Source organism: Agromyces selenitireducens (assembly GCF_052748465.2).
Map to the genome: position 1 here is coordinate 3667723 of NZ_CM188259.1, position 230686 is coordinate 3898408.

201 protein-coding genes, 2 tRNA genes and 2 pseudogenes (2 of these 205 running past the window's edge) are annotated in these 230686 nt (G+C 68.4%); 85 read left to right on the forward strand and 120 right to left on the reverse strand.

Features of this window, described 5'->3' with window-relative positions; all coding sequences use genetic code 11:
- Together rlmN and ACULK4_RS17270 are read left to right on the forward strand one after the other, a co-directional pair.
- Positions 1-875, forward strand: partial view of a dual-specificity RNA methyltransferase RlmN gene (rlmN, locus tag ACULK4_RS17265; protein ID WP_445963625.1) — the 3' portion only. 445 nt of this gene lie to the left of the window's left edge; 875 of the gene's 1320 nt are visible here — the last part of the coding sequence; its start codon lies beyond the left edge, outside the window; it ends in the stop codon at positions 873-875.
- Positions 872-1456 (forward strand): hypothetical protein, encoded by a 585-nt coding sequence (locus tag ACULK4_RS17270; protein ID WP_445963626.1) that lies wholly within the window; start codon positions 872-874, stop codon positions 1454-1456. Before rlmN ends, ACULK4_RS17270 begins: the two co-directional genes overlap by 4 nt.
- A gap of 11 nt (positions 1457-1467) precedes the next feature.
- Here the strand turns inward: ACULK4_RS17270 and ACULK4_RS17275 are convergent, their stop codons facing one another.
- Positions 1468-3075 (reverse strand): MFS transporter, encoded by a 1608-nt coding sequence (locus ACULK4_RS17275; RefSeq protein WP_445963627.1) that lies wholly within the window; start codon positions 3073-3075, stop codon positions 1468-1470.
- Positions 3076-3356: 281 nt separating this feature from the next.
- Between ACULK4_RS17275 and ACULK4_RS17280 the strand changes: the two genes are divergently transcribed.
- Positions 3357-4247, forward strand: coding sequence for a serine protein kinase RIO (locus tag ACULK4_RS17280; protein ID WP_445964141.1), 891 nt, complete (start codon positions 3357-3359; stop codon positions 4245-4247).
- Between the two features lie 131 nt (positions 4248-4378).
- On the forward strand, positions 4379-5812 hold the full coding sequence (locus ACULK4_RS17285) for an MFS transporter (RefSeq protein ID WP_445963628.1): 1434 nt from the start codon (positions 4379-4381) through the stop codon (positions 5810-5812).
- A gap of 70 nt (positions 5813-5882) precedes the next feature.
- Here the strand turns inward: ACULK4_RS17285 and ACULK4_RS17290 are convergent, their stop codons facing one another.
- Together ACULK4_RS17290 and ACULK4_RS17295 are read right to left on the reverse strand one after the other, a co-directional pair.
- Positions 5883-9050 carry an ExeM/NucH family extracellular endonuclease gene (locus ACULK4_RS17290; RefSeq protein ID WP_445963629.1) on the reverse strand — a complete coding sequence of 1056 codons (3168 nt, stop codon included), beginning with the start codon at positions 9048-9050 and terminating at the stop codon, positions 5883-5885.
- A 156-nt stretch (positions 9051-9206) separates the two neighbouring features.
- Positions 9207-9827 carry a MarR family winged helix-turn-helix transcriptional regulator gene (locus ACULK4_RS17295; protein WP_445963630.1) on the reverse strand — a complete coding sequence of 207 codons (621 nt, stop codon included), beginning with the start codon at positions 9825-9827 and terminating at the stop codon, positions 9207-9209.
- Between the two features lie 115 nt (positions 9828-9942).
- Here ACULK4_RS17295 and ACULK4_RS17300 point away from each other — a divergent pair, with 115 nt between their 5' ends.
- Entirely contained in the window at positions 9943-10656 is a 714-nt protein-coding gene (locus ACULK4_RS17300) for a MarR family winged helix-turn-helix transcriptional regulator (RefSeq protein ID WP_445963631.1), read from the forward strand.
- A 49-nt stretch (positions 10657-10705) separates the two neighbouring features.
- Here the strand turns inward: ACULK4_RS17300 and ACULK4_RS17305 are convergent, their stop codons facing one another.
- From ACULK4_RS17305 to ACULK4_RS17325, 5 genes are all read right to left on the reverse strand, one after another.
- Complete coding sequence (locus tag ACULK4_RS17305; protein ID WP_445963632.1) at positions 10706-11308, reverse strand: nucleoside deaminase; 603 nt, start codon at positions 11306-11308, stop codon at positions 10706-10708.
- Positions 11309-11454: 146 nt separating this feature from the next.
- Entirely contained in the window at positions 11455-12255 is an 801-nt protein-coding gene (locus ACULK4_RS17310) for an ABC transporter permease (RefSeq protein ID WP_445963633.1), read from the reverse strand.
- Positions 12256-12265: 10 nt separating this feature from the next.
- The gene (locus ACULK4_RS17315; RefSeq protein ID WP_445963634.1) at positions 12266-13219 is read right to left on the reverse strand and encodes an ABC transporter permease; all 954 of its coding nucleotides are present in this window, start codon (positions 13217-13219) and stop codon (positions 12266-12268) included.
- A 78-nt stretch (positions 13220-13297) separates the two neighbouring features.
- Complete coding sequence (locus ACULK4_RS17320) at positions 13298-14491, reverse strand: ABC transporter substrate-binding protein (protein WP_445963635.1); 1194 nt, start codon at positions 14489-14491, stop codon at positions 13298-13300.
- 101 nt (positions 14492-14592) lie between these two features.
- Entirely contained in the window at positions 14593-15645 is a 1053-nt protein-coding gene (locus ACULK4_RS17325) for an ABC transporter ATP-binding protein (RefSeq protein ID WP_445963636.1), read from the reverse strand.
- Positions 15646-15793: 148 nt separating this feature from the next.
- Between ACULK4_RS17325 and ACULK4_RS17330 the strand changes: the two genes are divergently transcribed.
- The 5 genes from ACULK4_RS17330 (at position 15794) to ACULK4_RS17350 (ending at position 20805) form a co-directional block, all read left to right on the forward strand.
- Entirely contained in the window at positions 15794-16591 is a 798-nt protein-coding gene (locus tag ACULK4_RS17330; protein WP_445963637.1) for a FadR/GntR family transcriptional regulator, read from the forward strand.
- Positions 16588-17379 (forward strand): cache domain-containing protein, encoded by a 792-nt coding sequence (locus ACULK4_RS17335; RefSeq protein WP_445963638.1) that lies wholly within the window; start codon positions 16588-16590, stop codon positions 17377-17379. The genes ACULK4_RS17330 and ACULK4_RS17335 overlap by 4 nt, the downstream gene beginning before the upstream one ends.
- 102 nt (positions 17380-17481) lie before the next feature.
- Positions 17482-18024 carry a hypothetical protein gene (locus ACULK4_RS17340; protein ID WP_445963639.1) on the forward strand — a complete coding sequence of 181 codons (543 nt, stop codon included), beginning with the start codon at positions 17482-17484 and terminating at the stop codon, positions 18022-18024.
- Between the two features lie 62 nt (positions 18025-18086).
- Entirely contained in the window at positions 18087-19991 is a 1905-nt protein-coding gene (locus ACULK4_RS17345) for a vWA domain-containing protein (protein WP_445963640.1), read from the forward strand.
- 73 nt (positions 19992-20064) lie between these two features.
- Positions 20065-20805 carry a sirohydrochlorin chelatase gene (locus tag ACULK4_RS17350; protein ID WP_445963641.1) on the forward strand — a complete coding sequence of 247 codons (741 nt, stop codon included), beginning with the start codon at positions 20065-20067 and terminating at the stop codon, positions 20803-20805.
- A 54-nt stretch (positions 20806-20859) separates the two neighbouring features.
- On the opposite strand, the gene ACULK4_RS17355 is transcribed toward ACULK4_RS17350, so the two are convergent.
- A complete protein-coding gene (locus ACULK4_RS17355) occupies positions 20860-21816 on the reverse strand; it encodes a proline dehydrogenase family protein (RefSeq protein ID WP_445963642.1) in 957 nt (318 codons plus the stop codon).
- 210 nt (positions 21817-22026) lie between these two features.
- Here ACULK4_RS17355 and ACULK4_RS17360 point away from each other — a divergent pair, with 210 nt between their 5' ends.
- From ACULK4_RS17360 to ACULK4_RS17400, 9 genes are all read left to right on the forward strand, one after another.
- Complete coding sequence (locus ACULK4_RS17360) at positions 22027-23787, forward strand: nitrite/sulfite reductase (protein ID WP_445963643.1); 1761 nt, start codon at positions 22027-22029, stop codon at positions 23785-23787.
- On the forward strand, positions 23784-24560 hold the full coding sequence (locus ACULK4_RS17365) for a phosphoadenylyl-sulfate reductase (protein ID WP_445963644.1): 777 nt from the start codon (positions 23784-23786) through the stop codon (positions 24558-24560). The genes ACULK4_RS17360 and ACULK4_RS17365 overlap by 4 nt, the downstream gene beginning before the upstream one ends.
- Positions 24557-25504 carry a sulfate adenylyltransferase subunit CysD gene (cysD, locus tag ACULK4_RS17370; protein ID WP_445963645.1) on the forward strand — a complete coding sequence of 316 codons (948 nt, stop codon included), beginning with the start codon at positions 24557-24559 and terminating at the stop codon, positions 25502-25504. Before ACULK4_RS17365 ends, cysD begins: the two co-directional genes overlap by 4 nt.
- On the forward strand, positions 25504-26976 hold the full coding sequence (locus ACULK4_RS17375; RefSeq protein WP_445963646.1) for a sulfate adenylyltransferase subunit 1: 1473 nt from the start codon (positions 25504-25506) through the stop codon (positions 26974-26976). Before cysD ends, ACULK4_RS17375 begins: the two co-directional genes overlap by 1 nt.
- The gene (locus ACULK4_RS17380; RefSeq protein WP_445963647.1) at positions 26973-28073 is read left to right on the forward strand and encodes an ABC transporter substrate-binding protein; all 1101 of its coding nucleotides are present in this window, start codon (positions 26973-26975) and stop codon (positions 28071-28073) included. Before ACULK4_RS17375 ends, ACULK4_RS17380 begins: the two co-directional genes overlap by 4 nt.
- Entirely contained in the window at positions 28070-28813 is a 744-nt protein-coding gene (locus ACULK4_RS17385; protein WP_445963648.1) for an ABC transporter ATP-binding protein, read from the forward strand. Before ACULK4_RS17380 ends, ACULK4_RS17385 begins: the two co-directional genes overlap by 4 nt.
- Positions 28803-29831 (forward strand): ABC transporter permease, encoded by a 1029-nt coding sequence (locus ACULK4_RS17390; protein WP_445963649.1) that lies wholly within the window; start codon positions 28803-28805, stop codon positions 29829-29831. The genes ACULK4_RS17385 and ACULK4_RS17390 overlap by 11 nt, the downstream gene beginning before the upstream one ends.
- Positions 29828-30652 (forward strand): uroporphyrinogen-III C-methyltransferase, encoded by an 825-nt coding sequence (gene cobA / locus ACULK4_RS17395; protein WP_445963650.1) that lies wholly within the window; start codon positions 29828-29830, stop codon positions 30650-30652. The genes ACULK4_RS17390 and cobA overlap by 4 nt, the downstream gene beginning before the upstream one ends.
- Positions 30653-30732: 80 nt before the next feature.
- Positions 30733-32148 carry an FAD-dependent oxidoreductase gene (locus ACULK4_RS17400; RefSeq protein WP_445963651.1) on the forward strand — a complete coding sequence of 472 codons (1416 nt, stop codon included), beginning with the start codon at positions 30733-30735 and terminating at the stop codon, positions 32146-32148.
- 131 nt (positions 32149-32279) lie between these two features.
- Here ACULK4_RS17400 and ACULK4_RS17405 read toward each other — a convergent pair whose 3' ends face one another.
- Positions 32280-32981, reverse strand: coding sequence for a TetR/AcrR family transcriptional regulator (locus tag ACULK4_RS17405; RefSeq protein WP_445963652.1), 702 nt, complete (start codon positions 32979-32981; stop codon positions 32280-32282).
- Between the two features lie 117 nt (positions 32982-33098).
- Between ACULK4_RS17405 and ACULK4_RS17410 the strand changes: the two genes are divergently transcribed.
- Positions 33099-34088 carry an alpha/beta hydrolase gene (locus ACULK4_RS17410; protein ID WP_445963653.1) on the forward strand — a complete coding sequence of 330 codons (990 nt, stop codon included), beginning with the start codon at positions 33099-33101 and terminating at the stop codon, positions 34086-34088.
- On the opposite strand, the gene ACULK4_RS17415 is transcribed toward ACULK4_RS17410, so the two are convergent.
- Positions 34034-35218, reverse strand: coding sequence for a glycosyltransferase (locus ACULK4_RS17415; protein WP_445963654.1), 1185 nt, complete (start codon positions 35216-35218; stop codon positions 34034-34036). The two genes, ACULK4_RS17410 and ACULK4_RS17415, sit on opposite strands and share 55 nt — an antisense overlap.
- Before the next feature lie 47 nt (positions 35219-35265).
- A complete protein-coding gene (locus tag ACULK4_RS17420; RefSeq protein WP_445963655.1) occupies positions 35266-35988 on the reverse strand; it encodes an arsenate reductase/protein-tyrosine-phosphatase family protein in 723 nt (240 codons plus the stop codon).
- A 79-nt stretch (positions 35989-36067) separates the two neighbouring features.
- Between ACULK4_RS17420 and ACULK4_RS17425 the strand changes: the two genes are divergently transcribed.
- Genes ACULK4_RS17425 through ACULK4_RS17440 form a run of 4 tightly spaced genes read left to right on the forward strand, consistent with a single transcriptional unit; the run spans position 36068 to position 42553 of the window.
- A complete protein-coding gene (locus ACULK4_RS17425) occupies positions 36068-38089 on the forward strand; it encodes a glycosyltransferase (protein WP_445963656.1) in 2022 nt (673 codons plus the stop codon).
- Positions 38086-39258, forward strand: coding sequence for a glycosyltransferase family 4 protein (locus tag ACULK4_RS17430; RefSeq protein ID WP_445963657.1), 1173 nt, complete (start codon positions 38086-38088; stop codon positions 39256-39258). The genes ACULK4_RS17425 and ACULK4_RS17430 overlap by 4 nt, the downstream gene beginning before the upstream one ends.
- The gene (locus tag ACULK4_RS17435; RefSeq protein ID WP_445963658.1) at positions 39255-41429 is read left to right on the forward strand and encodes a glycosyltransferase family 4 protein; all 2175 of its coding nucleotides are present in this window, start codon (positions 39255-39257) and stop codon (positions 41427-41429) included. The genes ACULK4_RS17430 and ACULK4_RS17435 overlap by 4 nt, the downstream gene beginning before the upstream one ends.
- Entirely contained in the window at positions 41426-42553 is a 1128-nt protein-coding gene (locus ACULK4_RS17440) for a glycosyltransferase (protein WP_445963659.1), read from the forward strand. The genes ACULK4_RS17435 and ACULK4_RS17440 overlap by 4 nt, the downstream gene beginning before the upstream one ends.
- A 9-nt stretch (positions 42554-42562) precedes the next feature.
- Here the strand turns inward: ACULK4_RS17440 and ACULK4_RS17445 are convergent, their stop codons facing one another.
- From ACULK4_RS17445 to ACULK4_RS17455, 3 genes are all read right to left on the reverse strand, one after another.
- The gene (locus ACULK4_RS17445) at positions 42563-43738 is read right to left on the reverse strand and encodes a glycosyltransferase (RefSeq protein WP_501043330.1); all 1176 of its coding nucleotides are present in this window, start codon (positions 43736-43738) and stop codon (positions 42563-42565) included.
- A 160-nt stretch (positions 43739-43898) separates the two neighbouring features.
- Positions 43899-44438: a hypothetical protein gene (locus tag ACULK4_RS17450; RefSeq protein ID WP_445963661.1), complete on the reverse strand. Its 540-nt coding sequence runs from the start codon at positions 44436-44438 to the stop codon at positions 43899-43901.
- A gap of 164 nt (positions 44439-44602) precedes the next feature.
- A complete protein-coding gene (locus ACULK4_RS17455) occupies positions 44603-45751 on the reverse strand; it encodes an ATP-binding protein (RefSeq protein ID WP_445963662.1) in 1149 nt (382 codons plus the stop codon).
- Positions 45752-45941: 190 nt separating this feature from the next.
- On the opposite strand from ACULK4_RS17455, the gene ACULK4_RS17460 reads away from it, so the two are divergent.
- Positions 45942-46970 carry a glycosyltransferase family 4 protein gene (locus ACULK4_RS17460; RefSeq protein WP_445963663.1) on the forward strand — a complete coding sequence of 343 codons (1029 nt, stop codon included), beginning with the start codon at positions 45942-45944 and terminating at the stop codon, positions 46968-46970.
- A gap of 9 nt (positions 46971-46979) precedes the next feature.
- Here the strand turns inward: ACULK4_RS17460 and ACULK4_RS17465 are convergent, their stop codons facing one another.
- The 4 genes from ACULK4_RS17465 to ACULK4_RS17480 all read right to left on the reverse strand — a co-directional run bounded on the left by ACULK4_RS17465 (position 46980) and on the right by ACULK4_RS17480 (position 52119).
- The gene (locus tag ACULK4_RS17465) at positions 46980-47837 is read right to left on the reverse strand and encodes a polysaccharide pyruvyl transferase family protein (protein ID WP_445963664.1); all 858 of its coding nucleotides are present in this window, start codon (positions 47835-47837) and stop codon (positions 46980-46982) included.
- A 44-nt stretch (positions 47838-47881) separates the two neighbouring features.
- Positions 47882-49060 (reverse strand): glycosyltransferase family 4 protein, encoded by a 1179-nt coding sequence (locus ACULK4_RS17470; protein ID WP_445963665.1) that lies wholly within the window; start codon positions 49058-49060, stop codon positions 47882-47884.
- Between the two features lie 3 nt (positions 49061-49063).
- Positions 49064-50617, reverse strand: a complete 1554-nt coding sequence (locus tag ACULK4_RS17475; RefSeq protein WP_445963666.1) for a tyrosine-protein kinase domain-containing protein — start codon at positions 50615-50617, stop codon at positions 49064-49066.
- Between the two features lie 119 nt (positions 50618-50736).
- The gene (locus tag ACULK4_RS17480; RefSeq protein WP_445963667.1) at positions 50737-52119 is read right to left on the reverse strand and encodes an O-antigen ligase family protein; all 1383 of its coding nucleotides are present in this window, start codon (positions 52117-52119) and stop codon (positions 50737-50739) included.
- A gap of 98 nt (positions 52120-52217) precedes the next feature.
- Here ACULK4_RS17480 and ACULK4_RS17485 point away from each other — a divergent pair, with 98 nt between their 5' ends.
- Positions 52218-53264 carry a glycosyltransferase family 2 protein gene (locus ACULK4_RS17485; protein ID WP_445963668.1) on the forward strand — a complete coding sequence of 349 codons (1047 nt, stop codon included), beginning with the start codon at positions 52218-52220 and terminating at the stop codon, positions 53262-53264.
- On the opposite strand, the gene ACULK4_RS17490 is transcribed toward ACULK4_RS17485, so the two are convergent.
- The 4 genes from ACULK4_RS17490 to ACULK4_RS17505 all read right to left on the reverse strand — a co-directional run bounded on the left by ACULK4_RS17490 (position 53213) and on the right by ACULK4_RS17505 (position 58266).
- Positions 53213-54142 carry a glycosyltransferase family 2 protein gene (locus tag ACULK4_RS17490; protein ID WP_445963669.1) on the reverse strand — a complete coding sequence of 310 codons (930 nt, stop codon included), beginning with the start codon at positions 54140-54142 and terminating at the stop codon, positions 53213-53215. The two genes, ACULK4_RS17485 and ACULK4_RS17490, sit on opposite strands and share 52 nt — an antisense overlap.
- Positions 54139-55131 carry a glycosyltransferase family 2 protein gene (locus ACULK4_RS17495; RefSeq protein WP_445963670.1) on the reverse strand — a complete coding sequence of 331 codons (993 nt, stop codon included), beginning with the start codon at positions 55129-55131 and terminating at the stop codon, positions 54139-54141. The genes ACULK4_RS17490 and ACULK4_RS17495 overlap by 4 nt, the downstream gene beginning before the upstream one ends.
- Before the next feature lie 44 nt (positions 55132-55175).
- Positions 55176-57044: an ATP-binding cassette domain-containing protein gene (locus ACULK4_RS17500; protein ID WP_501043331.1), complete on the reverse strand. Its 1869-nt coding sequence runs from the start codon at positions 57042-57044 to the stop codon at positions 55176-55178.
- Between the two features lie 67 nt (positions 57045-57111).
- Positions 57112-58266, reverse strand: coding sequence for a polysaccharide pyruvyl transferase family protein (locus tag ACULK4_RS17505; protein WP_501043332.1), 1155 nt, complete (start codon positions 58264-58266; stop codon positions 57112-57114).
- Between the two features lie 113 nt (positions 58267-58379).
- On the opposite strand from ACULK4_RS17505, the gene menD reads away from it, so the two are divergent.
- Positions 58380-60119, forward strand: coding sequence for a 2-succinyl-5-enolpyruvyl-6-hydroxy-3-cyclohexene-1-carboxylic-acid synthase (menD, locus tag ACULK4_RS17510; protein ID WP_445963673.1), 1740 nt, complete (start codon positions 58380-58382; stop codon positions 60117-60119).
- A 111-nt stretch (positions 60120-60230) separates the two neighbouring features.
- On the forward strand, positions 60231-61013 hold the full coding sequence (locus ACULK4_RS17515) for an SDR family NAD(P)-dependent oxidoreductase (protein WP_445963674.1): 783 nt from the start codon (positions 60231-60233) through the stop codon (positions 61011-61013).
- Between the two features lie 40 nt (positions 61014-61053).
- Here ACULK4_RS17515 and ACULK4_RS17520 read toward each other — a convergent pair whose 3' ends face one another.
- From ACULK4_RS17520 to dcd, 4 genes are all read right to left on the reverse strand, one after another.
- Entirely contained in the window at positions 61054-61308 is a 255-nt protein-coding gene (locus tag ACULK4_RS17520) for a PqqD family protein (protein WP_445963675.1), read from the reverse strand.
- On the reverse strand, positions 61305-62174 hold the full coding sequence (locus tag ACULK4_RS17525) for a nucleotidyltransferase family protein (protein ID WP_445963676.1): 870 nt from the start codon (positions 62172-62174) through the stop codon (positions 61305-61307). The genes ACULK4_RS17520 and ACULK4_RS17525 overlap by 4 nt, the downstream gene beginning before the upstream one ends.
- Positions 62171-63238 carry a glycosyltransferase gene (locus ACULK4_RS17530; RefSeq protein ID WP_445963677.1) on the reverse strand — a complete coding sequence of 356 codons (1068 nt, stop codon included), beginning with the start codon at positions 63236-63238 and terminating at the stop codon, positions 62171-62173. The genes ACULK4_RS17525 and ACULK4_RS17530 overlap by 4 nt, the downstream gene beginning before the upstream one ends.
- 179 nt (positions 63239-63417) lie before the next feature.
- Entirely contained in the window at positions 63418-64023 is a 606-nt protein-coding gene (gene dcd, locus ACULK4_RS17535; protein WP_445963678.1) for a dCTP deaminase, read from the reverse strand.
- Positions 64024-64155: 132 nt separating this feature from the next.
- Between dcd and ACULK4_RS17540 the strand changes: the two genes are divergently transcribed.
- Positions 64156-64229: transfer RNA gene (locus ACULK4_RS17540), tRNA-Gly, on the forward strand.
- 397 nt (positions 64230-64626) lie between these two features.
- Here the strand turns inward: ACULK4_RS17540 and ppsA are convergent.
- From ppsA to ACULK4_RS17575, 7 genes are all read right to left on the reverse strand, one after another.
- On the reverse strand, positions 64627-67014 hold the full coding sequence (gene ppsA / locus ACULK4_RS17545; RefSeq protein ID WP_445963679.1) for a phosphoenolpyruvate synthase: 2388 nt from the start codon (positions 67012-67014) through the stop codon (positions 64627-64629).
- A 54-nt stretch (positions 67015-67068) separates the two neighbouring features.
- Positions 67069-67920, reverse strand: coding sequence for a pyruvate, water dikinase regulatory protein (locus ACULK4_RS17550; protein ID WP_445963680.1), 852 nt, complete (start codon positions 67918-67920; stop codon positions 67069-67071).
- Between the two features lie 236 nt (positions 67921-68156).
- Positions 68157-68708 carry a nuclear transport factor 2 family protein gene (locus ACULK4_RS17555; protein WP_445963681.1) on the reverse strand — a complete coding sequence of 184 codons (552 nt, stop codon included), beginning with the start codon at positions 68706-68708 and terminating at the stop codon, positions 68157-68159.
- Between the two features lie 79 nt (positions 68709-68787).
- Positions 68788-69765: a cyclase family protein gene (locus ACULK4_RS17560; protein WP_445963682.1), complete on the reverse strand. Its 978-nt coding sequence runs from the start codon at positions 69763-69765 to the stop codon at positions 68788-68790.
- 204 nt (positions 69766-69969) lie between these two features.
- Positions 69970-70932 carry an SDR family NAD(P)-dependent oxidoreductase gene (locus tag ACULK4_RS17565; protein WP_445963683.1) on the reverse strand — a complete coding sequence of 321 codons (963 nt, stop codon included), beginning with the start codon at positions 70930-70932 and terminating at the stop codon, positions 69970-69972.
- Between the two features lie 80 nt (positions 70933-71012).
- Positions 71013-72401, reverse strand: a complete 1389-nt coding sequence (locus tag ACULK4_RS17570; protein WP_445963684.1) for an MFS transporter — start codon at positions 72399-72401, stop codon at positions 71013-71015.
- A 165-nt stretch (positions 72402-72566) separates the two neighbouring features.
- A complete protein-coding gene (locus ACULK4_RS17575) occupies positions 72567-73394 on the reverse strand; it encodes an HpcH/HpaI aldolase family protein (protein WP_445963685.1) in 828 nt (275 codons plus the stop codon).
- 446 nt (positions 73395-73840) lie between these two features.
- Here ACULK4_RS17575 and ACULK4_RS17580 point away from each other — a divergent pair, with 446 nt between their 5' ends.
- Positions 73841-74407, forward strand: coding sequence for a TetR/AcrR family transcriptional regulator (locus tag ACULK4_RS17580; protein ID WP_445963686.1), 567 nt, complete (start codon positions 73841-73843; stop codon positions 74405-74407).
- A gap of 374 nt (positions 74408-74781) precedes the next feature.
- Here ACULK4_RS17580 and ACULK4_RS17585 read toward each other — a convergent pair whose 3' ends face one another.
- Together ACULK4_RS17585 and ACULK4_RS17590 are read right to left on the reverse strand one after the other, a co-directional pair.
- Positions 74782-75378, reverse strand: coding sequence for a hypothetical protein (locus ACULK4_RS17585; RefSeq protein ID WP_445963687.1), 597 nt, complete (start codon positions 75376-75378; stop codon positions 74782-74784).
- Positions 75379-76005: 627 nt separating this feature from the next.
- Positions 76006-76230, reverse strand: a complete 225-nt coding sequence (locus tag ACULK4_RS17590) for a hypothetical protein (protein WP_445963688.1) — start codon at positions 76228-76230, stop codon at positions 76006-76008.
- Between the two features lie 104 nt (positions 76231-76334).
- Between ACULK4_RS17590 and ACULK4_RS17595 the strand changes: the two are divergent.
- The 3 genes and pseudogenes from ACULK4_RS17595 to ACULK4_RS17605 all read left to right on the forward strand — a co-directional run.
- A pseudogene (locus ACULK4_RS17595) lies at positions 76335-76439 on the forward strand (hypothetical protein); the annotation flags it as partial.
- Between the two features lie 90 nt (positions 76440-76529).
- Positions 76530-76838, forward strand: a complete 309-nt coding sequence (locus tag ACULK4_RS17600) for a hypothetical protein (protein ID WP_445964156.1) — start codon at positions 76530-76532, stop codon at positions 76836-76838.
- A gap of 486 nt (positions 76839-77324) precedes the next feature.
- Positions 77325-78353: a DUF4238 domain-containing protein gene (locus tag ACULK4_RS17605; protein WP_445963689.1), complete on the forward strand. Its 1029-nt coding sequence runs from the start codon at positions 77325-77327 to the stop codon at positions 78351-78353.
- 324 nt (positions 78354-78677) lie between these two features.
- On the opposite strand, the gene ACULK4_RS17610 is transcribed toward ACULK4_RS17605, so the two are convergent.
- From ACULK4_RS17610 to ACULK4_RS17630, 5 genes are all read right to left on the reverse strand, one after another.
- On the reverse strand, positions 78678-81044 hold the full coding sequence (locus ACULK4_RS17610; RefSeq protein ID WP_445963690.1) for a hypothetical protein: 2367 nt from the start codon (positions 81042-81044) through the stop codon (positions 78678-78680).
- 276 nt (positions 81045-81320) lie between these two features.
- Positions 81321-82469: a tyrosine-type recombinase/integrase gene (locus ACULK4_RS17615; RefSeq protein WP_445963691.1), complete on the reverse strand. Its 1149-nt coding sequence runs from the start codon at positions 82467-82469 to the stop codon at positions 81321-81323.
- Positions 82469-83341 carry an alpha/beta fold hydrolase gene (locus ACULK4_RS17620; protein WP_445963692.1) on the reverse strand — a complete coding sequence of 291 codons (873 nt, stop codon included), beginning with the start codon at positions 83339-83341 and terminating at the stop codon, positions 82469-82471. The genes ACULK4_RS17615 and ACULK4_RS17620 overlap by 1 nt, the downstream gene beginning before the upstream one ends.
- A 173-nt stretch (positions 83342-83514) precedes the next feature.
- Positions 83515-86652 carry a LysM peptidoglycan-binding domain-containing protein gene (locus tag ACULK4_RS17625; RefSeq protein ID WP_445963693.1) on the reverse strand — a complete coding sequence of 1046 codons (3138 nt, stop codon included), beginning with the start codon at positions 86650-86652 and terminating at the stop codon, positions 83515-83517.
- Positions 86653-86799: 147 nt separating this feature from the next.
- Entirely contained in the window at positions 86800-87642 is an 843-nt protein-coding gene (locus ACULK4_RS17630) for a hypothetical protein (RefSeq protein ID WP_445963694.1), read from the reverse strand.
- 239 nt (positions 87643-87881) lie between these two features.
- Between ACULK4_RS17630 and ACULK4_RS17635 the strand changes: the two genes are divergently transcribed.
- A protein-coding gene (locus tag ACULK4_RS17635; protein WP_445963695.1) for an IS3 family transposase occupies positions 87882-89050 on the forward strand; the annotation gives its coding sequence in 2 pieces (ribosomal slippage) (positions 87882-88166 and positions 88169-89050; 1167 coding nt in all).
- Between the two features lie 274 nt (positions 89051-89324).
- On the opposite strand, the gene ACULK4_RS17640 is transcribed toward ACULK4_RS17635, so the two are convergent.
- The 3 genes from ACULK4_RS17640 to ACULK4_RS17650 all read right to left on the reverse strand — a co-directional run bounded on the left by ACULK4_RS17640 (position 89325) and on the right by ACULK4_RS17650 (position 94945).
- Positions 89325-90149, reverse strand: a complete 825-nt coding sequence (locus ACULK4_RS17640; protein ID WP_445963696.1) for a hypothetical protein — start codon at positions 90147-90149, stop codon at positions 89325-89327.
- Between the two features lie 50 nt (positions 90150-90199).
- The gene (locus tag ACULK4_RS17645) at positions 90200-93076 is read right to left on the reverse strand and encodes a hypothetical protein (RefSeq protein WP_445963697.1); all 2877 of its coding nucleotides are present in this window, start codon (positions 93074-93076) and stop codon (positions 90200-90202) included.
- 531 nt (positions 93077-93607) lie between these two features.
- Positions 93608-94945, reverse strand: coding sequence for a hypothetical protein (locus ACULK4_RS17650; RefSeq protein WP_445963698.1), 1338 nt, complete (start codon positions 94943-94945; stop codon positions 93608-93610).
- Positions 94946-95195: 250 nt separating this feature from the next.
- Here ACULK4_RS17650 and ACULK4_RS17655 point away from each other — a divergent pair, with 250 nt between their 5' ends.
- Positions 95196-95444 carry an aldo/keto reductase gene (locus tag ACULK4_RS17655; RefSeq protein ID WP_501043333.1) on the forward strand — a complete coding sequence of 83 codons (249 nt, stop codon included), beginning with the start codon at positions 95196-95198 and terminating at the stop codon, positions 95442-95444.
- Between the two features lie 665 nt (positions 95445-96109).
- Here the strand turns inward: ACULK4_RS17655 and ACULK4_RS17660 are convergent.
- The 6 genes from ACULK4_RS17660 to ACULK4_RS17685 form a co-directional block, all read right to left on the reverse strand.
- On the reverse strand, positions 96110-96751 hold the full coding sequence (locus ACULK4_RS17660; RefSeq protein WP_445964142.1) for a DUF6226 family protein: 642 nt from the start codon (positions 96749-96751) through the stop codon (positions 96110-96112).
- Between the two features lie 127 nt (positions 96752-96878).
- Positions 96879-97424: a hypothetical protein gene (locus tag ACULK4_RS17665; RefSeq protein WP_445963699.1), complete on the reverse strand. Its 546-nt coding sequence runs from the start codon at positions 97422-97424 to the stop codon at positions 96879-96881.
- A 121-nt stretch (positions 97425-97545) separates the two neighbouring features.
- Complete coding sequence (locus tag ACULK4_RS17670; RefSeq protein WP_445963700.1) at positions 97546-97881, reverse strand: hypothetical protein; 336 nt, start codon at positions 97879-97881, stop codon at positions 97546-97548.
- Between the two features lie 143 nt (positions 97882-98024).
- On the reverse strand, positions 98025-98228 hold the full coding sequence (locus ACULK4_RS17675; protein WP_445963701.1) for a hypothetical protein: 204 nt from the start codon (positions 98226-98228) through the stop codon (positions 98025-98027).
- On the reverse strand, positions 98225-98998 hold the full coding sequence (locus ACULK4_RS17680; protein WP_501043334.1) for a hypothetical protein: 774 nt from the start codon (positions 98996-98998) through the stop codon (positions 98225-98227). The genes ACULK4_RS17675 and ACULK4_RS17680 overlap by 4 nt, the downstream gene beginning before the upstream one ends.
- A 164-nt stretch (positions 98999-99162) precedes the next feature.
- Positions 99163-99678 carry an RNA polymerase sigma factor gene (locus ACULK4_RS17685; RefSeq protein ID WP_445963703.1) on the reverse strand — a complete coding sequence of 172 codons (516 nt, stop codon included), beginning with the start codon at positions 99676-99678 and terminating at the stop codon, positions 99163-99165.
- A 232-nt stretch (positions 99679-99910) separates the two neighbouring features.
- On the opposite strand from ACULK4_RS17685, the gene ACULK4_RS17690 reads away from it, so the two are divergent.
- Positions 99911-100045, forward strand: a complete 135-nt coding sequence (locus ACULK4_RS17690) for a hypothetical protein (protein WP_445963704.1) — start codon at positions 99911-99913, stop codon at positions 100043-100045.
- 104 nt (positions 100046-100149) lie between these two features.
- The gene (locus tag ACULK4_RS17695; RefSeq protein ID WP_445963705.1) at positions 100150-100584 is read left to right on the forward strand and encodes a hypothetical protein; all 435 of its coding nucleotides are present in this window, start codon (positions 100150-100152) and stop codon (positions 100582-100584) included.
- A 1652-nt stretch (positions 100585-102236) separates the two neighbouring features.
- Here ACULK4_RS17695 and ACULK4_RS17700 read toward each other — a convergent pair.
- Positions 102237-103070, reverse strand: a complete 834-nt coding sequence (locus tag ACULK4_RS17700; RefSeq protein ID WP_445963706.1) for a hypothetical protein — start codon at positions 103068-103070, stop codon at positions 102237-102239.
- A 326-nt stretch (positions 103071-103396) separates the two neighbouring features.
- On the opposite strand from ACULK4_RS17700, the gene ACULK4_RS17705 reads away from it, so the two are divergent.
- Positions 103397-103984, forward strand: a complete 588-nt coding sequence (locus tag ACULK4_RS17705) for a hypothetical protein (RefSeq protein WP_445963707.1) — start codon at positions 103397-103399, stop codon at positions 103982-103984.
- Positions 103985-104567: 583 nt separating this feature from the next.
- Here ACULK4_RS17705 and murQ read toward each other — a convergent pair.
- The 7 genes from murQ to ACULK4_RS17740 form a co-directional block, all read right to left on the reverse strand.
- Positions 104568-106373, reverse strand: coding sequence for an N-acetylmuramic acid 6-phosphate etherase (murQ, locus tag ACULK4_RS17710; RefSeq protein WP_445963708.1), 1806 nt, complete (start codon positions 106371-106373; stop codon positions 104568-104570).
- A gap of 83 nt (positions 106374-106456) precedes the next feature.
- Positions 106457-107365, reverse strand: coding sequence for a MurR/RpiR family transcriptional regulator (locus ACULK4_RS17715; protein ID WP_445963709.1), 909 nt, complete (start codon positions 107363-107365; stop codon positions 106457-106459).
- The gene (locus ACULK4_RS17720) at positions 107362-108441 is read right to left on the reverse strand and encodes a hypothetical protein (protein WP_501043335.1); all 1080 of its coding nucleotides are present in this window, start codon (positions 108439-108441) and stop codon (positions 107362-107364) included. Before ACULK4_RS17720 ends, ACULK4_RS17715 begins: the two co-directional genes overlap by 4 nt.
- The gene (locus tag ACULK4_RS17725; RefSeq protein ID WP_445963711.1) at positions 108438-110162 is read right to left on the reverse strand and encodes a dipeptide ABC transporter ATP-binding protein; all 1725 of its coding nucleotides are present in this window, start codon (positions 110160-110162) and stop codon (positions 108438-108440) included. Before ACULK4_RS17725 ends, ACULK4_RS17720 begins: the two co-directional genes overlap by 4 nt.
- A complete protein-coding gene (locus ACULK4_RS17730; protein ID WP_445963712.1) occupies positions 110159-111037 on the reverse strand; it encodes an ABC transporter permease in 879 nt (292 codons plus the stop codon). The genes ACULK4_RS17725 and ACULK4_RS17730 overlap by 4 nt, the downstream gene beginning before the upstream one ends.
- Positions 111034-111987, reverse strand: a complete 954-nt coding sequence (locus ACULK4_RS17735; RefSeq protein ID WP_445963713.1) for an ABC transporter permease — start codon at positions 111985-111987, stop codon at positions 111034-111036. The genes ACULK4_RS17730 and ACULK4_RS17735 overlap by 4 nt, the downstream gene beginning before the upstream one ends.
- A gap of 4 nt (positions 111988-111991) precedes the next feature.
- A complete protein-coding gene (locus ACULK4_RS17740) occupies positions 111992-113554 on the reverse strand; it encodes an ABC transporter substrate-binding protein (RefSeq protein WP_445963714.1) in 1563 nt (520 codons plus the stop codon).
- Positions 113555-113720: 166 nt separating this feature from the next.
- On the opposite strand from ACULK4_RS17740, the gene ACULK4_RS17745 reads away from it, so the two are divergent.
- The 3 genes from ACULK4_RS17745 (at position 113721) to ACULK4_RS17755 (ending at position 116189) form a co-directional block, all read left to right on the forward strand.
- Positions 113721-114506: a glucosamine-6-phosphate deaminase gene (locus ACULK4_RS17745; protein ID WP_445963715.1), complete on the forward strand. Its 786-nt coding sequence runs from the start codon at positions 113721-113723 to the stop codon at positions 114504-114506.
- Positions 114507-114616: 110 nt separating this feature from the next.
- Positions 114617-114688 (forward strand) — tRNA-Gly (locus ACULK4_RS17750).
- A gap of 334 nt (positions 114689-115022) precedes the next feature.
- Complete coding sequence (locus ACULK4_RS17755) at positions 115023-116189, forward strand: ROK family transcriptional regulator (protein WP_445963716.1); 1167 nt, start codon at positions 115023-115025, stop codon at positions 116187-116189.
- A 113-nt stretch (positions 116190-116302) separates the two neighbouring features.
- On the opposite strand, the gene ACULK4_RS17760 is transcribed toward ACULK4_RS17755, so the two are convergent.
- From ACULK4_RS17760 to ACULK4_RS17785, 6 genes are all read right to left on the reverse strand, one after another.
- On the reverse strand, positions 116303-117763 hold the full coding sequence (locus ACULK4_RS17760) for a sulfatase family protein (protein ID WP_445963717.1): 1461 nt from the start codon (positions 117761-117763) through the stop codon (positions 116303-116305).
- 28 nt (positions 117764-117791) lie between these two features.
- The gene (locus ACULK4_RS17765) at positions 117792-118850 is read right to left on the reverse strand and encodes a Gfo/Idh/MocA family protein (RefSeq protein ID WP_445963718.1); all 1059 of its coding nucleotides are present in this window, start codon (positions 118848-118850) and stop codon (positions 117792-117794) included.
- On the reverse strand, positions 118847-119884 hold the full coding sequence (locus ACULK4_RS17770) for an aliphatic sulfonate ABC transporter substrate-binding protein (RefSeq protein ID WP_445963719.1): 1038 nt from the start codon (positions 119882-119884) through the stop codon (positions 118847-118849). The genes ACULK4_RS17765 and ACULK4_RS17770 overlap by 4 nt, the downstream gene beginning before the upstream one ends.
- Before the next feature lie 38 nt (positions 119885-119922).
- Entirely contained in the window at positions 119923-120702 is a 780-nt protein-coding gene (locus ACULK4_RS17775) for an ABC transporter ATP-binding protein (protein ID WP_445963720.1), read from the reverse strand.
- Positions 120699-121520, reverse strand: coding sequence for an ABC transporter permease (locus ACULK4_RS17780; protein ID WP_445963721.1), 822 nt, complete (start codon positions 121518-121520; stop codon positions 120699-120701). The genes ACULK4_RS17775 and ACULK4_RS17780 overlap by 4 nt, the downstream gene beginning before the upstream one ends.
- A 69-nt stretch (positions 121521-121589) precedes the next feature.
- Positions 121590-122759 carry an ROK family protein gene (locus ACULK4_RS17785; RefSeq protein ID WP_445963722.1) on the reverse strand — a complete coding sequence of 390 codons (1170 nt, stop codon included), beginning with the start codon at positions 122757-122759 and terminating at the stop codon, positions 121590-121592.
- Between the two features lie 334 nt (positions 122760-123093).
- Here ACULK4_RS17785 and ACULK4_RS17790 point away from each other — a divergent pair, with 334 nt between their 5' ends.
- From ACULK4_RS17790 to ACULK4_RS17810, 5 genes are all read left to right on the forward strand, one after another.
- Positions 123094-124038, forward strand: a complete 945-nt coding sequence (locus ACULK4_RS17790) for a sugar phosphate isomerase/epimerase family protein (RefSeq protein WP_445963723.1) — start codon at positions 123094-123096, stop codon at positions 124036-124038.
- A 199-nt stretch (positions 124039-124237) separates the two neighbouring features.
- Positions 124238-127423 carry a PQQ-dependent sugar dehydrogenase gene (locus ACULK4_RS17795; protein ID WP_445963724.1) on the forward strand — a complete coding sequence of 1062 codons (3186 nt, stop codon included), beginning with the start codon at positions 124238-124240 and terminating at the stop codon, positions 127421-127423.
- A 103-nt stretch (positions 127424-127526) separates the two neighbouring features.
- Positions 127527-128519 (forward strand): formylglycine-generating enzyme family protein, encoded by a 993-nt coding sequence (locus tag ACULK4_RS17800; RefSeq protein ID WP_445963725.1) that lies wholly within the window; start codon positions 127527-127529, stop codon positions 128517-128519.
- A 40-nt stretch (positions 128520-128559) separates the two neighbouring features.
- Positions 128560-129954 carry a chromate transporter gene (locus ACULK4_RS17805; protein WP_445963726.1) on the forward strand — a complete coding sequence of 465 codons (1395 nt, stop codon included), beginning with the start codon at positions 128560-128562 and terminating at the stop codon, positions 129952-129954.
- Between the two features lie 567 nt (positions 129955-130521).
- Positions 130522-130989: an SRPBCC family protein gene (locus ACULK4_RS17810; RefSeq protein ID WP_445963727.1), complete on the forward strand. Its 468-nt coding sequence runs from the start codon at positions 130522-130524 to the stop codon at positions 130987-130989.
- Between the two features lie 350 nt (positions 130990-131339).
- On the opposite strand, the gene ACULK4_RS17815 is transcribed toward ACULK4_RS17810, so the two are convergent.
- Positions 131340-131936: a hypothetical protein gene (locus ACULK4_RS17815; RefSeq protein ID WP_445963728.1), complete on the reverse strand. Its 597-nt coding sequence runs from the start codon at positions 131934-131936 to the stop codon at positions 131340-131342.
- A 182-nt stretch (positions 131937-132118) separates the two neighbouring features.
- Between ACULK4_RS17815 and ACULK4_RS17820 the strand changes: the two genes are divergently transcribed.
- The 4 genes from ACULK4_RS17820 (at position 132119) to ACULK4_RS17835 (ending at position 134428) form a co-directional block, all read left to right on the forward strand.
- Complete coding sequence (locus ACULK4_RS17820; protein ID WP_445963729.1) at positions 132119-132562, forward strand: hypothetical protein; 444 nt, start codon at positions 132119-132121, stop codon at positions 132560-132562.
- Between the two features lie 222 nt (positions 132563-132784).
- Positions 132785-133048 carry a hypothetical protein gene (locus ACULK4_RS17825; protein ID WP_445963730.1) on the forward strand — a complete coding sequence of 88 codons (264 nt, stop codon included), beginning with the start codon at positions 132785-132787 and terminating at the stop codon, positions 133046-133048.
- A complete protein-coding gene (locus ACULK4_RS17830) occupies positions 133045-133458 on the forward strand; it encodes a hypothetical protein (RefSeq protein WP_445963731.1) in 414 nt (137 codons plus the stop codon). The genes ACULK4_RS17825 and ACULK4_RS17830 overlap by 4 nt, the downstream gene beginning before the upstream one ends.
- A gap of 493 nt (positions 133459-133951) precedes the next feature.
- Positions 133952-134428 carry a hypothetical protein gene (locus tag ACULK4_RS17835; RefSeq protein WP_445963732.1) on the forward strand — a complete coding sequence of 159 codons (477 nt, stop codon included), beginning with the start codon at positions 133952-133954 and terminating at the stop codon, positions 134426-134428.
- Positions 134429-134499: 71 nt separating this feature from the next.
- On the opposite strand, the gene ACULK4_RS17840 is transcribed toward ACULK4_RS17835, so the two are convergent.
- Positions 134500-134685, reverse strand: a complete 186-nt coding sequence (locus tag ACULK4_RS17840; RefSeq protein ID WP_445963733.1) for a hypothetical protein — start codon at positions 134683-134685, stop codon at positions 134500-134502.
- Positions 134686-134719: 34 nt separating this feature from the next.
- Between ACULK4_RS17840 and ACULK4_RS17845 the strand changes: the two are divergent.
- A pseudogene (locus ACULK4_RS17845) lies at positions 134720-134818 on the forward strand (glucosamine-6-phosphate deaminase); the annotation flags it as partial.
- Between the two features lie 242 nt (positions 134819-135060).
- Here the strand turns inward: ACULK4_RS17845 and ACULK4_RS17850 are convergent.
- The 6 genes from ACULK4_RS17850 to ACULK4_RS17875 form a co-directional block, all read right to left on the reverse strand.
- Positions 135061-136824: a thiamine pyrophosphate-binding protein gene (locus tag ACULK4_RS17850; protein ID WP_445963734.1), complete on the reverse strand. Its 1764-nt coding sequence runs from the start codon at positions 136822-136824 to the stop codon at positions 135061-135063.
- Between the two features lie 160 nt (positions 136825-136984).
- Entirely contained in the window at positions 136985-137506 is a 522-nt protein-coding gene (locus ACULK4_RS17855; RefSeq protein WP_445963735.1) for a VOC family protein, read from the reverse strand.
- Positions 137503-138717, reverse strand: coding sequence for an alpha/beta fold hydrolase (locus tag ACULK4_RS17860; protein WP_445963736.1), 1215 nt, complete (start codon positions 138715-138717; stop codon positions 137503-137505). The genes ACULK4_RS17855 and ACULK4_RS17860 overlap by 4 nt, the downstream gene beginning before the upstream one ends.
- A 50-nt stretch (positions 138718-138767) precedes the next feature.
- Positions 138768-139787, reverse strand: coding sequence for an ABC transporter permease (locus tag ACULK4_RS17865; RefSeq protein WP_445963737.1), 1020 nt, complete (start codon positions 139785-139787; stop codon positions 138768-138770).
- A gap of 16 nt (positions 139788-139803) precedes the next feature.
- The gene (locus ACULK4_RS17870) at positions 139804-141348 is read right to left on the reverse strand and encodes a sugar ABC transporter ATP-binding protein (RefSeq protein ID WP_445963738.1); all 1545 of its coding nucleotides are present in this window, start codon (positions 141346-141348) and stop codon (positions 139804-139806) included.
- An 8-nt stretch (positions 141349-141356) separates the two neighbouring features.
- Entirely contained in the window at positions 141357-142280 is a 924-nt protein-coding gene (locus ACULK4_RS17875) for a substrate-binding domain-containing protein (protein ID WP_501043336.1), read from the reverse strand.
- Positions 142281-142592: 312 nt separating this feature from the next.
- Between ACULK4_RS17875 and ACULK4_RS17880 the strand changes: the two genes are divergently transcribed.
- Positions 142593-143423, forward strand: coding sequence for an alpha/beta fold hydrolase (locus ACULK4_RS17880; protein WP_445963740.1), 831 nt, complete (start codon positions 142593-142595; stop codon positions 143421-143423).
- A 155-nt stretch (positions 143424-143578) separates the two neighbouring features.
- On the forward strand, positions 143579-144304 hold the full coding sequence (locus tag ACULK4_RS17885; RefSeq protein ID WP_445963741.1) for a GntR family transcriptional regulator: 726 nt from the start codon (positions 143579-143581) through the stop codon (positions 144302-144304).
- 1103 nt (positions 144305-145407) lie between these two features.
- On the opposite strand, the gene ACULK4_RS17890 is transcribed toward ACULK4_RS17885, so the two are convergent.
- From ACULK4_RS17890 to ACULK4_RS17900, 3 genes are all read right to left on the reverse strand, one after another.
- Positions 145408-146847 carry an NAD-dependent epimerase/dehydratase family protein gene (locus tag ACULK4_RS17890; RefSeq protein WP_445963742.1) on the reverse strand — a complete coding sequence of 480 codons (1440 nt, stop codon included), beginning with the start codon at positions 146845-146847 and terminating at the stop codon, positions 145408-145410.
- 160 nt (positions 146848-147007) lie between these two features.
- On the reverse strand, positions 147008-147979 hold the full coding sequence (locus ACULK4_RS17895) for a fibronectin type III-like domain-contianing protein (RefSeq protein ID WP_445964143.1): 972 nt from the start codon (positions 147977-147979) through the stop codon (positions 147008-147010).
- A gap of 256 nt (positions 147980-148235) precedes the next feature.
- Entirely contained in the window at positions 148236-149096 is an 861-nt protein-coding gene (locus ACULK4_RS17900) for an NmrA family NAD(P)-binding protein (protein ID WP_445963743.1), read from the reverse strand.
- A gap of 244 nt (positions 149097-149340) precedes the next feature.
- Here ACULK4_RS17900 and ACULK4_RS17905 point away from each other — a divergent pair, with 244 nt between their 5' ends.
- Entirely contained in the window at positions 149341-150012 is a 672-nt protein-coding gene (locus ACULK4_RS17905; RefSeq protein WP_445963744.1) for a nucleotidyltransferase domain-containing protein, read from the forward strand.
- Between the two features lie 111 nt (positions 150013-150123).
- Entirely contained in the window at positions 150124-150303 is a 180-nt protein-coding gene (locus tag ACULK4_RS17910; protein WP_445963745.1) for a hypothetical protein, read from the forward strand.
- Between the two features lie 431 nt (positions 150304-150734).
- Here ACULK4_RS17910 and ACULK4_RS17915 read toward each other — a convergent pair whose 3' ends face one another.
- Positions 150735-152402, reverse strand: a complete 1668-nt coding sequence (locus ACULK4_RS17915; RefSeq protein WP_445963746.1) for an amylo-alpha-1,6-glucosidase — start codon at positions 152400-152402, stop codon at positions 150735-150737.
- Positions 152399-154264 carry a glycoside hydrolase family 127 protein gene (locus ACULK4_RS17920; protein WP_445963747.1) on the reverse strand — a complete coding sequence of 622 codons (1866 nt, stop codon included), beginning with the start codon at positions 154262-154264 and terminating at the stop codon, positions 152399-152401. The genes ACULK4_RS17915 and ACULK4_RS17920 overlap by 4 nt, the downstream gene beginning before the upstream one ends.
- 291 nt (positions 154265-154555) lie before the next feature.
- Between ACULK4_RS17920 and ACULK4_RS17925 the strand changes: the two genes are divergently transcribed.
- The 5 genes from ACULK4_RS17925 (at position 154556) to ACULK4_RS17945 (ending at position 161159) form a co-directional block, all read left to right on the forward strand.
- On the forward strand, positions 154556-155863 hold the full coding sequence (locus ACULK4_RS17925; protein ID WP_501043337.1) for an extracellular solute-binding protein: 1308 nt from the start codon (positions 154556-154558) through the stop codon (positions 155861-155863).
- A gap of 63 nt (positions 155864-155926) precedes the next feature.
- Entirely contained in the window at positions 155927-156844 is a 918-nt protein-coding gene (locus ACULK4_RS17930) for an ABC transporter permease subunit (protein WP_501043338.1), read from the forward strand.
- On the forward strand, positions 156841-157740 hold the full coding sequence (locus tag ACULK4_RS17935) for a carbohydrate ABC transporter permease (protein WP_445963750.1): 900 nt from the start codon (positions 156841-156843) through the stop codon (positions 157738-157740). The genes ACULK4_RS17930 and ACULK4_RS17935 overlap by 4 nt, the downstream gene beginning before the upstream one ends.
- 72 nt (positions 157741-157812) lie before the next feature.
- The gene (locus ACULK4_RS17940) at positions 157813-160101 is read left to right on the forward strand and encodes a glycoside hydrolase family protein (RefSeq protein WP_445963751.1); all 2289 of its coding nucleotides are present in this window, start codon (positions 157813-157815) and stop codon (positions 160099-160101) included.
- Positions 160102-160124: 23 nt separating this feature from the next.
- Positions 160125-161159: a LacI family DNA-binding transcriptional regulator gene (locus tag ACULK4_RS17945; protein ID WP_445963752.1), complete on the forward strand. Its 1035-nt coding sequence runs from the start codon at positions 160125-160127 to the stop codon at positions 161157-161159.
- Between the two features lie 687 nt (positions 161160-161846).
- Here ACULK4_RS17945 and ACULK4_RS17950 read toward each other — a convergent pair.
- The 6 genes from ACULK4_RS17950 to ACULK4_RS17975 form a co-directional block, all read right to left on the reverse strand.
- Positions 161847-163841: a glycoside hydrolase family 3 N-terminal domain-containing protein gene (locus tag ACULK4_RS17950; protein ID WP_501043339.1), complete on the reverse strand. Its 1995-nt coding sequence runs from the start codon at positions 163839-163841 to the stop codon at positions 161847-161849.
- Positions 163842-164192: 351 nt separating this feature from the next.
- Positions 164193-166484 carry a glycoside hydrolase family 3 protein gene (locus tag ACULK4_RS17955; protein WP_445963754.1) on the reverse strand — a complete coding sequence of 764 codons (2292 nt, stop codon included), beginning with the start codon at positions 166482-166484 and terminating at the stop codon, positions 164193-164195.
- A gap of 354 nt (positions 166485-166838) precedes the next feature.
- Complete coding sequence (locus tag ACULK4_RS17960) at positions 166839-168149, reverse strand: TRAP transporter large permease (RefSeq protein WP_445963755.1); 1311 nt, start codon at positions 168147-168149, stop codon at positions 166839-166841.
- Positions 168150-168157: 8 nt separating this feature from the next.
- On the reverse strand, positions 168158-168742 hold the full coding sequence (locus ACULK4_RS17965) for a TRAP transporter small permease (RefSeq protein WP_445963756.1): 585 nt from the start codon (positions 168740-168742) through the stop codon (positions 168158-168160).
- A gap of 69 nt (positions 168743-168811) precedes the next feature.
- Positions 168812-169852 carry a TRAP transporter substrate-binding protein gene (locus tag ACULK4_RS17970; protein ID WP_445963757.1) on the reverse strand — a complete coding sequence of 347 codons (1041 nt, stop codon included), beginning with the start codon at positions 169850-169852 and terminating at the stop codon, positions 168812-168814.
- A 192-nt stretch (positions 169853-170044) separates the two neighbouring features.
- A complete protein-coding gene (locus ACULK4_RS17975; RefSeq protein ID WP_445963758.1) occupies positions 170045-171115 on the reverse strand; it encodes a LacI family DNA-binding transcriptional regulator in 1071 nt (356 codons plus the stop codon).
- A 120-nt stretch (positions 171116-171235) separates the two neighbouring features.
- Here ACULK4_RS17975 and ACULK4_RS17980 point away from each other — a divergent pair, with 120 nt between their 5' ends.
- From ACULK4_RS17980 to ACULK4_RS18000, 5 genes are all read left to right on the forward strand, one after another.
- The gene (locus ACULK4_RS17980; protein ID WP_445963759.1) at positions 171236-171493 is read left to right on the forward strand and encodes an adenine nucleotide alpha-hydrolase family protein; all 258 of its coding nucleotides are present in this window, start codon (positions 171236-171238) and stop codon (positions 171491-171493) included.
- Positions 171494-171592: 99 nt separating this feature from the next.
- A complete protein-coding gene (gene uxaC, locus ACULK4_RS17985; RefSeq protein ID WP_445964144.1) occupies positions 171593-172993 on the forward strand; it encodes a glucuronate isomerase in 1401 nt (466 codons plus the stop codon).
- Positions 172990-174429 (forward strand): mannitol dehydrogenase family protein, encoded by a 1440-nt coding sequence (locus ACULK4_RS17990; protein WP_445963760.1) that lies wholly within the window; start codon positions 172990-172992, stop codon positions 174427-174429. Before uxaC ends, ACULK4_RS17990 begins: the two co-directional genes overlap by 4 nt.
- A 44-nt stretch (positions 174430-174473) precedes the next feature.
- Positions 174474-175712: a D-mannonate dehydratase ManD gene (manD, locus tag ACULK4_RS17995; RefSeq protein WP_445963761.1), complete on the forward strand. Its 1239-nt coding sequence runs from the start codon at positions 174474-174476 to the stop codon at positions 175710-175712.
- A complete protein-coding gene (locus ACULK4_RS18000) occupies positions 175706-176287 on the forward strand; it encodes a gluconokinase, GntK/IdnK-type (protein ID WP_501043340.1) in 582 nt (193 codons plus the stop codon). Before manD ends, ACULK4_RS18000 begins: the two co-directional genes overlap by 7 nt.
- 581 nt (positions 176288-176868) lie before the next feature.
- Here the strand turns inward: ACULK4_RS18000 and ACULK4_RS18005 are convergent.
- The gene (locus tag ACULK4_RS18005; RefSeq protein ID WP_445963763.1) at positions 176869-177534 is read right to left on the reverse strand and encodes a transglutaminase-like domain-containing protein; all 666 of its coding nucleotides are present in this window, start codon (positions 177532-177534) and stop codon (positions 176869-176871) included.
- A gap of 346 nt (positions 177535-177880) precedes the next feature.
- Here ACULK4_RS18005 and ACULK4_RS18010 point away from each other — a divergent pair, with 346 nt between their 5' ends.
- From ACULK4_RS18010 to ACULK4_RS18020, 3 genes are read left to right on the forward strand one after another with little or no spacing between them, the layout of a single operon-like run.
- Positions 177881-179068, forward strand: coding sequence for a CE1758 family FMN-dependent luciferase-like monooxygenase (locus ACULK4_RS18010; protein ID WP_445963764.1), 1188 nt, complete (start codon positions 177881-177883; stop codon positions 179066-179068).
- Positions 179068-179553, forward strand: a complete 486-nt coding sequence (locus ACULK4_RS18015) for a MarR family winged helix-turn-helix transcriptional regulator (protein ID WP_445963765.1) — start codon at positions 179068-179070, stop codon at positions 179551-179553. Before ACULK4_RS18010 ends, ACULK4_RS18015 begins: the two co-directional genes overlap by 1 nt.
- Positions 179550-180299 carry a CE1759 family FMN reductase gene (locus ACULK4_RS18020; RefSeq protein ID WP_445963766.1) on the forward strand — a complete coding sequence of 250 codons (750 nt, stop codon included), beginning with the start codon at positions 179550-179552 and terminating at the stop codon, positions 180297-180299. Before ACULK4_RS18015 ends, ACULK4_RS18020 begins: the two co-directional genes overlap by 4 nt.
- A 114-nt stretch (positions 180300-180413) precedes the next feature.
- Here the strand turns inward: ACULK4_RS18020 and ACULK4_RS18025 are convergent, their stop codons facing one another.
- The 3 genes from ACULK4_RS18025 to ACULK4_RS18035 all read right to left on the reverse strand — a co-directional run bounded on the left by ACULK4_RS18025 (position 180414) and on the right by ACULK4_RS18035 (position 183910).
- Positions 180414-180518, reverse strand: a complete 105-nt coding sequence (locus ACULK4_RS18025) for a hypothetical protein (RefSeq protein ID WP_501043341.1) — start codon at positions 180516-180518, stop codon at positions 180414-180416.
- A 201-nt stretch (positions 180519-180719) separates the two neighbouring features.
- Complete coding sequence (locus ACULK4_RS18030; protein WP_445963767.1) at positions 180720-182447, reverse strand: amidohydrolase; 1728 nt, start codon at positions 182445-182447, stop codon at positions 180720-180722.
- Positions 182444-183910 carry an APC family permease gene (locus ACULK4_RS18035; protein ID WP_445963768.1) on the reverse strand — a complete coding sequence of 489 codons (1467 nt, stop codon included), beginning with the start codon at positions 183908-183910 and terminating at the stop codon, positions 182444-182446. The genes ACULK4_RS18030 and ACULK4_RS18035 overlap by 4 nt, the downstream gene beginning before the upstream one ends.
- 107 nt (positions 183911-184017) lie before the next feature.
- Here ACULK4_RS18035 and ACULK4_RS18040 point away from each other — a divergent pair, with 107 nt between their 5' ends.
- On the forward strand, positions 184018-184635 hold the full coding sequence (locus ACULK4_RS18040) for a TetR/AcrR family transcriptional regulator (RefSeq protein ID WP_445963769.1): 618 nt from the start codon (positions 184018-184020) through the stop codon (positions 184633-184635).
- 470 nt (positions 184636-185105) lie between these two features.
- Complete coding sequence (locus ACULK4_RS18045) at positions 185106-186143, forward strand: TerC family protein (RefSeq protein WP_445963770.1); 1038 nt, start codon at positions 185106-185108, stop codon at positions 186141-186143.
- 71 nt (positions 186144-186214) lie between these two features.
- On the opposite strand, the gene ACULK4_RS18050 is transcribed toward ACULK4_RS18045, so the two are convergent.
- Entirely contained in the window at positions 186215-187018 is an 804-nt protein-coding gene (locus ACULK4_RS18050) for a universal stress protein (RefSeq protein ID WP_501043342.1), read from the reverse strand.
- A gap of 441 nt (positions 187019-187459) precedes the next feature.
- Here ACULK4_RS18050 and ACULK4_RS18055 point away from each other — a divergent pair, with 441 nt between their 5' ends.
- On the forward strand, positions 187460-187759 hold the full coding sequence (locus ACULK4_RS18055; RefSeq protein WP_445963772.1) for an HAD-IC family P-type ATPase: 300 nt from the start codon (positions 187460-187462) through the stop codon (positions 187757-187759).
- Between the two features lie 196 nt (positions 187760-187955).
- Here ACULK4_RS18055 and ACULK4_RS18060 read toward each other — a convergent pair whose 3' ends face one another.
- Genes ACULK4_RS18060 through ACULK4_RS18085 form a run of 6 tightly spaced genes read right to left on the reverse strand, consistent with a single transcriptional unit; the run spans position 187956 to position 194201 of the window.
- Positions 187956-188792, reverse strand: a complete 837-nt coding sequence (locus ACULK4_RS18060; protein ID WP_445963773.1) for an ABC transporter ATP-binding protein — start codon at positions 188790-188792, stop codon at positions 187956-187958.
- Positions 188789-189646: an ABC transporter ATP-binding protein gene (locus ACULK4_RS18065; protein WP_445963774.1), complete on the reverse strand. Its 858-nt coding sequence runs from the start codon at positions 189644-189646 to the stop codon at positions 188789-188791. Before ACULK4_RS18065 ends, ACULK4_RS18060 begins: the two co-directional genes overlap by 4 nt.
- The gene (locus ACULK4_RS18070; RefSeq protein WP_445963775.1) at positions 189643-190518 is read right to left on the reverse strand and encodes an ABC transporter permease; all 876 of its coding nucleotides are present in this window, start codon (positions 190516-190518) and stop codon (positions 189643-189645) included. Before ACULK4_RS18070 ends, ACULK4_RS18065 begins: the two co-directional genes overlap by 4 nt.
- A complete protein-coding gene (locus tag ACULK4_RS18075) occupies positions 190515-191465 on the reverse strand; it encodes an ABC transporter permease (protein ID WP_445963776.1) in 951 nt (316 codons plus the stop codon). Before ACULK4_RS18075 ends, ACULK4_RS18070 begins: the two co-directional genes overlap by 4 nt.
- Positions 191462-193090: an ABC transporter substrate-binding protein gene (locus ACULK4_RS18080; protein WP_445963777.1), complete on the reverse strand. Its 1629-nt coding sequence runs from the start codon at positions 193088-193090 to the stop codon at positions 191462-191464. Before ACULK4_RS18080 ends, ACULK4_RS18075 begins: the two co-directional genes overlap by 4 nt.
- A 43-nt stretch (positions 193091-193133) precedes the next feature.
- Positions 193134-194201, reverse strand: coding sequence for an amidohydrolase (locus ACULK4_RS18085; RefSeq protein WP_445963778.1), 1068 nt, complete (start codon positions 194199-194201; stop codon positions 193134-193136).
- A gap of 77 nt (positions 194202-194278) precedes the next feature.
- On the opposite strand from ACULK4_RS18085, the gene ACULK4_RS18090 reads away from it, so the two are divergent.
- The 3 genes from ACULK4_RS18090 (at position 194279) to ACULK4_RS18100 (ending at position 197590) form a co-directional block, all read left to right on the forward strand.
- A complete protein-coding gene (locus ACULK4_RS18090) occupies positions 194279-194962 on the forward strand; it encodes a FadR/GntR family transcriptional regulator (RefSeq protein WP_445963779.1) in 684 nt (227 codons plus the stop codon).
- A 91-nt stretch (positions 194963-195053) separates the two neighbouring features.
- Entirely contained in the window at positions 195054-196202 is a 1149-nt protein-coding gene (locus ACULK4_RS18095) for an MFS transporter (RefSeq protein ID WP_445963780.1), read from the forward strand.
- Positions 196199-197590, forward strand: a complete 1392-nt coding sequence (locus ACULK4_RS18100; protein ID WP_445963781.1) for an amidohydrolase family protein — start codon at positions 196199-196201, stop codon at positions 197588-197590. The genes ACULK4_RS18095 and ACULK4_RS18100 overlap by 4 nt, the downstream gene beginning before the upstream one ends.
- A 213-nt stretch (positions 197591-197803) precedes the next feature.
- Here the strand turns inward: ACULK4_RS18100 and ACULK4_RS18105 are convergent, their stop codons facing one another.
- Positions 197804-198073, reverse strand: coding sequence for a hypothetical protein (locus ACULK4_RS18105; protein ID WP_445963782.1), 270 nt, complete (start codon positions 198071-198073; stop codon positions 197804-197806).
- Between the two features lie 247 nt (positions 198074-198320).
- Between ACULK4_RS18105 and ACULK4_RS18110 the strand changes: the two genes are divergently transcribed.
- Both ACULK4_RS18110 and ACULK4_RS18115 read left to right on the forward strand, forming a co-directional pair.
- Positions 198321-198764 carry an SRPBCC family protein gene (locus ACULK4_RS18110; RefSeq protein ID WP_445963783.1) on the forward strand — a complete coding sequence of 148 codons (444 nt, stop codon included), beginning with the start codon at positions 198321-198323 and terminating at the stop codon, positions 198762-198764.
- Positions 198761-199297, forward strand: a complete 537-nt coding sequence (locus ACULK4_RS18115) for a TetR/AcrR family transcriptional regulator (RefSeq protein WP_445963784.1) — start codon at positions 198761-198763, stop codon at positions 199295-199297. The genes ACULK4_RS18110 and ACULK4_RS18115 overlap by 4 nt, the downstream gene beginning before the upstream one ends.
- A gap of 176 nt (positions 199298-199473) precedes the next feature.
- Here the strand turns inward: ACULK4_RS18115 and ACULK4_RS18120 are convergent, their stop codons facing one another.
- Both ACULK4_RS18120 and ACULK4_RS18125 read right to left on the reverse strand, forming a co-directional pair.
- Positions 199474-201084 (reverse strand): amidohydrolase, encoded by a 1611-nt coding sequence (locus ACULK4_RS18120; RefSeq protein WP_445963785.1) that lies wholly within the window; start codon positions 201082-201084, stop codon positions 199474-199476.
- On the reverse strand, positions 201081-202535 hold the full coding sequence (locus tag ACULK4_RS18125; protein ID WP_445963786.1) for a purine-cytosine permease family protein: 1455 nt from the start codon (positions 202533-202535) through the stop codon (positions 201081-201083). Before ACULK4_RS18125 ends, ACULK4_RS18120 begins: the two co-directional genes overlap by 4 nt.
- Before the next feature lie 4 nt (positions 202536-202539).
- Here ACULK4_RS18125 and ACULK4_RS18130 point away from each other — a divergent pair, with 4 nt between their 5' ends.
- Both ACULK4_RS18130 and ACULK4_RS18135 read left to right on the forward strand, forming a co-directional pair.
- Positions 202540-203271 carry a TetR family transcriptional regulator gene (locus ACULK4_RS18130; protein WP_501043343.1) on the forward strand — a complete coding sequence of 244 codons (732 nt, stop codon included), beginning with the start codon at positions 202540-202542 and terminating at the stop codon, positions 203269-203271.
- Between the two features lie 340 nt (positions 203272-203611).
- Positions 203612-205042: an adenylate/guanylate cyclase domain-containing protein gene (locus ACULK4_RS18135; RefSeq protein ID WP_501043344.1), complete on the forward strand. Its 1431-nt coding sequence runs from the start codon at positions 203612-203614 to the stop codon at positions 205040-205042.
- 82 nt (positions 205043-205124) lie between these two features.
- Here ACULK4_RS18135 and ACULK4_RS18140 read toward each other — a convergent pair whose 3' ends face one another.
- From ACULK4_RS18140 to ACULK4_RS18150, 3 genes are read right to left on the reverse strand one after another with little or no spacing between them, the layout of a single operon-like run.
- Entirely contained in the window at positions 205125-205820 is a 696-nt protein-coding gene (locus tag ACULK4_RS18140; protein WP_445963789.1) for a DivIVA domain-containing protein, read from the reverse strand.
- On the reverse strand, positions 205817-207022 hold the full coding sequence (locus ACULK4_RS18145) for a globin domain-containing protein (RefSeq protein ID WP_445963790.1): 1206 nt from the start codon (positions 207020-207022) through the stop codon (positions 205817-205819). Before ACULK4_RS18145 ends, ACULK4_RS18140 begins: the two co-directional genes overlap by 4 nt.
- Before the next feature lie 3 nt (positions 207023-207025).
- Positions 207026-207433 (reverse strand): group I truncated hemoglobin, encoded by a 408-nt coding sequence (locus tag ACULK4_RS18150; RefSeq protein ID WP_445963791.1) that lies wholly within the window; start codon positions 207431-207433, stop codon positions 207026-207028.
- 416 nt (positions 207434-207849) lie between these two features.
- Here ACULK4_RS18150 and ACULK4_RS18155 point away from each other — a divergent pair, with 416 nt between their 5' ends.
- Positions 207850-208563 (forward strand): hypothetical protein, encoded by a 714-nt coding sequence (locus tag ACULK4_RS18155; protein WP_445963792.1) that lies wholly within the window; start codon positions 207850-207852, stop codon positions 208561-208563.
- Between the two features lie 101 nt (positions 208564-208664).
- On the opposite strand, the gene ACULK4_RS18160 is transcribed toward ACULK4_RS18155, so the two are convergent.
- From ACULK4_RS18160 to trxA, 3 genes are all read right to left on the reverse strand, one after another.
- Entirely contained in the window at positions 208665-208823 is a 159-nt protein-coding gene (locus tag ACULK4_RS18160; protein WP_445963793.1) for a hypothetical protein, read from the reverse strand.
- Between the two features lie 70 nt (positions 208824-208893).
- Positions 208894-209451, reverse strand: a complete 558-nt coding sequence (locus ACULK4_RS18165) for a DUF4395 domain-containing protein (RefSeq protein ID WP_445963794.1) — start codon at positions 209449-209451, stop codon at positions 208894-208896.
- A 62-nt stretch (positions 209452-209513) separates the two neighbouring features.
- Positions 209514-209888: a thioredoxin gene (gene trxA, locus ACULK4_RS18170; RefSeq protein WP_445963795.1), complete on the reverse strand. Its 375-nt coding sequence runs from the start codon at positions 209886-209888 to the stop codon at positions 209514-209516.
- Between the two features lie 98 nt (positions 209889-209986).
- On the opposite strand from trxA, the gene ACULK4_RS18175 reads away from it, so the two are divergent.
- A complete protein-coding gene (locus tag ACULK4_RS18175) occupies positions 209987-211051 on the forward strand; it encodes an SLAC1 family transporter (RefSeq protein WP_445963796.1) in 1065 nt (354 codons plus the stop codon).
- 167 nt (positions 211052-211218) lie between these two features.
- A complete protein-coding gene (locus tag ACULK4_RS18180) occupies positions 211219-211950 on the forward strand; it encodes a DUF8692 domain-containing protein (RefSeq protein ID WP_445963797.1) in 732 nt (243 codons plus the stop codon).
- 13 nt (positions 211951-211963) lie between these two features.
- On the opposite strand, the gene ACULK4_RS18185 is transcribed toward ACULK4_RS18180, so the two are convergent.
- The 7 genes from ACULK4_RS18185 to ACULK4_RS18215 all read right to left on the reverse strand — a co-directional run bounded on the left by ACULK4_RS18185 (position 211964) and on the right by ACULK4_RS18215 (position 216942).
- Entirely contained in the window at positions 211964-212371 is a 408-nt protein-coding gene (locus tag ACULK4_RS18185) for a hypothetical protein (protein WP_445963798.1), read from the reverse strand.
- 26 nt (positions 212372-212397) lie between these two features.
- Positions 212398-212559 (reverse strand): DUF8730 family Cys-rich protein, encoded by a 162-nt coding sequence (locus ACULK4_RS18190; protein WP_445963799.1) that lies wholly within the window; start codon positions 212557-212559, stop codon positions 212398-212400.
- A 104-nt stretch (positions 212560-212663) separates the two neighbouring features.
- On the reverse strand, positions 212664-212789 hold the full coding sequence (locus ACULK4_RS18195; RefSeq protein WP_445963800.1) for a DUF8730 family Cys-rich protein: 126 nt from the start codon (positions 212787-212789) through the stop codon (positions 212664-212666).
- A 151-nt stretch (positions 212790-212940) separates the two neighbouring features.
- Complete coding sequence (locus ACULK4_RS18200; RefSeq protein WP_445963801.1) at positions 212941-213324, reverse strand: SHOCT domain-containing protein; 384 nt, start codon at positions 213322-213324, stop codon at positions 212941-212943.
- Between the two features lie 93 nt (positions 213325-213417).
- Positions 213418-214974 carry a multicopper oxidase family protein gene (locus ACULK4_RS18205; RefSeq protein ID WP_445963802.1) on the reverse strand — a complete coding sequence of 519 codons (1557 nt, stop codon included), beginning with the start codon at positions 214972-214974 and terminating at the stop codon, positions 213418-213420.
- Positions 214975-214985: 11 nt separating this feature from the next.
- Positions 214986-215174, reverse strand: a complete 189-nt coding sequence (locus ACULK4_RS18210) for a hypothetical protein (protein ID WP_067949769.1) — start codon at positions 215172-215174, stop codon at positions 214986-214988.
- Positions 215175-215244: 70 nt separating this feature from the next.
- Positions 215245-216942: an ABC1 kinase family protein gene (locus tag ACULK4_RS18215; RefSeq protein WP_445963803.1), complete on the reverse strand. Its 1698-nt coding sequence runs from the start codon at positions 216940-216942 to the stop codon at positions 215245-215247.
- Positions 216943-217104: 162 nt separating this feature from the next.
- Here ACULK4_RS18215 and ACULK4_RS18220 point away from each other — a divergent pair, with 162 nt between their 5' ends.
- Positions 217105-217887 carry an SDR family oxidoreductase gene (locus tag ACULK4_RS18220; protein WP_445963804.1) on the forward strand — a complete coding sequence of 261 codons (783 nt, stop codon included), beginning with the start codon at positions 217105-217107 and terminating at the stop codon, positions 217885-217887.
- Here ACULK4_RS18220 and ACULK4_RS18225 read toward each other — a convergent pair whose 3' ends face one another.
- The 5 genes from ACULK4_RS18225 to ACULK4_RS18245 all read right to left on the reverse strand — a co-directional run bounded on the left by ACULK4_RS18225 (position 217888) and on the right by ACULK4_RS18245 (position 223059).
- Positions 217888-219645 (reverse strand): SulP family inorganic anion transporter, encoded by a 1758-nt coding sequence (locus ACULK4_RS18225; RefSeq protein WP_445963805.1) that lies wholly within the window; start codon positions 219643-219645, stop codon positions 217888-217890.
- Between the two features lie 4 nt (positions 219646-219649).
- Positions 219650-220384, reverse strand: coding sequence for a phosphatase PAP2 family protein (locus tag ACULK4_RS18230; protein ID WP_445963806.1), 735 nt, complete (start codon positions 220382-220384; stop codon positions 219650-219652).
- Complete coding sequence (locus ACULK4_RS18235) at positions 220374-221162, reverse strand: phosphatase PAP2 family protein (protein ID WP_445963807.1); 789 nt, start codon at positions 221160-221162, stop codon at positions 220374-220376. Before ACULK4_RS18235 ends, ACULK4_RS18230 begins: the two co-directional genes overlap by 11 nt.
- Positions 221163-221281: 119 nt before the next feature.
- On the reverse strand, positions 221282-221449 hold the full coding sequence (locus ACULK4_RS18240) for a methionine/alanine import family NSS transporter small subunit (RefSeq protein ID WP_445963808.1): 168 nt from the start codon (positions 221447-221449) through the stop codon (positions 221282-221284).
- On the reverse strand, positions 221446-223059 hold the full coding sequence (locus tag ACULK4_RS18245) for a sodium-dependent transporter (RefSeq protein WP_445963809.1): 1614 nt from the start codon (positions 223057-223059) through the stop codon (positions 221446-221448). The genes ACULK4_RS18240 and ACULK4_RS18245 overlap by 4 nt, the downstream gene beginning before the upstream one ends.
- A 177-nt stretch (positions 223060-223236) precedes the next feature.
- On the opposite strand from ACULK4_RS18245, the gene ACULK4_RS18250 reads away from it, so the two are divergent.
- Complete coding sequence (locus tag ACULK4_RS18250) at positions 223237-223611, forward strand: SHOCT domain-containing protein (RefSeq protein WP_445963810.1); 375 nt, start codon at positions 223237-223239, stop codon at positions 223609-223611.
- A 27-nt stretch (positions 223612-223638) separates the two neighbouring features.
- Here the strand turns inward: ACULK4_RS18250 and ACULK4_RS18255 are convergent, their stop codons facing one another.
- From ACULK4_RS18255 to ACULK4_RS18270, 4 genes are all read right to left on the reverse strand, one after another.
- Positions 223639-225096: a DUF2252 domain-containing protein gene (locus tag ACULK4_RS18255; RefSeq protein WP_445963811.1), complete on the reverse strand. Its 1458-nt coding sequence runs from the start codon at positions 225094-225096 to the stop codon at positions 223639-223641.
- Entirely contained in the window at positions 225093-226829 is a 1737-nt protein-coding gene (locus ACULK4_RS18260; protein ID WP_445963812.1) for an MFS transporter, read from the reverse strand. Before ACULK4_RS18260 ends, ACULK4_RS18255 begins: the two co-directional genes overlap by 4 nt.
- Entirely contained in the window at positions 226804-227643 is an 840-nt protein-coding gene (locus tag ACULK4_RS18265; protein ID WP_445963813.1) for a class II glutamine amidotransferase, read from the reverse strand. Before ACULK4_RS18265 ends, ACULK4_RS18260 begins: the two co-directional genes overlap by 26 nt.
- Before the next feature lie 118 nt (positions 227644-227761).
- Positions 227762-229108 (reverse strand): serine hydrolase domain-containing protein, encoded by a 1347-nt coding sequence (locus ACULK4_RS18270; RefSeq protein ID WP_445963814.1) that lies wholly within the window; start codon positions 229106-229108, stop codon positions 227762-227764.
- Between the two features lie 207 nt (positions 229109-229315).
- Here ACULK4_RS18270 and ACULK4_RS18275 point away from each other — a divergent pair, with 207 nt between their 5' ends.
- Entirely contained in the window at positions 229316-229723 is a 408-nt protein-coding gene (locus ACULK4_RS18275; protein ID WP_445963815.1) for a DUF4383 domain-containing protein, read from the forward strand.
- A 10-nt stretch (positions 229724-229733) separates the two neighbouring features.
- The gene (locus ACULK4_RS18280) at positions 229734-230273 is read left to right on the forward strand and encodes a hypothetical protein (protein WP_445963816.1); all 540 of its coding nucleotides are present in this window, start codon (positions 229734-229736) and stop codon (positions 230271-230273) included.
- 64 nt (positions 230274-230337) lie between these two features.
- Here the strand turns inward: ACULK4_RS18280 and ACULK4_RS18285 are convergent, their stop codons facing one another.
- Positions 230338-230686, reverse strand: partial view of an ATP-dependent DNA helicase gene (locus tag ACULK4_RS18285; RefSeq protein WP_445963817.1) — the 3' end only. Its footprint extends 968 nt past the window's final position; only the last 349 of its 1317 coding nucleotides appear in the window; its start codon lies beyond the right edge, outside the window; its stop codon occupies positions 230338-230340.

Consider the following 230686-nt stretch of genomic DNA (forward strand, 5'->3'; position numbering starts at 1 on the left):
TCCTGTGGAAGCTCCACGACGGCGCACTCGTCGAGTCGGTGCTCATGCGCTACCCCGGCCGCATCACGCTATGCGTGTCGAGCCAGGCCGGGTGCGGCATGAACTGCCCGTTCTGCGCGACCGGGCAGGCGGGCCTCACGCGCAACATGTCGGCCGCCGAGATCCTCGACCAGGTCGTCGCCGCGAACCGCGTCATCGCCTCGGGCGCACTGCACGGCAAGCGCGCCGACGACGGCACGCCCGAGCGCGTGTCGAACATCGTGTTCATGGGCATGGGCGAGCCGCTCGCGAACTACGCCCGCCTCATGCGCGCGGTGCGCACCATGGCGGCGCCCTCGCCGAACGGACTCGGCATGTCGGCGCGCAACATCACCGTCTCGACGGTCGGCCTCGTGCCCGCCATCCGCAAGCTCGCCGACGAGCACATCCCGGTGACCTTCGCCCTCAGCCTGCACGCACCCGACGACGGCCTTCGCGACGAGCTCATCCCCGTGAACTCGCGCTGGAAGGTCGACGAGGCGCTCGATGCCGCGCGCGAGTACTTCGAGAAGACCGGCCGGCGCGTGTCGATCGAGTACGCGCTCATCAAGGACATGAACGACCACGGATGGCGCGCCGACCTGCTCGCCGACAAGCTCAACGAGCGCGGCCACGGGTGGGTGCACGTGAACCCGATCCCGCTGAATCCCACGCCCGGCTCGATCTGGACCGCGTCGGAGCTCGACGTGCAGCACGAGTTCGTACGCCGCCTCACCGCCGCCGGCATCCCCACGACCATCCGCGACACGCGCGGCAAGGAGATCGACGGCGCCTGCGGGCAGCTCGTCGCGACCGAGGAGGACGAGGCGGTGGCCGCCGGTACGCTACCGGCATGACCCGAAGCTCGGTTCCGCTGCTCGCGGGCGCGGGCCTCGTCCTGGCCCTCCTGACCGGGTGCGTCGGTGAGCCCGCGCCGTCGACGGGGCGGCCGTCCGGCAGCGCATCGCCCAGCGAGACCGGTGGCGGGTCGGCCACGGAGACGCCGGAATCGCCGAACGCGGCGCCCGCCCCGACCACCTCCACGGGCGACGAGGTCACGTGCGAGAACGTGCTCGCCGACGAGGACGCCGCCCGCCTCGAGGCCGACGGCCTCGCGTACCGCGCCGACCGTTCCGAGCCGTTCGGTCCGGCCGCGGCCGACCTCGCGGCCGACGGCGGGCTGTCGTGCACCTGGCTCGGCAGCGGTGACGTCGGCGTGTGGTTCACGATCCTGTCCGAGACGGATGCCGCATGGCAGGATCGCGCGGCACGGCTCGAGTCGGCCGACTGGGTCCGGACCGACTACCCGCTGCCCGGCGCACTCGAGGCACCGCCGGACTACGACCCGAGCTACGTCCCCGTGATCGTCCACGCCGACGGCGTGACCTACCTCGCCACGTCGGCGGACTTCCTGACCTCGCTCGCGCAGCCCGGCTGAGACGGGCCCCGTCAGCCGCCGAGCACGCCTTCGGCTGCGGCGGACGGCTTCGGATCGGGCAGCCGCCGCATGCGGAGCGCGTTCGCGATTCCCAGCAGCCCCGCGAGCAGGGGGATGAGCAGTGCGACCTGCAGGGCGATCGGCCGCGACTCGGTGTTGATCGCGACGATCTCCTCCTGCACCTCGTCCGGCTCGTCCGCGAGGAGCTCCTCGAGGCCCGTGTTCGACACCAGCTGCGCGTCCTCCTCGAGGACCGCCGCGACCTGCTGCTGCTGGTCGTCGGAGAGCAGCGTGCTGGCATCCGTTCTCGCGCCGAACGTGAACGCGAGCGTCGCGAGCATGATCGCGCCTGCGAACGCCAGGCCGAACGAGAGCCCGAACGAGCCGGCCGCCGAGTTGACCCCCGCAGCCTCGCTGACGCGTTCGTTCGAGACCGGCGAGAGCGTGTAGTTGTTCAGCTGCGACACGAGCAGGCCGAGGCCGGCGCCGGAGACGACGAGCGGGATGACGAGCCACCAACCCGAGTCGGCCCGCGGCACGATCGGGATGATGGCGGCGATGCCCAGGACCAGCAGGCCGAACCCCCACAGGATGATCGTGCTCGGCCGCCCCTTCGCGCGCTTGCCGGCCAGCAACGCGACGACGAACATCGTCAGCGACAGCGGCGCGATCGAGATGCCCGCCCAGAGCGCGTTGTACTCGAGCACGATCTGCAGGTACAGCGGCAGCACGATCATGGTGCCGCCGAGGGCGATCTGCTGCAGGAGCTGGCCGCCGACGCCCGCGCGGAAGACCCTCGAATCGAAGAGCACCGGATCGATGAGGGTCGCGCGCTGACGGCGCTTCCGGTCGCGCAGCCACCACACGAGCCCCACCAGGGCGATCGCGCCGACGCCGATGAGCAGGGCGACGTACTCCCCGCCCTCCTGCCAGACGAGGATGCCGAGCACGATGCCGCCCATGCCCACGATCGAGAGCGCGGCGCCCATCCAGTCGACCGCGCGCGAGCCGGTGTACGGCACGTCCTTCACGAGCCGGATGCCCGACAGCACGACCGCGATGATGACGGCCTCCATCAGGAAGCCGACGCGCCACGACAGGAACGTGGTGATGAACCCGCCGATGAGCGGGCCGACCGCCGCGGCGATCGCGGCAGCGGCGCCGACGAGCGCGTAGACGCGCTTCTGGTGCGCGCCCTCGAAGTTGCCGTGGATGAGCGACTGCATCGCCGGCAGCAGCAACGACGCGCCGATGCCGCCGATGATCGCCCAGAACACGATGATCGAGGTCAGGTCCTGCGCGAGCGTCATCGCGATCGCGCCGACGGCGTACCCGAGCAGGCCGAGGATGTACGCGAGCTTGCGGCCGATGAGGTCGCCCGTCTTCCCGCCGATGAGGATGAACGCGGCCGAGACCAGCGCTTCGAGCGCGATCGCGCCCTGCACGCCGCTCGCCGTCGTGTCGAGGTCTTCGACGACCGCCGAGATCGACACGTTCATGATCGACGTGTCGACCACGAGCACGAACATCGCCATCGCCAGCAGGATCGCGAGCCTGCCGTTGAACTCCTCGGGGGCCGCAGCGTGGGCGGCACCGGCGGGCGAGGATGCGGAGGACATGGCTCATCCGAGCACGACCGGAGGCGCGGCGATCGGGACCAACGGCCCGTGATCGGGGCCTTCACGGATGCTGCGTGAGGGCGTATGCTCGCGTGCGGGCCGCGCCACGCGGCATCCGTCGCCCGAAGGGGCGAGCAGCACCCGGCCAGCGGGCCGAAACCGGAAGGAGTGAAGCGATGAACACCGTCCTTGTCGCGCGTATCGCAGACACCCTTCCCTGCGAGGCCGCCCGCTAGCATCCGCGACGGTGGCCTCCACGAACTCGGAGAACCACCGTGAACATGCTGTCGTCACTCGACGATTCCGCCGCGCGATCGCGCGCGGCATCCGCTGCGCCGTTCGGCGCGGCATCCGCCCATCTCGCCTTCGCCGACGTCGAACCCGGCGAGGACCAGCGCTGGTCGACCTGGCCGGCCACCCAGCCCAGCGAGCGCGGGCCGCAACCGCGTCCCGACTGGCTCGTCACCTCCGCCGCCGCGATCGACACCGAACTCGGGGTCGTCAAGACCGGCAAGGAGGCCGACCTCCTGCTCATCGAGCGGGCCGTGCCGAACGCGCCGGCCGACGTGCCAGGCACCCGGTCACTGCTCGCCGCGAAGCGCTATCGCGGCGCGGAGCACCGGCTCTTCCACCGCTCGGCCGTGTACACCGAGGGCCGCGGCACGCGCCGCAGCCGCGACGTGCGCGCCGTGCAGCGCTCGTCGTCGTACGGCCGCGAGGTCGCGCGCACCGAGTGGGCGTACGCCGAGTTCGCCGCGCTCAGCCGGCTCACCGAGCTCGGCGCGGCGGTGCCGTACCCGGTGCAGGTGAGCGAGACCGAGGTGCTCATGGAGTTCATCGGCGAGGGCCGGGTCGCCGCGCCCCGGCTCGCGCAGGTCCGCGCGTCGCGCGACGACCTGCGCGAGCTCTTCCAGCAGGTCGCCGGCTTCATGCGCACGCTCGCGTACGCCGGGCTCGCGCACGGCGACCTCTCACCGTACAACCTGCTCGTGCACCGCGAACGGGTGATCGCGATCGACCTGCCCCAGGTGGTCGACGTGGTCGCGAACCCGAACGGGTTCGACCTGCTGCACCGCGACTGCGTCAACGTGTGCGACTGGTTCACGCGGCAGCGGCTCGAGTGCGACGCCGAGGAGCTCTTCGCCGAGCTCGTCGCCGATGTGACCGGCTGAGCCGCGCGGTCGGCGGCCGTGCCCCCTATCGCCCGCCGACCGCGAGGCGCTAGCCTGCACGGGATCGACGCGGATCGGCTGACCGGGCGCGCCGTCACCGCCCGTTCACCCGACGTCGGGAGACTTCCCCCATGACCGAGCCCCAGCCCCCAGCGGCGCCGTCCGCTCCGAACCTCTCCACCGCCGAGATGCAGGCGGTCACGGGCCTCGAACTCGCCGGCGACCGCCCCGTGCCGAAGAAGCAGGTGTGGTCGTGGGCGCTGTGGGACTGGGCGACGCAGCCGTTCAACTCCGTCATCACGACGTTCGTGTTCTCGGTGTACATCACGAGCGCGCTCTTCCTCGCGCCCGAGGTCGCCGGGCTGTCACCCGACGACCCGGCGTACGACCGCGGGCTCGCCGACCTCTCCTCCCAGCTCGGCCTCGCGATCGGCCTCGGCGGCATCCTCATCGCATTGCTCGCACCGGTGCTGGGCCAGCGGGCGGATGCCGCGGGGCGGCGCAAGTTCTGGCTCGCGCTCGCGACGGGCGGCGTGATCCTGAGCATGGCGCTGATGGTCTTCGTCGAGGCGGACTGGCGGTTCTTCTGGCTCGGTGCGGGCCTGCTCGCGGCCGGCACGGTGTTCCAGGAGATCGCGGGCGTGAACTACAACGCGATGCTCGTGCAGGTGTCGAACGCGCGAACGGTCGGGCGGGTGAGCGGGCTCGGCTGGGGCTTCGGCTACCTCGGCGGCATCGTCGTGCTGGCGCTCGTGGTCGTGGCCGACTTCGCGGGGTGGTTCGGCATCCCGACGGAGGACGGGCTCAACATCCGCCTCGTCGCACTGTTCTGCGCGATCTGGACGCTCGTGTTCTCGCTGCCGATCTTCCTCAACGTGCCCGAGGCGCCGGCCGCCCCGGGCCGCGAGCGCGTGGGCTTCTTCCGCAGCTACGTGGTGCTCGCGAAGGACATCGCCCGGCTGTGGCGGGAGTCACGGCCGACGTTCTGGTTCCTGCTCGCGAGCGCGGTGTACCGCGACGGACTCGCGGGCGTCTTCACGTTCGGCGCGGTGATCGCGAGCATCACGTTCGGCTTCTCGTTCAACGAGGTCGTGATCTTCGGCGTCGCCGCGAACGTGGTCGCGGGCGTCTCGACGATCCTCTCGGGCCGGCTCGACGACCGGTTCGGGCCGCGCGCGGTGATCCTCGCGACGCTCGCGGGGCTCATCGTCTCGGCGGTCGTGGTGTTCTTCGCGCACGACGCCGGCAAGACGGTGTTCTGGGTCTTCGGCCTCTTCCTCTCGGCGCTCGTAGGGCCGGCGCAGGCGGCGAGCCGCTCGTTCCTGGCCCGGGTGACGCCGGCCGGCCGCGAGGGCGAGATCTTCGGCCTCTACGCGACGACGGGTCGTGCGGCGAGCTTCATGGCGCCTCTGGCGTGGGCGGGCTTCATCTCGCTCTTCGGTGCGCAGTACTGGGGCATCCTCGGCATCGCGCTGATCCTCGCGGCCGGGTTCGTGATGATGCTGTTCGTGCGGCTGCCGACGCGGGTGACGGATGCCGCGTCCGCGCCGACCACGGAGCGGTAGCCGTCCCGGCCCGTGACGGACGACGGCGCGTCGCCCCTCTCGGGACGACGCGCCGTCGGGTCCGCGGGGGCTACGGACCGACCGTGACCGTCACCTCCTGTGTGGTGGCGTTGCCGCTGGGGTCGGTCGCCTCGAAGACGAAGGTGTACACGGCGCCCTGTCGGGCGAGCACCTGCGCCTCGGTCGCGGAGACGACCTCGACCTGTGCCTTGTGCCCCTCGGCGATCGCATCGATCAGCTCGACCTCGACCTCGCCGGAGTCATCCGTCGCCTCGATCTCGAACGTGACCGTCTTCCACTTGGCGTCCGGCGGGAAGACCAGCTCGGGGTCGACCGTCACCGAGAGCTCCGGCGGCACGAAGTCGAAGCCGACGAGCACGGGGTCGTGGTCGCTCGAGCGGTACGCGTCGGGCGCGTAGAGCGCGTCCTGGGCGTCCTTCTTGAAGGTCATGTCGTAGTCGATCAGGCTCGGCTCGTCGGCGTTGACCGCCCACGCCGCCGCGCCGGTGACCTTCGGCAGGAGCCCCGGGCCGGCAAGGGCGTAGTCGAGGTAGCCGAGCTGGCCGTCGAACACGTACGAGTAGGCGTTCTCGCCCTGCTCGCTGAGGAGCAGGTCGGTGTAGCCGGCACCGGTCAGGACCTGGATCGGGTCCTCCTTGTCATAGGAGTTCAGGTCGCCGATGATGAGCTCCCGGCCCGGCTCGGCGCCGGTGGGGCCGGTTGCCAGCCAGTCGACCATCGCCTCGGCCGCAGCGGTTCGCGTCAGGTTGCAGTTGCCCTGGCCGTCGCCCGTGTCGGGGTCGTCCACGTCGTCGCAGTCGCTGCCCTTCGACTTGAGGTGGTTCACCACGACGGTGACCTCCTCGCCGGACTCGACGTCCGCGAACGTCTGCGCCAGCGCCGGACGGTTCCGCCTCGTGTCGAAGCGCTCGTCCACCGTTCCATCGAGGACCGCGAAGTCTCCGGCGAGCTCGACCTCGGACGGCTTGTAGATGAACGCGGTCGTGATGACGTCGGTGCCGAGCGGTCCGGTCGACACGAAGTCGTACGTGCCCGCGCCCACCTCGTCGTTGAGCGCCTCGACGAGCGTGCCGACGGCGGTGTCGCCGTTGTTCTCGATCTCGATGAGGCCGAACACGTCGGCATCGATCTCGGCGAGCGCGCTCACGATCTTCGCCTCCTGCCGGTCGAACTCCTCCTGGGTGTTGGCGCCGCGCGAACCGAGCGTCGTGAAGTAGTTCAGGACGTTGAAGCTCGCGACGGTGAAGTTGCCGCCGACCTCCGGAGCGTCGGATCGCGGGTTCACGGACTCGTAGTCGGCGCCCTGAGTCGGCTGGACCGCCCAGGTGTCGAAGCGATAGTCGAGTACACCCGTCGCGCCCGACACGAGGTCGCCTCCGCGGAAGGTGTTCTGGAGGGTGAACTCCTCGCCGTTGGGATGGATCGCGGGATCGGGGTTCTCCTCGCTCCGACCGTCGTCGAGTCCGATGCGATTGAGTTCGTTCTCCTCGGCGAGGGCGATCGCCTCCGGCGTTCCCGCGTCGTAGACGGCGGTCGGCTGCATCTGGCGATCGGTTCCGAGCATCAGGGTGCCGTAGCGGCCGAACTCGAAGAACTCGAGGATCGAGAGCGACTGGGGCAGGGTCACGCGCATGCCCTCGAGCGCCTCCTTCTGCTCCGACGTGGCCGGCAACGTGAGTTCCGCCGCGGGCGGCAGCGCCGCACCGGAATCGCAGACGGAGTTGGCCGTCGCGGTGATCTCGGTCATGCCGAAGAACTCGCTGACGATCCCGCTGATGTGGACCACGTCGCCCTCGGCGACGTCCATGCCGTTCGGCGCGTAGACGAAGATCCCGTCGGATGTCGCGGCATCGCCGTCACCGGCGTCCTGGAGGTAGTACCCGTCGAACCCGCCGTCCTGGAAGTCGCCGACGACGACGCCCTCGATCTGGACGGACGAGCCTGCCACGGGCGACTCGGCGCCGGATCCCTGCACCGAGCCGATCGTGACGGTGGCCGCGTTGCAGTCGGCCGGGGGCAGCGGCACGATGACGACCGTCAGGGAGTTCTGCGCGCCGGGGGTGTTGGCCGCCTCGCCGGCGACGAGCGTGCCGGTGAACCCGGGGATGCCGGCCCGGTCGAAGTCGTTGCGCACCCAGTCGTCGGTCGTTCCGGTGTCGGTGCCGTCGGGGATGCGGGAGGCGCCGCCCGGAGCGAAGTCCAGCCCGTCGTACGCCACGGTGAGCACGGTGTCGCCGTAGGCGAGGTCGCCCGCGCCGCCGTCGTTCACGGCGATCGAGTCGAGGATCGTCAGTCCGTCGATCGCGTCGATGACGCCGTCGTTCTCCGCGTCGAGGTCGTCGCCGACGTCGCCCGTGAAGCCCTCGACCAGGAGCAGCGAGATCGTGCCGTTCTCGAGCGCGTTCGCGGGCAGCCAGGCCAGCGAGCGGCCGCTGTCGTCGGCGGGCTCGAGGGCGATGACCTCGTCGACGGCGCCCATGGCGGAGCTCGAGTCGCCCTCGATCTCGAGCACGCGGAAGCCGCTCACGTCGGTGCCCGGCTCGACGAGGATCTCGACGAACTCGGTGTCGGTGCCGGCGGTCGACGCCGAGAACTCGTTGATCACGGGCTCCTGCGGGCCCGCGTCGCCGCAGGCAACGGCGTGCGAGCCGAGGCCGTCGAAGGTGTTCTGCGCGTACCCCGTCCATTCGGCGGCCGGGTCGAACGCGTCCGAGGGGTCGGTGTCGCCGACGCACACGGAAGCGTTGCGGCGGAGCGTGTTGTCGGCGGTCGAGGTGAGCCCGGTGCCCCACTCGGTGCCGGGGTCGAAGCCGACCTGGCCGAGCGAGTCGACCACGGCGTCGGCCTTCTTCAGCACGACCGCGTCGTCGCCGTTCCACAAGCTCGCACCCGTGGTCTGCTGCGCGTAGGCGGCGAGGTCCTCGTCGGCGAACACGAACGTTCCGCCGGCCGGCACCGTGCCGGCGAGGCTCGGCGAGTAGGTCGACGCTGCGTTGCCGTTGAAGTAGACGCTCAGCGAGTACCCCGCGAGCGGGATGTCGGCGTCGGTCGGGTTGTAGAGCTCGACCGCCTTGTTGAAGGAGGAGCCCTCGACGTACTCGCTGATGATCAGATCGGTGGGCACGACCTCGGCGGCCGTCGCGGGTACCGCGACTCCCACCGCCATCAGGGCTGCTGCGGTCAGTCCGACCGTCAGGCGTTGGACGGGACGTTGCATCTCGGCACCTCCGGCACGCGACCGGGGGCCACCATGACCCCCGGACGCGGTCAGCCTAGGGAAGGCGCGGACGCCGGGGAAGCCCTGTCACGAGACGTTCACTCGGCGCACGCGAATGTGCAGCCTGCGGCCCCCATGTTGCTCAGATGAGCACGGTCATGGGTGAGGAGGATGGGCGCGCCGCAGTCCGTCGGCGAATCGGCCGAGCAGATCGGCGAACCGCTCGCGCTCGTCGTCGCTGAAGCCGTCGAGGGCGGACTCGATGGCGCGTCGCCGGTCCGAGGTCGCGGCGCGGACGGCGGCGCGACCCTCGTCGGTGATGCGGAGCCGCGTGCGTCGGGCGTCGTCCGGGTCGGCTTCGCGCACGACGAGCCCCTCACCGACGGCGGACTGGACGAGCCGGCTCGCTCGCGGCTGGTCCACCCCGATCGCCTCGGCGAGCTCGGTGACCGACATCAGCCGGTCCTCGGAGTCGAGCGCGGCGAGCAGGCGGGCTCGGGCGACGGGTCCGACGCGGAACTCCCAGGGGCCGCGCGGACCGCCGCGGCCGAACGGCGCGCCGCGGCCATGACGTCGGTCATGCCCGAGTTCACCGACGTGCTCGCGGGGCCTGCCATGGTCGTGGGGACCACCGCCGACGAACGGGCCGCCACGCCCACCCGGCCCCTCGTGCGGTCCGCGCCACTGCGGTCGTCCGCCTCGCCGGAGCGACGCGAGCGCCTGCTCGATGCGCTCCACGGCATCGTCGGACCCGGCTCCTGCGCGTTCCTCGCTCACCCCACAAGGATACATGTCACTTGACATGCACTGTCATTACATGTCATGCTGCATGTACATGTCATCGAACATGCACCGCTCGCGTTCCGACCGCGGGCGCCACGAGAGGATTCCCATGAACACCCACGAACGATTCGAAGACCACGACCACGACCGGGACGACGACCAGGCAGGTCCCGACTCGGAGACGCCGGCGCCCGACCACCGGCCCCTCGGCTTCCTGCTGAGGGTCGTCGACCGACGCATCGCCGCCGAGATCGACGCCGTCCTCGCCGACCAGGGCGTCACCCGACGCGACTGGCGCCGCCTCAACCTCGTCGCCGGCGAGGTGCGCGACGAACGGATGGCCGCACGCCTCGACGCCCACCCGCACAAGCTCGACGACCTCGTCGAACTCGGCTGGGTGTCCGGGGAGCCCGGTGCCTGGGCGCTCACCGCCACCGGCCGAGAGGCCCTCGACGCGCTCACCGCGCGCGTGCAGGCCGTGCGCGATCGCGTGCGCTCAGCCGTGTCCGACGACGACTACGTCACCACGGTGGCCTCACTCGAGGCCATCGCGCGCGCGCTCGGCTGGGACGGGTCGACGCCCGAGCCCGGGGTCCGGCGCGGCCGCCGCGGGCCACGCTCCGGCGATCGCCGCGCGATGCGACGCGGCCCGGGCGCGCGCCGGGGCGTGCCTCCGTGGTTCGCGGACGCCCCGCACGGCGGCCTCGCGCGCCCGAAGGAGGACGTGCACGTCCACGTCCACCTGCACGACGACGACGGCCGCCGCCACGGTCACCGGCGAGGACGCGGCCGCGACTGCGGCCACCACCGCCACGACCGCTGACGCCGTGCACGGCGACCCGCGCCATCCACGACTGCCGCGGCGCGGCCGGCTACCGCTCGGCCGCGCCGCGCGCGTTGTAGACGACCGCGTCGGACGCCCCGAACGCGCGGAACACCTCGAGCGCGTCATCCCGTCGCACACCCGACCGCACCCGGATGCCGCGGCGCTCGAACTCGCCCATCCAGTCCTCGGGCATCGGGCCCTCGTCGAACCCGGTGAGCTGCTGGCACTCGTCGCCGTGCCCGGCGATCACGAGCCGCCGCACGCCCGACCACATGGTCGCGCCGTAGCACATGACGCACGTCGCCCAGTTGACGACGAGCTCGAGCTCCGCGTCGTCGGCGCCCAGGTCCCAGCGGCCGAGCCGGGTCTGCGCGAGGCTCAGCGCGGTGACCTCGGCATGCGTCGAGCTGAGGCCGCTCGAGAGCACGATGTTCACGCCCGCAGAGACCAGCCGACCGGATGCCGCGTCGACGACGAGGGCCGCGAACGGCCCGCCGTTGCCCGCGCGCCAGTTGCGGTCCGCGAGCTCGATCGCGAGGCCGACGCGCGCCTCGTCGTCGGGAAGCGGCGTCTCGGCGAGCCGTGGCAGCTCGGAGACGAGCCAGTCGGGCAGGGCGGCGGAGAACGACGTCGGCATCGCGGCATCCATACCGCCATTCTGCCCACCTCGGCCGCAAGCCTGCCGGGAACCCCTGCCTCCCCGTGCCCAGTGTCCAGTGGATGCGGGCGCGGAACGCCAGGACCCGCAGGACGTGGACACTCGCCCGGGTGCTGGGGTCGGGGCGAGCGGAGGCCTCAGCGGCGCTGCTGATCGTCGCCCGAGAGCCGCTGCGCGAGGTAGATCGGGATGATCGACACGAGCACGAGCACGACGGCGATCACGGCGACGATCGGCGCCTGGCTCGGCCGGAACATGTTGTTCAGGATGAAGATCGGCAGCGTGGTCACCCCCGATCCCGCAGTGAACGTCGTCACGATGATCTCGTCGAACGACAGCGCGAAGGCGAGCAGGCCGCCGGCGAGCAGCGCGGACCGGAGCTGCGGGAACGTGACGAGCCGGAAGGTCGCCCATACGCCCGCGCCGAGGTCGGCCGAGGCCTCCTCGAGCTTGGTGCCCGTTCGGCGCAGGCGCGCGATGACGTTGTTGAACACCGTCACGATGCAGAACGTGGCGTGCGCGATCACGACCGTCCAGATCGACAGCGGGATGCCCATGATCGTGCGGAAGAAGTTGTTCAGCGCGATACCGGTGATGATGCCGGGCAGCGCGATGGGCAGGATCACGAGCAGGTTGACCGTCTGCCGCCCGAAGAAGTCGAAGCGCTGCAGCGCGAACGAGATGAGCGTGCCGAGCACGAGGGCGATCGCGGTCGAGATGAGCGCCACGACGACGCTCGTGCCGACGGCGTCCATCGCACCGGCCGACGCGAACGCCCGGCGCCACCACTCGAGCGTGAAGCCGGGCGGCGGCCACGACAGCGAGGTCGAGGTCGAGAACGAGTTCACGAGCACCACGAACAGGGGCACGTAGACGAGCACGAGGATGAGCCCGGCCACGGCGCCGAGCGTCGTGCGCGAGATTCGGGAGAGTCGCATCCGTTCGCCCCTAGAGGTTGTCGAGCGCACCCGTGCGACGCACGAGCGCGAGGTAGCCGAAGATGATCGCGATCGGGATGAGCGCGATCGCCGCCGCGAGCGGCAGGTTGTTCGCCGCGCCGACGTTCGTGTACACGAGGTTGCCGAGCATCTGGCTCGCGCCGCCGACGATGTTGACCGTGATGTAGTCGCCCAGCGAGAGCGAGAAGCTGAAGATGGTGCCGGCGATGATGGCGGGCATCGCGAGCGGCAGCACGACGTGGCGCACGGTCGGCCAGGTCTTGCCGCCGAGGTCGGCCGACGCTTCGAGCAGCGAGTCGGGCACGCGCTCGAGCCCGGCGTAGATCGGGAGGATCACGTACGGCAGCCACAGGTACGACAGCGTGATCACCGTCGCCGGCAGGCCGTAACCCGGCGTGCTCAGGCCGAACGGCGAGACCAGCCATTCGAGGATGCCGTCCTGCGAGAGCACCGAACGCCACGCGTAGGCCTTCACGAGGTAGCTCGCCCAGAGCGGCATCAGCACCGCGATGACGAGGATGCGGCGGGCCCGAGGCGAGGCGACCTTCGCCATGTAGAACGCGATCGGCAGCGCGAGCGCGACGTCGACGATCGTGACGAGCACCGCCACGCCGATCGTGCGGAACGTCACCGTCTGGTACAGCGAACCGGTCAGCACCGTGACGATGTTGTCGAGCGTCCACTCGGTGCGGATCTGGCCGGTGAAGCTGTCGACCGTCCAGAACGCGGTGACGAGCAGCGCGGCGAGCGCCACCACGTACACGAGGCCGAGCCAGAACAGCGGCGCCGACAGCAGCAGCGCGAGCCGCATCCTCGGGTGGGTGCTGAGGAACACCGACGTGCGGCGGGCCGGGGTGGCCCTGGGTCTCCGGATGGCGTTGCGGGGGCCGTCGTCGGCGCCCGGGTCGCTGACCGGGGCTGGGGCCGTCGCATTCGTCGTCATGCGTGCTTCCTGTCGGGTGGTGGATGGGGAAGGTGCGGGTCGAGGAGGCCACGAGCGGCCTCCTCGACCCGCGGGGGATCAGCCCTTGATCTCCTGCCAGGCCGCCGTCCACTGCGCGTAGTCCACGCACTCGACGTCGGTGCGGCCGTCGACGCACTCGGCGATGGGGGTGGTCCAGTACCAGATCTGCGAGGCGTACTCCTCGTCACCGGCGTGGAACGCCTCGCACGAGCCCTCGCTGCGGAACTCGCAGGCCTCCTGGTTCGACGGCGCCTCGCCGAAGTACTCGGTCGCCATGGCGTTCGCCTCGGGGCTCGCGATGTAGTTCAGCCACTCGTAGGCGCAGTTCGGGTTGGCCGCGTCGGACGCGATCATCCAGGTGTCGGACCATCCGGTCGCGCCCTCCTCGGGGAGGATGACCTCGGTCGTCGCGCCCGAGCCGGCGAGCACGTTCTGGATGACCTGCCAGGTGGTGCCGACGACCGAGTCGCCGGTCTCGAACGCCTGGATCTCCTTGAGGTAGTCGGACCAGTACTCGCCGATGTGCTGACGCTGCTCCTTGAGCAGGTCGACGGCCGCCTGGAACTGCTCCTCGTCGAGCGCGTACGGGTTCTCGATGCCGAGCTCGGGCTGGTGCGCCATGAGGTACACCGCGGCATCCGCGATGTAGATCGGCGAGTCGTAGGCGGTCACCTTGCCGGAGTTCTCGCTCGCGCGGTCGAACACGACGTCCCACGAGGTCGGGGCCTCGGTGAAGACCTCGGTGTTGTACATCAGCAGGTTGGCGCCGTAGCCGTGCGGCACGCCGTACGACTGCCCGTCGACCGAGTTCCACTCCTTCTCCTTGAGGAAGTCGTAGATGCCCTCGTAGTTCGGGATGAGGTCGGTGTTCACGGGCTGCACCTCGCCGCCCGCGATGAGGCGCAGGGTGGCGTCGCCGGATGCCGCGACCACGTCGTAGTCGCCGGTCTTCATGAGGTTCACGGCCTCGTCGGAGGTGCCGTAGGTCTTGGACGTGACCTCGCAGCCGGTCTCCTCCTCGAACGGGGTGACCCAGTCGACCGCGGGGTCGTTCGACCCGTCCTCGACGTAGCCGGGCCACGCGAGCAGCGACACCTGGCCCTCGGCCTCGCCGAGTTCGGTGGCCGCGTCGCCGGTGGAGACGGGTTCGCCCGAGGTGGTGCCGCAGGCGGTGAGGGTGAGCAACGCGATCGAGCCGATCGCGAGGCCGACGGTCGCGCCTCGGCGCGCCGTGCGCGTGGTGCGCATCATGGTTTCTCTCCTGGTTCCTCTTTGTGGTGTGCGGTGTGCGGTTGCGGTGTGCGGTGTGGTGCAGGTGCGGGTCGAGGAGGCCGGGCGCCGCCCCGAGACCCCTAGGCGGCCGGCGCGGACTCCGCGGCGTCCGCCCCGCCGAGGGCGATGACGTCGTCGTCGTGCCAGCTGACGACGACGCGGTCTCCGCGGTCCTCGTCGTGGACCCGGTTGCGGTCGTTCTGCTCGAGCACGCTGACGCGCACGCCGGCGTCGAGGTCGACCACGAGGCGGATGCCGCTGCCGAAGTAGATGGTCTCGACGACGGTTCCGGGGGCGTTGCGGATGCCGGGGCCGGCCTCGCCCGCGCCGACGGTCATCTTCTCGGGGCGCACGGAGTGCACGCCGCCGCTTCCGACGAGCTCGCGCGACGCGCGGTCGTCGAACAGGTTGGAGGTGCCGACGAAGTCCGCGACGAAGCGGGAGGTCGGCCGCTCGTACAGTTCGGCGGGCGTGCCGAGCTGCTCGATGCGTCCGTTGTTGAACACGGCGACGCGGTCGGAGAGCGTGAGCGCCTCCTCCTGGTCGTGCGTGACGAAGATGAAGGTGATGCCGAGGTCGCGCTGGATCTCCTTGAGCTCGACCTGCATCTGCTCGCGGAGCTTGAGGTCGAGCGCGCCGAGCGGCTCGTCGAGCAGCAGCACCTTGGGCTGCACCACGGTCGCGCGGGCGAGTGCGACGCGCTGCCGCTGGCCGCCCGAGAGCTGGGCGGGCTTGCGGTCGGCCATCTGCTCGAGGCGAACGGATGCCAGCGCCCGGCGGGCGCGCTCGTTGCGCTCGGGCCTGCCGATGCCGCGCACCCGGAGGCCGTAGGCGACGTTGTCGAGCACGTTCATGTGCGGGAAGAGCGCGTAGTCCTGGAAGACCGTGTTGACGTCGCGGTCGAACGGGGCGCGCCGGGTGACGTCGTCGCCGAACAGCTCGATCGTGCCGTCCGTCGGCTGCTCGAACCCGGCGATGAGCCGGAGCACCGTGGTCTTGCCCGAGCCGGAGGGGCCGAGCATCGAGAAGAACTCTCCTGCACCGATCTCGAGATCGACGTGGTCGACGGCGGTGACGGCGCCGAACTCCTTGGTGAGCCCGGAGAGCCGGATGGCCGGCTGCTGGTCGGTCATGGACGATCTCCTTCGATGTCGATGGGCTAAATCATATGGCTTCATATGTCATAGTCCATAGGCCCGTGTTACGGTCTGATCACGGATGCGGACGGAGCCTCCCCCAGTCCGGGGGACCCGCGCCGCGGCGCACGATCGAGGAGGACGGATGCCGCACGCCACCGCGCGCTCCGACGCCGCCCGCGCCGTGATCTTCTCGCCGCTCGAGGGGGCCGGTCGCGCCGAACTCGTCGAGCAGCGCCTCACCGACGCGATCGTCTCCGGCGTGCTCCACGACGGCGAGCGCCTGCCCAGCGAGGCCGAGCTCGCCCGCCGCCTCGGGGTCGCCCTCGTCACCGCTCGCGAAGCGCTCGTCGCCCTGCGCCACAAGGGCCTCGTGCGCACCCGTCGCGGCCGGGACGGCGGCAGCTTCGTCACCTACGACCGCGACGCATCGGTGCGGCTCCTCGACGAGCGACTCCGCGCGACGAGCCGCATCGAGCTGCGCGACCTGTCCCTGCACGTCGCCGCGATCGCCGGCATGGCCGCGGAGGTCGCCGCCGATCGCGCGAGCGACGACGACATCGCCTCACTCGTCGAGATCGACGCCCGCGCCGACCTCACGACGACGGGCGGCGCGCGCCGGGCCGTCAGCCGGTTCCGCCTCGAGGTCGCCGCGGTCAGCCAGTCGCCGCGCCTCGTGCACGAGGAACTCCGCCTGCAGGCCGAGACGGGACCTTTGCTCTTCCTGTGCCTGCGGACCCAGGAGTACCGTGACCGCAGCAGGCAGTCGCGTCTCGAGGTGATCGACGCGATCCGGCGGGCGGATGCCGCATCCGCCCGCCGGGCGACCGTCGACCACGTGACCGCGTGCGTCGAATGGCTCATCGACGAGAAGGCGCGTCTGGAAGCGCAGGCCGGCCGGCCCGGTGCGACCGGGCACGTCGAGGAAGGGAGCGCATCATGATCCAGGCAGTGGCCACCGACGCCGCCGCGATCGCGCGGCGCATCGCCGACGTGATCGATCCCGTGTTCGCCGTGATCGACGCGTGGCGCGACGAGGCCGAACGTCGTCTCGCCGCCGAGGCAGAGCCGCGCGCGGCATCCTTCGACCCGGTCGTGCACGAGCTCGTCGCGGGCGAGCTCGAGCGCCCCGGAACGCTGATCACCGGCGCCGGCTTCGTCGCCGCCCCCGGCTTCCTCGTCGACGCCCCCTGGCACCTCGCCTGGTGGCTGAGCGGCCGCTCTCCGTTCCAAGCGGATGCCGTCAACGGCATACGCCGCCTCGACGCCGTGAGCGACCCCGATGCCGAGTCCTTCCGCGACTACACGACGCTCGAGTGGTGGCGCGTTCCCGAGCGCACGGGGAGCCGCCACCTCACCGGGCCGTACGTCGACTACCTCTGCACCGACGACTACACCGTCACCATCACCACGCCCGTCCGCGTCGAGGGCGAGATGGTCGGGCTCGTGGGCGCCGACGTCTACGTGGCGAGCCTCGAGCACGTGCTGCTGCCGGTCCTCCGCGGTGCCGGACGCACGTGCACGATCGTCAACGCGTCGAGCCGCATCGTCGCGTCGAGCGAGACGCACCGCGCCACGGGCGCGCTCCTCCGCCTCGAGGGGCTCGCCGACGCGCTCGCCCCGCTGCGAGAGGCCGAGGCGGCGGGCCGGGTGACGGATGCCGCGCGCCTGCCGGGCGGCGTCACGGTGGTGCCGTGCGGCGACACGTCGCTCGCGCTCGTCCTCGAGTAGCGGCGTCCCACCTCCCGGTAGGGTGAGCGGCTACGGATGGCAGCCCGCCCGGTAGCCCGGGCGCGATGACGAGGGACCGGTGGTCGGCTCGTGACGATGACCATGAGGGAGAAGCAACGCCGGCGGCGACGGCTGCGGCTGGCCGCGTACGCGGGCGTCGCCGCCGCGTGGGCACTCACCGTCTGGCTGGGCACGCTGCTCTCGCCGCCGGAGTGGCTCCGGACCCCGACGCTGTTCCTCCATCTCGCGTCGCTCGTCGTCGGCCTCGGGGCCGTGCTCATGATCGAGTGGCACGGACTGCTCTGGGCGACCGGATGGAGCACGGCGCGCGAGGTGCGGCAGGCCGACCGCACGCTCATCGTGCCGGTCTGGCTGGGGCTCGCCGGGCTCTTCGCGACCGGCGCGCTGCTGCAGCCGGACCTCGGGCAGCCCCTCACCGTCGTGAAGCTCGGCGCGGTCCTCGTGCTCGCGTTGAACGGCGTCGCGCTCACGCGGTGGACGGCCGACCTCGCGCGCATGCCGGCGAAGGCGCATTTCGGAGCTCTGCCGCGGGCGGCGCGCGTCGGCTACGTGGTGAGCGGCGTCGTCTCTCAGCTGGCCTGGTGGACGGCCGTGCTGATCGGAATGCTCAACTCGACGGGCTGAGCCCGCCGTCCCCCGGCTCCCTGTCATCGTCCAGCCCCACTGAGATAGGCTCACGAACCGACATGACCCACTCGCCTGCTCCTGCCCGCCGCGACCGGCGCCGCCTCCGTGAGGAGGGCCGTCGGCGACGCCGGCGCACCGTGTGGGTGGTCGCCGGCGCCACCGCCGCGCTCGTGGTCATCGGGGGCGGCGTCGTCACGGCGGCCCTGCTCGGCGGGGCCGAGAGCGGGTCCGGATCGCCGACGGCCGCAGCCGAGGCCGAACCGATCGACTTCCCCGCCGACGAGCCCGCCACGCAACCCGGTTCGGAGCCCTGCACGACCGTGAAGGTGCTGTCGTCGCTCGAGAACGCCGAGATGGTCTCGAAGCTCGCCGAGGGCTACAACGCCGAGCCCCGCGACATCGACGGCGCGTGCGTGACCGTCGTCGCCGCGAACGACAAGTCGGGTCTCGCCGCCGAGGACGCCGCCGTCGGCTTCACCGACATCGACGAGGCCGAGCGCCCCACCGTGTGGCTGCCCGACGCCTCGTCCTGGCTGTCCGTCGCGCGCGAGGGCGGCGGCAGTGCGAACGTGCCCGAGGAGGGCGCGAGCGTCGGGTCGTCCGCCATCGTGCTCGCCATGCCCCAGACGCTCGCGACGGCGATCGGATGGGATGACGAGGCGCCGACGTGGGACGAGGTCTTCGCGACCGCCGACGACGCCGAGGTCTGGAACGACCTCGACCACCCCGAGTGGGGCGAGTTCAAGCTCGGCAAGACCAGCCCGCTCATCGCGAGCTCCGGGCAGGCGGCGATGCTCGCCTCGTTCGGCTCCGCCGCCGGCTCGATCGCCGAGCTCACCGCCGACCAGGTCGGCGACGCCGAGGTGGCCGACGTGGTGCGCGAGCATGAGCTCGCGACGAGCCACTACATGGCCACCCCCGAGCACTTCCTCTGGCACGCCCGCCAGTCGGAGGAGGCCGGCTCGGTCGCCGACTTCCTCTCGGCGGTCATCGTCGACGAGAAATCGGTGTGGGACTACAACCGCGGCGTCACGAGCCGCGACGGCGTCACCCGCGTCGCGAGCGACCCGCCCGAGGAGCAGCTCGTCCCGATCTACCCGAGCGACGGGTTCTACGTCTCCGACAACCCGGCCGTCGTGCTCACCGGCTCATGGGTCGACGATGCCGAGACCGCCGCCGCCGAGGACTTCCTGCGGTTCACCGGCACGGAGGAGGGACAGCGGATCGTGCGCGACACGGGGTACCGCGACCTCAACGGCGAACTCGACGCCGGCGTCGCCGACGTCGGCGCGCTGGTCGAGGGTGCCGAGGGCGGCATGGACTTCCCCGGCCAGCAGGTCGTCACGGCCGTGCACGACGCATTCCCCGAGGTGCGCAAGCGGGCACAGGTGCTGTTCCTGGTCGACGCGTCGGGATCGATGGGCGAACCGATCGCGACCGGGCAGTCCAAGCTCGCGGCGGCCAAGGACGCCATCACTCAGGCGCTCGACCACTTCGCCGAGGGCGACGACGTCGGGTTGGCCGCATTCTCCACCGTCGACGCCGGCCCCATCACGCCCGGGCTCGTGAGCCCGGTGGCCGACATCGAAGAGAGCCGCGACGAGCTCCTCGACGCGCTCGCCGGTCTCCAGCCGGCCGAGGGGACCCCGCTCTACAACGCCGTCGACGCATTCGCGAAGCAGCAGGCCGCCGACTGGGACCCCGATCGCATCAACGCGATCGTGCTGCTGAGCGACGGCAAGAACGACACGGCGGCCACGACGATCACCGCCCAGCAGATGGTCGCGAACCTCGACGAGCTGCACCACAGCACGCCGGTGCTCGTGTTCACGCTCGCGTACGGGGCCGACGCCGACGTGACGACGCTCCAGTCGATCTCGAGCTCGACCGGCGCCCACTACTACGACGCGACCGACCCCACCAAGGTGGGGGACGTGCTCGGCGACCTCGTCACGAGCTTCTGATCGACTCGCGCCGGGCACGTCACCTGGCGTGACCGTGCTCGCCCGGCGTGGCCGTCGATGCGAACATGGACCGATGACGACCCGCCCACCCGCCCTCGTCGGCATCTCGCACGGCACCTCGTCGCCCGAGGGGCGGCGCGCGGTCCGAGGACTGCATGATGCCGTCGCCGAGGCGGTCGTGCGGCGGTACCCGGATGCCGCGCCGACCGTCCGGCTCGGCCACGTCGACGTCGAGCAACCCGACGTTCCGGCCACCCTGGGCTGGCTCGAGCCGGCCGAGTCGGCCGTCGTGGTGCCGCTGCTGCTGTCGGCCGGGTACCACGTGTACGTCGACCTCACGGAGGCGGTCGCGGAGGAGACCTCGCGCCCCGTCGTGCTCGGCGGCGCCCTGGGGCCCGACGACCGGCTGGCGACGGTGCTGCTGCGCCGGCTGCACGAGGCGGGCCTGCGCGATGACGACCGCATCGTGCTCGCCGTCGCCGGCTCGAGCGACCGCCGGGCTGTCGCCGACTGCCGTGAGCAGGCGCAGCTGCTCGCCGCGGCAGCCGGCCGCGACGTCGCGGTGGGGTTCCTGTCGGCGGCCGAGCCTCGCCTGCCCGAGGCCGTCGCCACCGCGCGCGAAGGCATCGCCGATGGGGCGCGTGTGGTCGTGGCGAACTACCTGCTCGCGCCCGGCTACTTCGACGACCTCGCGCGCGCGGCCGGCGCCGACGTCACCGCAGCGCCGCTGCTCGTGCCCGACGAGCCCGCGCCTCGGGAACTCGTCGGCATCGTGCTCGACCGGTACGCGGCATCCGCTCGCGCGCTCGCCTGACGGGCGGGTCAGAGAAACGATCGCGGGGCTCGACGGGCGAACAGTTCGCGGCCATCACCCATGTACGCGGTTGAGGTCGGCCAGCGCAGTGAGCGCCCGTTCGGGGTGCTCAGCGATGCGGTTGAGGACGTACAGCCACCATTCGGGTCCGTAGACGATGTACTCCCGCGTTGCGTAGCCCTCGGCATGAAGTCCGTCGAGCAGCTCCGTGCCGAGGCCCTGAAGCATCTCGAACTCCACGTGTTCGCCGCGGAGGTCATCGCCGAGCTCGCGCCGCAGTGACGACACGAGGTCCGGGTCGTGGGTGGCGAGGTTGACGCGGTGACCGGCTCGGACGAGGTCGCCGGCGATCGACGTGTACGCGTCCACCATCGGCTGCGTGCCACGGGGGAAGGCCACCGACTCCGGTTCGAGGAAGGCACCCTTGACGACACGGACCGGGCCCGGACGCCGCTTGACTCGCTCGAGGTCCTCGGGAGTGCGGTGGAGTCTCGCCTGCAGGGTGATTCCCGTCTCGGGGAAGTCCATGGACAGGCGTTCGTACAGGTCCAACACCAGGTCCGTGCGGTCGGATCCTTCGGCGGAGATCATCACCGAGGTGCCGGCGTCCCGCGCCGCCTGCGCGATGCGCGTGACGTTGGCGAGTCCGAGCTCGGGGGAGACGGCCGAGCCGACGTGGGACAGATCGAACGAGAGCGTGGCGTTCTGGTCCGAGTCCGCGATGCGCCGGGCCAGCTCGATGAACTGTTCGGTCTCCCGTACGGCGACGTCGGCGTCCCGCACCGACTCCCCGACGCACTCGATGCTTCCACGATGGCCGCGTCCGGTGTTGTCAGCGAGGAGGTCGAGGGCATCGTCGATGGTCAGGCCCGCCGTGTAGCGTCGGGCGACCCGTGTCGCCATCGGCGCAAGATTCGGGTCGGCCATGACCTTGGCCTTCATGTCCTCGTCAAGCGCCCAGGTCCGGAGCGTGTCTGCGGCGCGCTCGAGTGTCGTCGAATCGATCAGCATGGCACTACGTTATGCCCCGCGCCACGCTGTACCGGACGATCCGGCGCACCCTCGTCGACCCGGCGACCGGCGTGACCGTCTGCGACGACGTGTGACGCCGTGCGACACGGAGTGACCGATCGTGACAGGGCGGCCTTCCGGCATCCGCCCGACCCCCCGTACCTTCGTCAACCACGTGCCCCGGACGGGGTGCGGACGAGGAGGGGAACCGTGACGATCGAGACGACGGATGCCGCGCCGCGGGCGCCGCGCGCCGAGCGCCCGGCACACGGCGAGCGCGCACCCCGTGGCATCCGCTCGCCCCGACCCTCGGCGAAGCCGAACGGGCAGTGGAAGGTCGACGGCACGACGCCGCTCAACGCCAACGAGGAATGGAAGCAGGCCGACGGCGGCCTGAGCGTGCGCGAGCGCATCGAGACGATCTACGCGGCGGGCGGCTTCCAGAGCATCGACCCGACCGACCTGCACGGACGGTTCCGGTGGTGGGGGCTGTACACGCAGCGTAAGCCCGGCATCGACGGCGGCCGCACCGCCACGCTCGAGCCGCACGAGCTCGAGGACGAGTACTTCATGCTGCGCGTCCGGATCGACGGCGGGCAGCTCACGACCGAGCAGCTCCGGGTGATCGGCGGCATCTCGACCGAGTTCGCGCGCGACACCGCCGACCTCACCGACCGGCAGAACGTGCAGCTGCACTGGGTGCGCGTCGAGGACGTGCCCGAGATCTGGCGTCGGCTCGAGGCCGTCGGGCTCGAGACGACCGAGGCGTGCGGCGACGTGCCGCGAGTCATCCTCGGCTCGCCCGTCGCGGGCATCGCGGCCGACGAGCTCATCGACCCGACCCCGCAGATCGACGAGATCGCGGCCCGCTTCATCGGCGACGAGTCGCTCGCGAACCTGCCGCGCAAGTTCAAGTCGGCGATCACCGGGCACCCGAGCCAGGACGTCGTGCATGAGATCAACGACGTCGCGTTCGTCGCCGTCGAGCACCCGGACCTCGGGGTCGGGTACGACCTGTGGGTCGGCGGTGGACTCTCGACGGCGCCGCGGCTCGCGGAGCGGCTCGGCGTCTGGGTCCCCCCCGAGCGCACGGCCGACGTGTGGCACGGGGTCGCGCAGGTCTTCCGCGACTACGGCTACCGGCGTCTGCGCAACAAGGCGCGACTGAAGTTCCTGCTCGCCGACTGGGGCGCCGAGCGCTTCCGGCAGGTGCTCGAGACCGAGTACCTGGATGCACCGCTGCCCGGCGGGCCGGCCGCGCCCACGCCCGCGACGCCCGGCGACCACGTGGGAGTGCACCGCCAGAAGGACGGCCGGTTCTACGTCGGAGCGACCCCGATCGTCGGGCGCGTCTCCGGGCCGACGCTGACGAAGCTCGCCGACCTCGTCGAGGCGCACGGGTCCACCCGGCTGCGCACCACGCCCCACCAGAAGGTGGTGATCCTCGACATCCCCGAAGACCGCGTCGAGTCGCTCATCGCCGGCCTCGACGAGCTCGGGCTCCAGGCCCGGCCGAGCCTCATCCGCCGCGGCACCATCGCGTGCACGGGCATCGAGTTCTGCAAGCTCGCGATCGTCGAGACCAAGGCCTACGCGACCGCCGCCGTGCTCGAGCTCGAGGAGCGGCTCGCCGCGTTCGACCTGCCGCACCCGATCGCACTCCACGTGAACGGGTGCCCCAACTCGTGCGCGCGCATCCAGACCGCCGACATCGGACTCAAGGGCCAGCTCGTGACAATCGACGGCGAGCAGGTGCCGGGCTACCAGGTGCACCTCGGCGGCGGGCTCGCATCGCAGGACCGCGACGAGGCCGGACTCGGCCGCACCGTGCGCGGCCTCAAGGTCGCGGCCGACGGCATCGCCGACTACGTCGAGCGTGTCGTGACGCGCTTCCTCGGCGAGCGGGATGCCGCGGCCGGCGAGACCTTCGCCCAGTGGGCGCACCGCGCCGACGAGGAGGCACTCCGATGAGCGCGCAGAACCTCGGCACCGCCGCACGGAGCGCTGCAGCACCCGTCACCGGTGCGCGCATCCGCCGCTCGCCCGAGGAGCTGCGCGCCCTCGCCGAGGCGGGCAACGCCGCACTCGGCAGCCTCACCGACCACGAGGCATCCGCTGCCGAGGTCGTCGCGTGGGTCGCGGCGAACTTCGCGACGGATGCCGCAGCCGCGGCCTGCTCGATGGCCGACGCCGCGCTCCCGCACCTCGTGGCGCAGCACCTGCCCGGCGTCGACGTGCTGTTCCTCGACACCGGTTACCACTTCACCGAGACGCACGTGACGCGCGACGAGGTCGCCCGCTCGCTCGACGTCCGGATCGTCGACGTGCGTCCCGAGCAGACCGTCGCCGAGCAGGATGCCGAGTTCGGCGCCGAGCTGTTCGCCCGCGATCCGAGCCTGTGCTGCGCGCGCCGCAAGGTCGAGCCGCTGCAGCGCGCCCTCGGCGGCTACGAGGTCTGGTTCACGGGCGTGCGCCGCGAGGAGGCGCCGACCCGCGCGCTCACGCCGCTCGTCACGTACGACGAGCGGAACGGGCTCGTCAAGGTGAACCCGGTGGCGGCCTGGTCCTTCGAGGACCTGCTCGGCTACGCGGGCGCACACGCCGTGCCGGTGAACCTCCTCATGTCGCACGGCTATCCCTCGATCGGCTGCGAGCCGTGCACCAGGCCCGTCGCGGCGGGCGACGACCCGAGGTCGGGCCGATGGGCCGGCCTCGCCAAGACGGAATGCGGGTTGCACCTATGACCGACACGACCGAATCGACGGAGACCGACACGACCGCCCGCCCCGCGGCGGCGCACCTCGATGCGCTCGACGCGCTCGAGGCCGAGGCCATCCACGTCATCCGCGAGGTCGTGGCCGAGTTCGAGCGGCCCGTGCTGCTCTTCTCGGGCGGCAAGGACTCCGTCGTCGTGCTGCACCTGGCGACCAAGGCGTTCTGGCCGGGCCGCGTCCCGTTTCCCGTGCTGCACGTCGACACCGGCCACAACTTCCCCGAGGTGCTGCGGTTCCGCGACGAGACCGTCGAGCGGCTCGGCATCCGGCTCGTCGTGGCATCCGTTCAGGACTACCTCGACGACGGCCGCCTCCAGGAGCGAGCGGATGGCACGCGCAACCCGCTGCAGACCCTGCCGCTCCTCGACGCGATCGCCGCAGGCCGCCACGACGCGGTGTTCGGCGGCGCGCGCCGCGACGAGGACAAGGCCCGCGCCAAGGAGCGCATCATCTCGCTGCGCGACGAGTTCGGCCAGTGGGACCCGCGCACCCAGCGCCCCGAGCTCTGGAACCTCTACAACGGCCGGCACACCGTCGGCCAGCATGTGCGCGCGTTCCCGATCTCGAACTGGACCGAGCTCGACGTGTGGCGCTACATCGAGCGCGAGGGCATCGCCCTGCCGCCCCTGTACTTCGCGCACGAGCGCGACGTCTATGCGCGCGACGGCATGTGGCTCGCGGTGAGCGACGTGTCCGCCCCGCGCGACGGCGAGACGGTCGAGCGCCGCACGGTGCGCTACCGGACCGTCGGCGATCTCAGCTGCACCGGCGCGGTGGTGTCGGATGCCACGACAGTGCCGGACATCGTGCGCGAGGTCGCGGCATCCACCCTCACCGAACGCGGCGCGACGCGCGCCGACGACCGCCTCTCGGAGGCGGCCATGGAGGACCGCAAGAAGGACGGGTACTTCTGATGAGCGAGCACACCACGGCGCCCCGGCACGGCGGGCCATCCCGTCGAGTGATACCGCTCGCCGCGAGTGATGCCGCTGCAGCGGTATCACTCGGCGCGAACGGCAACACTCGGCACCAGGACAGTGGCACAGGCGGGTCGCTGTTCCGCTTCGCGACCGCCGGATCGGTCGACGACGGCAAGTCGACGCTCGTCGGCCGCCTGCTGCACGACTCGAAGGCGATCCTGGCCGACCAGCTCGAGTCGGTCGCGCGCACCTCCGCCGAGCGCGGCTTCGGCGGCGAGCCCGGCGCGATCGACTTCGCGTTGTTGACCGACGGCCTGCGCGCCGAGCGCGAGCAGGGCATCACGATCGACGTCGCCTACCGCTACTTCTCGACCGGCCGTCGGTCGTTCATCCTCGCCGACTGCCCCGGGCACGTGCAGTACACGCGCAACATGGTCACCGGTGCGGCCACCGCCGACGCGGTCGTGGTGCTCGTCGACGTGCGCAACGGGGTGCTCGAGCAGACCCGTCGGCACCTCGCGGTCGTGCAGCTGCTGCGCGTGCCGCACGTGATCGTCGCCGTGAACAAGATCGACCTCGTCGGCTACGACCGCGCCGCGTTCGAGTCGGTGGCAGCGGATGTCGCCGCGCTCGCGCGCGACCTCGGCCTGCCCGACGCGCACGTCGTCCCCGTGTCGGCGCTCGCGGGCGACAACGTCGTCGAGCGCTCGGCGAGCACGCCCTGGTACGACGGCCCGTCGTTGCTCGAGCTCCTCGAGGGCCTCTCGACGATCGACGAGCTCGAGACCGACCTCGAGGCGCTGCGCCTGCCCGTCCAGCTCGTGATCCGCCCGCAGGGCGCGCTGTCGCCCGAGCTCGTGGACCCCCGGGTCTCGATACGCGCCGCCGGTGCTCCTCGACCACCACAGGAGGACTTCCGCGACTACCGCGCGTTCGCCGGCCGCATCGAGTCCGGCACGGTGAAGGTCGGCGACGTCGTCGAGGTGTTCCCATCGGGCATCACGACCACGGTCGCCGGGATCGACCGCGGACCGGTCGCCGTCGACGAGGCATCCGCACCGCTCTCCGTCTCCCTGCGCCTGGCCGACCCGGTCGACGCCGCGCGGGGCGCCGTGATCGCGGCCGCCGGGTCGCTCCCGGTGCCGCGCCGCGAGCTCGACGCGGACGTGTTCCAGCTCGACGGCCGCCCGTTGACGACGGGCTCACGCGTGCTCGTGAAGCACGGCACGTCGACCGTGCAGGCGCTCGTCACCGACATCCGCGGGCGACTCGACCTCGACACGCTCGAGACCGAACCCGCCGCCGAGCTCGCCACGAACGACATCGGGCTCGTGCGGCTGCGGCTCGCGTCCGACCTCGTCGTGGAGCCGTACGCGACGCACCGCCGCGCGGGCGCCTTCCTCGTCATCCACCCGCAGGACGGCGCGACGCTCGCCGCCGGCATCGTCGCCGAGCCGCCGCGATGACACGTCGGTCCCTCGGAGCACAGCTCGTCGAGCTCGTCGCGGGCGTCGCGGTGGCGGCAGCCATCGTCGCCGTGCCCGTCGTGGTCGGCGGGCTGGGCCGCGCCGCCGCGGAGCCGACGGCGACCGGGGGACCGACCGCCGAGGCGCTGCGCCTCGGCTACCTCGCGAATGTCACGCACGCGCCCGCGCTCGTGGGCCTCGAGGCCGGACTGATCGCCGACGCGCTCGACGGCACCCGCCTCGAGGCGCAGGCGTTCGCCGCCGGACCGGCTGTCGTCGAGGCGCTGCGTGCCGGTGCGATCGACGCCGCCTACCTCGGGCCGAATCCTGCCGTGAACGGATTCGTGCAGTCCGGTGGCGCATCGCTGCGGATCGTCGCCGGGGCGACCTCCGGCGGGGCCGCGCTCGTCGTGCGCGACGGCATCGCGAACCCCGACGACCTGCGCGGGGCGACCGTCGCGACGCCGCAGCTCGGCAACACGCAGGACGTCGCGCTCCGCTCCTGGCTCGCCGACCACGACCTGACCACCTCGCCGACGGGCGGCGGCGACGTCGACATCGTGCCGACCGACAACGCCCGGACCCTGCAGCTCTTCCGGGCCGGATCGATCGACGGCGCCTGGCTCCCGGAGCCGTGGGTGTCCCGGCTCGTGCTCGAGGAGGGAGCCGAGGTGCTCGTCGACGAGGGCGAGCTGTGGCCCGGCGGCGAGTACCCGACGACCGTGCTCGTCGTGCGGGCCGACCTGCTCGACGACCACCCCGAGACGGTGCGAGCGCTCGTGGCCGGCCACGCGGCATCCGTCGACTGGATCGCGGCGAACCCCACCGAGATCGCCGACGTCGTCAACGCGCGGCTCACCGTCGACGCGGGCGCCGCCCTGCCCGACGCGGTGATCGCGCGGGCACTCGATCGCGTCGCTGCGACCACCGACCCGCTCGCGTCGACCTTCCCGGTGCTGCAGGATGCCGCGGTCGCCACGGGGACCGCCCGTGCCGGCGATCTCGACGGGCTGTTCGACCTGCGCGCCCTCAATGCGGTGCGAGCGGATGCCGCGCTCGAGCCGATCTCGACCGCGGGACTGGGGGCCGAGCGATGAGCCTCCGCCCCGCCATCCGCCTCGCCGACGTCGCGAAGCGGTACGACGCCGACGGCCCCATCGTGCTCGACGGCATCGACCTCGAGGTCGCGCCGGGCGAGTTCACGTGCCTGCTCGGCGCGTCGGGCTGCGGCAAGTCGACGCTGCTCGGCCTGATCGCCGGGCTCGAACAGCCGAGCGCGGGCACCGTCGAGGTCGACGGGCGCGCCGCGGTGATGTTCCAGGAGGCGTCGCTGCTGCCGTGGCTGAGCGCCCGCCGCAACGTGGAGCTCGCGCTGCGGTTCGGCGGGGTCCCGCGCGCCGACCGCCGGGCCCGGGCGCTCGAGCTCCTCGACCTCGTGAACCTCGCGGATGCCGCGGAGAAGCGCCCGCACGAGCTGTCGGGCGGCATGCGACAGCGCGTCGCCCTCGCCCGGGCGCTCGCACAGGACCGCGAGGTGCTGCTCATGGACGAGCCGTTCGCCGCGCTCGACGCGATCACGCGCGACCTGCTGCACGAGGAGCTCGAGCGCGTCTGGCGCGAGACCGGCCGCACGATCGTGTTCGTCACGCACAACGTGCGCGAGGCCGCCCGACTCGGGCAGCGCGTGCTGCTCATGTCGAGCCGGCCGGGGCGCATCGTGAACGAATGGCGCGTCGCCGACGAGGGTCCGCGCCGCATCGAGTCGCCGTCGGTCTCGGCGCTCTCGGTCGAGATCACCGAGCAGCTGCGAAGGGAGATCCGCCGCAATGCCGCATGACACCGAACTGCTGAACCAGCCTCCCACCGCTGCCACCTCCCCCACCCACGCCGAGTGTCCAGAAGATGCCGGTGTGCGCGACAGCGCGCGGCATCCGTTGGACACTCGCGGCACAGGCGTCGGAGCACGGGACGCAGCCGACGACGGAATCGGGGACGCCCGCGACCTCGACACCGAACTCCGCGGCCTCGACCGCCTGCAGACCACGACCGAGCGACGCACGCCGTGGTGGCGCCGCGCGATCGACGGCGTGCTGCCGCCCGTGCTGCTGCTCGCCGTGCTGGTCGCCGCGTGGCAGGCGTACACCGTCATCGCGCAGCCGCGGCCCGACCTGGCGCCCGGGCCGCTCGACGTCGCCGCTGCGCTCGGCCTGGCATGGGACGACGGTCGCCTGCAGCTCGCCGTCGCGACGAGCCTCGAGCGCGGCATCCTCGGCTTCCTCATCGCGGTCGCAGTCGGTACGCCGCTGGGGCTGCTCATGGCCGAGTGGGCGCCGCTGCGCCGCGCGCTCGGTCCGCTGGTCTCGGGCCTGCAGGTGCTGCCGTCGGTCGCGTGGGTGCCCGCCGCGATCCTCTGGTTCGGGCTGTCGGATGCCACGGTGTACTTCGTCGTGCTCATGGGCGCCATCCCGTCGATCGTCAACGGGCTCGTCGCCGGTGTGGCGCAGGTGCCGCCGCAGCTGCGCCGGGTCGGCACCGTGCTCGGTGCGTCGAGGCTGCAGCTCGCGGCATCCGTCGTCCTGCCGGCGGCACTGCCGGGCTATCTGGCGGGGCTGAAGCAGGGCTGGGCGTTCTCGTGGCGCTCGCTCATGGCGGCGGAGATCATCGCGTTCGGCGGGTCGATCGGCTTCGGCGTCGGCTCGCTGCTGCAGCAGGGCCGCGACCTGGCCGACCTCGCGGGCGTGCTCGGCACGATCCTCGTCATCCTCGCGATCGGCGTGGTCATCGAGCTGCTCGTCTTCGCCCCGGTCGAGCGCGGGTTGCTGCGCCGCCGCGGACTCACGGGAGGGACCCCATGACCAGGTACTCGAACGACACGACGACGGATGCCGCGGGCTCGCCGGCGCACGGGCGGGTGACCCTCGTCGGCGCCGGCCCCGGCGACCCCGGCTTGCTCACCATCCGGGGGCTTCGCGCCCTCGAGGCAGCGGACGTGATCGTCGCCGACCGCCTCGGCGCCCGCACGGTGCTCGACGGCCTCGCCGCCGAGGGCACGGTGCTCACCGCGGAGGTCGTCGATGTCGGCAAGCTGCCCGGCCACCACGCCGTGCCGCAGGATGCGATCAACGAGCTGCTCGTGACGCTCGCCCGCGACGGCAAGCGCGTCGTGCGCCTCAAGGGCGGTGACCCGTACGTGTTCGGCCGCGGCGGCGAGGAGCTCGCCTACTGCCGCGACCGCGGCGTCGACGTCGAGGTCGTGCCGGGCATCACGAGCGCGGTCTCCGTGCCCGCGATCGCCGGCATCCCGCTCACCCACCGCGGTCTCGCGACGACGTTCACGGTCGTCACGGGTCACGACCAGATCCGCGCGCTCGGCGGCGGTCGCGATCACACGGTCGTGCTGCTCATGGGCGTCGGCACCCTCGCGAACTCGGCGATCACGCTCGCCCGCGGCGAGCGCGGGTCCGACTGCCCGGTCGCGATCGTGGAGGATGGGTACGGCCCGAACCAGCGCGTGACGATCGGCACGCTCGACACGATCGCGCACCAGGCGGCGGTGCGCGGCATCCGCTCGCCCGCGGTCGTCGTGGTCGGCGATGTGGTGCGGCTGAGTCCGTACGCGCCGGCCGAGTTGAACCGTGTCGGTCGAGGAGCACCGAAGGCGCGTCTCGAGACCTGACTCCCGTCCCGGGTCTCGAGACGGGCGCTGCGCGCCCTCCTCGACCCACAGACCACCCCCTTCCGAAAGGCCCATGCCTCATGACCCTCAACCTCCGTGTCGCGATCGTCGGCGCCGGCCCCGCCGGCATCTACGCGGGCAACATCCTCCGCCGCCAGGTCGACGAGGCCGGCGGGCAGGTCGCGATCGACCTGTTCGAGTCGCTGCCCGCGCCGTACGGCCTGATCCGCTACGGCGTCGCGCCCGACCACCCGCGCATCAAGGGCATCGTGAACTCGTTGCACGAGATGCTCGACGAGGGCACGATCCGCCTCATCGGCAACGTCGAGGTCGGGCGGGATGTCACGGTCGACGAGCTGCGCGAGCGCTACGACGCCGTGATCTTCGCGACCGGCGCGCTGAAGGACGCCCCGCTCGAGATCCCCGGCATCGACCTGCCCGGGTCGTACGGCGCGGCCGACCTCGTCGCCTGGTACGACGGGCACCCCGACGTGCCGCGGGACTGGCCGCTCGAGGCGGAGTCGATCGCGGTGATCGGCAACGGCAACGTGGCGCTGGACGTCGCGCGCGTGCTCGCGAAGCACCCCGCCGACCTGCTCTCGACCGACATCCCCGCGAACGTGCACGCGGGCCTCGCCGCCTCGCCCGTCACCGACGTGCACGTGTTCGGCCGCCGCGGACCGTCGCAGGTGAAGTTCACGCCGATCGAGCTGCGCGAGCTCGGCGAGATCCCGGACGTCGACCTCGTCGTGTACGACGACGACTTCGCGCGCGCCGAGGGCGACGAGCACGCGGCGCACCTGCTCGCGACGAACAACCAGGTCAAGGTCATGACGCGCACGCTGAACGGATGGCGCACGCGCGACGCGTCACGGCCGCCGGCGTCGCGCCGCCTGCACCTGCACTTCTTCCACTCCCCCGTCGAGGTGCTCGGCACCGACCGCGTCGAGGGCGTGCGCTTCGAGCGCACCCGCCCGGTCGGCGACGGCTCGGTCGCGGGCACGGGCGAGGTCGTCGACGTGCCGGTCCAGGCCGTGTACCGCGCGGTCGGCTACGCGAGCTCGCCGCTCGCCGGTGTTCCGTTCGACGAGCGCGCGCGCGTGATCCCGAACGCGGGCGGCCGGGTGACGGATGCCGCGGGCACCCCGATCGCCGGCCTCTTCGCCACGGGCTGGATCAAGCGCGGCCCCGTCGGCCTGATCGGCCATACGAAGGGCGACGCGCTCGAGACGATCACCAACCTGGTGGCCGATGCCGAGGCCGGCGTGCTCGAGCGCCCGGTCGTCGCGGCGGGCGCCGACGGCGATGAGGTGCTCGAGGTGCTCGAGGCCCGCGGCATCCGCTACACGACCTGGAACGGCTGGCTCGCGCTCGACGCGCACGAGCGCGCGCTCGGCGAGGCGTTCGACGGACCGGTCGCCCGCGAGCGCGTCAAGGTCGTGCCGCGCGACGAGCAGGTCGCGCTCTCGCGCGACGGCGCGCTCGTCGCGGGCTGACGCCTGGCCCGCCCCCCTCCCGGATCACCAGAGGTCCGGCGATTCACAGGACGGATCGGGCGATCCGGTCCTGCAGGTCGCCGGGTCTCCTGTACACCCGGGGTGAGAGGCCGGCGGCGATGGCGCGGAGCTCAGCCGTCGGAGACGGCCGCGAACGCGTCGATCGCGGCCGGGTCGCCGCCCGCGGCGCGCAGACGCGAGGCGATGCCGGCCCGTGCGCGACGGTACGACGAGTTGCGGCCGGTGAGCAACGAGTCGCGGTTGGCGAGCTCGAGCAGTGCGCTGAACTCGAACGCGGCCTGCCGGGCATCGTCGAGGGCGGGAAGCTCGCCGAGGTCGTGCGCGTGCTGCAGGGTGGCGGCGAGATATCCGCCCCACTCGCGCAGCATGCCCGCGACGGCGTCGCGCACCTCGCCCGGCTTCGCGTCGAAGTCGGCCGCGGCCTCGGCGAAGAAGCACCCGCCGGGGAAGACGCGGTCGCGCGAGTAGGCGATCCAGTGGTCGACGAGCGCGATCGCCCGCCCGAGTCCGCGCGGGTGCACACGCGCCGGCTCGACCACGGTCTCGATGAACCGCTCGCGCGCCGTTTCGACGGCGGCGAGCTGCAGCCGCTCCTTCGTCCCGAACAGGGTCGCGACGTTGCTCTTCGAGAGCCCTGCTGCCTGGGCGATCCGCCCGATGGAGAGCTGGTCGAGTCCCTCGACCGACGCGAGGTCGACCGCCGCAGACAGGATGACGCGACGCGACGCGTCGCCGCGCTGGCGTCGGCCGTCGGCGTGGTCGGCCGTGCCGGCGGCATCCGTCGACGTGGTCACGAGCAGTTCATCGGTCATCGCTTGCAGTTTACGCACGAACGTTCGTATACTCAACGCACGATCGTTCGTATTCATTCATCGAGCGGATGCCGCAGTCGAAGCCCGCACGCGACCACCGCCCGGATCGGAGTCACCATGTCCCGCGCCCTCGCCGCCGTCGCCGCGACCGTCCGCGCCGTCGAGCGCCTCTCCCCCGAGCTCGCGGCCCGCGCCGCCATGCCCCTCTTCATGCATGTCGGCAGCCCGCTGCCCGTGCGGCCCGCCGACCGCGCGATCCACGAGTCCGCGCGACGCAGCACCCTTCGGGTCCGCGGCCGCGACGTCGTCGCGTACGAGTGGGGCGGCGGCCCCGACACGATCCTCCTCGTGCACGGATGGCGCGGCCGCGCCGCCCAGTTCGCGCCCATCATCCGCGAGCTGCGCGCCGAGGGCTTCCGGCTCGTCGCGTTCGACGCGCCGGCGAACGGCGAGTCCGGCGGCCGGCGCACCGACATCCGCGACTGGATGGCCGCGATCGAGGCGATGCAGTCGCACCACGGCCGCTTCCACACGATCATCGGCCACTCGTTCGGCGCGATGGCCGCGCGCACCGCGATCTCCGAGGGCGTGGCGGCGGGTGCGCTCGTCGCCGTGGGCGGCATGGCCGACGCGCGCTACCTCGTCGACACGTTCGCCGCGCGGGTCGGCATCGACCGGCCCAGCGCCGACGCGCTCGCGGACCGGTTCGCACGCCGCATCCTGCCGCACCTCGACGACCCGTGGGCGCGCTTCGACGGCGTGGCAGCGCCGCTTCCCGAGCGGATGCCGCTGCTCGTCGTGCACGACCGCGCCGACCGCGAGGTCGCCGTCGGCGAGGCGCACCGCCTGCACGCGGCCCACGGCGAGCGTTCGCGACTCGTCGTGACCGACGGGCACGGGCACAACCGCGTGCTGGGGGCGGATGCCGCGCTCGACGCGATCACGGCGTTCGTGACAGGCGGGCCTGCCGGGGTCGATGCGCTCGGGCTCGCGACCGGTCAGCCCGGCGACACGGCTCGACCCGTCGACATCGTCCAGTCGGACGGGACCGTTCAGCCCGGCGACACCGACCGGCGCGCGGCGACGGACGCCAGCACCCGCCCGTAGAACTCCTCGTGTGCGCGGGTGACCGCGGCGTCGTCGAGCAGGCCCGGCGTTGAGGCGGCGGCCGCACCGAGGCGACCACGCAGGTGGGGGTCGGCATCGAGTCGCGTCAGCGCCGCGGCGAGTGCCTCGACGTCACGAGGCGGCACGAGCAACCCGTTCACACCGTCGTCGATCCATTCCGCCGGTCCGCCCTCGTCGGCGGCGATCACGGCCCGACCGGCCGCGAGGTACTGCAGGACGTTCTGGCCGAGGGGTTCCGGACGCGTCGAGGCCTGGACTGCGACATCCCACCCCGCGAGCAGGGCGTCGACGTCGGCGACGTGTCCCAGCAGGTCGAGCCGGTCCGCGACGCCGAGCTCCCCGGCGCGGCGGCGGAGCGACTCGGCGAATCCCTCGTGCCCGAACGGCGCCGCGCCCGCGAACTGCAGGCGCGTGTCGCCGCCGGAGAACGCGCTTGCGAACGCCTCGAGGAGCATCGCCTGCCCCTTCCACGGGTCGATGCGGGCGACCATGCCGACCGTTCGCACCGGACCGAGCGCCGCGTTGGTGGCCCCCGAGGGGGGCGGCCGCACGCGCAACCCCGACGCGCTCGGAATCACCTCGGCGATGGCCCCCGCGCGAACGTGGGGGCGCGCCGACTCGAGCGTCGCGTGCGAGTTCGCGATGACGCCGTCGGCGCGCGGGAGCACCACGCGCATCATGAGCGCGTGGCCGGCTCGCCCCAGCGCCTCGGGCTCGACGAGGTCGCGCAGGTGCACCACGAACGCGCGGCGCGTGCCGCGCACCGCAAGTGCACCGTAGGCCGCCGACCGCGCGGTGTTGGCGTCGACCAGGTCCGCACCGCGGAACGCCCGTGAACACCGCACGACCGCGGCCTGCGCGAGCACGCGGCTCCCGACGGCGAGCGCCGCGAGCCGACCGCCCGTGCTCGCGCCGGCCGGCTGGCGGAATCCGGCGATCCGGCGCGGGACGCGCGACGGCAGCGCCTCGTAGACACCGGCGTCGCCGCGACGCTCCGACGGTGCGAGCTGCAGGACCGCCGCCCAGCGCGGCTCCGACTGCAGCATCCGCAGCAGGGCGAACTCAGCGCCTCCGGGGACGCTCGTGTGGTCGAGGTGGAGGACCCGCATCGGTCGATCCGGCTGCGACGCCGCGTCGGTCGTGCTCGGCGCCGCGCTCATGCGCGGTGCCGTCCGCGCGGCCGAACGCCGCCAGCGGCAGCCGGGGGCGCATCGCGACCTGCCGCCGATCCCCCGCCCTCGGCGTCGAACGGGAACGCCGCGGCATCCGTCACCGCCTCGTCGTACGCGGCGACCTCGGCGGCCGGCATGCCGAACAGCACCGCGGCGAGGCGGGCGAGCGCCGGGACCTCCTGCCGAGCCATCTCGCGGTACGCGTCGTCCTCGCGGCCCTGGGGATCGACGATGTCGGCGGGGGCGCCGTTCGCCAGCGCACGACTGCGCACGATGAGCGCCGCGCGGGCGCGCAGCTCGTCGAGCGTCGCGGGCGGGCGACCATCCGACATGGTCGCGGCGATCGCGCCCGCCTCGCGGATGGTGAGCGTGTACTTCAACGCCGCCGGGACGAAGCCGAGCACGCGATCGCGCTGGTCGACCTCGGCCACCAGGACGAGGTCGGCCGCGCGGATGTGCTGCTCGGTGACCTGCGCCGCCCGATGGCCGGGCGTCTCGGCGCCCAGCGCCGACGCGATCGCTCGCGTGCGGCTGCGCATGCGGCTGCCGACGGGCGCCGCGAGGCCCGCGCTGGACACCGTCACCCGGCCCGCCAGTTCCGCCGGCAGGTACCACTCGGCCCACGTGCGCAGGAGCGCCGCAGCGAGCGCCGACCGGTTCAGGTTGCCCGTGCAGACGGCGAGGATCGTGAAGGACTCCCGATCCACGCAACCACCTCCCACTTCGACCGGCGATCCGGGCACGGCCGACGGATAAGGTTTCCTCGAAGAGTCTAGAGGGGGTGCGGTGCGCGTACTGAGGGTGTCGCACAGTGCCGTCGTCGACGAATGGCGTGGGCGGGAACGAGCGCTCGCCGAGGCGGGCGTCGACGTCGCGGTCGTCTGCGCGCGCTCCTGGCATGCGGGCGGCGTCGAGGTGCGCCTGCGCGCACGGCCCGGCGAGCGCGTCATCGGCGCGCACACGATCGGCCGACACCCCGCCCTGTTCGTGTACGACCCGCGGCCGCTGTGGCACGCGCTGGGCGAGCGGTGGGATGTGCTCGACCTCCATGAGGAGCCGTTCGCGCTCGCCACCGCCGAGGTGCTGCTGCTGCGAGCCCTGCGTCGCCGTCGTGACCGTCCGCCGGTCGTGCTGTACACCGCCCAGAACCTCCGGAAGCGCTACCCGGTCCCGTTCCGCTGGTTCGAGCGGTGGGCGCTGCGAGCGACGGCAGGCGTGTCGGCCTGCAATTCGGAGGCGGCGCGGATCGTGGAGGAGAAAGGCTTCGCGGGGCACGCACGAGTGATCCCGCTCGGCGTCGACCTCCAGCGTTTCCGGCCCGTCGAGGCCGAGGGCGAGACTGCGACAACGGATGCCGCGGGCCCCGCCGGCGCCGTCACCGTCGGTTTCGTCGGCCGCCTCGTGCCCGAGAAGGGGCTGCGCGTGCTCCTCGACGCCCTCACGCGCGAACCTCGGCTGCGTCTGCGGGCGGCCGGGACCGGTCCCCTCGGCACGGAGCTCCCGTCGCTCGCGGCGGCCGCACGCGTCGCCGACCGCGTCGAGCTCGTCGGCGCGGTCGATCCCGACGACATCCCGGCATTCCTCCGCTCGGTCGACGTGCTGGCCGTGCCCTCGCTGCCGACGCCGTCGTGGACGGAGCAGTTCGGTCGCGTCGCGGTCGAGGCGATGGCGTGCGGCGTGCCGGTCGTCTCGAGCGACGCGGGCGCCCTGCCCGACGTGGTCGGCGGTGCGGGGATCGTCGTCCCCGCGGGCGATGCGGGCGCGTTGGTCGAGGCGCTCCTCGCCGCGGCCGGGCCGCGCGCCGAGGAGCTGCGAGCATCCGGCGCCGCCCGCGCGGCGGCATGCAGTTGGGAGGCCGTCGCCCGCGACTACCTGGACCTGTATCGCACGGTCCGGCACGAGGCATCCGGCGCGGCTGCTTCGTCGTCGGCGGCCGCGTCGGCGGGCAGTCCCGTCGAGGTCGTGGTCGTCGCCTACGGTTCGCCCGACCTGCTGCGCCGTGCGCTCGAGCCCGTGACCGAGCTTCCCGTCACCGTCGTCGACAACTCGTCGATGCCCGAGATCGCGGCCGTGTGCTCCGAGCTCGGCGTGCGATACCTCGACCCCGGGCGCAACGCGGGGTTCGCCGCGGGCGTGAACGTCGCCCTCGCCGACCGGCTCGTGCCGGGCGCCGACGTGCTGCTGCTCAACCCCGACGCCGCGATCTCCCCCGCCGACATCGAGCGACTCGAGCGGGCGCTGCGGGCCCGCGACGACCTCGCGAGCGTCGGGCCCGTCCAGGTCGACGACCACGGCATGCCGGCCCGCGTCGACTGGTGGCTGCCGTCGCCGAGCGGCACGTGGCTCGAGGCGCTCGGCCTCGCTCGCCTCCGCCGCGACCCCGCGTACGTGATCGGCTCGGTGCTGCTCCTGCGCGCCGAGGCCCTTGCGCAGGTCGGCGGCTTCGACGAGCGCTTCTTCCTCTACGCCGAGGAGGCCGACTGGGCGTACCGGGCGCATCGGCTCGGCTGGCGGCACGCGGCCGTGCCGGAGGCGCGCGCGATGCATGTCGGCGCGGGCACGGGCGGCGACCCCCGCCGTCGCGAGGCGCACTTCCACGCGTCGCAGGAGCGGTACCTCCGCAAGCACTACGGCGCGGTGGGCTGGCAGTGGGCGCGGCTCGGGCAGTGGATCGGGGCGACGGCTCGCGCCGTGGTCCTGCCCGGCGACCGCGGCGCAGCGGCGCGGCGGCGTGCGGCGATCTACCGCCTCGGGCCCGTGCGCGTCGAGGCGCGATTCCGCCCCGCGAGCGAGGGGCGGGCGGCATGACGCGCATCGTGCAGATCGTGCCGCACATCGGTCCCGGCACCGGCGTCGCAGGCGTCGCGCACCACCTCGAACGCCAACTCGACGCGCTCGGCGCGACGGTGGAGTGGTTCACCTTCAACGACGCCCAGCGGCGCCAGGGACTGCGCTGGCCGCCCGGCAGCTTCTTCGCTCGTCTCCGCGGCGGATGGCGCATGGTGTGGTTCAGCACGGTGGGCACGATGCGCGCCCGCGAGTTCCTCGCCGATCGCCCCGACGCGATCACTATCACGCACAACAACGTGCTGGTCGGCGACGTCTACGTGAACCACGGGCTCCTGCTCGCATCGATGCGCGCCCGGGGCCGGTCGTTCTGGGGCACCTACCGCAACCCCTTCCACGTGTTCATCTACCTCCGTGATCGCGTCAGGTATCGGGGGCGCGCGCACCGTGCGGTGGTGTGCCTCTCCGAGACGGATGCCGCGGACCTGCGCGCCACCTACGGTCCGGTCCGGCCGAGGATCGAGGTCATTCCGAACGGCGTCGACCTCGATTGGTTCCGGCCGCCCACGCCCGAGGAGCGCCGCGCGGCCCGCGCCGAGCTGAAGCTCGGCACCGAAGAGCGTGTGGCCGTCTTCGTCGGCCACGAGTTCTCGCGCAAGGGCCTCTCGTTCGCCATCCGGGGTCTGACGCACGCGCCGAGCGTGCTGCTGCTCGTCATCGGCGGCAACGACCTCATCATCGCCGAGGCGTACGCCGAGGCGACCGAGCTGGGCGTCGGCGATCGGATCCTCTTCCTCGGTCCGCGCCACCACCCCCTGCCGTTCCTGCACGCCTCCGACTTCTTCGTCCTGCCGAGCGCCTACGAGGCGAACGCGCTCGTCGTGCTCGAGGCGCTCGCCACCGGCCTGCCGGTGATCGCGACGCCCGTCGGCTTCGCTCCCGAGGTCATCGAGGACGGCGTGAACGGATTCCTGGTGGAGCGCGACGGCCGCGCAGTGGGCGAACGCATGGATCATCTCGCGACGATCGAGGATGCCGAGCTCGCCGAGTTCGGCCGGCGAGCGCGCGAATCCGCCCGGCCCTACGGATGGCGCAGCATCGCCGAGCGCTACCTCCGCCTCGCGGAGGAACTCGAAGCCGAGCGTGCACGCGACGGCTCGCGCCATCCGGTCGCACGAGGCGACGGATGACGCACATCGTCCAGATCGCTCCCTCGATCGGTCCGGGAAGCGGAGTCGCAGGCGTCGCCCACGCGCTCGAGCGCGAGTTCATCGCCGCGGGGGCGACGGTCGAGCGGTTCACGGCGGCCGACGCGGGCGGGCCGCCCAGGAGCGTGCATCGACGCATGCCCCTCGCCACCCATCTCACCCGCGCGCGCAACGTCATCTGGTTCAGCACGGTCGGGACGCGGCGAGCGCGGCGATTCCTCGCCGAGCGCCCCGACGCGGTCTCGATCACGCACAACGACGTGATGGCGGGCGACATCTACGTCAACCACGGCCTCCTGCAGGCCGCCATGCGAGCGCGAGGCGACTACGTCTGGCGGATGGTGCGCAACCCCGTGCACCTGTTCACCGCCATGCGCGACCGGATCCGGTATCGCGGTCGTACCCACCGGGCGGTGGTCGCGCTCACGACGACCGAAGCCGAGCTGCTCGTCTCGACGTACGGTCGCGTGCGCGCCCCGATCCACGTGATCCCGAACGGTGTCGACATCGAGCGCTTCAGGCCTCCGGATGACGCGGAACGCGCGCGGGCACGGGCCGACCTCGGCGTCGACGACGACCGCACGATCGCGGTCTTCATCGGCCACGAGTTCGAACGCAAGGGGCTGCCGGTCGCCATGTCGGCGTTGCGCCGCGCACCCGACGTGCTCCTGCTCGTCGTCGGCGGATCAGCCGAGATGATCCGCCGGGCTCGGTCGCAGGCCGAGGGCGCGGGCGTCGCCGACCTCGTCCACTTCGCGGGCACACACCGCGACCCCGTCCCGTTCCTCTGGGCCGCCGACCTGCTCGTGCTGCCGAGCGCCTACGAGGCGAACGCCCTCGTCGTGCTCGAGGCGCTCGCCTGCGGCCTGCCGGTCGTGTCGACGCGCGTCGGCTTCGCTCCCGACCTCCTGATCGACGGCGAGAACGGCTTCCTCGTCGAACGCGATGCCGCCTCGGTCGGCGCTCGCCTCGCCGAGCTCGCGTCGCAGCCGCTCGAGGAATGGCGCGGGCGCGCGCGCCGCACGGCCGAGCAGTACTCGTGGCCACGAGTCGCCCGCCGGTACCTCGACCTCGTCGAGTCGCTGGACCCCGCGAGGGCGTCCGCACCGGTCGACGCACGCCCGCTGCGCATCCTGCACGCCATCCGCTCCGACGGGTTCTCGGGAGTCGAGCAGTTCGTGCTCCGGCTCGCGGTCGAGCAGGCCGCCGCCGGTCATCAGCTCACCGTGATCGGGGGCGCCGCCGACCGCATGGGGCCGCCACTTGCCGACGCCGGCATCGACCACGTCCCGGCGGCGCGCACGATCGAGGTCCTTCGCGCGGTGCGCCGCATCGGCCGGGAGTTCGATGTCGTGAACACCCACATGACGGCGGCGGACCTCGGCACCGTCGGAGCGCTCTGGTTCACCCGCAGATCGCGTCGCCCGGTCGTGGTCGCGACCCGGCACTTCGCGAAGCCGCGGGGCCGGGCGGGTCCGGTGCCGATCGACCTGGTCGTGCGACGCCGTCTCGACGGCCAGATCGCGATCAGCCGCGCGGTCGCCGATTCGGTCGAGGGCGCCAGCACCGTCGTCCACACCGGCGTCGGGAACCGGCCGCTGTGCGACGTCGCCCGGCGTGAGCGGGCGGTGCTCATCGCCCAGCGCCTTCAGCCCGAGAAGCGCACGGATGTCGGCATTCGCGCGTTCGCGGCATCCGGGCTCGCCGACGACGGCTGGACCCTCGAGATCGCGGGCGCCGGCCCCGAGCGCCCCGCGCTCGAGGCACTCGCAGCCGAACTCGGCGTCGGCACCGCCACGCGTTTCCTCGGCTACCGCCGAGACCTGCCGCAGGTGCTGGACCGCGCCGGCCTGCTGATCGCGCCATGCCCGGTGGAGGGACTCGGCCTCACCCTGCTCGAAGCGATGGCAGGCGGGCTCCCGGTCGTCGCCGCGGGTGCCGCCGGACATCTCGACGTGCTCACCGGGCTCGACCCGCGTGCGATGTTCCCGCCGGGCGACGTCGAGGCGGCCGCGCGCAACCTGGCCTCGCTCGCCGGGGACGAGGCCGGCCGCACCGCCCTGTCGCTCGCGGTGCAGCGGCGCCAGCGGGAGTCGTTCTCGCTCCGCGCGCAGGCCGAGGCGACCGTGGCCGTCTACCGGGGGGCGCGATGACCGACCTCGTGGTGGTCTCGCTCGAGGCGTGGGACGAGGTCTGGCGCCGCAATCAGCACCTGGTCGCCGGCCTGCTGCGAACGGATGCCTCGCTGCGCGTGCTCTTCGTCGAGCCGCCCGCCGACCCGACGCACGACCTGCGCTCCGGGCGACGGCCGTCGTTCGCGCGGGGCCTTCGAGAGGTGACGGATGTCGCGCCCGGCCGGCTGTTCACGGTCCGGCCCGTGAAGTGGCTGCCCCGCCGCCTCGACGCGCGGGCCGATGAGCGCCTCGCGGGAGCGGTGATACGTGCAGCAGACTCGCTCGGCATGCGGCATCCGCTGCTCTGGATCAACGACCCCGGGGCCGTCGCGCTCGCGGAGCGGTCTGGCTGGCCGACCCTCTACGACATCACCGACGACTGGCTCGCGGCCGACCGGCCCGAGTCGGAACGCAGACGTGCGGCGGCCAACGAGGCCCGGCTCCTGGAGCTCGCCGGCGAGGTCGTCGTGTGCTCGCCCGAACTCGTGCGACGCAAGAGCGCGACACGTCCCGTCACGCTGATCCCGAACGGCGTGGACGCCGCGGCGTATCGTCGCGCGATGCCGCGGCCCGCGGATCTGCCCGACGGTCCGGTGGCCCTCTACCTCGGCACGATCCATCCGGATCGAATCGACGTGGATCTCTGCGCGGCGACCGCCCGCGCCCTCGACACCCGCGGCACGCTGGTGCTGGTCGGGCCGAACCTGCTCGCGCCCGAGGATGTCGCGCGCCTGCACGACGCGGGAGCGCGACTGCTGGGGCCCCGCCCGCGTGACGCGGTGATCGGATACCTCCAGCAGGCCGACGTGCTCGTCGTGCCGCACGTTGTGACCGAGTTCACCGACAGCCTCGACCCGCTGAAGCTCTACGAGTACCAGGCCGTGGGCCGGCCGGTGGTGTCGACCCCGGTCGCCGGCTTCAGGGACGCGGAGGATCCGCGCATCACGCTCGTCTCGGGCGACGCGTTCGCCGCAGCCGTCGCCGCGGCCGTGCCCGCGGCGTCGCGGTTTCCGGACGGGGCCGACGGGCCGGTTGCGGACTGGAGTGAGCGCGTCGCTGCGATGGCCGCGACGCTGCACCGGCTCGAGGGTTCGCGCGCGTAGCTGCGGCGGTCAGAGCTCCTCGAGCACTCCGCGCAAGTTGGACCATGCCCATGACCAGTCGTGCTCGAGGGCGTGGGCCCGGGCGCGCTGCGACATCCGCCGTCTGAGCTCCCGGTCGTCTGCGAGTGCGGCGATCGCTTCCGCGAGCACCGCAGCATCGTCGGGTTCCACCAAGAGACCCGCGGTTCCGACGACATCGGGCAGTCCGCCGACGCGACTGGCGATCACCGGGAGCCCCGTGGCGAGCCCCTCGGCGGCGGTGAGGCCGCTCGGCTCGGCCCAGCGCGACGGCACCACGAGCACGTCGGCGTCGCGCAACATGGCCGGCAGCGACATGCGATCGACGAATGGTTCGAAGCGGATGTCGGCGCCCGATCGGCTCCGTGCCGAGTCGGCGAGCCGCCGCAGCTCCTGCTCGTACGGCGACACGGGGGCGTCGCGGGCGAACCCGTGACTCCCGATCAGCACGAACTCGAGGTCCGCGCGGCCGAGCTGCTCGGCGGCGCGGATCAGCACGTCGGGTCCCTTCTCGGCGATCATCCGGCCGACGAACACGATGCGTAACGGTGCAGCGCGATTTCCGGGCGGCGCGGTTCCCCCGTTCGCCGACGGCGTGAACCGCTCGCAGTCGATGCCGTTGCGCACGACTCGAACCCGCTCGGCGAGGCTCCCTGGCAGTGCGGCTCGCGTTCGTTCCGCCAGCGACTCCCCGACGCAGACGATCGCCGCCACGCTCTCGAGCATTCGCCCCGCCTCGTGCCGCGAGTAGGTGCGCAGGAGGTCGTTGTGCGCGTAGAGCACGACCCTGTGGTCCGTGTCCCGAAGGAGCCATGGAAGGACGGGCGCGTTGTGCGCGAGCACGAACGCCGGCTCCCGCGCGCTGATCGCGTCGGCGAGGGGTGCGTAGAACCGCGCGACGGCTGAGCGGGAAAGTCCGACCCGCCCACGTGCGAGGTCCAGAGCGCGCGCATGTCTCGTCGGACCTCGCGCGCCGGTGTACTCGATGACGCCCGCACTCTCGTAACGCGGCGTCATAGTCGAGCGATCGAGTACCACGAAGTGCCGGAACGGCGACCTGTCATGGCTGGCTGCAGCGGCGAGCCCATCCACCACGGTCGGAATCGCAGAGCCCGTGCGCGGCGAGAAGTGGTCGCCGGGAGTGATCGCGTGGAGGACGTCGGTCACGAGCGCTCCGCCGCATGCCGCATGGGGCCAATGCTAGCCAGTCGTGCGTATGCCCGACTGCGCGGTTCCGCCGCGCGAGCGAACTGTGCCGAACGCTTACCGGTACCGCAGAGACCCGGTAGACCGAATGGGCCCGCCGGGTCTCTGCCGGTGAGGAGTTCTAGAGCTCGGACGCGATGCAGGTCTTCTCAGCTGCACTGAACGAGCTGCAGGATGCGCCCTGGATCGGGGGTGCAGCGTTCGCTGCCGTGCTCACCTGCTGTACGGGACCGCCATCCACCGTGTAGCTGATGATGAGCTGGCCGTTCGCACTGCTCGCTGCATCCTGGGTGATGAGCGCCACGTCGAACGTGCTGTTCGCCGGCACGACGAACGTGTTCGTGCCCAGGTCGGTACAGGGGCTGAGGCGGATGACGCCGACGTTGCCGAGATCGTCGCCGCCCAGGGTCATGTCCGTGATCGTGACGGTGATCGCCGCGTTCGTCGTGTTGGAGATGGTGGCCCTGAACGCGTATCCCTTGAACACGTCCTGCGACGCACCGGGCAGCTTGCAGCCTGCGCCGGATACGGTGATGATGCCGGGCGACGCCGCGTACGCGGGCGTCGCGACGGCCAAGGCGATGGCGGGGACCGACCACGCAGCCGCCTTCGCAACCGTGCGACGGCTGATGCCGGGCTTCTGTTCCTCGAGGTCACTCATGTCGGGCCTTCCTTTGCTGTGGGGGTCTGCGACAGCAGGTCGAGAGATGCTCAGCCAACTCTAAAGGTACTGTGCTCGATCCGTCGAGCCCGATTTCACCCGTGTTCGGGGGGCGACTGCGGAGGCCGTCGTCCGTTCCCGAGACGCCGAGTGCGGATCGCGCTTCAGGCGCGGACGAGGATCCCCTCCTCCACCAGCTCGCCCAGAGCCTCCGAGACGACCGCCGCGGCGTCCACGTCGGGCGGCGGTTCCGGGAGTTCGCTCAACACGGCCAGCTGCAGCTCCCCTTCCGTGAGGCCATCCGCGGTGAACCACAGGGTCGGCCCCACTCCTGCCAGGACCACGGCCCGGCCCGACAGCAGCACGATCAGTGCGTCATCCACGAGGAGCGCGTCGGAGTAGGTCCCGCGCCAGTAGGCGCCGGGCGTCTCGACCGTTGCGGCATCGGAACCCTCGTCGGGTCGCGAGAAGCAGTCGCAGTCGCGCTGCGACAGTCGGCCGACATCGGTCAGCATCGGCGGCTCGTCGCCGCTCGCGTCCAACACGTCATCGACGAGCGCGGGCAGGGACGATGCCTCCGAGTAGACGACCCGGCGCACGCCACCGGTCGTGAGGATCGTATCGAGCAGGGCCCGAAGCGGGCGCGCCAGAGCCGGAAGGTGACTCGTCTGGGGTACGAGCTCCGACAGGGCCTCGACGATCGGCACCGATTCGACGAACGGTCGTTCGATTCCGGGCCGCCGGTCGAGGAGCACGATCGCGGCCAGCTGCAGGTCGACGGCCGGCATCGGGCGCAGGCCGAGGGATGATGCGGGCTCCGTGGTCTTGACGCCGGGCCAGGACCCGATCGAGAGCGGCTTCGGGTAGGCGATGACCGAGCCGTCGGCGCGGACCGCGAGCGTCTCGTCGGTCACGTAGCCGAAGGAACGGCCGAGCGCCTGGGCGACGGTCGTCTTCCCCCGACCGGACGGTCCGACGAAGCCGATCACGCGTCCATCGTCGAGAGCGACCGCGCTCGCGTGGAGCATGAGTGCCTCTCCCCGGAGCCCGCCGATGGCACCGACCGTGATCTCCGAGGTGATCCGCTGAGCCAGTTCCCTAGGGGAGTTCGCTCGAACGACCCATGAGCCGTTGACTGGACCCGAACCGCCACTCACGCCGCCGTGGATGACCTGGTCGGGCTCACCGCCCCCGTCACCGGCGAGATCGACCCAGTGCGCCTTGATCGACTCCTGGTCGGCGGTGCTCAGCGAGTCGTCGAGCTCGATGCGGACCGTGCTCGTCAGCGCACGCACGTCGAAGGCCGTTGGCATACCTCGGAGCCTAACCCGTCCCGCGGCTCCCGACCCTTCCGGGACGCCCCCAGCTCGGGGGCCTCGGGAAGGGGCTCCTCTACGCTGGGCTTTCGACGGCTGCTCGGCTCAACTCGTTCGGCCGCAGGATCAGGTCGGAGGTGAGGGCGTCGTGCCCGGATCTGCGAATCCGCGACTGACCATCGCCACGATGGCCACGGCGAACCCGATGGGCGCGCAGCTGTACCAGGAGCAGATTGCGACACGCGCGTCTTCGGGGTTGCGCGCGGTCGACGATCGCGCCTGGCAGGTCCGTCGTCTCGTCGTCCGCTCGATGCGATCCGACCTTCCGGGCGACCGCCGGCTGCCGGTCGGACGCCTCTCGTCAGCGTCACCGACGGCTCGCCGCGCGGTCGGACGCCTGCTCTACGGTCGCAGTGCGGTGGTGCACCGGATGAACCTCGAGCTCCCGCCATCCCCGGGTGCCGACGTCATCACCATCCACGATGTCGTGGCGTGGCGCTTCCCGGATGAATCGGCCCCCGTACCCGCGGCCGTCGAGGAGGCTCAGCGCGCTGCGGCGGTCATCTGCGTCTCCGAGTTCAGCGCCCGAGAGGCCGTGGAGCTGCTGGGGATCCGCGAGCCGCACGTGGTGCACAACGGCGTCGAGGATCGGTTCTTCGACGCGGAGCCGCTGGCCGGCGACCTCCGTCGGTCGGTCGGCCTGCCGGACGAGTACGTCCTGCACGCCGGCGGGGCATCGCGCCGCAAGAACCTCGAGGCGCTCGCCGAGGCGTGGCCGCGAGTGCACCGGGAGCGGCCCGGACTCAGCCTCGTGCTCGCCGGCCCCCCGCATCCTCGCCGCACCGAGCTGTTCGGGGGCATGCCCGACGTCGTGCTGACGGGACGCCTGCCCGACGACATCATGCCCGGCCTGGTAGCGGGCGCGCGTGCCGTCGTCGTGCCGTCGCTCTACGAGGGGTTCGGACTTCCCGCGCTCGAGGCGATGGCGGCGAACGTCCCGGTCGTGGCGGCGGCGACGAGTTCGCTGCCCGAGGTTGTGGGCGACACCGGCATCCTCGTCGACCCGACGGGCCCCGGCATCGCCGGCGGCCTCCTCGAGGCGACCCGCGACGACGTCGCGAGCGCGCTCGTGCCTCGCGCGCGCGAGCGCGCTGCGGGCTTCACCTGGGAACGGTCCGCCGAGGGGCACGCCCGCGTCTGGTCCTCGTTGGCCTGATCGCCGGCCTCAGCGCCGATCCGCGAGCAGGCGGGGAACGTCGATGGGGAATCGCCCGACTTCGCCGATCGCCTCGGGCAGCCGCGCCGCCGACGCTTCGAGCGCATCGACGGTCGCCTCGACCGTCGCCCGTGGGGCCGCGCCGGCCTGCGCGACGAGTTCGTCGAGCGGCATCCGCGGATCGAACGCCACGAACCGCGTCGCACCGGGCGTGATGACCGACTCGTAGTCGTGGAACTTGAACGCGCCGCCGGTGAGCGGCGGCTCGAGCATGGTCCAGGCGGCAGGGATCCCGTACGCGTCCGCTGTGACGAGACCGTGCAGGGAGGTGGTGATGACGGCAGCGCTCGCACCGATCTCTCGCACCACGCGCTGGGCCGACTGGTGCACGTTCACGACCCGAACCCGATGGCCCGCAGCCTTCGCCAGTGACAGGAACAGCTCGTGCGATCGGTGGTGACCATGCGGCACGAGCGCGACATCCCACCGCCGTTCGGGTCGCGGACGCAGGCGCCCGACGAGGATTCCCGGGTCGCCGAGCGCGACATCGTCGGGGGCGCCGACGAGCTCGCGCGTGAGGTGGCCACGCACCGCGAGGAACCGCGCGCGCTGCAGCGGGTGAGGCCGGCCGTGCATGAGGCCGCTGCCCCACACGACGCCGCTCCAGTCGGCGGGCAGGAATTCGAGGATGCTGCCGACGCCGGCGAGCCGCGCCCGCGAGGCGACTCGGTGGATCGGAAGCACGCCGTAGTGCGGCAGCAGCCACGGCGTGAGGTCGTCGCCGAAGTTCGGGTGACCGTCCCACCAGTGCGCGGGCACGACGACACCGCCGCGCCACATCTGCGGGCGAGTGCTCGCAATCGCCACGCGGCGAAGCTGGCGAAGACGACGGACGGCGGGATTGGAGTAGTTCATCGCCTCCCCGAACCCCGAGCGGATGCCGCGGCGTACAGCTCCTCGTACGCGCGGGCCACCCGCGCCCACGTGAACTCGCCGACCCGCGATCGTCCGGCGGCGCCGAGGCGCGATCGCAGCACCTCGTCCGAGCTGACGCGCGCGAGCGCTCCGGCGAGCGCGCCGCGATCCTCCGGATCGACGAGGATGCCATCGACGCCGTCACGTACGAAGCCCGGTGCGCCGCCTCGATTCGTCATGACGAGCGCCGTGCCGCTCCGCCACGCCTCGAGCGCCACGATGCCGAAGGCCTCGACGCGGCTCGGCACGACCACGGCGAGGGCGTTCGACATGGCATGGGCGACGCCCTCGGCGTCCAGCCTCCCCGTGAACCGGACGCGATCGCCCAGGCTGAGTCGAGCCACCGCTTCCCGCAGCCGATCGCGCTCCGGGCCGTCGCCCACGATGACCAGACGGATGTCGCTCGGGAGCTCAGCGCGTGCGAAGGCGTCGATCAGGAGGTCGAATCCCTTCATGCGCCCGAGGCGACCGACCCCGAGCAGGTATCGACCTGTGGGCGCCCGGCGCCCGTCCGAGGCATCGTCACGTAGGTCGAGCGCGACCCCGTTGGGCACGACCGTCCCGCCGACGAGGCCGTGATTACGGCGAAGGTCGTCGAGGACGAACTCGGAGGGGGCGGTGACCACGGCTGCTGAAGCGAGGGCGCGCCGCAGCGCGGTGCGGAGCGTCCTCGAGCGCGCGAACACTGCGTGATCGTCGCCGACGACCTCACCGTGCGACGTGACGATGAGCGGGATGCGGAATCGCCGGTGCATCGCGAGCGCGTAGGCGCCGTTCGGGCCGAAGCAGTGCACGTGCAGGAGGTCGGGCGCGAATTTCCGGCGGGCGCCGGCCCATTGCCGCCACGCTGGGCGCGCCGCACGCAGGAATCGGTACGCGGCCCCGGGCGACGCGGCCGGGAGCGGTGTCGGCAGGTACCGGACGGTCACGCCGTCGTCATCGAGGACGCCGAGGGACTCACCGCGATCGACGGTCCACACTTCGACGTCGAGGCCGCTGTCGCGCAGTTCATGGGCGACCCGGCGCACGTGCTCCTCGACGCCGCCCGTGTACGGGGCGTACGAGGAGCTCACGAGCGCGACGCGCGGCCGCTCGCCCGGCGTGCCCTGATCCACGCGTCAGTTGTGCCGCCCGGCGCGGCGGGATGCCGTCGCCGAAGCCGGGGCCGGAGCCGACGCGGGAGCGGAATCCTCGACCGATGGAACGTCTGCCCCCTCGGCGTCGCGAGGCGCCTTCGCGGATGTCGGGGCCGCCGCCGGGGTGACCTCCGTGGCGGGGACGGTCGAGGAGGGCGTGTAGTCCCGCCGGTACTCGTACGAGTAGGCGGCAGCGTCAGCACCACGGAGCGGTGCCCGGTTGAGCACGATCCCGAGCGGGCGCCCGCGTGCCTTGCGCAGGGTGTCGAGCGCCTTGTCGAGCAGGTCGAACGTGGTCTTGCGGAGCGTGACGACGATGAGCGCGCCATCGGCCTGGTGCGTGAGCACCGCGCCATCCGTCACCGGAAGGAGCGGCGGGGCGTCGATGATCACCGTGGCGTGCTTGGTCAGGTCTGCGAGCAGGGTGTGCATCCGCTCCGACCCGAGGACCTCGCTCGGGTTGGGCGGAACGCTTCCGGCCGCGAGGACGAGCAGGTTGTTCGACTTGGGCGTGCGCTGCAGGACTTCGGCGAGCGAGGCCCGCCCCGCCAGCACGTCGCTGAGTCCGGCTCCGCCGGGAAGTCCCATCGTCTTCGCGACCGTCGAGCGGCGCAGGTCGCCGTCGACGAGCACGACGGTGGTCCCCGTGGCGGCGAGGGTGAGGGCGAGGTTGCACGCGACGGTCGACTTGCCGTCGCCCGGGAGCGGGCTGGTGACGACGATCGTCTTCGGCGGGTGGTCGACGTCCATGAACTGCAGGTTGGTGCGCAGGGCTCGCAACGCCTCCGCGACGGCGAACGTACCGCCCTTGCCGCTGGAAGCGGACGTCGCGGGGTCGACGAGCCTGGTCTCGTCGTCGAGCCCCGGCACGATCGGGATGGTCCCGACCACGGCGACTCCGGTGCGCGACTCCACATCCTCGGCCGCACGGATGCGCCGGTCGGACACCGTTCGAATCAGGGCGAAGGCGATGCCGAAGCCGAGGCCGAAGATGCCGCCGACGATCACCGCCGTCTGCACGTCGGGGAAGCTCGGCGCGTTCGGCAGCGACGCTTCGTCGCCGGGCAGGATCGTGACCGGGGCCGAGCCGGGGGTGCCGTCGCCGTCGACCTTGTCGACCTCCGTCTTCATCCCGTCGATCCAGGCCTCGGCGAGCGCGCGGGCCTCGTCGGGGCTCGAGCCTTCCGCACTGACCTTGATGATCGTCGTGCCGTCGGGGTTCGAGACCTCGATGCGCTGCACGAGGTCCTCGGGCCTCGTGGTCAGGTCGAGCTCCTCGATGGTGTGCTCGGCGACGGTGCGCCATCCGGCGATCTCGAGGTAGGTCGGAACCTTCGACCGGGCGAGTGAGTCGCCGAGCGTGGAGGTACCGAGGTCCTCCACCCCCGTGGAGGAGACGTACCCGCTCGCACCGGCCACGTAGACCGGCGTCTGCAGCAGGGTCCAGCCGTATCCTGCTCCGACGCCGACGAGCGTCATCAAGAGGATGGCGAACCAATGCCTGCGCAGTCCGCGCAGGTAGTCGCGGAGCTCCATGCAACCTCCGGGGTCGTCCGGGGCGTCACCGCGGCGCGGCGGACCCATCCATGAGTAGGGTCAATGGTAACGCCAAGGGTATCCGACCTCGCGCTGGGGGTGCGCCGCCCGGGCGAGCGCTAACGGCGGGCCCCAGTGATGCCATCGGACGCCACGAGCCGTTGACGTGGCGCAGCGAGCGCCTCTTCCGGGGGTTTCTTCGATCTGCGCTCGTGGTCCATCGCGCCGAGGCAGATGCCGGCGACGACGAACGGGACCGACACCTGTACGGCCACCCAGAAGAGGTCGAACTGCGACTGCACGAGGCGGCACAGCAGGATCGCGACGGCGAGCGTGCCGAAGCGCGGGTCCACCCGCCAGAGGACCACGAGCACGCCGACCCACATCACGAGGAAGCCGACCAGGCCGACGACGCCTGCGGAGGCGATCACTTCCAACTCCGCCTGGGGCGGCTGGTATCGCAACCCGCCCGGGTTGTACCAGTAGCGGAGGCCATGCCCGAAGATCGGCGACTCGCGCCAGAAGTGGTAGACCTCGCGGAACCACTCGACCCGCTGGAACACGGAGTTGTGCCGGTTCTGGGATTCGATCTGCTCGATCACCATGCTGACGACGAGCCACGCAGCCGGAATCAACAGCAGGAACATCCATCGGGAGCGCCCGGTGGTCTTCCGCCGGATCACGGCGACGACGATGGCGGCCAGCAGGCCGATGATCGCCTGCCGTGACTGGGCCACGAGGATTCCGGCCACCATGAGGGCGAAGGCGAGCCACGCCCAGTTCCGCTTCCACCCCACCCAGTCGGGATTGATGTAGACGATGACCGCGCCGAATGCGAGGACCGTTCCGATGAAATTCTTGTGCATCGCGAACGGCCAACTCGGGGTCGCCGGCCCGAAGTCCCCGCCCAGGTACTGCATCGCGGCCTGGGCGACGGTCGCCAGGGCGAAGACGGTCGCCGTCAGCACGATGAGCGAGAGGGCGAGCCGCGCGTACCCCGCGGCGCCGAGCGCCCACCCGACGATGAGCGCACCCGAGACCAGCAGCCAGGCGTGGAACCACTCGACGGTGTTCAGAGGGTACGGATTGACGATCACGGTGAACAACGTCGCGAACTGGTACACGAGGTTGAGCAGCAGCAACCGGCGAAGCGGCGGGCTGTAGGGCCGTTGGCCGAGGAGCAGGGCCGTGCCGAACGCGGCCGCCAACGCGGCATCGGACACCGAGAGGTCGCCGCCGCCCAGACCGATGCGCTGCGCGACCAACAGGCCCGGCATGGCGAAGAGTGCGATGGCGAGCGGCTTCGACTTGGTGAGCGAAGCCGCGACGACGAACGCGGCGATGACGATCGCGAACGTCGCACCGCCGACGAAACCACGCTCGAGTACGAGGTAGGTGACGGCCACTGCGCCGAAGGCCACGAGTACCCAACGCCATGCGCCCGCCCACCAGTCGGCGACGCGCTCGCGCCAGATCTCCCGACGCGTGCTGGAGGAGGTCATTCGCGATCCCTTGCGGTGATTTCGGTCAAGTATCGCAGGTGGCGACCCAGAGCTGAACGGCGCGAAGACGCCACCTCGCAGACAAGTAGCATGCTCCCATGCCCCACGATCGGCGTGAGCGACCGACCTCACGGACCTTCGCGCTCGTCATCCCGACCCATCGGCGCCCTGAGTTCGTGTCCCAGGCGCTGGACAGCGCGCTTCGGCAGTCCCGCCCATTCGACCGGATCGTCGTCGTGCCGGATGGCCTCGATGATCCGGCGATCGAGGCACTCGCCGGCATGCCGGTCGAGATCCGGCCGATCGAACAAGCCGGCGTCGCCGCCGCGAGGAACGCCGGCACCGCAGCCGCAGGAACGGACTGGGTCTGCTTCCTGGACGACGACGACCTTCTGCACCCGGACTACCTCGCCCGCGTCGAGGCCGAGGTGCTCGCGTCGCCATCCATCGGGGCCATGAATGCCGAGTATTGGAGCTTCGCTGCAGATGCCGGGCCCGAGGACGAGTTCTCCGCAAGAACGCTCGACGAGTGCCTCGAGGCGATACGCACCGCGGTGCCGACCAAAGATCTGTCCTACCTCGAGATCGAGGGCCGCAGCTTCGACCTCCTGCTCGAGCGGATGCGCGGGTCCATGAGCACGACCGCTGTGCGGCTCGACCTGCTCGAGCGCGCCGGAGGGTTCCCGCGCGGCATGGTCACGGCACAGGACTGGGCGATGTACGTGAACGTCGCGCGACTGACGGAGTGGCGGCTCCTCCCGGAGCGGCTCGCGTTCTTCCGTGATCACCCGGCCACCATCACCCGCACGGGATCCCCGATCAAGGGACTCACCGCGCTCCGAGCCATCCGATCGTTCTGGGAGCCGAGCGGACTGCCCACCCCGCCGCATCGCCCGCTCGATGCGTATCGACGCAACTACCGTCACGTGCTCGGATGGGCGTTGCGTGCCTGCTGGCGCGCACGGGACTTCCACTCCTACCGGGAGGCGCTCGTGATCGCTCGCGACATCCTGCCCCGACGGAGCGACCGACTGCGTGCGGCCGCTCCGACCTGGCTCAGGAGGAGCTCCCGTCCCGTCCGACGCGTGACGACTCAGGCCCGCGAACGGGTCAGGCGCGAGCGGATCCGCGACACGACGGCCTGAGCGCCGCCGCGGACGAATCCCGCGAACGAGATACGGGACGAATCCCGCACGTCGGCCCACGCCTGACGGAAGCGCCGCGACTTGATGTCGCCGATGACCCGCCCGACGCTGCTTCCGGCGGTCGACGCGTCCAACCGCCGGACGTATCGTTCGAGCAGGGGCACGTGCTCGCCCTCTCCCGAGCGCCGAGCGGCCTCGAGGTTCATCACCACGGCCGCGCGCCCCGAGCGGTATCGCGTTCGCCAGTCCGCGAGCGTCACGTTGTGGTCGTGGCGTCGATAGTCGACGACCACCGTCGTCGTACCCACCATGGACGCATCGCGCAGGAGCCGCAGGATGAGCTCATCGTCCTCCGAGTACGCCAGCCGCTCGTCGAAGAGCCCGACGCGATCGAGCGCCGTGCGACGTACGAGCAGCGCGGCGATTCTGGGAATGGGCGTCGCCCGGCTGAGGAAGTCCTCCCGCGACGCGGGCCTCGTCGCCCATCGACCGAAGACGCGGCCATCGCCGTCGATGTATCGGCCGTCTCCGAACGCAGCGCTGGCCTCCGGATGTGCGCGGAGTGCGGCGACCAGTTCGCTGAGCCGACTCACCGGCCAGACATCGTCGTCGTCGAGGAACGCCAGGTACTCCCCATCGCCGGCCATGACGCCGGCATTGCGCGCGGCGGAGACACCGGCATGACTGCGGTGGATCACCGTGGCGTTCGGGAGCTCCCGTGCGAGCCGATCGAGCTCGCCGGGTGCGTCCGATCCGTCGTCGACGATGATGACGCGCCAGTCGTGGTAGTCCTGATCTCGAACGGACTCGAGCGCGAGGGGCAGGAACCGGCTCACGCGATTCGTGGGCACGACGATGTCGACGACGCCCGTGTTCACGGGCCGGTCTCCGGCGAGGCTTTCCTGATCGACGCGGTCGCCCGCAGGCTCGCGAACACGCCCGCCGTCGTGCCGACGAGGTCGACTCCGGCACGCCGGAATCCGCCGAGCAGGCCACGGGCCTTCGCACGGAGGCCGCGGCGATCGGGGTCGGCCACGGACTTGAAGCCGCGGACGACGTCGCGGCCGGCGCCGGACACCGCGGTGGCCAGGTAACGGCGCACGTGGGGGTCGCGGTAGCCGAGCGTCGTCGCGAGCAGCACGACGTGATTCCGGGTGCCGTAGTAGCGGTAGCGTGCGTCGAAGCGGCGCCCGCGCGCGTATGCGCCCGCGACATGGCGCACGACGGCGTCGGGGGTGTAGACGATCCTCATTCCGGCACGTCGCATACGGAGGGCGATGTCGGTCTCCTCCCGCAGGCACGTCCCGGGATAGAAGTCGCGGATGCCGCCGAGCTCGCGCACGGCACTCATCCGCACGGACATGTTCGCACCGAGCATGTGATCGACCTCGACCGGGCCGCCGGTGTCAGCGGCGAAGTAGCCGGTGAGCCGCCCATCGGGGAGGAGCAAGCCGACCCGCTCGATTCCCTCGTCCTCCTCGCCGGGCTGCCCGTTCCGCGCACGCCCCCCCACGGCGGCCACGCGATCGTCGTCCGCGTACCGGCGCAGCAGGTTCTCCAGCCACTCGGGCTCGGCGTATGCGTCGTCATCGATGAAGGCGACGACGTCCTCTTCGACGTCGGCGACACCGATCGCCCGGGACGTCCCCGTCGAGCCGATTCCCTTCTCGTTGCGCCGGTACTCGACGTTCGCGAATTCAGCGACCACATCGCGGGTGCGCGTGTCCGGCGACGCATCCACGACGATGGTGCGGGCCGGCGGCACCGTCTGACGTGCCAGGTGCTCGAGGCACTCACGTACGTGGTCAGGACGGCGATACGTGGCGATCACGACGCTCGCGCTCGGGCGCTGGGGCGTGGCATCCATCGCTTCAGACCTCCGGGGATAGGTACCAGTATGGGCGCGGCACGTCAGTCGAGTTCGCCGAGCTCCACGAGACGGGCGAAGTCCTCGCTCCGGTCGCGGACCTCGGAGAAGGTTCCCTCGGCGTCCACGTGTCCGTCCTTCAGGAACACGAGCGTGTCGGCATGCCGCACGGTCGAGAGCCGGTGCGCGACGATCACGATCGTCATGGTGCCTTGGAGGCCTGCGAGCGTCGCGGCGATCTCATGCTCGGTCACGTTGTCGAGTGCGGATGTCGCCTCGTCCAGCACCAGCACGCTGGGCTTGCGGTAGAGCGCCCTCGCCAGGCCGATGCGCTGCCGCTGCCCGCCGGAGAGCCGCACACCGCGCTCGCCGACCACGGACTCGAGGCCGTCGGGCAGCTCCGCGACGAGGTTCTGGAGCTGCGCCATGGCGATCACCTGCTCCACCCGGGCACGATCGACCTGCTCGCGTGCCACGCCGAACGCGATGTTCGCGGTCAGGCTGTCGTTCAGGAGGAACACGTCCTGCGGCACTACGCCCAACTCGGAATACCACGATGCGAGGTCGTCGGCGATCGATCGCCCGCCGACCTCGATGCGTCCTTCCGTGGGTTCCAACAGGCCGAGCACGAGGTCGAGCAGCGTGCTCTTGCCGGCACCGCTCGATCCGACGAATGCGGTCGTACGATTCTCGGCGATGCGAAGCGAGATGCCGCGGAGGACGTACTGCTCCGAGTCGGGATACCTGAAGCGGACCTCACGGAGCATGATGTCGCCGGAGAAGCGCTCGGTGCTCCGCGGGCGCTCGTCGTGTCGTCCGCCGGCGTCGAGTTCGTCGACCACGCGCGACATGATCTCGAGGCCCGCGTGACCCGTCCGGACGGTTGACAGGTTCGCGGATATGCGGTTGAGCGTCGGCAGCGCCCGCAGCGAGGCCGCAGCGAAGACGCCGAGCACGGTGAGCGCCTCGGCGGGTGTCCCCGTCGTGAACAGGATGACCGAGATGCCGAGGATCGCGATCACGAAGCCGATCTCCAGCAGGTATCGCGGCGCGTCCGACACGATTCCCATCTGGCGGGCAGCTCGCGCCCGGCGCAGCCGGGCACTGCGGAAGCCGTCGACGAAGGCGTTCGCGCTGGAGGTCAGCCGAGCTTCCCGGAAGCCGTCGAGCCCCGGAAGGAGGAACTGCCAGGCCTCCAGTCCGGCGGCCGCGATCTCCTCGCCGATGCGGTACTGCCTCCTCCGCAGGAGCAGCTGCACGCCGAATACGAGGATCCCGAACATGATGACGGCGAACAGCGTGACCGCCGGGGAGGCGATCGCCAGGACGGCCGTGATCGCGATGAGCACCAAGCCGTCGGACATGATGCTCACGACCCCGAGCAGCACGCTGGCGGACTGGTTCGTCGCGTCCGTGATGTTGCGGTACACCTCGCTCATGCGTCGGGTCCGGTGGGCCGCGTACGGGGCGAGCGCATAGCGTCGGGCCAGTTCGGCCGACGAGAGCGCCGAGATCCTCGTGGTCCTGCCGAGCAGCCACCAGCGGAACCAGATGGCCCCAGCGCTCTTGGCGACGAAGACCAGGGTGATGAATCCGGCCGCGACGGGGATGAGCGTCGACAGCTCCGATGTGCCGAGCAAGTCGGAGAACCACTCGACGAACGGGCTGCTCATGTCTCCCGTGAGGAGTTGGGTGAGTGGCACCATGGCGGCGACGCCGAGGGTGTCGAGCGCGGCGAGTACGAGTGAGGCCACCACCGTCCCGACGACCCACCGCCTCGGATCCGCGTCGGCCATCACGAGCATCATCCGCAGCTGATCGCTGAGGCGTCGCTCGCGTTTTGCACGTGCCATCGCTGTCCTCCGCCCCGCATGCGCCCGGAACCTCTGGGCGGGCGGGCCTCCCGGAATCATAACCGCGTGAGTTCGCCGGGCATGCGGGGTCGCTATCGAGCGGCCGCGCGAAGGGTGCACCGATGCGTCAGAGATTCTCTTCAAGGTAGGCGATCGCGCGTTCGCGTTCCTCCTCGAGCACCGCATTCACGGCGTTCCAGTCGGGAGCGAAGACACGCTCGTCGAGTGCATCGAGCGAGCGGGGGACGACATGGTGCTCGAGCCCGAACACGCCGAGCAGCGACTCGAAGCGGCTGGCGCCGCGCTTCTCATTGGCGAAGACGACGAAGGGGCGGTTGAACAGGATCGAGAACGCGCAGCCATGGAAGGAGTCGGTGATCACGAACTCGGCCGACGCGAAGCAGGCGAGCCACTGCTCGACCGACGGTAGATCATGGTGCTCCGCGTTCCGGGCGTACTCGCGCCAGGACTCGGGACGTCCCGAGGGCAGCAGGTCGAGCGAACGCAGACCGAGTCGCTCGCTGAGCCCGCGAACGGACGATGCGAGGTGCTCGTTGTCATCGAGACGATAGACGACCATCCGCCCGGCCGCCGGGGTCGGCGCGACGCGCGATGTCGCGACGAGCTCGAGGTATCGGTCGGGATGCAGCACCATCGTGGGATCGATATGCCGCTCCGCATGGATGCCGAACTCGTCGCGGCAGATCCGGACCCCACTGGCTTCGCGCACCGACACGGCAGCGAATCGATGGATCAGCTCGGCAGCGCGAGTCCGATCGTGCTCGCTGTACTCGGCGAGGTCGTCGAGGCCGAACGACGCCGCGAATGAGATGCGACGCGGTCGTTCACCCCGGATGGGCTCGAGGACCTCCAGAAACTGACCTGGAACGTGCGCGTACGCGGCTCGCCAGACCTGGTCGCTTCCCACGACGAAGGTGCGGAAGCGGCGGGCGAGTCGGTTCCGGCCGCGAGGCGTTCCTGCGGCCTCCAGGAACGAGCCCGTCTCGATGTTCCGCGCGACGAAGGCCCGCAATGGCGCGGTGACGCGCATCGAGATCCTCCAGTCCCGGTCCGCTCGTGCCGGGGACAGTCGGCGAAGCCACCTGGACGGATGGCGCAGCAGCCTCCACCGCAGCCGCCTCAGCAGTGGCTTGGGGCTCGACGTATCGGTCACGGGACGGTATCCGAGATCGCGCACCACGCGCTGCAAGGCATAGGCCTGCAGGATTCCGCCATAATTCGCGTGGAGCGGCAACGTCGTGATCAAGACCCTGGGAGGCACTCGATCACGGTATCTCGGCAAATGGGATTCGTTGCCCTCGGCGGTATCCTGCGAACTCCGGTTGCAGGATCGGCGCGGACGTACGCAGGACGTGGACATGAGGTGGGCGAGAGATGTACGCAAGTGAACCGCTCGTCCAGGAGTTGACGGCGCTGCTCAAGGCGCACGGGGTCAAGGACATCGTCATCTCTCCGGGCAGCCGCCACTACGCCTTCACGCGGACGTTCGAGAACGATCCGTTCTTCAGACTTCACTCCGTCGTCGACGAGCGATCGGCGGCATTCTTCGCGCTCGGCCTGATCCAGGCGACAGGGGAGGCTGCCGCGACGATCTGCACCTCCGGGACGGCGGCGCTCAACTACGGTTCGGCGATCGCCGAGGCCGCAGCCCAGAAGCTTCCGCTGGTGGCCATCACGACGGACCGACTCCCCGATTTCCTCGATCAGATGGAAGACCAGATGATCGACCAGAGGGGTCTCTTCGGCGCCAGTGTCCGTTTCGCAGGGGACCTCCGCCCGATCGCCAACGGGCGCGACCGCTGGTACTGCAATCGGGTGATCAACGAAGCCCTCATCGCCGCCCGGGACGGCGGTGGGGGCCCGGTGCACCTCAACGTTCCCATCGAGAGCCACACCGGGGTGTCCTTCACCGTCCCGGACCTTCCGGACGTGCGAGTGATATCCCGCCATCGGCTGGAGTCCGGGGCGCCGGAGTGGCTCGCGCTCGCGGAGCGTCTCGAGCGCAAGCGCATCCTGCTCGTCTGGGGCCAGGGAGCACGCCCGGACGACCGCACGCTCGCCTCCCTCACGGCGTTCACCGAGGCCTTCGACGCGGCGGTCATCGCCGACCACCTCGCGAACCTGCACTTCGACGGGCGCATCGAGAACCCCCTCGCGTTCCTCCGCATGGCCGCGGCGAAGCACCCCGACGTCAAGCCTGATGTCGTGATCACGCTCGGAGGCAACGTCGTGTTCAAGGACGAGCTGAAGGGTCTTCTCAACGGCGCGGCTCACGAGCATTGGCGGGTCCATCCGGATGGCGCGATCGCGGATCCCTTCCGGACCCTCACGGATGTCTTCCCTATGCGCCCCGGGCCTTTCCTCGATGCGCTCGCCGCACGTGGCAGGGAGGGCATCAGCAGACGCGACTACGCGAGGAGCCTGTTGGAGATTCAGGGCACGATTCCGGCGCCGTCCGTCGACCACGGCGAACTTGCGACGATCGGGCGCCTGATGCGATCACTTCCCGATGGCAGCTCCCTCCACATCGCCAACAGTGCACCGATCAGGATGGCGCAGCTCCACGGGCTCGACTCGTCGATCGACGTGTTCTGCAATCGGGGCGTCAACGGCATCGACGGCTGCCTCTCGACGGCGATCGGCTACGCGGCAACGAGGCCGCGGCCGACCTTCGTGATCATCGGAGACCTGACCTTCTTCTACGACATGAATTCCCTCTCCATACGAGATCTGCCCCCGAACCTGCGGATCCTCCTGCTCAACAACGGAGGCGGTGCGGTCATGCACGTGCCGTTGCCGCAGGACTACTCGGTCGTTGCGGGTCGCCACGTCAGCGCGGAGCACGCACTGAGCCCGCGTGGATGGGTGGAATCGGTGGGGATGGAGTACTCGGCGGCCGACACCCACGGGTCCGCCGCACGGGGAATCGATTGGTTGACCGAGCTCGACGACCACCGGCCGAAGATGCTGGAGGTCTTCTCGGACAAGGTCGAGGACATCGCACAGCTCAAGGCGTACTATTCGGCCCTGGCCGGCGGAGAGGTCAAGCTCGACGGCTACCGGAAGATCCGGCGCCTCGGCGGCAGGGTGCTCCGACGAGTCGGCTTGAGGTAGCCGCAAGGAGCGCTCGCATCCGAGTGAAGGAGGCACATGCACGCGATGAGATCCCGATTGCGGCGAGCTCTGGAGAGAGTCGGCCTTCGACGGCGTCCCGTCCAGGTCGAGATGGCCCGCCCGTATGTCGTCCGCCTCGATGCGCCCGACGAGTTGACGGGGCTCGTGGCAGTGGTGACGGGAGGGAGTGGCGCGATCGGCCGTGCAATCGCCTTCCGGCTCGCGATGAGCGGTGCCGACGTGCAAGTGCTCGGACGCTCGACGGAACGGGTCGAGCGGGTCGCCAAGGAGATCCGCGATCATGGCGGCGCGGCACACGCTGCGGAGGTCGATTTGGAGAACGACGTGGCGGTGGCCGAGTTCTTCGCCTCGCTTCCGAGAGTCGACATCCTTGTGAACTGTGCCGGCGGCAGCGCCCGCGGCGAACACGCTGCGGTGTGGGATCAGTCGCTCGAGGTTGTGGATCGGATTCTCTCGGTGAACCTGAGAGCGGCTATCTCGTGTGTGCGGGCGGTCGCTCCGAAGATGGTTGCGCAGCGTTCGGGTCGGATCATCAGCGTCGGCTCGATCATCGGGACCGCCGGCAAGGCGCGGTTCGCGGACTACGGCGCGGCGAAGGCAGGACTGGCCGGGTACATGAAGTCGGCCGCGATCGAGCTCGGACCGTACGGCGTGACGGTCAACCTGGTCTCACCGGGAATCGTTCCTCGTGGGCGCCAGACGCAGCCTGAGCTCGAGCGCCTCAAGCGAACGAACGTGCTCGGCGCCGTCGGACGTGAGGAGGACGTCGCGGAAGCCGTCGGCTTCCTCGCCGGCCCTCGTGCGGGATTCATCACCGGTCAGGATCTGGCCGTGGATGGTGGCCGCTCACTGGGTCTCCGCGGCGACGAGTGAACACCTCAGGCCCCACTCGCCGTCGCGATAGGGCTTCCGTCTACTCCAGCAGCCCCCGCGCCACCAGATCGGCCACGAACACTTCGACATCGGCCCGGATCGCCTCAGGCGCGACATCCGTCGCCTCGGCGACCCGCTCGGTGATCGTCGCGCGATCACCGGCGCACGCCTCGTCCCATATCAGCGCGGCAACTCCTTCGAGCACGACGATCGGGCCTGAGGGAAGGGGCGCGGCGTAGACGACGCCATCGAGTTCGAGCGTGCCGACGTCATTCGGACGCCGCAGCCCGCTCATCCGCGCGCTCCTGCGCGACGCCGTCGGGGCCACGCCTCACGGACCGCTTTGGCCGGGCGCCGGAAGAACTCGGCGATGATCTCACCGCGCGTGGGCGCGCGGCCGAGGCGGTGCGCGAGGTGGTCGACGTTCACCCGCGGCGCCCGCGCGATGACGCCGATCGCCGATCGCAGGTCTGGCGCCGCGCGCACGCGCGCCCACCACTCGGCCGAGCGTGAGCCTCCCTCGGAGACGATCTTCCAGAGCCGGTAGTCCCGTTCGTGACGGTACTGTTCGAGGCCGCCGGCGGCGGCGGCGAAGGCGACCCGTGCGTCGAGGGTGGCGACGAGCGCCTCTATCTCGGCGCGACGCTGCTCCCCGGCCTCCCGCCAGGCGGTCGCGACATCGGACTGTCCGCGGCTGGTCGAGCGCGCCGCGTTGAGCACGAGCAGCACCGCCTGGGCGGGAACGCTCGGCACCCGGCATCCGACCGCCGCGATCTCGACGGTGTGCCGGTCGGCCCAGAACAGCTCGAACGCCGCGGTCGGCTCCAGACGGATGCCGGGGAAGAAGCGGTGCACGTCGATGTACCCCCACGCTTCGTGGAGGTAGGTCTGCGCGTGCCCGAACGGCGACCCGTATTCGAAGGTGCTGTAGAGGTGCCATCCGTGCCGTCGCATCGCCGCGTCGAGCCGCGCGACATGCGCCGGTCGCACGAGCACATCGACGTCGCTTCCCGCGTACCCGCCGGGGCGCAGCGACGGATCGGCGGCGGCCCCCTTGATGTGGAGGATGTCGGCCCCGACCTCGTCGGCGACGTGCTGGATCGCCGCGTGACCGAACCGCAGGCGCACCGGAAGCGGCACGCTGACCTGCGACTCGTTCACGCCCGCTGCACCACCTCTTCCAGCACTCTACTCATCTTGCCCACGTGGGCGTCGAGCCCGAAACGGCGCGCCCACGTGCGGCTCGCGACGGGGTCGAGCTCGCGCGCGGCGCGGATCGCGACGGCGAGGTCCTCGGGCGTCGCCGATCCGGCGTGGAAGCCGTTGACGCCGGGGCTGACCGTCTCGAGGTAGCCGCCGGCGGGCACCACCGCGGCAGGCGTCCCCTCGAGCGCGGCCTCGATGATGGTGAGGCCGAAGTCCTCGCGCCCCGACCCGATGACCACGTCGGCGTGACGGTACAGCCACGCGAGCTCGGCGTCGGTGACGCGGCCGAGGCCATGCACGCCCTCCTCGGGCCGGTCGAGCTGCTCGGATCCGGACCCTGCGACGATGACGGGCAGTCCCGCGACGCGCGAGGCGGCGACCGCGAGGCCGATGTTCTTGTAGCCGCGGTCGCGCGCGACGCAGAGCGTGAAGGCGTCGGGCAGCGGATGCCGCGGCGCGCGGGCCTCCGCGGCGACCGGCTCGACCGGCGGGTTCACCACCTCGGCGTCGAGGCCGTACGCCTCGCGAATCCGGTCGCGCGTGACCACCGAGTTCGCGATGACGGACGCTGCCCGCCGCATCGCCTCGCGATCGCCGTGGCGCAGCAGCGGCGTGCTCGCCCAGAGGCCGGCACGACGCATCGGGCTGAGCCGCATCCGGTAGTCGGATGCCGCGTACAGCCATCGCGCCGGACTGTGCACGTAGACGACGTGGGGCATCTGGTACGCGAAGCGATGGGCCCAGCCGCTGCTCGAGACGAGCGCGACATCTCCGCCTGAGACGACCGTGCGGTCGGCGATCGCCGGTAACGCAGGGAGGAGCCGCTCGACCTGGGCGGTCAGCGAGCCGTGGATACTCGGATGCACGTCGAGGTCGCGGAATTGGTCGAACGTTCCCTGCGGCGAGTAGGCGAGCGTGTAGAGGGTCCGCGACCCGAACGCCGACGCCCAGTGCGCGACGACGCGCTCCGCCCCGCCGCACTGGACGAGGTAGTCATGGGCCAAGACGATTTCGGGCACGCCGCTTCCACTTCCCTGCGAGCCCTGGGTGCGCCTGCTGACGGACCGGGTTTCCGACAGTGAGGACGGCTCGCGTACCGGCATCCTATGTCGGCGTTTTGGGGGACTGAAGTGCCCGAGTCACGGCACGTGCGGATTGTCGGGGGATGCCACCACAACTGGGGGCGTCTCGAGGGCGCTCAGCCGCCCTGCGACCCGGCGTCGGTCACGCCGACATCCGCTCTGCTGAAGTTCTGGAACGACCGCGACGCGGTCGGCCCTCGCTGGCCTTGGTAGCGCGACGAGTACTCGGCCGAGCCGTACGGCCGCTCCGATGCCGACGAGAGGCGGAAGAAGCAGAGCTGGCCGATCTTCATGCCCGGCCACAGCTTGATCGGCAGTGTCGCGACGTTCGACAGCTCGAGCGTGACGTGGCCCGTGAACCCGGGGTCGATGAAGCCGGCGGTCGAGTGCGTCAGCAGCCCGAGCCGCCCGAGCGAGCTCTTGCCCTCGAGCCGGGCGGCGACGTCGTCGGGCAGCGTGACGGCCTCGAAGGTCGACGCGAGCACGAACTCGCCCGGGTGCAGGATGAACGGCTCGTCGGGCCGCACGTCGATGAGGTGCGTGAGCTCGGGCTGGTCCTCAGCCGGGTCGATGAACGGGTACTTGTGGTTGTCGAACAGCCGGAAGTAGCGATCGAGGCGCACGTCGATCGACGACGGCTGGATCATCGCCGGGTCGAACGGCTCGAGGCGGACGCGCTCGCGATCGACTTCGGCCCTGATGTCGCGATCCGAGAGAAGCACGGTGCCAGCCTACGGCTCGGTGCGCCCTCGGTGGTCGAGTAGCGGAGCGTATCGAGACCGCGACCTCTGGCACGCGTATCGAGACCCCACGCCTTGCTACGATGGTCACCGCGGCGTCGACGGATGCCGCATGCCGATGTAGTTCAATGGTAGAACTTCTGCTTCCCAAGCAGACAGCGCGGGTTCGATTCCCGTCATCGGCTCCACGGAAATTCCCTGATCAACGCGACTTTTCCCGCAGTCTCAAGTATTGGGGAACTCCACCCGTCGGTGGGTATCGCGCGGAAACAGCCCACACCCCGTACGTCTCGAATACGCTCACTGGGCTGATCAGGGATTTCCATGACAACGGAACAGCGACTCTCGATTGCAAAGTTGCTCTCGTAGTCACTTAATCGTCGCAAATTCGAGCGGACCCTCGCCTCAGCGGAGCTCCGCACGGTGCGCGAACGAGGGCCAGTTGGGCGGTGGGGACGCTGATTGCCATCACTGCGGCCCGTAGCGGCTCAGTTACTCGGTCAAGTAGTCGGTCGCGTCCACGCACGCCGGCAGGGCGGGCGCCATTGCTCCAGCCAGCGCCCTGCTCGTACTGGTCCGACCGGCTCAGCTCACGGGCTGCGGCTGCTTCTTCGCGAGGCGCAGCCAGGTCTCCACGACGGTGTCTGGGTTGAGCGACATGGATTCGATGCCCTGCGCTACGAGCCATTCGGCGAGGTCCGGGTGGTCGCTCGGCCCTTGCCCGCAGATACCGACGTACTTGCCGGTGCGGCGGCATGCCTCGATCGCCATCGACAGCATCTTGCGGACTGCGGGATCGCGTTCGTCGAACGTCGCGGCGACGAGACCCGAATCACGATCCAGGCCGAGTGTGAGCTGGGTCATGTCGTTCGACCCGATCGAGAACCCGTCGAAGTACTCGAGGAACTCATCCGCAAGCACGGCGTTGGACGGCAGTTCGCACATCATGATGACCCGCAGCCCGTTCTCGCCGCGACGCAGCCCGTTCTCGGCGAGCAGTTCGATCACGGCGTCGGCTTCTGCGACGGTACGTACGAACGGCACCATGATCTCGACGTTGGTGAGGCCCATCTCGTCCCGCACGAACTTCAGCGCTTCACATTCCATGTCGAAGCAGGCGCGGAAATCCGGGGAGATGTAACGCGACGCACCGCGGTAGCCGAGCATCGGGTTCTCCTCGTGCGGCTCGTACGTCTCGCCGCCGATCAGGTTCGCGTACTCGTTGGACTTGAAGTCGGACAGGCGTACGATCACCGGCTCGGGCGCGAAGGCCGCCGCGATCATCGAGACGCCCTCGGCGACCCGCTGCACGAAGTAGTCCCGCGGAGACGGATAGGCCGCGATCCGTCCGGAGATCTCATCCCGCAGATCGGCCGGCAGTGTGTCGTGCTCGAGGAGTGCGCGGGGGTGGATGCCGATCTGCCGGTTGATCACGAACTCCAGCCGTGCGAGACCCACTCCCCTGTTCGGAAGTTTCGAGAACGCGAACGCCTGGTCGGGCGTGCCGACGTTGACCATGATCTTCGTGGGGCTCTCCGGCATCTCGTCCAGCCGGGTGACGACCTCCTCGAAGCCGATGATCCCCTCGTAGACGAAGCCGCTGTCGCCTTCGGCGCACGAGACGGTCACCTCACGCCCGTCCTGCAGCGCGATGGTGGCGTCGCCGGTGCCGACGACGGCGGGGATGCCGAGCTCGCGGGCGATGATCGCGGCGTGGCAGGTTCGGCCGCCGCGGTTGGTGATGATCGCGGCGGCGCGTTTCATGATCGGCTCCCAGTCCGGGTCGGTCATGTCGGCGACCAGCACGTCACCTTCCTGGAACTGGTCCATCTGGTCGAGGGACGTCATCACCCTCACCCGGCCTGCACCGATCTTCTGCCCGATGGCGCGGCCCATGGTGATCACGGTGCCGGGCTCGTCCAGGGCGAAGCGGCGCGTGACGTTGCCGTCGACCCGGGAGACGACGGTCTCGGGGCGCGCTTGCAGGATGTACAGCCGCCCGTCGACGCCGTCCTTGCCCCATTCGATGTCCATCGGGCGCCCGTAGTGGTCTGCGATCACGAGGGCCTGACGTCCGAGCTCTTCCACCTCGGCATCCGTGATGCTGAACTGCGCGCGATCAGCGACCGGCACGTCGGTGAAGACGGTGCTGCCGCCCGCGTGGGTTCCGTCGGCGTAGACCATCTTTATCGCCTTTTCCCCCACCGAGCGCTTCAGGATGGAGGGCCGGCCATCACGCAGCGCCGGCTTGTAGGCGTAGAACTCGTCCGGGGTCACCGCGCCCTGCACGACCGCTTCGCCGAGACCGTACGAGCTCGTGACGAAGACCGCACGATCGAACCCGGACTCGGTGTCGACGGTGAACAGCACCCCGGAGGCGCCGACATCCGACCGCACCATCCGCTGGATCCCTGCGGACAGCGCGACGTCGTGGTGGTCGAAACCGTGATGCACGCGATAGGCGATCGCACGGTCGTTGTACAGGGAGGCGAAGACGCTTCGGATCGCGGCGAGGACGTTATCGATGCCACTGATGTTCAGGAAGGTCTCCTGCTGTCCCGCGAACGATGCATCAGGCAGATCTTCGGCGGTCGCGCTGGACCGAACCGCCCACGACACCGACTCCGACTGGGGGTCGTTCGCGACGAGCGTCGCGTACGCGCGCCGGATGTCGGCCTCGAACTGCGCGGGCAGCGGCTGCTTCTCGATTAACTCCCGCACGGTCGCGCCGACGTTCACAAGCTCTGTGACGTCATTGACGTCCAGCGCCTCGACTGTCGTCCGGATGCGCTCGTACAGGCCGTCAGCGACGAGAAAGTCGCGATAGGCGTCCGCGGTGGTGGCGAAGCCCCCGGGAACGCGCACACCGGCGTCCGAGAGATTCGAGACCATTTCGCCGAGGGAGGCGTTCTTCCCGCCGACCTGGGCGACGTCGCCCATGCCGATCTCGGTGAACCAGAGGATGTTTGTCATTTCGTGACCCGATCTGTCAGTGGGTGGGGCGCGGTGGGCGATAGGTGGAGGGGCTCAGGAGCGAAGCCGCAGGGACTGCATGATGACGGTCGACATCTCCTCGACTGACTTGGTCGAGGAGTTCAGGAACGGCACCCTGTTGCGGCGATAGAGGTCCTCAGCCCGGCGGAGTTCGAGCGTGCACTGGGCGAGGCTGGAATACGTCGAGTTCGGGCGCCGCTCATGGCGCACCTGGCTCAGCCGCAACGGAGTCGTCGTCAATCCGAAGCACTTGGCGCCATAGCGAGCGACGGTGCCAGGAAGCCCGTCCGAGGGGAAGTCATCGTCGGTGAGCGGATAGTTCGCCACCAGAAGCCCGTACTGCAGCGCCAAGTACATCGTCGTCGGCGTCTTGCCGCACCGAGACGGGGCGATGATGATCACGTCTGCGATCTCCAGCGCCCGCATGCTCTGGCCGTCGTCGTGCTCGATCGCATACTCGACCGCCCGCATTCGCGCGAAATACCGCTCGATGTCTCCCACGCCGTGGTATTGCCCGAGCTGCTCCGAGGCGGTCGTCCCCAGCGCATCCTCCAGCTCGGTGAGATGGCCACCCAGCAGGTCGATGAGGATCCCGCCCGATCCGCGCAGCGCCGTCAGGATCTCCGTTGACTTCACCGTCGCGAAGATGATCGGTGCAGCGGCGTCACGCGATGCCTGCGCGATGTCCCTGACAACGTTGCGCGCCCCGGCAGCCGTGTCGACGAACGGGACCGTGTGCCGCAGGAAAACCACCCCGGGGAAGTTCGCCAGCAGCGCGCTGCCCAGCGTTTCCGCGGTGATGCCCGTGCTGTCCGAGACGAAGTACACGGCGCGGCCGCGAGCAGTAGGCAGCTCTGCCCGGACGTGCTGTGTGGAGAGCTCCATGGTCGGCTCCATTCGGATCGTCGTCCATGCGAAGGCTGAAGGAGGCCGTCTCGGTCGTGCTCGACAACTGAACGAATTCGTCCGAGGACGGCCGGGAGCCCAGCGCTCCCTCGTCGGCGAGGTCGAGGTCGAAACCTCCTGGCGTCAGCCCGAGAACGTTTCCGTCCTCGGCATGAAGCACGAAGGGGCGCGGGCGGTGTGCAGGCCGCCGCCCTCTCGGGCCGCGGGCCCCGCGGCTATGCCACGCCCACTCGTGAGCGTAGGAGCCACATGGGGTCGCTCGCGTTTCTTGTCTGGTGAGAGATGCCGGCGCCGAAGGGAGGTGCGGGTTCAGTTATCTTCAGGACGGTCTCGGGCACGGCCGTTCGGGCCATGATGCCCCAGCGACCGTCCTTTCGGACGAAGTGGTCGAGGTAGCGTCCGGAGAGGAGAACCTCGTAGTCGGCGGTTCCTTCCGAATCGGAGGGAAAAAGGCTCGACTTCGCGGTGACGGTCTGCCAGACGAGAAAGTACGTCTCAACGGCAGCATTATCGTCGTCCGCGAACTCGATGATGGTGTTGCCGACGTGGTGGCTCGAGTATCCGATGGTCTCGTGGCGCCGACGGGTGAACTCGATCCAGCCGTCCAAGTCTCCCTTGTAAACGCCATGGTCATGTGTTGCGCCGGGGAGGTAGACCTCCTGCAGCAATTCGAACTCCAGTCGATCCACCGCACGGCAGAATTGGTGGATTCGGTGCTGGATCTCGGCGCGGTCGCTCATGCGCTCAACCGAGAAGTCATTCGACATGATGAGCCTCCTTGGGGCTTCGGGTCCTTGTGAGGACGGATTGGGACATCGGCTCGATGCCGGGCTAGGAATGCGATCGTCAGAGCACGGCGACGCAGTTGAGGGGGCTCGAGGTGGAGCCCACGAAGCGCCAGGGGAGGGCGGTGAAGAGGAAGTCCCACTGCTGGGCCTTTTCGCACGCGGCGGCGAGAGCGGTGAGGTCCATGTTGTCGATCAGCCAGAGTCCCATCGAAACGAGGCTCACCGTGTGAATCGGGCGCGCGAAGTCGAAATCCTCCAGCTGAGGCGGCTGGACATCGTGCGTGCCGTCCGCTCCCATGACAGAGATGTCGCGCTCGCGCAGGAACGAGAGGCAAGAAGCGTGAAGACCGGTTTGGACTCCGTCGATGGGGCCCGGGTTCTCGTCGTGGTAGAGCGTCCCGAACCGTACGATCGCATCGGCGCTGCCGGTGTGGATGAGCAGAGCATCACCGGGCCGTACCGTGACCCCCTGGCGCTTCTCAGCGGCGAGCAGGTCTTCCGGCAAGATCGCGTAGCCGCGTTCGACGTGCTCCACGCCGAACAGCCCCGCGATGTCGAGAAGCACGCCTCGAGTGATGAAGCCCTCGCTGGCGTGGCTGACGTCGAGGTACTTCGAGCCAGCTTCTGCGGACGAGTCCGCCTCGGAGAAGCCGTTGTACTGCTTGCCGTCCCAGCTGTAGTGTGCGAGGCCGTCGAGGTGGGCGTTGCCGCCGTGGGGGCTGATGTGGATGTCCTCTCCCATCGCCTCCCAGCGCGGTGAGATGTGCATGATCTCCTCGATCTCACGCGGGCGAGTGCGGCGCTCGACGGCCGCCACGCCGGAGTGCACGGGATCGGGGTGTTCGGGGTCGATGTCCCTGGAGAGGGAGACCGCCTGGCCGTGGCGCACGGAGGCGAGAGCTGCGAGGCGGACCTCGGGCGTGATGAGGTTGAGAGTACCTCGTCGGTCGTCGTTGCCCCATCGACCCCAGTTCGAGAGCGTCTCAAAGAAGCCCTCGATCTCGGCTGCGGACGAGGGTTCTACCTGCTTGGTCATTTCGTTCTCCTGTTCGTTCAGTGCGGCGGCGACGCGGCCGCTGCCGTGCCGTGGGCGTTCGTGACGGTGTTGGCCGCGGAACGCACATCGGGAAGGGTCTCGGTGCCCCCATGCGCGGGGTGCTGCGAGGAGAGGGCGAGGATCGGCAGTGTCCGATCGTCGCGGGGAGAGGGCGACGGGCGGTGTCGGCCGTCGCGCGAGACGTCAGTTGCGCATCGCGTAGGGGTTGCGGTCGACCGCCGAGGGCTTCCAGCCCATCATTTCGGCGACGACGAGCCCGCGCTCCGCGATCGAGGCGGGGAACATCCAGTCCCCATCCGCGAGGACGGCGTCGATGCGCTGGTGCACGTCGTCGATGCTCTCGCCAAGGCCGAGCACGCCTCGCGACTCCGCGAGGGTGATGCGCGCGACGCGACCGCCACCGACGGACAGGATCTGACCGTTGACGCTCGACGCCTCACTGACGAGATAGGCGACCGTCGGGGTCACCGTCTCGGGCGTCATCGTCTCGAAAAGCCAGTCGGTGTAATCAGAGCTCTGCATCCGCTCAGTCATGCGGCTCCTTGCGGTCGGCGCGACAGCGTTCACAGTGATGTTGTGGTCGGCCCCTTCGATCGAAAGGGAGTTGATGAACCCGATATACCCGGTCTTCGCCGTGGTGTAGGGCACGGAGTTCGCGTTCCCGTAGATGCTGTGCGAGGTTACGACGACGATGCGTCCGAACTTCTGTGACAGGAATGCCGGCCAGGCCGCCTTGGCCATGTGGAAGGCGGCGTAGACGTTGACCTGGATCGTGCGGTCGAAGACCTCGTCCGGCGTCTCGTACATCGGTCCGGCGTCGGGCGCCGTGCTGGCGTTGTGGATGATCCCGTCGATCCTCCCAAAGGCGGCCAACGTCGCCGTGACCGCTCCCCGCGCGCCATCCTCCGTGGAGAGATCGCCGCTGTAGGCCTCAGCCGTTCCGCCCGCCGCACGGATCTCAGCGACCACCTCGTTCGCGGGGCCCGTGTCGAGACCGTCACCGCTCATCGTCACACCGCGATCGGCGACCAGAACCGACGCGCCGCGGTCGGCAAGAGCCAAAGCGTGCGTGCGTCCCATTCCGCGACCGGCTCCGGTGACGAGGATTGCGCGGCCGTCGTAACGGACCGGGGATGTTTCGTTCATTAGACCCTCCATTGGGTGCGTATTTAGGGGTTGATTTCGGTGTAGTCTCCGCGACGAAATGCGTCGGCAGATCGCTGACCTCACCCGTGCCTTATCGAGCTGGCGTCCTGCGCGTCATGTGGTGATGCGCTCGCCTCACCCGACGATTCCGAGATGGACTCAAGCGAACGGTTCGTCGTTCGAGGGCCGAGAGTTGCCACAAGGAGCCCGGCGGCACTGATGACGACGGCCAGGACAACATAGAGAGCCTGGAATCCAAGTCCTGTGTAGATCACGGCGATGGTGAGTCCTGAGATGATTCCGGCGACGCGAGCGACCCCTGAGACCACTCCGAAGCCGAGGCCGCGAATATTCGTGGGGAAGACCTCCGGAATGTAGGTGTAGAAGGCCGCGCCCATCATTGAGATGCCCAGCTGCGCTCCAAACCCTGCCACCATGCTCACGGTCGGATCCGCGGTCGTGGCGAAGACCACGAGAGAGGTTGCGCAAAGAAGGCCGGAGAGCAGCAGAGTTGTCTTTCGTTCAATCTTGTCGGTGAAGGGGAACATGATGAGGGGCCCCACGACGGTTGAGAACGACAGGACGGTGGCGAAACCGATGGCTTCGGCCTGAGGCATGCCTCGGTCAGTCAGGAGCGTTGGAACCCAAGCGAGGAATCCGTACGCGGTGTAGATGTACCCGGAGAACGCCAATGCGGTGACGACAAGGCGCTTGAGGTTGCGGCGATGGAAGAGATCCCGGTAGGAGCCTTGAGGCGTCACGGGAAGAGCTGGCGCGACGTCCCCAAGGGTTTTTCCACTCCGGACGACGGAAGCTTCAAGTCGCTCGACGATCCGCTCTGCCTGCGCATCCCTGCCTCGCAGGACGAGCCATCGCACGGTCTCAGGCAACCAAAGTGCCGCAGCAATCGCAATGAGGAAGCCGGCAGCACCGATCACAAAGACCCAACGCCACGCCCCGAGCCCTGTCGGCGCGATGGCCAACGCTGTCAGCGCGGTGAGAGGGGTCCCAAAGTATCCGATAAACAGGAGGCTGCTGAATGCGCGACCTCGGACGAGCTTGGGGAACATCTCGCCTGCGTACACCATCACCACGCCCGTCGCCGCCTGGACCCCGACCCCGGTAAGAATCCGACTGGTGGTGAGGATCTCATAGTTGGGGGCGAACGCGGACAGAAGGGACATCGCCGAGTACAACACCGAAGCCCAGATCAGAACCGGACGGCGTCCATACCGGTCGGACAGGCGTCCCCCCACGATTGCGCCGATCATCATGCCCACGAAAACGGATGACGTGATTACGCCAACCTGCCCCAGCGACAGGTTCCAGTCAGCTCTGATGGAAGGAGCCAAGAACGCGAATACGACATTGTCGAAGGTTTCGATCAGCATGGCGATGCCCAGAATGACCACCCACAACGCGTGGTACTTGGAAGGGGGCAAGCGATCCAGTCGGGAATTGATAAGCATGCCACCCGGCGTAGCCGAGGAAGGAGATCTAGTCATCATTGACCTTTCATGAGGGTATGTGGACGGGCTGAAGCTTGGTGACACAATTCGTCGCTTCGGCACTGATCATTTGTTTTCTGCAACTCGCCCGCCATACAAGAGCGAGGCGACACTGTGAACACTGGGTTAGAGAAGAGTTGACTCCCAGGCACGCACGTCGTCGACGGTGAGTACTTCATTCACCGCAGTCCGGGTAGCTGCGCTCAAGAACGAGAGGTCGCTCGCAACCGTGCCGAAGTCTGCGCCTGGGAAGTCGGGGCTGAGCATTGCGCCGATCTTCTTCCCTGCTGCATGCACTACCTCGACCGATTCCCTCCAGATCCGCGCCAGCTCGGACGTTGACTCGCGGTTGAACATGCTGTGAAGTCCGAGGTCTTGGGCCAGATCGCCGATGCCGAAGAACACGAAGTCGATTCCCGGGACCGCCACGATCTCGGCGAGGTTGCGGACGCCTGCGCCGGTCTCGATGAGCGGCATCATGAGTATCTGCTCGTTCGAGCTCTCGCGGTGAGAGTCCCAAGTGCGATCGTCGAACGCCCATCTGGCAGCCTCGACGGACGGGCACATTCCCCGTCCGCCGGGAGCGTACTTCGTCGCCCGCACCAGATCGACGGCCTGTGCGGCGGATCCGACCTTGGGAACCAGCACGCCTACTGCGCCGACGTCGAGCGTCGCCTGGATCTCCGCCGGGTCGTTCCGCAGAACTCGGACGATCGGAATCACCCCGTTCGCTTCTGCAGCGCGGATGTGGTTCGCAGTCGATTGCGTGTCGTTGGGGCCGTGCTCGCGGTCGATGATGACGAAATCCACTCCGGCACTGCCCACAGCCGCAGTCACCTGAGGATCGATGGACATCACGAATGTCCCCACGGCGGTTCGCTCCTCGAGGAGGGCGAGGAGGGATTGTCTTGCTTGGATGCGACTCATGCGATAGATCCGTTCGTCGTTGAACATTCGGTGTGTCCACCTCGGCATAACTCGGTGTCGTTCCCGCAACGACGTGCGGGGCGGTGGGTGCGTCGTCGTCGCTAACTTGACGCTTATCGTCATGATAACTAACTTGACGCATGCCGTCAAGATGACGGGTTGGCTCCCGTCGGCTTGCGTGGGAGGTCGGTGACCCAGCAGGAAATGCCCTCGTGGGGACGCTGCGCGGGTGGCCTGTCGACGGCGCAACGCAAGGCTGTGCTGGCTTCTCAGGCGAAGGATCCTGCCGACTGCGATAACCCACATCGTCCCGGAGGTCTTCGCTCCCCTCTGACGTTCACAATGTCCCGGGAAGAACGCCGAGCGGTCCGATTGCCGCCGAGTCCACCGGCGGCGGCGGCAGCACTGGCAGCGAAGCTTGTCGAAACGGCGACTGCGTCGTCTGCGGGTAGCGTGACCTTATGGAGTCCACGATGTCCCGCCAGCAGGGCCACCGACGTCCCCGACGGATCGACGCGATCGAAAATGAGGCCAAGGTCCGGCAGGCGGCTGAGGTCGTCTTGAAACGCGTAGGCAGCGCGATGACGATGGACGAGGTCGCCGCCGAGGCCGGTGTCAGCAAGGGCACCGTGTACTCCACGTTCGGCAGCCGGAACCAGCTCTTGGACGAGATGACCATCCTCTTCTTCGATCGCGCCTACGATTCATACGTCGAAGCCCTCCAAGCACCTTCCGCATGGGACGCACTGGCCGACATCTTTCTGGAGCCGACCATCGAATTGACGACGACCGCCCGCGACGCCATGAATCCCGATCGCCCCGACGATGCCGTCAAGGAGGCGGGCCGCCGCACCTTTCAAGCGCTCAATGAGCTCATCGAGAAGGGCAAGCGGGAAGGCTCGATCAGAACTGACGTGTCGATCCGTCACGTCGAGGTCTTGTTCCGTGGCCTCGGCCTCGCCCTGCAGCCGTACTCTCCTGCCTACCGAAAACTCATGCATGAGTGCGGGCTCATCATCCTCAAGGGTATGCGCGCCTGACGTCAACGCCGAGAGGCAACGGTGCACCCTCCCGCGCGGACGGCGGCCACGATGACGAGCCCCGCGAGACGCTCACCGGGGTGACTGCCCTCCCGATCCGCGCAGGACGCGCCCTCAGGGTGCAGTCGAATACGGACGAACAGTGCAGTCGGCTTTCGAAATCGACAATCGCGCCGGGAGTCGGCTGCGGCGTCATTCGCAACAGGTCTGCCCGATGACCCCCCCCCTGGTCCTCCTCGCATTGTTCGGGTTCGTGGGACTCCTCGGGGTCGGTGCGTTCGGATTCATCGCGTGGATCTTGATCTACACCGCTTGGGAGGGCAGGCGTGGGCGCGAATAGCACGCGGCCGTCTCGCAGGTGATCGGCTTCGGTCTTAGCAGGCCGTCTCGGAAGTCGAACCCGAAGTTGGAGCTTCATCGGTGTCGACCCGCCTGAACTCACCGAAGTACTCCGGGGAGTCCGGATCGCCTGCGATGAACTCCAGATAGATCGTTCCGGTCGGGCTCTCGACCGTCTGCCATTGCAGACTGAACGACTCCCCGCCCTCGCAGCTGAGCACGACCTGCTCGAACGGGGGCGGCTCCCAGACTGCCCCGCCTGTGAAGGTCTCTGGGAGGTCGGGAGCGTCCTCGAGCCATTGAAAGCTCCACGCCGCGATTGACGGCACGTCCTCGACTCTCGCCGATCCATCCGATCTCAGTTCGATCGCGGCCGTACCCTCCGAAGACTCGCTGACCCACCGCCCGACCAGGTCATCCGCGGATGCGTCTACAGGCGACCGCCACTCGGCCAGAACCCAGGAAACGCCAGCAGCGGTTGTCAGGAGAACGGCAGCGGCCCAGACTCCGATCGTCCTGAGCATCGCGGCAACACCGCGCTGACGCGCGCGCACGATCGTCCAAATCATGACGAAGATCACCACCCCAGCTGCCATCAGGAGGTACAGCAGGACGAAGGGGGCAAGCAGCACCCCCGAAGGATACAGCCGGCGGCACAGTCACCCTGGAGCGCGCTCTCCGAGGCTCGAGCGCCGACGATCTCGTTGAGGGATCCCTCAACGAGCAGCCGAGAGGATCTGCTGAGTCCCCGTCGGATAGGGTCGGGGCATGGCCGAGGGCATCGCATCGCGAGGACGACGCAGGGACTCCTCACGCCACGCAACCGGCCGTGTACGGGATCTGTTCCGGCTACGACCGGCATCCGGTGAGTTCGGCACGGGCTTGGTTGTTCTTGTCGGCGCTGGCGCGGCGGGTTTGCTGTTCCCGGCCATCAACGACTTCTACTGGTTCTACCTCGTCGCGTCCACTGCTCTCGCGGGTGGGGCGCTCCTACTCGTCGGTTGGGCTCGGAGGCGCCGCCAGCGGTCCGCCGCCGACGGTACTGGCCGGCCTAAGGGATGTGGCCCCGTGCAGTCGACCGGATAGTCGGAACCAGCCGAGCGGAACCAGCCTTCAGAGGCGATCCCTTCCACACGATGGGGTGCTCTGCGCTAGCTTCCTGTCATGAGCATCGCTGCCGCTCAGGCGAGCGCATTCTTCCGGGAGATCGGTGCCGAGGGGCGAGTGTGGACGCTCGAGGACGATGGCGGGGCGATCCCTCAGCGCGACAGTGCGCCGTCTGCGAGTACCCGTCGCATCAACTCCGCGCCGGCGTCGGCCTCGGATGAGAGGACGTGTTCGCCGTTACGGCGACCCCGCTCGCTGTAGTACACGTGCCAACCATCGGGTTCCTCGATCAGGCAGTATGCCTCGTTCGAGTCGTGGCCGATGCTGTACGCGGAGTCTGGCACGGACAATCGGTGCAGCTCCGCTCGCAGGTCCATGTACCGAAGGTAGCCAAGGCCGCGGGCGACGCATACCCAATCCCTCATCGAGATCGGGCGCGGTCGGAAGGAAACGTCCTCGGCATGCATGTCGGCTCGCCGATATGGTCGTCAGGATCGAGAGGACTCGCACGTTGACAGAGCGGATCACCCACGCAGCACGCCCAGGATGGTACGAAGACCCGGAAGCACCGGACCTACTTCGGTGGTGGGACGGCGCCCACTGGTCAGACGATGCATTCCGACCCAAACCGCTCGCTGACCAGCGAGCAAATCCCTTCGCCGAGCGCGCTCGGACAATGTTCTTCTGGGCGTCGGGCGTGGTACTGCTCTTCTGGATCGCTCCAATCCTTCTGACCTTCGTCCCCATCAACGAGATGCAGACCCTCGGCGTCATCCTGGTGTGGGCTGGAGCCCTTCCCGGGTTGGTGCTCATCGTGCTGGCGGTAGTGTTCGGCGCGATCGGGCTCAGTCGCGCACGGCAGGTCGAAGGCCAGGGACGCAGTTCGGCTCTGACCGGGCTGATCGGCGGGATCAGCCTCTTCCTCGCGCCCGCGGTGCTCGGCATAGTCGGGATCGCAGCGGCGGTCGTTCTCACGAACGTCTGACCGATCCGCCGAAGTACGGACGGTCTCCGATTCTCGTATGGCCGATGCAGGAAAGTGCCCGATGAAGGGGTCCCAAGTGCAACGGCACTATCCGTTCGAGCACCCCCTCGACGCGATCGGCTCGCTACGCGAATGGTGCACCTATCGGCGTCGCCATTATGGTGAAGCGTGCGATGAGAGACCCCACGGTCGACCGCCGGAATGAACTCGATTCGCGCGCATCCCAAGCAGGTTGGACGGAGCTCGTAGTCACTTAATAGTCACAAAATCGAGATCACGTTGATTCACTCGAGTTCACACTTCCCCGTGATTCCGCGGCTCGTGAGCCCGAGTGAAGTCGAGTGAATCACTACTGGATAACTTCTGCTTCCCAAGCAGACAGCGCGGGTTCGATTCCCGTCATCGGCTCTGATCAGGGTTTTTACCGGCAACCCGACCGGCCCGGGGGACGGTCACGTGACACATGTCACGGTTAACTCACGGTTAATGATTCAGTTTGAAATCGCGACCGCCGCAACAAGGACTGCGCGACGCGATACCAGACGGCTGAAGCTCGCCGGAGATTCTCCGCGTGACTCGTTGGAGGCCAGGCTGCTTTCGACCTCGCACCATGCGGACTGCGAGGACGACCGACCCGGCGATTCTCGCTGCGGCAACGAGCAGGACGACTGCGGCGGTGATGAGCAGCTCGGTTTCAAGACGCCACGTCATTTCATCCCGTCATCAGGTCGGGTCACTTATTGGCGTCGCCAACGGATCGCGTATCTTGAGCTGCGAGGGGGTGCCGCGATGAATGTGAAGCGCGCACACATGGTCTCCAAGGGCTATATCCGCGCCTGGGCAGACGCGAGGGGTCGCGTCGACGTGCTCGATGTCCAACACGGTCGAGGCTTTCCCTCCGCCATCGAGAACGCCACAGTTGTGAGTTACGCCTACGACACCGAAGTTCTCACGCACGACCTCGAGAGCGACTACGCGCGTATTGAAGCCAGCGGCATCCCGGCGATCCTGAAACTGCGCAACGGACACACGACGCTGACGCCAGCCGAACAGAGCGCAATGATCGCCTTCCTCGACATGCACCTCGATCGGGGTAGGTACGCGGATCAGACTACGATCCGCACCCCCGCTGTTCTGCTGAGGACAGGGGGATGGATCGAAGATGCCGAGCTGAACCTCGGGGACAGATTGCTCCTTTCACAGTCCCTGCGGGATGTCATCAGGCTGACCGCGCTCGGGCTCGAACAATGGCCGTGGCAAGTGAGAGAGGCTCAGCACCTCGCAACCGGTGACGGCGCGGTCCTCCTTTGGAGACCAACCGACGGCGCCGACATCTCCACAATCTCCTTCCCCCTGTCACCCACAAAACTGCTGGTGATCGGACAAGACCTCCCTGACGACGTTCGCCTCAATACGCTGCTCGCAATGAACAGCAGGCGGTGGATCGTCGGCCTCCTGGGAACACTCAATCTGGACCAGGCTGCGGTTATCGCGGCTCGACGATCTGCGGGATGATCCCCACGACTGCCTGCCGGCAACTGATGGATCTCGTTCGGCCCAGGCGACGGTGCATAGCCAGCACCAGCTCGACCTTCCGACAACGATGGCGGTCTCAAGCGATCCACGCACCACCCGGGCTTGGGCAGGGCACCGCGTCGCTCGTCTCGTCCAGCAGAGCACGCAGGTTCCAGCGTCGGTAGAGAACGCGTGTGACGCACTCGCGATCACACTCACCAGCTTTCGCGGTCGCGGTCCTCTACGGGTGGCCGAGACGACGGCGGTCGCGTCGTTTGCGACCGATTGCTGGGCGGCGGCTTCGATCGCGCTTCCGCGCCGCGCTCAATCATCTTGCTTCAACGACGCGCGCGGTTGAAGCAGCGAGTAGGCCAGCCAGTCGCCGACTGTATCGTCCGCTCGCGCCACCAACCCCTTCACGAAATCCGCCTGACGCGACGCGATCTCATCCGGCGTGAGCGCGGCATTCTCAAACGGATCAGCGCCCAACCCCCAGAAGGAGTGGGACTGAAGGAGTGAATCGTACGAGATGGTCAGGCGGCGATAAGATCCGTCATCGTTGAATGCCGTGAGTTTGACGAAAGCCGGATCCGCCGCCACGCCGTACTGGGTGATGGCCAAAGCACTCCACGGCGCACTCAGAGCCGTACTGAGCGTTTCGAGCTTGGAAAGCTCGCCGTCGGTGAGCCCGCTACTCGTGCGCTTAACCTCGACGGGAATGAACTCTCCACTGCGCGTGAGCAGGAGAACGTCGGCCTCGCCAAGAACATTCTTCTCGCCTTGCTTCTGAACGTTCATTCCCGGGTGAAGGCCGATGAGTTCACTTCCGCCTATCCGACTGAACACATCCGCGAAGAAGCGGACAGCGAGGATATGACCCATAGCGTCAGCTTCATAGACGCGGCGGAGCGGCTCGGCAATCCGGTACTTGAATTCGATGTTTGTCCGATCCCCGAAGGGCGGATCGATTGTGGCTCCGCATCCGCGACAGCTGATCGGAGGCGCGAAGCTGTTGACGGGGATCCATTGTTTGGCGCCGCACGTCGGGCAATGGATCTCGAAGCCCTTGAGGATCACGCTTGACTCCTCCGCCCAGCGAAGCCAGTAGCGGGCGGCCTTCGTGTTGCCGAGAGCACGCTGAAACTCGTTGAACGAACGCGTGGGGAGTTCGTCTGTGCTCGTCGCAATGGCCTGGCTTGGGTCAGCCTCGACACCACGTTCGCGCAGCTTCGCTTTGAACCAAGGGAAGCCCTCTCGAACTGCCATGGACTCCAGAAGCTCGAGGAGAGGTGCGTGGCAGAGCATTCCGATCTGGCCTATCCCGCCAAGCTTCTCGAGCATGACGCGCGAGGCGACGCCGGGGGCGGACTCTTGCAGTTCGAGCCCTCGGACCGCGGCAACTGCTCGTGCGATCAGAAGGCGCGATGGCCATTCGAGGGAGGAGAACTTCTCAGCCGATCTGAGCGTGTTCCAGGTGGTGCGAACTCCTCCATAGAAGGCGCCGTTGATGGGATCGGCGCGGAAGTCGTCGGCAACCGGAAGCGGCGCATCCTCGACCATGACGTCGAAGTGCATGCCGAGCATGTCGGATACGTTCCTCTCGTCGAGGATGTCGCGGTGGCCCGACCGGTCGAGCAACTTGTACCTGGCATGCCCCTCCGCCCAGACCAGCGTCTCGTCCCTGCTCCAGCCACTTACTTGGCCAAACATGATCATCTCGTCCGCAGAGCGAATGGCGGCATGGCCACCGTCGCCGCCCAGCAGCGCCCGAAGCTGATCTGGCGTCATGCTTGCGCTCGTGATGTAGAGCAAATTGACTGCGGACCCGTGTCTGGCCGCCCCATGGTGATAAAGGATCCGGTTGAGCGCACCCAGCGTCAACTGCTCGCGAGGAATGCCAATCGGCAGCGCGTAGTGATCGCCATGCGCACCTCGCAAGTTCCACAGCAGCGCCAGATCATCGATGGAGTTGGGCGAACAGACCACGAGGACGTTGGGGCCCGCATCATGCTTCGCGAACTGGTCGTCTGGGAGGACAACCCTTGGTGATCGGATTCCGCTGCTTGCGGTACCTCCGTATGCGAGACTCGTCATCGAGACTTGCCGGGGAGACATCACCGGTTCATCTGGCCAAGTACGCGATAGCAGATCATCGAGTGAGCCACTGGCGGGCGTGCGCCGTATCGTGAGAAAGTCTTCAAAAGTGACATCCGGCAGCCAATTTCCTTGCTCGATCAATCGCTTGTCGACATGCTCCGGTAGGGAACCCAGACATGCCGCATAGATACCACTCCATGGATCGTTGGGCTCAAGGACCATGATCTCGAGGGGCGGTCGCAGCTCGGGTTTGCGCCAAGGCAGTAGCCCGATCGCCAACTGGTCATAGACGAACTTCCGCTCTTGCCGGAGGGGGACAGGCGAATCGAGCCTCATTTCCCTGTCGCCGTGAGCACCATAGACCCTGTCGACCTGTGCGCCCGAGAGGCGCTTTCGGTACAGGTCCCGGACCATTCCACTCGCGTCAGTTGGGAGCAGTATCGAAGCCGCGCCTCCCCAGACCTGACACTCCAGTTCGACGATCTCGCTGAAGACGGTCAAGTCAGGAACCGGATAGGCGGTGCGAAATGGGCGTGCATTGATCCTCGCGACGTGTGGACCGTTCAGACGCTCGTCATCCAGTAGGGGAAACACAGCACGATCGTTGCACAGCCGACCGTCGGATATGGTCAATCAGTCAGACACAACATTGGTGCCCGGGTGCAAGTCTCCGCCGACGTCTCGAGTTGCTGGGCCTCAGCTTGAGCCGTAATCGGCGATCCTCGAGGGACACCCGTGAGCCGGTCCTCGCGCAGCGATCCCCGGATAAGGGAGATGATGCGAACGGGAGAACCTTGCCTTCGGAGCGGTCTCAGAGGGCTCGCCCGATTGGGGTGCCCCGGTAGGGGTTTGACAACGGCCGAAGATCGATCACTGACCTGGGGTTCGAGCGAAGGTTTCGATGAGGATCGAGCGGTCCGGCCGGGTGATCTGCTTCGGCGTGTAGTGGCGGGCCGTCACACGCCAGTCGGCGTGTCCAAGCTGATCCTTGGCGGCGTCGATGTCGAGCTCGTTGCGAAGCAAAGTCGCGACCGCGCCGCGTGCGGACTTCGGCGTGATCCAGTCAATCTCGGAGCCGTGGAGCGCCTGGCTCCACTGGTAGCGCACATTCTCCGGCCACCTGGGTCCGCCAGTTGCAGATGGGAATACCAGCTCGGAGTACGCGTCGATTCGGCGTCGGGCAAGCATGTCGAGCGCGAACCGCGGCAGGGCGAGCTCACGAATCGAGGCTTCGGTCTTCGGGAAGTCCTGCACGACCAGACCTTCGCCGGCGACGCGGACGACCGTTGCCGAGAGGACGACCACGCCGCGGCTGAGATCGACTGCCTTCCAGCGAAGCGCCAGCGCCTCTCCGATCCGGCAGCCCGTGCCGATGAGGAAATCGCCGATATCAGCGAGGTCGTGCATGGCGTCGCCACGCTTGACCGGGCGTTCGTCGTAGGCCCTGAGGGCCAGCCTCAGCGCGCGGACCTCCTGCACCGTGGGGATGCGCATCTTCGTCCGCCGGATCGACGGCGCCTTCACTCCCAGCGCCGGATTCTCCCGCATCGCCCCGAGGCGCAACGCGTGACTGGCGATGCCTTTGAGCACCACCAGAACCATCCGCCCCTCGGACGGACCGGAGACGTCGGCGACCGCATTCACGAGCCGCTGCAGTCGTGACACGCTCAACTCCCGCAGGAGCAGCTCGCCGACTGGATGCACGTGCCGCTCGATCGTGGCTGAGTACCGGTCGATTGTGCTGGGGGCGCGGCGGTCCCGCTTCACCTCTTCGAGCCATCGGTTCGCCGCCGTTCGAAGCGTCGAGTCGAGGGTGAGTTCGGTTCCATCCGGCGGCTGACGATCGCGGAGCGCGACCAGAAGCCGACGTTCGGCTTCGGCCGCGCTTGGTCCGGTCTTCTGGATGCGCCGGGTCTTGCCGTCGGAGTCGCGGAAGTAGGCGATGGCGACTGGCTTGCCGTTGACGACCTTGCGGCGGATCGATCCCCAGGTCTCCAGCGGGAGCGGCGGACGCACCATCAGGGCCTCCCTTGAAGGGACGAGTCAACCCAGGCGCGCACCTCCGAGGCGAACCGTTCCGGGTCCACGTTCCACTCGAGCGTGTGCGGGCTGGCGGGAAATTTGATCTGGCGCGCAGCCGGCATTGCTTCGAGGAGCTCCTGAGAAAGCTCGAAGGGGACCGATTGATCACCCTCCGAGTGGATGACGAGAAGTGGCGGCGTCAATTGCGGACTTCGCCACGGTTCGATCGGTTCGCGGATTCCGGCGAGCCGGCAGAGGATTGGCGTCGTCAGAACTTCCGAAGCGCATGCGATGAGCGCCGCGGGTAGCCGACGCTGCGTCGCGACGAGCGAAAAGGCCCCCATGAAGTCGAGCATTGGGGCGATGAGGATCGCGCCCGCGACGGCCGCACGAAGCGCACTGGCCTCGAGGGCAAGACGCGCCCCGTACGACCAGCCGGCGAGTACGACCTTGCGTGCACCGAAGCTCACTGCATGGTCGACTGCTGCGAGCACCCGGTCAAGATGCTCCGGAGCCATCCCCCGGCTGCGCGTGTCGATGTCGGCGCTGGCTTCCAGCGACACGATCGTGGACGGGTAGCCCGCCTCGCGGACGGTCTCGACCGATCGAAGCGTTGGGCTCGGTGCAGCGCCCATCCCGTGGACGTGAACGAACCAGACGTCGCGCTCCGCCGCAGCCGCCGGCATCACGTCCCAGTGGACGAAGGAGATCCCCTCCACCTCCCCGGAGTAAGCGATCGCCGAGCGCGCGAGCTGGCTCTCTCGGCCGAAGACGTCACCCACGAAGTAAACATCCGCTGCCCCGTCGAGATCGCAGTGCTCCACTCGGCGCTCGACGACAGCCGCGTCCACCCGCACGATCTCCTGCACGCGGAAGAGTCGGCGCCGGAGCTTAAGCGTCGCTATGGCCTACTTTTCGAGCGTCGTCGACACCCGCTCGCGTCTTTCTGGCCGCTCGACCACTCCGCGGTCTGCGCGCCGATGAGCTCCTGCCGCCGGTCTGAGCTTTCGGGTGCAGTCCCACTCGCGGTCCCAAGTCTGGCTCAGCGTGGAACATGTAGGCGTATGCCGATCGCTAGTTCGTCGGGCTTCGGCCCGATCGCGGCGCGGTTATCCTCATACAGGCGCTTCCATCCGCCTTTGACGTTCAGTTTCTTGGCGATGGATGACAGACTGTCGCCCTTCCGAACGACATAGAATTCCTCTGATGGGGGCGCGGGAGTCTCCTCGTCGGAACCGTCCATTCGTCCCTGCGCCGCCACAATGGACTCTGCGAGTTCCAGCCTGAGCAGGCTTGTCTCGAGCATGTTGTGCGTCGGAGGTAGCAGATCATCCATCACGGCCTGCCGGTGCTGCAGGAGGTATTCCTTCAGATTGCCCACCGCGTCGTCGATCATCTTCGCGATGAAATCATGAAGCGGCCGCTCGCCATCGTGGCGTGGAGGGTGAGGAAGCGTTGTGCCTTGGCTGACGATGGCGGCCAGGGATGACAGATCGGGCACGGCTACACCGCCCCGCGGCGCTGGCTGCCCATCGAGAAACGCCCGCAACAGGTCGTTACCTTCCCGGTCGTCCGGCATGGCCAGAGTTATCAGAGACTCCAGAAGTCGCCGCGCTCCTCCGTACGATGCCGTCTGGTCAGCGATCCGACTCGATCGCGAAAGGATCGCTTCGCCGAGTGGCGGGAATAGCTCATCTAGAGATCTGGCGCGTTGCCACTCGTGTACTTGATCAAGGATCTTCTCGGTTACCGCTCCGCCAGTCAGGTCCAGTCTCTTCGCCTCGCCTGACTGCAACAGTGGCAGCCAGGCTCGGGACCAGTTCACCGGGCTGAACACCTCGGATGCAGGTATGTCCTGGTCCCCGGCCTGGCTGGGACGAAGGCGGTCGAGCCTCAGGTCCCACCGAATGACGGGTGTGCCGCGAAGCGTGAGAACGACCTCGACGGAGCCCATGTACTTGTAGGTGGGCTTGGGAGTCGGTATGCGAAGGATCTTGATGTCGGTGGCGTTTCCTGCTTGCAGCGCGAGAACGGTCTCGGGAGCGGCAACGAACGCGGCCGCCCGCAGGATGGCCGGAATTGCAAGCTTGTCGGGCAGGGGCAGATCGAAGGGAGTTGAGATATGGGGTGTGTACTCGAACGCGTCGAGGCGGGGTGTCCGCCACATGGGCAATGATGCAGCCCCTCTGCTCTCAGCGAGGCGTGTCCGCTCGTCATCGCGCGTAGTCGCTTCCTCTTCAACTTTCTCCGCAAGCCCCTGTCCAGTGATCCGTACTTCTTCGCATGCTCGTTCCAGCGCGCTAATCCCGTCGTCACCGAGCTTGGTTTCGATCCGCTGGAACATCGCGATCAGGTCTCTGCCGGGCTTGGCGACCTGCGCGCGACGCAGTGTCGGTGCGGCGTCGCTGACGTGCCAGGCGTGATCCGGCCATTCGCTTTCCAGCTGAGCGTAAGCGTCTGCTGCGACCGCCCAGCTCTCCGGATTGGCAATGCTGTCGTGTTTGCCCAACTGAGCGAAGTCAGGCCACTGCCGGTGACGCACCGCCGCAGCGATGAGGTGAAGGTTACTGTGCAGTCGGCCACGGGAGAGGTCCAACACGTCGTACAGCACCTCGTTGCCGGTGCCGCGGTTCGGTCGGGGTGATTCGAGCGGCCCAGAAGAACGCTCTGTGGCCCAGTTGTAGAACACTCCTTGGAACTCCTGGAATTCTGTGAGCGTCATGACCGGATTCGTCGACACTGCTCCGCGGCCGAGCGCTTGGTCGATGGTTTGCAGGAGGTCGGCCCGATCATCGGCCTGGAAGTAATCGACGAGGCCTTGTTCGATGCGGTTCAGCCGTTCGGATTGATCTGCGAGCACGTCCAGAGCGCGATTGGCCTTGTCGGAGACCATTCCGACTTGGATGTCGACCTGGTCGAACTGGCCCATGACGTCGATGTATATGCTCTCGAGTTTCCGGTCGATTTGATCCAGCCGCCCAAGGACTTGCGACTGGTAGCGGCGCATCTCGGTTCGTAAGGAGTCGATCTCTTCGAGGATCATCTCCTCTGGCGAGGGGGCTGCGGACCCGACAAAGAGACTTATCACGCCGGCTGCTGCGCCGATGAAGTTGAAGGTCGCCGCAGCAGTGCCGACGGCGACCGCTGCTTCGAACCCTTTCGAGAGATTGACGACGCCCTGCATCAGTTCAATCCCCGCTCGTGCGACGCCGGTGACCGCGGCGCCCACTTGCTGTATCTGCTTGGCCGCTCGAGGATCCGCGAGACCCATCAGCGCGACGATCGCCCCTAACCCTGCCTCTGCAACGTTGATCAGCGGCTCGGCTTCGCGTATCAACGCGACGCGCTCCTCAGCCTTCTTCTGAGCCTCCAGCCGCTTCTTTTCAGCGCTCTTCTGTGTCTCGACCCATGCTGCGACGGACTGCTGAGCCTTCTGGATCGCGTCCAACTCGGCGTGGAGTCCCTCGGTGGACGCGCGTACCGCCTTGGTCAACTCTGCGAAGTCGTCGGTGAGCGATTTCTTCAGCTTGGACCGCGAGATGATGACATGCCCGCTGGCATCATCGAATTCGATCTCGCTCGCGGGGATGACTGACTCGAGCACATCGGGGTTGTTCCGCACAACTTCCGCCGGCTTCGCGCCGAACTGCGGCAGACTGGCCGTAAGCTCCGGTGCGTATCGGGCGGCCGCCTCGGCGCATCGGCTGTCTGACAGGCATGTGTCGGCGAAGTGTTCCGCAACCAGTGGGAGGTTCTCGCTACGTTTCACCAGCGCGTAGTCCACCCGCCGGGCGTAGACGTGCGGCGGCTCGCCGAAGAGGTTCTGGAAGAACGTCGTTTCCATCACCTCTTGGCCGGCTTCTTTGTATGCACCGATGACGCCAACTTTGGGGTTCTTGGTGGCGACGACGGCAGCCGAGCCCAGGAGCAGCCTCTTCATGTCGCCCCACGTTGACTTGTCGTCGGGCGGCACACCTTGCCGGCCCCGTCGCCAAGCTTCGTCGGACGCGGAGACCGCTTCAAACATCTCCTTTGCTGACAGCGTCTTGTCGGCGCTCAGCTTCGAGAGAACCCATAATCCATGGGTGAGGATTCCTTGCTCGGCTCTGGATGCGTACCGCCTACGGATCGCGGCCGTCAGGAGTTCGCCGCTCTTTTCGATTCTCAGGTCGTCCGACATCGTCGTCGCTTCCTCTCGGGGTTCTAACCGCAGCGAGCTCGCCGGCTGTCCGGCCGGCGGTGGATGGCGCCGAGCGACAGAGGGGCGACAGCAGAGGCGGTTGCGAACCTCTTCAGGCTCTTGAGAACCGGCATCGACCCAGCTACGTCAGAGCTGGAACGAGGGCGCTTCCGTCGCTTGCCTTCGGAATTGCTCGGTAACAAGCGGCCCGGGGGTTACACCGAACCTCTCCAAGTCGGTGTCGAGGTCGCTGCTGCCCTTGACGACGGCGCGAAGCTCATCAAGCACGGCATCGGCGTCGTCGGAGTGCGGGATAAACGGGGTGAGGTCCTGCAAGGACAGTCCGTACACGATGTCGAGTTCAAACCCGGACGAGCTGACGTACAGGCGTCCCCCGACGTTCACGCCGTAACCGCCGCCCTTGCCGGTGGCTTCAAACTCGCTGAACCGCTTGGTCGAGACGTACTTTTGAACGACTCCGGTGACCACCGCGCAGTACTCAAGCTCGTTCTTGCCGTCACCGAATATGGTCTTTTGCCGCTCGAACCACGAATCCAGCTGGTTCAACCACTGCTGACCGACGACCTTCGCCGACGCGGTGGCGTTGTCGATGACTCGTAGCTCTAACAACTCCTTCGCGCCGACCTTCGCTGATACGAAGTCGAGGAAGCCGGCATTGGCGGCCGTCTCCTGATTGAGGATGATCTCTTGCCGGACAATGGGGGCATCGAGCTTACTTTGCTCATCCACCTCGAGTTCCAAGCTATACGCGTGACTTCGCAGCTTCCCGCCACCCCCCAACTTGTAGTAGACACGTCCGATGAGGCTTCCAGGCGTTTTGGTTTTCGTATCGTCCCGAACCCACGCCATGTTGTCCTCGAAGCCGAGCGCTTCTTTGGCGTTTTCCGACTTCGGAATGGGCACTCGTCGGCTGACTTCCGAGTCCATCACTTCGTTCACGACCGCGATGTCGTGCTTCTGCCCGCCCATAGTGACCCCCCTCGTCGAGATGCCAGGCAACGAGGCCCGAGCGTCGGCCAAGTACGCTTAGCCGTTTGAGCCCACATGGTCCTACCCCTGGCGAGGCACCCGCCACATTGCTCGACTCGTCCCGTATTACTCCCAAAATGAGCAACTGACTAGTCCTCAGTTATGCGGACGGGTCTGCTGCACGAGTAGGTGACATCTGAGTTGGCTTGTCCTGCGGGACGGGCTGGAAGGACGTCATCGTGCCCAAGCCCTATCCGAGTGAGTTCCGTGACGACGTCGTTCGCGTTGCCCGAAACCGCGAACCCGGTGTCACGATCGAGCAGGTCGCGCATGACTTCGGGGTCCATCCGATGACGCTGCAGAAGTGGCTGCACCGCGCGAAGGTCGAGGAGGGCTCCGCGCCCGGTCAGACCCGGTCTGAGTCCGAGGAACTCCGCGAGCTGCGCAAGCGCAACCGGCTCCTCGAGCAGGAGAACGAGGTGCTGCGGCGTGCGGCGGCGTACCTGTCGCAGGCGAATCTGCCGTCAAAAGGCTCTACCCGCTCGTGAAGGAGCTCGCCGAGGACAGGAAGGTCCCTGTCTCGGTGACGTGTCGGGTGCTCAAGCTCACCCGCCAGCCGTACTACCGGTGGCTGGCCGACCCCATCACCTATACCGAGATGGTCGAGGCGTACCGCGCGAACGCGCTCTTCGATGCGCACCGCGACGACCCGGAGTTCGGCCACCGGCTGCTGGCCGACGAAGCCCGTGACGCCGGGCAGGCGATGGCGGACCGCACCGCGTGGCGGATCGCGTCGCAGAACGGCTGGTGGTCCTCGTTCGGGAAGAAGAAGGCCCGCGGAGGGAAGAAGGCCGGCCCGCCGGTGCACGACGACCTTGTCGGTCGCGACTTCACCGCCGACGCCCCGAACCGGCTCTGGCTGACCGACATCACCGAGCACCGCACCGCCGAGGGCAAGCTGTACCTCTGCGCGGTCAAGGACGTCTTCTCCAACCGGATCGTCGGCTACTCGATCGATTCGCGGATGAAGTCCCGGCTGGCCGTCGACGCGATCGAGAACGCCGTAGCCCGACGCGACGACGTCGCCGGCTGCATTGTCCATTCCGACAGGGGCGGCCAATTTCGTTTCAGGAAGGTGCTCCGCACCCTGGCCCGCCACGGGCTCGTCGGATCGATGGGCCGGGTCGGCGCCGCCGGCGACAACGCCGCCATGGAATCGTTCTTCAGCCTGCTGCAGAAGAACGTCCTCAACCGTCGCGCCTGGGCCACCCGCCAGGAGCTCCGCATCGCGATCGTGACCTGGATCGAACGGACCTACCACCGTCGCCGCCGGCAGCCTCGACTCGGGCGTTTGACCCCGGTCGAGTTCGAGGTCATCATGAACACGCCAGCCGCACTGGCTGCGTGACTACAACCTGTCACCTAACCGTGCAGCAGACCCTTCAGTACCTCGCGAGGTAGTTGGTACGTCTCTAGTTTTCGGTGGGTTGCGGCTGCGGTGGCGTCGGGGTCTCCGGGCGTCCGATCACATCCATGGCCAGATACTTCGAGACTTACAGCCGAATCACTCCTACTGCCTCGAGTTCGTCGACAGATCCGAAGTCCGCGAGGTCGGTCGCCTCGACGGCACGCGGCGACTGGACTCGCCTCGGACTCGGTTGCTCTCCGAGGCGTGACGGGCATCAACACTCACGATCGGTCACGACACCAGCGCCAACCCAGTCGCCAGTCATCGGCTGATTGGTCAAACGAGCGAATACGCTCACGATGCCCACTCCACAGGGCATGTCGACGGCGGGGTCAATGCGTGCGCTGAAGGTTAGGAACGCGTTAGAGCCTGGGGTGTAGTGGCCGATGTTGATTCCGGGATCGACGATGTTGTCGCTGATCGTCTCTCCGTTGGGATTACTCGCATTCAAGATCCTTGTGCTGTTGGCCACGAGTTCGACACCCTCTGGAAGCCACGCCTGTACTGAGACGTCTGTAGTCCTCACGTCCGTGAAGTTGCGGTAATAGATGGCTACGTCGAAACGCTCCGCCCGCCCTAGCTCAATTGAACGCTCCCAGCATGTGGAGCCGGATTCTGCAACGAGGACATCGAACTGCGGGGCATCAGCCGGTGGGTCCCGGAGCTCGGCTTGACACTGAGGGGACGCGGATGGCGTCGCTTCTGTCGCGTTCTCACCGCGGCGAACATCCGTTCCCCAGTCACCGAAGAACTGCGCACTGGCTGCCACTGCGATACCACCAATGGCAGACATGACGGCGACGACCCATCGAGGAACGCCTTGTTTCTCTGGGGCGATGACCGCACCGGAGGTAGCCTCTTCGGTCTCCTCGCCTGAAGTTGTCGGGCGCACCGTGGGCGGCGTCTCATACCCGGTGTCCGCGTCGCTCGCGCTTGTTGCGCTTACCGTCGTCGGCGCCTCGTGGTCGGTATCCCCGTCGCTCGTGTTTCTTGGGCTCAAAGTGGGCGGGGACTCCTGGCCGGCCTCCGCGTTACTCATACGCACAGCGTAGAGCCCGACACAGAGCGGAACCGCGATTGCCCCCTATGTCATAGCTCGGCCCCGTCAGTTGGATCCCAGGAAGGCAGTGTAGTGTCGACGATCGGTCGAGCGAGGACAAGCGGGGTCGGGCTGACTACATCCCATTCGCGTGGACTGTCTGGTGGCCATGGCACTTCTTCGCCGGGTTCTCCGAGGCTGGCGGCCTGCTCGTCGATGAACGGCAGGTAGCCGTCGTCGCCCATCTGAGGTAGACCATCTCCTCCATATATTTCGAGGGTCTCCATATAGTGTCTGACGAGCGCTTCGAAGCCAGGGCGGACGGGGACCTGGACCCGCGCCGCGCCGGCGTTGAGGAATGCATCAAAGTCTGGGTCGGGATGGGTGATCGTCGCTTTCCTTCTCCAGCCGCTTCGTTCCCCCCAGAAGTATGGATACAAAATCCATGAAAGGTGCTCCCATTCGAAAGCCTGCTGTAGGAACTGGATCTCCGGCCGCGACGCTGCCAGGGCGGGCAGGTCGGTGACGGGGTGGGCCTCGTCGGAAAGACTCCCGTCGGGGGCGGTGAATGGGAACTCTGTCGACATGTCGTAGTTCACCGGGCTGTTGCGCATGATGTCGATCGCACCGCGCTGCATTTCGGCCCGTGCGAGTCGCTCCAACCGTTGGCGCGATCCGATTGGCAGCTGGACCGGCTCGCCAGCAAAGGCTTGTGCTTCCCGAATCGCCGCTTCATACTCTCGGCGTTGCTGTTCGAAGCGCGAAACCGCTCGGGCGTATGCGTCGAGTGCCCATTCGTGCCTGGCTTCGTCGCTAATTTCTAGCGTGATGTGAATATTGCCAACGACGGTATGATAGTTGTCCACTTGGATACCCGCAAGCACGGTAGGTCCTGATAGTCGTGGGGCGAAGGAGAACTCCCCTTCTATAACTCGCTGCCAAGCATCGTCGTTCGAACGAATCGCGATCTGATTCCCAACGACGACGCCGCAGTCGGTTGAAGGAGTGGGATTGTCCTCCACCTCGACAGACACCCTGTACTCAGCTTTCGAAACCTCGTAGCCTTCGGGAACTCGGAGCTCCTTTTGGACTACGTACGCGTTGCCGGTCGAGGCATGTATTGGCAGCGTCAGCGTCGATTGGTCTGGGGGAATCGGAGGGATGTCCTGAACGCGCAGTACGCCAATCACACGATCCAGGTGTAGGTGAATATTGTCCACTGTGAGTTGGGCAAAGAATTCCGCGTCGGGCGGCAGGACGGATATTCCCAGGTCGCTGCGCGCTGCGGCGAGTGACCAGATGAGGGCGGAAGGTTCGGGTACGAGGATGTCATAGAGCTCTCGTTCGCCGTACCAGTAGATGCGTGCTCGGCTGACTCGTTCCAGATACTGGTAAACCCCGCGGATGTGATCGGGTTCGCCGATGCCGCTGAGGACGTGGGTGTTAACTTCGACGGTCTCCAGCTCGAACAATCGACGTGCTTCCTCCTTGGTTCGCGTGAGGGTTCTCTCGACTGCTCTGTCCACCGTTTCGTGTGCGTACTGCTCGGCGGATCCGGCGGCCTCTTCGGTCGAGTGGTCATACGCTAGTTCTGCGGATGCCGTTACGTCGATTGTGGGGCCGCGGCTTGTGACGACTACCGAGCCCTTTGCATTGAGGTCCTCCTTGATGACGTTTTCTACCTCGATGCTTAGCTCGGAACTGTCGGTGACTCGAAGGTCCTTGCTCTCCTCGTCTTCGACGTCGAGACCACTGAGGAATTCTTCACGACTGAGTACGCGGGATGTGTGCTCGCGGGTGCGGGTCTCGCCGACGAGGACGTTCTCAACGTATGCAATCTCAGCTCGCCGATACCCGGTGGTTGTCTGCCGAACGACCAGCAGGTCGCTACGGCCGGCTGGCTTCAGGTAACTGGGCGTCCGCGCGACTTCTTCGATCAGGTCATCGATGCAGAGGAGGTCAGCGACCTCCAGCCCTAGACTGGTCAACTGATCTAGCAGTGTCTTGGGTAGTTGCCGTCTGAGTCGAGTGGCGACATCCTCCCGTGCGCGAGCCGCGAGCAATGCAGCCTGATTGACATCCATTACAACGGGGAACCCGCCAACTCCGACGCTGACGAACCGATTCCCGTTCGGTACCTCCCTACTCTCGCGGGCAATCGAACGCCGCAGGGTCTGGATCTGGGCCCTTAGCGAGGCTTGAGTGAAATGGCGTCCCAGCGACAGCGTGGCCGTCAGCCGCTCGAATAGTGAAGCGTCAGCGCCGGCTTCGTCCGCCGCGCGCGCGATGTCCAACGCCTGGGAGATACGCTCCAACTCAGCTAGCTGTGCTGTCAACTTCTGCAGTGCGGCCACTGCTCTGGGGGTTGAAAGGTCGAAGCTGAATCGCGATCCTGATGTCGTATCGCTCGAACGTTCCCTCGCGCCAAGCGCACTGGCCGCTGGAGCGGTAAAGAGGCTAGGGACGTGGAGCGGCGCTACGAGGAAGCCTGCGAGACCCTCCGATCCCTTCCACGGCGCCGGACTCCCCATCGCCTTTGTCAGCCGAAATAGTTGGGCCACCAGCCGCAGCGGTCGCCATCGCTCCAGGGCGGAGTACTTGAACAGCAGCACCAAGTCGTTGAGAGTCACCTCGGTGTCGCCCTTCTTCAGCTCGTCCCTCAACTCCGGCCAAGTCGTGGCTGCAGCCGTTGCCACACGTGATCGCAGCTCAGTCACATTCTTGGGCATCGCGTCAGACGTTGTGCTCTGGAGCGCGATCCAACCGGCTTGGAGCGCTTCCATGCCGGGTACAGACTGCCAGCCGTCGAGCGAATCATCCAATGAGATTGCTGCCGGGGTCGTCCAGAGCATTCGTGCTGCCTCGACGGGACTCAACGCCTTTCGACTCGTGGCCGCCAGAATGGCATCCGGCACGTTGAGGGGCACGTGTATTGACCCTTTTGTTCGCGTCCGATCCGGGGGGCGCTTGGTCGTTAGGTTCATGATGCGCGATCCGAACCTCGCTGATGCATTCGCCATGCGCTACACCACCTCATGAAGGAAGTCGGCGCATCCACGCGTCGACCCGAACCCCGGGAACATACGCTTTGCGGTCTCAGTATTCCGCTGCAGTACCACCTCCGCAACAGAAGACGGAAATGTGAGCGGGCTCGCCAAGGTCACCCGGACGCTCAGTCGGAGTCGCGGGACGATTGCGAGGCTCCTTCTATCGAGGCACGATGCTCAGAAAGGTGCCGCAGTTGCGGAGATTGAACTCCGGTCGGCTCTCAGCCCGTGAGCACGTCGTTGCACGGTTCGTCACGGGCCTGTCACGGGCCATCGCAAGGTTCGGCTGTCTCGTCTACGGAAGCGATCGAGAGGGTTGTCATCGACGCCGACTCCCACTGGTCGCCTGCAGGGACGTCGACGCGCGCTCGCGTTTCGCCAGCCTCAACTCTGCGCGCGGCGCTACATTGGTCAATTCGGCGGTGGAGTCAGGGCCTTCAAGAGGACTTGGAAGTATGGGTTGGCGCCATGGAACCTCAGCTGCTTGACCTCCGCTGCAAGCGTCGCTAAATCGACGGCGGTGCATTGTCCACCTCTCTTAGCGAAGTCCGCCACTTCTCTTACTACTACCTCACGCACGATGGGATCAACTGGGTTGCGTTGGTCCGCCCACACGGTCGCGCCGTCGAGGAGCTGCTGAAAACGCAACTCATTTCGTACGGAAATCGTGCCGTCAAGGCGCTTGCCGTTGCGCGCAAAAAGTGGATACGTTCCAAGGAAGGCATGGAACTGTGCCAATGGATGTGTGGCGAAGTTATAGGGTCTCTTGTTGACCCCTAGGATGGTTCGCGCGATCGCGCCTTCAGTCCTTGAGAGACGCCCTCGGCGGATCTCCTTCTCAATGAATAGGCGCTGACCCACTCTCCCAGAGGGGTTCTCACGGACGTGCCGCTCCACGACGCTGGATGCGAATTGGAAGTGCCGGTAGTGCGCTCCCTCGTGGATTCCTGTAGCGAGGACGGCACGGAAGCTACGACTACGAAAAAGCTGTACGTTCACGGAGAGAATCTGTGACACAAGGCCGCCGCCATCGCCGTTCTTCGTTTCGTCGAAGAAGTCGAGCATCAATCGGTCCGGGATCCTCTGATCCCTTGACTGCCGGATTGCGATTTCGGAAGGCTTTAGGTCGAATATCGTTGAACAAAGGGCCACGAACGGCTCCGACACGCCCGAACCAGGCGGGGGCGGGTTCGGGTTCGAGTTCGAGTTCGTGCCGACGTTTGTATTCCACCACTTCTGCCATCCCTCAACGGCCTTGTTCCGGGCCTCAACAAGGCGCCAGGTGGCGGGAGCCTGGCGAGCACGGTCGGCCAGAGCAGCGGTCTGGATGCACTCCTCCTCCTCCGATCTGTCATCAAATCGGAAGGATGGACTGCGGCGGTTCGCACCCCCGCCTTGGGGCAGTTCAACGTCGAGGTCCCGCGCCACGGCGACCAGTCGGACAAACTGAACGCCCGCCAAGTCCACACGGCCCCGACCTGTTTCAGCGACGAGCCGTTCAGTCGGCGTGAAGCGCATCCGGTCGTCAAGATTTAGTCTCGGCACATTTGTTTCGAATGTGTGGTACTGCCCGTCTGAATCTTGGAGAACAGCTGAGATGCGTTCCGTTGACCAGCCAATTGTCACTGCCGAAAGCTCCGTCGGGTAGCCACTTGGCCCGGCGATTGTCATGTCGAACGGGATAACCTCGACTTCCAGCACGACATTAAGCTCGAACGGCCCGTTCGGAACGTCGAAGAATGTCGTCACGGCGGTTCCGATCTTTACGCCGCGAAGATTACCTAGCCTCGACACTCTCGACAGCGCTCCTTCGCTTCGGACCCGGCCATGGTCCGAAGACTACCGGTGAGGCGCACCCCGTTCGATGGTGTACCGGGGTCCGATGAGGAATTGCTCGGGTGTTCGTTCCCAGTTCCGCTCGGCACTGCCGTCGCCCTCGAATGCATGAGCGCGACGCGCCCGCTGGCAGGGCGAGGACTACCGGACGAACAAGCAGGCCGTGGACCGGCTCCACGAGCTCGCCGCCGAGAAGGGCATCACGGCCGCGCAGTTCGCCCTCGCCTGGCTGCTCGCCCAGGGCGAGGACATCGTGCCGATCCCCGGGACGCGCACCGCTGCCCGGCTGGAGGAGAACGTCGCCGCCGACGTCGTCCTGTCGAAGGCGGACCTCACGCGCATCGACCGGGTCCTCCCCAACGGGGCCGTCGGCGCTCGCTACGTCCCCGAGCACCTGCCTACCTGGGTCTGATCGTTCCTTCATCGGCGCGCGGCGGGCATGGGCCGGCGGGCCCGTTCGCCGCACGCCGGGCGGGATGTCGAAGGCGTCGCGCTACTGCCGGCCCGCGACGACATCGTGCGCGGAGGTAGCGACTCAGGCAGTACAGGGGCAAACAGGCTTTCAACGGGATAGGCTCACGGTTAACTCACGGTTTTGCCGAGTTCACCGGAATTCACTGCGTTTCACATTCCGCGTGATACCGCGGCTCGTGAGCCCGAGTGAAGCACTGTGAATCGCCACTTAGGAACTTCTGCTTCCCAAGCAGACAGCGCGGGTTCGATTCCCGTCATCGGCTCTTCGTAAATTGCCTGATCAGACGCACTTTCCATGCTCCGGCAGCAGGCGCGCAATCCCATGTATCGCACGGAAACAGTCCACGCGGATGCACCTCGATAGGTTTACGGGGCTGATCAGGGATTTCGACTACAACGGAGCCGCGACTCTCGATTGCAAAATCGCTCTCGTAGTCACTTAATAGTCACAAATTCCAGCGGACCCTCGCCTCTGCGGAGACGACGACACCGTCGCCATCACCGGCGCGAGCACCGGTTCACCGACCGTGTGACGAGCTCGGCGCGAACGTTCGGTCCGCTCGTACTATCCGGCAGCGCACGATTGAGCGATCGCACGTTGGGTCAGCGCGCCAGCGCCGGCCACGGTCGCCACAGCCCATCGGCGGGAACGAGGTGGCGTGCGTGTTCGAGGCGCTCCACCGTCACTTCGTCCGTTCGCGATCGACCCGAGCTGGTGCGGACGCCGGGTTCCTCCAGGCGGTATCCGAGCCAGCCGCTCCCCTGCGGGTTCACGGACTCGCGGTAGTGGCCGGTGACGACCATGCGCACTGTCCACTCCAGCTCGTCGGCGAGGGAACTGACATCGTCATCGCAGGCGTCGCACCCGCACACCGGGAAGTGGAAGTCGTGCAGCACCCCCGCGTGCAGGTGAACGCCGGGGAACGAGGTCAGCACGAACGTCAACGGCGCAGACTCAGTCGACCTGGGCATCAATCGCACCGAGTGAATCGGATCGTCGGGTCGGAGAAGCAGATCCGCCGCCACCTGCGGGCCGGTCTCGACCTCGACATCGAACACAGTCCGCAGCCACTCGATCAACGCGTAGGCGACCGTGTGCAGGCCCGCGAAGCGATCGAGGTTGCTGGTGCGCGAGTAGGCGTCCTCAGGTGGCCCGTTCACGCCCCACCGGTTGCCGTACTCGATCGGAGCGCCATCCTCATCGATATAGCCACCCATCGGGAGCGCGGGTCGCTCGTAGCCCATCACACCTCGACCGTGCGCGGTCCGGAGAACTCGACGCCGGATCGCGGCCGGAGACGATCCCTCCATGGAGTGAGTTGCGGGTTCAAGCCCCGTTGCTTCGTCTGCCCGCCGGGGATCCCTCTATGCGTCAGGCCGGTCGATCCCGATGTGGTCGATCAGCCGGCTGAGGAAGGGACCCGACCTCTACGAGTTGCACTTGTAGGAGCTCGGACGGAAAGCTGCCAGTGCCCCATGCAGCCAGTACGCGGTCGCCGAGGTCGGCGTGTGCGACGAATCCGAGGGCGTGCGAGCGGTGCCAGAGCGCGTAGGAGATATGCCCGAGAGCCATGCGCGCGAGCGACCAGCATCCGCGGTCGCTCGCCGTGCTCTTGGATTCCGCATCGGCTTCCTCCACCCGCTTGATCATCTCCGGCCGTGGAAGACCCGCGGGTATCGACTGGAGCATCAGCGAGCTCGCTGCCAGGGACGCGACTGACACCGTGTCGGTCAACGTGCTGTGCGCAATGCCGGCTTCGCCGACGCGTTCGCCGAGCCGAAGGAGCGTGCGGAGTGTCAAAGTCTGCTCGCCCGGCAGACGGATCTCGATGGATGCGTCGGACAAGACTCCGTGGTCAGTGCCCGTGCCCGTCGCCCACAGCTCCGAAGCCAATGGATCGGGCGCGATTGCGTGCATGTCAGTCATTGAAGCATCGCGACGAATGCCTGTCTAGCGACCGTGCACCCACGGCAGCCACCGACCCATTCGCCGGCCCAACGCACGATCCTTCAGTGCGATGACCTGTGCGAGACCGCACTCAGAGCAGGACGAAGCCGGAGGCCAGGAAGGTTGCTCCGATCGCGATCAGGCTCATCACGGCGACGGTGGTGAGGGCGATGCTCATCGTGCGACGACGCCCTTGCGAGGGAGCGAGATAGATCGCCGCGATCGCGATCGCACCCGTCGCAACAAGCACCAAGGTCCACCCAAGGGCGACCGATTCTCGAGCATCGGGCGCGCAGCTCGGCGGAGCAGGATCGATCGCCGGACAGATCTCCGGGACTTGCGCCACGAGCGCAACGAGTAGCGCGGCGCCGACGGTGACTGCTGCCGTCGGCACCCACGCACGGATCAGAGACGCTGTCCTCGTCATGCGCTCACTGTGACAGCAGCGCGACACCGGGCGCCGAACTGATGCGTGATCGTGAGGAATGGGTGTAGGTACGGGATCCCTCAGCGCGACCTCGCGCCGTCCGCGAGTATGTCTCAGCGGGCGAGGTCGAGTCCTCGTGTGATCTAGCCGGCAGCTCGCTGCGCCGCTCGCTCCACGAGGTAGAGCACGCCGGCGAGGAGCAGCACTGGAACGATCAGCACCGCGGTGATGATCAGGGTGTGGATGCTTCCGAAGATGAGGGCGAAGACTCCGCCCACGGCGGCGATGACGATCGCGGCATAGAGGGTGCTGCGCGATACCGGCCGGCGCGACGCTTCGGGAGTCATTCCCAGGCTGTGTAGCTGACGACCGCGGGTGCCTGGATGTCCGTGCGGTCGTTTCCCACGTAGGTGGTTTCGGAGGAGAGGATGCCGAGTCCGGTGTCGGAGATGATGATGCGATCGACGTACTCTCCTGGGGCTCGGCTGTCGGTGGTGAAGGAGACCCCGGTCCGTCCGAGCCGGTCAGTCACACCTCCTTCGACTTCGAGCTCGGGCAGGGTGGCGAGGAACTCGAGTACCGCCCGGGTCTGCGCACCGGTCAGAGTGCGCTCACCGAGCAGGTCGCGCACGAGGTTCAGGTAGTCCCCGGTGGTCGGATCGGGCACCACCGACCCGGCCTGCAAGAATTCGGGGTAGGCGGCAGCATCCGTCGGCGGCTCGGCGAACACGTACGGGAACTCCCCGGGTCGGAAGTCCTGCGCCCAGATCAGCTCCCCGACCCGGTACCCGTCGACCTGGATCTTGTTGCCTGCCGAGTCGTAGGGTTCGCCGCGGCGCACCTCGATCCGGGAACCCTCCGGCCGGTGCTCGACGACCCGAACCTCGGGTTCGACGGCGACCGACTGAACCACCCCTTCGTCCCCGATGGTCAGCGCCAGGGCCCAGGACTGGAACCGGATCGACTCGGCCGCCGGGGTCTCGGGCAGTTCCGCGCTGAGCCGCATGAGCAGATCCTTCGACGTCCCCTCGACGGGAGTGACCGTGAGCAGTGGCGGGGTCGCGGTGGCATAGACCGGCACCGGCCGCGCCGTGAGCATCCCGACCGCGACGGCCAAGAGAACCGCGATCGCCGCGGCGACCGAGAGGTAGATCGGTGACCGCCGCGGCCGCTGCGGCTGCACACGGCCCGTCATGATCTCCTGCATGGTCGATGCTGCCGCCGGGGTGAGCGGGTCGCCGCGGCGGGGCAGGGCCGGGCGGGCCTGCTCGAGGCGCCTGGTCAGTTCGAACTCGTCCATAACACCTCCTCCGGGTTCGTTGCGTCCTCGCCGAGGGCGTCCTGCAGCTTCTTCCGGGCCCGGTGCAACCGAACCCGCAGCGCCGCTGTCGTGCAGCCGAGGATCCGGGCGATCTCCTCCCGGGAGAGGTCCTCCCAGTACGCCATCCAGATCAACTCCCGATCCGCCGGATCCAACCGGTTCACCGCCGCCCGCACATCCAACACCGCATCCGTAGCCCCATCCACCGGGGTGGGGTGGTGTCGTCCCGCCCGTTCGACGCGCCTGTGGTGGCGGGCACGGCTCCGGTAGTGGTTGCCCACCACGTTGCGGAGGGTGACGTACAACCACTCGATCGTGAACACGCGGTCGGCCGCGTCCCGCCGCCGCCACGCCTGCGTGAACACCTCCGCGGCCGCGTCCTCCGCATCGGACACGTCGCTCAACCGGTTGAACGCCGCCGCCACGATCACCGGATGATACGTACGGAACAACTCCTCGAACGCGCCCTCAGCCATGCCGACCCGACGTCGACACGGCAGCGGAGAACACCCTCACATTCTCAACTGTTTCCAGACGACCGCTGAGCGTTACCGGCTCGCCCTCTCGTGAGCCAGCAAGGTGAGGACCGTCGCCCGCGTAACGCTCGGCGGCCAAGCGGAAACATCCCGAGTACGGCCGCCCAGGCGGCCCCGCCCCGGCAGCGTGCAGTGCCGCATCGCAGCCAGGACCGAACTGAAACGAGATGACATGACTCCGCACGACCCGACCCTTCCCGACCCGCGCCAAGCGACCGCCGACCCGTCCGACGTCCGGCTGCCGGCGCTCGTTTCGATCGACATCACCGCGTACCTGCCCGCGCCGGAGAGCGAACCGACCGCGTGACCAAGCCGCACCGGCCACACCCACGTCCGCTGAGCTCCGCGAGCGGTCTGCCCGGCCCGCGCATTCGAGCACACTGCGGGCACCGATCGAAAGGTACCTGACCCATGCAACTCCTCCGCACCGCTGCTGCCCCGCTCACAGTCGCAGCCACGTTCGCATTGGCCGGCTGCACTGCTGCGGCGGCCGATACCCCGGCGCCTGAATCCTCCGCCGCGTCGATCAGCCAGACCTGCAGCGACCTCGCGTTCCCGCTGACCATCGCTTGGAACGCGATCGCCACGCCTGAGGGCGAGGTCGGTGTCACGACACGTGATGGCATGGTCCGATCGGCGAAGAAGGAGCTCACCGCCATCGCCGAGACGACGGAGCCAGGCTCGCATCTCCGCGTAGTCGTTGAGGCGACCGCAACCGCGGCTGGCGCGCTCTCGCCCGGCGACAGCGCGACGCACGACGCCTTCACCGATTCCGTCCGAGCGGTCGTCGAGCTCTGCGAGTCGAACGGCGAACCGCTCGAACTGACCGGCTGGTACGGCGGCTGACATGCACCCTCCCGCCCACGCCGGCAGGCGGCCATCGGCATCTCGGCCATGCCGACAACTGCAAGAAGGAGCACCATGACCGCCCCGACCGACCCCGCAGCCATCGAACTCGCTCTCACCGAGCCGATCGACATCACGGCCTACCTGCCCAACCCGGCGGACGAACCGTCCTGACACCTGACCGGTAGCGGTCCGTCGGGCAGCGCAGGCCGATCCGCAACCGGGACGCTCACGATCAGAGAGTTCTCCGATGGTCATATCCGGGCAGCACGTTCCCACAGTGCGCTTCACACTGCTTGCCCTGTTCGCCCTCGCCCTCCTGCTGCAGTTCTGGGTCATACCTAGCGCTGCTGCCCGGGCTGCAATCGACTCCCCGGAGTATGCGTACCTCGAGCGCCCTTATGTCATCGCTACAGGAGTCGCGCTCGCATTGTTCGAGCTCGCCCTCCTTGCCGCATGGCAAATATTGTCTGCCTCGACCACAGACCAACGCCCTCCGCGACGGACACGGTGGGCGTTGATCTTGACCATCGCCCTCGCTTCTTCGGGCGTAGTGTTGGCAGGTACCTTCATCCACGCCGGATCCATTGCACGCGTCGGTGGCCCGCCAATGCTCTTCGGCCTGCTCGCCTCCCTCACCGTCGTTGTAGGCGCGGTCGCTCTGAGGCGTACGGCATCCGAGCTCACCGTTGCAGATGCCGAGGATTGATCGGCTCGCGAACCGATCTTGGATTTGTCCGACCGTTCGCAACGCGAACATTGCGCCTTTCAGCGTGGCCATTATGGGACGATGGGTGCAATCTGGGTCCCGCGGTTCAGCGCGGGAACGAACTTGGTGCGCATGCATCCTCGAAACGCTGGACGTCGCCTCGTAGTCACTTAATGGTCACAAAATCGAGATCACGTTGGTTCACTCGAGTTCACACTTCCCCGTGATTCTGGGGCTCGTGAGCCCGAGTGAAGTCGAGTGAATCACTACTGGATAACTTCTGCTTCCCAAGCAGACAGCGCGGGTTCGATTCCCGTCATCGGCTCTTCGCACATTCCCTGATCAGACAGGCATGAGGCCTGCAGAAGAGCTTCAACGGGTGCCTGGCTGGATGCACTTCTACAATCACCACAGGCGCCACTCCGCAATCGGAGCCGAACCCATCGGCAGGCTCAACAACCTGCCTGGACATCACACTTAGGGATCGGAGCTCGAGCGGACCCGAGCGCAATACGGGCATCTCAGTGCTGCACGGGGTCCACATCTTTGCGGCCAGGCGGGACGCCGGTCGGATCGGCCAAGCCGGGCAGCGGCATCCGCCGGACTGCCGTGCAGGGGTGCTCGTCACGGTGAACTCACCGTCTTGACGAGCTCACCCTGGCTCAATTGGGTTCACATTCCGCGTGATGCTGTTGCGCCCGTGCCAGACAGCATCGTGCTCGACGTGTTGAAGAAGAGTCCTCCTTCACGGGGCCGGTTCTGCTAGAGCGCGCCATTCAGATCGGTCCGCCGACAATCTGTCCTCAGTTCGAGCACGTCTTCCGCCGTGAGATCGGGTCGAGGGGCTCGCATGTCCCGGCGAGGAATACTCGAGCTATGCGACCGCCGCTGGCAGTGAAGGCTTCGCCGGAATCCCAAAAAGCTGGGCGCTCTCCGCGGCTCCCTAGCTGGCGAATCCGTCCTCGGGGATCTCTTCGACTTGCACTTCCATGTCGATCTCCCGCGCGATTCGAATCGATCCAAGCAGCCGTGAATTGTCGAGCAGGTACTTCATCGCGTCGAACCCAACCACCGCTTCCGGTGTCCCCCGGTCAGCCGCAATCGTCTTCGAGAGTTCGTGCGCCCTCGTGGCGACGTCGAGTAGAAGCGACTCGTTTTCGAGCCTCGCTCGCTCAATTGCCGCCTCAGCGAGACGATACTCCTGCTGACGGAGCCTGAACTCCTGGTGGGCCTGCTGCTTACGATAAAACGCTTCATCGATCGACTCATCAGCAAGCGCCTCAGCTTGAATCGCATCAAGGTTTGCTAACTTCGCTTCTGCCCTAGCCTTTACACGTTCTGGTCCTGCAAGTAGCAGGACTCGTAGCGCTTCCGCCATCGACTTCCCCTGGCCTCCCGCGTCTGGGACGAGGAACTGCCCCTCAAGCGGGTTGGAATACGACAGCGTCGAGGTCCTCACAACCTTCCTCCTGAGGTGAACCACAGGATGTCGCGTCCATCGTGCCGGCCCTTTCTGCACTCGGAATGAGCTGTCGCGCTCGGAATCTTCGTGCTCGCCGATCGACGTAAGCCACCAGTACTCCCGGCTACTTTGCTTCACACGCATCCGAGTCGGTCGCACCCTAAGCGAAGACACGGCCCAGCCTGCGGCGGCCATGTCTGACATCGTCAGCATCATCCGATCGGCCGCGGCTGAACTCACTAGAGATACTGTGTTCGCCCGACACGTCACGCGGAGCATGCCGAGACCGGTCATCTTCTCCAGAGTCGTCACCATGGGCAAATCCTAGGGGCGGTATCGCAATGGTCAGGCGGGTCCAGCACCCCATCTTGGTGTCAGAAAGGGCTGTGAGTCCCCCCGCCGTGTCCGGAGACAGAATTCCTTGGAAGGATCGTCTTCATGACGCGTCCCAGCAAGTATCCGCGCGAGCTTCGTGAGCGCGCGGTCCGGATGGTCTCGCGTCGGCGACAGCTCGGGGGCGTTGGAGAATCTCTGTCCTGCCGCCATGCTCGTAGTGACGACGCGCGGTAGGCCGTTGGGGGTGGCGAGTGGATGTCTTTGTGAGTGTCGGGACGGGGCTGAGCACGCGGCAGGAAGTGTTCGTGAGCGCGGTCGAGGAACGCCTACGCGCGATCGGGCTCTCGCCGCGAACGATCGGGCGCAATACTTTCAGTGCGGATGCCCCGTTGCGTGCGATAACCGACCTAATGGATCAGTGCGATGGGGCTGTCGTGATCGCCGTGGAACGCTTCTACTTTCCGGAAGGCGAAGAGCGACGGGGATCTCCGCGGCAAAGTGGTCTTACTGATGTGTGCATGCCCACCGCGTGGAACCAGATCGAAGCGGCGATGGCCTACAGTCGTCGACTCCCGCTTCTCGTGATCGTCGATCAGAACGTGCGCGCGGATGGTCTGTTGGAAAAGGGAAATGACTGGTACGTCCAGGATCTGCCAATCGAACCGGCTTCCCTGAGCACCCCTGCCTTCAATGGGATTCTCGAGAGCTGGCGTAGCCGCCTCCGCGCGAGGGAACACGACAAGTCGGCTCCGGTGAAGACTGCCGATCCGTCGTCGATGACTCTCGGCCAGATAGTTGGCGCATTGAAGCCCGGACAGTTCTGGGCGACGATGGTCGCACTCGCTGGCGCACTGACTGCCGCATTTGTATTGGGAGCGAATCTCCTCGGGTAGCGGTCGGCGATGAAGGGCGCCCGTCCCTGGTCAAGCGCCGCCGGGCCAGTGGCGTGGGGGGAGCGGGAGACGGCGCGAGGGTCGAGCCACCGCTATGAGAGCTCGGCCGCGAGGAAGAGCTCGGCCAGCTGGCCGTCGGGACGACGCGGCTGTCTCCGATCCCAAGCAGGCTGAACGGAGCTCGTAGTCACCCAATAGTCACAAAATCGAGATCACGTTGGTTCACTCGAGTTCCCACTTCCCGTGATCCCGCGGCTCGTGAGCCCGAGTGAAATCAGGTGAATCGCTACTGGATAACTTCTGCTTCCCAAGAGACAGCGCGGGTTCGACTCCCGTCATCGGCTCCACGGAAATCCCTGATCAGGCCCCTTTTTCTAGAAGGCCAGATCACTGGGGAACTCCACACGTCGCCGGATGACGCGCGGAAACAGTCCACGGGAATATGCGTCAACTTGTTCGCGGCCCTGATCAGGGCTTTTATCTACAACGGAGCCGGCGGCTCTCGACTGCATAATTGCGCTCGTAGTCACTTAACGGTCACAACTTCCCGCGTCGCCGCTCGTCTGGGACGGCCGGACGGTGCCTAGATGGTGTGGTGCGTGAGCTGGGACTGCAGTGCTTGGGAGAGCTCGCCGTCGCGGACTGCGAGGGCGAGTGCGGCCGCACCTCCTGCGGGACTTCCGTGCGCGGGCGTGAGCGTCATGCCACGATCGGCCAGGCGCCTTTCGAGGCGCGCTCGGATCGTCGAACCTGATGCGACGAGCCCGCCGACCGCCGCGATGGGTCCATCGATCCCACGCGCCGCTGCGAGCAGCGTGTCGGCGAGCGCGTCGGCTGCCTCGTCGAGCAGCGTGTTCGCCAGTCGGTCGCCGTCTTCGGCTGCGGCGATGACGTCGGGCACGAAGGACGCGAGCAGGGCTGAGCGCTCGGCGGTGCCGTAGATTTCGCGGACCAGATGCTCGACGTCGCCGAACCGGCGTCTCATGGCCTCGGCGAGTGCCTGCGAGGCGGGGCGGCGTCCGGCTGCCCCAGCGGCTGCCGCTTCCAAGGCTCGGCGTCCGATCCATGCGCCGCTGCCGAGGTCGCCGAGCAGGTGGCCGAGGCCGTCGACGCGACGCCATGCGGAGGCGCCGTCGCTTGCGACGGCGACCGCCCCGGTGCCTGCCGCCAGCACTGCGCCCGCGCCGAGGCCGACGGCTCCCGCGTATGCCGCGACTGCGTCGGACATGCATACGACGTCCCGTGCGCCGAGCGCGGCGGCGAGATCGCGAGCGAGCGCCGACGAGTCAGCGGTGAAGAACCCGCCGCCAGCAATTGCCACCGCAGCGACGTCGACGCCGGTATCGATTCCAGCGTCGCGTAGATGACGCAGGTCCGATTCGATCTGTTGCACCACGGAACCCGCGTCCAGTCCGTCGGCCCCGATGGTCGGGCGCGTCTCGCCCTGCCGCTCGGCGAACACACCGCTGCGGTCGGCGAGCACGATGCGGTATCCGCTCGCTCCGATGTCGACGCCGAGATACCCGGAACCGGGACCGATCGGGCGGCGGACTGCCCGCGCGAGATCGAGGGTGGCGCGCAGGTCGCCGCCACTCGCGTGGAGCGAATGCCGGGCGGCATACGCGCTCAGCCCGGTGGCCAGCATCACCAGGGCCAGCTTGGTGTCGCCGTCTGCCGCCGTGAGCGCTTCGACGACCGCGGGCTCTGGCATGCCGCTCGCCTCTTGGAGCAGGCGGATGACGCGGCGCCGGAGTTTCTCGTTCGTCGGGACGACGTCGATCATGAGATTCGAGAAGGTGCGGCCCGATCGCACCATCAGCGCGGTGGAGAACGAGTGCAGCACCAGCTTCTGCGCGGTGCCCGCCTTCATACGCGTCGACCCGGTGACGACCTCGGGTCCGGTCGCGACGCAGAGGTGCACGTCCGCCAGTTCGGCGAGGCTGGCGTTGGGGTTGGAGGTCACTGCGACGGTGTGCGCGCCCAGTGCGCGGGCCTCCGCGAGCGCACCTGCCACGTAGGGTGTGTGCCCGCTTGCGGCGAGTCCGAACACGATGTCGCCGGCGGCGACCGACGTGGTCGCCTCTCGGCGGCCGGCCGCTTCGCTGTCTTCGGCGTCCTCGACGGCGGCGGTCATCGCGCGGGCGCCGCCGGCCATGTGTGACACCACCAGCCCGCTCGGCACGCCGTAGGTCGGCGGCACCTCTGCCGCGTCGAGGACTCCGAATCGCCCGGATGTGCCGGCGCCGAAGTAGTGGATGCGACCTCCGTGACCGATGCTCGCTACCGCACGTTCGACGACGCCGGCAAGGAGCGGCAGTACGGCCCGAACCGCGTGCGGTACGCCCGCGTCTTCATCGTTGATGAGCTCGAGCAGGTCCAGGACTGGCATTCGATCGATCTCGACCGATCGCGGGAGGCGGACCTCGGTGGGTGAGGGTGTCACGGCAGGGTCGTGGACGGTGTCGGAGAGGGTCACTTGCCGCCCTTCTCGGAGCCGATGACGTACGGGGCGACTGCTTCGTGCATGGCATCCGCCGCGTCGACGGAGGCGTCGAATCTGCGGTGGGCGAGGAGGACGAACAGCACGTCGACGATGGCCAGTTGTGCCATCCGTGATGCGACGCCGCCGCTGCGGAACCGCAGCTCCCGCGCCGCGGTCAGCAGCACGTGGCCGGCGACCCTGGCCGCGGGCGAGGCGGCGTCGCTGGTCACGACGACGGTGGCGACTCCTCGTTCTTTCGCGGTCTGGAGGAGGTCGACGACGTCGCGTGCCCGACCTGAGTGGCTGAAGGCGATGAGCACGTCATCGGGGCCGTACATGGTGGCGAGCATCAGCGCCGAGTGCACATCGTGAGCGGCCGTGGCGGCGCAATCGCTGAGGTTCAGCTTGGCTGCGGCATCGAACGCCGCCGTCGCGCTCGCGGCGACGCCGTAGGTGAGCACGCGGCGGGCCTCGGCGAGCAGGTCGACCACGGTCGCAAGCTCGGCTTCGTCGACCTGGGCCAGTGTGACGTCGACCGCCCGGGTGTCCGCGTGGGCGACCTTTCGTACGATCTCCGACAGCGGGTCGGCGGGGTCGAGGTCGCCGAGCATCGCGATGCCGCCGTCGACCTCCTCGCCATTGCGCCGGCGGTCGCCGGAAACGGCCAGGCGGAGACGGAGATGGGCGTAGCCGGGCAGGCCGATGCTCCGGCAGAACCGCGTGACGGTCGCCTCGGAGCTTCCGGCCAGCTGTGCGAGCTGTCCGATGGTCTTCCCGCTGGCGCCCACCGGGTCGGCGAGGATCACCTCGGCGATCGCGCGCTCGGCGGTGGAGAGTGTCGCAAGTCGCATCTCGATGAGCTCGAGCACATCTGGGGCGGTGGCGGTGTCGTGCGTCATCGGATGGGTCCTTCCAGTCGGGTGACGGGGTTCGTCGAGAGGTTCGGGTCGAACGAGGGCATCGGTGCCTCGCCGGGGAAGAGGCAGAGGCCGGCGAGTCGGCCGGCGCGCACCGCGGTGTCGAGGGCGTCGCCGTCGGCGGCGGCCTGATCCGGGCTTCGCGTGGGTCCCCAGTCGTGGCCGTCGCTGAGGCGTCGGTCGCTGGTGGTCTGCAGCATTGCGATGACGGGGCGCCGTGCGCGCAGCGATGTCTCCTCAGCGAGGTGGATGCTCGATTCGGCGTCCAGTCCGGTCATCGCCTGGTAGGTCATGACCGCGAACACGTCGACGGCGGCGGCGAGTTCGTCGACGTCCTGGCCGTAGTCGCGGCGGCGGCGTTCGTGGTCGACCGGAACGAGGAACATTCCGGTTGCCGTGCCGGCTTCCCGCAGGATCGTGGCGAGCCGGGTGACGATGTCCGTGATGGTCGTCGCGCGGAACGCCGTCCAGGGATCCGCGAGGCGCTCAGCGATGACCTGAGCCGAGGCGGCGGCATCCGATGGGTCGATGCCATCGCCGTCGAGGCCGCGCTGGGCGAGGTAGGTGCGGAACCGCGTGAGCGTTCCGGGGTCGAACGACGCGCGACGGGGCGATCCTCCGTGTCGGCTCTCGAGCTCCCAGTGGCCGGGCCACCGGGCGAAGTCCAGGAAGACGAGGTCGGTGGGCGCGTCGCGGATCTGACGCGACAGCTCGTCAGCGAGCTGGTCGTCGAATGCCGGATCGCCGGGGACGAGCCCTCGATACCACTCCATCGCGGACAGCGGCACCCCGTCGGGACCGACCGGGCGGGTGCCGTCCGGCAACCTGCTCGCCGGGTCGTGATCCGAGTAGCAGGTGAAGGAGCCGACCAGGCGGATGCCGGCGTCCGCGGCGATCGCGGCGAGGTCGCCTTCGATCACCGCGAGCTTCGTCACGAGGGCCTCGATTCCGCGGCCCGACGACGTTCGGACCCAAGTTCGCAACTCCGCCTGGCTCCAGGATCGGATGGTAGACGGTCGCAGGTACGCGGACCTGCCGGGTAGGACGGCCGCGGTCACGAGTCGCTCCAGGCGCGACGGGCGGCGAGGATGCGTTCGCGCGCCTCGCCGACTTCCGGCAACGGAGATGCCTGCAGCAACTGCACGGTGTAGGGGTGCGTGGGTCGCTCGTAGATCTCCTCGACCGGTCCGGTTTCCACGAGGCATCCGGTGCGCATCACGGCGACACGGTCGCTGAGGTGCTTCACCACTGCGAGGTCATGGGCGATGAAGAGCAGGGCGAGCCCCAGCTCGTCGCGGAGCCGCTCGAGCAGCGCGATGACCTGGGCCTGTACCGATACGTCGAGCGCCGAAACGGGCTCGTCGCAGAGCAGGATGCTCGGTCGGGATGCCAGGGCACGTGCGATGCCGACGCGCTGCCGCTGACCGCCTGAGAATGCGGCCGGGCGGCGGTCGAGCATGTCGTCGTCGAGGCCGACGAGTCGCATGAGCTCGTCGGCGTCGGGAGCGTCGCCGACCGCGCAGGCACGGGCCTCTTCCAAGGACTGGCGGACCGTGCGCAGCGGATTGAGCGCGGCGTACGCGTCCTGGAACACGAACTGCACGCCCCGTCGGTCCGGGTGGCCGACAGGCAGGTTCGTCACGTCGGCCCCGGCGACCTCGACGCGCCCTGAGGTGACGCGCATGAGGCCGGAGATCGCGCGCGAGAGGGTCGACTTGCCGCACCCGGATTCACCGACGAGGCCGAGCGTCTCCCCCGGGCGGATCTCGAGGCTGACTCCGTCGACCGCGTAGACGGGCTCCGTGCGCCGAAGCAGGCGCCGGCCGCCAGAGACGTCGACGCGCAGCTCGGTGACTCGGAGGATGGGCGCCCGGCCCCCGCCACCGTCGCGCGGCTCCGCCGCGGGCCGACCGGCTGTGCGGGCCGCGGCATGGTCGATTCGTGGCACGGCATCCAGCAGCATCCGCGTGTAGTCCTCCGCCGGCGAGGTGAACAGGTCGCCGGCGGATGCCGCTTCCACGACGACGCCTCGTCGCATGACCGTGACCTCGTCGCAGAGCTCTGCGACCACTCCGAGATCGTGGGTGATGAACAGGGTGGCGAGATCGAATTCGTCCTTGAGTTCGCGAAGCAGTCGGAGGATCTGCGCCTGCACCGTCACGTCGAGCGCCGTCGTCGGCTCGTCGGCGATCAGCAGTTGGGGGGCGTTGGCGAGGGCCGCGGCGATGACGACGCGTTGGCGCATGCCCCCGGAGAACTCGTGCGGGTACGCCCGGGCACGCTGCGCCGCGCGGGGGATGCCGACGCGGTCGAGCAGTTCGATCGCGCGGGTCCGTGCGGCGGCACGGTCGACTCCGTGCGCCTCGAGGGCTTCCGCGACCTGCGCTCCGATGCGCATCGACGGGTTCAGCACCGAGAGCGGATCCTGGAAGATCATCGCGATCCGCTTGCCACGGATGCTGCGCCAGTCCGACTCGGGCAGCCCGAGGAGTTCTCGGCCGTCGAAGCGGATGCTCCCGCCGGTGACACGGCCGGGCGGGCGCAGCAGGTTCATGACCGAACGGGCCGTGACGGACTTGCCGGAGCCGGATTCGCCGACCAGCCCGACGACCTGTCGGGCAGCGACGTCGACGCTGACGCCCCGCACGGCCTGGACCGCGGCGGGGCCCTGGCCGAATTGGACGTGGAGGTCACGTACGGAGAGCAACGCGGACGACGCGTTCGCGGGATGCTGCGAATCGGTCATGGCGGTTCGGGCGGTGTCGTCGATGACGCTCACGGCCGTCCTTCCTTCCGGGTGATGGCATCGGCGATCAGGCTGAACCCGAGGACGAGCAGAAACAGCAGCGCGGCGGGTCCGAGTACGTACCAGGGCTGCTGCTCCATGTATCGGGCGCCGCTGTTCAGGAGGACTCCGAGCGACGGTTCGGGCGGCTGCACGCCGAGGCCGACGATGCTGAGGGAGGATTCGAGGAAGATCGACGCGGTCACGGCGACCACCATCTGCGCGATCATCGTGTCGACCGTGTGCGGAAGGATGTGGCGCATCATCACTCGCCCTTTGCCCACGCCGAGCATTCGTGCTGCCAGGACGTAGTCCCGATGCTCCTGGGCGAGGAGCGTGGCCCTGGCCAGCCTGCCGAACGCCGGCAGGGCGTAGATCGTCATGGCGATGACGAGCGCCGACCAGCCGGGCCCGATCACGAGCGCCACGCAGATGCCGAGGATCAGGCTCGGGAATCCCATGATGAGGTCGAGCAACCGCTGCGCGAGGCTGCCGAGCGGCCGGCTGACGGCGCCGAGCAGGCCGAGCAGCGTGCCGATGATCGCGGCGACGGGCACCGCGATCGCCACGAGGGACAGGTCGGTGCGGGCTCCGAAGATGCTGCGGACGAAGACGTTGCGGCCCACTTCGTCCGTGCCGAATGGGGCGGCCAGGGACGGGCCGGCGAGGGCGTCGCGGCTTTGCTGGTCGTATCCGCCGGGGAACAGCAGCGGCGCGGCGAGGGCGAGAGTGACGAGGAGGAGGACGATCAGGCCGCCGAGGACGCCGCGGGGCGAGCGGAACGCGGTGGTGTAGCGCTGGGCGACTGCCCGGAATCCCGACCGGTGCGTCGCGGACGGGGCCTTCGCCATGGTGTCGGTGGCGGTCATGATGCGGCTCCCAACCGAATGCGAGGATCGAGGGCGGCCACCCCGAGGTCGGTGAGCACCTGCATTGCCACTGCGACCGCGACGGCGCCGACGATGAGGATCTGCACGACGAAGTAGTCACGGGTCTGGACGCTCGTGACCGCGAGGCTGCCCAGGCCATGTCGGGCGAAGATCGCCTCGATGACGATCGCTCCGGCGAGCAGTTCACCGAAGCGCAGTCCGATGGTGACCAGTGCTGGAGCCATGCTGTTGCGGAGCACGTGCCTCCGCACGATCGTCGAACCGGCGACCCCCTTCGCCGTGGCGAGGTCGACGAAGTCCTCCTGGGCGGTGCCGATCATGGATGCAGTGACCAGGCGGCCGATCGCGGCAGCCTGTGGCAGGGCGAGGGCGAGCGCCGGAAGGATCAGGTACTGGATGCCGATGATCGGGTCCTCGGCCAGGGAGACCTCGCCCGACACGGGCAGGATGGGCACCGCGATGCCGAGCAGGAGGATGAGCAGGAGGCCGGTGAGGAACGGCGGCGCAGCGAGCAGTGCCGAGTTCACCGCATCGAGGAGGCCCCGCGTCAGGGGGCGGCGGGTGGTCGCGGTTGCCACCCCGAGCAGAACTCCGATGGCGACCATCAGGATGCCGGCGACCAAGGCGAGTTCGATGGTGCTCGTGAGGCGTGCGGCGATGAGCTCCGAGACCGGGCGGTTGGTGGTGAAGGAGGTGCCGAGATCGCCCGTCAGCACGCCGCCCATCCAGTCCAGGTACTGGGTGAGGATCGGCTGATCCAGACCCATCTGCTCGCGAATCTGCGCGAGCGTCTCGGGGGACGCATCCGATCCGGCGACTGCCGCGGCCGGGTCACCGGGGGCCAGGCGGGGCAGGGCGAACGCGACCACCGTCGTCGCCAGCAGGAGGAAGGCGACCGAGGGCAGCCGCCGGATCAGATACGCGATCATGGCGTCACTCGGCCAGGAACGCGTCGGTGGCCACGAGGCTGCCGAGGGTGACGACGTCCAGTTCCTGGAGTGCCGCGGTGTGCACGTGGTACTGCGGCGCGACCGCGATGATGTGGTTGAACGACTGCTCGAGCATGTACGTCGAGAGCTCCTCGAGTGCGGCGGCACGGGTCTCATCGTCGGCGCCGCGGACGGCCGCCTTCAGTTCCGCGTACTCGGGCGTGTCGAAGTGGGACGGGTTGCCGTCGCGGATCGACGGCATCGCGTCGATGATCGTGGCGGACGAGAAGCCGACCATGCCGTGCAGGAGCAGGAACGACTGGCCGAGGGTGCCCTCGACCTGGCGCTTGTCGTAGTCGGGCAGGTCGAGCGCCTCTGCCGTCACGTTCACGCCGACCTCGCTGAGGTTGTTCTGGACGATCTCGAACAGGTTCTTCATCACCGGCAGGTTCGCGAAGGTGATCGTGAGGTCGGCGCCGGCCGCACCGGAGGATTCGAGGAGCTCGCGTGCCTTCTCCGGGTCGTAGTCGAACCGGTCGGCGAGGTCGTCCGGGTAGCCGGGCGATCCGGGCGTCCACCACAGGTCGGTGATGACCGCGTCGCCTCCGAATACCTGCTCCGCGATGCGCTCGCGGTCGAGTGCGTACCCGAGCGCTTGGCGTGCTTCGGGGGTGTCGAACGGCGCCTGGTCGACGTCGATCCCGAAGGGGTAGAAGACGCCTCCGGCGTTCTCGAGGACGTAGTCGGCGTCGTCTGCGAGCAATGCGACGTCGCTTTGCGGCATGCCGATCGCGACATCCGCCGCGCCGGCCTTCAGCGCCGATTGGATGGCGGTGGCATCGGGGATGATCGAGACCTCGACGCCATCGAGGTACGGGCCGCCGTCGCCCCAGTAGTCCTCGTTCGCGGCGAGCTCGATCGAGGCTCCCGGGGTCCAGGATTCCCAGGTGAACGGGCCGGTGCCGACGACTTCGGCCCCGTCCGCGATGCCCGGCCAGGAGTCTTCGTCGACGATCGGCGTGAGGTCGAGCAGGTCGAACAGGCTGTCGCTCGGTTCGGCGAGGTCGATCACGACCTCGGTGTCGTCGACGGCCTCGATCGATTCGATGTTCGCCGCGACCTTCGCGAGCTGCGAGCCGTTGGCCGGGTCCTTCACCTGCTCGAGGGTGTAGACGACGTCGTCTGCGGTGAACGGGCGACCGGAGTGGAACGTGACACCCTCCTGCAGCTCGAGAGTGAGCTCCGTCCGGTCGTCGTTGTACTCCCAGGCGGTCGCGAGCAGCGGCTGCGGTTCGGACTTGTCGTCGATCTCGACGAGCGACTCGAACACGAGTCGGCGCCAGGACCAGTTGCCGGCGCGGTTCGCCATCGCGAACTGCGGCTGGGCGTCGGCTGCGGCGGCGACGCGGAGCGTGCCACCCTCAACGGGTTCGCTGGCCGGTTCGGCGGTGGCGTTCTGCTGCGCGACCGCACAGCCGGTGAGAAGCATGGCCGCGCCGAGGAACAGCGCGGTGGTGCGCGTGACCGGAGCGGCGAGACGCCGCGCCCGGGTGTTGGGTTCGTTCATGTTCTGCCTCTGGGCCCTTCGTCGGGGGTGGCTGGGCCGCTCGTCAGCGGCGGGTTGCGGTCAGCATAGGAAACTCATTTTCGCGCTGTCAACTGTTGTGTGAAATTTTCCTGCATACTGTTTTCGCGGGGAACTCGCCTTCCGCGTCCGAAAGCAGAGGAGCTATATGGCCGAGGTTGTGATCGTCAGGGATGAAGAGGCGGCCGCCACGCTGGTCACGGCGGCGATGCTGGAACTCATCCGCCGAAAGCCGGACGCCGTCGTCGGCCTGGCGACCGGCTCCACCCCTCTGGCGAGCTATCGGTTGCTCGCAACCCGGATATCGGACGAGGGACTGGATGTGTCACGAGTGCGCGCTTTCGCGCTGGACGAGTACGTGGGCTTGCCGCCGCAACATCCGCAGAGTTACCGATCGGTGATCACGCGCGAGGTGATCGAGCCTCTTCGCTTGACTCCAGACCTCGTGCACGTGCCCAACGGCGACCCGGCAAACATCGAGCATTCCGCCGCAGACTACGAGACGGCGATCCGCGCTGCCGGCGGCATCGACCTCCAGATACTCGGGATCGGCAGAACCGGACACATCGGGTTCAACGAACCCGGATCCTCGCTCGCATCCCTGACCAGGGTGAAGACGCTGGCCGAGCCGACCCGCGCCGACAACGCCCGATTCTTCGCGTCGGCGGCTGACGTGCCCACCCACTGCATCACCCAGGGCATAGGCACCATCCTGCGGGCGCGGCACCTGTTGCTGCTGGCGTTCGGACCTGCCAAGGCGGGCGCGATTGCAGACGCGGTGGAGGGACCCGTGTCTGCGACACGGCCGGGTTCGGCCATCCAGCTGCACCCGCATGCGACCGTGATCGTCGACGAGGACGCCGCATCCCAACTCCAACACGCCGACTACTATCGCCACGCATGGAACAACAAGCCCGAATGGCAGGGGATCTGACCGACCGGGAGCCGGGCTCGTAGTCACTTAATAGTCACAAAATCGAGATCACCTTGATTCACTCGAGTTCACGCTCCCCCGTGATTCCGGGGCTCGTGAGCCCGAGTGAAGCCGAGTGAATCACTACTGGACAACGTCTGCTTCCCAAGCAGACAGCGCGGGTTCGATTCCCGTCATCGGCTCTTCGTGAATATTGCCTGATCAAATCGGCTTTCTGCCGCAACATCGACGTTCGTGAATTCGATTTGCTTTCGTGGTGTCACGGTTAACTCACGGTAAATGATTCAGTTTGTTTTCGTGAGCGGACCCCGCTCAACTCTGCCGAGCGGCCCCTCATCCTGCCGAAAGACGCAGCCGCAGCAGGTTTCTCGGCCCATGCCCGGCCCCGAACGCGAACGTGCCCGCGCACGCGCACCGATGAGCCTCCGATGAACCCGGGCGCAACAGGGCGCGACACCGATCGACGCCACGAGATGACGGCCGCCACCCGCTGCGTCACGTGCGACACTTCCTACTGTGAGTGACGAGTTGGGATTCCGGGCGAACGAGCCTCGGTCGATTCGCGGCACCGTCCTCTCGATGCTCCGCGATAGCGGTCCCCTTTCTCGAATCGAGATCGCGCGGCGGTCCGGCCTCTCCGCCACCACCATCACGCGTACCGTGAACCAGCTGGTGGACGCATCGATCGTCGCCGAGGGCGGCGTCGTGAGCGGCACCCGCCTCGGACGTCCGGCAACCGAGATCGGGCTGAACGCGGAGTCCGCATTCGTGGTGGGCGCCCAAGTCGGCGTGGGCACGGTTCAGCTCGGGCTCATCGACGTGCTCGGCCAGACCCATTCCACTGCGAGCTTCGAGTACGAAGTGGGACTGCCAGCCGGCGCAGTGTTCACTGAGGTCGCGGGCCGCATCGGCGACATGATCCGCGCGTCAGGCGTCGACCGACGCCTGCTGCTCGGTGTCGGGATCGCGGTACCTGGCCCGGTGGATGCAGATCGCCGACGGATGCTGCTCACAATCAACCTGCCATGGCGGGATGTACCGGTAGCGGACCTGCTCGAGCGAATCCTCGGCCTGCCCGTCGTAGTGGAACACAATGTCCGCTCGATGGCTGTCGCGGAGGCGCGCTTCGGCTCCGGCCGCGGCCACGGAAGTGTGGCATTCGTGTATCTTCGCACGGGCATCGGCGCGGGGCTCGTCGTGGAAGGCCAGCCGTTCGCCGGCGGCGTCCATGGCGCCATCGAACTCGGCCATCTGCGCGTCGTGGACGCCGATGAGCGGTGCATCTGCGGCAACACCGGATGTCTCGAGACGGTCGTCTCCGACAGCGCGCTTCGGGCGCGGGCCCGGGAGCTCGGACTCCAAGACGCGAGTAGCCCGCTGTCCGCGATCTGGGCCGCAGCCGCCACCGATCAACGGGCGAGCGAGGTCATCGACCGGATCCTCGGCGCGGTCGCGAACGGCCTCGCCTCGCTCGTCAACCTTCTCAACCCCGAGCTGATCCTGCTCGGTGGGGTCCTCGCGACGATGCCGCCCGAGTTCCTCGACCGGCTCAAACAGAGCACCCTCCGCGGAGTGTTCCCGGTGATCCGTGATTCAGTGCAGATCCAGCCCTCATCGCTCGGCATGGAGGCCGGGGTTCTCGGTGGGGCGACCGTGGCCCTCGACGCTCTGTTCTACGCCTGAGGACGTCGGCAACCTGTTCGTTGTGGACATGCCTCCCCCTCACGGCGGTGTGATCGAAGCGGGGGTGATCGGGCCCGCCCTGCCGCAGCGAATGGACCGGCAGGGCGAGCGGTTCAGCGGCCGAGTCCGCCGGCGAGTTCCTCGAGCAGCTGCGGTCGCGGCTGCGACGCGTGCGGTGCGTCGCCGAGACGCTCCTGCTCACGCCACATCTGGACCTTCAGCTCCTCGCGGACTCGCTCGTAGGCGGGGTCGAAGTACACGTTGCGGAGCTCCTCGGGGTCCGTCTCGAGGTCGTAGAGCTCCCACTCCCCCGGGTACGTGAATGGCCCCGTCCCGGCGATGCCCATCCCGTCGTTGTAGAAGTAGATGAGCTTGTACCGGTCGGTGCGCCATCCGTAGTGCGCCGGCGCGTGGTGGAAGACGTCGTCATGCTCCCAGTACCGGTAGTACATGCCTTCGGCCGCCGGTGCCGAGGATTCGCCCGTGAGGTCGCCGGCGAAGCTCCGGCCCTGCATCCGCGAGTGTGGCCGCACCCCGGCGAACTCGAGCAGCGTCTGCGCGAAGTCGACGTTGGTCACGATGCCGGAGTGCACCTGTTCGCCACGCACGCCCCTCGGGTAGCTCAGCACCATCGGCATGCGGAGCGATTCCTCGTACATGAACCGCTTGTCGAACCATCCGTGATCACCGAGGAAGAACCCCTGATCCGATGAGTACATCAGCACGGTGTCCTCGAACTCGCCGCGCTCGCGGAGCCAGTCGATGACCCGCCCGACGTTCTCGTCGACGGAGGCGACGCAGCGGAGGTAGTCCTCCATGTACCGCTGGTACTTCCACAGGGCTTCGTCGTCGTAGGAGAGACCGGGCGGCGGGTCCTGCTTGAGGTCCTCCGCGTTGAGGTGCTCGGCGATCCGCATTGCGGCGCGACGAGCCGACGACGTCCGGGTCGCGTAGTCGTCGTCCCAGGTCGCCGGGAGCGGGATGGGATCCGTGAAGAGATCGGCGTGCTTGGGATGCGGCTCCCAGGACCGGTGCGGCGCCTTGTGCCAGATCAGGACGCACCACGGGGCGTCGCCCTCGAGCGACTCGACCCAGTCGAGTGACAGGTCGGTGATGATGTCGGTCGCGTAGCCCTCGGCGATGCGCTCGCCCTCGGGCGAGAGGAACAGCGGGTTCCAGTACTCGCCCTGTCCCTCGTGGCCGATCAGGATGTCCCAGTAGTCGAAGCCCTCGGGGGTGTTGCCCTCGTGCTCGCCCATGTGCCACTTGCCGACCATCGCCGTACGGTACCCGGCGGCCTTCAGCTGCGAGATGAAGGTGGGCTGGCCCGCATCGAGCGGCGTCAGCAGCGTCGAGACGCCGTTGACATGGCTGTAGGTCCCCGTGAGGATGCTTGCCCGGCTCGGCGAGCAGAGGGCGTTCGTCGCGAAGCAGTTGTCGAGTCGCACGCCCTCGCGGGCGATCTCGTCGATGCGTGGCGTCTCGTTGACGACCGAGCCGTACGCACTGATCGCGTGCGCGGCGTGATCGTCGGTGAGGATGATGACGAGGTTGGGACGTCGGGGTGTTTCCATATCCGTTTTCCTGCCGGTTGAGTCGGGGTCAGATGTCGCTGAGGTCGACCGGTGACCAGGTGCCGGTCTCGATCGAGCGGTAGGCGGCGTCGATCACGGCGTTGTCGATCACGCCGTCGACGAAGGTCTGTCGGGGCTGTTCGCCGGCGAGGAAGCATTCGATGAAGTGCGCCATCTCGCCGTGGTAGCCGTACACCCATGGCTCGTCGGGAACGGGCGTGATCCATCCCGTCGCCGCGCCCGCCTTCTCCATGACGTACCCTGCCGAACGGCCGGCGAATGCCCGGACCCCGGTCTCGCCCGTCTCGTCGGTTCCGATCCATCCGGCCGTGCCATGGATCTCGTTGCGCACGTCCAGGCCGGCGATATGGTTCCAGCCCACCTCGACCTGGACGACGCGGCGGTCGTCGAAGCGGACGATCGCGGTCGCGGTGTCCTCGGTCGTGACGTCCGTGCGAGCAAGGCGGTCGCCCCAGGCGAGCACCTCGACCGGCGTGTGGTCGTAGCCGAGGAACCAGCGGCCGATTGCCACGCAGTGGCAGCCCAAGCCGCGCAGCGGCCCGCCGCCCATGCGCTCAGCGTTGCGGGCATGCTCGTGCGGGTGCCCGTGGGCTTCGCGTGCCCGGACGGACACGACGTCCCCGATCGCTCCGGAGTCGACGAGCTGCTTGGCCTTCACGAGCCCCGGCGCGAACACCTCCGTCTCCGCGTAACCGTGCCAGACGCCGGCGTCGCGCACGAGTCGCAGGCACTCGGCCGCCTCCGCGGAGTTGCGCCCGAGCGGCTTCGTGCAGATCACCGCCTTTCCGGCTGCTGCGATCTCGGCGACGATCGGGACGTGGAGGTCGTGGGGCAGTGCGACGACGACGAGGTCGACATCGTCGCGCTGCACCAGCTCGGTCGTCGTGCCCACGACGGTCGGGATGCCGAAGCGCTGGGCGAACTCGGCCCCGCGCTCGGCGGACCGGGCCGCCAGGACGGTGACCTCGTGGCCCCGCACGTGCTGCAGGGCGCGGAGGTAGAAGTCGGCCACGAACCCTGCGCCGAGAATGCCGATCCGAACCGGAGTCCGTGGCCGACCCGTCATCGCCGCGCGTCCTTCGCCTGCTCGAACAGCTCCAGGTTGACGAACTCCTCCGAGGGGACCTTCTCGGGGATGCGGCCGAGCTCCACGAAGAGGTCGACGAGGGCGTCGAACTGCTCGTTGGTCTTGCCGGACTCGTTGTTCTCGAGGATGGTGTCCGACGTCCACCACTCGAGCGCGTCGGCCTGCCCCTGCAGCTGCTCGACCGGTGCCCCCGACTCGTCGGCCGCGAGCTGGACAGCTTCCTCGACGTTGTCGAGTCGCCAGTCGTTCGCCTCGATCCAGACCTCGAGGAAGCGGCTCACGGCGTCCGGCTTGTCCGCGGCGGCCTGGTTCGAGGCGACCCATGCGCCGACGAACTCGGTCTCGGGGAAGTCCTTGTTGTTCGCGAGCACGACGGCGTCGGGCACGGACTCGAAGATCTGGTCGCTGAGCGGCGAGAAGATCGCAGCGACGTCGATCTGGCCGGCCACGAAGGAGGAGACGACGTTCGGCGGGTCGAGGGGTACGCGCTCGACGTCGTCCATGGTCAGGCCCGCCTCTTCGAGCGCGAGGGCGAGGATCATCTCGCCGGAGCCGCCTTCGGGGACGCCGACCCGGAGCCCCTCCAGGTCTTCGACGCTCTCGGCACCGGAGTCGGGCGACGCGATCACGAAGTCGCCGTAGGTCGCCTCGTTCGGGGTGATGATGGTCGCCTGGCCCGAGGCGGGCATCCAGGTGGCACCGCCGCCGATGTAGCCGATGTCCAATGACCCGGCGGCCATGGCCTGGATCTGGGTCGGTCCGTTGGTGAAGGGTTGCAGGTTGACGTCGATGCCGGCCTTCTCCCAGAGGTCGAGGTCGTTCGCGACGGCGATCAGCCCGACACCGTTGATGCTGGTGTCGATGTAGCCGACGTTGAGCTGGACCTGCTCGCGGCCTCCGGCGTCGTCGCCTTCGGTCTGTGGGGCGCCGTCTGACGATGCGCAGCCGGTCATGATCAGCGCGGCCACCATGGTGGCGCCCGCGACAGCGGTGAGCTTTCGGATGTTGTTCATGGCTTCTCTGCCTCTCGGAGTGGTGGTGGTGGGTGCGGTCAGGCCGCGGTGCTTTCGTCGCTGTGGTGGTGCACACCACGCCAGACCCTGGCGCGGATCTCGGCGAACTCCGGCGACAGGCGGAGTGCCTCGGTACGGGGGTAGGGAAGGGGGACGTCGATGATCTCGCTGATCCGACCCGGGCGGGGGCTCATCACGACGACGCGGCTGGCGAGGTAGGCGGCCTCGTCGACGTCGTGCGTGATGAACACGATGGTGCGGCGATCGCGCTCCCAGGTGTGCAGGAGGTCGTCCTGCATCTGGACCCGGGTGAGCGCATCGAGGGCGCCGAACGGCTCGTCCATGAGGAGGACCGAGGGGTTGACCGCGTAGGCGCGTGCGATCGCGCACCGCTGCTTCATGCCGCCCGAGAGTTCCTTGGGGAGGGCGTTCGCGAAGTCCTTCAGCCCCACCATGTCGAGCGCGTGCAGCGCGCGCTTGGTCCGCTCCGCCTTGGACAGGCCCTGCAGCCGAAGCCCGAACTCGACGTTTTTCTGCGCCGTGAGCCAGGGGAAGAGTGCGTACTGCTGGAAGATGACGCCGCGGTCGGGGCTCGGCCCACGAACGGGCTTGTCGTGGACGAGGACCTCGCCCGAGGTCGGCTCGAGCAGTCCGCCGATGAGGTTGAGCATCGTGCTCTTGCCGCAGCCGGAAGGACCGACCAGGGTGATGAACTCGCCCTCCTCCACGTCGAGGCTGACCCGGTCCAAGCTGACGGTCGTTCCCCGTGACGTGGAGTAGATCTTCGTAGCGTTCCGGACGCTGATGAGGTGGCTCATGCGCGGGTCTCCTGCCATGCGGTGAGTCGTCGTTCGAGGAGCAGCACCAAGCGGTCCATCACGAAGCCGAGGAGGCCGATCATGATGATCCCGACGACGATGCGATCGGTTTGGAGGAACTGGGCGGCGCCCTGCATCATGCGCCCCAGTCCCATCGGGGCGGCGATGAGTTCGGAGGCCACGAGCGTGGCCCACGACGCGCCGAGCGCCACTCGCATGCCGACGAAGATGAACGGCAGCGAGGCCGGCACGACGACCCGCGAGAAGATCGTGAAATCCTTGGCACCGAGCACGCGGGCGGCGTTGATCAGGGTGGTGTCGACGTTGCGCACACCCTGGAAGGTCGCGAGGACGCACGACAGGAACGAGGCCAGGAAGATCACGAAGATCTTGGCGGGTTCGCCGATGCCGAGGATGACGATCACCAGCGGGATCAGCGCGAGCGGCGGGACGGTCCGGAAGAACTGGACCCACGGCTCGAAGAGTCCGCGGGCCAGCCAGTACCAGCCCATGAGGAAGCCGGCCGGGATCGCGAGGAGCACGCCCAGGGCGAATCCGCTCAGGACCCGGAGGAGGCTGGCTGCGGTGTGCTCCCAGAGTGTCCCGTCGAGGATGATGGTCCACGCATCCGTCACGACATCGAGCGGCGTCGGGATGAGCGGGTTCTGGGCAAGGGCGGCGGCCGCGGCCCAGAGGGCGATGCCGCCGACGAGCGTCGTGACGTACAGCCAGGTGAGCGAGCGCGGCTTGCGCTCGGTTTCGACCGCGGCGGTGGCATGGGTGGCCGGCGCTTCGGTCTCGATGGACTCGACGGTCATGAGTGATCAGCTCCCCTCAGCGGGTTGGAGTATGTGGTCGACAGCACAGTGGATTCCTCGTTTCGGGTGTCAGTTGTAGAAGTAGGTGTCGAGGGCGACGGTGGCGCCCCCGAGTACCCCGGCATCCATGCCGAGGCTTGACAATTGGATCTGGAGCGATGGCCGGAGCACCGGGAACACCGCGGTGCGGGTCTCCTCGCGCACGCGCTCGAGGAACCCGTCCGGCACCGCCGCGAGCGCCCCACCGAGCAGGATCATCTCCGGATTCAGCAGGTTGGCAAGCGCCGACAGGCCCTTCGCGAGCGAGAGGACGATGCCGTCGAGGGCGGCTGCAGCGCCGAGCGACGCATCGCGCGCCTCCCACAGGCGTGTCAGCGGGCTGTCGGCGCCGTCGAGCCCGACGGACTCGGCGACGTCGCGCAGCGCCTTTTCCGAGATCACCGTCTCGAGGCAACCGGAGTTGCCGCAGACGCACTTCACGCCGTTGTCCGCCACCTGGAGGTGGCCGAGCTCGATCGCGCCGTGGACGCCGCCCGAGAACGGCTCTCCCTGCACGACGAGGCCGGCGCCCAGGCCGGTGCGGAGGTAGACGAACGCCAGGCTGCCCTTCCCCCGTCCGCGACCGAAGCGCGTCTCGGCGAGCGCCATCGAGCGCACGTTGTGCTCGACGGTCACCGGCAGGCCGAGGGCGGACTCGAGCGCGTCTGCGACGGCGACGTCGCGCCAGTGGAGGTTGATGGGCAGCAGCATCCGTCGACCCGCCGCGTCGACCGGCCCCGGCACAGCGACGCCGATGCCGACGACGAGCCGGCGGTCGGTGCCATTGCTGCTGACGAGCGCGTCGATCTCGGATGCCACGCGTCGCAGCACGTCGTCGGGCGGCTCGGTGAGGTCGTACTCGAAGCTGCGGCCGGCATGCTGCCGCCCGAGCAGGTCGATGATGCCGAGCTGGACGAAACCGACCCCGATCTGCACACCGACGACGAAGTAGGCGTCCTGCTTCAGCGAGAGCGCGGTGGCCGGGCGGCCCAGCTTCGACATCGAGATGGAGTCGCCCTCGACGACGATCTCGTCATCGAGCAGCTGGACCATCGTCCGGGTGATCGTGGTCGGCGAAACGCCGGTCTTGCGAGCGAGCTCGATGCGGGGTGTCGGGCCCAGGTCACGAAGCAGCGACAGGATGACGCCCCGGACGGACCGGCTCTCGTCGTGGTGTATCTGCTGCGCTTCATTGCTCACAGTAAGAAAATAAACCCACCGACCGGGGCTCGTCAAGCCCGAATTCCAGGAGCGATGCCTGCGACAACATGATTCGCGGCGTCTGAGCCCGGAAACTCGGGGTTGACCGGTGGCGAGCCGTATGGTTAATTTCTGCCTGTGAGCAAAGAAGCTCGCAGTCGCCGACGGCCTCCGCGGCCAGCCGCTGCCGACGCCACGCTCCGCAAAGTACAGCGGACCCAACCGCCGCCTCCCCGGGCCATGTGCCCGTTCCTCCGGGCAGCACGACCACCAGCCCGCACCGTCCGCGACCGACACCACGTCGATCGCGGCACCGTCAACAAAGGAGTGACAGATGATCCGTCTCACCACTGACCGCCGACGGAAGCAGGCGATCCTCGCGCTGTCCGCCGGCGTGGCCCTCGCCGCATCGGCCTTCACCGCGGCGCCTGCGTCGGCCGAGCCCGCCAGCGACCTGGCCAACCCGGCCTCCGACTGCGCCGGCCGCAGCGTCCCGGTCAACAAGATCGGCTTCCAGCTCTACAGCGCACGCACGATGATCCAGCAGCAAGGCCTCGAGGCAGTCCTCGCCATGCTGGCGGAGATCGGCTACAAGGAGGTCCAGCTCGCCGCGGCCGTCGGGTCGTACAACATGCCCGTCGAAGAGTTGCAGGCACTGCTCGACAAGTACGGTCTCAAGGCCTCCACCGGGCAGGCTGGCTACAACGAGACGAGTTTCGTCGAGTCGTACCTGCCCTTCGCCAAGGAGATCGGTCACCGGTACACCGGCTCGGGCGGCTTCGGCCAGCCCGGGACGGCGACCCTCGCAGACACCCTCGCAACTGCCGAGCAGATGAACCGCCTCGGCGAACTCTCGGTGAAGAACGGAACCGGCAAGCTCTTCGGGCACAACCACGACGGAGAGTTCCTCCGTCAGTTCCCCGACCCCCAGACGGGCGAGATGAAGAGCGCCTGGCAGTACCTCGTCGAGAACACCGACCCCCGATGGGTGACGTTCGAGATCGACGTGTTCTGGGCCGAGGCTGCCGGCATCGACGTCGCCGACCTCCTCGAGCAGTACGGGGACCGCATCGAGTTGCTCCACATCAAGGACAGCGACGAGCCGTTCAACTGGCAGAACCAGACGATCGTCGGCGAAGGCGCGGTCGACTGGGCGTCGGTCCTCGACGCGGCGCAGGGCAAGGTGAAGTACTACGTCATCGAGCGCGACAACGGGGCCGACTCCATCCAGGAGTACGCGGAGGAGAGCTTCGACTTCCTCAGCTGCTTCAACTACTGAACTCCGACCTCGACTGACGTCACCCGGATGGCGCGGCCCGCCATGCGCGCCGCCGCGCCATCCGGCTATCCGGCATGCCGTTCGCGGCGCGCCGGCCGATCCGGGACATCGCGTCCCGATCTGCACGGACGCGGCGCCGATGCGCCGACTCCGATGATCGCCGGGCCCGCGCCATGCGGGCCCAAACGAGGGGATGACCATGCGTTTCCGCACTCCCGCCGTTCGACTCGCAGCGCTGCTCACCGGAGCCGCGCTCGCTGTCGGAGGCACCACCACCGCGGCATCCGCCCATGACGGGGCGGATCACGGCGAAGCACCACCGGCGAGCAACTTCCAGAAGGTCTCGCTCGTATCGGAGGTGACGCAGCCCATGCAGCTCACCGTCGCCGACGACGGCCGCGTCTTCTTCATCGAGCGCACCGGCGGCCTGCGCATCTGGAAGCCGGACACCGGCACCACCGTCACCGCCGGTGCCGTCAACGTCGACACCCGCGGCGAGAGCGGCCTCCAGGGCGTCGCGCTCGACCCGGACTTCGCCACCAACGGCTGGGTCTACCTCTATTACTCGTCCATCGAGACGCAGTCGAAACTGCTCTCGCGCTTCCACGTCGAAGGCGACACGCTCGATGTGGAGAGCGAGATCGTGCTCCTGGAGCTGCCGACCACCTACCCGCCCCGCCCGTCGCATGTGGGCGGCTCGATCGAGTTCGGCCCCGACGGCAACCTCTACCTCTCGACGGGTGACGACACCCAGCCGTACGAGTCCGACGGCTACACGCCGATCGACGAGCGGTCGGGCCGGGCCGAGTTCGACGCTCAGCGCAGCTCAGGCAACACAAACGACCTGCGCGGCAAGGTCCTGCGGATCACGCCGACCGACACCGCCGAGGGCGGCTACACGGTCCCGGACGGCAACCTCTTCGCCCCCGGTGTCGAGGGCACCCGCCCGGAGATCTACGGTATGGGCTTCCGCAACCCGTTCCGGATGGCGATCCACCCCGAGACCGGCGACATCCTGCTCGCGGACTATGGCCCTGATGCCCGCTCGGACAACCCGCTTCGCGGCCCTCAGGGGTACGTGGAGTGGCAGGTCGTGCGCGAGCCGGGCAACTACGGCTGGCCCTACTGCCACGGCCCCAACCTCCCGTACGTCGACTTCGACTTCGCGACCGGCACATCGGGCGAGACGTTCGACTGCTCGGCTCCGGTCAACGACTCGCCGAACAACACCGGGCTCACGCAGCTGCCCCCGGTGATCGCCCCGGACATCGCCTACAGCGCGACGACGCCCGACCCCGACTGGCCGGAGCTCGGTACGGGCGGGGCGCCGATGGCCGGCCCCGTGTACCAGTACGACGCCGACTTGGACTCCGACATCAAGTTCCCCGAGTACTACGACGGCCAGGCGTTCTTCTACGAATGGGGCAAGCACTTCATCGCGAGCATGACGCTCGCCGAGACGGACCTGGCGCCCACCCACATCGAGAAGTTCCTCCCCGACACGACGTTCAACGCGCCCATGGACATGGTCTTCGGTCCCGACGGCGCCATGTACCTGGCGGAATGGGGACGAGGGTTCGGTCGGAACAACCCGGATGACGGGATCTACCGCATCGAGCACGCCGTCCCCGGGGAGCGTTCGCCGGTGGCTCGTGCGACGGCGACGCCCAACAGCGGCTCCGCGCCGCTGACCGTGGAGTTCTCGAGCGAGGGGTCGTCCGATCCCGACGAGGGCCAGGCGCTGACCTACTCGTGGGACTTCGGTGACGGTGCGACATCCGCTGAACCGAACCCGACGCACGTCTACGACGAGATCGGCGACTATGCGGCGACACTGACGGTGACGGATGACACCGGGCGCAGCGGTGTCGCGAGCATCGACCTGGTCGTGGGCAACACCGCCCCGACCGTCACGCTCGACTGGCCGGTCGACGGCGGCTTCATCGACGCCGGCGAGACCGTCCGGTACCGGGTGACGGTCGAAGACGCGGAGGACGAGGAGATCGACTGCGAGAGCGTGGTCGTCCAGCCGGCGATCGGTCACGACGCCCACGCGCACCCGCTCGAGGAGCTGCTCGGCTGCGAGGGCACGTTCACCACCGCGGCCGGTGGTCACGGCGACGACGCCAACATGTTCTACGCCTTGACGGCGACGTACACCGACCAGGGCGCCAACGGCGTGTCCCCGCTCACCGGAACGACCGACGTGATCCTGCAGCCGAAGCACCGCCAAGCGGAGCACTACAGCTTCCAGCAGGGCACTTCCGAGAGCCGCAGCGACGCGTTCGCCGAGGGCGCGTACCGAGTCGCTGGCATCGCAACGGGTGACTGGATCGCGTTCGAGCGGATGAACCTGCACGAGATCGACGGCATCAGTTACCGTCTCGCCGCACAGGGCACCGGCACGATCGAGGTCCGCCTCGACGCACCGGACGGCCCCGTCGTCGCGACAACGCAGGTGACCCCGACTGGGAGCAACGACACGTACGTCGACACCGAGCCGGCACCAGTGACCGACCCCGGTGGGACGCACACGCTGTACTTCACGTTCACGGCCGCGAACAACGCCTTCAACATCGACGCGATCGACTTCCACGGGATCGGCGTGGCCGCCGACCTGGTGGCGCCGACGGTATCGCACGAGGTCGCGCCGGCGGAGCCCACCGGTGAGAACGGCTGGTACACCGGGCCAGTGACGGTTCAGGTGTCCGCCGAGGACGACCGGACCCTCGCATCCGTCGAGTACTCCCTCGACGGCGAGAACTGGACGCCCGTCCTCGACAGCGACACGGGCGAGATCGAGCCGATTGAGCTGACCGAAGACGGCACGCATGAGGTCCACTATCGGTCGGCGGACGCCGACGGGAACCTGGCCGAGGGGAGCGTCACGGTGCAGATCGACACCGTGACCCCCGAGGTCGAGGTGACCGGCATCGAAAATGGCGCGATCCTCGGCAGCTCCGAGACGCTCGAGTGGGCCGTCGAGGCGCAGGACGTGACGTCCGGCGTTGCGGGCACCTCGGCGACGCTGGACGGGGAGCCGGTCGAGCCGGGCAGCCTCGCCCTCTGGGAGCTCGAACTCGGCGAGCACGCGCTGGAAGTGACTGTCACGGACACGGCCGGTCTCGAGACGAGCACCACCGTTGCGTTCACCGTGGAGGCCACGACGGTCGACCTGCGGGCGAATGTCGAGCGGCTGGCTGCGGGCGGGGCGATCGACACGGCTGAGGCCGCGCAGCTCATTGCGTTCCTCAACCAGACCGAGCGGAACCTCGCCGCGGACCGCGTTGAGCAGGCCGTGGCCGCGCTCGAGCGGTTCGCCGACGCCACCGACGACGCCCTCCTGCAGCGCGACGTGGAGGAGATCATCGCATCGCTCGGCTGACACCGGCGATGAGCAAACCCGGGGATGGGTTCCGCACGGGCCCATCCCCGGGTTCGCGACGCATCGTGCCGACTGAGGCGCGTCGGTACGGATTCTGGAGGACATGATGGATGAAACTCGGACCGGAGGGTGCGGCTCCGGCTGCACCTGCGGGACGCCGGGTCGACGCGAGTTCCTCTCCATCGGGTCGTCGTCGGCCGCGCCGCGCGTCGCTTCGGTCGTCGAGGGGCCCGGGCACGCCGTCGAGCAGGCCCGTATTCCCGCGGGGACGTTCGTCATGGGCGACTCGTCCGGCGACAGGAATGCCGCAGACGGCGAGGTGCCGCTGCACGAAGTCTCGCTCGAGGCGTTCGAGATCGACGTCACGCCGGTCACGAACGCCGCGTTCGCACGCTTCATCGCCGAGACGGGCTACCGGACCGAAGCCGAGAGGTTCGGGTTCTCGGCGGTGTTCCACCTTGCCCTGCAAGCCCCGAACGGGGACGTCATCGGGCGCGCCGGGGGAACGCCGTGGTGGCTCGGAGTGCGCGGCGCCGACTGGGCCTATCCAGGCGGCCGGGAGTCAACGATCGAGGGGCTCGACGACCATCCCGTGGTCCATGTCAGTTGGAACGACGCCCAGGCGTACTGCGAATGGGCCGGGCGCCGACTGCCGACCGAGGCGGAGTGGGAGTACGCCGCCCGCGGCGGGCTCGACCGGACGAGGTACCCCTGGGGCGACGACGAGGTCGACGCCGGCGGGTGGCGGGCGAATATCTGGCAGGGCGAGTTCCCGCGACGCAACACCATGGACGACGGATTCCTCACCACCGCTCCGGTCCGCTCCTTCCAGCCGAACGGGTACGGACTGTGGCAGGCCGTCGGCAACGTCTGGGAGTGGTGCTCCGATTGGTTCGACCCGAACTCCTACCGCCACTCGCCAGCAGCGAATCCCCAGGGACCCTCGCAAGGCAACGCCCGGGTGCTGCGTGGCGGCAGCTACCTCTGCCACATCTCCTACTGCAACCGGTACCGCAACTCCGCCCGGTCGCAGAACTCTCCAGACTCCTCGATGGGCAACGCCGGGTTCCGCACCGTGAGCACGGCGAAGCCATGACGGCGACCAAGCGACCGGACCACGCTCCCGCTGACCCCAGGTGGCGTCGCGCTGGCGCCAGATCGATGACGGGCTGCCCGGTGGAATTGGCGGTCTCGGTATGACGAACCGGAGCGGAACCGATCACGTTGTGGGCGGCTGGCTGCGTCACCTCGCGGCGATGCTGAAGGTCGGCGTGATCGGATTCGGTGGCGGCAGCGCGCTCATCCCCGTCATGGAGAAGGAGCTGGTCCGCCACGGCCGGCTCTGCGAGGGCGAGTTCGTCCAGGACACCGTGATCGCGAACATCACCCCGGGGGCGTTGCCGGTCAAGCTGGCTGCACTCTCGGGGGCGCGGCTCGGTGGATCCCGACTCTCCGCGGCGAGCGCGCTCGTCGTGGCGCTGCCCGGCACGGTCGCGACGGTGGCGCTGCTGGCGTTGTTCGCGCAGCTCGGGCCGGGCGCCATCCGCTCGGTCGAGTTCGCCTCGCTCGGGGTGACCGCGTTCATCCTGTACCTGCTCGCGCACTACGTGATGAAGGTGCTCGCTCCGGGGCACCGGGCGCGTGCGGTGCCGATCGTGATCACGGTCGTCGCGTTCCTGGCGAGCGGGGCGGGAAAGACCATCGAGCTCGGCCACGAGATGCTGGCCCTGGAGGAACGCGTCTTCGTGCCGGAGCTGTCCGCGCTGGGTCTCGTTCTGGTCGCGCTGGTGGCGATCTCGCTGCTGTCGCTGTGGCAGTACTTGCGCCGCCATCGGGTCGCTGAGTCCGACTCGCATGACCAGCGTCCTGGCCAGGTGCGGCGGGCCATCCGCTCCGTCGCCATGCTCGCCGGGATGACGGCCGTCGGGGTGGCCGTGGCCGTGCTGGTCCCGCCGGTCGGCGACACGCTGCGGTTCCTTGGCTTGGTTCTTGCGTCGACAGTGACGTCGTTCGGTGGCGGCGAGGCGTATGTCGGCGTCGCGGACGGGTTCTTCGTCGCGGGTGGGAACCTGGAGTCCAGCGTGTTCTACGGGCAGGTGGTGCCTGTGGCCAACGCGCTGCCCGGGCCCATCCTGGTGAAGATCGCGGCTGGCATCGGGTTCGTGCTCGGCGGCGAGATGGGTCTGCCGGTTGCCGGCGCGGCCTTCCTCGTCGCCGTCGGATCCTGCAGTGCAATCGCCGTGGCCGTGCTCGCCGGATACGACCGGGCCCGGAACTCGCTGCTCATCCGGAACGTATCGACGTACATCATGCCGGTGATCTGCGGTCTCCTCGCCTCGACCTCGGTCGCGATGCTGCACTCCAATGTACGGATCGCCGCCGAAGCCGAGGTGCCGGCGCCGGTCACCGTGCTGGCCAGCATCGGCCTCGCCCTGCTCGTGCCGCTAATCCGGATCCGTCTTCGGGTTCCCGACATCGTGTTCATCGTCGTCTTCGGTGTGCTCAGCCTCGCCGTTCTCAATGCGATTTGAGACCCAGACACCATTCGCGGCCTGGGATTAGCTCCCGGGTGTCACGTGGAACAAAGGCGTCGACCCAATGCGTGCTCACGGTTAACTCACGGTTTGCCGAGTTCACCGGAGCTCACTGCGTTTCACATTCCGCGTGATTCCTCGGCTCGTGAGCCCGAGTGAGCCACTATGAACCGGCACTTAGGAACTTCTGCTTCCCAAGCAGACAGCGCGGGTTCGATTCCCGTCATCGGCTCTTCGCAAAATCGCCTGATCAGGCCCACTTTCCATGCTCCGGCAGCAGGCGCGCAATCCCACATATCGCACGAAAACAGTCCACACGGATGCGTCTCGATAGGTTCACGGGGCTGATCAGGGATTTCGACTACAACGCAACCGCGACTCTCGATTGCAGAATCGCTCTCGTAGTCACTTAATAGTCACAAATTCGAGCGGACCCTCGCCTCAGCGGTGATGACAACACCGTCGTCATCACGGCCACAGCACTGGGGTTGACCGACCAGGTGACGCGCTCGCGCGCAACTAGGTCCACACTCCCGATCCCTCCGTGCGTGGACCCTGGGCCAGTTGCGCGGTGGCACACTGATCGCTGTGACTGTCGAGTTCGAGTGCCGGACGCACGTGCCGGCCGGCGTGCAGGAGACATTTGACCGCTCGCGGAGCATCGACCTGCACATGGCGTCCATGTCCGCTTCGCGCGAGCGCGCGATCGCTGGCGTCACCGCCGGTCTGATCAGCGAGGGCGAAGAGGTCACTTGGCGGGCGTGGCATTTCGGACTGCCGATCAGAATGACCAGCCGCATCACCGCGATGACGGAACCGGAGTACTTCGTCGACGAGCAGGTGCGCGGGCCGTTTCGCTCCTTCCGGCACGAGCACGAGTTCCGACCGGACGGATCCGGCACGCTCATGATCGATCGCGCGAAGTTCGAAGCGCCACTCGGACCGCTCGGCACGATGGCCGACCTGGTGGTCGGCCCCTACCTGCGCCATCTCATCGAGAAGCGCAACGCTCGCATCGCGGCAACTGACTGATCACTGCCGATCGTCTATCGGTCCCGCGGCTCGATGACAACGCGATCTCGCTCAGGAAGCGCCGTCAGAGGCTGTGCGGTGTACCACGCGTACTCGAGACTCGAGGCGAGGCCATCTTCGATCCACAAGATGAGCTCACTGATTGAGTGCCCTCGATCATCGACTACGTAGAACCCAGTCATGGGTCCGTCGGAAATGGCGAGCCTCTCGGTTTCCGCGGCCACGTGCAACTTCAGCATGGTGATAGGCCCGCTGATGGCGCGGAGCCCATCATCTCACCCCCGGCATCTCCGGTCACCGTGCACAAGCGCCCGGTAGCCGGTCCCTCAACGACCTGAAACTGAATCGCCTCAGCACGCCGGCTTCGTCGTCGCCCGCATGTCCGACGCATCCTGGTCGTCGGCCTTGCTGAACTCGCCGAAGTACTTCGGAGCATCGGGGTCGCCTGCGATGAACTGCAGGTACATCGTGCCGGTCGGGCTTTCGACCGCGTGCCAGAGCAGGCGGAGGGCACGTCCGTCAGCACAGCTGAGCTCTACGTAGCTGAACGGCTCGCCCTCCCACGTTCCGCGGCCGTCGAATACGGCCGGAAGGTCGGGGGTCTCATCCATCCAGTCGAAGTTCCACGCCGCATCCGACGGAACACCTTCGACGACAGCGGACCCATCCCGTCTTAGTTCGATCGTGGCCCTGCCGTCCGACGATTCGCTCGACCAGCGACCGGTCAATTGCTGTGGGGAGGCGGATACCGTTGACCGCCAGTTCGACAGGTACCACGCGGTGCCGGCGAGTCCGGTGAGCAGGCCGGCAGCAATCCAGATCCCGATCGTCGTGATGATCGCCGAAAGCCCACCCTGACGCGCCTTCCTGATCGTCCAGACGATCAGGAAAATCAGCACCCCGGCCGCGAAGGGGAACGTAAGCACGAACAACACGCCAAAGAGCACTCACGAAGAGTACAAGCCCGGCACCGCCGTCGTTGATCGCTCAAGCACACAGGGATTCACGCCCTACTGCCTCTCCGCGGGATCCCTCAGCGCGACAGGCGACAAACGAGCGGAAACGCTGGGTCGGCCGTGTAGTCCACAATCGAGACACCGGCGATTGGCTCGGGCGAGAGGAATGGGCCGTGGCGACGAAGCTTCTGTTCGGTCAAGTGCCGATGAGCGTGATGACAGGCGCCCTGGCGCTCTTCACGTCAGCGGGCGTCCTCCTCATCCACGCCGTGCCGCTGTTCCACCCGTCTTGGTATGCCGGGTATCCACCCACCACGGTGATCCTGACGATCGTCTTGTTCGCGGTGTTCTCGGTCGCGCTGATACTGGTGCCGCTGCTGTGCGGCCTCTTCGCCCTTCGGGGACGTCGCTGGTTTGCATTCGTCGCAACGGGTTTCGCCATCCTGACGATGATCGGCGTTTTCGATGCTGCCGCGACCTTCGTCGCCGGCGCCGTGGCTGCACTGGCTGGCGCGGTGCTGCTCTGGCTGCCCTCGGCGCGGGAGTTCGGCCGCGCGGCGGAGCGGGATCGTCGAAGCCGGCGAGGACTCGTCGAGCCGAGACGCACCGTGCGCTGACCCAACGGCGGCGCACACTATCGCGGAGCCTCGCGGGCGATGCGCCGGAGATCCCTCACTGAGTGCCATTCACGAGTGCCCATCCCGTTTATCAGCGAGTCAGCCCTTCGCTGCGTTCGGCGGGTCTGAACACCGTGCACCATCCAGGCTGCTCCTCGGCGGCACCGGTCGGGGTCAGCGGTCCCTTTCGCCGTGGACGGCTGAATCGATCATGATGTCGGAATGGATGACACCAACAGCGCGTGGCTTCGATGGCGGATGCGCCCACGAAGTTCCCAGTCGGAGGTCATCCCAGAGATTTCGTCGCAGGAGCCCTACGCGCAGTTCATCAAGGACCGCATCTCGCCAAACATGTATCTGACGGTGAACGGGTACTATGACGAAGCTCCGAGCGGGGTCCCGGGCTGGGCCTACTACGCCGGAGGTCCCATGCTTTGGGGCTACTTCAGTGGAAATATCGCCAACCGAGCAGGTGTGATCGGATGACCCCCAAATGGTTCTTCGGTTGGCTCCTTCTCCTGAATTGTTTCGTCTATGCGGCCGTTTGGTTGGTCATCGTCAAGCTGACGATGGGCTTTGACACGATGTTTCCTAACCCGTTCATATTGGGTTACGCATACGTCCTGCAAACGACGATCTTGTACATCCCCTTCTTTGTCCTTTTCCGCTTCGTATTTGAGTACGTGATGAAAAGGAGGGATGGGCTCAACTCGAACGTCCTAGCAGGATGGCTGTTCGGGGTACTGGTCCTGATAACGGTAGGTATGTCGCTAACCTTCTCCGGAGGTCAGGCTTCCCTGCTCAACAATCTGTTGTTGGTCGCCTTGAATGTTTTTGATGTCGCCCTGTTCCTCTTATGTCGCCGACCGGCTATCGAACATGGACAGGTCGTGTGATCGCGAGGGCACCGTCTGCGAGACGCCGGCGTGCTATGCGCGTCCACGCCTTCCCTCCCATGCTGTGAAGATCAGGAGCCACGCGATGAAGCCGAACCCACCGACCCCGACGAGTCCCCCGAGCCCGAACAATGCGACGAGGACCAGAGTCGGTGCGCCGGCAAGGCGGCCTTCTTCACTGAGGGGGACAGGGACGTCGCCATCGACGGATGCGTAGATGTAGGCCGCGAGCCACCACATCCCCACGCCGATCGCGAGAGCGCCAAGAGCACCGAGGACAACGCCAAAGAGCGAGCTACTCTCTTCCTCACGCCGGCGGAATCCCACCCGATCAGGGTAATCACGCGTCCCAGTGATAATGACCAACCTGCTCACGCTAAGTGACAATCGCTGCGGGATCGCTCTCGTGCCGCCGTCGGGACCCTCCGACCGGTAGCGTGTTGGGTTCGCGCGCATGCGCTCGCACCCGGTGCTCAATGAGGAGGCGTCGTCCGTGAGTTCCCTTCCCGCCAAGGTCAGCGGTCTCGGAGTAGCGCTGCTCCTTCTCAGCGGCTGCGCGAGCGGTGCCGGAGCGGCAGATCCTGGCGCGACGGGCGGGACTCTCGAGCTTGTGGTGTCGGAGACCTGTGCTGCAGGTTCCGCGCCGGAGTGCGTCGACGTGAACGGCGAGTACGTGCGGGTTCCCAGCGCAGGTTTCTCGCGGGCTGGAGTCGAGTCCGTTGCGGTGGCGACTGATCAGGCGGGCAACGCTGTGGACGTCACGCTCACGAGCGAGGGTGCAGGAGTCCTCGAGTCCGCCACGACCGAAGCCGCACAGGCTGGGGGCGACGCTCGCTTGGTGATCAAAGCCGGGGGCGAGGTGCTTACTGCGGTGGCCGTTGGCCAACCGTTCGAAGGCGAGCACTTCCTGCTGGCGCTGCCTCCGGAGTTGAGCGCCGAGGCGTTCACCGAGCGAGTGGGGCGAGGCTGACCCTCACCCGGCACCGTCACTCGACATCCTCATTGAGGGATCCTCCAGCGAGCACTGAGTGCCAGCTTGTCTCAGCCGACCAAGGCGTCGTCGATGCGCGGATACGCGACTCCGGCGAGTTGCCTGACGATGAGGTCCCGCAGCGCCTTGCGGCCCGCTGCGCCGCCGTTCGACCACATGGGCGCCGCCGGCCCGCCTACTGCGAGGGCGATCGGGAGTCCGAAGAATCGGTCCTCGGTCACGATCAGGAGTGCCACGGCGTTCGTGAACCGGCGGAGTGCCGTCACATGCCCGGGTTCGACCATCCAGCTGCACCCGCATGCGACCGTGGTGGTCGACGAGGACGCTGCGTCTCAGCTCCAACACGCCGACTACTACCGCCACGCATGAAACAACAAGCCCAAATGGCAGGGGATCTGAGCCGGACGCATCGTAGTTGTCGATGTCGGGTCAGGCGGCGGCCCCATTCTCCACAGGTCGAACCGGAACGCGCCGAGCCAGAACGTGATCACCGCACCGACCGGCGCGTGGTCGCCGAGCTTGCCGCCGAGGCCGCTCTCCTCGATCGGAACCTTCTTCTTCCCGCATGGCGATGACGTGGTCCGCCCCCCAAATCGGCGCGCTCGCGCTCCTCAGTCGTCGCCGACGACGGCGTACACGTCGCCTGTGTTGAGCGCCGACATGAGGTCTTGGTACTTGTCGGCCGTTGTGGTGTGGGCCACGATCACGGATGGGCCGCGATGGGATAGAGCGCGGTCGAGCGCGCTGTTGAACTCCTCGAGCGAGTCGACGGTGACCCCTGTCGCTCCCATTGCGCGCGCGATCCCGGCGTAGTCAAAATCGTGCAGCTCGGATGCGATCGTCCGGCCGCGCTGGCCGCTGTAAACCCAGCCCAGCACACGGTTGTCCAGCACGACCACCGTGATATCCAGGTCGAGCTCGACCGCGGACAGCAGCGCGGTGAGGCTCATCGAGAAACCGCCATCGCCACACACGGCGACAGCCTGGCGCCGCGGGAACGTCTCGGCCGCCGCCATGGCCGATGGCACCGCGTACCCCATGCCACCGCCGCCGTTGGGCTGCAGCACCGTACCGCCCGGCTTTGTCTTGAAGTCCCGGAGCACGAAGAGTCGGTTCTCGCCGGCGTCGCAGGTGACCACGGCATCCGGGGCGAGCCGATCGGACAGCGTCGTGATGACGTCCCGGCCGCTCAGCTCCCCGCTGGTCATCTGCGGCAGTCGGTCGAAGTAGCCGATCTGCGCGCGGGCGGCGGCGACCCGGTCGACTCCGCCGGCGTCGTGGCCTCGAAGGCGCTCGGCCAGTCCCGTGAGGGCGTGTTGGGCGTCGCCGACCACCGCCACGTCGTTCGGCCACGTCCACGAGACGTTCAGCGGATCCAAGTCGATGTGCACGAGGCGCTGCCGCTGCAGGTCGATGAGGCGGGAATCGGCGCCTGCCGTGTCTGAGGCGCCGAGCTTCGTCCCGACGGCGACGATGAGGTCGGACTCGCCGACGACCGCGTTGGCGGTGTCATGTCCGAAGGACCCGATGACGCCGACGGCGAGGGAATCGCTCTCTGGAAAGACGCCCTTGCCCGCCGGTGTGGTGGCGACCGGCGTTCCGGTGGCCTGCGCCAGGTAGGCGAGCGCAGCCTCGGCCTTCGCCAGCCGCACGCCGTTGCCGGCGACCACGATGGGTCGCTTCGCGCCGCGGATGAGGCCGGCGGCGGCGTCCAGCGTGCCCTCGGCGGCATGGGCCGGCTGGGTCGCGGCGTCGCTCCACCCGAGGTAGGCGGGCGGCTGCCCGGGCTGGATGCGACCAAGCAGGGCCTCACTGTGGAAGACCACCGCCACCGGGCCCGGTTCGCCGGTCGTCGCGTGCTTGACGGCAAGCTGGGTCATCTGCAGTGCCTGCGTGGCGTCCAGAGCCGTGAATGTCTGCTTGGTGATCGCGCGGACAGCGGCGGCCAGGTCGTAGGCCCCGTGTCCGCCGAAGCCGGCTTGATAGGGGCCATGGTGCGCGAATGCGCCGCCGTCCGTGGCGTCGATGAGCAGCACCACTGGGGACGAGCCGAGATGCGCCTCCATGATCCCGACGCCGGCGTTGCCGAGCACCCACGCGCCTTGCCCTATCACGAACGCCGGCCTGCCAGTAAGCCGTCCGCGAGCCTCAGCCATCACTGTCGCGACGGACTCCTGCCTTACCAGGCGGGTGCTCACGCGGTCCTGCATGGGATACAGGGCGTCAAAGATCTGCATCGTGTGGCCGCCGGGCATGCCGTAGACGACCGGGTCGTGCTGGTACGCGATGACCTGGGCGACGGCCTGAGCCCCGCTCAACGATGTCGCGCGGCGCACACCGTTCCGTCGGATGGTTGTGGCCGTCGTGGTGCTCATTATCGTCCTCCTTCGAGCTGGAGTGGACTAGTTTTCAGATGATGAAACGGCTAGCGCATCCAGCAGCCCGCTCAGGTTGTCTCGCCACGCTTGAAGCCGCGCTCGGCTTGTTCGTTGGAGATCGGCACAGGGATCCCTCTTGGTTACCCGGTCAGGCCGGTCAGAGCGGGTCGGACGGGCGGCGACGTCGTGGCGGCTGAATTAGCTCGACGATGGTGTCGCCGTCTGGTGTGAGCTCGTAGTAGGCGAACCCGCCGTCACCGTCGAGGCCGTATCCTGTCCCCCACTGCACCGGCTCCGCTCCCTCTCGTCGGAGGGCCTCCATTGCAGTCTCGATGTCGTCCACAAAGCGCCCGACGTGGTGCGGCCCGTACCCTCGGCGCTTAATCCACTCGTGATACAAGCTCGGACCGGCTACCGGCTCGATGAGTTCGATCTGGGGACCCGACCCGGACAGCGCCAGTCGCATGACGAACTGGCCCGGTCCGCCGCGGAAACCCAACCGCGGAAGCGTGCTCGGGGCGTACTGGTAGACGCGCCATTCCCGTTCGCCGAGCAGGGCATTCCACTGCTCAATTCCTGCACGTAGGTCTGGGACCAGGAACGCGACCTGATCGACGTTCGGGTTGCGGGAGAGGTCCGCGAGCTTTTTTGCGAGCCGAACGCCATGCGAAACGGTCATCGGTACCCCACGGAGTGCAGGAAGTCCCTGACGGTCTCGTTGTACTCGTGCGGATTCTCGATCATCGGGTAGTGGCCTGTGCCCTCCAGGACGGCGATTCGGCTGCCTGTGATCCGCGACTGCGTGGCTTCCACCTGCTCCTGAGACACCAGCCAGTCCGCGTCTCCTCGCAGGAGCAGAACCGGGTCGGTGACCCTGCTCATCTGGTCGCGCTCGTCGAAGTGACCGTAGCCGATGAGGTCCGCGACCATGACCTCGGCGGGGTTGCGTTGAATCTGCCACACCACTTCTCGGCGCCGATCAGAAGGCGTTCGGTTGCCAGTGAGCGACTGAGACCATGCGTCGACGATCTGGTGGCCGTCGGTTCGCATCATGTCGAGGAAGAAGTCGGACACGGTCGGCGTGTAGTCGGCGCCTTCGCTGGAGACGATCGCTGAGTATGCGCCCGGGCGTCGCGCGGCGAGCTCGAGAACTTGGTTGCCGGCGAATGAGCAACCGATCACCGCTGGCCGTTCGAGGCCGAGCGCTTCCATGAACGCTTCGTTGAACTCCGCATGCTGGGTGATGTCGGTGAAGGCGCCTTCCGAGGGAAGCAGCGATTTGGCGTGTCCTGGCGCGTCGATGGCGATGACCCGGTATTCGTCCGAGAGCCCGTCGAGCACGTGGCGGTACATCAGTGTGTCCTGCGAGGCGGCGTGGAGGCAGACGATTGGGAGCCCTTCACCAGCCTCCTCGTAGTATGTCCGTACTCCATTGACTGTGATGTAGCGGCCGATTGTCGGCTGCCCGGATGGCTGGGGCTCTGGTGATGGCTCGGGCGCTGGGGGCACGTTCCGTCCAGTTTGTTTCATCGCTCTCAACGTCAGCCACATGAGCTTGGCATTACGCATGGCCGCGACGACATCGCCGTGGATCTCAAGCTCACCGAGGCCGGGCGAGGTCGCTTCGAACCAGTCGGATCGGCCTTCGATGATGTCCTCCCATTGGCTGCGAGGGGCTTCGAGGACGATATCGGCGCCCCGCGCCGGGACCCCGGGAAAGGCGGCAATAGCCTTCCCGTGACGAACCTCGAGGGCGGTCGATTCCTCCCCAACGGAGAACTGGATACGAGCATCGAACCATCGGGCCGAGGCAGACCATTCATCGTCGCGGTTGAGTTCGATGACAAACTCTTCCCACCAACCCTCAGAGAACGCGTCAGTCGCAGACATTGTTGTTTCCTCCCTTATGTTGACGGCCGTGGGGCCGCATGAATTACTGTTTAGCGCTTCACTTGTCCGAGGATTCGTCGGCTCGTGGTGCTGAGGGCGACCGCGCCGGCGAGGATGACGCCCTGGACGATGTACTGGGCGTACGAGGGTGCGCCGAGGATCGCGAAGCCGTTCGTGGCCACGGTCACGATGAGAACCCCGATGAACGTTCCGAGGATGTGGAACTCCCCGTCGCGCAGCACGGACGCACCCAGGAAACAGGCCGCGAATGCGCCGAGCAGGAAGCTATCGCCGGCGGTGACCTGAGCGCTGCCAATGCGCGCGGACAGGACGATGCCGGCGATGCCTGCGGCGACCGCGCCGATGACGAAAGCGATGAGCGTGACTCGTGCCACGTTGACACCGGCCAGTCGAGCAGCGACGGGGTTCGCACCGACCGCTTGCGCGTGGTGCCCGAAGACAGTCCGGTTCAGGACGACCCACAGGATCGCCAGGAAGACGAGCTCGATGATGATCGGCATCGGGACGCCGAAGATGTTGCCGCGCGCGATCGCGGTGAACGAGCCTCCGGAGAGATTGATGGGGGCGCCGTTCGAATACCAGAAGTTGATTCCGAGGACGATCGTGGACGTCGCCAGTGTCGCGACGATTGGGTTGACTCGCAGCCCGGACACCAGAAGGCCGTTCGCGAGCCCAACCACCGCAGCTGCGACGAGGGCGAGACCGATCGCCACGGGGATCGGAAGGCCGGAGCGCTCCATGAGGCCGACGGCGAGAATGCCCGTGAGCCCCAAGACGTTGCCGAAGCTGAGGTCGAACTGGCCAGCCACCAGCACCAAGGTCAGGCCTCCGGCAACGATCGCGAGCAATGCGCTCTGGTTGAGCACGTTGACGAGATTGCGCTCCGTGAGAAAGGCATTCGGGCTGGCGAGGCCGAACGCGATGATCATGCCGGCCAGTACCAACAGGGTCCCGTACCGGGCGAAGAAGGAAAGGACCCGATGGTTCCTGGCGATTGCGGGCCCGGTCTCGCTTGTCGGGGACTCAACGTCCGTGGTCGTGATGGTCACTTCATTTCCTTTCGGCTCACGCATAGCAATGGCCCAGCATGTTGGGCACGGTGATGTCGTCTCCCGTGAGTTCTCCGACGACTCGGCCCCGCGACATAACCGCAACCCGATCGCATTCGAGAAGTTCCTCAAATTCCGACGAGATCACGATGACGGACATGCCCCGCTCCGCGATCTCCCGGATGCGCCGGTAGATGTCGGACCTTGCTCCGATGTCCACGCCGCGGGTGGGCTCGTCGAGCACGAGGACCTTCGGGCCCGTTTCCAGCCAGCGGCCGATGACAACCTTCTGTTGGTTGCCGCCGCTGAGCGCAGAGATCGGCTGGCGGGTTCCCCCTGCACGCATGACGACACCCAAGTCCTGACATTGCGTCAATGCGTCACGATCGGCTCGGCGTTGGGAGACGAACGGGTTGAGCTTCGACGTTCGCCGCCCCCAATTGGCGGCGTGGAGATTGCTCGTGACGGGCAGCTGGAGAAACAGCGCCTCCGAGCGCCGCTCCTCGGGAACATAGGCGACACCTGCCCGCATCGCGTCGCGCACGCCCTGCGGAGAGTACGGCGCGCCGTAGATGCGCATGGTTCCCGTATCGGGCGCATCGGCTCCGAAGATGATCCGGGCGAGTTCGGTACGGCCGGCCCCGACGAGGCCGGCGATGCCGAGCAGCTCGCCTTCGTGCAGCCGAAGCGTCGCACCGTTCACGCTGCGCCCACGGCGAATGCCGCTCACCTCGAGGGCGACGCGCGTGTTTCTCAGGTCCTTGGCGTTCTCCGTCGAAGCAGGTGGGAGCGCGTGCCCGACGATGCCTTGGATCAGCCGGTCGCGGGTGATCTCCGTCTTGCTCAAGGCCGCCGTGACTGCGCCATCGCGGAAGACGGTCACCTCGTCGCAGATCGCCATCACTTCATCGAGGCGATGGCTGATGAAGACGACGGCCACGCCCTGCGCTGCGAGATCCGTGCAGACCTTCAGGAGTCGGTCTGATTCCTCCGCATCCAGAGATCCCGTGGGCTCGTCCATGACGATGAGTTCACTGTCGTTGATCAGCGCACGCGCGATCGTGACTAGCCACTGCTCGTGCACGGTCAGTTCGGCGACGAGCTTGTCCAGCGGAAAGGAGATGCCGACACGTTCCGCGACGGCGGTGACCCGCGGGGGGACGCGGCGGAAGTTTCCGATCACCTTGCCGTCTCCTCGGTTGTTCCCGAGCAAGATGTTCTGTGCGGCCGTGAAGCTGCGGACGAGGTTCAGTTCTTGGTGGATGAAGGCGAACCCCAGGCGTGCCGCTGCGGCTGGGCTGTGGACGGTGACGGGGGTCCCGCGCACCACCACCGCACCGTCATCCGGAGACTCCAGCCCGGCCAAAATACGCACGAGTGTGGACTTCCCCGCACCGTTCGCTCCCACGAGTCCGTGGATCTGGCCGGCCCGGAAGGCCAGGTCGACCCCTTTGAGGGCTTGGATCGCGCCATACGTCTTGACCAAGCCCGATACTTCGACGATCGGTTCCGGTGTTTCAGCGTCGGTCGGCACTTCCCAAGCCCTCTCCAGGTTCAGCATGGTTCTCCTCAGTAGAGCGTCGGGTCGCCCGCGAGGAACTCCTCGACGGTCTCGGAGGTGACGAGCACGACCTCGGTGCCGATGGTCTGCGGGACCTCGACCGAATCCGGGTCGTCGAGGTACTCGATGAGGAGCTCCGCGAGCCCCTCACCCTGTTGGGGGGAGTTGTACCAGGTCGTCGCCGTCAGCTCTCCGCCCTCGACCAGGCGCACTGCCGCTTCTGTTCCATTGATCCCGTAGGTCAGGACATCGGTGCGACCGAGATCACGAAGCGCGGCCACGGCACCCGTGGCGGGGTCATCGAAACATGACCAGACCGCCAGCGGCGTGTCGCCCCCGGCCGGGTGAGCCGCCGCCCAAGCCGCTGTCGCGGCCTGTGCCGACTCCACCTGTCCGGGGATGGTGATCTGCTGCTTGGTCTGCGTGATGTCCGTACCCTCGAGCAGCTCGTCGAGGCCCGCTTCGCGACCCTGGCACGGAAGGCCCGGACGGTAACCGAGGGTGAGCACCTCACCCTCGCCGCCCATGTCCTCGACCATCTTCGCGCTCGACTCATCGAGCCAGACGTCGCCGGCGAACTGAACGCCGTCGCCGGTTCCTCCACCCCAGTTCGCCACCGGAACTCCCGCTTCGATCGCCGACGCCACGCCGGCAGCGAGCGCCTCGGTGGGGAAGACGCTGACCAGGAGCGCGTCGGCGCCCGTAGTCACGAGATTCGTCATCGCGGCGTTCATCTCGTCGACACTTCCCTTGGCGTCGACGGTTTGAACCTCCCAGCCCTGCTGCCGCGCGTACTCGGCGCCGCCCTCGAGAGCTGCGTTCGAGAAGACGTCGCTGGCGCTGAACTGGACGACGCCCAGGACGCGGGCTTCCTCGTCGCCATCGCCGCCACCGCCGCCACCTGACGCGCCGGAGCAGCCCGCCAGTCCCATCAGTGCTACCGCGCCTGCCGCCGCAACGGCGAGATTTCGTCGCGCAACCATCTGCCTACCTCCTTGTAGTGCTGTCGCTGCATGTCACCGCCCCTGATACGGATCCCCATGACTCGGATGCGGGGTCGGTTGCGAGGCCATCATGACCCAATCCGTCCGCGCCGTCAACACACATGGATCCATTTGGCCCCTGAAACGAGGTGTTTGACTCGAATAGCCGGCCCAAACGCCTTCCATGGATCCACACGGTGCCCTACACTCGATCCCAAGGCGGCGAGGACGCCGTCGCCAAACCCGCAAAGGAGCGCATTCATGGCCGAGAGTCTTCTGACGGTCAACGGCATCAAGCTGTACGTGGCCGACACAGGCGAGAAGGACCTACCCGTGGTTCTCTGCCTGCACTCGCTCTTCCTCGACTCGCGCATGTTCGACGGATTCCTCGACTACGCGGCCGGCAAATACCGCGTGATCCGCCCCGATTTCCGTGGTCAGGGACGGTCGGATCATGGCCCGGACGACAAGATCACGATGGACCAGGACGCCGACGACATGTTCGCCCTCATCGAGCAGCTGGGGCTGACCGATGTGAACCTCCTCGCCCAGTCGATGGGAGGGGACGTCGCCGTCCGCCTCGCCGCCCGACGGCCCGAACTCTTCCGCTCGCTCGTGATGGCCGGGTCGTCGGCGCGCAGCGAGCCCGACGCACAGCGCGAGCAGTTCCTGAACTGGATCGGCAAGGCCGGCGAGCAGGGATTCATCAACGACTCTCTCGAGGAGACGATGGAGGTCATGTTCGGGCCCACCAGCCGCAACACCGCGGACCCGAAGCGCAAGGCCGCGGTTGCACTCTGGCGGGAGCGCATTAATGTCGTTCCCCGCAGCCTGTACCCCGCCATGTTGGGTGTGATCCTCCGCGAGAACGCGGTGCCCCTCCTGCCCAGCATCACGTGCCCGGCGCTCATCTTCTCCGGCGTGGAGGACACCGCGCGGCCACCGGAGTGGGCGAAGGAGGTCGCCGATGGGATTCCGAACTCCGAGCTCATCGTGATGGAAAACGTCGGGCACAGCCCGACGCTCGAGGTGCCTGACGAGGTGTATCCGATGATCATCGACTTCTACGACGCGCATAATCGCGGACGCTGAGTCGGCTAGCGACTGAGGGGGGCGATTGTCGCCCCCCTCCGTTCAGACGCACAGGGAGCCCCTCGAAGCTCTCGCAGAACTCGACTGCCTACCGGAATCGGGCCGTAGTGCGAGAACGGACGGCTACTGTGGAGAGTCGAAGAAGGGACCGGCGCGTGACCACGATTCTCGGCGGGAGCCGGACTCCGTCAGCGTCGTCGGCCGTTGCCAGCCGACGTGTTGCCGACCAGCTGAAGACCGCCATCCTCGAAGGGGAGTTCCTGCCTGGGTCCAGGATCATGCAGGAGGAACTCGCCACGCGATTCGGCGCGAGTCGGCTGCCTGTGCGTGAGGCGCTCCGCATCCTGCAGTCGGACGGACTGGTGACGCTCCGGTCGAATCAAGGGGCGTGGGTGACGCGGCTCAGCATGGACGAGTGCATCGAGATCTACCGCATCAGGGAGCGGGTGGAACCGATGTTGATCGAGGACAGTATGCAGCGCCTCACCCAGGAAGACCTCGACTTGATCCTCAGGCTGGCGGACGAACTCGACCATACTCGCGACATCGGCGAGTACTTCCGCTTCGACAGGGAATTCCACCTCGAGAGCTATCGAGCCGCGCAGATGGGATACCTGCATTCGATGGTCGAGCGCATGTGGAACGCCACTCAGTACTACCGGAGTGCCTACACGCGGTTGGTCGACCATCAGGGCTCGCGTTGGATCCTCGACGCCGAGCACCGGCTGCTGGCCGACGCGATCGCTCGAAACAACGTGGAGGACGCGAAGCAGCTCATCGAGACCCACATCCGACGGACCAGAGTCACGCTGGCCGACCACCCCGAGATCTTCGACATTGAGGGTCAGGATGGCACCACGGTGCGCAGTAGCTCAATGTGACTGCCGGCTGGCGGCCTAGAAGCCCGCACGCGCAAGGATGGAACGACCTACGACGCGGGCGGCACTCGAAACAGCGTGTCGTTGTGATGTCCAGTTCCGCGTCGAGCATCCGGATTCCCACTGATTGCTGGACGGTGGCGCGTGGAATCTACGCGATTGGCCGGTAGCAGCTCGGCGACGCCCGTGTAGTGAATAGCCACGGCGCACTCGCCTCGCGTCTCCGTACATCGTGCCCGCGACCTGGATCCTGCCGGCCGCCTACAGATCGACCTGCTTGTCAATCGGCAAGCCCCCCCAAGCCGACGAATCCCGCAATCGTTCCCGAACGTGATCCTAGGGCGGAGTCGCGGGAGGAGCTCCACCCGTTACTGCGCTGGGCGCGACCCGGGCGGATCGGTCATCGAACCCGTCCGGAAACCGGTCGAACGATGAGAACTCATGCTGAAGCGGCTTCGTGAACAGCTGCAGCGGACGTTGCCCCTGAGGGCGCTCGAGGAGCACCGGCGGCGTGAGCTCGAGGATCTCGCGGTCGGCTGAGTGGACGCCGCAAACGACGGCGATTGGAGGCCGCGCAGCTCAACGCGCGGATTCACCGCACGCTGGCCACTCTCAAGGAACCCGAGGCGTAACATTCATGCGGCGAGGCCGTTGCTCACGGTGAACTCACGGTTTTGACGAGTTCACCCTGGCTCACTCGGGTTCATGTTCCGAGTGATTCCGCGGCTCGTGAGCCCGGGTGAAGGACTGTGAATCGGCACTTAGGAACTTCCGCTTCCCAAGCAGACAGCGCGGGTTCGATTCCCGTCATCGGCTCTTCGTGAATAGTGCCTGATCAGATAGGTTTTCATCACGACATCGACGAATGTCGATTCGATTTGTTTTGATCGAGTCACGGTTTGCTCACGGTTAATGATTCAACTTGTTTTCGTGAGCGCACCCCACTGCCAGCGGGCGCCGTCGAACGCCAGCCGGTTCGAACTGTCAAGCTCACCCGAGAGCGTTCTGGACCTCGCCCACGGCGCCCACAGAATGCGGCACCTGCATTTCCAGCGGTGACCGCCGTAGCAATGTCTGCCCTCAGCCGCAGCTCCGGTATCCCGGGCCTAGGCATCGACCACCTGCCTCAGGAACGCGTTCGTCTCCGCCTGGCGCGCGCACCTGGGGACATCCGTCACGCACACCGGGCACCAGTGGCCTGCGGTGAGTACGAGCCGGGGGCTCGCGATGAACCGGTGGCCGTCGGCGCATTCCCACTCGAGCGGTGTGGCGATGTCGCCGCGGACGACGTCGGTCGAGGTGAGACGGCCGCCGCGGTGGGCCGCGGCCTCGAGGTAGTCGAGCGCCGACCACTCGGTCGGGGGCTTCGACTCGTCGTAGCCGTGATCCAGAAGGCGCGGTTCGCGCGACGGCTCCGGCACCTCGAACGTCGACCAGTCGCCGATCGCGCGCCACTCCTCGAGCGAGCCGAAGTGCGCCGCGATCTCGGCTTCGTCGCCACGGGCGATGGCATGCATCGTGCCGCGGCGCTTCTTCGCGAGGGGCTTTATCACCAGGTGCTTCACGATCGACGGTGGCACGCGGCCCGCCGAACGCACCGATGGAGGCGCCGCGTCGATGGCGCGGCCGAGTGCCGCGTCGAACGCGTCCTGCCGGTAGGGCACGAGCTCCTCGAGCCGGTCGCTGTCCGCGTACCACTGGCCGTGGAAGTTCCGAGTCGCGAACCAGTTCCGGTCGTACCAGCGGCGGATGTCACGGACGCCCATCGCACCCCCGATCGCGGTCTGCAACTGCCAGTTGGTGAGGCGCCATCCGTCGCCGCCGCCGATGTCGTAGATGCCGCCCCACAACTCGTCGGGCACATCCCGCTCGCACAGGTTCGCGAGCAGTCGCGCGGAGTCCTCGGCGCTCACCCACTCCATGACGCCGCCGAACGGCGAGTGGGTCATGATCGGGTCGCGGATCTCGAGCATGCCCGAGTGGAGAATTCCCGTCTGACGCAGCTGCGCCCACTTCGGCAGTCCCGAATCGACCAGCAGGCGCTCGGCGATCACCTTGCTCTGGCCGTACTCCTCGAAGTGCGACACCCGGATCGGGTCGCCCACCCGGCCCCAGTGATGCGGTGGGTTGCGGTTCCCCGTCTGCGCGACGGTGCCGACGCCCACGACGGCGACCGCGCCCGGGTCGGGCAGCGCCTTGACTGCGTCGATGATGTTGCGCATGCTGCCGACGTTCACGCGGTGCGCGAGCTCCGGCCGTACGTCGGCGAGCGGTGAGACGACGGCGCCGACGTGCAGCACGATGTCGACGTCGCGCACGGCGGCCGCGACCGCGACCGGATCGGTCAGGTCGCCCCACGCGACCTCGAGGTTCTTCATGCCGTCAAACTCGGCGAGCGCCTCGCGGTCGCGTTCAGTCGGCATTGCGAACGCGACCACGCTCATGCGGTCGGCGCGCTGTGCGAATTCGCGCAGCGCGGCGCGTCCCCAGTTGCCGGTGGCGCCAGTGAGCAGTACGCGCGTGCGCGCTCCGCGGACGTCGATCATGCGATCTCCTTCGAATGGTGGGGCGACGGATGTCGCGGCCGGCTGTTCGGCCGGGACGCCGGCGAGCGGCCGGGCTACGCGCGCTCGATGCCGCGAACGGCGCGCTTGATGCCGGCGTCGAGCACGAGGGTCGGCGGCATCCCCGTCAGGGTCGTGCCCGTTACTGCGCCGCCGCGAGGCTCATCGCGATGAACCGGTCGAGGGCGTCGTCGGGGATCTCCACGCCGGGGAACCGCGCGAACTGCCCCATCGGCATGGAGTCGACCATCTTGAGCATGTCGGCGTTCGCCTCAGCGGCAGCCTGCTGCTCGGGCGTTGCGTTCGCCATCATGCCCTGCATGAGCGCGGGCCCGACGACGGGGTGGCCGAACCACTCCTTGACCGTCGATTCGAGGCTGAGCGGTTTGGGCCGGTCGACGTCGCCCTCGAGCACGAGCTCACGGCGCTCGATGATCTCGGCGGACGACCGGCCGAGTTCGACCGCGTACGTGCCGGGCTCGACCCACCAGCGGTCGCCCGTGACGTCCCAGAACGCGAAGGCGCGGCGCTCGAGTGCGATCCCGACGACGGAGGTCTCGCCCGAAGCCAAGTGCACCTTGGCGAAGCCCGCCAGCTCGCGAACCGGCCGGCGCACGGCCGACGGCGCGGGTGCGACGTACAGCTGCACGACCTCGGCGCCGGCCAACGCGCCGGTGTTGCGCACGGTGACCCGTGCCAGGGCGGTGTCGGGCCCGGTCGGTTCGACCTCGAAGGACTCGTGCGCGAACGTCGTGTAGCTCAGGCCGTGGCCGAACGGGTACCGCACGGACCGCTCGGCAGTCGCGTGGTACCGGTAGCCGACGAAGACGCCCTCGCCGTATCTGACGGTCTCGTTCTCGCCGGGGAAGTTGAGGTACGACGGGGTGTCCGAGAGCGCCAGCGGGATGGTCTCGGCGAGCCGACCCGACGGGTTCATTATGCCGGTGAGCACGTCGGCGAGCCCGCCGCCGACGGCCTGGCCGAGCGCCCAGCCCTCGACGATCGCCTCGATCTCTCGTCCCGAGGTGAGACAGCGGGTTCGATTCCCGTCATCGGCTCCTCGTGAATAGTGCCTGATCAGCTGAGTTCTGTCGAAACATCGACGCTGGTGAATTCGATTTGTTTCGTTCGCGTCACGGCGAACTCACGGTCAGTGTGTTTCAGGCGAGCGGATCGCAGTCAACTCTGCGGCCGGCGCCTATCCGCGCCGGAGATGAACACGACACGGAAATCCTCATCCTGAATCAGGGGACGGAACGGAAGTCAGGCCGACTCATGTTTTCCGGATGTCACGGGGCCTCGACCAGGTCAAACTGTCACCCCCGTGCAGCACGCACGCAGACTCGAGCACCGAGTCGATCGGCCAGGCGTCAGGTTGCGACCTGAAGGAATGCGCGCAGGTCTTTCGCGCTCGGCAGTATGTCGTAGGTCGGACCGGTGTCGGCATCGACGGGGTTCTCAGAAAGCCACCGCCACATGGTGAGGATGTCGTCGTCGACGAACCGCCGGAAGAGGAACAACGGCATTGGAAACCGCGGCGGGTTCTTGCCCCTGACAGCGCGGAAGATCCGCCGGCACTCCGCCAGGGACTTCACATCTGCGGCGAGCCGGAGGTCATTGCCGATGAACCGCTCCGGCTCGGCGAACGCCCTGGCTGCTATGGCGCCGAGATCGTGGACGCTGAGCCAGGGGATTCGACGGTCCACGCCGGCGAGCTTCGGCATGGTGTACCAGGTGGAGCTCTGTGGGTAGAAGCTCGGATCGACCATGAGCTCCATGAACGCCATCGGGCGCAGGACCGTCAGCGGCAGGCCAAGGTCGTTCATGCCGCGGGCCACTTGGAGCTTGGCGTCCCACTGCCGGACCCCGGTCTCGGAGTCCCCGGGGCCCGCCGATCCGTAGACGACGTGGGCGACCCTAGCCCGGGCCGCGGCCCGCGCGGCGTTCATGCCCTGGCGCGACTCGTCCTGTATCGAGGCAGCACCGGGCGGCTGCATCATGTAGACGCCCGAAACGTCGGCGAATGCCGAGTCGAGCGATGCCGGATCCTCAAGGTCGCCGTATACGACATCGGCGCCCAGCCCTTCGAGCTTCGCGGCCTTCTTGCCGGCGGGCGTGCGGCTGAGAGCGCGGACACGCCATCCTTCTGCGAGAAGGTGCCTGACGACCTGACCACCCTGACGGCCAGTTGCGCCGATCACCGCGACCGTCCGTCCCGTCGTCGACACCATCGGAGCTCACCACCCTGAGCCGAATCCGAACCCGCCCTTGGTCCGATTCTACGACGGCCGACGCGCCCGGATGCGGCCCGGCTGGGGCAAGTGCCCGTAAGCCCTGCCCGATGAGATGCCCGGTGAGCCGGGCTCATCTGCGACATCGGCCGTCGTACAGGGATGCGAAGGCTTCCACCGAATCGTAGTCACTTGATGTAATTTGTAGTCACTTGATGCCGATTCGAGTCGGAGAGGTGGGACCGTGGATCTCAGCCATCCCGAGTATGTGATCCTCGGCGAGAACCGCGCCAGGATCCTGCACCGACTGGCGGTGCTCGCCGAGCCTGCGTCCGGTCGCCGGATCCATGAGCTCAGCGGAGTGCGAGCGCTTCGCACCACGCAACGGATCCTCGATGAGCTCGTCGCGCTCGGCCTGGTCGACATGCAGAAGGTCGGACCTGCGAACGCGTACACACTGAACCGGGCACATGTCCTCTGGAATCCGATCGAGGAGATCTTGGCTACTCGCGCCGTTGTGGGATCCGCTGTCGAGGAAGCCGTCAGGGAGGTGACAGCCGGCGTCGTCGTCAGCGCGGCGATCCACGGGTCCATGGCGCGCGGTGAAGCCGGGCCGGAATCCGACGTCGATGTCCTCGTCGTCTGGGAGGATGCGACCGCCGTGGACCAGCGTGATGCGGTGCTCGAGGCGCTTGATGAACGGGTTCGTCGGCTCACCGGCAATCGAGTCCAGGCTCTTGCGGTCACGGGCGCGGAGCTCGCCCGCCTCGTCGAACACGACGATCCACTCGTCGCCTCGATCCGAAGGGATGGTCAGACCGTGACCGGAGTCGAGATCCGAACCCTCCTCGCTGCGAAAACGACGATTCCTGGGCGCCCGGAGAGGGCGGCTGACGGACACGGGAAGGGGACCTGATGCCCCCGCGCACACGGAAGATGACCCGCACCGAGGTCCGCACCCGTGCCCATCTGTGGCGCCGTCCTCGGCGAACGGTCCGCCGGCCAGGACCACGGCGATGCAGTCGCGATGCTGCGCCGCACCGAACCCGGCAAACGGCTCGCACAGCACCTCGCGCGGCTGATCGACTCGAAGACCGAGACGCAATACTCCCCGCTGCTGCTCACCGAAGCACGCGCCGCGGAACTGCTCAAGGCCGCACGCCGACTCGTCAACGGCATGGACGACGTCCTCCACACCCTCAGCTGACCGAGCGCCGCCGCCGACCTACTCACTGCCTCGTAGTCACTTAATAGTCACAAGATCGGCATCACAGTGGCTCACTCAAGTTCACACTCCCCAGCCATTCCGGGGCTCGTGAGCCACGAGTGAACCCGAGTGAATCACTACTGGATAACTTCTGCTTCCCAAGAGCAGACAGCGCGGGTTCGATCCCCTTCATCGGCTCTTCGTAAGTTTGACCTGATCAAACCCGCTTTCTGCCACAAGATCGACGGACATCGATTCGAGTGGTTTAGTCGGGTCACGGTTTACTCACGGTTGATGATTCAGTTTGTTCCTCATGAGCCGAAGAACCCGCTCAACTCTGCTGCCGGCCCCCGGCGCGCCGAGAGGGGCGGCCCGAGTGCTGACGGGAGCTTCGATCAGCGGGGCTGCTGCATCCCTCATGAGGCCGCCGCTCACGACGCCTGGCTGGTGTACCGCGAGGCAAGGGTGAGGAACACGCTCGCAGTCCAGGAGTAGGCGCGGTCGCGCAGCCCCCGGCCCGAAAGCGCATCGAAGTTCTCAGCCATCCCGGATCGTGCGACGTTTCGACAGAAGGCGTCGGCGATCCGATCGGCGAGCGCGCTTTCGCCGCCGGCGGCGAGCCCGTCGACGATGAGCATCGTCGACGGCGCCCAGATCGGCCCGCGCCAGTAGCCGTCACTCTCGTACGCCGCGCTCTGAATCGATTCGGTAGCGAGCCCGTTCGCGGTGAGGAAGTCATCGCTGCCGATGTCTTCCGCCAGTGTACGGAAGACGTCGCGAGGCAGCCTGTTCCCCAGAACGACCGGCACGCGGGTGAGCAAGCTCGATGAGTCGATCGCACGTCCGTCGCGCTCGCGGCGTGCGACGAACCGATCGCCCGTCCACAGTCGGTCGAGCAGCAGGTCGAGCATGCGCTCGGACTGTCGGCTCCAGTCCTCCGCCTGCTCCGCGTGACCGAGCGTTGTGGCGACGTCGGAAAGGCAGTCCATCTGCAGCACCAGGAGCGCCGCGAGGTCGGGCGACTCGATGGGAACGCCGCTCTCGAAGACCGTGCTGTTGTCCCATCCGGAGTCGTTGCCGTGATAGTAGTGAGGCAGGCCTTCGGAGCCAGATCTGCGGGCGGTCAGCCACCAGTTGGTCCACCGGCTGAGGGGCTCATACGCGGCAGCGAGCCACCGCTCATCGACGACATCGCGCTCCCGCATCCTCCGCAACGCCCAGCCGTGGATGGGTGGCTTGACGAACGAGAAGCTGCGGAACGCGTCGTTGATGTAGTCGGGAAGACGACCGTCCTGTGTCTGATGGTCGAAGACGCTGAAGTACTGGTGCTCCGCCAGCCACGGGATGCGCTCCAGCGACAGCGCGTTGAAGCAGTTATCCCAGCTCCACAGGTTCGTCATCCAGTTCTTCGACATCAGCATCGAGGGACGACCCAAGAAGCCGGACGGCTCGACCAGCGCGGACCATAAGACGTACGCGGCGAGCTCCCGCGTGGACGTGAACTCCGGAGGGCATTCGGGCACCGACGCGAGGAACTCGCGGAAGCCCGGCATGGCCTCCCGCTCGGGGATGACTTGCAGAGGCCCGGCGGCCTCGGGCTCCTCCACCAGTTCGATGACGGTTCCCGGGTCTCCCGCCAACTGCAGCAGCCCCGTGCGGACGCCGTCCCATGTCGAGAGCGACCTCAGCGATCCGGTGCGGACCCGGATGCGGATGGTCGTGCGCGCCTCGTATCGGAGGTAGCGCCATTCGTCCCGCCCGACGGGCACAAGGGTGTCGTACGGGCCGATCGCGTCGGAGCGGAGAAGGAACCCCACGCCGTCGCCGCGCAAGCTGATGCACCCGGGGCCTTCGAAGCTGATGCGGACACTGCCGGAGTCCGCCTCGATCGCGAGCTCCTCGGGGGTCATGATCGCAGTCCCGGCAGCGGGTCCGTTCGTCGTAAGCGGCATGACCTCCAGAAGCTCCGGTGTGAGCGCACTGCCTCGCACGGTCCGCAGTCTCACCGTCTCGGAGATGGCGCCGGTACCCGTCAGCCGGGAGAATGCGAGGTACGAACCCGCGGCCGAGAACGGGACGTGTCGCAGGTCGGCGATCACTTCTCTCCCCCGAGCCGGCCAGCGCCGGCGTGTTCCAGGGCGGCGCGCATCCAGACCCGCATCGTTCCTGGTCCGCGGTTTGCCCATGCGTGATAGGGGGTGAGCGCCACGGAAATCGGCTCGTCCGGCGTCGACGCGTGAGGGTGGTCGCCGTACGGCCATCCATCGGCGTACTCGCCCTCCAGGTACCCCGTGACGAAGACTCCGCCTGCGGTCACGACAGGGTCGCGCGAAGTGTCGGCGAGGAACCGGTCGACGTGGGTACCGCCGGGGAGGTCGACGGATTCAAGCGCATAGACGAGCGGTCCGACCTCCACGGCAGCCGTCCCTCGGATTGCGTCGATGCGTGCATTCGGGAACGTCCATCTCGCGCGGCGGGGCAGTGTGAGGCGGATGCGGTTCCCTCGGGCGAAGGTTCTCGTCACACCTACCCGTCCGGGCGATACGGGCTCGCTCACGCCGTCGATCTCGATCGTGGCGTCCTGCGCCCATGCGGGCACCCGAAGCCCGAGTTCCCATGCCGTGTCGGGAGACTCCTCGACGACGACATCGATGGTGTCTTCTGCCGGATAGGCAGTGTGGACGCGCAGCCGGACCTCACCGCGTCCTTCAACGGTCGCGCGGATGACCGACTCGCTGTACTGGTGAATGTCGAGACCACTGCTGCTCGTCGTCGCCAAGTATGCGTTCAAGGACGCGAATGTCCTTGCCACGTTGGTCGGGCAGCAGGAGACCTCGAACCACGGCGCGCGAAGCCCTGACGAGGCGCGCAGGCTCACCTCGTCAGACGGCTCCGCTGGAGCGGGAGTGCGCTGATGGAGCGTGTTGGAGTAGAAGAACGACCGACCGTCCGGGGCGGGGGAAGCGGCGACGACGTTGAAGAGTGTCCGCTCGATCATGTCCGCGTACCGCGGATTCCCTGTGGCGAGCAGCAGCCGCCACGACAGCATGACCGACGCGACTCCAGCGCAGGTTTCGCAATAGGCGCGATCTGCGGGGAGCTCGTAATCCTCACCGAATGCCTCGTCTTGATGGTGGGAGCCCATGCCTCCTGTGATGTATGTGCGCCGTGCCACGGTGGCCGTCCACTGTCGCTCGATCGCGGCGAGGAGCTCGGTGTCCGCCGTGTCGATCGCGAGGTCGACTGCGGCGGCGCTGAGATAGAGGGCCCGCACGGCGTGACCCCGCAGAACCGTCGCTTCGCGGATCGGCACGTCATCCTGGAAGTAGGATCGCCCCCACTCGATCTCTCCAAGCGATCCGTGCCCTCGACGCTCCAGGAAGAGCCGCGCCTGATGCAGATATTTCTGATCGCCGGTCGCCCGTGCGAACTCCACGAGTCCGAGTTCGATCTCGGGATGCCCGCAGATCGATCGCATCCCCTCGTCGCCGAACGTTTCGCAGACGTGATCGGCGGCGCGTCGCGCCACCTCGACGAGTTCGTCCTCGACGCCGGATCGCATGCGCGCGACGGCGGCCTGCAAGAGGTGACCGACGTTGTAGAGCTCGTGCCCCCACTCGAGGTCGGAGTATCGAGGCGCTTGGCCTGAGCGACCGAACATCGTGTTCAGATATCCGTCGTCCTCCTGCGCGGCGGCGATGCGCCCACTCACGGCGCGGATGGTGCTGTCGAGGGCGGGGTCGGCACGAGATGCGATTTGCCACGACATCGCTTCGAGCAGCTTGTAGATCTCGGAGTCGGAGAACTCCCGACCTCGTCTTTCCTGGGGAAGACGTCCGCTCACGGCAGCGTCGAAGTTGTGCAGCCAGCCGACGCGTTCCATCCAGTCCAGGCTGATCGGGATCGTGGATTGCCCGTTCGAGCTCTGTCGATCTGCCCAGAAACCGCCGGTGATCGTCACGTCGGTCAGGGAAAGTGGCCGACTCACTGTGAGAGTCCCTGGCGCCACCGGCGCAATCGACTGTCGACCTGAGACACTTCTGACCACCATTGCTCCTTGAAACATCAGTAAAACCTTTTCGGACAAGCTACCCCCGCGCCGCAAGCGCGTCAAGTCGAGTCATCAGCCGGAAACACTAATCGCTTGACATCGTCCGAGCGATGTGCGTACCGTAACTATCGGAAAAGCATTTCGGCCCTCGCTGTATACCACAGCCATAAGCAGCGGGGTCATCGAGCAAGGGAGCGGATGATGGTAAGCACAGCGCGTTGGCGCGGATCCGTCGGGAAATCAGCAGTTGCGCTGGTCGCAGCCGCAACCGTCGTAGCACTTGGCGGATGCGCCCCAAGCGGCGACGGCGGGGACGGCAATTCCGGGGGCGATGACCAGATCACCGTCGGTGTGGAGGCCGGCTCGCCGTGGGAGACCTTCTTCAAGGAGCAGGCCGTCGACTTCACCGCGGAGACCGGTATCGAGGTGGAGTTCCAGGCGATCCCCCACGCGAGCATGCGCCAGCAGTTCCTCTCGGACGCCGTGGCGGGTGCAGGATCGTTCGACGTCTTCACGATCGACCAGCCGTGGCTTCCGGAGTTCGCGTCCAAGGGTTATCTCGTGCCGCTGGACGACGTTGTGCCGGAAGAGGAGAAGGCGGACTTCTTGCCGCACACGCTCGACACGGTCACGTACGACGGCACGCTCTACGGGCTGCCGTACATGGTTCACAACACGGTGCTGTACTACCGCACCGACCTGTTCGAGGAGGCCGGGCTCACCGCTCCGCCGACGACCTGGGAGGAGTATCGGGAGTACGCGCAGATTCTCACGGACCGGGACGCCGGGATCTGGGGCACGATCATCCCCGGCAAGCAGGACGGAGAGGTCGCGACCCGCTTCCAGACGTTCGTCAAGCAGACCGGCTCCGACATCGCCATGGAGGACGGCACTCCGACGATCGACACCCCGGAGGCGCTCGAAGCGTTCGACATGATGAAGGCGATCCAGTTCGAGGACGAGTCGAGCCCGCCCGGATTGCACGACATCACCGAGATCCAGGGACAGTTCCTCGAGGGCAAGGTCGCGATGGTCTTCCAGTGGCCGTACATGTACGGAATGACGGCGGACCCGGCCCAGTCGAAGGTCGTCGACCAGGTCGGACTCGCGCTGAGTCCCGGAAACCCTGACCGGGTTTCGACGACGTTCTCGTGGGGCTTCGGCGTGAATGCGGCGAGCGCCAACGTCGACGCGGCGACGCAATGGGTGCAGTGGGCCACCAGCACTGACGTGCTGACCGAGCTCAGCATCACCCAGGTGTCTCCGGTTCCCCGACAGTCTGCGACCGAGGGGGTCGAGGGCGACACGACACTCGCCGACGAGCAGCGCGAGGCGATCGCCACGTTCTCCGAGTCCGTCGCGACCAGCACGACGATCCCCATGACGCCCTACTACCCGCAGTATCAGGACGCGATCGCCGTCGCGGTCTCGAGCGTGATGTCGCAGAACCAGGACGCCGCTGCCGCACTGCGCGACGCGCAAGCCACCGCGGACGCCGCGTTCGAATAGTCAGTCTCCACTCCGGGGCCCGGGGTTCCATGCCCCGGGCCCGGACCACGACGAGGAAGCACCATGGCAGCCACCATGAGACAGACCAACCCAAGATCATCGATCAGAATGCAACGCCGGTGGACCGGTGTCGCGCTGACCGGCCCCGCCATCGCGGCACTCGCCCTCACCGCGCTGTTCCCCCTGCTCTGGACGATCTCGCTGAGCATGCAGGACTTCCAGGTGGGAGTGAACGCACCCGCGTCGTCCTTCGTCGGCGGTGACAACTACGTCGAGGTCCTCACGTCACCCGAGTTCGTGCAGGCGCTCTTCCAGACACTGGGCTACGTCGCCACCACACTGGTCCTCGAGTTGGTGATCGGCCTTCCGATCGCGCTTGCACTCCAGCGGGCGACGATGGGTCGCCGTCTTCTCCGCGTCGTCGTCGCGCTTCCGCTCATGGTGGCGCCGGTCGTGGCGTCGCTCGCGTTCAAGTTCCTCTTCTCGAATGACTACGGACTCATCAATCAGGGACTCGCAGTTCTCGGGCTGCCGACCCCGAGCTGGTTCGCGGACGTCTGGCTCGCTCGCACGACGATCCTCGTGTCCAACCTCTGGCTCGCCCTCCCCTTCGTCGTGTTGGTGCTTCTTGCCGCGCTGGCGAACATTCCCGACGAGCTCATCGAGGCCGCGCGCACCGATGGCGCCGGCCGATGGCGCACCTTCGTGCACATCATCCTCCCGCTCTTGCGGCCCGCCATCCTGATCATCCTCGTCATTCGTCTGGCCGACGCCTTCCGGATCTTCGACGCCGTCTACGTGCTCACTGGCGGCGGCCCGGGCAACGCCACCGAAGTGATGAGTTCGTTCCTCTACCGGATGATGTTCACCCGAGCGGACTTCCCCGGGGCTGCTGCCGCGACCGTCCTGTTCGTCGTCGTGATCGCAGTCTGCGCCGGCAGCATCTTCTTCATTCTCAGAGATCGAGAGGCCCGCCGATGACCGTCACCGTGCCCCGGACTTCCGCCCCGGCTCCTGCGCCCGCTCCGAGCCGCCATCGACGACACCGGTCACGTCGTGTCGCCTCCTCTGGCGCCTTCGCGGTCATCTCGATCGCTGCGGTTGCGCTGTTCCTCCTGCCGATCGCGTGGATTTTCACCACGTCCCTGAAACCCACGTCCGAGATCTTCGCGATCCCCGCGCAGCTGCTGCCCCAGCAGCCGACCCTCGAGCACTTCGGCGAAGTGCTCAGCGACGGTGCGCTCCTGCAGATGTTCGGCAACAGCCTGACGGTCGGAGCGGGAGCAACTGTCTTGAGTCTCCTCCTGGGCGTGCCGGCGGCGTTCGGATTCGCGCGCTACCGGTACCGGCTGAGTGGCGCGCTCCTCGGCGCGGCGCTCGTGACGCGGATGTTCCCGCCCGTCGCACTTGCGCTCCCGTTCTTCCTCCAGTTCAGGGAGCTCGGCCTGATCAACACCACCACCGGCCTGATCATCGCGTACATCCCGATCGTCCTGCCGCTGGTGATCTGGATGCTCGAGGGCTTCTTCCGCCAGTTTCCCGAGGAGCTGCTCGAAGCGGCCCGAATGGACGGACTCGGCACGTTGCGCACACTTGTCCGCATCGTCATCCCCCTGTCTCGCCCTGCGATCGCCGTGGCGGCTCTGTTCGGGTTCCTCGCAGCATGGAACGAGTTCGTCATCGCGCTCTCCCTTACCCGGACGCCCGATGCGCAGACCATGCCCGTCGGCATCGCTTCGTACATCACCCAGTTCCAGACGGTCTGGGGACAGATGACCGCGGCATCAGTGCTGTACCTGCTGCCGGTGCTCGTAGTCACCCTCATCGCCCAGCGGGGCATCATCGCCGGCCTGATGAGTGGGGCGACCAAGGGCTGACGCTCTCAGCCGTCGCTGCCACCTCGAACCACCAACGCCCACTCACCACTGACCATCAAAGGAGACCTGTCCGTGCCCACTTCCCAGACCTCGCCGCTGTCCTTCTCTCTTCCACGACTCGCGGAGGTGACGATCCGGATCCCGGACCCGATCTCGCTCGAGTTCTACACTCCGGGCGCGGCAGTTGAGACCGTCACGGCCGCGTACGACGACATCGTCGAATCAGGCTCGGGGATGCGTGGATCAGCCCGCGTCGCCTACCGGGACTGGGAGATTGCGGTCGACGACGAATGGACCGCGGAGTCGTCTGTTCTGCGAGTGCACCGAAGCGTTCGCGTTCTGCGAGCGGGCACGTCTTCGTGCGGCCTCCGGGCGACTCTCGCGGCCGAACTCGACGCGGCCGGCGAGCGCTTCGACGCTGGCCGGTACTACGCGCCGCCTGCGCTCTACAATCTGAACGACATCGATGAGGATGGTCTCGAAGACTACGTCGACGGCCGCGAGCTGCTGTATCGCGACGATCGCCTCACCGCGCTCAGCGTGCTTGCCTACTTCCCGCGGTTCGCCGCGGGCATCGCGCTCGTGCGGACGGACCTCCCGGAGTGGGACGACGCGCCGGAGCGCGCGCGGGGAGAGCTGGACTTCCTGCAGGCGACGGATGTGGGAAGCCTCGGCGTCGCCCCCACGACGGAGGACCTCCCCAGCCTGGTTGCCGCGCATCCCTTCGTCGAGCGCTCCCGCTCCCACGCCCTGACGGCGCGCGGACGGGAGCCCTGGGGCGCCTTCCACCCGTTGAGCGACGACACCTCGCTGTTCGATGTGTCGTACGAGTTCCGGGCGATCCGGGCGGAAACCGATATCGACGCCCTCTGGCAGCTGTGGTCCGCTCGGATGCGGGAACTCGACCCCCAACGTGTGGAGCTTCCGACCACGCTCGATGAGATCACGTATCTCCGCGTGGAGGCGCTTCTTCCCTACTACGCCGAGGGGACGGTCAACGGCGAGCCGGCGGCGGGATTCGTCACCAACTGTCACCCTCAGGACGGCATCCAGCTCGGCAACATCATCCAGTACGGCTTCACCGGGCAGAACGTCCTCAATGCCTTGCACGCCCTCAATCACTCCAGCACGGCCTCCGACCCGGAGGCTCGCGAAAAGGGTCTGCGCGTGATCGACTTCTTCGCTTCGCAGGCGCTCCGTTCACCGTTCGGACTCACGCCGACCCTGTACGACCTCGAGCACGGGCGCACGGCCAATTGGTGGAGTGGACTCATCCTGCCCCTCGCCTACGCGGAAGAGGGCGATGACCTCGAGGAGCTCATGGGTCCGGTGTACGAACACATGAAGTACGCGATCGAGCCGTTGCAGGGACTCGAAGGGACCTACCTGCGGTGCATGGCCGAAGAGCACACTGCGCTGCTGCGCTCCTATCGCGTCGAGCGTGACCAGGGCGTCGAACACGACGACTGGCTCGAGGCCGCAGTTGCGTTCGGCGACTTCCTCGTCTCCGCGCAGGAGGAGGACGGAACTTGGCGTCGCGCGTACGGGTTCGATGGTTCGCCTCTGATCGAGCCCCGCAAATGGTTCGGTCTGGCCGAGCTGAATCAGAAGTCATCCACGGCGACAGCAGTTCCGTTCCTCGTCGCCCTCTATGAGGTCACGGGCGACGCTCGGTACCTCGAATCAGCACGACGAGCCGAGCGGTTCACTGCCGCGCGGTTTGTCCGCGATGTGAAGTTCAACGGAGGGATCCACGACAGCATCTATGCCCGAGCGCAGCTTGTCGACAGCGAGAGCATCCTGTTCTGCCTGCGCGCGTCGCTTGCGGTGTGGCGGTCGACGGACGATGCGGATGCGCTGCGCAGCGCGGTCGACGCGGCGCGCCTGCTCGCAACGTGGGTGTACCTGTGGGACGTTCCGCTGCCTCCCTCGAGCACGCTCGCGGGCTTCGGATTCCGCACGACCGGATGGAGCGCGTGCGACACGTCAGGAGCGGGATACATTCACCCGTACGAGCTGCACGCCGTCCCTGATCTTTTCGAGGTCGCGATGGCCACCGGTGACGAGGATCTCGCTCGCATAGCGGATCTCGTGATGACGGGTTCAAGTGCGAACGTCGAGACCCCCGCGAAGTCGTGGGGCTATGCGCGTCCGGGCCTGCAAGAGGAAGGTGTGCTCGTGAGCTGGTGGATGATCGACGACCCGATGTTCGAGGGCACGCACTTTGGCGGGCGAGGGAAGGGCGAAGGCAACAAGACGTGCCTGCCGTGGATCTCGGCGGTCGGCATCGACGCTCACGATCTTCTCGCGCAGCGGTACGGCACCAGTGACCTGCGAGAATACTGGCGTGCGACTCGGTAGCGGGTCATCAAGGGGAAGGTGAGATGCCAGAGCCAGCCGGTGGGTTCGAGAAGCGCTCCCGTCCGACGACGTTGCGCGACGTCGCTGAGTTGGCGGGAGTCTCGATCGCCACGGTCTCGAAGTCGTTGAACGGTCGTGAGCATGTGCACCCCAAGACGCGAGAGCGCGTCCTCCTCGCTGCGGAAAAGCTCAGATTCGCGCCGAACTCGCTCGCACAGGGCCTCTTGACCGGACGCACGGGGACTGTAGGGCTGCTGACGAGCGACATGGAGGGCCGCTTCTCGCTGCCCATCCTTGTGGGCACGGAAGACGCGTTCGGCACCGACAGCACCTCGGCGTTCCTCTGTGACGCCCGCGGAGATGCGATCCGCGAGAAGCATCACATTCGTGCGTTGCTGGGTCGACGGGTCGACGGGCTGATCGTGGTCGGGGATAAGACCGATCCCAGGCCGTCTCTCGGGCAGACCCTTCCGGTCCCGGTGGTCTACGCGTATGCACCATCGGACGATCCTTCCGATATCTCGGTGATCAGCGACAACGTGCAGGCGGGGCGCATCGCCGCCGAGCACGTGATCAGCTGCGGGCGTCGGCGGATCGCCTATGTCGCGGGTGACATCACCTACGCTGCGGCCCGGGACCGCGTCGCCGGGGCCGTCGACGCACTTCAAGCGGCAGGCCTCGAGCTTCTGGGCGGGGAGGCGCTGTACGGCGCGTGGACGGAGGAATGGGGACGGGGCGCGATGCGCACGCTCCTGACCCGGTTCCCTGATCTGGACGCGGTGCTCTGCGGGAGCGATCAGATCGCACGTGGTGCACTCGACGCCCTGCGCGACCTCGGTCGTTCCGTGCCGTACGACGTCGCAGTGATGGCCCACGACAATTGGGAGCCGATCGCGACGCAAGCCCGGCCACCGCTGTCGACGATCGACATGCAGCTCGAGTTGCTCGGAAGACGCGCAGCCGAACTGCTGTTCGATGCGATCGGTGGCAACGTCCAGCCCGGGATTCACACGGTGAGCGCCAAGCTGGTGACACGCGGATCCACCGCGCTCGCGTAGCGCCGAGCGGTGTGGGGCGGGGCGCTCAAGTCCGCGAGCCCCTTTCCGCACGCGGTTGTGCGTGCAGAAAGAGCCAGGAGAACACGCAATAGGGCTGGTCGCGACCGTCGCCCGATGCTTTCGCCTAGTGCTTCCCCAATGGAAACCTGACTACCCTTCACTGAGCGCGGCGACGGTGGTCGGGTTCTGAGGATGGATGCCTCAGATCGCTCACTCGCCGGAGTCACTGCTCACGGTCAACTCACGCGGCTCGTGAGCCCGAGTGAAGCACTGTGAACCGGCACTTAGGAACTTCTGCTTCCCAAGCAGACAGCGCGGGTTCGATTCCCGTCATCGGCTCTCTGTGTTTTTTCCCTGATCAACCGCTATTTCTGCCGCAAAATTGACGTTCGTCAATTCGATTTGTTTTCGCCGCGTCACGGTTTACTCACGGTTAATGATTCAACTTGTTTTCGTGAGTGGGCTCCACTCAACTCCGTCGAACCGAGGCGCACCTTCCTTCGCCGCCTCCACCACGACCCGCGACTGGGCGGCGATGTGTGCCGTCGATGAAGACGGGGCACAACGGGGTGCCCAACGGCCGTTTCCGAATCATCGCTGATGATGTGGTTCTCTCCGGCGTACGTGAACGGAGGCCCGGCGGCAACCGCCGCCGGGCCTCCAGCTATCAGATTGAGCGTTCTGGGATCAGTACGACAGTCCGAAGCCGAACTCGTAGGCGTCGCCCACCTCGTTGACGTAGGCGTAGTCGAACTGCTCCGCATAACCGGGCACGTCGGGTGCATTCGCATCCACAGCTGCCTGGTCTGCCGGCAGAGTCAGCGGGAGCTCGCCCACCGGGTTGAACCGACCGCGGATCACGTCGATGAGCGCGTCCATCTTGATGTCGAACGTCGCGACGACGGATGCGGCGCCGGGCTCGATCTCGTCGAGGATCCACGGGAAGACCGCGTTGACCGCGAGAATCGTCGGCACTGCTTCCTGGATCTCCTTGACGCGATCGACGTTGACGCCGGTGGCGGGGCTCAGGTCGATGTCGTTCGGCTCCTCGCCGCCCGTGTCGTTGACGTTCGGCCGGACGACCACGAGCGCGTCCGTCGCCTCATCGAGCGTGTCGACGAGAACAATGTCCTCGTCCGTCGCGGCGATGAGGTTCTTGAGCTGCTGCGTCTGAGTCGCAGCGCCGGATCGCGTCACAACCTCGACGAAGAGTCGGGTCTCGTCGACCCGGTCGTCGCCGATGGGCAGCTGCCCGCTGTCGTTGCGCAGGAGGGTGATGGACTGACGATGAGCGTCGTCGGCGACGGCCTGGTTTGCAGCGTCGTCGGCGACGATGTCGGCCTCAGCAGGGTCGACATACGGGTTCTCGAACAGACCGAGGGTGAAGATCTCCTCCAGCAGCAGCGTCACCTTCGGGTCGAGGTCCCGCTCGGACAGCAGCCCGGTCTGAACGGCCTCGATCAACGGCGTCGGGTCGTTCTCGTCCGAGATCAGCGCCGATCCGGCCGTCACGGCCTTGGCGTATCGCTCGGGCATGGAAAGGTCCTGGGCACCCCACGCTCGGTCCGTGAGCTGACCGCTATCGGTGTTCACATACCCCTCGAACCCGAGGTCGCCGAGGACGCCCTGAAGGAACTGGCTGCTGTAGGCGCCGGCGATCTCCTCGAACTGCTGCGTCTCCGAGTACCACAGGTCCCGGGGGAGCTGCTCGGCGCTTCCCTCGTTGAGCGGGACGTTGTAGTACGACATGACCGACGAGCTGCCCGCTTCGATCGCCGCGGCGAACGGCGGGAGCTGGTAGTCGTACAGGCTGCCAGGCGTGGGGTACAGCGCGTACTGGCCTCGCTCCCCGTGAGGGTCCCATCCGCGGTCGACCGGACCGTCACCCGGGAAGTGCTTCACGGTCTGGGCGACGGAGTCCGGCCCCAATTCCTCGCCCTGGAATCCCAGCACGAGTTCGCGGGCGATGTCGGCGTTGAGGTCCGGGCTCTCACCGAACGTGCCGTTCACACGCGTCCAGCGCGGTTCGGTCGCCGTCTCGATCTGGTAGCCGTAGATCTTGTGGATGCCGGCGGCCCGCCATTCCTCGCGGGCAATCTCCGCGAACTCCCGAGCCACCGAGGCGTCGCCGGTCGCGGCGATGCCGAGGCTGCCGGGCCAGAGCGAGAACACGCCCGTCGCCTCGCTGATCCCGAACTGCTGGGTCGGGTTGACGTGATTGCGCGGGTTGGAGGTGAAGACGACCGGGATGCCGAGGCGTGTCCCTTCCGCGATCTCCTGGTAGGTGTTTGCGCGCACCGCCAGCTCGCTCGCCTTGGGGTTGTCGCGGAGGATGAGGTGACGGATGTTCCGGTCCTCGACGTACCCCACGGTATTCGGGTTCGGGGAGGTCACGCCGCCGGGCCGCGGTCCGCGACCCTCGGACGTGATGTGCATCAGTCCGGCCTTCTCTTCGAGGGTCATCTCCTTGAGAAGGTGGTGCGCGCGCGCCTCGACCGGCAGCCGCCAGTCCTCATAGCGGTCCACCTTGCCGTTTCCGTTTGCGTCCCGGAATTCGAACGGGCCGATGTGAAGGGTCGGGTTTGCCCTGGACTCGATCTCCGGCTGCTCGGGCCCGCCCGGAGCCGCCAGAGCCGGTGCTCCGATCCCGAATGCGAGTGGGATGACGGTCGCGACGCCCAATGCCGCCAAGGTCCGCGATCTCCGCGATGTGACCATAATCGTCGTTCTCCTTTGAACTCCCGCCCGGTATCTCCGGGCGTCTGCGACCTTGAGCCGCAACGTCTACGCTTTCAACGACGAGTCGGATGTCCACGTGGTTGCCGCAAGTTTCAATTGGATTCCGTACACCGGGGAATACATGGCGTACGCGCGCGACGACCGGTCCGCATCGGCGAAGCCATGCGACCGCCGATGCTCTTCAAAGGCGCGGAGCGGAGCTCTCCCGGCGGCTAGGGGCAGTTCGTCAGGTGAAACGCGAACGGCGGGCCACCCTTGCCGGTGACCCGCCGTCTCACGACGCGAAGGAGTGCGTCACTCCTCGTATCTGAGGCCGAAGCCGAACGGGAAGAGCGCCCCGTCGTCGGTCTCGTCGTACCCCGGGGTGTCGGGGTTCTGCTGGACGATCGCCTCGCGGGTGCCGGCCAGCGCGAACGGCATCCGGCCCTGCGGGTTGAACTCGCCCGAGACGATGTCCATCAGCGACGCCGTGCTGTTGCCGAAGTTGGCGAGGATGGCGCCAGCGTCCCGCAGTCCGCTGGCCTCGTCGAGCACGTAGGGCTGACGGAAGTAGATGTCGAGCACGGTGTTCTCGGCACCGACCTCGGACATCACCTGCTGCACGGTCTCCAGGGACGGGGTGATCTCCCACGAATCGGCGTTCTCCATCCCCGTGAAATCGAGGATGCTGGTCTCCCAGGGGAGAGAGCCGCCGAAGCGCAACCCGTTGTCGGTGCAGGAACCGCCGCCGTTGATCACGCAAGCGTCGGCCGCTCCGAACGGACTCTGCCCGTCGAGACCCTCGTACCCCTCTATGCGACTCGTGTTGATGTGCTCGGGATTGAGTCCGGTGGCCGGGCTGTTGCTGGCGTAGGACCCCGTGTTCACGTTCCGGGCGGTCATCGAGATGAGGGCGACGTCCGCGTCCGCCGCGGTCCGCTCCTCGGCCGGGTCGTTCCCATCGATGACGTCATAGCCGGCAGCGGCGACCTGCTGCGCGTCGACGTTGCCGAGCACGTACACGGTCTCACCGCCGTCGAGCGGCAGGACAGTGTCACCGTCGACCTCCTGGTTCTGCAGGAGGACGGTGGACTTGCGCTGCAGTTCGACCGCGACCTCCCGGTGCTCGGCGCTGCCGACGGTCGCCGTGGCGACCTCGGGGTCGACGTACGGGTCCTCGAACAGGCCCATCTCGAACATCGGCGCGAGCAGTCGCTCCGCGGCGAGGTCGACCCGCTCCTCCGCCACGAGACCCGCCTCGACCAGGTCGATGATCGTCTGGACGCGGTTGAACCCGGAGAGCGTGTCGGTGCCGCTATTGATCGCCGCAGCCACCCGCTCGGGAACCGTGGCGTCCTCGAAGCCCCATGCACGGTCGTTGATGATGCCCGTGTCGGAGTTCACGTAGCCGGCGAAGCCCATCTGGTCGCGAAGCAGGCCGTTGATGATCTGATCCGAGAAGGCCATCCCGATCTCTTCGTACTCGACGCCCCCGTACGTGACGTCCACGGGAACGCCGTAGTACGGCATGATCGACGCGACTCCAGCGTCGATGGCCGCCTCGAACGGCTTGAGGTGGTACCCGAAGGCATCGCCGGGGTAGACCTGCGCCTTGCCGAAGGCGTAGTGCGGGTCCAGGCCGAGCTCCTGCGGGCCGCCGCCGGGGAAGTGCTTCATCGTTAGCGCGACATCCGTCTCGGCGCTCAGCGAGTTGCCGTCCTTGCCGATCTCGCCCTGCAGCGTCCGGACGAGCTGGCCCATGATGTTCGCGCCGAGGTCGGCGTCCTCGGTGAACGTCTCGTGCGTGCGGTACCAGCGGGGTTCGGTGGACAGGTCGGCCATGTACCCGTACATGCCGCGCAGGCCGATGGACTCCCACTCGTCGCCCATGACCTCGGCGAAGTCCTCGACGACGCTCATGTCGCCGTCAGTGGCCTCGCCGGTCGCCAGCGCCTCCTCGCCGAGGGCGGCCGCCGCGATACCGGCTTCCTTGGGGAACGCGGAGAACGCCCCCGCGGCCTCGTTGATGCCCACGCGTGCCTGCGCCTCGATGTGATTGCGGGCGTTCGACTTGTAGAGCACCGGGATTCCGAGGCGGGTGCCCTCGCTCAGTTCCTGCATGCGGTTCATGAACGTTGCCGCCTCGGCAGGCGTGACCCGCACGTTGGTGCCGAAGCCGCCGCCGGAGGGCTGGCACGTCCGCCCCTCGCCGCTGTCGACGACGTTGCGGAAGATGAAGCGGTGCATCTGCTGCGTGCCGATGTAGTCGTGGGCCGTCGCCGGCACGGTGCCGAACTCACCCGTTGCCGGGTCGCACGAGGCGTTCACCGTGTCGATGAGCATGAGGCCGGCCTTCTCTTCGAGCGTCATCTGCTCGATGAGGTCAGCGACCCGCTCGTCGACGGGCTTGCGCCAGTCCTCATAGGTGTCCAGCTCGCCATTGGCATTGAGGTCCTTGAACTGCCGGCCCTTCTCCGTCAGCACGTCCTTGGCGCGCGCTTCCAGCGCCGGCGGTTTGCCGTGATTTCCCTCGTCCGAGCCGGGCGCAGCGGCCACGGCGCCGACGCCCATCGCGAATGTGAGCGGCACTGCCACGGCCAGGCTCATCAGGCCTCGCCGTCGCATCGCACGCGAAGATGCACTCATCAACCGATCTCCTCTGAACGGATGCGGGAGCACCACAGGGATGCGGACCCCCAGCCCGCCGGCACGGGGCGATGCCCACGACGGCGCCCGGGCGTGTCCCGGGGGTCACAGTTTCCGCGTCATGCGGCCGCAGACGGAAGCGGTTGCCATCGGTTTCATGCGACGTGGATACGTGGACGGCACGCCTGACGCGCGCCATGTCCAGAACCATGCCGAACGGCGGGAATGCCGCCGCACCTCGTTCCGGGCGAGGCGAGGTGCGGCGGCGCATCGGTCGGCGGCGCGCGAACGGCAGGCGCGCGCTCCGTCAGCGCATCACGGACGGATGAGCCCGAATGCCTGCGGCAGCCAGAGCGACAGCGGCTCCCAGAACGTCACGAGGAGCAGGCCCGCGCAGAGCGCCCAGAAGAACGGCATGATGCGTCCGAACACGGGTTCGATGCGCACCCTCGCGACGCGAGCGGCGACGAAGATGTTGTTTCCGACCGGTGGCGAGATGTTGCCGAGGCACATGTTGAACACCATCATCGCGCCGAAGTGGATCGGGCTGACGCCGAGGGCGGTGACGACGGGCAGCAAGATCGGCGTGAAGATCAGGATGGCGGGAGTCGGGTCCATCACGGTGCCCGCCAGCAGCAGGACGACCATGATGATGATCAGGATGATGGCGGTGTTGTCGGTCAGCCCGAGAAGACCGGCCGTGATCGTCTCCGGGATGCGCGCGAACGACAGCACCCAGGCGAGGATGCCCGAGACTCCGATCAGCAGCATGACGATGGCCGTGGTCTTCGCGGCTTCCAGGACGATGGCGGGGAGCTTGCGCCAGTCGAGGGTCCGTTGGACGAAGCCGAGCACGAGCGAGTACACGACGGCAATCACGGAGGACTCGGTGGCGGTGAACCATCCGAGCAGGATGCCGCCGATGACCACGAAGATCATCCCGAGCGCCGGAATGGCGCGGAGGAACACGATGAACCCCTCGCGCACCGTGGGCCGCTCCGACGCCCGCAGCTCCGGTCGCTTGCGCACGTAGATCAGCACGACCAGCGCGCACAGCAGCGACCACAGCAGCCCGGGGCCCACCCCGGCGAGGAAGAGGGCGGCGATCGACGTGCCCGAGACGAGCGAGTAGATGATGAACGTGTTGCTCGGCGGGATCAGCATGCCTGCCGGCGAGGAGGCGGCGTTCACGGCTGCAGTGAAGGAAGGGTCGTAGCCCTCCTTCTTCATCCGTGGCGACAACACGGTGCCTACGGCCGCTGCTGACGCGACGGACGCGCCGGAGACGGCGCCGAACATGGTGTTCGCGACGACCGTCGTCTGGGCGAGGGACCCGGGCAGGCGACCGGAGAGCACCTTCGCGAGGTCGATGAGTCGGGCGGCGATCCCGCCGGTGTTCATGAGCCCGCCAGCCAGGATGAAGAAGGGGATGGCGAGCAGAGCGAACGAATTGGTGCCGGCGAACATGCGCTGTGCTGAGGTCAGCGCTGCACCCTCCCAGCCGAGGAGCAGGGCGATCGCGATGGCGGAGGGCAGCCCCATCGCCACAGCGACGGGCAGGCCGAGAGCGATTCCGAGGGCGATCCCTCCGAGCAGGACGATGGAGACGACGGCAAGGGTGTCCATGGTGTCCTTCAGACGGATTCGGCGGCTTCGTCGACGGGCGGGAACGGGGTCTCGGCGCCGGCGACCACCTTGAGCAGGTGGAGGAGGGAGTAGAAGGTGATGAGGATGCCGGCGACGGGGACGACGAGGTAGATCTGTCCGACGCTGAGCGGGATGGTCGCGAGTTGCTGGCCCCAGGCGTTCTCGATGACGCGGATGCCGCCGATGACGAGTACGAACACCGCGAAGAAGGCTACGAGCAGTTCCACGAGCACGGCGACGACGCGTTGAGCCGGAGTCGGGAGGCGAGTGACGACGATCTCGACCGCGATGTGCCCGCGCTCGGAGAAGACCAGGGCGATCGCGAGCATCGCGAGCACGACGAAGGTGTACCTCGAGGCCTCCTCCGTCCACGGGGCTGAGTCCCGGAGGACCAGACGCGTGAAGACCTGCCAGACGACGATCGAGACGAGCGCGACGAACGTCACGATGCAGATGATGGCGAGGGTTCGATCCAAGACGCGGCGGATGGCGTCGAGCGGCCGGATCACGCCGTTCCAGCGCACCGGCGGCTCGGCGGGCGTGGGCTCCGGCGTCTCGTCAGGGTTGTTCACGGTTCCTCCGTCTGCTGCAGGAGGCCGGATGGGAGGACGTCGGGCGCCGCTCCCATCCGGCCGGTCACGCTACTTGGCTGCGCCGCGCGCGGCTTCGTAGAGCTCGATCTGGCTGTCCTCGGTGAGGAACTCGTCGACGAGCGGCTCGAGCGCCTCGGTGAAGGCGTCCTCGTCGACCTCGTTGAACGACGCCCCGCCTGCCTCGGCGTCCTCGATAGCCTGCTCGGTCGCGTCGGTCCAGAGCTCGGTGTGCTGCTCCCAGGCGGCGGTCCACTCCTCGTCGAATGCGGCTCGGTCGTCCTCCGACATCTCTGCGAGCAGGTCACTGTTGATGATGAGGTAGTCGGTCCCGATGAGGTGGTTGGTGTACGAGAAGGACGGGGCGACCTCGAAGTGCTTCTGCGTGAAATACGACACCTCGTTGTTCTCGGCGCCGTCGATGACGCCCGACTGCAGGCCGGTGTACACCTCGCCGAATGCCATCGGCGTGGGCGAGGCGCCCAGTGCCTCGACGAGGGCGATGAAGAGCTCACTCTCCTGGACCCGGAGCTTCTTGCCCGCAAGGTCCTCCGGCGTCTCGACCGTGCCGTCCTTGATGTAGAAGCTTCGGGCACCCTGGGTGAAGCCGCCGATGACGGTGAGGCTGTTGCTGTCCTCGAGCGACGTGTAGAGGTCGCCGACGACCTCCGTGTCGTTGACCACGGACATCTGGTGCTCGATCGAGTCGAAGACCGTCGGCACGCTCAGCGCGACGAAGTCCTGCGACAGCGTCTCGAGCTGCGCTCCGGACACGATCGCCATGTCGACCGACCCGTCGCCGACGAGCTGCAGCGACTCGGCCTGTGCACCGAGTGTCTCGTTCGGATAGACGTCGATCGTCCAGCGGCCGTCGGTGGCCTCGCTCAGCCGCTGGCCGAACTCGTCCAATGCGATGTAGGAGGGGTGCTCCTCGGTCTGGTTGAGGGCCAGGCGGAGGGTCTTGGGCGCGGCGGCCTCGCCGCCGTCGCCGCCATTGCCGTTGCCTTCGGCCGTGGCACCGCCACAGCCGGTCAGGACCAGCGCCACGAGGCCGGCCGCGGATCCGACGAGGAGTTTCGTCGTCGTGCTCATCTGTGTCTCCTTTGAACAATCGATGCAAGGGCTGCCGTGGCCGGCGCTTCGCGCCGGACGACCTCAGCCGAGGTGCGGTGGAGCGACGAGGTTGGGCTGCCTCGTCTCGACGGTCAATTTCATGGGCTGCGATACCTGATGGCAACGGGTTGCCATGTGTTGTCTCCGCAGCGGCGTCGACTCGCTTCCCACTCACTTGCCGCCGGGCGAGGCCGCCCAGGCGCGGCGTCGCCGTGGCGCCAGCGCGGTGGAATCCCGCTCGAGGAGCCGAGTGGGAAGGAGGGCTGACCGGACCCGCGCCGGGGATCCGGAGCGGCGAGCACCGCTACGCAGCTCCCTGATCAAGGTCTCGACGGCGAGGGCGCCGAGTTGGCGGAGCGGCGCCGCGACGGTCGTCAACGCGGGCGTGCAGAAATCGGCCCCGAAGATGTTGTCGAAGCCGACGATGGAGACGTCCTGCGGGATGCGCGCTCCCAGCCGCGTCATCCCTCGCATCGCGCCGATCGCGATGAGGTCGTTGTAGGCGATCGCGCACGTGCCGGGACTTCTTGCGAACGCCTGAGCCGCCGCGATGCCCCCCGCCTGCGTCGGCGGGAATGGCCCGAGTCGCCGCGCCTTGAGGTCGAGCTCGTAGGCCGCCTCGCGCAGCGCCTGCCATCTCACTCCGTCGGCCCAGGATGCCTCCGGTCCGGCGAGATACGTCAGACTCGTGTGTCCCAGCGCCGCGAGATGCTCCACCGCACGCCGCATACCGCGAGCGTTGTCGGGCGCGACGCTCGAGACATCCGTCATCGATCGGTTGAGCACCACCGTCGGCCGTTGCTTCGCGGCCACGCGAATGGAGGAATCCGACATTCGCGAGGTGGCGAGCACCACGCCCTCGACCATCGGGATGGCGCGGTCGAGGGCGCGGCGTTCAGCGTCGACCGACTCCTGCACGTCCGCGACGAGGAGGGTGTACCCCGCCTCGTCCGCAGCCGTCTCGGCCCCCCGGAGGATGTCGAAGAAGAACGGGTTCGTCACGTCGGCGACGATCACCGCGAGCAGCGAAGTCCGCCCTGTCGGCAGGGCCCGGGCGAGCGGATTCGCCCGGTAGCCCATCTCTGCCGCGACCTGTCGGATGCGCTCCGCGGTCTCGGCGTTGACCCGGCCCGGACGGGAGAACGTCCTGGACACGGTCGACGGGGCAACACCGCAGGCGGCCGCCACGTCGTAGATGGTCGGCCCGGAACGGCGAGTGGCATCGGAGTCGGCGTCGGGCATGCGGCGGATACTAGGCGGCCGCGCACCGACGTGCAACCGGTTTCCGCCCCAGACCCGTCTTCTGATGCAACACACGGCAACTCACGTGGGAACCCCGCCGGCCCCCCGAGACTCAGGGCGATGGAGAACCCGGACACGTCCCCGCAGCGCGCCTCCGAGACGAGCGCGCAGGTCGCGGTGGCGGAAGCAGAACTGCGCCGCCTCGGCATCGAGGGGGTGCGCGTGTACCACCACGGCGATCTCGCTCGCCTCAGGGTGCATTCCTCCGCTGACCCGGCGATCTGGGCCGGGCTCCTCCGTGCGGAGATCATCAAGGCCGTTCGCTCCGCAGGGTTCCGCCATGTGTCCGTGGACCTCGAGGACGAGTCGGCCGACTGACGCGCGTACTGCCGGAAAGGCCGTTCCCGGCGCGTCCACGGCAAGCGATGGCAACCGGTTGACGGTCCCGAACGCCGATGCTCTCATGATCCGGTGCCAATCACGCTCGACCTCGACCCCGACCGACTGCTGCCCGCCGATCCGGCGACGCGGGAAACGGCGCGCGCCTTGTACGCTTCGGTCGCCGCGCTCCCGATCATCTCGCCCCACGGCCACGTCGACCCGATGCTGCTGCTGGAGGACGAACCGTTCTCCGATCCCGCAGAGCTGTTCATCCGACGCGATCACTACGTGACGCGGCTGCTGCACTCGGCCGGCATCGACCTGGCCACCCTCGGCGTGGGGAGCAGCGCGCGCGCTGAGCCGCGCGAGGTGTGGCGCGCCTTCGCCGCGAACTGGCACCTGTTCGCCGGTACGGCATCGGGATACTGGCTGACGCACGAGTTCGCGACCTTGTTCGGCATCGACGTCGAACCGTCGGACGAGACGGCCGACGTCATCTACGACGCGATCGCCGAGCGACTCGACCAACCGGACTACCGACCGCGGGCCCTGTTCGACCGATTCGGCATCGAGGTCCTTGCGACGACTGACGACCCGATGGATGACCTTGGGGCGCACGCCGCACTCGCGAGCGATCCCGGATTCCGTGGCCGGATCCTTCCGACGTTCCGCCCCGATGCCTACCTGGACCCCGAGGCGAGCGACTTCACCGCTCGGGTCGAGCGCCTGACTGGATGGCACGGCACCGCTCCCGACGACTTCGCCGGCTACCTGGAGGCGCTCGAGTCCCGTCGCGCCCACTTCCTGTCCCATGGTGCGGTCTCGGCCGATCACGGCGTTCGCGAACCGTACACCGTCGACCTCTCCGACGAAGACGCTGCTGCGCTCTACCGCCAGGCCGTTGCAGGCACCCTCGCCCCAGCGGGAGCGCGGGCCTTCCGCGGCAACATGCTGCTCCGGATGGCCGGCATGAGCGCGCGCGACGGCCTCGTCATGACGATCCACCCGGGAGTCTTCCGCAACCACTCGGAAGCCACGTTTCGGCGGCTCGGACCCGACACCGGGCACGACATTCCGGTTCGCACCGAGTACACCGAGAACCTGCGCCCGCTCCTCGAGCGGCACGGGCTGGACCCGAATCTGCACCTCGTCCTGTTCGCCGTCGACGAGACCGCCTACTCACGAGAGATCGCCCCACTCGCCGGGTTCTACCCCAGCGTGTTCATCGGCGCACCGTGGTGGTTCCTGGATGCACCCGACGCCGTCCTGCGCTTCCGTGCCGCCGTCACTGAGACCGCCGGCTTCTCGCGCGGATCCGGCTTCATCGACGACACCCGCGCGTTCCTGTCCATCCCGGCACGCCACGACATGGCCAGACGACTCGATTGCGCCTTCCTGGCGCGACTCGTCAACGAAGGACGCCTGAGCCTCCCCGCCGCCGAGCGGATCGCCGTCGAGCTCGTCGATGCGTTGCCCCGGAAGGTGTTCAAGCTGTGACGACGACCCGACCAGCCGGACAAGCGCCGCTCGTCCGGGAGCCGCTCTCACGCGCGGCACTCGCCCGCCGCACCGGCCGACCTGCAGAACCCTCGCCGGTTCGAATCGCCCACCTCGGGCTGGGCGCGTTCCACCGCGCCCACCAGGCCTGGTACACGCACGCAGCGGATCCAGCGGGCGAATGGGGCATCGCCGCGTTCACCGGACGCCGCCCCGACGCCGCGCTCGAACTGGCCGCGCAGGACAGCCTGTTCACCCTGATCGAGCGCTCCGCCGCGGGCGACGACCTCTCGGTGATCGCCAGCATCTCCCGCGCCATCGACGGCGGCGACCTCGCGCGACTCGTGGAGACCGTCGCCTCGCCCGAGACGTCGGTCGTCACACTGACCATCACCGAAGCGGGGTACGCCCTCGACGCCACGGGGCGGCCGGACGGCTCCGACCCGGCGGTCGCCGCCGACCGCGAGTGGCTCCAGCACGCGCTCAGCGCCGCTGCATTCGACGTCACCGACGGGCCACAGACCGCCCTGGCCAGACTGCTCACCGCGCTCGAGGTCCGGCGCCGTACGGATGGCGGCCCAGTGGCCATCGTGTCCTGCGACAACCTTCCCGCGAACGGCGAACTCCTCCGGAGCGGTCTGCTCGCGCTTGCGGAGTCGAGTCCGGGTACCGCCGATTACCTCCGGTCGGACGTGAGCTTCGTGTCGACCTCGGTGGATCGAATCACGCCGAAGACGACGACCGGCGACCTCGAGACCGTGGCCGCCTCGACCGGATGGATCGACCGCTCGCCGGTCGTGACGGAGCCGTTCCACGACTGGGTGCTGAGTGGGGACTTCCCCGCCGGCCGGCCGGAGTGGGAGCGCGCAGGCGCACGGTTCGTCGACGACGTCGACCCGTTCGAGCGGCGCAAGCTCTGGCTCCTGAACGGCTCGCACACGCTGATGGCCTACACCGGAGCGGCACGCGGCCACCGGACCGTCGCCGAGGCGATCGGCGACAGCGCCATCCGCGAGCGGGTCCAGCAGTTCTGGGACGAGGCCGTTCCGCACCTGCCGTCGGATGCCGGGCTCGAACTCGACCGATATCGCGCCGCACTCCTCGAGCGCTTCGACAACCACCGCATCGAGCACCTCCTCGCCCAGATCGGCGAGGACGGCACCACCAAACTGCGCGTCCGGATCGTGCCCGTGCTGCTCGCTGAGCGGGCAGCGGGCCGCGATGGAGCCGCCTGCGTCCATGTACTCGGGGCATGGGTGCACGCCGCGCGCGCCGGAACGCTGCCCCCGGATCGGTCACACGATGCCATCGCACGCGCCGCGAACGAGGGCGGCGATCGCGCCGTCGCCGGGCTCCTCGACCTCCTCGAACCGAGCCTGTCCGACCATCCGCGCCTCGTCGCCGAGGTCGCCGCGGCATCCCGCCGGCTCGACTGACCGACGCACCCACGCATCGCACCATCCAGAAAGGAACATCCACCGTGATCATCGACAGGGCCGAAGTCATCGTGACGAGCCCGGACCGGAACTTCGTGACGCTCAAGCTGACCACCGACGACGGGCTCACCGGCCTCGGCGACGCGACGCTGAACGGACGCGAGCTCGCCGTGGTCGCCTACCTGACCGAGCACGTCGTCCCTCTCCTGGCCGGCAGGGACGCCAGCCGGATCGAGGACACCTGGCAGTTCCTCTATCGCAGCGCCTACTGGCGTCGCGGCCCCGTCACGATGGCCGCGATCGCCGCTGTCGACATGGCCCTCTGGGACATCAAGGGCAAGGCCGCCGGCATGCCCGTCTACCAGCTGCTCGGCGGCGCCTCCCGCAACGGCCTGATCGCATACGGGCACGCCTCCGGGAAGGACACCGAGGAGCTCTTCGACAGCGTCCGCGAGCACCAGGCGGAGGGCTATCGTGCGATCCGGATCCAGACCGGCGTGCCGGGCCTGAAGTCGATCTACGGAATTGCGTCGAATGCCACCTACGAGGCCAACGAAGGGGTCAGGTACGACCATGAGCCCGCCCAGCGTGGCGGACTGCCGAACGAGGAGGATTGGGACACCCGCAGCTACCTCCGGCACATCCCGACCGTGTTCGAGGCGGTGCGCAACGAGTTCGGCCCCGACGTGCCGCTGTTGCATGACGGCCACCACCGGATGACGCCGATCCAGGCCGCGCAGCTCGGCAAGTCGCTCGAGCCGTACGACCTGTTCTGGCTCGAGGACTGCACGCCCGCCGAGAACCAGGAGGCGCTGCGCCTGGTACGCCAGCACACGACCACGCCGCTCGCGATCGGCGAGATCTTCAACACGGTCTGGGACTACCAGCAGATCATCCGCGAGCAGCTCATCGACTACGTCCGTTCCGCAGTCACCCACACGGGCGGAATCACGCACCTGAAGAAGGTGCTCGACTACGCCAGTCAATACCAGATCAAGTCGGGCATGCACGGCCCGACGGATGTCTCACCCGTCGGCATGGCCGCCGCGATGCACCTCGGCCTCGCCATCCACAACTTCGGCATCCAGGAGTACATGCAGCACGGCGAGAAGACGAGTGCGGTCTTCCAGCAGTCGTACACCTGGAACGACGGCTTCCTGCACCCCGGCGACCAGCCCGGACTCGGAGTCGAACTCGACGTGGACGAGGCCGGGAAGTACCCGTACGTCCGGGCCTACCTGCCGTACAACCGCCTCGCCGACGGCACCGTCCACGATTGGTAGACGGTGTGTGTGCACCCATAGAAGGCTCAGGGACGGCGGTCGGGATTGTCGTGATGGGCGTCTCCGGCTCCGGCAAGTCGACGATCGGCTCGCTCCTCGCGAACGAGCTGAAAGGACGGTTCATCGACGCCGACGACCTCCACCCCGCCGAGAATCGAGCGAAGATGGCCGCCGGCATCCCGCTCACCGATGAGGACAGATGGCCGTGGCTGGCCGACCTGGCCGCGGCGATGGACGAACAACTCGCCGAAGGGCGCTCGGTCGTCGTGGCGTGCTCGGCCCTGCGACGCCGGTATCGCGACCGGATCGCGAACTCAGGCCAAGGGCGTGTGGCGTTCGTGCACCTGCTCGCCGAACGCGACCGCATCGCAGAGAGGCTCGACGAACGGACCGGGCACTTCATGCCCTCCAGCCTGCTCGACTCCCAGTTCGAGACCCTCGAAGCCCTCGCTCCTGACGAGATCGGCATCGCGATCGACAACGAGGGCGAGCCCGGAGACGTCGCGCGTCGCGCCACGGCGCTGCTCGCCGGCCTGGTAGCGATCGGCATCGATTCCCGTGGAGCTCCGACGTGACGGTGTAGGCCGCATGAGTTGGGCGACGAACCGAAGTAGTCGCTCAGGGCGACGACAGACGAGATCCGCGGGATGGAATCAGCGGTTCGAGCCCACGAGGCGGGGGCCTTCGCGCCCCCGCCTCGAATCATTCGGGCCGACTCAACACCAGCCTGCAATCCGCATCCCCGCCATCGCTCGCCGCGAGGTCGCTCACGATTAACTCACGGTTTTGCCGAGTTCACCACAACTCATTGCGTCTCACTGTCCGCGGAATCCTGCGGCTCGTGAGCCCGAGTGAAGCACCGTGAACCGGCACTGAGGAACTTCTGCTTCCTAAGCAGACGGCACGCGATCCTGATTGCGGGATCGACTCACCTACGCTCGAACCGTGGCGCGAGGTGAGCAACGGTGGCTGGGGTGCAGCGCCCTCGACCGCAAGATCCTGATCCTGGGAGATGCCGCGATTTCGTCAGTCCGAAGCGACGCGGCCTGATATCGCCCGGAAGCCACGGACTTCGCCTCCTCCGACGGCGACGGGCGAGCAACCCGTTGGCATCGGTGAAGTGAAGACCCAACGCCGACCCACAAATCGACACGGCCTAGGAGCCGCGCGCGTATCTCTGGCGGGCGACCCAGTCGCGCCGGACGTTCTCGAGCACCGAGCCGAGGTGGGTGAACGGCCAGAGCCAGGGGTACAGCTCATGTACCCGAGACAGGATGGTGAAGTGGACGTTTCCGGGCGTGTTCCCCTCGTCGCCGCAGCACACGTCGCGCTCCTCGCCGTCGACGCGGACGCGGAGCCAGACATGCCCTCTGATGCCCGCCGGCTCGGGCATGCCGTGGACCTCGCCCGCGGGGAAGTGGCAGGACCGGGCGTGGACCGGGCGGGCCTCGATGCCCAGACGTCCGTAGATCTCGCGGAGCGCAAGCGCCTGCTGCTGGCAGTAGCCCATGCCGCGCTCGAACGCGCGGGCGGGAGTGTCCCACGGATTCCGTCGCGAGTAGTCGAACTTGCGGGCGGCGAGATGCTGGACGAAGCCGACGAGTTCCCAGCCGTCCAGGCCGGTCGCGGATGCCTTCGTCATCGCATCGTCCACCGTCGTCACGCCGTCGACCGTGGTGCGCCCCGCCTGCGGCAACCGACGCAGCCCCGGCACGGTGAGCAGGAACACGCCGAACGCCACGCCCAGTCCGAACAGGGTGCGGCGGAGGAGCCGCATGTCCGGACGACCGAACTGTGCAGGCTTGGATCCACGTACCCTCATGCCTTGAAGGTACCCGTCATGGCGATTCGAGTCCGGTGGATTCGGACGTAGGGCAAGCGACCGTCACGCGCCACACCTCAGCCGACGTGCCGACGAGAGCGCGCAACTGACGCGGTTCGCATCCCGGACTCAAACGAAGGCCTCCTCCGGATCGCGCGCGTGCGGATCTCGCCCTGAATGACACATCTGTGCTCCTAAGGGCCGCCCAGGGCACGACTCTCGATGCAGGATCGGCCGTAGAGCTGAGAGACCTCACGGAAGTGCAGGACTGGAATACTTGCGCAGTCATGTTGTTGCATTGTTTGCGCAGTCATGCAAACAGCTGACGCGCGGCAGGGAGCAACTCATGCAGTTCGGCATCTTCACCGTCGGAGACATCGCACCCGATCCGCTGACCGGATACACCTACAGCGAGGCGGAGCGGATCGACAACATCATCCGCACGGCCGTCCGCGCCGACGAGGTCGGGCTCGACGTCTTCGCCCTCGGCGAGCATCACAACCCCCCGTTCGTCCCCTCGTCCCCGACCACGATGCTCGGGCACATCTCGGCGATGACCGAGCACATCGTCCTCAGCACGGCGGTGACGCTGATGACGACGAACGACCCGGTCAAGATCGCCGAGGACTACGCGATGCTGCAGCACGTCGCGAAGGGTCGGCTGGACCTGATGGTCGGGCGCGGGAACACGGTGCCGGTGTATCCGTGGTTCGGCAAGGACATCCGCCAGGGCGTCGCGCTCACGCTCGAGAACTACAACCTCCTGCACCGTCTCTGGCGGGAGGACGTCGTCGACTGGGAGGGGAGCTTCCGCACGCCGCTCCAGGGCTTCACCTCCACGCCTCGGCCGCTCGATGATGTGCCGCCGTTCGTGTGGCACGGCTCGATCCGCACCCCCGAGATCGCTGAGCAGGCCGCGTTCTACGGAAACGGGTTCTTCGCGAACCACATCCTCGCGCCGAACTTCCACTTCAAGCCGTTGGTGGACCTGTACCGACAGCGCTACGCGCACTACGGGCACGGCACTCCCGAACAGGCGATCGTCGGCCTCGGCGGCATGTCGTTCATCTCGAAGAGGTCGCAGGACGCGATCGAGCGCTTCCGGCCGTACTACGAGAACTACCCGATGTTCCGAGGCTCGCGCCTGGAGGACCACATGGCTGCCACCCCGCTCACCGTCGGCAGCCCGCAGCAGGTCATCGACAAGGTGCTGACATTCCAGGAGGGCTTCGGCGACTACCAGCGCCAGCTGTTCGCGATCGACGGCCTCGCTTTGCCGGTCGACATGGCGCTCGAGCAGGTCGAGCTCCTCGGCACGGAGGTCGTGCCGGTGCTGCGCGAGGAGATGGGCGCTCGACGTGCGGCGGACGTTCCGAATGCTCCGACGCACGCCTCCCTCGTCGCCGCCAAGTACGGCGACCGCGAGCCGCGCCAGCCTCGGCCCAACCCGAACCGAGGTGACAACCTTTCGGGGACCTCGCCCTACCAGGACTCGGATCCCGCGCAGCGGGCCAGATTTCCCCTGGTCGCCTGATGAGGGCCGCCGAGGTGCGCCTCGCGAACGAGACGTGGGAGGCGATGTTCCGCGCCCAGGCGACCCTGGCGCAGGAGTTCGAGTACACGGGCGACTGGGGCCAAGTGCTCCCTCGCGAGTACGGGGTGCTGTATGCACTCGCCGGCGCGCCCGAGGGCGTGCGCATGACTGCGCTCTGCGATGACGTCCTGCTGACGCAGGCTGGCATCTCGCGGCTCGTCGACCGACTCGAGCGCAGGGGGCTCGTCGAGCGCCGCCCCGACCCCGACGATGCTCGCGCGACCCGGATCCTCCTCACGGAGAAGGGCGCCGCGGTGCAGGTGTCGAGCGGTCGGATGCATGCCACGCAGGTCGCTCAGGCGATGCTGCGGGCACTGGACGCGGACGAACTCGCCGAACTGGGAAGGCTGAGTCGCAAGCTGCTCGCCGCGGCCCAGGCCACGGGCACCCACGCATCCGAAGAGACTGAGAGGACGGAATCATGAGCGAGGCACTTGCAGGGAACCGAGCGGCCAGGATCGCGGTGATCAACGGCGGCGTGAGCGATCCCTCGTCCACGCGGCTGCTGCTCGACCGGATCACGCAGAAGGCGATCGATGCGCTCACGACGCGGGGGTTCGAGGCGACGGTGTCGACAATCGACCTGGGACCCCTCGCGGTGGACATCGCCCGCTCGCTCATCTCCGGTCTCCCGTCCGAACCGGTGCAGGCGGCCATCGACCGGTTGGCCGCCGCCGATGCGATCGTGGTGGGCACTCCGGTCTACAAGGCGGGGATCAGCGGGCTGGTCAAGTCGTTCGCCGACCTGCTCGACAACGACCTCCTGCTTGCGAAGCCGATCGTGCTCGCGGCGACGGGCGGAAGCGCGCGGCACTCGATGGTCGTCGATGAGCAGCTGAGGCCGCTCTTCGCCTTCCTCAGGTCGATCCCGGCGCCGACCTCGTTGTACGCCGCACCCGAGGACTGGAGCTCGTCGGACCTCGGGCGACGGATCGCGCGGGCGGCGAACGAACTGGCCGCGTTGGTGGGCAGCGGCATCGCATCGGCGATCGCAGACGAGAACTGGGACAAGCATGACCACTACTTCTCGGGGAACGCGTCACGCGCCGAGCGCGGGGCCGAGGACGTCGATTTCGCTTCCGAGCTCATGCGGCTCGCCGCCGGCGGGCCCTCGGGCCCGGCCCACAGACTCAGCGGAGCGACCCTGGGCGGCGAACGGCTCGACGGATGACCGCCGACGCGGTCGCGCGGCGCCTTGTCCGTCGAGAGATGCGGCGGAATCTGCCTTCCATGTCTCGGCCGCGATCACGAACGAAGAACGGCGGGGCCCTCGACAACGCCGCAGTCAACGCGCCATGAATCCGCCACCGATCGGAAGGTTGACTCCCGTGACCCGGGTGGACTCGTCGGAGGCAAGGTAGACGCAGTCCCACGCGACGTCCTCGGGCATCCCGAGGCGCCGGATCGCGCGGGACCGCGGGAGCGGTGCTCGGCCTGCTGGAGGCGAGGATGGACGGTCGCACCAGCATCGGCCCGGTGCTCACCGCGGCCCGGTTCCACCCGCGCGCGTCGACCCCGACGGTCCCGGCGGACCGCTCATCCGCCGACACCGCGGTGAGCCTCGGACGGGACGCCCCGTTCTGGAGGCGGCTCAGTGCGCGTGCACGTGGGCGCCGCTTCGGCCGCCCTCCCGCACCGGATCCTCGCCCACGGCGTCGCCGACCGGCTCGGCGATCGCGCCGGTCGAGTGCACGACGCGCCCGCCGACGACCGTGAGCGCGGCGTGCTCGCCGAGCAGGGCGGCGGGATCATGGGCGTGCGCGTAGAGGTCGCCCGACCACGCGACGATGTCCGCGTCCATGCCGGGCGCGATGCGGCCCCGCGCGTTCTCGAGGTGCCAGGCGCGCGCGCCGTGCACCGTGTAGGCCTCGAGCGCACGGTCGGGGCCCACGCGCTCGGCCGTGGTCCAGGCATCCGACCCGTCGAGGCCGGCACGGGTTGCGGCCGAGTACAGCCCGACGAGCGGGTCCATCTCACCGACCTGCCAATCGCTCGAGAACGCGACGGTCGCTCCGGACTCGAGCAGGCTGCGGAACCGCCACGCCCGATCCCAGCGACCTTCGCCGACGTTCTCCATCCAGGTACCGCCGACGAGATCGGGTGAACAGTGGCGAGGCTGCATCGCCGCAGTGACGTCCAGCGCCGCGAAGCGGGGCAGGTCATCGGGATGCAGGCACTCGACGTGGACGATCCCGTGGCGCCGATCGCTCGTGCCGTTGACTCGCGCCGCATGCTCGATCGCGTCGAGCGCGAGACGGATGCCGCCGTCGCCGGTGGCGTGCGTGTGCGTCTGGAATCCCATCCGGTCGAGCTCGCTGACGATGCCGACGAGTTCGCGGCCGCCGTCGGCGGCGTAGCTCGGGCGTCCGCGCAGGCCCGGCCGATTCGCGTAGTCGTCGAGCATGAGTGCGGTGTGCGGCTCGATGACGTCGTCGGCGTACAGCTTCAGCGGACCCAGGCGAAGCAGCCCCGCGTCATCCGCTCGCCTTGCCGCATCGTCGACGGCTGTGCGGAGCGACGACCGGAACGCGGCATCCGCACCGACCGGATGGAACAGGGCGGCGATCACCCGCGAGGTGAGCACGCCTTCGGCGAGCGCCCGCTCGAACAGCGGCAGCTCGGCGAGCGGCACCTGGGGTTCGACGACCGTGGTGATGCCGAGCGCGGTAGCCATGCGCATGCTGCCTCGCAGCTTGCGGTAGCGGCGATCGGGCGAGTACATCGGGATGTCGCGCTGCAGCGCCGCCAATCCTGCCACGGTCATCGCGCTGGTGTAGAAGTCGGTGATCCATCCGGTCGCCTGTCCCCCGGCGTCGCGTTCGGGTCGGCCCCAGGCGATGTCCCCGCCAGTGGTGATGCCGAGAGCGGAGAGGGCCTGGCGGTTCAGCCACACGGAGTGCTGGTCGTAGGTCGTCACGAAGATGGGACGACCGAGCGGGTCGAGCCCGTCGAGGTCCGCGGCATTCGGTCGACGGTCCGGGACGATCGAGTACACCGCGTTCTCGGCGCAGATCCAGTCCAGGTCCGGGCGACGTCTCGCGAACTCCGCGATCCGGCGGCGCACCTCCGGCAGCGTCCGGGCACCCTCGAGGGAGACGGCGTCGTCGTCGAAGCCGAGCAGGAGGTGATTGTGGCTGTCGATGATTCCGGGTGTCACGAACCGGCCGGTCGCATCGATCGTGCGTCGTGCCGCAGGGGCGTCGGCGAGCGAACCGACGTAGGCGATGCGGTCTCGCGCGATGCCGACTGCCTCGGCCCAAGGTCGAGCGTGATCGAACGTGCGCACGCGGGCGCCGGTGATGAGCAGGTCGAGGGTCATGCCACCGGCTCCTCGGTGTCGTCGACGACGTCGAACATCCGCACCGACGCTGCGCGAGGCCGAAGGTAGAGCACGAAGTACGCGTATCCCGCGGCGACGATGCCGAACGCGATGCCCAGGCTGAGCCACTGCGCGGGATCGAGGATGCCGATCACGAAGAGCGCCGCGATCGCCAGCAGCGCGACGCCGGGAGCGAGCGGCCAGAACGGCATCCGGTAGGCGTCGTCGTGCCCGCCCTCTCGCACGGAGCGACGCACGGCGAGCGCGGCGACCGCGATGAATCCGTAGCTGAAGACGAGCGTCGACCCGGTGGCGTTCAGCAGGAGGTCGAATGGGATGAAACAGGCGGCCAGGGCGAGGGCGCCCATCGCGATCGTCGCGGGCACGGGCATCCGCGTGGTCGCCGAGACACGCGAGAGCGGGCGAGCGAGCGCGGCCGGCACGGCACCGTCCCGTGCTGCGGCGAAGAGCAGGCGGCCGGACTGCAGCGCGATCGCGATGATCGCGTTGATGATCGCGAACGCCACGCCGAGGAGGACGAACATCGTCACGGCCGGCCCGCCTCGCTCGGCGAGGAAGCTCTCGACGGGAAGCGCGGCGCCGAAGAGCGCCTCGAGCGACGGGGCACCGAGGAGCACCGCGGTCAGCGGGATGAGCTCGGCGAGCACCGTGATGATCGCACTCCAGAGCACCGCCCGGGCGATCGTGTGCCTGGCGTTCCGCGTCTCCTCGGCGAAGTAGACCGCACCGCCGTAGCCGTTGTACGAGAAGATGCCCTGCGTCACGACGAGCACCAGACCGGCGATGCCGATCGGAGCCAATCCCCCGGTGGCTGCGTCGAGGGCCTGCGGGTCGAGCAGGTCGGTGATCGGGCGTTCGATCTGCACGAGACCGAGGACGGCGAGGAGGGCGAGTGCCGCCATCTCGACGAACAGGAACGCGCCCGTCACCCAGGCGTTGGTGCGGATGTTGAAGCACGCCGTGACGGTCGCGAGTGCGATCACGATGAGCGCGGTCGCGAGCGGGTCGATTCCGGCGATCGCGACGCCGAGGTAGTCGGCGACGCCCAACCCGAAGATCGCGATGATCAGCGGCAGGCTGACCATGCCGATGAAGAAGACGGCGGCGCCGGATGCCGGCCCGAGCACGCGGCTCACGAGGGAGTAGTCGCCGCCCGCGATCGGATGGTGCGAGGCGATCTCGGCGTAGCAGAAGGCGATGAGGATGCTGATGACGCCCGCCAGTGCGAAGCCCCAGAAGACGCCGGTCCCGTAGCCGGCGAGCGCGGCGCCGCCGAGGATGAAGACGCTCGAGGCCGGGGAGATGCCCGAGAGCGTGATGAGCACGTTGCCGCCGACGCCGAGCGAGCGGGACAGCTGTTCGCCGTTGGTGGTCGTCGCGGAGGTGTCGAGCGCGGGGGCGCTGCGGGCGGGCGCGCCGCCGGCGGGGGTCTGGCTGGACATTCGTCGGCCCTTCATGGTCGAGGTCCGACCGTGTGGTCGGAATTCTTCGACATCGGTGTCGAAGAATTCGAGAAGCGTGCCATGCGCCCTCGGGTACTGTCAAGCACATGGCACGACCACGCAGGCAGGAGGCGCGGCGGGCGGCCCTCATCGAGGCGACGTATGCCGCGGGTCGACGACACGGCCTCCGCTCGCTCTCCCTGACGGATGTCGCGGCGCAGGCCGGCCTGAGCCGGGGTGCGGTGCTCTACTACTACGAGGACCTCGACGCGCTGCTCGTCGAGGCGCACACCGCGGGCGTCGAACGGTTCTGCGATCGCCGCGACGAGCTCGTCGCCACGCTCGCCGACCCCCGTGAACAGCTGGGCGCGGCGATCGACGCGGGCCTGCCGACCGGGCCGGATGACGCGCTCATGAGCCTGCTCTACGAGTTCGACGTGCTCGCCGGCAACTCCGCACTGCACGACGAACTCGTGCAGAAGCTCTACGTGCGCCAGCTCGAGACCTACACGCGCATCTTCGCCGCGGGCCGGGAGGCCGGTGTGTTCTCGCCGGCACTGCCCGACGACGAGCTGGCGATGACCTTCGTCGCCCTCGAAGACGCCTACGGCCTGCACATCGTCGGCGGCAACGCCCTCATGACCGTGCCCAGGGCCGCCGCCAACATGCGCGCGGTCGCGGGCCAGCTCGGCTGCCCGACCTCGGCGGGCGAACCGGTCGAGTAGGCCGCGATCGGTGATGCATGGCGCCGGACTGCGCCGGCGTCACCAACTTGGCCATCGAGCGCGAAGATGTCGGCGAGCGCGTCGAGGCCCGCTTTGGAAGCCATGCGACGGTCGCGTGCCCGCCCCCGTGTTCTAGCGAGCAAGCCGAGCTGGTGGATCCGATACTTCGACTACCTGTAGGCGGCCACGACGCTCGATCCAGGCGGTCGTCGTAGCCACTCGATGTTCGCAAGTTCGAGCGGATTGTCGCACCCAGCAGCCGTCGACGACGGTCATCCGCCCGAACTCATCAACGCGCGCTGTTCAGGAAGCACGCGGCGAAGGCCTCTAGGATTGGCAGTCCAAGGGGAGTACTCCGGCACGGTCGCTCGTCACTACGGATGCACGTCGCATCCCGGGCCATCGGTTCCTGATCGAGGGATGGAGAAGACCTTGGCGTCGATCCGTTCACGCCAGGCTTGGAGCTTCTCTTGAATGTCACCCCGCTCGTCTGGGTCATCACGGTCGCGGTCACGGTCGCCTTCTTCATCTACGAGTTCTTCGCGCATGTGCGCAAGCCCCACGAGCCGACGATCGGGGAGTCGGCTCGATGGTCGGCGTTCTACATCGCCCTCGCGCTGCTGTTCGGCGTCGGTATCGGCGTCGTCTCAGGCTGGACGTTCGGGGGCGAGTACTTCGCGGGCTATCTGACCGAGAAGGCGCTGTCGATCGACAACCTGTTCGTCTTCCTCATCGTGATGGCGAGCTTCGCCGTGCCGAAGATCTACCAGCAGAAGGTCCTGATGATCGGCATCGTCATCGCGCTGATCCTGCGCGGCATCTTCATCGCCGTCGGTGCCGCACTGATCGAGAACTTCACCTGGGTCTTCTACCTGTTCGGTGCGCTGCTGCTGTTCCTCGCCTACCAGCAGGCGTTCTCGCACGGCGATTCGAACCCTGCCGACGGCAGGTTCATGCGTTTCGTCCGCCGGCATCTTCCGGTGACGAACGAGTACCACGGGGACAAGCTCACGGTGCGAATGGATGGCCGGCGATGGGTGACGCCGATGCTGCTGACCATCATCGCCATCGGCTTCGTCGACCTCATCTTCGCCGTCGACTCGATCCCGGCGATCTACGGGCTGACGGAGGAGGCCTACATCGTGTTCACGGCCAACGTGTTCGCGCTGATGGGGTTGCGGCAGCTCTTCTTCCTGATCGGCGGCCTGCTCGAGCGACTGGCGTACCTCGCTCAGGGGCTGGCGGTCATCCTGGCGTTCATCGGCGTGAAGCTCCTCATCCACGCCCTGCACAAGAACGAGTTGCCGTTCATCAACGGCGGCGAGCCGATCACGGTGATCCCCGAGATCCCGATCTGGCTGTCACTGCTGTTCATCGCGGCGACGATCGCCGTGGCGACCGTCGCCAGCCTCATCAAGACCCGCGACGCACGCCGCACGCCGATGGCCGATCAGCCGTCGGCCGAGGTCACCGAGAAGGACGCCCGTGAGGACCGTGCAGTCTTCTGACGCCCCTCCCGACGCCAGCTGCGATGCAGGGCTCGAGCGTGAGTGACCGCGTGCCGGCGCTTGACCTCGACTCAGGCCGGGCGTGCCGCGGGTACGACGAGCACGGGTCGATGCGCGTGGTGGAGCACCGCCTTGGCGACGCTCCCGAGGAGGAGTTCTCGGCTGGCCGACCGGCCTCGGGATCCGACGACGATCGCTGCCGCACCGTGCTCGGATGCGTACTCGCCGAGGGCGACCGCGACGGCGCGCGCGCTTCCCGGTCGACCGTGGAGCGGGATGCGGACCGTCTCCTGATCGTTGCCGCCGATCGTCTCGCTCTCGTTCGACGATTCGACGGTGACGCGCACGAGCGTTCGGTCCGTGAACAACCGCGCGGCGGCCTCCGCCGCCAGTTCGGCGGCGGGTGAGCCGTCGAAAGCGATGAGGACGGGCCCGGAAGCGGCGGCGGCCCGCTCCGACGTCGTGAGGGGGAAGGGAATCACCAGGACCGGCACTCGGCTGACATGCACCATGATGTCGGACGTGCTGCCGAGCACCGCTCGCGCGCCGCTCAGACCCCGGGAACCCAGGACGACCAGATCGAAACCGCTCTGTTCGGCCAGTCGAGCGAGCTGGTACCCCTCGTTGAAGGAGCGCTCCACCAGTTGCTCGGCATCCCACCCGGCTGCGCGGACCAGCGTGGCGCCTTGGCCTGCGACGCGTTCCGCCTCAGCCCGGCCTTCCTGTTCGATGAGGTCGACGAGTCGGTCGACGGTCTGCGCTCGGTCCGCCAGCCGCTGCCGCAACTCGGGCGAAGCGAAGGGCGGATCCCACAGGTGGACGACGGTCGCCGACGCCCCGGGAATCAGTCGGGCGGCCGTCTCGGCCGCGTCCATGGCGCTCCGCGAGGCGTCATAGCCGAAGAGGATCCGCAGGGGCCGAGATGCTGTCTCCCTCGTCGGCATCCCGGTTCCTCTCTGCCACGTCGTCGCTCCGCTAATGGTGCAGGCCCTCACGGACGAGCCGTCAGGGCGAAGGTCCCGTTCCGCTGATCGGCAATCACACGCGGGGCGAGGTCCGATCGGACGTCTCGTTCGATCCGCTTGGCAAGCCCGTGTCGCGGCTAGGGGTGGAGGAGTCGCGGTACGACTGATGGTGAGCTCCGACGTGGGACTGCACAGGTCGTGACCACAGGCGTGACCGGTCGCATCTCATGGTGCTCAACCCGGCGAGGTGATGAAGATGACGACATCGGCATCGCCATCCGCTCACCACCGGTTGGCGGCCCATGAAGTGGGGCGATCACCGCAGCGCTGGGCGAGCACATCGACTCGGCGGTGATCTTCGGTGTTGTACTGGTCAACGCCCTCGTCGGATTCATTCAGGAGTCCAAAGCGGAGGCGGCCCTCGAGGGCTTGCGGTCGATGGTGCGGACAGACGCGAAGGTGATCCGCGATGGCCAGCAGCAGTCGCTGTCCTCCGACGTCCTGGTCCCCGGTGATCTCGTCCTGCTGGAAGCGGGCGACAAGGTCCCGGCCGACCTCCGCCTGACCAGGTTGGCGGAGCTTCAGGTGAATGAATCGGCGCTGACGGGCGAATCGGTGCCGGTGGTCAAGGATGAGGACGGTGCTGCCTGACGCGAACCCGGAGGCGGACCGGCGCAACATGGCCTACTCCGGCACCCTCGTGACAATGGGAAGCGGCGCCGGGATACATCGGCATCACGTCGGTTCGATCGAGTTCACGCGCCTTCGATGAACCGGGCCGCACGACGTCGACGGTTCAGCGTGCAATTCCTCCCGCGACCGCGGGTCCGGCGGGTAGGCGCCTCGGTCAGGCGTGCACGATCGCGGCGAGCTCCGACCGCCTACGCGGCTTCCATCCGGAACGGGGGACTGCCGCGATGAGCGATCGCGTGTACTCGTGCGCCGGCTGCGTGAGCACCTCCGTGGCCGTGCCCTCCTCTACGACGCGTCCCTGTTCCATCACCGCCACCCGATCGGCGATCTGGTTGACGACGGCGAGATCGTGGGTGATGAAGAGGTAGCTGATGGGGCGTTGCTCGCGGATGTCGGCGAGGAGGTTCAGGATCTGTGCCTGGATGGATACGTCGAGTGCGGCGACGGCTTCGTCGAGGATCACCAGTCGTGGGTTCGCGGCGAGGGCGCGAGCGATGGCCACGCGTTGGCGTTGACCGCCGGAGAGTTCGTGCGGGAGCCGGTCGGCGTATCCGCCGCCGAGGCCGACGTCGTCGAGCAGGTCGGCGACGACCCGGCGCCGGTCGTCGCTGCGGAGCTCGGGCCGGTGGATGGCGACGGAGGTCTCGATGACGGTGCCGATACGCTGCCTCGGGTTCAACGATGAGTACGGGTCCTGGAACACGTACTGCACTTCGCCCGCCCAGCGGACACGGTCGCGGTGACGGCGAGGCGCTGCATGCCGGGCCTGCCCGCCGACAGCGATGGTGCCGGAGGTCGCCTGTTCGAGGCCGACGATGGTCTTGGCGACCGTGGTCTTCCCCGAGCCGGACTCACCGACGATGGCCAGGCACTCCCCCGGGTGGACGTCGAGGTCGACACCGTCGACGGCGATGACGGGTTCGGCGCCGCGGATGGGTGACGGGTACTCCTTGCGGAGCTGGCGGACGGTGAGGACGGCGTCGGCGCTCATGCGATGCTCCTTGACTTCAGCTCTTCGTGGATGACGCGGTTGTACCGCAGGACGGGCAGGCGCTCGGCGCGGTGTTCGATGCTCGGCCGGGCTTCGAGCAGTTCGCGGGCGTAGGGATGCTGCGGGGCCTCTGCCACGCTCGGACCCTGTTCGACGATCTCGCCGGCGTACATGACGGCGAGCCGGTCGCAGCACGCTGCGGCGAGTTCGAGGTCATGGGTGATGAACAGCAGTGCGAGCCCTCGCTGGGTGCGCTGCTCCTCGAGGATCGCCATGACGTCGGACTGGGCGGTGACGTCCAAGGCCGTGGTGGGTTCGTCGGCGAGCAGCAGCTTCGGCTCGGCGAGCAGCACAGAGGCGATCAGCACGCGCTGCAGGAGCCCTCCGGAGAGCTGATGCGGGTACTGGCGAAGCCGACGCCCGGCGTCGCGCACGCCCACCTCGGAGAGCAGCGCGACCGCGCGCTCTTCCGCCTGCGCGCGCGAGACGCCGCGCGTGGTGGTCAGCGCCTCGGTGAGGAAGTCGTCGATGCGGTGCACCGGGTTGATGTGGGCGCGCGGGTCTTGGAAGATCATCCCGACCTCGTGCCCGCGGAAGCGGCGCAGCTCATCGCGTCGCATGGCGAGGACGTCCTGTCCGTCGTACCGGACGGTGCCGCCGACACGGAAGTTCGTCGGCAGCAGCCGCATGATGGTGCGGGTGGTGAGCGACTTCCCGGAGCCGGATTCACCGACGAGAGCGACGGCCTCGCCGCGGCCGATGTCGAGATCGACGCCGTTGAGCAGTCGGTGGTGGCCGCTGCGCTGGGGCGCGTCGACGGTGAGGTCGCGGATCTGGAGCAGAGGCTGGGTCACTTGGGGCTCCTTGCCGTGGCGGTGAGGCGGTCGCCGATGACGGTGACGCACAGGACGATGAGCACGATCAGCGCGCCGGCCGAGGCGGACTCGGTGAAGAACCCGCGGAGGACGCTGTCGAAGCCGCTCTTGACCATGAGGCCGAGGTCGGCGGTGGGCGGTTGCACGCCGAGCCCGAGGAACGAGATCGCGGCGAGGTCGATCACGGCGAACCCGAGGGCTGAGACAGCCTGTGCGACGATGAGCGGCTGCAGGTTCGGCAGGAGCTGCCGGGACATGATGGCGAACCCGCGCTGGCCCTGCAGCCAGGCCGCGGACACGTAGGGCAGGCTCCGCTCGCGCAGTGCGGCACCGCGGACCACCCGGGCGACGTACGGAATGTATGCGACGGTGAGGCCGGCCACGACGGTGGCGAAGCTCGGGCCCCAGAGCGCGACCGCGATGAGGGCGAACACGATGCCGGGCACGGCGAACATCACGTCGAGCACCCACGAGATCACCGCATCGACGCGGCCGCGGAACCAGGCGGAGGTCAACGCGAGCACCGTGCCGATGACCGTCGAGGCGAGGATCACGATGCCGGGGCCGATGAGGGTGAGCCTGGCGCCCCAGATGAGACGCGAGAGGATGTCGCGACCGAGCGCATCGGTACCGAGCCAGTGCGTGGTGCTGGGCTGGGCGAGGACGTTGAGCAGGTCGGGTTCATCGGGGTCGTGCGGTGCGGCCCACGGTGCGAGGACGGCGACGAGGATGATCACCCCGAGGACGGCCGCGGCCGCGATGCCGGTCGCGCCGAGCCGGTCCGCGGGCGTGCTGGTGCGGCGGACCTTGGTGCGGAAGGCGGGCAGGGCGGTGGTGGCGAGTGTGCTCATGCGGTCCTCCCGAGGCCGATGCGCGGGTCGATCACGCTGTACAGCACGTCGACGATGGCGTTGATGATGACGAAGCCGAACACCATGACGAGCACGACCGCCTGCACGACGGCGAAGTCTCGCTGGAGGATGGCCTTGACCAGGAGCGAGCCGAGTCCGTCGAGGGCGAACACGTTCTCGACGATGACGGTGCCGGCGATGAGGGATGCGATGGTCAGGCCGAGCACGGTCGTGATGGGGATCATCGCGTTCCGCAGGATGTGGCGGCGGACGACGACGCCTCGCGGGAGCGCTCGGGCGACGGCGGTCTGCACGTGCTCGCGGCCGCGTTCCTCGTCGACCGAGGCGCGGGTGATGCGGGTGAGGTACGCGGCGCTGCCGACGGCCAGCGCGATGGCCGGAAGCGTCAGGTGGTAGATGGTGTCGAGTCCGCCGGTGCCGCTGCCGAAGACGGGGAACCAGCCGAGAACCACGGCGAAGATGCTGATGAGTGCGACGCCGATGACGAACACCGGGGTGGAGAGCGCGACGGAGGCGAGTGAGGAGATCGTGGTGCCGACGGCGCCGCCCTTGAGCGCCGCGTACGTTCCCACCGCGATGCCGATGAGCGCGATGAGCACTCCGGCGATGGCGACGAGGGCGACGGTCGTGCCGATGCGGCCGCCGATCATGTCCGCGACATCCTGCCGGTACACGATCGACTGGCCGAAGTCGCCACGGAGCACGTCGCCGAGCCAGCCGAAGTAGCGGATCAGGAACGGTTCGTCGAGGCGGTACTTCTCCGTCACGGCCGCGATCTGCTCCTCGGTGCCGCCGCGCGGGCCGAGGAGGAACGACAGGGGGCTGCCTGGCGCGAGGTAGAGCAGCCCGAACACGATGAACGACGTGACGAGCAGCACGAGCGCGAGGCTCGCGAGGCGCTTGAGCGCGTAGGCGAGGATGCTCACTTCGACTCCTTCCCGCCGAGGTCGGCGGCCCAGGGGTAGTACAGGTAGGCCATCGATGCGGTGGCGCCGGAGATCCCGGCGTCCTGCACGAGGATGGTGGGCAGCGTCACGAGCGGGGTCCACGGCGCGCCCCGCGTCACGGCCTCCTGGATCTCGACGACCTTGCGGGCCCGCTCGGCCGGATCGAGCGTCGCGATCGCATCGGCGACCTGGTCGCTCACGACGTCGTAGCCGCCGTAGTTGTTGTAGCCGCCGTCGACGAAGACGGTGTAGGCCTCGAGCGGGTCGGGGAAGTTGCCGTACCAGGTGGTGAAGAAGCCGTCGAGGCCTTCACGCGCAGTGGCGTCGTTGTAGAGGTTGCCGAACTGCTCGACGGGGATCACCTTGGTGCGGATGTCGAGGCCCAGCTTCTTGCCGGCTGCCTGGATGACGTTGGCGGTCTGCTCGTGCACGGCCGAGCTGCCTTGGATGCCGATGGTGATCGGCCCCTGCGGGCCGGCCTCGGCGACCAGTTCCTCGGCGAGCCCGAGGTCGGTGTCGGTGTCGAACGCGTCGTACGCGGCCGCGAAGGTCTCCTCCTCGTACCCCCAGTAGTCGGGTCCGGCGAGGGATGGCGCGGCCAGCGCTGCACCCTGGAGCACGACGCTCGCGATGGCGGTGCGGTCGATCGCCGCCGAGAGCGCTCGGCGCACACGGTCGTCGGCGAGCGGGCCGGTCTCGTTGGCGCCGATGAGAGCGAAGAACACGAGCGACTCGCCGAAGTCGAGCGTGAGCGCCTCCTCGTTCTGCAGCTGGATGAGGCCGGCCGGCGGAAGGTAGAAGTACTGTCCGTCGATCTCGCCGCCACGAAGCGCGTTGACGGCGGTCGACTCGTCGGCGATGAAGCTGAACTCGATGCGCGCGACCTTCGGCTGCATCTCGTCATCCCAGTACGCGTCGTTGCGTTCGATGACGAGCGTGCGGCCAGGCGACCAGGAGGCGAACTGGTAGGGCCCGGTGCACATGAGGCCGGTCTGCGGCGTGCCGTACGACTCGCCCGAGTCGTCGGTGAAGCCCTGCTGCGAGATCGCACCGGCGGCTGTGGCCATGGCCTGCTCGAAGAGTGCATCGGGCCGGGTGAACGTCACCGTCACCTCGAGTGGACCGGTCGCGTCGATCGATGCGACGTTGCCGTAGTAGCCCGCGAAATAGGAGCCGTTGTCAGGATTCAACTGCCGGTTCAGGCTGTAGGCGACGTCCTCCGCCGTCAGCGGCGTGCCGTCCCAGAACTCCACGCCCGAACGGATCGTGTAGACCTGCGTGAGGTCGTCGGGCTTGTCGACGCGTTCGGCCAGTCCGGGTTCGATGTCCATTTCGGGGGTGAGTCGCAGCAGGGACTCGCAGAGGTTCGCGATGACGGTGTTCTCGGCGTAATTGAACGAGCGCATCGCGTCGATCGAATACGGCTCGTACGGCAGGTTCCAGCGGACCACGTCGAGTTCACCGGTGCCCGGCTCGGTCGTGGTGATGAGATCCGACCGATCGATGGCGGCCGCGTACGGGTCGGCTCCCGGCAGGGAGCAGCCCGTGAGCGTGGCGACGGCGGCCGCGACGGCGATCAGGGGGGCGACGCGGGGGCGTGGCATGGAGACTCCTTCGTCTTCGGTGCTGGGCTGCGGGTTGGGCGGATCAGCCGGTGAGGGTGCCGGCTCGGGCGACGACCCGGCCGCCTCTGACGACGCGGGCCGGCGCGGGCCGGTCGACGACCACTGCGGCAAGGCACTCGGCGTCGAACTCGAGACGGTCGGCACTGTCTGCCTGGACCGGGTGCGAGGCCAGGCCGACCAGTTCGGCGCCCGAGCGCGTGCACAGGTCCCACGCCTGCTCGAGTTCGACATCGGTAATCGCGTCGGTGCGGTACGCGAGCAGGTGGGCTCGGTCGACCATGCTGCCGGTGCCGAAGGGCGTCCACGCGTCGCGCACGCCGTCGGAGCCGACGGCGACCTTGACGCCGCGTTCGCGGAGGACGGCGACGGGCAGCACCGGGTCGGTACCGAGCGCGCAGGTGGTGAGCCACACGCCGGACTCGGCGAGCACATCGGCGATGTGGAGGAGGTCGTCGCCGGTCGCTTCGGCGACGGCGAAGGCGTGGCTGATGGTGACCCGGCCGGAGAGCCCTTCGGTGACCGCCCGTCGGGCGATGCGCCGGGTTTCTTCGAGCCCGATCTCACCGCCGTCGTGCAGATGGATGTCGACGTCGACGCTGTGCGCGCCTGCCAAGCCGAAGACGGCGTCCAGATGACCGTCGAGGTCGTGCTCGAGCCCGACGGGGTCGATCCCGCCGACGAGGTCGGCGCCCTCGCGGAGCGCCGCGTCCAGGAGATCGGCCGTGCCGGGTGCCGTGAGCAGGCCCTGCTGCGGGAACGCGACGATCTGCACGTCCAGCAGGCCGGCCAAGCGGTCGGCTGCGGCGCGCACCCCGTGCACGTTGGTGAGACCCTGCGCGGGGCCGACGTCGACCTGGGCGCGCAGCGCCCGGGTGCCATTGGCGATGGCGGTGCGGAACAGCGAGACTGTCCGCTCCTCGACCGATGCGAGGTAGTCGGCTTGCACGCGCACGTCGTTCGCGATGTACTCCGGCAATGCGCGGGCCGCGCGACGCGAGAGCCACGGACCGCCCCACGAGGTCTTGTCCGGGTGGATGTGCGCATCGACGAGCGGTGGCGACACGACGATGGCTGGCTCGTTCACGGGCATCTCCGACCTCGCTTCCTTGACTCACTGGATTCGTCAGATGATATGGTTATCACATCTCACGAGGAGAAGGAAGTCACATGAAGCAGGTTGCGCGCGTATCGCTCGTGGACACGGTCGTCGAGAGCCTCCGCGACGAGATCCGGAGCGGCGCTTGGCCGGTAGGCAGCAAGATCCCCACCGAGGCGCGACTCGTCGACTCGCTCGGCGTGAGCCGCCCCTCGGTGCGTGAGGCTGTCCGTTCCCTCGTCCAGTTGGGCCTCCTCGAGACCAGGCAGGGCGACGGCACCTACGTGGTCGCCGACGACGAGACCACCGTCGCGCTGCGCAACGCCATCGATCACGCCGATGACGCCGAGGTGGTCGCGGTCCGCCGGGCCCTCGACGTGCTCGCGGCCAGGGAGGCCGCCGTGCGCCGCACCGACGACGACCTCCGGCAGCTCAGTGCCGCGCTCGCAGGTCGCGCCGCCGCCGCCGCCGACGGGGACCTCGCCGCATTCATCGACCATGACGTCGCGTTCCACGTGGGCATCGCCGCGGCGTCGAAGAACCGGCTGCTCGCCGACCTGTATGCGAGCTTCGAGCCGTCGCTGCGCGACTCGGTCGCCCGCACGAACTGCATCGCGGTCGCCGACGACCCGCACAGCGGATTCCACGAGGCGCTCCATGCGGCCATCGGGCGAGGCGATCCCGGCGCGGCGACCGACGCGGCACTCAGCGTCCTCGACGACCACGAGCAGCAGTTGCGCAACCTGCATGGGTAGGCATCACACGCGACGTCCTGACCGAGACAGTCTGCTCTACGTCGCACTCCTCATCGCGGCGGGGCTCAACGTCCGCGACCCCATCACCAGCGTGTCTGCCACGCTCGGTCAGATCGGCGATCAGTACGGCGTGGGCCCGGAAGGCATGGCTGCCCTCTCGAGCCTGCCGGTGTTGCTGCTGGCCGTCGGCGCGCCGCTCGCGCCGATCCTGGAACGACGGTTCGGAGCCGAGCGGGCGATCCTCACCCTCGCTGTCCTGCTTGTGCTCGCGATCGCGTTGCGGCCGGTGGCACCGCTTGCGCTCTTCGCGGGCACGATCGTGGCCGGCGCCGCGATCTCGGGGCTGAGCGTGCTCATGCCGCAGGTGATCCGGCACCACCTGCATCGCCACGCAGGTCTCTGGTCCGGGGTCTTCTCGACGAGCTTCGGTGTGAGTGCCGCGCTCGGCGCGGGCCTCACCATCCCGCTCATCGCCGTCGCCGGTTCGCTGCCCGTCGCACTCGCCGTCTGGGCGGTTCCGGCACTGGTGCTCGTCACCCTCGCCGCGGTCGCCGTGCGACGTGCCCCGCGGCATCCACTCGCACTGACATCGCCCCTCCCCGGGCGTGTGCGGGTCTCGCCGCTCCTCTGGCAGGTCACCGTGTTCTTCGGCGGACAGGCGCTCGTCTTCTTCGCCGTCGTCGGCTGGCTTCCGACGGTTTACGCCGACCGCGGCGCGGCTCCCGCCGACGCGGCGGCACTGCTGGCCTGGTTGAGCATCGCCGGCTTGCCGGCATCCCTGCTCGTGTCGGTGGCCGCCGGGCGGATGCCGCGCCAGCACTGGCTCGTCGCACTCGTCGGCATCGGCACCTCCGCCGGGCTCGCGGGAGTGGCCTGGGCCCCCGTCGCGTTCGCGCCCGTCGTGGTGGCCGTGCTCGGCTTCGCGCAGGGCGCCGCGTTCGGCCTCGGGGTGGCCCTGATCGTGCTGAAGGCACCCGGCCGGGTCGCCTCGTTCTCGGCGTTCGCCCAAGGCGCCGGGTACGCCCTCGCCGCGACCGGGCCGCTCGCGCTGGGGCTGCTGCACGCCGCCGATGTCCCGTGGTCGTCGTCCATCGCGCTGCTCATGGTCGTGGTCGCCGCGCAGACCGCAGCCGGATGGGCGGCCGGGCGTCGCGCGAGCGCGACCGATCCCGGCGAGGGCGGACCCGCCGCAGACTCGGCGCCGCACGACGCGATGGCGACGGCGGGGCGGACGCCATGAAGGACGACAACGCTCCTGTCGACCTGCTGCTCAGGAACGCGGAGCTGATCGCGTGCTTCGACGACGCCAGCACCGAGCTCCCCGGCGGGTGGCTTGCCATCGACCAGGGCGTCATCGTCGGCATAGGCGATCCGAGTACTCCGCCACCCCAATCGCGCGAGACGGTCGACGTCTCCGGCTGCGTCGTGCTTCCGGGTCTCGTCAACGCCCACCAGCACCTGTACCAGAACCTCACCCGGGCATACGCCCCCGCCGAAGCCGTCGAGAACCTCACCGACTGGTTCTGGACCTACTTCGGCGCCTGGTCGCGCCTCGATGCGGATGCCGCAGCCATCTCCACGACGATCGGGCTCGCCGAGCTCGCGCTGAGCGGCTGCACGACCAGCGCAGACCACCTCTACCTGCACCCCGAGCCCGAACTCATCGACGCCCAGATCGAGGCCGCCCGCGAGGTGGGCCTGCGCTTCCACCCTGTGCGCGGCTCCATGACGATCGGCCCGGACGACGGCGGCGTCTGCCCACCGAACCTGGTCGAGGACCTCGACGAGGTACTCGCCGACACGGCGCGACTGCACGAGGCGTACCACGACGCCTCGCCGGCTTCCCTTGTCCGGATGGGCGTCGGCCCGAGCACCCTCATGAGCTCGTCGGCCGAGGCGATGATCGCGTCTCGTGAACTGGCCGAGGAGCTCGGCCTCCGGCTGCACAGCCACGTCGCCGACGACCCTGACGAAGCGGCGTTCGTGCAGGCGCGCTACGGTCGGCGCCCGCTCGAGGTATACGAGGACTTCGGGTGGCTCACCGAACGCACCTGGTTCGCCCATGTCGTCTACCCGGATGAGCGCGAGATCGGCCGCCTCGCCGCTGCCGGCACCTCGGTCGCGCACTGCCCGAGCATGACGATGATCGATGGCGGACTCCCAGGGGGGCCGCCACCGATCCGTTCGATGCTCGACGCCGGTGTGAACGTCGGGATCGGCTGCGACGGCGCGACAGCCGCCGACCATCAGTCGCTCTGGCTCGAGACCAAACTCGCGATGCTGCTGAGCCGCCAGCGCGAGGGCAGAGCCACCGCCATGAGCGCCCGGGCGGCACTGCGCATGGCGACCCGCGGCGGCGCCCGGGCCCTCGGCCGCGAGGGTGAGATCGGCCAGCTCACGGTCGGGACGAACGCGGATGTCTCCGTATGGCGGATCGACACGCTTCCATATGCCGGCGTGCTCGACGATCACCTCACCGGCCTGATGCACTGTGGCCCCGCCTGGGCGTGGCACACGATCGTCGGAGGGCGCTTCGTTGTTCGGGAGCAGCAGGTGGTGACCATCGACGTGGGCTCCGCGCTGGAGCGACACGAACGGGCGAGCCGGCGATTGCAGGCGGCCGTCTGAGGGTTGGCGGCCCCGCACTCCTGGACGTCAGGCCCGATCCGGGCGTCCCGGCCCGGCCGAACGCCATCGGTGAGTCCAACGACTGCGTGCGGCTTGTCACGGTTGACTCACGGTTTGCCGTGTGCACCGAAGCTCACTGCGTTTCACTGATCGAGTCCCGTGCCGGCAGATCCGTCGGCGGGTTGGATGAGCAGGAGACAACGGCCCGTCGGCCTACCAGATTGTGCCGCCCCCGACCGAGATGCCGCCCCACGTGAGCGCGATGAAGATCGCGGCGAACACGACGGGCGCGATGCCCTTGCCGTTGCGCGCGAGCCCCTTCAGGAGGGCGATGACGGCGAGGACTGCGGCGACGATCGAGAGGCCGCCGCCGAGGATCAGCCCGATGAACAGCGGGATGGGCATGAGCACGAGGCCGGCCAGCGCGAACCAGAACGCGGCCCAGGCAGTCGGATTGGAACGGCGTTCGACGGAGGAGGACATGCTTGATTATGTCCTGTCGGCAGGCCCCGGCCCGCAAGCCGATGGCTCCGCGAGCGCCCGACACGCCCCGACCATCGCGGGGCTCATCGTCGCCCGACTCGGATGACGTGGCGATCGCGGTCGACGGAGGGCAGGCGGGTATCGCATGGGACAGGGCACCCGAGTGCGGGAATGCGACATCGGCTATCAACGTTAGCTAGAGGTGGCTAGCACTGATAGCCTCAACGCGAAACCCCAGGAGAACGCCATGAGCACCACCATCACGACCACGATCGACATCGCCGCCGACCCCGACACCGTCTGGACCGTGCTGACCGACTTCGCGTCCTACTCGGAGTGGAACCCGTTCATGAGCCGGGTCGAGGGCACCCCCGAGGTCGGCAGCAGGCTCGTCATCCGTCTCTCCCCCGGGGGCGGCCGCGGCATGACGTTCAAGCCGACCGTCCTCGTCGCCACCCCAGGGCGCGAGCTGCGCTGGCTCGGCAAGCTCGGCTTCGGCGGCCTGTTCGACGGCGAGCACTTCTTCGTCCTGGACCGCGATCCAGATGGCGGCACCCGGATGACGCACGGCGAGAAGTTCAGCGGCATCCTCGTCAGCCTGATGGGAGGTGCCACGAGGAACGCCGACGATGGCTTCGGCGCATTCAACCACGCACTCAAGCACCGGGCGGAAACGGTCGTCTCGAGATGACCCCACCGGGCGAGGCGGGGAGGAGCTCCGCGCGCAAGGCCCAACTCGTCGCCGCTGCACGGCACCTCCTCGAGACGGAAGGTGTCGAAGCGGTCACCATCCGACGACTCGGAGCTGCCCTCGGTATTCGTGGCCCCTCCGTCTACAAGCATGTTCCCGACAAGGCAGCCATCGAGGCCGCAGTAGCCATCGAAGGGCTGACCGAACTGGCCGAAACCGTCCGAGGCGTTCCCGCGACATTCGCCGACGTATCCCGCGCCTACCGCACCTGGGCCTTGGCCCACCCCCACCTGTACCGCCTCCTCAACACGCATCCCGTGGACCGCAGCCGCGTGCCGCCGGAACTGGAGGACCGCGCCGCCGAGCCGCTCATCGTCGCCACCGGCGGCGACCGCGACCTCGCCCGCGCCGCATGGGCGACGATCAACGGCCTGATCGAGCTCGAACTGGCCCGACGCTTCCCGCCCGACACGGACGTCGACGCGGTGTATGCGGCCGCTGCTCGCGCCTTCGATACGCCTCGGACCAACTGACCTGGAGCTCGCAGGAGCCGCGTCGAGGTTCGGCGGTTCGGCCGCCCGTTCGCCGAGGGTGCAGCTTCGATCGCATCGAGCGCCACGCGGATGCCGCGATCGCCCATGCCGAGTTCACGGCGACTCACGCGAGTCACCCGGATCGACCCCGGCTTCAGCCTGCTCTCCAGCCGGGCTCAGAGCCGGAAACGCGAACGACCGGCGACGATCGTCTCCACGACTCGGGCCTCCAGGAGCGAGCGAACCCCGCTCTCGAACGGGTCGGTGTCGAGCACCACCACGTCGGCCGCGAAGCCCGCGGCGATGCGGCCGCGCCAGTGGCCGTCGCCGACGGATGCCGCGGCGTCCCGCGTCGCATGGCCGAGCGCGCGCTCCAGGGGAAGGGCGTACTGCGGGTGCGCGGCCGGCACGGACGGATCGAGCGCGGAGGCGCGCGTCGACGCGATGTACATGTTCGCCAGGGCGCTGTGCGGTGCGGTGGGCGCGTCGGTGGAGAAGGCGAGCAGGGTCCCCGCGTCCTCGTACTCGTGCCACGGGAACGCGCGGTCGACCCGGTGGTCGCCGAGCATCTCGGCCCAGTTGGCGAAGATCGCCGGGTCGGCGTGCACCGGCTGCATCGAGGCGGTCACCCCGATCCGTGCCATCCGCTCGGCCGTCCCGGGCGCTGCGTACTCGAGGTGCTCGATACGGTGACGCCGGTTCCGTTCTCCGTTCACGGCGATCGCGTGCTCGATGGCGTCCAGGGCGATTTCGCTCGCGTAGTCGCCGATCGCGTGCTGGGCGACCTGCAGTCCGGCCGCGTCAGCGGCGGCGACGACGGGCTCGAGCTGCTCGAGCGGCCAGATCGCGTCCGCGTTCGAACCATCGGCGTAGGGATTGCGCAGGGCGGCGGTGCAGGCGTCGATGGTGCCGTCGAGGATGAGCTTGATTCCCACCACCCGCAACCACGGTGATGATGGGCTGCCGGCCAACTCGGCCGCGCGCGCGACCTGGGCGAGGTTGGCGGCCTCGTCGCCGGTGTTGTTGATGATCCAGTGCGCGGCGACGCGAAGGGGCAGTTCCCCGCCGTGGCGGACTCGCGCACGCTCGAACGCGGCGAGGCCGAACTCGTCGAACGCCATGTCCACGACGCCGGTGACACCGCTTGCCAGGTAGGCGTCGATGGCTCGCTGTGCATCTTCATCGCGGATCTCGTCGGTCGCCGCCGCGTCTCGCTGTGCCCATGCGTACTGCATCGCCGCCGTCTCGTACAGCATCCCGGTCGGTTCCCCTTGTGCGTCCCGGGCGATCGCGCCTCCGAGGGGGTCGACGGTGTCGCGGGTGATGCCCAGCTCGGCGAGCGCCGCGGAGTTCACCCAGCACGAGTGGTAGTCGTTCGCGTCGAGGTAGACCGGGATGTCGGCCACGGCTGCATCGATCATCGCGGCCGTGGGCGCGCCGTCGGGCACCGAGTCGAAGAGCCAGCCCCGTCCGCGGAGCACGGTCGCCTCCGGATCCTCCTCGCGCGCCCGGCGCAGCCGGGCATGGATCTCGTCGAGGGATCGGGCGTCGGTCAGGTGCACCTGGCCCAGGGCGGCTCCCATCATCAGCAGGTGGGTGTGGGCATCGGTGAATCCGGGGAGCACGAGTCGGCCGCGCAGGTCGACCGTCGCGTCGGCAGACGGTCCGTGGTCGTCGTCGCCCACGAACACGATGGTGTCATCGCGGATGGCGAACGCCTCAGCCCAGGCACGCTCGGGATCGGGATCGGCGGTGAAGATGCGTCCGTTGGTGTAGCGGGTGATCACGGACGGCCCTTCCTTCCGAGCGGCGTGCGCAGCAGGCTCGCGTAGATCCCCCCGGCGACGAGCATGCCGACCGGGACCGAGAGGTCGATGAAACCCGTCGCGTGAGCGATCGGCCCTGCCCAGACGCTCGTGGCCAGGCACACCGCCGTCGCGAGCCCTCCGAGCAGCAGCGCAATCACGCCCGGGATGCCCCATCCACCCGTGTACCAGAACCGTCCTCCGGGGTGGTCGTCGAACAGTTCCACGCCGTCGTAGGCGTACCGGCGCAGCAGCACGTCGACGACGAAGATGGCCATCGCCGGCCCGGAGACGATGACGAGGAACTGCAGCATGAGGTTCGCGGCTTCCAGGAGGCTCGACGACAGCACGAGGTAGATCGTCAGGGCGGTGCCCACCACGCCGACGATGATCGCGGCGGGAATTCGGCGGAGCCGGAATCCGATGGCCTGCAGCGCCATGCTCGAGGTGTAGGTGGTCATGGCGTTGAGCGCGATCGTGTTGATGACGACGCCCACCACGAGCACCGGGCCCAGCCACGCCGGCAACAGGTCGAGCAGGGCGACATCCAGCCCCGCGTCGAACGCGGCGCCACTCAGTCCGGTCGCCAGCAGCACACCGACGGTCGTGAACACGATGAATGGGATGGCACCTCCGAGCCCGGTCGCGAGTGCGATGTGCGATGGCTTGGTGGAGCGCGGGAGGTACCGCGCGATGTCCGGGCTGTTGATGAAGGACAGTGGTGTCGAGGCCAGGATGGTGAAGCCGATCGCGAGCGCCGACCACAGGCCTGCCCCGGTGAGGGGTTCGGGCGCGACGTACTGCCAGTCGACCGTCGGCAGTATGAAGGCCGCAGCCAGGAGGAAGATGACGAACAGCGCCGCCGCCATGTACGAGTAGGCGCGGACGATGAGGCCATGACCGAAGATGGCGACGAGGATCGTGATCGTCGCCACCACGACCGTCACCCCGATGGGCACCCACACGGGGTCGTCCACCCCCAGGCGCCGCAGCAGGTCGGCTCCCATGAAGGAGGACGCGAGCCACGTCAATGACAGGAACACGGCGCCGATGAACCAGCCGACGAACGCGACGAAGAGCCTGTTGCCGAGGATCCCGTACATCGCTCGCGTCACGACGGATCCGGACGTGCCCGACGCGGGTCCGCTGCCGGCGATCAGCCCCGGGAAGACCCAGAGCAGGGAGGCCGCGATGATGACGGCGATCGCCTGCCACACCTCCAGCCCGAGCAGGATGAGGGTGGCGCCGATCGTCAGGTTGAGGATGCTGACATTCGGTGCGGCCCACACGAAGAACAGGTCGCGGGCTCGTCCGTGGCGATCGGAGTCGCCCACGAGCTCGATTCCGCGCGTCTCGGGCCGAGACGGTGCGTCGACGAACTCGTCGAGGTGAGGCTCGATCGGGGTCTGGGTCTGGGTCTGGGTCTGGGTCACGGGTGTGCCTTTCCGGGAGCGTCATTGCTATTGGTCACATGCCCAATGGACTATTGGTCAGTCATTCAATAGGCTGGCAGGCGTGACGTCAAGTCCTGCACCAGCACGAATTCGGAAGCGCCCCGAGGAACGGCGGGAGGAGATCCTGTCGCATGCCGCGGCGATCGCGCTCGACGGCGGGCTCGAACGGATCACGCTGAGGGCGGTCGCCGAACGGCTCGGCGTCCGCCCGGGCCTGATCACCCACTACTTCCCCGCCGCCGAGGACCTCGTCATCGAGGCCTTCGTGCGCGCAGCGGTACACGAACGCGAGCAGTTCTTCCCGACATCCGGCGAACCGTTGGAGCGGTTGGCGCACTTCATCGCCCACGTCGAGAGCGGTGCGTCAGCGCCCCTCGCCCGGCTGTGGTTGAACGCGCGACACCTCTCCCGCTTCAGTCCGGCGCTCGAGGCGGCACTCCAGGAGCAGGATGCCCTCGACCGGGCGCATCTCGTCGAGATCATCGAGGACGGAATGCGGACGGGACGATTCCCTGTCGGGGATGCCGAGACCGCCGGCATCCGCATCCTCATCGCCGTCGACGGCGGCGGCTCGTATGTCAACAGCGCCGCCGAGGCGGTGCACCCGGCGCAGAAGCACATCGTGGCCGACATGACGGATTGGGCGCTCGGTCTCGAGAGCGGCACCCTCCGCTCGGCCGTTCAGGCCCGGACCGGCCGGCGATGCCGCCCCTGAATGCAGGTCGCCCTGCCTGGCTCACCACGCTCGCGCTCCCCGATCCAGCGCGAGGCCGCGTACTACGCTGACTCCGAACCAGCCCGACCCGCACCCTCCTGTCGAACAAGCCGCTCGAGACGAGGGCCGGTGAATTCGATGAGGCCTCTCGCACGGCGGCAGCAGCTCGGTGCGACCGCTCCGGAGGCTGCAGCCCGGGGTCTGCAAGAAGGGGACATGCACCGTGACCACGTCACCACCGTCTTCACGAGAGATCTCCCGCAGGTTCGCGACGCTCATCTCAGGCGCGACCCTCTTCGGTGCCCTGATCATCTTCCTCTACTTCTCGCTGCTCGATCCGATGCCGGTCGACGAAGCGGCGGTTCGCTCACTCGAGACCGAAGGCATCGTGACATTCGCGGTCGTCGGTGTCGTGATCCTCGGCGCTGCTGTTGCGATGATCATCTGGCTGGGGCGACCGATCCGGACCTGGCTGCGCTTGATCGAGGCCGGCACGCCCGCCTCGGAAATGCCGCCGAACGTTGCCCGCCTCGTACTGATCTGGCCCCTCATCGGAGCTTCACTCGTCGCGGCGGGCACCCTCGTCGTGGCCGTGTTCTTCTCGATCATGTACGACGATCCGGGCAACTTCGTCGGCATCGCCATCGGCGGCGCCGTCGCGACGACCATCGTCTACTTCGGTACCGACCTGATCTGGCGGCAACAGGTTCCCACGTTCTTCCCTGAAGGGAATCCGAGCAGCGTCCCTGCCTTCCGACTCCTGGTACGGAGGCGCTTGCTGCTGGCCTTCGCACTCATCGGCGGGCTCACGCCGACCTTGCTCGTGATCCTGTCGCAGGTACGCACTCGCGCCGTGCTCGACGCCGAGAACCCGCAGGCGATCCTGGACAACCTGCTCCTCGTGCAGGTGTTCATCCTCGGAGTCGGCCTGCTCGCGAGTGTGCTCACGGCCATCCTCGTCGCGCGAGCCATCGTGGGTCCGCTGCAGACGCTGCAGGCGGCGATGGCTCGCGTGGAGGACAACGAGCTCGACACGAGGGTGGTGGTGGCCACCAACGACGAGCTCGGATACCTCAGCGAGCGATTCAACTTCATGACGGACGGGTTGCGACAGGGGGAGCGACTCCGGGAGCTGTTCGGCCTCTACGTGAGTACCGAGGTGGCTCAGGCGGCCGTGGAAACCGGGGCCGGTCTCGGCGGAACGCTCGTCGACTGCTCGGTGATCTTCTCGGACATCCGAGATTTCACGACGCTCAGTGAACGGATGCCGCCCGAACGACTGGTCGAAGTGATCAACCGGTACATGACGGCCATGGTGTCGGTCATCGTCGATCATGGGGGCGTGGTCACCCGCTTCGGAGGGGACTCCGTCCTGGCGGTCTTCGGCACGCCTCTCAATCCCATGGCCGATCATGCAGACCGAGCGGTGCAGACGGCGTTCGGGATGCGTCGGGCACTGGCAGCCTTCAACCAGGAGGAGACCATCGATGGTCTCCCGAACCTCGAGTCGGGGATCGGCATCGCAAGCGGGCCGGTCATCGCCGGCAACATCGGCGGCAAGGAGCGAATCGAGTACACGGTGATGGGGGATGCCGTCAACCTCGCCGCTCGGCTCGAGGACAAGACCAAGGATGCCGGCGCTCCCATTCTCGTGAGCGCCGAAACCTACCGGGCGCTCGACGGAGTTCAGGACCTGCGCGCCAGGGCGCTGACGGACGTGCAGATCAAGGGGAAGCGAGACCGGGTGACGGTCTACGCCCTTTCCGATTGACCTCGAGAGCAGCAGGGCCGGTCGCGAACGGCATCCCCGGCCGTCGCGAACGGATGCGCGCGGTCGGCGCCTGACGGGCTCGTCAGTGCGGCTGGGTGCTGGGCATCGCCGAGATGGAGGGCTCCCAGTCGGGCTCGCCCGCGGGGTCCTCGTCGGAGTCGGGCTGCGCGGCGGGTTCGGGGGACGGCTGAGGCAGGCTGCCCAGGCGGTCGACCTGCTCGGTGAGCGCCTCGAGCACCGAGCGCAACTGGATCTGCGCGACCTGGGCGTAGGTGCGCACGTACTCGATCTCCGGGACGGCCGGACCGTTCGACGCGGGCAGGGTCGCGCTGGCCTGGCTGGCCGTGCTCTCGGCACGTTCCAGGATTTCGCGGTACTGGTTCCGAGCGGTGAGCACGAGGTCACGGGCGTACTGCTCGGCGTCGGCGATCGCCTTGTCGGCGATCAACTGCGCCTGCGTGAGCAGCCCGACGGCTCCCGCCGTGATCTCCTCCTCCGAGTCGGAGCCGGATGCACCAAGCTTGGCATTCTGGGCCCGCAGTCCGGCGATCTCCTGTCCGGCCGCGGTTGCGGCGGTGCGGACCTCCGCGATCGCCTGCGCGAGCTGCCCCATGAAGGTGTCCACTTCGAGTCTGTCGTACGCACCGCCACGCACCTTCATGGTGAACTCCACCGAGCGGGCGTCCGGCAGGTGACTCACCGCGAGGGCCAGCGCGTTCTCCGGTGCGGTGTCCGGCGTGGCGGTGAGACCCTCGGGGTCGGTCCCGTTCTGCGTCATGCGTGGTCCCCCTGGTCGCTCTGCGGCAGCCCGGCCGGCTGCAGTCGGGTGTGGTGGTGCAGGTCATGACTGTCTTCGTCGAGGGTCGAGAACTGCTCGAAACGGATGTCGCTGCGCGAGATCCCGCCCGCTTGGAGGCGGGACACGGTGTGCCGCACCATCTGGGGCGAACCGCACACCAGCGCGAGCAGTCCGTGCAACGGTCCCGCGTCGGCCGCGGCGTCGCCGACCAGGCCCTTCCGGCCGGGGTAGCTCGGGTCGTCCGAGACCACGGGGGTGTAGGTGAACCAGGGGCGACCGGCCAGGTTCTGGAGCAGCCGGTTCTCGTAGAGGTTCCAGGGCAACCGGGCGCCATGGAACAGCTGGACCCGGGGTGCGCGGCCGGTCGCCTGCCAGTCCAGGTCGATCCGTTCCAGGTGTGCGCGGAGCGGGGCGAGACCGGTGCCGCCTGCGACCATGATCAGGTCGCGCTCGCGTTCGCCCTCGTCGAGCGTCAGCTCCTGACCCACCGGGGCGCCGAGGCGGACCGTCTCGCCGGCCTCGAGGTCGCGGACGACCGTGCTGCTCACCTGGCCGCCGGGGACCATCTGGATGTGGAACTCGATGGAGCCGTCGGCCCGCGGCGCGTTCGCCGGACTGAGGTAGCGCCACAGCCGCGGCCGAGCTGGAATCTCGACGGCGATGGACTGGCCGGGCGCGAACTCGAGGCGAGGCTCCGGGCGCACCTGGATGACCGCGAGATCGAGGCCCCGCCGATCCACCGCGGTGACCTCGGCAGTCCACGATGCCGGACTGGTGCGCTCGGACGCTTCGGCCGCCTGGACCATGACCGTGGCGATCACGCCGTATGCCGCGGCCCAATCGGCGGCGACCTCATCGGTCCATCGCTCACCGAGGAAGTGCTTCAGCGTGGCCAGCAGGGATGCGCCGACCGCGTTGTAGTGCGCCGCGATGACCTCGAACCGCCGGTGATCCCGGCCCAGCTGCTGGATGAACTCGGTCACCTCATCGAGCTGGTCCACGTTCGAGACGATCCGGCCGAGCGCGCCGACGAGCCGGTCCCGCTGCGTCGCCATCGAGACCGGGAACATGCTCCGCAGTTCGGGGTGGGAGAGGAACAGGTGGGAGTAGAAGAACAGCGGCACCTCGTCGCCGAGGCTCCCCGCCAGCGCCCACGTCTCCTTCAGTGCGGCGGTGTTCACGCGTCACTCGGCCGTCGGACGCGCCTCGACGATGTCGGGCTCCGTGCCGGCGATCGTGCCCACCACCCGGTCGATGATGGGGCGCTCGACGCCCGCCTCCGTGAGCGCGGTGACGAGGTGGCCGGCGACGGCGCCGAAGTCGTCGCGCGAGATGCTCATGCCCTCGTGCGCTGCGCGCAGGTCGCGCCCCGAGTACTCGACGGGTCCGCCCATCACCTGCGACACGAGCGCCACCTGGTGCCGCTTGAGCCGGACCATCTCGGTGCCCTCGAAGTACCCGCGGAGCTGGTCGTCGGCGAGCACGAGCTGGTAGAACCGGTCCACGACCCCGGAGATCGCCGGTCCCCCTCCCACCGCGGCGTAGTCGCTGGGCGCGTGCAGGTCGGGCTGCTGGGCACGGTCGGAAGTCATCGGGTCATCCAATCTCTGGCAGGGCAGGGACTCCCCTTTCTTAGCAGAATCCGACCACCCGGCGGAATCAGTCTCAGCGCCTTCGCACCATCCGGATCTCGCGCACGCCGTCGTCGACTGCACTGCGCCATCCGGTCGGAAGCCGTGCAGACGACCTCCTGCAGATCGCCACCATCGACCAACCATCGATCGTCCGAATCGCCGAGGGCGGGTGACTCCTCCGGACATCGTGAACGGCTCACCCGCGGATGACCGGACGACGTCGCTGCACGGTGCCGGGAAGGTACATTGGCCGGGATGCGACGCGTGAGAGCGTCGCTGCAGCGCTTCGATGAGGCGTCTGCGCATGACGACTCGCGGGGTGACGTGGGATGCCGACAGGGCGGTTCGTGCGGACTTGGGCACTGCTGTGGGCGGTGCTGCTCGGGATCCTGTTCATCTCCGTGACGGCATTGACCCTGATCGTATGGGTCGCCGGCCCGGAGCAGGCGGAGACCAATCCCGCCCTCGACCTGGCCTTCTTCGCCCTGGGCGTCATGGTGGCAGCCGGTTTCGCCAGCCAGGTCCGGGGCCGCGCTCCGGCTGGGGCGACGCAGGCGCTTGTTGCGGCGGCTTCGCTGGCTGCTGCAGGAGCGCTGGCGCTGCGGATCGAGCCCACCGTTGGCGGGTTGGTGTTGACGGCTGCCGCGACGGTGCTCGTTATCCTGAGGCCACGGCCACGGATGCGGATCGACCGGCACTGGGGACGGATCCCGCTCGGGATCGCTGCGGCGCTGAGTGCCGTGCCCGCCGGCCTGCACGTGGCCGACATGCTCACGGCGGCCAGAGCCGCGGGACCATCGTGCTTCCTGGGAAGATGCGCCGGCGGTGATCGGCTGGCCGAGTCGGCGGCACTGGCCGTCGCCATCGTGCTTCTGGCGGCGGTAGCAGCCGTCGGTGTGGACGGGTGGCCGCTCTGTGCCTGGAGTGCCGGCCTGGCGGCGATCCTGCTCGGGTCGATCTCCCTGATTCTCCCGACTCAGGTCGGGTCGATTCCTTCACCGACGGCAGTCGCGGCCGTGGCATGGGGATTTGCAGTTGTGATCGTCACCGGGGTGAGCACCCGGATGCGAGAGCGGGCGGGGTCATGAGTGCCTGCGACCGCACTTCTCCACCGAATGGCGCCCGCCGCGCCGACTGATTGACGGGACGAACCCGAAGACGAACCACCGACTTCGGGTTCTGGGGCGACTCAGCTCGCGCTCTTGCGGCGACTCAGCCACCCCCAAACGGCGGTGACCACGAACAGGATCAGGCCGATGACGGCAAGCCAGAACAGCCCCTCGAGCACGAACCCGAGGATCGCCAGCACGGCCCAGACGACGAGGGCAATCACGATGAGCCAGATCATGTGGTCAGGCTATCCGGCTCCTCGAAAGCGGAAAAGGGCGTTGACAACACGCCGAGCTCGGCTCGAATCCTCACTCCACCACCGAATGGCGCTCCCCGCGCTTGGGCGGCACGTAGGTGCAGGTGTCGCCGGCGCACAACTGCGGCTTCTCCCGGCTGAGCAGCCGCTGCAACTCGCAGCCGACGCAGATGCCGAACGCGCTCTCGACGAAGAGCAGGGCGAGGCAGACACTGCACAGCGCGACCTGGACCTCGGCGCTGACGCCGAGGAAGCCCATGGCCGCGCACGAGACGAAGCCCAGCCCCAGGCCGATGGACCACGCGAGCTTCTTCTGCTGCGCGCCGACCCACTCGGGCCGCTGGCGGCGCACGATGAGCGACCCGATGACGAGGCTCGGCGTGTACCGGGTGCCGACGAAGAGCCGCATCGCCATGTCGAACAGGAAGGTGATGCCGAACGCGCGCAGGAGCTGCAGGTCGCCCGTCAACGCGGCCGTCATCACCGCGATGATCCCGAAGAGGAAGAGGAGTCCGGCCGACGCCCGCACGGCGCGCTCGTTGACGACGGGGATGTCGATCCCGTCGACGTACTCGCCGATGACGGGATCGTCCTCGCGGGGGGTGCTCATCGAAGGGGGCTCCTCGGATCCAGGGGACGGCTCGGTGGACGGTGCTCGACGTCGCGCCCGCCCTACGCGGTGGCCGCGGCCTCCTGGGCGTCGAGCGTCTTGCGGACCTCGTCCATGTCGAGCCCCTTCACGGCCGTGATGAGCTGCTCGAGCTGCGCGCCGCCGAGCGCGCCGGGCTGCGAGAAGACCATGACCTGCTCGCGGAAGACCATCAGCGTGGGGATGGAGGTGATGTGCGCCGCCGCGGCGAGCTGCTGCTCGACCTCGGTGTCGACCTTGCCGAAGACGATGTCCGGGTGAGCGGTCGAGGCGGCCTCGAACACGGGCGCGAACATGCGACACGGGCCGCACCAGGCCGCCCAGAAGTCGACGAGGACGATGTCGCTCTCGGCGATCGTGCCGGCGAAGTTCGCGGCGGTCAGGTCGGTGGTAGCCATGGGGTTGCCTCTTCGTGATCCGGTGGGTCGGCGATTCGACCCGCGTACTAGTATAGACAATACCCCCCGGGTATTTTATTCCAGAGACGGGAGTCTTGATGGTGCCGGAACACGCCTCCCGCGTCGCCACCTTCCACCCCGCATGGGGTGCCGTCGCGATGACCGCGAGCGGCGTCGCGCTCGTGTCGCTGCTCGACCCCTGGGCGGGCAGCGGCGCCGACGATCTCACGGGAGCGGTGACCTTGGGCTTCGCGCTCGTCGTCGCCATCGCGACATCCGTCTTCTTCATCGCTCGACTGGTGTCGCACCGCGAGGCGTTCCACGACGACCTCGCCGATCCCCAGCTGGGCGCCATGACGGCGGCCTGGCCCGCCTCCCTCCTGATCGCCGCGCTCGCCGTGCTGCAGGCCGGGGTCGTCGGGGTCCTCGACGGCACGACGGCGCTGTGGACGGCGCTCGTGCTCTTCATCCCCGGGCTCGTGGGCACTTTCGTCGTCGGCGTCGCGTTCTACACGCGCGTGATCGGCTCGACGGACGTGCCGCTGCCCGCGGTCTCCGGCAATTGGTTCGTGCCCGTCGTCCCGCTCGTGCTCGTGCCGAGCATCCTGGTTCGCACCGAGGCGCTCGGCGGGCCGGTCGATTCGGCGTCGCTCGCGTTCGCCGCCGTCGCGACGTGGGGCATCGGCTTCGGGCTGTTCCTCCTCCTGGCGGCCATCGTCGGCGGCCGCCTGCTCATCGCCTCGCCTCCTCCGCCGCACGCCGCACCGACCTGGTGGGTCTGGCTCGCGCCGATCGGCGCCGGCGCTCTGGGGATCATCTCGATCAGCAGGCTGTCCATCGTCGGCGAGGCATGGCCGGATGCCACGGACGCCGCGTTCCTCCTCGCCGCGATGCTGTGGGGCTTCGGCCTCTGGTGGGCAGTGTTCGCGGGCATCGTCATCTTCCGCCAGCGCCGCCAGCTGCGCTTTCGTCTCCCCGTCTGGGGCTTCGGGTTCCCCACGGCGGCCTGGATCGCGCTCACCGTCGAGCTCGCCCGGCATTGGGGGCTCCCCTGGCTCGTCGTCGCCGGCACGGCGCTGTGGGTGATGCTCCTCGTGGGCTTCGCCGCACTGGTGATCGTGACCGTCGTACAGCTCCGCTCCGGTGCGATCTTCCGCCGATAGCCGCGTACGGTCCGAGCTTCCTGCACACCGTCGGCGCATTCGACGTCGACGCGCACCCGGGGTAGGCTGGCCCATTCGACTGGCCGGATGCGCCGCGTCCCCCTCCCCATCTTGCGCGGTGCGCTCCCGAATCCCCGGCTCGGTCTCGACACCCGAGAAGAGCACCCGTGAGCCCCTCCACGTGGACCACCGACGCCGCGGCATCCGCCCGTCGCACCGCACGCGCCTTCGCTCGCGCCGCCGATCGCACGCCCGCGCTCGCCTACGCGGCGGCCGTCGTGCCGGTCGCGCTCGTGGTCGTCGCCGTGGCGACGCAGCCGTGGATGCCGCCGACCGACCTCGTGCGCGACAGCCAGGCGGTCGCGGTGCTCCGGGGCTCGGCGAACACCGTGCACGGGATGGTGTCGAACCTCGGAATCGTCGCGATGGCCGCCGCCGCCGGAGCCGCGCTCCTGAGCGCAGTCGCGACGACGCATCGCGGCGACCGACTGCCGCGCGTGCTCGCGTGGGGCGGCGGCCTGACCCTCGCGGTGGCGCTCGACGATCTGCTGCTGCTCCACGAGGCGGCGACGTTCGCGGCGTGGATGCCGAAGCTCATCGTGGTGGCGTACGCCGCCGCGTTCGGTGTCTACCTCTGGCGCTTCCGCGTGGAGATCCTCCGGCACCTCGACGTCGGGCTGCTCGCGATCGCGATGCTCGCGCTCGGCACCTCGGCGCTCGTCGACGCATTCGCCGAACCGGCCACGGTCGCGTCGGTGCTGGTCGAGGACGGCGCCAAGCTGCTCGGCTTCGCCGCGTGGAGCGCGTTCCTGATCCGCGGTGCGCTCATCGCGCTGCGCGGCGGGCGCGCTTCCGGATCGCGGCACGCCCGGTCCGAGGCGATGTCGACCCGGGCGTGATCCCGGTGACCGTCTAGGGCTCGGCGACCTCGGCGAGCGCGTGCACGCCGCCCGCGCGGTAGCTCTCCCACTCGCGGTTCGCTCCGCCGCCGGGCTGCACGCGGGACGACCACGCGTCGGCGAGCTCGCGCGCGGCGGCCAGGGCCTCCGCGGCATCCGAGTCGGGCGTCAGCCGGCGCATCAGCTCGCCGAGCGCGGCGACGCGACCCTCGTGGTACTTGCCGGCCGGATACGAGCGGCCGTCCTTCGCGAGCGCGCACGACGTGGCATCGCCCATCGTCGCGGACCATGCCTGGACGGCCTCGGCGCGCATCGCGCGCACGGCCGCGCGGGAGAGCACGGGCGGGCGCGGAGGAACTTCCGGCTCGGCCGCGGCGTGTCGGACGTCGACACGCCGGGCGACGGCGGGTTCGTCCTCCACGGCCCGGCTCGTCCGGCGCATGCGGCTCAGCGCCCGAAGAGGCGCGCGAAGAAGCCGGTCGACGGCTCGTCCTCGTGGCCGGCGCAGCGCTGGTTGCGCGGGACCCCGCGCATGACCTGATCGACGTGCTGGCCGCAGCCGGCCCAGGACGTCTTTCCGCACTTCCGGCAGGTGACGGCTCGGCACATGGTGGTTCTCCTTCAGGGTTGGGGGGTCTCGATACGCGCCTTCGGTGCTACTCGACCACCGGGCGGGCGCGCGTCCGGTGCTGCTCGAGCACCGGGTGGGATGGTCAGCGGCGGTGGTCGCCGTCGCACCACTGCTCGGCGGGGACGTACGCCTTGACGTCCTCGACGTGCTGGCCGCAACCGGCCCAAGTGGTCTTGCCGCAGGTGTCGCAGGTGATGGGGCTGCACATGGTGGTACTCCTCGTGGTCATCGGGTGGCTCGTACTCCATGGTACGGATACCCCCGGGGTATTGTCAAAATACCTCACGGGTATCTTTCAGCACGAACGATGCCGGGCCCCCGCCGTACTCGGCGAAGTCCCGGCATCCGTCTCGTGCGGCTCAGAACTTCGAGCCGAGCGCCTTCGCCTTGATCGCCTCGAACTCCCCGTCGGTGATGACGCCCTGTTCGCGCAGCGCCTGCGCCTTCGCGATCTCCTCGGCCGGGTTCGCGAACGACATCGCGCGATACTCCTCCTGGCTGTACTCCTGGTACTCGACCTGCTTCCGAGCGGACCGCTCCGCCATGCCCTTGCCCCGGGCGATGAGGTACACGAGGCCGGTGATCCACGGCAGGGAAATCAGCAGGACCACCCAGACCGCCTTGAGCCAGCCGTTCAGCTCGGGGTCGCGGAAGATGTCGATCAGGATGTACACGAGCACGAACAGGTACGCCACGTAGGCGAACATCCAGAAGAAGGTCCAGATCCAGCTCCACAGGTCCACAGGTCATCCCTTCCCGAATCCGTCGATGACGAGGCTCACGCTACTCGCGCGCCGCCCGCCGGGACGGTCTTTGGTCCCGGCTCGCCGCGCAAGTCAGGTGACCCGGATGACGCCCATCATCCCGAGGTCCTCGTGGTCGAGGATGTGGCAGTGGTACACCGTCCGGCCGGTGATGCCCTCGAACGCGATGCGCACCACGACGCGACCGCCCGCCGGTACCGGCACCACGTCGCGGACGTCGATCCGGTCGATCGGCGCGCCGTCGACTTCGATGAGCTGCATCGGCCACACGTGCAGGTGGAACGGATGGTCCATGGGACTCGTGTTCTCGATCGTCCACTCCTCGACCGCATCCGAGGCGATCTCGATGTCGGTGCGGTCGTGGTCGAACTCGCGGCCGTCGATCGTGAACGCCATGCCGCCGCCCATGCCCATGCCGCCCATGGCGAGCGTGACCGTGCGGCGACCCGTGACCTCCTCGGCGCGCAGGTCGCGCGGCGACGACGACGGCAGCGCCCCGGCAGAGGCGCCCGCCGCGCCCGCGACCGCGAGCCTCGCGAGGTCCGCCCCCGCGGTCGCACTCGGCGGAGCACCCATCATCCCCATCCGGCCGCGGTCGAACGGCAGCGTCTGCAGCACGGACTCGCCTTCGGCCATGGTCACCACGACGTCGGCCCGGTTGCCCGGCAGCAGCACGATCTCGTCGAGCTCGCGCGGCTCGGCGTAGCGGGCGCCGTCGATGCCGAGCAGCTGCATCCGCTGCCCATCGAGACGCAGTCGCAGGTGCCGCGACGAGCATGCGTTCACGATGCGCCAGCGTTCGCGGTCGCCCGGATTCGCCGCCATCGTCGGCTCGAGCATGCCGTTCACGAGCACCACGTCGCCCTCGCGTCCCGTCATCCGGTCGAACCGGGTCGCCGCCGCCACCGAGCCGCTCGCATCGAAGCGGATGTCGGCGACGACGAGCAGGCGCTCGCGCGCGACGGGCACGTCCTCGTCATCCTCGACGATGATGGCGCCGTACATGCCGCCGAATAGCTGGTCGGCGGTCGTGCCGTGATGGTGCGGGTGGTACCAGAACAGACCCGGCCGATGGTCCTCGCCGAGGCGGTAGTCGTAGTCGAAGTCGGCGCCCGGCTCGATCATCAGGAAGACGTTGTCGCTGTTGCCCTCAGGCGAGACGACGAGCCCGTGCGTGTGGAGGTTCGTCGGCGCATCCAGTCCGTTGCGGAGCCGGAGCGTCACGCGATCGCCCGGGCGGACGCGGAGCGTCGGCCCGGGCATGGTGCCGTTGTAGGCGAGCACGCGGACCGCGGCGCCCGCGACCGTCGCGGTCGTGAGCGCCGCCGCCAGTTCGAGGTCGAGGCGCCCGCCCGAGCTCGTCAGCACCTCGGGCTCGCGGAACGACTCCCCGGCCGCTCCGTCCGTGCCATCCGTCTCGGGGGTCGGCGCATCGTCGGGCGCTCCCGGCACCGGTGCGGACCGGTCGGAGGCGAGGTTCCACAGCGCGATGCCGCCGCCGACCGCCACCGCGCCCGCGGCCGCCGCACCGATCAGGAGCGCGCCCCGCCGGCTGATGCCCCCGCGCGGCGCCGGATCCGACTCGTTCGCGCCGGGTGCGCCGGGCCGAGGGTCGTTCGGGTCGCCCAAGGTCCGGATCCTCAGTCGCCGAGCGCCGCGAACAGCTCGTAGACCATGAACGCCGGCCAGAACAGGCCCTGGAAGATCGCCCAGACGTACTCCCAGAACGCATCCGCCTGCTGCCAGAAGTAGACCCACGCCCCGAAGATCCCGAGACCGTAGATCGCACCGCCGCCGGCCACGCCCGCGTTCGAACCCCTGTCGCCCATGTCGCACCTCCGGGGCCGACGCTACGCCGCGGCATCCGTCGCCCGCGGGCCGAAGGGCCCTCGGATGGGCTCAGCGCGGGCGTCGCCGGCGACGCGCCGCCGTGTACGCGAGATAGCCGCCGAGCGCACCGATGACGCCCAGCCCGGTTCCGAGGAACGTGTCCTCCCAGCGGCGGAACCGGCGCTCGCTCGTGACGATGCCGCCGACGCCCGTGATGAGTGCGGCGCTGATCATGCCGGCGACCAACCGGTTGCCGATGCGCTCGGAGCGGGCGACGAGCGGTTCGAGCTCGGCGGCGCGCAGGTGCACCTCCAGGCCGTTGCCGTCGGCCGAGTCGAGCAGGCGTCGCAGCACGCCGGGCGCCTCGAGGGCGAGCTCGCCGAGGTCCGCGCCGGCGCGGGCGATCCGCTTCGCGATCACCGACGCGCTCAGGCGCTCGCGCGCGAGCCGTTCGGCGTAGGGCTCGAGCGACTCCCCGAGGCGGAACTCGGGGTCCAGCCGGTGCGCGAGCGATTCGATCAGCAGCAGCGCCTTGAAGAGCAGCGCCATCTCGCGCGGGAGCCGCAGCCGGTTGGCGCGGAGGATCGCGAACAGGTCCGCCATCATGCGCGCGAACGGCGTCTCGCGAAGCGACCGAAGCCGGTACTTCGCGAGGAAGACGCGCAGGTCCTCGCGAAGCACCTCGCGGTCGACGGCCGACGTGCCGGTCGACATGGCCACCAGGGTGCCGGCGAGGAGCTCGACGTTGCCGCGCACGAGCCCGACGAACAGGCCGCTCAACTGGCCGCGCAGCTCCTCGCCGATCTCCCCGACCATGCCGAAGTCGATCAGCGCGATCGTGCCGTCGTCGTGGATGAACAGGTTGCCGGGGTGCAGGTCGGCGTGGAAGAAGCGATCCTCGAAGGTCATCTGCAGCACGATGTCGGCACCGCGTCGCGCCACATGCCTCCGGTCGACCCCGGCGGCGTCGAGCGCCTCGGCGTCGGCGATGTTCATGCCGCGCATGCGCTCGAGGGTGAGCACCCTCGAGGTCGTGCGCTCCCAGAACACGCGCGGAATCAGCACGTCGTCCTCGCCGTCGAAGTCCTCGGCGAACCGCTCGGCGTTGCGGCCCTCCTGCAGGTAGTCCAGCTCGGAGCGAATCGTCTGCGCGAACTCCTCGACGATGCCCGTCGCGTCGAACTCGCGGGCCGGACCCCAGCTGCGGGTGGCTCGCGCGGCGAGGTTCTGCAGGATCTCGAGGTCCTCGAGCACGCGGGCGACCGCGCCCGGGCGACGCACCTTCACGACGACCTCGGTGCCGTCGGCGAAGGTCGCGACGTGCGCCTGCCCGATCGAAGCGGATGCCAGGGGCCGATCCTCGAACGTCGCGAAGAGCTCCTCCGGTTCGGCGCCGAGTTCACGGCGGATGACGGCACGGATGTCGGCGACGGGCACCGGCGGCGCGGCATCCTGCAGCTTCGCCAGCTCGTCGACGTAGGCCGGCGGCAGGAGGTCGGATCGGGTCGAGAGCAGCTGCCCGAGCTTGACGAACGTCGGGCCGAGCTCCTCGAGCGCGCGGCGCAGGTGCTCCGGCGATGTGTCGCCGGTCGCAGGCCCGGCGCCCTGCCCGGTACCCGCGCCTTCGCCCCCGCGCCCGGCGCCGTCGCGGCGGAACGGCAGGATTCGGCCGATGCCGAGCAGCCCGACCATGAAGCCGAGGCTGTGCCGGCGCAGGATCGCCGCGATCTCGCGGTACCGCGCGGTGTGCCCGTTCGCCTCGCCCATGCCTCAAACGTGTCATATCGAGCGGCGCCGCACACCCCCGGCGCGCGATCCCGAAGGCCCAAGGGCCCGGCGCGGGAAGACCGCTGGCAGCAGTGTGGGAGGCGAGCCGGTCGCGCCCGCACTGGCTCGACCACGACCCACGACCGCATTCCGGGAGTTCCCATGCCTCGCACCTACGTCATCACCGGAGCCGCGAGCGGCATCGGCAAGGCCACTACGGACCTGCTCGTCGAGCGCGGTCACCGCGTCATCGGCGTCGACCTGGCCGGAACCGACGTGAACGTCGACCTCTCGACGCCGCAGGGTCGCGCCGAGCTCGTCGAGCGAGTGCGTGAGCTGAGCGGCGGCACGATCGACGCGATCATCGCCAACGCGGGACTCGCGACTCCGACGGCGAAGACGGTCGCCGTCAACTACTTCGGCGCGGTCGCGACACTCGAGGGCCTCCGCCCGTTGCTGGCCGGCTCGTCGGCGCCGCGCGCGGTGGCGACCGTCTCGATGGCGTCGCTCTTCCCGGGCGACGACGCACTCCTCCAGGCGCTGCTCGCGGGCGACGAGGCCGCGGCCATGGCGCGCGGCGCCGAGCTCGAGTCATCCGCCCCCGAGGTCGCCAATCAGATCTACGCCACGACCAAGGCTGCGCTGTCGCGCTGGATCCGCCGCAACGCGGCGACCCCGGAGTGGGCGGGCGCGGGCATCCCGCTGAACGCCATCGCGCCCGGCGTGGTCGTCACGCCGATGACGGCGCAGTACACCGGCACCGAGGAGGCGCGGAAGGCGATCCTCGAGATGGTGCCCATGCCCCTCGGCGGGATCTTCGAGCCCCGCGACGCGGCCTACCTGCTCGCCTGGCTCACCAGTGAGGAGAACGCGCACCTGTGCGGCCAGGTCGTGTTCATCGACGGCGGCTCCGACGTGGTCATCCGCGGCGATTCGACCTGGTGATCAGGCCCGCCCCGCGCCGTCCGGGCCGCCCTCGTCGGGTTCGTCGCCCTCGTCGGGCTCCCACTTCGTCCCCTCGAGGTCGCCGCGCAGCGTGCCGGTGACGTCGTCGACCGCCGCGCCGACGGTCGGTGCGAACCGATCGGGCGTGAAGCGCTTCGTGAGGCCGTAGTCGCGCAGCACGTCGACGACCGGGTCCTTCATCTCGGCGATGATCAGGCGGATGCCGCGGGCCGCCAGCCAGTCGTCCAGGTCGACGAGCTCGTCGGCGGCGGTCGTGTCGATGTCGGTGATCGGCTCCGCGGCGAGGATGACGGTGCGGATGCCGGCTCCGGCCTCCTCCACGCGCGAACGCACGTAGTCGTCGAAGAGCCCGCCGTTGGCGAAGAACAGCGGGGCGTCGAAGCGCACGATCACGACCCCCGGGATCCGCTCGCCCTCCGGGTACCGGGTCAGGTCGTGGTAGCCGCGCAGCCCGGTGACGCGCCCCAGCTCGGCCCGGTACGGGCGCCACGACCGGTTCACGAACGCCAGCAGCGACAGCCCGATCGTGACGGCGATGCCCTCGAGCACCCCGAACGCGAACACCCCGATGAACGCGGCCGCCGACAGTGCCGCGTCGACCCGGTCCATCCTGAGCAGCCGGACGAGGCCCGTCACGTCGATGAGCCGCGACGCCGCGAAGATGACCACGGCCGCGAGCGTCGCCGACGGCAGGAACTCCGTGAGTCCCGGCGCCAGGAGCATGAACAGCACGAGGAGCAGGGCGCCGACCAGGCCCGTCAGCTGCGACTTCGAGCCCGCCTGCTCGGCGACGGGAGTGCGGGACGAGGACGCCGTGATCGGGAATCCGCCGAACAATCCGGCCGCGATGTTCGACGTGCCGATCGCCGCCATCTCGCGGCTCCCGCTCACGCTCTCGCCGCGCCGTGCCGCGAGCGTTCGCGAGAGCACGCCGGCATCGGCGAAGGCGACGAGCGCGATGCCCGCGGCGGGCAGGGCGAGCGCCGCGACATCCGCCCACTGGAGGCCGGCGAGCGCCGGCGCGGGCAGGCCCTGCGGCAGTGCGCCGACGACGGGCAGTTCCTCCGCGAGGCCCAGCAGCGCGGTGAGGACCATCGCCGCGACGACCGCAGCCAGGACCCCGGGGATCGGCGACCTCACGACCGTGAGCATCACGATGACCGCGAGCGAACCCAGGCCGAACGCGAGCGGCAGCATGCGCACCTCGCCGCCCGCGATGCCGGCCCAGATCCCGCTCACCTCGCCGAGGGGCGAGTCGGCGTCCGTCGAGAACCCCAGCAGCGCGGGCACCTGCGAGATGATCACGATCAGGGCGATCGCATTGAGGTAGCCGACGCGGATGGGCTTGGAGAGCAGGTCGGTCACGAACCCGAGGCGCAGGATCCCGCCGAGGAGCAGGATCGCGCCGACCATGAGGGCGAGCAGGCCGGCGAGCGCGACCGCCCGCTCGTCGTCGCCGACCGCCAGCGGCAGGATCGCCGCGGCGATGATCGGCCCGAGCGCCGAGTCGGGCCCGAGCACGAGGATGCGCGACGGACCGAACACGGCGTAGGCGATGAGGGGCACGATCGTGGCGTAGAGGCCCGTCTCCGGGGGAAGCCCGGCGACCTGGGCGTAGCCCATTCCGGCAGGGATGAGGAGCGCGGTGACCACCACGCCCGCGCGCAGGTCGGGCCAGAGCCACGCACGCCGGTAGTGCCGCGCCGTGTCGATGCCGGGCGGCATCCAGCGCGGCATCCGCTCACCCACCGTGGGTGCGCTCCACCTTCTGCCAGACCGGCGGATGCGGCATGCGGTTCTCGCGGTAGAGCTTCTCGGCGAACGGCGCCCACACGATCAGGGCGGCGCCCGCACCGACGAGCATGCCGCCCACGACGTCGGAGACCCAGTGCGCGCCGAGGTACATGCGGCTCGCCATCATGAGCAGCGTGTAGACGGCGCCCACGACCCACACCCACGTGCGCAGGAAGATCAGGCCGAGCGCCATGGCGATCACCGCCGCGTTCGACGCGTGCCCCGAGGGGAACGACCCGAAGTCCGGGTGCACGAGGATGTCCTCGGGACGCACCCGGCCGACGACCACCTTCACGACTTGCGTGACCAGCCCACTCGCCGCAATCGCGAGCACGAAGAACAGGGCCCCCCAGCGGCGACGCCACAGCAGGAGGCCAACGACCACCACGGCGGGCAGGATGAAGCTCGAGACGAGCCCGCTCCCCAGCCGATCCAGCACCGAGGCCGCCGCCGTGACGACCGGGGTGCGCATCGCGACGATCGCGCTCATGATCGCGGATTCGAACGCGAACGGCTCGCGCGCCTGGTTCACCACGATGGCGATCCCCACCGCCGCGACCACGGCGAGCGCGATCACGCCGGTCCACACCCACGGGCGACGGCTGACGCGGACGGGTGCGGGTGCGTGATGCGTGGGCTGCTCGTCCTGGCCGGATTCCGCGCCGTCGTGGTCAGTGCTCATCGCGCCCCCACGCCTCCGGCCGGGCGTCGGACTCGCGCACCTGCTCCGGCGAGCCCACTCGGACGGTGCGCCAGGTGTCGACCGCGATGACCAGGCCGAGGACCACGAGCGACAGGAAGATCGAGCCGAGCGCGTCGGTCGCGTAGTGGTACCCGAGGTAGATGCGGCAGGCGGCGGTCAGCAGCACCACGAAGGTCGCGACGGCGAAGGCGAGCACGGTGATCACCGGTCGCCGGTGACGCGAGAACACCAGGTAGGTGCCGATGAAGAGGAAGTCGGCCACGCCCATGACGTGCCCGGAGGGGAACGACGACGTGGGGTCGTAGCCGTGGAGCATCTCGTCGGCCGGCGGACGGTCGCGCGCGATGATCGGCGCGAGCAGCTGCACGATGATGACGCCGAGGATCATGCCGCCGGCGAGCAGGATCGGTCGCCACGCGTGCTTGGCGAGGACGCCCCAGGTGACCGTCGTGACGAGGATGATGATGGGCATCGCGATCGGGCCGAACACGATCGCCAGCACGATCATGAAGGTCGTGAGCCAGTCGTCGCGGCCCGAGTCGAGCCACGCCTCGATCGGCGCGTCGATGAACGACAGGTCGTCGGCCTCAAGGATCGAGTCGAGCACGACGAAGAACCCGGTGAGCCCGACCACGGCGAGCACGGTGGCTGCGAGGTAGAGGTTGCGCTTCCCGCCGCGGGTGAGGTATCGCTCCTCGACCATGAACCGCTCGTGGAACCGGCGCAGCAGCCCCGACTCCTGCTTCGTCCCGGTCATCCGTTCCTCCTTCGCGCGGCCCGCTGCGACGCGGCGTCCTCACAGTATGGACGCGCGGCGCGACCCGCGGCGATCCGCCGCCACCCCTTGACGCGGCGCGCGATCGCCTGCTGCGGCGCCTACGTGTCGCGCTCGACGGGCGCGATGTCCTCGCGGTGGTCGTCCTCGCCGCCCGGCGGGAACTCGTGCCGATCGGGCCGTCGCGCGAGGTACAGGACGCTCACCGTGAATCCGCCCCACACGAGCAGGAGCGCGAGCACCAGGAAGAAGATCGCGGTGGCGGTCATCGTCGTCCCCCCTCGGTCGGCGCGGCCGCATGGTGCGGCGGCGTGTGATCCGGCAGCGGCGGCCAGGCGCGGAAGTCATCCGGGCTCTGCCGCCAGCGCAGCGCCGTGAGCAGGCCCGCGCCGGCGACGATCACGGCGATCGCGCCCCAGCCGAGCGCCAGCAGGTACCACTGCGGGTAGCCGGCGTAGCCGTCGATGATGAGCGACACGATGCGCGAGATGAGCATGTAGCCAAGGATCACCGGCGCCAGGACGCCCGCGAGCACCGTCCAGATCCCGCCGACGCGGAACGTCGAGACGCTGTTCAGGTGGTAGCGCAGCTCGGGACCCTTGCGCAGCACCCAGAACGCGAAGATGCTCGCGAGGATCGCCGACAGCACGATGCCGATGTTGTTCGCCCAGTTGTCGACCGTGTCGAGCGCGAGCAGGCCGGTCGTGGTCGAGAACAGCAGGATCGACAGCACGGCGGCGACGACGCCCACGCGCACCGCGGCCTGCCGCGGCGAGAGCGCGAACTTCTCCTGGAACCCGGCCGACACGACCTGCAGCACCGACAGCAGCGAGGTGAAGCCGGCCATCGCGAGCGAGCCGAAGAAGAGGATGCCGAAGATGGGCCCGCCCGGCATCTGCGACACGATCGCAGGGAACGTGATGAACGACAGCCCGACGCCCGTGAGGCCCTCCAGCTCCCCGACATCCACCCCCTGCTGGAACGCGAAGAAGCCGAGCGTCGCGAACACGCCGATGCCCGCGAGGATCTCGAACGACGAGTTCGCGAACGCGACCACGAGGCCCGGCGTCGTGAGGTTCGACCGGCGGCGCCGGTAGGAGGCGTAGGTGATCATGATGCCGAACGCGATCGACAGCGAGAAGAAGATCTGGCTGTACGCGGCGATCCACACGTTCGGGTCGGCGAGTGCCGCGAAGTCGGGGGTGAACAGCGCGTTGAGCCCGTCGGCGGCACCGTCGAGGAACAGCGCCCTCACGACGAGCGCTGCGAACGCGACCACGAGCAGCGGCAGGAAGATCACGTTGACCCGCTGCACGCCGCGCGCGACGCCCGCGGCCAGCACGACGATGACGGCGATCCAGATCAGTGCGAGCGGGATCAGCACGCTCGGTACGAACGTGAGGCTGAAGCCCGGGTCGCTCGTCTGCAGGTAGTCGCCGACGAGGAATCCCGCGGTGTCGTCGCCCCAGCGCAGGTCGAACGAGAAGACGAAGTAGCTCACCGACCACGCGATCACGACCGTGTAGTACAGCGAGATGGCGAAGCAGATCGCCACCTGGAACCACCCCAGCGCCTCGAGCGCCCGACCGTTGCGCCCGCCGAGGCGCCGGAACGCCGTCGGCGCCGAGCCGCGGAAGCGGTGTCCGACCGCGTAGTCGAGGAACAGGATCGGGATGCCCGCCGTGAGCAGCGCCACGAGGTACGGGATGAGGAACGCGCCACCGCCGTTCTCGTAGGCCACCCCCGGGAACCGCCAGATGTTGCCGAGACCCACCGCCGAGCCGATCGCCGCCAGGATGAAGCCCACCTGGCCGGTCCACTGCTCGCGCGGCTGCCGGTGCTGCCCGCGCTCTTCCGCCGCCGCTGATGATGATGACATCGCGCCTCCCAAGGCTCGCCGTCGCCTGCCTGCACCGTACCAAGGGCGGGGCGGATGCCGCAGCATCCGCTTCAGGGAACCGCGCGCGTGCCGCGGGACGTTCGACCCGGCGCGCGGCGATCGCGTGCGGCACGCTCGGAACGCGGCATCCGTTGCAGCACCGGAAGGGGATCGCCCATGGACACGTCGGGCATGGTGGCCTGGTTCTTCTGGATGTTCGTGTCGATCGCGTACCTGGTGGTCGTGTTCGCGGTGTTCGGCGACCTCTTCCGCGACCACGCGCTGAGCGGCTGGGGCAAGGCGGCGTGGATCCTGTTCATCGTGTTCGTGCCGTTCCTCGCGGTGGTCGTGTACCTCGTCGCGCGCGGGTCCGGCATGTCCGAGCGCCAGGCGGCACCCTCGCACGGTGCGCGCGAGGACTCCGTCACGGGCGTCGCCGGCCACGCGTCGATGTCGCCCGCGAACCGCATCGCCGATGCGGAGGCGCTTCTGGCCGACGGCGCGATCACGCAGGCCGAGTTCGACCGGCTCAAGGCCGACGCGCTCGCCTGATCCGCGGGCTCGGGCTCGGGCTCGGAGCTACCCGAGGTCGGCGGCGACGAGGCGACCGGATGCCACGGCCGCCCGGAACGCGCCGCAGTCCCGTTCGTTCTGGTCGGCGTAGTCGACCGCGAACTCGGCGATCGCCTGGTCGAACCGGTCGGATCCGCCGAGGTACGCCGCGATCGCGACGCGGTCGCCCGCTCGGGCGTGCGCGCGGGCGAGCGTCTCGCCGCACGCGCGGGCGTAGAGCTCGGCGCCGCGCGGCAGCATCACCTCGATGTCGGCGGAGCCCTTCCAGTCGTTGAGCTGTCGAAGGTAGAAGTCGCGCTCGACGCCGTCGGGCGCCAGGATGCGCTGCCACCCGAGGAAGACGTCGCTGGCCGCCTGCATGAGCCGCTGCCCGCGCACGACGCGTTCGCCGTGGTTCTCGTACCGGCTGGGCGCCAGGAAGCGCTCGAGCACCGACGCCTCGGCCTGCTTCGCCTGCAGGATCAGCGGGTCGGCATCGTCCCTGCCCCTCAGCAGCACGATCCACGCGCGCGTGCCGACGCTGCCGACGCCCACGACCTTGCGCGCGAGGTGCACGTAGCGGAACTCCTCGATCGGGTGCCGCTCGAGCGGCAGGGTCGAGCGGTACTCGCGGAGCATCCGCTGCATCCATGCCTCCACCTGCTCGCCCGTGCCCGGTTCCAACCCCAGGTCCTCGATCGCCACGACGAGAGGCGGTTCCGAGCGGATGCGCATGCCGCCACCGCCCACCTCGACGAGCTTCGTGAAGGCGCGGACGCTGTCTCGCGTTCGCGCCTTCGCGAGGGCCGAGGCCGTCCGCTTCACCTGCTTGCCGCTGACGCGGTTCGCCGCACGCTCCTCGCGGATCCACTCCTCCATGCGCTCGGCGTCGAGCCGGTCGTACCACGCCTCGAGCACGCCCGACTCCGCAGCGCGCCGCATGCGCTCGCGGTACGCGGCGACCGCCTCGAGCACGACCCGGCGACGCTCCTTCGGGGTGAACCCGCGGTGGCGTCCCGCGACCTCGAAGCTCGCCGCGAGGCGCTTCACGTCCCACTCCCACGGACCCGGCAGGGTCTCGTCGAAGTCGTTGATGTCGAAGATCAGCGCCCGCTCGGGCGTGGCGAACACGCCGAAGTTCGAGAGGTGGGCGTCGCCGCAGATCTGGGCCCTGAGCCCCGAGGCGGGCGTGCCGGCGAGGTCGGACGCCATGATGAGCGCCGCACCGCGGTAGAACGTGAACGGCGACACGAGCATGCGGGCGTAGCGGAGTGGTACGAGCTCCGGCACGCGGGTCACCGCCTGCTCCTCGAGGAGGGCGACCGGGTCGGGACGGTCGTTCGGCGGCGACCAGCCCGCGTGGGAGGAGCGGGGCACGGCGCGGCGGGCAACGCGGCCGGCCTCGGCCCTGGCGGGGAAGTCGTCGCGCCGTGCCGGGTCGAACTCGGTATCGGTGTCGCGCTCGGGTGCTGCGTCGATCGTCATTCGGTTCCTCCTGCGCTATCGGGCGCGGGCTCCGCCGCGCCGCGTCGACGAGGCGCCCGGCGCGGCGGGGCGTCGCTCGGGATGCCCTTCGAGAACACCAGCGCGGCCAGCGCGATCGCGATGAGCCCGACGAACGCGATGCGGAGCGCCTGGACCTGCGCCGCAGCGTACGCCCGCGTGAGTTCCGCGGCCTCGTCCTCGGACAGGCCGGCATCCTCGCCGATCTGCTGGACCGACGCGGCGGGGATCAGTTCGACGCCGCCCTCGGTCCGCTCCGCGACCGTCTGCTTCACGTCGTCGGGCAGCTCGCTCGCGGACACGGTGCCGGCGAACGAGGTCGCGAGCGCGCCGATCAGCACGGAGCCGATGAGCGCGGTGCCGAGCGACGAGCCGAGGTTCTGGAACACGCCCTGCATGCCGCCGACCTCGCTCGACTTCTCCGCGCCGACGCTGGACATGTTCACGTTGCCGAGCTGCGAGGCGAGCAGGCCGAGCGCCGCGCCGGCCGTGAACATCCCGATCCCGAACGCAGGGACCTTGAGCTCGGCGTCGACCGACGAGAGCAGGAGCACCGCGGAGGCCACCAGCACGAGCTGCCCGACCCGCACGATCGTGCGGGGCGACCAGATGCTCGACAGCCGCGTGCCCGCGAACGAGAACAGGATGAGCGAGATCGAGAGCGGGAAGATCTTCAGGCCCGTCTCGAGCGCGTCGAATCCGAGCGTCATCTGCAGGTAGACGGGGATCATGAAGAACAGGCCCGCCGTCACCGCGTACTGCGCACCGAGCGCGCCGAGGCCGCTGCGCAGCCGGCCGATCGAGAACAGGGTGACGTCGAGCAGGGGCGGCTGTCCCGTCTCGATGAGGTGCCGCTGCCGACGGAAGAACCACGCCACGAGCACGCCGCCGGCGAGCACGAACCAGGTCGTGAGGGAGATCCCGAACGGCTCGATGGGGAACCCGTTCACCTCGGGCGACTGCAGGGGGATGATCCAGCCCCAGGTCTTGCTCTGCAGCAGCCCGAGCACGATGAGCACGAGGCCGGCCGACGACAGCAGGACGCTCGCCAGGTCGATGCGCATGCGAACGGGTGCGTGCCGGTCGACGATGCGCCGGGCGAACAGCACGACCACGGCCATCACGACGACCTCGCCGATGAACACGTACCGCCACGAGAGGTAGGTGGTGAGGTACCCGCCGATGAGCGGGCCGGCGGCGACCGCGGCACCGGATGCCGCGCCGATCATGGCGTACGCCGTGACGCGCGCCCTGCCCGAGTAGTTGTCCGCGATGAGGGCCGCGATGGCGGGGATCACGAGGACCGCGCCGACGCCCTCGACGACCGACCAGCCGAGGAACAGCACCACGATGTTCGGGCTGAGCGCCGTGGTGAGCGACCCCAACGCGTAGATGATCGCGCCGATGACGAACGCGCGCAGCCGGCCCCAGACGTCGCCGAGCTTCGCACCCACGAGCATGAGCGCCGCCATCGTGAGGGTGTAGAAGGTGATCGCGGCCTGCATGGCCGAGACGGTCGTTCCGAGGTCGTCGACGACCTGCGAGATCGACACGTTCATGACCGTGCTGTCGAGCACCATCACGAACTGCGCCGCCGAGAGCGCGACGACGACCGTCCACGAGGCCTTCGCGGCATCCGTCGCCGGTTCGCGGGGAGCCGGCGGGTCGACGGCGGCCGTCGCCGCGGGCTCAGGCGGCGGATCGGAAGGGCTCATGGTGGTATCCCTCTCGATCGAGGACGGCGATGGTCGACTCCGGTACCTCGAGGAATACCCCCGGAAGGTCGTTCAGCGGCTCCGACACGACGACGTGCGCGTGATCGCCGAAATGGGAGAGCCGTTCGGCGTCGGGGTACATCTGGCGGATCGTCGGGATGTCGGCCGAGTGGAAGAGCGTTCGCGACCGTCCCTGCGACGAGTACCGCAGCGCCCAGATCGTCGCGCCGTCCGACACGGCGATCGTGCCCTGCATCGGGAAGAGGATGCCGTGCTCGCGGCCGACCCGTTCGACGTGGTCGACCGCCGACGTGAGCCCCTTCACCGGATCGTCGGCCAGCCCGAACGTCAGGGCGAGGTGGAAGACCACCTCCGAGTCGGTCGTGCCCGAGACGTGCGGGTAGAGCGAGGGGTCGATCGCGAACGTGAGATCGCGCTTCACCTTCGCGAACTCGGCGAGGAAGCCGTTGTGCATGAACAGCCAGTTCTCCCACCGGAAGGGGTGGCAGTTGGTTCGCTGGATGGGCGGCCCCGCGGCGGCGCGCACGTGACTGAAGAACAACGGGCTCTCGATGGCGCGCGCGAGTTCGCGGACGTTGTCGTCGTTCCATGCGGGTTCGGTGCTGTGGAAGACCGCGGGGATGCTGCCGGCGACGGCCCCTGGCGGGTACCACCCGATGCCGAAGCCGTCGCCGTTGACGGTCTCCGCGCCGAGCGGGGAGTCCAGGGACTGCGCGACGAGCGAGTGCGTCGCGTCGAGCAGCACGGTCGAGGTCCGAAGCGGTTCCCCCGAGTACGCCAGCCAGCGGCACATGAGCGTCCTCCCCCTGCCGCGCCTGCGCACGGCATCGCTGCGGGCCAGTCTCGTCGGTCGGCGGCGGGGCGAAGGGGTCCAAAGTCCCCGGCGGGCGCCGGCGGTCGAGCCGGCGGCGTCAGCCGTCGGTCGCGGGCGCCTCCCCGGCCGGCGCCTCGTCGCCCTCGGCCGGCGCCTCGTCGCCCTCGGCCGGGAGCGGGCAGACCGCGGCAGCCGTCATCCGCTCGACCGCCTGCTCGAACGACCAGGGCAGTTCGATGAGCGGGGGCGTCTCCGCCCCGGGCTCGGTCGCCTTCGACGCGATCGACGCCAGTGCGAACGCGGCCTCGCGCACGAGCTCCTGCCCCGAGGACGAGTTGTTGAGCGCGACGATGACGGTGAGGCCGGTCTCCGGCTCGGTGAAGGCGGCGGTCAGCGCACCGGTGCTGGCGCCGGCGACCCCCCGCAACGGTCCGTACTGCTGACCGCCGATCCCCTGCGTATACCACGCGGGCGCGTCGCCTCCGATCAGCGTCGTCGTCCAGGTGCGCCGCGCGGTGTTCTCGCTGAACAACGACCCGTTGGCGAACACCTCGCTGAACCGCTTGGCGTCGTCCAGTGTCGAGAACGCTCCGGCGGCCGTCCCGCCGATGGAGCTCGACCGCTCCGAGACATCCATGACGACCGCGCAGTCGCGGGTGCCGTCCGCGAGCACCCCGGCCGCGTAGCCCCCGAGCGCGCCCTCGTGCTCCGTGTCGGCCGGTGCGGGGATCGTCGTCGAGTCGAGGTCGAGCGGATCGAAGACGTACTGCTCCGCGAGGTCGGCCCAGGTGCGGCCGGTGTGCTGCTCGAGCGCGGTGGAGAGGAGCATGACCCCGGTGCGCGACTCGGCCCATCCCGTACCGGGGTCGAAGATCCGGTTCGCGGCCATGCCGCTCGCGACGAGCTCGGCCTCCGGCCAGACCCGCTCCGGGTTCCCGACGAAGAACCGGTTGAGCGAGGGGTAGTAGTCGGCGATGCCCGACTGGTTTCGGCACAGGTGCTCGAGGGTGATCCCGCCGAGGCCCGGCACGCCGCGCACCATCGTGCCGACCTGGTCGTCGAGCGCGACGACGCCCGCGTCGACGAGCCGGAGCATGATCGCGCACGTGATCGCCCCGGTCGCGGTCGTGAGCTGGAACCGCGTGTCGACCGTCACGTCCTCGGCGCCGGCGTCGAACCCGACGGTGCCCACCCCCGTGGTCCACGCGCCGGCCCACGGGGCCCAGACCCCCGCTACGGCGCCGCTCGACCCGCTCAGGCGCACGGCCTCGTCCAGGGTGGCGTCGAGTCGCTCGACGATGTCGGGCGCGAACTCGGACTCGGCCTGCTCGTAGCCGGTGATCGCCTGCGACGGCGTCGTGCAGCCCGAGAGGAGGAGCAGCGCGCAGGCCGACGCGACCGCTGCGGCGACCCTTCGCCGAACGCGACCCTGACCTGCAGCCACCGTGCCCCCCGCCGTGTGTCCGCAGCGATTGTAACCCGATCAGCCTGTGTCCCCATGCCCGGCACGTCACGGATCGGCGACGGCGCGCATCCGCCGCCGACGCGGTGTCCCCCGAACGACCGCCGCCGTGCCGCCAATCCGCGCAGTGCGCCGCGCCGAACCACTCCCAGCACGGCACCCGCCGCGCAACGAGAAGGAGGCATCGCCATGAAGCACTCACCCAACCGCATCGCCGCGACCGTGTTCGGCGCGGTCTACGTCCTGGTCGGCCTGCTCGGCTTCGCCGTGACCGGCGGCGTCGGATTCGTCGCGACCGAGGGCGGCCTGCTGCTCGGCATCTTCGAGGTCAACCCGCTGCACAACATCGCCCACCTCGCGATCGGCGCGGCGCTGCTCATCGCGGGCCTGTCGAACCTGGCCGCCGCGAAGGCGGTCAACACGACCGTCGGCGCCGCCTACCTGCTGCTCGGTCTCGTCGGCTTCTTCATCGCCGACACGGCCGCGAACATCCTCGCGCTGAACACGGCCGACCACTTCCTCCACCTCGCCAGCGCGATCGTGCTGCTCGGCGTCGGACTCGGAGCCGAGCGCTCCGCGCGCGTGGCGACGGCCTAGGGAGCCGGCCATGGACGCACTGGCGGCGATGACCCGCAGCTGGCCGATGCTCGGTGCGCTCGGCGCCGGCCTCGTGCTCGCGGCCCTCGCGGCCGGTGCGGGGGGTGCACCGCAGGTCGTCCTGGCCGGGCTCGGCGTCGCCGCGCTCGGCTGGGGCGTCCTGTCCCTCCGCGCGGGCCGGATCGCGGCTCCGCGCACGGTGCTCGGCGTGGCCGTCGCGGCGCTCCTCGCCGGCGGTGCCGCGGTGGTCGCGGGTGCGGTGACGGATGTCGCGGGCCTGCCCCTCGCCGCGGCATCCGTGTTCATCGCCTCGACCGGCCTCTCGGCCGCCTTCGCCGTGCGCGCCGGGCGGGCCGAGACCCTGCGGGTCGAGGAGTCCGCGAAGTCGGCGTCTCGAGACCCCCACGCGCTCAGCACGCTCGTCGGGCTCGCCGTCGGCGCCGCCCTCGTCTCCGCGCTCGCGACGCCCGCCCTCGCCGCCACCGAGGCGGGCGAGGCCGCCGTGCCCCATGGGCAGCACGGCACCCACGACCCGGGTCAGGCGCACTGACCCGCACGACCGCGGCCGGGGGTGCGTGGCGATGACGCCCCCGGCCGCACCCCTCCGCGCCGGCTCAGGCGGGCAGCTCGTCCGCGGCGCCCAGCTCGCGCGCGGCGCCCGACATGAACCGCTCGACGTCGCGATCGACGATGATGTCGCGCGGAACGAGCGGCCGGGCGAGGTACAACCCCTCGAGTGACGTGAGCCGCGACAGCGCCACGTAGGTCTGCCCGGGGCTGAACACCCGCGCGCCGAGGTCGACGATCGCGGCGTCGTAGCTCGCGCCCTGCGACTTGTGGATCGTCACCGCCCACGCGAGCCGCAGCGGGAACTGCGTGAACTCGGCGACGATCTCGCGCTCGAGCTTCTTCGCCGTCGGATCCCACGAGTAGCGGTACTTCTCCCACGTGGCCGGCTCGACC

Bases quoted from the DNA above. Each gene is read 5' to 3' on its own strand.
- ACULK4_RS18240 (WP_445963808.1), bottom strand. From the start codon at position 221,449: ATGACCGCCACCGCGATCTTCTTCCTGGTGCTCGCGCTCCTGCTCGTG.
- ACULK4_RS17740 (WP_445963714.1), bottom strand. From the start codon at position 113,554: ATGAACGAACCCAACACCCGGGCGCGGCGTCTCGCCGCTCCGGTCACG.
- ACULK4_RS18050 (WP_501043342.1), bottom strand. From the start codon at position 187,018: ATGGACGCGGCCGAGACGGCCGCCCGACTGATTCCCGGGGCGTCGGCG.
- ACULK4_RS18020 (WP_445963766.1), top strand. From the start codon at position 179,550: ATGAGCGAGGCACTTGCAGGGAACCGAGCGGCCAGGATCGCGGTGATC.
- ACULK4_RS18105 (WP_445963782.1), bottom strand. From the start codon at position 198,073: ATGTCCTCCTCCGTCGAACGCCGTTCCAATCCGACTGCCTGGGCCGCG.
- ACULK4_RS18035 (WP_445963768.1), bottom strand. From the start codon at position 183,910: ATGTCCAGCCAGACCCCCGCCGGCGGCGCGCCCGCCCGCAGCGCCCCC.
- ACULK4_RS18005 (WP_445963763.1), bottom strand. From the start codon at position 177,534: ATGAGGGTACGTGGATCCAAGCCTGCACAGTTCGGTCGTCCGGACATG.
- ACULK4_RS17615 (WP_445963691.1), bottom strand. From the start codon at position 82,469: ATGGTGCGTCCGCCGCTCCCGCTGGAGACCTGGGGATCGATCCGCCGC.
- ACULK4_RS17695 (WP_445963705.1), top strand. From the start codon at position 100,150: ATGCAACTCCTCCGCACCGCTGCTGCCCCGCTCACAGTCGCAGCCACG.
- ACULK4_RS17500 (WP_501043331.1), bottom strand. From the start codon at position 57,044: ATGATTCCGGGAGGCCCGCCCGCCCAGAGGTTCCGGGCGCATGCGGGG.
- ACULK4_RS17345 (WP_445963640.1), top strand. From the start codon at position 18,087: ATGACCCACTCGCCTGCTCCTGCCCGCCGCGACCGGCGCCGCCTCCGT.
- ACULK4_RS17560 (WP_445963682.1), bottom strand. From the start codon at position 69,765: ATGACCAAGCAGGTAGAACCCTCGTCCGCAGCCGAGATCGAGGGCTTC.
- murQ (WP_445963708.1), bottom strand. From the start codon at position 106,373: ATGCCAGTCCTGGACCTGCTCGAGCTCATCAACGATGAAGACGCGGGC.
- ACULK4_RS17590 (WP_445963688.1), bottom strand. From the start codon at position 76,230: ATGGACCTGCGAGCGGAGCTGCACCGATTGTCCGTGCCAGACTCCGCG.
- ACULK4_RS17735 (WP_445963713.1), bottom strand. From the start codon at position 111,987: ATGATCGCGTATCTGATCCGGCGGCTGCCCTCGGTCGCCTTCCTCCTG.
- ACULK4_RS17765 (WP_445963718.1), bottom strand. From the start codon at position 118,850: ATGACGGGTCGGCCACGGACTCCGGTTCGGATCGGCATTCTCGGCGCA.
- ACULK4_RS17400 (WP_445963651.1), top strand. From the start codon at position 30,733: ATGACCCTCAACCTCCGTGTCGCGATCGTCGGCGCCGGCCCCGCCGGC.
- ACULK4_RS18260 (WP_445963812.1), bottom strand. From the start codon at position 226,829: ATGAGCCCTTCCGATCCGCCGCCTGAGCCCGCGGCGACGGCCGCCGTC.
- ACULK4_RS18235 (WP_445963807.1), bottom strand. From the start codon at position 221,162: ATGACCGGGACGAAGCAGGAGTCGGGGCTGCTGCGCCGGTTCCACGAG.
- ACULK4_RS17290 (WP_445963629.1), bottom strand. From the start codon at position 9,050: ATGCAACGTCCCGTCCAACGCCTGACGGTCGGACTGACCGCAGCAGCC.
- ACULK4_RS17685 (WP_445963703.1), bottom strand. From the start codon at position 99,678: ATGGCTGAGGGCGCGTTCGAGGAGTTGTTCCGTACGTATCATCCGGTG.
- ACULK4_RS17790 (WP_445963723.1), top strand. From the start codon at position 123,094: ATGATCCGTCTCACCACTGACCGCCGACGGAAGCAGGCGATCCTCGCG.
- ACULK4_RS17690 (WP_445963704.1), top strand. From the start codon at position 99,911: ATGACTCCGCACGACCCGACCCTTCCCGACCCGCGCCAAGCGACCGCC.
- ACULK4_RS17455 (WP_445963662.1), bottom strand. From the start codon at position 45,751: ATGCCAACGGCCTTCGACGTGCGTGCGCTGACGAGCACGGTCCGCATC.
- ACULK4_RS17910 (WP_445963745.1), top strand. From the start codon at position 150,124: ATGCTGCGCCGCACCGAACCCGGCAAACGGCTCGCACAGCACCTCGCG.
- ACULK4_RS18085 (WP_445963778.1), bottom strand. From the start codon at position 194,201: ATGCCCGTGAACGAGCCAGCCATCGTCGTGTCGCCACCGCTCGTCGAT.
- ACULK4_RS17760 (WP_445963717.1), bottom strand. From the start codon at position 117,763: ATGGAAACACCCCGACGTCCCAACCTCGTCATCATCCTCACCGACGAT.
- ACULK4_RS17270 (WP_445963626.1), top strand. From the start codon at position 872: ATGACCCGAAGCTCGGTTCCGCTGCTCGCGGGCGCGGGCCTCGTCCTG.
- ACULK4_RS17700 (WP_445963706.1), bottom strand. From the start codon at position 103,070: ATGGTGACGACTCTGGAGAAGATGACCGGTCTCGGCATGCTCCGCGTG.
- ACULK4_RS17630 (WP_445963694.1), bottom strand. From the start codon at position 87,642: ATGGGCGGGCAGAAGCACGACATCGCGGTCGTGAACGAAGTGATGGAC.
- ACULK4_RS17275 (WP_445963627.1), bottom strand. From the start codon at position 3,075: ATGTCCTCCGCATCCTCGCCCGCCGGTGCCGCCCACGCTGCGGCCCCC.
- ACULK4_RS17520 (WP_445963675.1), bottom strand. From the start codon at position 61,308: ATGAGCGGGCTGCGGCGTCCGAATGACGTCGGCACGCTCGAACTCGAT.
- ACULK4_RS17955 (WP_445963754.1), bottom strand. From the start codon at position 166,484: ATGAGCCTGGCCGTGGCAGTGCCGCTCACATTCGCGATGGGCGTCGGC.
- ACULK4_RS17435 (WP_445963658.1), top strand. From the start codon at position 39,255: ATGACGCACATCGTCCAGATCGCTCCCTCGATCGGTCCGGGAAGCGGA.
- ACULK4_RS17390 (WP_445963649.1), top strand. From the start codon at position 28,803: ATGCCGCATGACACCGAACTGCTGAACCAGCCTCCCACCGCTGCCACC.
- ACULK4_RS17980 (WP_445963759.1), top strand. From the start codon at position 171,236: ATGGAGAACCCGGACACGTCCCCGCAGCGCGCCTCCGAGACGAGCGCG.
- ACULK4_RS17575 (WP_445963685.1), bottom strand. From the start codon at position 73,394: ATGTTCAACGACGAACGGATCTATCGCATGAGTCGCATCCAAGCAAGA.
- ACULK4_RS17660 (WP_445964142.1), bottom strand. From the start codon at position 96,751: ATGGGCTACGAGCGACCCGCGCTCCCGATGGGTGGCTATATCGATGAG.
- ACULK4_RS17385 (WP_445963648.1), top strand. From the start codon at position 28,070: ATGAGCCTCCGCCCCGCCATCCGCCTCGCCGACGTCGCGAAGCGGTAC.
- ACULK4_RS17430 (WP_445963657.1), top strand. From the start codon at position 38,086: ATGACGCGCATCGTGCAGATCGTGCCGCACATCGGTCCCGGCACCGGC.
- cobA (WP_445963650.1), top strand. From the start codon at position 29,828: ATGACCAGGTACTCGAACGACACGACGACGGATGCCGCGGGCTCGCCG.
- ACULK4_RS17970 (WP_445963757.1), bottom strand. From the start codon at position 169,852: ATGAGCACGACGACGAAACTCCTCGTCGGATCCGCGGCCGGCCTCGTG.
- ACULK4_RS17770 (WP_445963719.1), bottom strand. From the start codon at position 119,884: ATGAACAACATCCGAAAGCTCACCGCTGTCGCGGGCGCCACCATGGTG.
- ACULK4_RS17460 (WP_445963663.1), top strand. From the start codon at position 45,942: ATGGCCACGGCGAACCCGATGGGCGCGCAGCTGTACCAGGAGCAGATT.
- ACULK4_RS17405 (WP_445963652.1), bottom strand. From the start codon at position 32,981: ATGACCGATGAACTGCTCGTGACCACGTCGACGGATGCCGCCGGCACG.
- ACULK4_RS17775 (WP_445963720.1), bottom strand. From the start codon at position 120,702: ATGAGCCACCTCATCAGCGTCCGGAACGCTACGAAGATCTACTCCACG.
- ACULK4_RS17375 (WP_445963646.1), top strand. From the start codon at position 25,504: ATGAGCGAGCACACCACGGCGCCCCGGCACGGCGGGCCATCCCGTCGA.
- ppsA (WP_445963679.1), bottom strand. From the start codon at position 67,014: ATGACAAACATCCTCTGGTTCACCGAGATCGGCATGGGCGACGTCGCC.
- ACULK4_RS17485 (WP_445963668.1), top strand. From the start codon at position 52,218: ATGCCCCACGATCGGCGTGAGCGACCGACCTCACGGACCTTCGCGCTC.
- ACULK4_RS17850 (WP_445963734.1), bottom strand. From the start codon at position 136,824: ATGAGCACCACGACGGCCACAACCATCCGACGGAACGGTGTGCGCCGC.
- ACULK4_RS17745 (WP_445963715.1), top strand. From the start codon at position 113,721: ATGGCCGAGGTTGTGATCGTCAGGGATGAAGAGGCGGCCGCCACGCTG.
- ACULK4_RS18150 (WP_445963791.1), bottom strand. From the start codon at position 207,433: ATGACTTCCGACCGTGCCCAGCAGCCCGACCTGCACGCGCCCAGCGAC.
- ACULK4_RS18060 (WP_445963773.1), bottom strand. From the start codon at position 188,792: ATGAGCGCCGACGCCGTCCTCACCGTCCGCCAGCTCCGCAAGGAGTAC.
- ACULK4_RS17825 (WP_445963730.1), top strand. From the start codon at position 132,785: ATGGATGACACCAACAGCGCGTGGCTTCGATGGCGGATGCGCCCACGA.
- ACULK4_RS17960 (WP_445963755.1), bottom strand. From the start codon at position 168,149: ATGGACACCCTTGCCGTCGTCTCCATCGTCCTGCTCGGAGGGATCGCC.
- ACULK4_RS18215 (WP_445963803.1), bottom strand. From the start codon at position 216,942: ATGGGCGAGGCGAACGGGCACACCGCGCGGTACCGCGAGATCGCGGCG.
- ACULK4_RS18070 (WP_445963775.1), bottom strand. From the start codon at position 190,518: ATGAGCACACTCGCCACCACCGCCCTGCCCGCCTTCCGCACCAAGGTC.
- ACULK4_RS17605 (WP_445963689.1), top strand. From the start codon at position 77,325: ATGATTCAGTTTGAAATCGCGACCGCCGCAACAAGGACTGCGCGACGC.
- ACULK4_RS17795 (WP_445963724.1), top strand. From the start codon at position 124,238: ATGCGTTTCCGCACTCCCGCCGTTCGACTCGCAGCGCTGCTCACCGGA.
- ACULK4_RS17570 (WP_445963684.1), bottom strand. From the start codon at position 72,401: ATGCTTATCAATTCCCGACTGGATCGCTTGCCCCCTTCCAAGTACCAC.
- ACULK4_RS18090 (WP_445963779.1), top strand. From the start codon at position 194,279: ATGAAGCAGGTTGCGCGCGTATCGCTCGTGGACACGGTCGTCGAGAGC.
- ACULK4_RS17440 (WP_445963659.1), top strand. From the start codon at position 41,426: ATGACCGACCTCGTGGTGGTCTCGCTCGAGGCGTGGGACGAGGTCTGG.
- ACULK4_RS17625 (WP_445963693.1), bottom strand. From the start codon at position 86,652: ATGTCGGACGACCTGAGAATCGAAAAGAGCGGCGAACTCCTGACGGCC.
- ACULK4_RS17325 (WP_445963636.1), bottom strand. From the start codon at position 15,645: ATGACCGACCAGCAGCCGGCCATCCGGCTCTCCGGGCTCACCAAGGAG.
- ACULK4_RS17355 (WP_445963642.1), bottom strand. From the start codon at position 21,816: ATGCTGATCGATTCGACGACACTCGAGCGCGCCGCAGACACGCTCCGG.
- ACULK4_RS17860 (WP_445963736.1), bottom strand. From the start codon at position 138,717: ATGTCTGCGACTGACGCGTTCTCTGAGGGTTGGTGGGAAGAGTTTGTC.
- ACULK4_RS17450 (WP_445963661.1), bottom strand. From the start codon at position 44,438: ATGAGTGACCTCGAGGAACAGAAGCCCGGCATCAGCCGTCGCACGGTT.
- ACULK4_RS18225 (WP_445963805.1), bottom strand. From the start codon at position 219,645: ATGCCGCGCTGGATGCCGCCCGGCATCGACACGGCGCGGCACTACCGG.
- ACULK4_RS17945 (WP_445963752.1), top strand. From the start codon at position 160,125: ATGCCAGAGCCAGCCGGTGGGTTCGAGAAGCGCTCCCGTCCGACGACG.
- ACULK4_RS18010 (WP_445963764.1), top strand. From the start codon at position 177,881: ATGCAGTTCGGCATCTTCACCGTCGGAGACATCGCACCCGATCCGCTG.
- ACULK4_RS17555 (WP_445963681.1), bottom strand. From the start codon at position 68,708: ATGTCGAATGACTTCTCGGTTGAGCGCATGAGCGACCGCGCCGAGATC.
- ACULK4_RS17855 (WP_445963735.1), bottom strand. From the start codon at position 137,506: ATGACCGTTTCGCATGGCGTTCGGCTCGCAAAAAAGCTCGCGGACCTC.
- ACULK4_RS18210 (WP_067949769.1), bottom strand. From the start codon at position 215,174: ATGGGCGACAGGGGTTCGAACGCGGGCGTGGCCGGCGGCGGTGCGATC.
- ACULK4_RS17475 (WP_445963666.1), bottom strand. From the start codon at position 50,617: ATGGAGCTCCGCGACTACCTGCGCGGACTGCGCAGGCATTGGTTCGCC.
- ACULK4_RS17340 (WP_445963639.1), top strand. From the start codon at position 17,482: ATGAGGGAGAAGCAACGCCGGCGGCGACGGCTGCGGCTGGCCGCGTAC.
- ACULK4_RS17600 (WP_445964156.1), top strand. From the start codon at position 76,530: ATGTTCTTCTGGGCGTCGGGCGTGGTACTGCTCTTCTGGATCGCTCCA.
- ACULK4_RS17285 (WP_445963628.1), top strand. From the start codon at position 4,379: ATGACCGAGCCCCAGCCCCCAGCGGCGCCGTCCGCTCCGAACCTCTCC.
- ACULK4_RS17515 (WP_445963674.1), top strand. From the start codon at position 60,231: ATGGCCCGCCCGTATGTCGTCCGCCTCGATGCGCCCGACGAGTTGACG.
- ACULK4_RS17495 (WP_445963670.1), bottom strand. From the start codon at position 55,131: ATGGATGCCACGCCCCAGCGCCCGAGCGCGAGCGTCGTGATCGCCACG.
- ACULK4_RS17335 (WP_445963638.1), top strand. From the start codon at position 16,588: ATGATCCAGGCAGTGGCCACCGACGCCGCCGCGATCGCGCGGCGCATC.
- ACULK4_RS18160 (WP_445963793.1), bottom strand. From the start codon at position 208,823: ATGATCTGGCTCATCGTGATTGCCCTCGTCGTCTGGGCCGTGCTGGCG.
- ACULK4_RS18255 (WP_445963811.1), bottom strand. From the start codon at position 225,096: ATGACGATCGACGCAGCACCCGAGCGCGACACCGATACCGAGTTCGAC.
- ACULK4_RS17565 (WP_445963683.1), bottom strand. From the start codon at position 70,932: ATGAACGAAACATCCCCGGTCCGTTACGACGGCCGCGCAATCCTCGTC.
- ACULK4_RS17640 (WP_445963696.1), bottom strand. From the start codon at position 90,149: ATGAGTAACGCGGAGGCCGGCCAGGAGTCCCCGCCCACTTTGAGCCCA.
- trxA (WP_445963795.1), bottom strand. From the start codon at position 209,888: ATGGCTACCACCGACCTGACCGCCGCGAACTTCGCCGGCACGATCGCC.
- ACULK4_RS17925 (WP_501043337.1), top strand. From the start codon at position 154,556: ATGGTAAGCACAGCGCGTTGGCGCGGATCCGTCGGGAAATCAGCAGTT.
- ACULK4_RS18135 (WP_501043344.1), top strand. From the start codon at position 203,612: ATGCCGGTCGACGAAGCGGCGGTTCGCTCACTCGAGACCGAAGGCATC.
- ACULK4_RS18265 (WP_445963813.1), bottom strand. From the start codon at position 227,643: ATGTGCCGCTGGCTGGCGTACTCGGGGGAACCGCTTCGGACCTCGACC.
- ACULK4_RS18230 (WP_445963806.1), bottom strand. From the start codon at position 220,384: ATGAGCACTGACCACGACGGCGCGGAATCCGGCCAGGACGAGCAGCCC.
- ACULK4_RS18080 (WP_445963777.1), bottom strand. From the start codon at position 193,090: ATGCCACGCCCCCGCGTCGCCCCCCTGATCGCCGTCGCGGCCGCCGTC.
- ACULK4_RS17380 (WP_445963647.1), top strand. From the start codon at position 26,973: ATGACACGTCGGTCCCTCGGAGCACAGCTCGTCGAGCTCGTCGCGGGC.
- ACULK4_RS17665 (WP_445963699.1), bottom strand. From the start codon at position 97,424: ATGCACGCAATCGCGCCCGATCCATTGGCTTCGGAGCTGTGGGCGACG.
- ACULK4_RS17900 (WP_445963743.1), bottom strand. From the start codon at position 149,096: ATGGTGTCGACGACGGGACGGACGGTCGCGGTGATCGGCGCAACTGGC.
- ACULK4_RS17880 (WP_445963740.1), top strand. From the start codon at position 142,593: ATGGCCGAGAGTCTTCTGACGGTCAACGGCATCAAGCTGTACGTGGCC.
- ACULK4_RS18245 (WP_445963809.1), bottom strand. From the start codon at position 223,059: ATGTCATCATCATCAGCGGCGGCGGAAGAGCGCGGGCAGCACCGGCAG.
- cysD (WP_445963645.1), top strand. From the start codon at position 24,557: ATGACCGACACGACCGAATCGACGGAGACCGACACGACCGCCCGCCCC.
- ACULK4_RS17410 (WP_445963653.1), top strand. From the start codon at position 33,099: ATGTCCCGCGCCCTCGCCGCCGTCGCCGCGACCGTCCGCGCCGTCGAG.
- ACULK4_RS17830 (WP_445963731.1), top strand. From the start codon at position 133,045: ATGACCCCCAAATGGTTCTTCGGTTGGCTCCTTCTCCTGAATTGTTTC.
- ACULK4_RS18165 (WP_445963794.1), bottom strand. From the start codon at position 209,451: ATGAGCACCCCCCGCGAGGACGATCCCGTCATCGGCGAGTACGTCGAC.
- ACULK4_RS17305 (WP_445963632.1), bottom strand. From the start codon at position 11,308: ATGGATGCCGCGATGCCGACGTCGTTCTCCGCCGCCCTGCCCGACTGG.
- ACULK4_RS18140 (WP_445963789.1), bottom strand. From the start codon at position 205,820: ATGACGCAGAACGGGACCGACCCCGAGGGTCTCACCGCCACGCCGGAC.
- ACULK4_RS17715 (WP_445963709.1), bottom strand. From the start codon at position 107,365: ATGACGCACGACACCGCCACCGCCCCAGATGTGCTCGAGCTCATCGAG.
- ACULK4_RS17365 (WP_445963644.1), top strand. From the start codon at position 23,784: ATGAGCGCGCAGAACCTCGGCACCGCCGCACGGAGCGCTGCAGCACCC.
- ACULK4_RS17300 (WP_445963631.1), top strand. From the start codon at position 9,943: ATGAACACCCACGAACGATTCGAAGACCACGACCACGACCGGGACGAC.
- ACULK4_RS17415 (WP_445963654.1), bottom strand. From the start codon at position 35,218: ATGCGGGTCCTCCACCTCGACCACACGAGCGTCCCCGGAGGCGCTGAG.
- ACULK4_RS17315 (WP_445963634.1), bottom strand. From the start codon at position 13,219: ATGACGACGAATGCGACGGCCCCAGCCCCGGTCAGCGACCCGGGCGCC.
- ACULK4_RS18250 (WP_445963810.1), top strand. From the start codon at position 223,237: ATGGACACGTCGGGCATGGTGGCCTGGTTCTTCTGGATGTTCGTGTCG.
- ACULK4_RS17310 (WP_445963633.1), bottom strand. From the start codon at position 12,255: ATGCGACTCTCCCGAATCTCGCGCACGACGCTCGGCGCCGTGGCCGGG.
- ACULK4_RS17935 (WP_445963750.1), top strand. From the start codon at position 156,841: ATGACCGTCACCGTGCCCCGGACTTCCGCCCCGGCTCCTGCGCCCGCT.
- ACULK4_RS17730 (WP_445963712.1), bottom strand. From the start codon at position 111,037: ATGACCGCCACCGACACCATGGCGAAGGCCCCGTCCGCGACGCACCGG.
- ACULK4_RS17350 (WP_445963641.1), top strand. From the start codon at position 20,065: ATGACGACCCGCCCACCCGCCCTCGTCGGCATCTCGCACGGCACCTCG.
- ACULK4_RS17330 (WP_445963637.1), top strand. From the start codon at position 15,794: ATGCCGCACGCCACCGCGCGCTCCGACGCCGCCCGCGCCGTGATCTTC.
- ACULK4_RS17280 (WP_445964141.1), top strand. From the start codon at position 3,357: ATGCTGTCGTCACTCGACGATTCCGCCGCGCGATCGCGCGCGGCATCC.
- ACULK4_RS17550 (WP_445963680.1), bottom strand. From the start codon at position 67,920: ATGGAGCTCTCCACACAGCACGTCCGGGCAGAGCTGCCTACTGCTCGC.
- ACULK4_RS18175 (WP_445963796.1), top strand. From the start codon at position 209,987: ATGGTGCCGGAACACGCCTCCCGCGTCGCCACCTTCCACCCCGCATGG.
- ACULK4_RS17890 (WP_445963742.1), bottom strand. From the start codon at position 146,847: ATGATCGACGTCCGCGGAGCGCGCACGCGCGTACTGCTCACTGGCGCC.
- ACULK4_RS18100 (WP_445963781.1), top strand. From the start codon at position 196,199: ATGAAGGACGACAACGCTCCTGTCGACCTGCTGCTCAGGAACGCGGAG.
- ACULK4_RS18025 (WP_501043341.1), bottom strand. From the start codon at position 180,518: ATGCCCGAGGACGTCGCGTGGGACTGCGTCTACCTTGCCTCCGACGAG.
- ACULK4_RS17800 (WP_445963725.1), top strand. From the start codon at position 127,527: ATGATGGATGAAACTCGGACCGGAGGGTGCGGCTCCGGCTGCACCTGC.
- ACULK4_RS17875 (WP_501043336.1), bottom strand. From the start codon at position 142,280: ATGGGACTGGCGGGCTGCTCCGGCGCGTCAGGTGGCGGCGGTGGCGGC.
- ACULK4_RS17930 (WP_501043338.1), top strand. From the start codon at position 155,927: ATGGCAGCCACCATGAGACAGACCAACCCAAGATCATCGATCAGAATG.
- ACULK4_RS17975 (WP_445963758.1), bottom strand. From the start codon at position 171,115: ATGCCCGACGCCGACTCCGATGCCACTCGCCGTTCCGGGCCGACCATC.
- menD (WP_445963673.1), top strand. From the start codon at position 58,380: ATGTACGCAAGTGAACCGCTCGTCCAGGAGTTGACGGCGCTGCTCAAG.
- ACULK4_RS18030 (WP_445963767.1), bottom strand. From the start codon at position 182,447: ATGACCCTCGACCTGCTCATCACCGGCGCCCGCGTGCGCACGTTCGAT.
- ACULK4_RS17670 (WP_445963700.1), bottom strand. From the start codon at position 97,881: ATGACGAGGACAGCGTCTCTGATCCGTGCGTGGGTGCCGACGGCAGCA.
- ACULK4_RS18015 (WP_445963765.1), top strand. From the start codon at position 179,068: ATGAGGGCCGCCGAGGTGCGCCTCGCGAACGAGACGTGGGAGGCGATG.
- ACULK4_RS18040 (WP_445963769.1), top strand. From the start codon at position 184,018: ATGGCACGACCACGCAGGCAGGAGGCGCGGCGGGCGGCCCTCATCGAG.
- ACULK4_RS17870 (WP_445963738.1), bottom strand. From the start codon at position 141,348: ATGCTGAACCTGGAGAGGGCTTGGGAAGTGCCGACCGACGCTGAAACA.
- ACULK4_RS18220 (WP_445963804.1), top strand. From the start codon at position 217,105: ATGCCTCGCACCTACGTCATCACCGGAGCCGCGAGCGGCATCGGCAAG.
- ACULK4_RS18190 (WP_445963799.1), bottom strand. From the start codon at position 212,559: ATGTGCCGAGCCGTCACCTGCCGGAAGTGCGGAAAGACGTCCTGGGCC.
- ACULK4_RS18280 (WP_445963816.1), top strand. From the start codon at position 229,734: ATGGACGCACTGGCGGCGATGACCCGCAGCTGGCCGATGCTCGGTGCG.
- ACULK4_RS17480 (WP_445963667.1), bottom strand. From the start codon at position 52,119: ATGACCTCCTCCAGCACGCGTCGGGAGATCTGGCGCGAGCGCGTCGCC.
- ACULK4_RS18115 (WP_445963784.1), top strand. From the start codon at position 198,761: ATGACCCCACCGGGCGAGGCGGGGAGGAGCTCCGCGCGCAAGGCCCAA.
- ACULK4_RS18195 (WP_445963800.1), bottom strand. From the start codon at position 212,789: ATGTGCAGCCCCATCACCTGCGACACCTGCGGCAAGACCACTTGGGCC.
- ACULK4_RS17675 (WP_445963701.1), bottom strand. From the start codon at position 98,228: ATGACTCCCGAAGCGTCGCGCCGGCCGGTATCGCGCAGCACCCTCTAT.
- ACULK4_RS17320 (WP_445963635.1), bottom strand. From the start codon at position 14,491: ATGATGCGCACCACGCGCACGGCGCGCCGAGGCGCGACCGTCGGCCTC.
- ACULK4_RS17580 (WP_445963686.1), top strand. From the start codon at position 73,841: ATGTCCCGCCAGCAGGGCCACCGACGTCCCCGACGGATCGACGCGATC.
- ACULK4_RS18110 (WP_445963783.1), top strand. From the start codon at position 198,321: ATGAGCACCACCATCACGACCACGATCGACATCGCCGCCGACCCCGAC.
- ACULK4_RS17780 (WP_445963721.1), bottom strand. From the start codon at position 121,520: ATGACCGTCGAGTCCATCGAGACCGAAGCGCCGGCCACCCATGCCACC.
- ACULK4_RS18275 (WP_445963815.1), top strand. From the start codon at position 229,316: ATGAAGCACTCACCCAACCGCATCGCCGCGACCGTGTTCGGCGCGGTC.